Origin of the sequence: Citrifermentans bemidjiense Bem (assembly GCF_000020725.1) — a bacterium.
Classification (GTDB): domain Bacteria; phylum Desulfobacterota; class Desulfuromonadia; order Geobacterales; family Geobacteraceae; genus Geomonas; species Geomonas bemidjiensis.
This window is the reverse complement of the sequence record NC_011146.1, coordinates 343,825-574,510: the sequence shown is the minus strand read 5'-3', so window position 1 is coordinate 574,510 and position 230,686 is coordinate 343,825. Positions and strand designations below refer to the sequence as shown.

Below are 230,686 nucleotides of genomic sequence, written 5' to 3'. Positions count from 1 at the left end.
CGTTGGTGAGCTTCTTCCCCTTGCAGGGGTTCACCTCGAGGTCGTTGTCCTTCGCGTGCTGGCCTACGATCATGCCGCCGTACACCTCGACGCCCGCGCCGAGGAACAGGATGCCGCGCGGCTGCAGCGCGTCCAGCGAGTAAGCAGTTGTCTCCCCCTGCTCCATGGCGATCAACACCCCGTTCTTCCTGCCCGGGATCTCCCCTTTGTAGGGGGCGTACTCGTGGAAGGTATGGGTGATCACCGCGGTGCCGCGGGTCTCGGTGAGGAACTCGCCCCTGAGGCCGATCAGGCCGCGGGCCGGAACGATGAACTCAAGACGGATGGTATCGCCCATCGGCGTCATGGCTGCCATCTCCCCCTTACGGGGTCCCATGCGCTCGATGATGGCCCCCTGGTACTCGGCGGGGACGTCCACCACCAGGTATTCCATCGGCTCGTGGCGCACGCCGTTCACCATGCGCATGATGACCTCGGGTTTGGAGACCGCCATCTCGAAACCTTCACGGCGCATGTTCTCGATCAGGATGGAGAGGTGCAGCTCGCCGCGGCCGGAGACCTGGAAGGTATCGGCGTTGGAGGTGTCGGAAACCCGCAGCGACACGTTGGTCCTAAGCTCCCGGTCCAGGCGCTCGCGGATGTTCCTGGAGGTGACCAGCTTCCCCTCGCGCCCGGCGAAGGGGGAGGAGTTGACGATGAAGTTCATGGAGAGGGTCGGCTCGTCGATGGCGACGTAGGGAAGCGGGATCGGGTTGTCGGCGGCAGCCAAGCTCTCGCCGATACCCACTTCGGTGAACCCTGCGATGGTGACGATGTCGCCGGTGAACGCCTCGGCGATCTCGACCTGCTTCAGCCCCTCGTACCCTAAGAGCTTGGTGACGCGCGCCTTGGAGATGGTGCCGTCGCGCTTGATGAGGGCGACGGTCTCGCCGGAGCTAACCTTGCCGTTGAAGATCTTCCCGGTGGCGATACGGCCGATGTAGTCGTTGTAGTCGATGTTGGTAACCAGCAGCTGGAAGGGAGCGGCCGCGTCCCCCTCGGGAGGATGGACGTTTTCCTTGATCAGCTCGAAAAGCGGCTCCATGTTCTCGGAGGGATGCTCCATTTCGCGCATGGCGTAACCCATCTTGGCGCTGGTATAGCAGATGGCGAAGTCGAGCTGGGCGTCGGAGGCCTGCAGTTCGCAGAAGAGGTCGAACACCATGTCCACGACCTCGGCGGGGCGGGCGCCGGGACGGTCGACCTTGTTGATCACGACGATCGGCTTAAGGCCCAGGTCGAGCGACTTCTTGAGCACGAAGCGGGTCTGCGGCATCGGGCCGTCGAGGGCGTCCACCAGCAAGAGCACCGAGTCGACCATCTTCAGCACGCGCTCCACCTCGCCGCCGAAATCGGCGTGGCCCGGGGTATCCACGATGTTGATCTTGTAGCCGCCGTGGTGGATGGAAAGGTTCTTGGCGAGGATGGTGATGCCGCGTTCCTTCTCCAGGTCGTTGGAATCCATCACCCTCTCGGTGATCGCCTCGTTTTCTCTGAATACGCCGGACTGCTTAAGCATCGCGTCGACCAGGGTAGTCTTGCCGTGGTCGACGTGTGCGATGATCGCTATGTTTCTGATCTTCTCCTGCATGGGTTGCAGCTCCTCTTTGCTTGGACACCTAAAATAAAAAGACGAGCATGGAGCCCGTCTTAAAAACAGCTCAATATGGCATATTTCGCCACACTTGACAAGTTATTTTCTTATGATACGCCGTCTTCCGCCCATCGCGGCCATCTGCTGTTTCTGAATGGTCCCGAGGCTTTCCAGGTGGAATTGCAGCCACATCTCGCCGTAACCCTTCATCTTCATCTTCTTCCCTTCGCGCAGGAGCTCCAGGTTCTGCTTCAAGTTCTCGTCCCCCGGGAGCTTGGAAACCCCCTTGGCCAGCACCTCGCACCCCTTCACCGTTTCGCCGATCTCGTTCAGGCAGTAGGCGTAGAGGGCGTAGAGGAGCGACTCCTTGGGCGTACCCATCAGCGCCTTGTCGAAGGTCTCCTTCATCTTGTCCTGCTTGTTGCGCTTCATGTAGGTGACGGCGAGCATCCCCATGGTGACCCAGTTCTTGAAGAACCCTTTTTCCAGGTAGGGGAACGCGGTGGAGAAGTCGCGCCTAACGAAGTAGACCATGCCGATGGCGGAGTTGATCTGGCTCTCCACGTAGATCTGCCATTTGCCGAAGCGCAGAGCGCTTTTCAGGTCGCGGATCCCTTTTTCGAAGCGCTGGGCCTGAATGTCCTTCATGGCAGGTTCCATGATCGCCTCGAGCTTCTTGGTGACGATCCGGGAGATGACGAGGAAACTCCCCAAAAAGACCACCAGAGCGGCAAGGGCCCCGGCCCACCAGTACTGCTGGAAACCTGCGGAGAGGGAGACGATGAGGAAAACTGCAACGGCCGCGCCTGCGGAGATGAGAAGGTTATACATGGTCTGGCTTATCCTTTCGTGCTGCTTGAGGGGTGAATTGTTAGGTGTGGGTGTTTGGTGCGCTGCCGGCTATCCCGAGTCCCGTGCCCCGGCGCCCTTCTTCTCCTGGTACTTGGCGACGATGATGCGCTTGCCGGGTTTCAGCGCCACCCTGGTCTTCAGGTTGTTCCAGGCCGAGAGAACCCGCGCCGTGACGTTGAACCTTTTGGCCAGGGAGGCAAGGGTATCGCCCTTCTTCACGGTGTAGTACTTGTGGAACTCCTTGGCCTCCGCCTTCGCCTCAGCCAGGGCCGGAGTCGATGTCTGCTCGCCCTGAGCCGCTACCAGCACCGGGACGGTCAGCACCTTGCCGTGGAGCTTCGCGGCCTTCTTGTGCCCCAGGTCGTTCAGCTCGGCAATAGCCTGCGGCGTGGTCTTGAAGCGTCTGGCGATGGAGACGAGGGTGTCCTTCTTCTTGGCGCGGTAGCGCACGTGCTTCACCTTCTCGGTGTAGCGCTCGGACTCGGGCACCTTGGCGTACTCGGTCTCGAAGGAGGCTGCCGCCCCTCGGGGAACCTTCAGCTGGTACCCCGGGTAGTCCGGCGGAGTGGAGCCGCGGCGCAGCGCAGGGTTCAAGTCGCGGATGGTCTGCACCGAGACCCCGCAAGCCTTGGCTACCACCTCCAGGTCCGTGCGCGACGGGATCTTCACCACGTCGAATTCGATGGGGGGGAGGTAGGCCACGTCTGCGAAGCCGTGCTTGGCCGGTTCCTTGGCGATGATGGCTGCAGCCAGAAGTTTCGGGACGTAATCCTTGGTCTCGCGGGCCAGGTAGCTCCCCTTGGAGATCTCCCAGAAGTCGCGGGTGTTGTACATGTTGATGGCGCGCAGGATCTTGTTCTCACCCGCGTTGTACCCTGCAGCCGCCAGGTACCAGTCGTTGTTGAACAGGGCATAGAGCTCTTTTAAATAGAGCGCCGCGGCGATCGTGGCCTTCAGGGGATCGCGTCTCTCGTCGACCCAGGGGTCGATCCTCAGCGCATAGCGCTTTCCCGTTGCCGGCATGAACTGCCACGGGCCGACCGCGCTCGCCACCGACACCGCGTGGGTCATGAATCCGCTCTCGATCATGGCCAGGTAGACCAGATCCTCCGGGAGCCCTTCCTTCTTGAGCACGGTCTTCATCATCGGGATATAGCGCTCGCTGCGGGAGAGCCACTTGGCGAAGACCGGGCGCGCCGGCCCCTGGAAGTAGCGGACGAAGTAGTCCACCTTGGTGTTGAAGGTAAGCGGAATATCGGAGTCGGGAAGTTCCATCTCCGGCAGCTTAAGGTCGTAATCCTGGGAATCGTCGCTGAAATCTTCGTCGTCGGAAAAATCGGAGGGGGTGAGGCCGAGCCCTTTGGAGAGCGCGACGTCGGAGGAGTTGGAGGCGACCTGCATGGCCCGGGCCAGGTCTCGCTGTTCGGCGGCCGTGCTGGCCGGCGCGGCGAAAGCGGTGGTAGAGAACAACAGTGACAGTATGATAAGGGTCGTTTTGATCATTCAATACCTGTTTACGGGGTTGTACCGCTGGCGAACGCACCGGCGCGCAGAATAGCGGAATTTAGCGGAGTTGTCAATTCAAAGGGGCTTTTAGCAGGGTCGTCCAAGGGGGCGGCGCGATGCCGGCTACCGGAACTTATCGGAAAGAAGCTGCGAAACTGCAGGCAAAAAAGCAGACGAGGTAAGGGGGAGGGAACTGTCGGTGCTCGGAGGAAGGCGCTGGCAGCAGCGGCAACCGGCGGTAAAAATGAAAAAGCCCCCTGCCGGAATGGCGGGGGGCTTTTTGCTGGAACGCCCGCCGCTTTTACCCGGCGGGCTAACTAGGGCAACCCTCTTTGCAGCGGGTTACGGGGCGAATCATATAAAAATTAGTCCACATAATGAGTCTCCTTTTCCCTGTTGGATTTCCATCCCTCGCTGTGTGCTTCCCGGAGGATGCTGCAAATATAATACTCGGGTTCTTCAATGTCAACCCGCCCCCGGGGCGAATTAAAGGGGGGTGCCGCTCTTTTTTATTAGAGAAAGAAGCCAGCCGTCCTTTAGCCTCAGCGCCGCGTGCGGACAGAGTTCACGGCAGCAAAAACAGCGGATGCAGCGCCGGTAATCGAAGCGCAGCCTCCCCCCCTCCACCCTGATCGCGCCCGGAGGGCAAGTCTTTACGCAGACTTCACAGAGCCGGCATGCCCCCTCCACCACCTCGGGGCGGGAGGTCAACTGGTTTCTGAGCCGATGCTTCAAAAAGGCCGGGAGTCCGAACTGGACGTCGGACAGATGGGGGAGACGGAAGCTCCGGAAAGGGACTTCATTAGAATCCAGCCCCAGGCACTCGACCTCCGCACGCTCGGCTCCGGGAAGCTTCATTTGCCGCGCGGCGTTTTCCACGTAGAGGAGCTTTTTCGGGATGCCGGCGATCTCCGCGGCGACCTGGTCCACCGCGAGGGCGTTATCCCCTGCCAAAAGGAGGCCGACCTGGCAGGGGTCGCCGCTTCCCGGGCCGTTCCCCTCCATCCCTACGATTGCGTCCACGATATTCAGGTCCGGCTCGCGCAGCCGGTACACCTCCAACAGCATCCGGGCGAAAAGATCCTTGTCCGCACCGGCCTTCAGGTGCCAGGCCGCCTTCTGCGTCCCCACTATGGCGCCGAAGAGGTTCTTGACGCAGCAGGTCATGGTCATCATCTCGTGGGTCTTCAGCTTGGGAAGGTTGATCAGGCGCTGCGCCTCCAGATAGGGGGCGGCCAGCTCAAAGCGGCGGTAAACCCCGGAGCCTTGGACCTCGCGGCTCTCCACGAAGGGGACGAACTCGGCCCCGGTCTCCTCGATCACCGCCAGCATCCCCGAGCGCCTGGCTACCTTTACGGCACTCCCTATTCCCGGGGAATCCCCGACGAGCGCGATCCCCCCCGCCTGCTGCACCTGCAGGATCACGGCCCGCAACAGCTCCGGGTGCGTGGTGACGGCGGCCTCGGGTGGCTTCGCGGAAAGTAGGTTCGGCTTGATCAGCACCCGCTCGCCGGGCTTCACAAAGCGCTCCATCCCCCCGAGTCGGGCCAGAAGCCGCGCCAATCCTTCCTGAACCAGCTCCCGCCGGTAATCACCCACCTTCTCTACGGCAACCTGGTACATGCCCCCTCCGGAAATTCGTTGTCAAGCGGCGCCTTCATGAGTAAGATTCCATACCATGAAAGCCGAACTGGAGCAATTCTATAGCTACCTGGAGACCGAGCGCAACGTCTCCCCCCACACGCTCGCCGCCTACCGAAGCGACCTGGAGCAGTTCCTCTCGTTCCTGGCCAGGGAGCGGGAGGCGCCGCGCGCAGAAGAGGTGGACCACTTGGCCATCAGACGCTACCTGGCGCAGCTGCACAAGGGATGCGCCAAGAGCTCCATCGGCCGCAAGCTTTCCGCCATCAGGGCGCTTTTTCGGTACCTTATGCGCGAGGGGAAGCTGGAGAAAAATCCGGCCGAGCTGGTGAGCACCCCGAAAAAGGAGAAACGGCTCCCGTTCCATCTCAACATCGACCAGGTCAGCGCGCTGGTGACAGCGCCCGCCGGCAGCTCCGGGCTGCCGCTTCGGGACCGCGCCGTCCTGGAGACGCTCTACTCCTGCGGCATCAGGGTGAGCGAGCTGACCGGCATGAACGTGGGCGACATGGATCTCGCAGCGGGCCTTGCGCGGGTCATGGGCAAAGGGGGGAAAGAGCGGCTGGTCCCGGTGGGATCCTGCGCCAGAAGCGCCCTTGCCGCCTATCTCGCCGAGCGCGCGGACCCGGGGCCTGCCGAGCCGCTGATCCTGAACGCCCGGGGGGGGCGGCTCACCCGGCGCAGCGTGGCGCGCATCGTCGACGCTCACATGCTCCTGATCGCCGCCATGCGCAAGGTCTCCCCGCACACCCTGCGCCACACCTTTGCCACCCATCTGCTGGAAGGAGGCGCCGACCTGCGCGCCATCCAGGAGCTACTGGGGCACGCCTCGCTCTCTACCACCCAGAAATACACCCACGTCAGCATCGACAAGCTGATGGAGGTCTACGACAAGGCCCACCCCAAGGCGCGCGAGTAATCCCACACCACTTGTGCGGTTAATCCACTTTAATTCTATATATTTAAGTAAACAGAGCCTTGCACAGCGGCGCAATACGTTGTAAGTTGGACGGCGCACGTCTCAGAATGAGACAGCCCCCACCATCCGCAGCCTGGACCCAGCAGCAGAACACTGATGGAGCCCGCCCCGATGACGCAGAAGCAGCTCTACAACAGCAGGATACTGCTCACCTACCTCAATTTGCTCAACAGCAGGTACGGCGAGGTCGACCACGCCGACATCCTCGACTACGCCGGAATCAGCCCATATCAAGTGACCGACGCCGCCCACTGGTTCACCCAGTCCCAGGTGGACCGGTTCAACGAACGGTTGGTGCAGCTGACCGGGAATCCCGGCATCGCGCGCGAGGGGGGGAGGTACGCCGCCTCCCGCGACTCGCTGGGCTTCATAGGAAAGTACGTCCTCGGGCTGATCGGTCCCGGCAACGCCTTTTTCACCATCAACCAATCCAGCTCCAACTTCACCAGGTCTTCGCGCTTCGCATGCAGGAAGCTCGCAACCAACAAGGTGGAGATCACGGTGACCCCGCTTCCCGGGGTTAAGGAGCGCCCCTTCCAGTGCGAGAACCGCATCGGCTTCTTCGAGGCCATACTGGCAAGCTTCAACTGCGAATCCCCCCTCATCGATCACTCCGAGTGCACCTTCAAGGGTGGCGCCTGCTGCCGCTACGTCATCTCGTGGCGTAACAGCCTGCCGCGGCGGCTGCGCACGACCCGGAACCTATTCACCGCGGGGATGGTAGCCCTAGCCCTGGTTTTCCATCACCCGTTCCCCTGGACCGCCCTGTCGCTGGGCCCGCTGTTTCTGGCCTTCTTCTGCGCCTTGAGCCACCTAGCCTCCCACCTGGAAAAACGGGAACCGCATGCGGCGCTGGTCAACCTTAAAGAGTCGACGGACGAACTCCTGGAACAGACTGCCACCAATTACCAGAACGCCCTGATGGTCAACGAGGTCGGCCAGGCAGTCAGCAAGCAGACGAACAAGGACCAACTGCTCGACAACATCGTCGCGGCGCTGGAAATGAGGCTCGGCTACGACCGCGGGATGATACTTCTGGCCGACGCCAACCGGGCTACCCTCAAGTTCCGCGTCGGTTTCGGCTACGACGAGTCCCAGCTGAAGACCTTGCAGGACGCCTGCTTCAGCCTGGACAACCCCGATTCGCAGGGGGTCTTCGCCACCTGCTTCACCCAGCATAAACCTTACCTGATCAACGACTTCTCCCGGGTGGCCTCGCTGCACTCGCCGCAGAGCGTGCTCTTCGCGCAGCATATGGGGGCACAGTCGTTCATCTGCTGCCCCATAGTCTGCGAGGGGGAATCGCTTGGGGTTCTCGCCATGGACAACGTGCGGACCAAGAGGCCCCTGGTCGGCAGCGACATGAGCCTGCTGATGGGGGTGGCGCCGGTGATCGGGATAAGCATCCGGAACGCGATCTACATCGATAACGAGAGGAGCATGACTGAGCAGTTGCGCCAGTCGCAGAAAAGGGAGGCCATAGGCGAGTTGGCCAGCGGCGTCGCGCACGACTTCAACAACCTGCTCACCGCGATCATCGGCTTCGCCAGTCTGGCCCAGGCGAACCTCGATCCCGGCACCATACCTTTCCAGTACCTCGACGAGGTGCTGAACGCCTCCGAGCGCGCCACCTACCTTACCCGGGGGCTCCTCGCCTTCGGCAGGAACCAGGCCGCCAATCCCCAACCGGTGGACCTGAACCGGATCGTAGGGCAGATGGAGAAGCTGCTGGGGCGTCTCATCTCCAGACAGATCGAGCTCAAGGTTTCGCTTTGCCATGAGTCGCCCACGGTCCTCGCCGACGCCGGGCAGTTGGACCAGGTAGTGATGAACCTGGCCACCAACGCACGCGACGCCATGAACAACGCAGGGGTTCTCACCATAGAGACCGCGGTAGTGACATTCCCCCCCGACTCCGACAGGGCGCACGGCGTAAAAAGGGGGGGGCGCTACGCGAGGCTTTCGGTCAGAGACACCGGGAGGGGGATGGATGAGGCGACGCGGGGCAGGCTCTTCGAGCCTTTCTTCACCACCAAGGAGACCGGGCAGGGGACGGGGCTGGGGCTTGCCATAGTCCAGGGGATCGTGCAGCAAAACGGGGGGGTTCATAGAGGTGGAAAGCACCCCTGGGGAAGGGGCCTGCTTCCTTATCCATCTCCCCCTGCTGCAGGAGATCTCCGCGCCCGCGCAGGCGCCCCTGGCCGCGCCTCTTCCCTGCGCCGGCTGCGAAACCATCCTCGTGGCCGAAGATGCCCTGGAGGTCCGGAGGGTGACGACCGAACTGCTGCAGCAGCACGGCTACCGCGTCATCGAGGCGGCCGACGGCCGCGAGGCGCTGGAAAAATTCCTGGCCCACCAGGACCAGATCAAGCTGGTGATCATGGACCTGGTGATGCCGAGGATGAACGGCCGCGACGCCTTCGACGCGATCGCTAAATGCAACCCCGACCTCAAGGTCCTTTTCACCAGCGCCTACCCCCCCGAAGAGGTCGACGCCGGCCGGGCGGTTCTGCCCGAGGGGAGCTTCCTCGCCAAGCCTTGCCAGCCGCGCCCCCTGCTCTTGGCGGTCAGGCGCCTGCTCGGCACCGGCCGGGGGATGAGGCAGGAGATGCTCACCCGCGGCTGACCCTGACACGGAGACAAAAAAGCCCCGCCGGATTCCCGGCGGGGCTTTTTTTACTGCAGTCAAGGTGGGAGCGATTACTCGCAGAGGTCGATCTTGACGTCCCAGTTCTTGAGCTTCATGGTGCCGTTCTTCTCGAGGTTGAGGTGCATCTTGAAGGCGCGGTCCCAAAGCTGCGGCTCGTGGCCGACCTTCTTCGCCAGGCACTCTTTCTCGGCGATGTTGAGGTACTCGGTGAGCTGCGGCTTGTAGTCCGGGTGCGCGCACTTCTCGATGATGCGGCGGGCGCGCTCTTTCGGAGCCATGCCGCGCAGGTCGGCCAGGCCCTGCTCGGTGATGACGCAGTCGAGGTCGTGCTCGGTGTGGTCGATGTGCGAGCAGTGCGGCACCACGCAGGAGATGCCGTTGGGGTCGGTCTTGCTCGGACGGGAGGACGGGGTGTGCATCATCTTCAGGAAGCCGTTCCTGAGGAAGTCGCCCGAGCCGCCCAGGCCGTTGATCATGCGGGTACCGCCGACCAGGGTGGAGTTGGCGTGTGCGTAGATGTCGATCTCGACCGGGGTGTTCATCGCGATGCACCCAAGCCTGCGGATCGGCTCAGGAGCGTTGGAGATGGAGAGCGGACGCAGGGTGATCTTGTCGAAGTACTTGTCCATGTTCTCGAAGAAGCGCGGGAAGCCCGGGGTCGCCGAGAGGGAGAGCGAGCAGGAGGAGGCCGCGTCGAGCTTGCCGGAATCGAACAGGTCGAGCATGGTGTCCTGGAGCACCTCGGTGTAGACGGTCAGGTTGGAGAAGGGGCCCTTGGCGAGGCCGCCGATAACGGCGTTGGCGATGGAGCCTACGCCCGACTGGATCGGGAGGAGGTTCTTCGGCAGACGGCCGGCTTTCACCTCGTGGGTGAAGAAGTCGATGATGTGGTTTGCGATCGCCTCGGAGGTGTCGTCCTGCTCGGCAAAGGCACGCCCCTGGTCGCGCAGCTTGGACTCGACCACGGCGACGATCTTGCTCGGGTCGCAGGGGATCGAGGTCGAACCGATCCTCTCGCCGGCATGGGTGATGCCGAGGATCTGGCGGTTCGGCGGGGTGAGCGGGGTCAAGAGGTCGTGGATCCCTTCGAAGGAGGGCTGTCCGGTGTTCACCTCGACGATGATCTTGTCGCAGATCATGAGGATTTCGGGGATGACGCCGCAGGAAGAGGTCGGAACCAGGGAGCCGTCTTCTTTGATGGCGGAGACTTCGATGATGGCGAGGTCGAGCTTGCCGCTTTCGGAGTCCTTGGTGTAGAAGCCGTAGCCCAGGTCCTGCGCGAACAGGGAGAGGTGCTTGTCGCCCATGCGGATGCGGCCGGCGTTGATGCCTGCTGCGATGTTCTTGCCGGTCTGGTACGGCCAGCGGCGGTCGATCATGTCCAGAGTCGCCCAACGGTCTTCGGTCTCGGCGCCGACGGAAGCGCCGATAAAGAGGTTGAATCTCAGTTTGCCCTGCAGGTTGTTCTTCTCAACATGGTCAGCCAGGGCGATAGGCACCACTTTCGGGTAACCAGCCGGAGTAAAACCGGACCAGCCAAGGTTCATCCCGTTCTTGAAGAACTCAATAGTCTGCTCGGGAGCCATGACCTTGTTCAATAGTTGTTTGCATTTTACCCGGTCTTGCAGTGTGCCGTACTGGGACATAACTTCCTCCTGTTCTGTTTTGGTGTCTACGACTACGATCAGCCGCTAAGCTGATAATTTATAAGAGTTTGGCACCGACGCCCGACCGGCCGACTGACTGATCCTGTGACGCGCAGGCATGTGTCTGGGGAAAATTAGAACCGGATTCTACTGAAGAGAACAAAGAGAGTCAAGCGGTAATAACCCAAGGCTTTATCCAGCCCCCACTACCAGCTTTGACTGCGACTGAAGCTGGTTAATGCTGTCTTACCATAACCCGTATACGATGTATACAGTATGCAATCTAATCTGAACGCGCCGTTGCAGTCAAGAATAAAAAAATGTTTCGTGTATTACGGCGATGCCGTTCACTTCCAGTCATGCGCATTTTTTATGTGATACCAAACAGTTCGCCCTTCGAGGTATCACTCCGGCAGATAGCATTTACTCCCTTGAAACTACGGCCAAAGAGTGTTCTTTTCCACCGTAGTACAAGCCGCTGTTGTCAGGTCCAGTACCGGCCTCAGCGGCGATGCTGCGAGAGTTACCCTTACCGGAAAGAGCAAACGCCGTATCGCAATAAATGCGCGCCCGATCCACTCCAAAATAGAACAGAAACGCTGCCAAAGGGCCATGAAGCGCCGCCGGCGCCCCCTCTGGCGATAAAAAAAGGCCGCACCCAAAGAAGGTACGGCCTGTTTTATTTTCGGTTTTGCTCTATCCGCAGGGCAACGCTACTCCGCCCGGTAGCCGAGGCGCACGGCGCCCCAGTGGCGGTTGTTGATGCTTATCGGCGTGGAGATGTCGTTCATGACCTCGCCGGTGTCCCTCATGTAGGTCTGCAGCAGGAACGGCTCGACGTTTTGGGCCGCCTTCAACCCGGTCTTGTCGTCGAAGATCCTCTTGGTGCGGTTGTTCACCCGGTCCAGATCGGGGTCGCCGGTGAGGGGCTTGGAATAGCGCAGGTTGTGGCTCGCGGTGTAGCCGCGGTCGTCAACGCATATGGCGAAGAATATGTCGCCGTTTTTGGACAGGGTCTCCTCCTGGAGCGGCGAGATGAATTGGTCGAAGAAACTGTCGAAGGCGGTGTTGTACTTTTGCGGCGATGTGTTCGGGATGGGGCGGTAGTTCCTGTCGCTCAGGTCGGCCATGGTTATCCTTCCCGCAGCAACCCCCGCATCTATGGCGGCCAGGAACCGGTCCCGCAACTCGCAGACCGCACCTTTCATCTCGTCGTGACGGTTGCCGACGCTGAACTTGCCTACCGTGGAGAAGATCTGCTCCGCCACCCCGGTCAGCTCCATGAACGCCTTTTCGCTCTGAGTCATGTCCGCATGCACCTTCGAGGCTGACTCGGAGACGTTGTGGATCTTGTCGGCAATCTCGTTGGTGGTGGCGCTTTGTTCTTCTGTGGCCGAGGCGATCTGGTTTATCAGCTGCGCCGTCTCGCCTGCCAGACCGAGGATTTTCTCCAGGCACTCCCTGGCAGCCGTCGACTTGGCGACGCCGTCTTCCACCCGTTCCTGTTCCTGCGAGATGGATCTCGCCGCCTCGCGGCTTTCCAGCTGGATGTTGGTGATGATCTTGGCGATCTCCTTGGTGGAGGTCGCCGTCTTTTCCGAGAGCATCTTCACCTCGTCGGCGACGACAGCAAAGCCGCGTCCATGTTCCCCGGCCCGGGCCGCTTCGATGGCGGCGTTGAGGGCGAGCAGTTTGGTCTGGTCCGCGATGTCCTCGATCAGGTTGATGATGTCGCCTATCTGCGCCGACGAGGATTCCAGTTTTCCCACCGTATCCAGGGTCTGCGCCACGTTCTCCCGCACCGAGACGATACTCCGACAGGCGTCGTCCACAACCGACATCCCCCGGTTGGCGGCCTCATCCACCTCAGCCGAGAAGCCCGCAGCCTGGTGCGTGTTGCCGGCGACCAGGTTTAGGGTGGCAGCCATCTCCTCGGTAGCCACCGCCACCGTCTCGGAACGGTCCTTCTGCTCGGCCGAGTAGCCCACCGTTTTCTGCGCCCGGTTGGAGACATGGCAAAGGGAGATGGAGATGTTCTCGGCCAATTCGTACAGCACCGTGACCGTCTCCCTGAGTTTTCGCACCAGGTGGTTGATGTGCCGCGCCAGATCCCCGATCTCGTCACTGGAGCGGACCGGAATCTCCTTGGTGAGATCCCCTTCCCCTTCTGCTATGTCTTTGAGCTTCTCTGAGAAAAAGAGCAGGTCGCGCACCACGGTCTTCTTGAAGAAGAGGTACATGCAAAGCATCATGGCCAGGAAGAACACGATGCCGGCGACGAGCAGGATCGCTATCATCCTGATCGCGCTCTGGTACCCCTCCTCCATGGAAGACGTGAGGAGCAGCGCGCCTAAGTACTTGTCAGAGCCGTCGTGGCACTGCTTGCAGCGTTCCTCGTTCAAAAGCGGGACCGCCGAGCGGAGCGTGTGTATCCCGTCCAGAACCTGCCTGATCTCCATCCGCTTGCCGGAGGCGAGACTGTCGGCCACCTGCCGGTCCACCTTCTCCGAGACAGTATCCTTCCCTTCCTTGTTATAGACCTGGACATCGAAGCCGAACCGTTTCTCCTTGGCCACCTTGGCCAGGTTCGCCACCGACTTGGAATCATCCTTCATCATGAAGGCCGCGACCTCCTCGGCGATGACGGCTTCCATGTTACGGCTGTTTTTGGCCTGCAACTCCATGCTTGATCGGTACTGCAGCCAAATGGCGAGGCAACCGACAATGGTGATGCCGATAAAGAGGTTGATCCCTATTATCGACAGTATTTTGTGCATCAGTTTGTTCTTGAACATCAGGCCTCCCCCGGATAATCCTTTGCCAACGCCTCTTTGGTAGGAGTATCGGCAACCTGCCTTTCTACTTTAGAGGCTGGGCTTACAATTATTTTATTTTAAGCAACGCAAACTCCTTCCCGACAGATTTGATTCAGGCATAACCGCCACGATTGCCTTGCCTCAACTGTCTCTTTCCTTTTTTCATACAGACGCTGCAATTTTCCGCTATTTGACCTGAATCAAGGCCTGTCAGTGCAAGTGATGATATGCTCTTATAAAAGCACGCGGAGGTGTTCCATGAATGAATTACAGGACGATGAACTGCACCGGCAACTGGTGCAAGAGTGCAACGACGCCATCATCTTCTCCGACCGGCAGGGGGTAATCAGGCTCTGGAACAAGGGAGCCGAGCGGATGCTGGGGTTCACTGCGGAGGAGGCGATCGGCCGCTCGCTGGACATCTTCATCCCGGAGAACCAGCGCGCCCGCCACTGGGAAGGGTACTTCAGGGTGATGGAGACCGGCTACACCCACTATCAGACCGATCTCCTCGCGGCCCCCGCCCTGCGCAAGGACGGTACCCGCATTTCGTCGGAATTCTCCATGACCATCATCAGGGACGCAGACGGCCGGGTTGCCGGGACCGCAGCGGTGATGCGGGACGTAACTGCCAAGTGGCAAAAGGAAAAGTCGCTGCGGGCGAGGGTTGCGGAGCTGGAAAAGGAATTGGGCCAGAGCTGAGGCCGGTACAACACGTTTTGAGCCATCAACAAAGAAAGGGCTCCGGGGTTTGACTCCGGAGCCCTTTTCACGACCGAGATGGTAAGGAGGTGCGTCTTCACCCCACCTGGTCGACCAGGTAGTTCTGCACGCCCATCTGGACGATCTGGTCCAGCTGAGCCTCGATATCGTCGATGTGCTCCTCTTCCTGGTCCAGGATCGACTGCAGCAACTCGCGCGTCCCGTTGTCGCCCAGCTCCACCGCAAGCCTGATGCTCTCGTTGTACCCCTTTATGGCGGTCTCCTCGAGGGCGTGGTCGAACTGGTGCATCTTGGGGATCTCGCCTCCGATATGGATCGGATCCAGCCTGCTGACGATGGGTCTCCCCTCCAGGAAGAGTATCCGCTCGATCAGTTTCTCGGCATGCTTCATCTCCACGATCGCCCTCTCCCTGATCTTCGCGTGCAGCCGCTTGTAGCCCCAGTTCTCGCACATCTCCGCGTGAACCATGTACTGGTTGGTCGCAGTCAGTTCTTCGGCCAGGCGCACGTTCAACTGTTCAATCACCCTTTCATTCCCCTTCATGGAAGACCTCCTTTTATCTGCGAGTTGACAGCCGCCGGACCGCTCGACGTTCCGACACCCTTGGCGTTACGCTCCCTCGGTAAACATTAGCACTCGTTAATTTAAAGCGAATATGAGTATATCGAGCGAGAACTGATTGGCAATGCCAATAGGTGGTGCTGTGAGAGAGGATTTCACTGCTGTCAGTAAAGGATGGTTACAGAATGAAGGCGATGGAGCGTAACCCAGGAGAGATGGGGGAGATCGGAATATAGGGGTACCTAAGGGGCACGCTACACGGGTTGGGGAGGCGACGGGGAAGGGGCGGTACAGGGGAAAAGCTGGCGCGCCGGCGGCAGAGGCCGGCGCGCCAGGATGAATGAAATCAGGGGACCGTCTCCGGCTCCGCATCGTCCGTCTCAACTCCCATCGGTGGTGCCTCGCCTTTGGGCAGGACGAGGTTGAGCAGGATTGCCGCGATGCCGCAGAGCGAGACGCCGTGCAGGTGCTGCCCGGCAACGTTGAGGCTGAGGCCGCCGATGCCGAAGACCAGAACCAGCGAGACGATGACCAGGTTGCGCGGGCGGTGCATGTCGACCTGGGCGTGGATCAGGGTGTTGAGACCGACCGATGCGATGGAGCCGAAGAGGAGCATCATGATCCCCCCCATGACCGGCACCGGTATCGACTGCAGGATGGCGTTGAACTTGCCGAAGAAGGCCATGACGATGGCGAAGCCTGCGGCCCAGGTCATGATGACCGGGTTGTAGCAACGGGTGATCATCACCGCCCCGGTCACCTCGGCATAGGTGGTGACGGGTGGGCCGCCGATCAGCGCGGCCGTGCAGACGGCGAGCCCGTCCCCCAGCATGGTGCGGTGCAGGCCCGGCTTCACGGTGTAATCCTTGCCGGTCACAGCCCCGATGGCGACGACGTCGCCGACATGCTCGATGGCCGGGGCAAGCGCCACCGGGATCATGAACAGGACAGCCGCCCAGTTGAACTGCGGGGTCACGAAGGTCGGCACCTCGATCCAGGGGGCGGCGGCGATCTTGGTGAAATCGACCAGCCCCAGGAAGATGGAGAGGACGTAGCCGACGGCGACGCCGGAGAGTACCGGCAAGAGCCGGAAGATCCCCTTGGCGCGCACGGCCACCGCGACGGTCGTGGCAAGCGAGACCGCCGCCACCAGGATGGCGGTTTCGTAATCGACCAGCACACCCTTGCCGTCTCCGGTTTTGCCCATCGCCATGTTGACCGCGACGCCGGCAAGTCCCAGGCCGATGACCATGATGATGGGGCCCACCACCACGGGAGGCATGATGCGGTGGATGAAATCCGCGCCGCGCAGGTAGATCACCAGGGAGAGCGCGAGGTAGAGCCATCCCGCGGCGAAGAGCCCGCCCAAGGTCGCCGGCATCCCCCAGGTCTGGACGCTGTAGACGATGGGCGCTATGAAGGCGAAGGAGGAGCCTAAGAAGATGGGGACCTCGCGCTTGGTGCAGAGCTGGAAGATGAGGGTGCCCACGCCGGCGCCCAAAAGCGCCATGCTCGGATTGAGCCCGGTGAGAATCGGCACCAGCACCAGTGCCCCGAACGCGACAAAAAGGATCTGCGCTCCGGAAAGCGCCTGGCGCCATACCGGTTCTTTTGCTTGTGACATGCAGTTGACCTCGCTAGGAAAGTGATACGGGAGGGAACGCCCCCGCTTTGGTTGCAGCCGGGTGCGTTACTTGGTGCCGAAGATCTTGTCGCCGGCGTCTCCCAAGCCAGGGAGGATGTACCCTTGCTCGTTCAACCGTTCGTCGATCGCCGCGACGTAGATGTCGATCTCCGGGTAGGCAGCGGTGATCTTCGCCAGTCCTTCCGGAGCGGCGACGAGGCAAAGGACGCGGATCTGGAGGCAGCCGTTCTTCTTGAGCATCTCTATGGTGGCGGCCATGGACCCGCCGGTAGCGAGCATGGGGTCGATGATGAGGGCAAGACGCTCGTCCAGGCTCCCGACGAACCTCTCGAAATAGGTATGCGCCTCCAGCGTCTCTTCGTTGCGGGCCAGCCCCACCACGCTCACCTTGGCGTTGGGGATCATGTCCAGTACGCCGTCCAGCATGCCGATGCCGGCGCGCAGGATCGGGACCACCGTCACCTTCTTCCCTTTCAACTGCTGGATCATTACCTTGCTGCCGTCCCAGCCGGTGATGGTTCTAGGCTCGATCTGGAAATCCCTGCTGGCCTCGTAAGCTAGCAGGCAGGCGATCTCCGAGGTGAGTTCGCGGAACTTCTTGGTGCTGATCCCGGCCTCGCGCATCAGGCCGATCTTGTGCTTCACCAACGGATGGTTTACTTCGTGGACACTCATCAGGATCTCCCGGCAAAAATTTTGATGTAACCATACCGGAATTTATCCATACAAACAAGCAGTTGCGCATTAGACGCGACCAATTGGGCACAGTCGGGAGGGAGGGCGAAAAAAAAGGGGGACAGGCTACTTTTTGTTTTTTAAAAGTAGCCTGTCCCCTTTTCTGGTTCAGCTGAACCGGTAGGCGAGGGAAAAATAGGCGGCATAGCAAAGGACGGCCACGGTGGCGACGACGCAGATCAGCGCCAGCAGGCGGTGCGCGCTGTTCTCGTGGCTCCGCTCCTGGTACCCCAGGAGTTTCGCCAGCACGATCCCCCCCACTACGCCGCCGCCATGCCCCCAGTTGTTGATGCCGGGCATGATCAGGCCGAAGAGGACCAGGCTGATCAGCCAGCCGCTCACCTCGCGGGAGACGGCCGCGCCGTAATTGCCGCCGCGGCTCTTGCCGAAATAGAAAAGGGCGCCGATCAGGCCGCAGACGGAGGCGGAAGCGCCGATGGTGAAGGGGATCCCGGCAAAGAAGGAGGCGACGTAGCCGGCAACGCCGCTCAAGGTATAGATGACGAACATGCGGCTCGCGCCGAACTCCGCACTGACCCAAGGGCCGATCTGGCGCAGCGCCATCATGTTGAAAAGGATGTGCAGCAGCCCCCCGTGCAGGTAGTTGGCGGAGATGAGGCTCCAGACGCGCCCAAGCTCCAGCACCGGTATCGTGCCCGTGGCGCCCAGCAGCAGCAAGCTGTTCTGGTCCGGCGACAGGAAGCTCAGGGGGTTCATGTCGAACCCGCGCCTGCCGCTCACCAGCAGCGAGAGTAGGTAGAAGAGCGCATTGGCAGCGATGATCGCCTGCACCACAAAGCCTGCATCGAGCCCTCCGCGCAGCATCTCTCTGAACCTGGCGCCGAAGCTTGGACGCGGCGCACCGCACCAGATGCACTGAGGCTCCCTGGCATCTATCTGTCTTCCGCATCTGGAACACTTTGTGGAACTCATCTGGAATACCCCTGTAATTTCGGCTGCCCCCCACTGTACCATTTCACCTTGATAAAACAACAAAATCAAAGGAAAGTTTTCAAAGAAACAGCCAGCATCTCTGACATAGAAAACGGAAATGCAGTCATTGCGGCACCCACTTGAGATGTTGGATGTTACGGGTTCGCTCAAAGGAACCCGATCAACAAAGAGGAGGGATTTTATGACAGAGATCCAGCTTGATGATTTCGGCCCAAGTAAAGTGATACAGATCTATTCAGCCAAAGAAGGAGTATGGGCGACTTACTGGTTCCGGCCGCGGCCCCGGATGTGATCCGCTTTAGGGGCTAGGGGCTGGGGGGGGCTGGGGGGGGGCTGGGAGGGGCGCTGGTGCTGGTGCTGCCGGGCCCGAAACGGCGACGGCCCGGGCTAGGCGCTGTCCAGGAAGAGGAGCGCGGGGTCCTCGAGGTAGCGGAGCACCTTGCCCAGGAACCTGGCGGCGTCGGCGCCGTCGGTGGCGCGGTGGTCGAAGGTGAGCGACAACGGCAGGATCTTCCTGATGGCGATCTGGCCCCGGTGCACCCAGGGGCGTTCTACGATGCGCCCAAAGCCCATGATGGCGACGTCGGGCCAGTTGATGATGGGAGTGGCGAAGGTGCCGCCGAAGTGGCCGTAGTTGGTGATGGTGAAACTGCTGCCGCGCAGTTCCTCCAACGAAATGCTCCGCTCGCGCGCCTTGCGGCCGAGTTCCTGGACCGCCTGCGCCAGCTCGATGATGCTCTTCTTGTCCACGTCCCGGATCACCGGGACCATGAGCCCCTCCGGGGTGTCCACCGCGATCCCGAAATGGTAGTGCTTTTTCAGCACCAGTTCCTGCGCCTCGTCGTCGATGGAGCCGTTCAAAAGCGGGTGTTCGCGCAGCGCATGCTGGACCGCCTTGATGAAGAAGGGGAGGAAGGTCAGGTGCGCCCCCCGCGACTCCACTTCCCCCTGCTCGCGCCCCCGCATCTCCCATATGTCGGTAATGTCGACCTCTTCCATGCTGGTGACGAAGGCGGTGGTCCTTTGGGAGGCCAGCACGTTCCGGGCGATGGTACGCCGCAGGCCTCTGAGCGGCACCCGTTCCCCGTCTGGCGGCGCCGGCTTCGCTTTCTGCGCCGCCAGGGGAACCTGGTCCAGATCCTCGGGCTTGATGCAGCCGCGCGGCCCGGTGCCCCGCACGCTTTTCAGGTCGATACCCCGCTCCCGGGCCATCTTCCTCACCATCGGGGTCGCCAGTCCCTCGAACCCCGCCGGTGCGGCCGGAGTTGCCTCCTCCTCCGGTTCCGGCAGCGAGCCGACGATGCCGACCGAGGGCGGGCGCTGCGCCGGCCTGCGCTCCCCTTCGGGCTCCTCTTTCTTGGCGGCCTCCTTCGCCTCGGCGAAAGTCACCAGCGTGGCGCCGACCTGAACCGTCTCCCCCTCCTTGCAGTGAAGGCGGGCGACGACACCGGCGCGCGGGGATGGGACCTCGACCACCGCCTTGTCCGTCTCCACCTCGACCAGCGGCTGGTGTTCCGCAACAGCATCCCCTTCCGCCACCAGCCAGCGGCGCAGTTCCACCTCGGCGATGCCTTCGCCCAGATCGGGGAGTTTGAAATCGATAGACATAGTGAACCCCTCAAAACCGAAAAGCGTGACCAGGGAGCAAAGAGCAACAACAAAGCCTTCAGATTTTGCCTTCCTCTGTGTTCCTCTGTGGTGAGAGCCTTTGCTTTTCCCGAGAAAACCTCTGTGGCCTTCGTGAACCCCCGTGCCCTCTGTGTTCCGCATTTCGCCGTTTGCTCCGGCTTTTGTCAGTACTTCAGCACCTCGTCCAGCGCGGCCCGTATCCGGTCGGGGCCCGGCAGGTACTGATCGATCAACTTCGCCAACGGTACCGGCACATCGGGGGCAGTCACCCTCAGAATCGGCGCGCGCAGGTGCAGCATCGCCTCTTCCGCCAGGGTCGCCGCAATCTCGGCGCCGAGCCCGCAGGTCTTGATCGCCTCGTGAACGATGACCGCCCTGCCGGTTTTCTGCACCGAAGAAAGCAGCGCCTCCAGGTCCAGCGGGTTCAGGGTGAGGAGGTCTATCACCTCGGCGTCGTAGCCGTCGATGGCCCTCAGCACCCGCTCCAGCATGCTCCCCCAGGCGACGACGGTAACGGCGGAGCCTTTGCGCGCTACCCGCGCCTTCCCCAACTCCAGCTGATAATCCCCCTCCGGCACCTCCTCCTTCACCATGCGGTAAAGCCGGGTCGGCTCCAGGAACAAAACAGGGTCCGGGTCGCGCAGGGCCGCCAGAAGCAGCCCCTTGGCGTTGTAGGGACCGGACGGCACCACCACCTTGAGGCCGGGGATATGGCAGAAGATCGCCTCCGTACTTTCCTCGTGCAGCTCCGGCGCCTTGATTCCGCCGCCGTAGGGTGTGCGGACCACCAGCGGACAGCTGTAACGCCCGCGGGACCGGGAGCGAAGCCTTGCCGCATGGGCGAAGAGCTGCTCGAAGGCGGAGTAGGTGAAACCCATGAACTGGATCTCCGGCACCGGGCGGAGCCCATAAGCGGCCATCCCGATGGCGGCCCCCATGATGGCCGATTCGCACAGTGGGGTATCCAGCACCCGTTCCGCTCCGAACCGGTCCTGGAGCCCATCCGTGACCCGGAACACCCCGCCGTCCCGCCCCACGTCCTCCCCGAGGAGCACCACCCGGTCGTCGCGCGCCATCTCGTCGGCGAGGGCCTGGTTTATCGCCTGTACCATGTTCAGTTGCGCCATGTCAGCGTCCCTTTCTTTGCCCGGCCTGCCGCGGTGTGAGTGCCGCCAGGGTCGCGTCGAAGAGTTCTGCCGGGTCGGGGGGCGGTACAGCCTCCATCTCCCCTACCCCCCGGTCGATCAGCGAGGTCGCCTCCTCCTTGACCCCCCTCCCCTGTTCCGGGGTCCAGGCGCCGCTCGCAGCTAAGAAGCGCTCCAGCCTGAGGATGGGATCCCGCCCATTCCAAAGCGCCACCTCCTCGTCGGAGCGGTAGCGCCCCGCGTCGTCGGCCGTGGTGTGGTCGGCCATGCGGTAGGTGAGGCATTCCAGGAAGGTGGGGCCACCGCCGCTTGTCGCCTTTTCCAGCGCCTGCTTGGTGGCGCGGTAGACCGCGAGGACGTCGTTGCCGTCCACCTGCACCCCTTCGAACCCGTAGGCGAGCGCCTTCTGTGCCAGCGACGCCGAAGCCGTCTGCCCCTTGAGCGGGACCGAGATGGCCCACTGGTTGTTCTGGCAGATGAAGACTATCGGCAGCTGGTAGACCCCGGCCATGTTCATCGCCTCGTGGAAGTCCCCCTTCGATGTCGCCCCGTCGCCGAAGTAGACCGCCACGGCGGCCGAATCCCGCCGGTAGCGGGCGGCGAGCGCAGCCCCTACAGCATGGGGGATTTGGCTTCCGACGGCCACGCAGAAGGGAAAGATGTTCAGCTGCGGCGGCGTCTTCTGGGCCCGCTCGTCGCCGGCCCAGTACTGGAGGAGCTGCGGGATGGGATACCCCAGCGTCAGGTGCACCCCCATCTCGCGGAAAGAGGGGAACACCCAGTCGTCGGCCTTGAGCGCGAAGGCGCTCCCCACCTGGGCCGCCTCCTGTCCCCGTATGGGCGGGTAGGTTCCCAGGCGCCCCTCCCGCTGTAACGAAACGGCACGCTCGTCGAAGCAGCGCGAGAGCACCATGAGCTGGTACATGCGCCAGATCTGGTCAGCCGACAACTCAGGCATGAGGTCGAGATCGGCGCTGCCGTTCTCATTAAGAACGCTTACGCGTTTAACTTGGAAAGTGGCAAGGACTTCTTCGGGCATGGTCGGCCCCTTCCGCGGAGGTGGCGATCAAAGAATTACGAGAGTGTAAATGCACACTTGGAGGATGTCAAAAACGAGTTTAAAAAAAGGAGGGACTTTCGACCCCGCCCCCGCAAGGGGCACGGGGCTAATGAATGAGATTATTAGAAGCGCGGGAGTGGGGGAGTTAGGCGTTCTTTTTAATCTTCCCGTAGATCACCGGGACTAGTGCGAAGAGCCCGAGGAGCGCGAAAGAACCGAGCACCCGGGGAGAGGCGACGTCGGAGAGGGAGTTGATGGTGGCGAGGCTCGCCCCGGCATTCACGAAGACGAACCCTCCCGGGATGATCCCGATAAGCGTCCCAGGGACGAAGACGCGTAGCGGCAGCCGGGTGAGGCCGGCCGCGAGGTTGATGAGGAAAAAGGGAAACAGCGGCACCAGCCTCAGAAAGAGCAGGTAATTGAAACCGCGCGTTTCCAGCTCCCGGTTGAGCCCCTCCAGTTTCGGTCCGAACTTGTCGAGCACGAGGTCGCGCAGCAGGTAGCGTGTCACCACGAAAGCGAGCGTCGCTCCGACTGTTGCGGCCATGACGGCGTAGAAGGTCCCGGCGAGGGAGCCGAAGATGGCGCCTGCCGCGAGCGACAGAATGGCTGCACCGGGAAGCGAGAGCGCCGTCTGCAGGATGTAAAGTGCCATGAACCCGGCGACGGTGGCGGCCTGGTGCGCCGCGTAGTACTGGATGAGCGCCTGCCGGTTGGCCTTGAGCGACTCCAGGGTCAGGTAACGGCCGAGGTCGAGGTAGAAGAAGAGCGCCACTGCGATGACGGCAGCGACAAGTATGAGGATCTTTTTCAGGTTCATGCGGAGCGGCTCCTAACTGCAGATAAAGATTGAGATTGAGATTAAGACTAAGAGAAAGAATTATCGGTAGATGATCTACGTACACTGAGAAGTGATTTTTCTCAATCTCAATCTCAATCTCAATCTTAATCTTAATCTCACTTTATCTTTATCTGGTTTTTATTCCCTTTGCCAGCGAAGCCATGCCCCCATCAGCTTCTTGACTCGCGGGGTCAACCTGCCGCGGTTGTAGCTGTCGGCAAGCTTTCTGAGGCTCTCCGCCTGAGTGGGGTAGGGATGGATGGTGCGCCCTATGGCGGAGAGCCCCAAGCCGGCGTTTATGGCAAGGGCGACCTCGCCGATCATCTCCCCCGCGTGGCGCGCGACTATGGTGGCGCCCAGGATGACGTCGCTCCCTTTTTTCAGGTGCACCCGCGCAAACCCTTCGCTCTCCCCGTCCAGGACGGCACGATCCACATCGCCAAAGGGGATGGTGAGGGTCTCGACCTTCAACCCGCGCGCCAGGGCGTCCGCTTGGTACATCCCGACATGCGCCACCTCGGGGTCGGTATAGGTGCACCACGGCACGGTCAGGCTGGAGTTCTTCCTCCTCCCCGGAAAAAGAGAGTTTTCTATCACTATCCTCGCCTGCGCGTCGGCTACGTGGGTGAACTTGTAGCCGGAGCAGATGTCTCCGGCGGCATAGATGCGCCGGTTGGTGGTCTGCAGGTAATCGTTCACCTTGACCCCGCTCTTGTCGTATTCCACTCCCGCGGCCTCGAGCCCCAGCCCCTCGGTGTTGGGCGCGCGCCCCGCTCCGACCAGAATGGCGTCGACGGCAATCTCGAACCCTACCCCGTCCCGCTCCAGGAGAAGCCGTTTTTCCGAGCCGCTGCTCCAGGCCCTGACGAGCTTCGCCCCGAGTTCCAGTTCGATCCCCTCACGCCGGAAAGCCGTTTCGAGGATAGCGGCCGCATCGCGGTCCTCGCGCCCCAGAATCCCAGATCCCCGCTCGACCAGGGTCACCTTGCTTCCGAAACGGGCGAAGGCCTGCGCCAGCTCGCAACCGACGGGGCCCGAACCAATCACCGCAAGCCTGGCGGGAAGCGAGGTGAGCGAGAAGACCGTCTCGTTGGTCAGGCATCCCGCCTCCTCCAGACCCGGAACCGGGGGGATGGCCGCCCGGGCGCCGGTGCAGAGCGCAGCCTTGGCGAAATGGAGCGCGGCCCCTTCGACTTGGAGGGTGTCCGGGGCGGTGAAGGTCCCTTGTCCCAGGTAGACGTCGACACCCAACTCATCCCGGAAGCGGAGCGCCGAGTCGTGGCGGCTGATCCCGGCCCTCAACCTGCGCATCCGCTGCAGCGCCGCGGCAAAATCGGCCAGCAGCGCGTCGCCCCCGACTACGCCGAAGCCGCCGCTATGACGGGCATCGAAGACGGCACGCGAGGCACGGATCAGCGCTTTCGACGGGACGCAGCCGACGTTCAGGCAGTCTCCCCCGAGAGCCAGCCGCTCGACCAGAGCCACGCGCGCCCCCAACGAAGCCGCCCCAGCGGCGCAGACAAGGCCCGCGGTCCCGGCGCCGACCACCACCAGGTTGTAACGTCCCGATGGCACCGGGTTGATCCAACTTTTCGGGCACACGTTGGCCTCAAGTTCCCTGTTCTCCGCCGTGTCCGGCTGAAACACAAATTGGTCGCTCATCGCAGTCATCCTTTGCAAGGTTTTCCTCAATGCATTAACATAGTGAAGATACAGTAGCCGCTCGCATGGGCAAAGCAGCAACTTAGGCGAGGATAATTCAGGGTGAACTTTTCCGCCAATTACCTTATCATCTTCTCAGCGGCTGGCAGATAGCAATCCCACCTTTCCTCCCCTCTGCCAGCTGTGCAGTTCATAAAGCTTATCCGGTAAAGTGCTCCCCTTCCGAAGAAGTTCAGAAGCATCGGAGGAGTCATGAACGATGCAGATAGCAAAAATGCTGTGAATCGTTCCAGAGACCGCAACGCCTTTGACAGCGACAACGCCAACCTGTCCACCGAAGAACTGGTCAGGGAACTGCAGGTCTATACCGACCTCTACGAGTTCTCCCCCGTAGGCCTTTTCACCCTCGACGACGCCGGGAACATCCGTAGCGTCAACAACACCGGGGCCAGCCTCCTCGGCAGGGCTCGGCCGGAACTGGTCGGTGTCCCTTTCGAGCAGGCGGTGGCGGAGCCCTCCAAGGGGGACTTCTCCGTTTTGCTAAACGACGCCCGCACCAGCCAGTCCAAATCCGCCTGCGAATTAACCCTCATCTCCGACTCCTCCCGCCAGCTGCCGGTGCGCATAGATGCCCTCTGCTGCAAAGAGGGGACCGAATACCGGCTGTCGGTTCTCGACATCACCAAGCGCAAGCAGTCGGAGCTGGCGCTCCAGCGTTCCGAGGCCCGCTACCGCCGCCTGTTCGAGACCGCCAAAGACGGCATCATGATTGTCGAAGCGGACAGCGGCGCCATCGCCGAGGTCAACCCTTTCCTGGTCGACATACTCGGTTGCAAACGGGAAGCGCTCCTGGGCAAAACGGTCTGGGAGCTCGGCTTCTTCGCCCGCATCGTACCGGGCGCCTCCGACTTCAAGGCGATGCAGCAAAAGGAATACTTCCATGGCGATGACCTGCTGCTCGCCACGGTGGGGGGGCGGGACATCCCCGTGGAGGTGGTAAGCAACTGCTACCAGTCCGAGCAAAGCAGTGTGGTGCAGTTCAACATACGCGACATCAGCATCCGCAAGAACGCGGAACAGGCACTGCTCACCAGCGAAGAACAGTGCCGGACCATAGTCAGCAACATCAACGAGTACGTCTACAGCGTCCGCTTCGAAGAGGGTGACATCACCTCCGTCTACCACAGCCCGAAGTGCTTCGACATCACCGGATACACCCCGGACGAGTACTACCGGGACCCCCTGCTCTGGTTCACCATGATCCACGAGGAGGACAGAAACCTGGTGGTCGAGTTTCTGAACGGCATCTTCGCCGGGCTGGACCACGAGCCGATACGTCACCGCATCATCCATAAGGACGGCTCGGTGCGCTGGATAGTCAACAACTGCGCCGTGCAGAGGCAGCGCAGGGGGGACCGCCTCAGCATCACGCGACTGGACGGCTTCATCCTGGACATCACCGACATCAAAAGGGCCGAGGAAAACATCTTCTTCCTGGCCCACCACGATCCGCTCACCAAGCTTCCCAACCGCAGCACCCTCTACGAGCGCATGGAGCAGGTGATCTGCGCGGCCCAGAAGAGTTCGCGCAACGTGGCCCTGCTTTTCCTCGACATCGACGGTTTCAAGCAGATCAACGATTCCATGGGGCACGACGTAGGGGACAGGCTGCTGCAATCGGTAGCCAAAAGACTCAGCGACTGCACCCGCTCCTGCGACGTCGTCTCCAGGCTTGGGGGGGACGAATTCGTGGTGATGCTGTGGGACTGCGGCGAGACCGAGACCACGGTGGTCGCGGAAAAGGTCATCAACGCAGGTTTCCCGGTTCTGGGCAGCAACGTCACCGTGACCCCCAGCATCGGGATCAGCGTCTTCCCCGACGACGGCCGCGATTACCTGACGCTCTTGAAGCACGCCGACATCGCCATGTACCACGCCAAGAAATCCGGGGGAAACAACTTCCAGTTCTTCACCCACCGGCTGAACGAGATAGCGCACGAGAGGTTCGTGCTGGAAGCGGAGCTGCGCCGGGCGCTGGACCGGGAAGAATTCGTCCTTTATTACCAGCCCAAGGTCGACCTCTCGACCGGGAGGTTCAGCGGCATGGAGGCGCTGATCAGGTGGCAGCACCCGGCCCACGGGCTGATGCTCCCGGAGAGCTTCATCCGCATCGCCGAGGAATCCGGCCTTCTCACCCAGATCAGCAAGTGGATCATCCCGACCGTCTGCCGCCAGATTCAACAGTGGCAGCAGCAGGGAATAAACTCCGTTTCCGCTGCGGTCAACCTCTCTGCCAGCTTCTTCCAGCACCCCGACTTCGAGGAAACCATCGAAGACTCACTACTGCAAACCGGCATCGCCCCGGAGTGCCTGGAATTGGAGCTCACCGAGGCGACCATCATGAGCGACCCGCAGCGGGTCTTAGGGAGCATGGCGGCCATGAAGGCGCTCGGGCTGCAGCTTTCCATAGACGACTTCGGCACCGGCTATTCCAGCCTGAGCTACCTGAAAAAACTCCCCGTCGACAAGCTGAAGATAGATCAATCCTTCATCCACAACATCGCCCGCGACGCCGACAACGCCGCCGTGGTGCGTGCCGTGATCAGCATCGGGCGCAGCATGCAGCTCAGGGTGATCGCCGAGGGGGTGGAGAACGCGTCCCAGCTCGCCTGGCTGCAGGCCGAAGGGAGCGAGGAAGCGCAAGGGTATTATTTCAGCCGCCCCCTGCCGGTGGCGAAGATGACCGCGCTTTTGAAACAGAGGGCGAACTTCCTGCACAACCCGCGCGGAAAGACACAGTCGAAGACGCTTTAACCCCCGGAAATCAGATCCCTGCTGCTAAACGGCAAAGAAAAGGCTGGCAGGTCGCGGTTTCCCGGCCCTGCCAGCCTTTTTCCCCCCTCAGGTCACGCCTCAACGGTCAGTCGGCGGTGACGTCCTCCTCGTCCTCAAAATCGTACTCTTCGTCTCCACCCTGGTCCTGGTCCTCGTCGTCGTTCAGCATCTGGTCCGAGCCGGGATACTCTCCCTGCATCATGTCGTGCATCTTTTGCATGTCCGCGGTCAGCTCGGCCCGCTGCTGCACCATGGTCGCCACGGTCTCCGCCACCAGGTCCAGTTTCGCCTGGCCGTCAGCCTGCCGCATCCGCTGCACCAACTGGGCCAGCTCCGCGTCCTGGCTTTTTACCTTCTCCATCATGTCGTCCATCATCATGGCGTGGTCGGGGTTCCCCTTGGGGCAGTCGCACCCCGGCCTCCCGCCGTAGGGACCTTTTCCCTGACGGCCCCGACCCACTGGGCTTGGCCGGGCACAGCACCCCGCCCCGTCGCACTCCACGAAGATCGATTGCAGCTCTTTCTTCACCAGCCCGGAATCGATCCGCTCCTTTTGCACCATCTCTTCCAGCTGCCGCAGGTGCGTCTTCACCTGCACCAGATGCTCGTCCATCATCTTCTGCCGCTCCGGCGGCAGCCGCATTGCGCCAAGCGCCGTTGCCCTTTGTTTTTCCATCTCGTCGACGCTGCGCCGCATCTCGGAGACGGCGGTGCGTGCCAACGAAGGCTGCACAACCGGGCCCTGGTCCGCCGCCTGGTAAAGGGTCTGGGCGAAGTTGGCGACGTTTCTGTGATAGGCCCGCATCAGCAGGTGGGCGGGTGTCGGCATCATCTCCTGATTCATTTGCTGTCCGGGAGGCACTTGGCGTATCGTCGCAGCGGCACCGGTCCCGCCGGCGCGTCCGGCAGTTGCGCCACCGTTTGCGGCAAAACAAGGTACTGCGGCAAGGGCAAGAACTGTTATTACTGCAGCTGTGATTCTCACTGGCAACCTCCCCTTTTCGTTTTTCTGTCAACCAGAGCCCCGGACAGCGGTTGCGACTGGTCTTTCACTCTACAAAGGCCGTCTTCCCTGAATCAGGTTGATTATAACCACGATGATGGCAAGCACCAGCAGCAGGTGAATGAATCCACCCAAGGTATAGCTGGTTACCAGCCCGAGAAGCCACAGGATCAGCAAGATAACCACGATGGTCCACAGCATGTCGTCCTCCTTTTGGAAGCGCCCTGTTACAGCAGCCGGCCGCCTCCGGTTGTTTTTTACCTCACTTTCCCACCCTGAGCCGAGTGATGTTTTCCATGAGCCCGAATACGTTCAAAAGCCAGATTACCACCACGATGACCACCACCGCGTTGAGGATCGACTTGATGGAACCTGCCATCGGGACATAGGTGTTCACCAGCCAAAGCAGTACTCCCACCACGATGAGAACCAGTAAGACCTGTATCAGGGGCATGACGGATACACCTCCCTTGTCGTTCGTCGTCCGGAACCTGATCTCCCCCAGCGCCGGGACCCTGTAATTGCCCGACCGTTTCGATCACCAGCAGAGCGACCGCAACCACCACCGGCGCCTTGGAGAGAAGCTGCTTCAGGACACGCGGGCTGCCAGGCTCTTAAGGCAGCACCGCGTCAGGCGCCTACTTCTCCGTTTTCTTCTCTGCCTTTCCGGCGGTTTTTTGCACCTTGCCGGTCACCTTCTCCGCCCTTCCCTGATGCTCCATGGATACGTTGCGGCTGATGTTGCCGGCTTCTTCCTTCACCTGTCCTTTCAACTCGTGCAGCTTGCCTTTTGTCTGGTCTTTCGTGCTCGGTTTCATGGTTTTTACCTCCTGACCGATTACCTTCGTGCCGGATGATGCATCTTGCCTGATGACTGCGGCCGCTCTGCTGGTGATCGATGCTGCAGCGGGTGCTGCGCAGGGGAAATGGGTTGTGTGAACCACGGGAAATCCAAACCATTAATTAATGCTCATTTTACAACTCGTCTAGTGTATATGGGGGTGATTTGGTGTCAAGCGGGGGGCGGCGTGCCTTAGGCAGCCAAGGAAGGGATGCGCGGGGAGGAAATATGCAGGGGAATCGGCAGGAGGGGGTGCGTGGTGCACCCCCCTCACGGCCTGGTCAACTGAGCGAGGTGAGACCCTGGCGTACGGCGTACTTGGTCAACTCGGCGATGCTGAAAAGGTCCAGCTTTTTCATGATGCTGTGCCGCTGGTTCTCCACCGTCTTCACGCTGACACCGAAGCTGAAGGCGATCTCCTTCGCGTTTCTGCCGTCGGCGATCAGCTGCAGGATCTCCCTTTCCCGCTGTGAGAGGTTCTCGTAGGTAGCCGGCACCTCGTCGGGAATGCGCTGCAGGTACTCCTTGATCAAAAGCGTGGTCACCCTGGAAGGGAGATAGGTCTCCCCCGTGGCGACGGCCCGGATCGCAGTGGCGAGTTCGGCAAAGGCCGAGTCCTTGAGGACGTAGCCGTTGGCGCCTGCCTTCAGTACCTCCACCACGAAGCGCCGGTCCGACTCCATGGAAAGCGCCAGCACCCGCGCCTGCGGCCACTCCGCGATGATGGCGCGCGTGGCGTCGATGCCATTTAGGTCGGGCATGGTGATATCCATAACCGTGACGTCGGGGCGCTTTTCGCGGGCCAATCGGATCGCCTCGGCGCCGGTGGCAGCCTCGGCGATCACCTCCATATCCTGTTCCTTGTCGATCAGTACGCGCAACCCCTGCCTCACTATGGTGTGGTCGTCCACGATCAGTACCTTCATACTCATATCCCGCCTCCTATTTTGTCTCGGTTTCCACGGGAACCTCGATGGCAGCCCTGGTGCCTCCCTGCGGCCTGGACTCTATGCTGAACACCCCGCCGAGATGCTCTACCTTCTGCTGAACATTCAACAGCCCGAACCCGCCGCTTCTGGAACGGGTGCCGTCGCCGGCGCCTGGCTTGAGGCCTGTCCCGTCATCCTCCACCTCGATCACGATGCGGTCCCCGACCCGGGTGAAGCGCACCCGGCATTTCTTGGTCCCAGCGTGCTTGGCCACGTTGAGCAGCAACTCGCGGACCGCCTGGAACACGGTGGAGCGCACCTCGTAGCGGAGCGGTTTGTCCTTGCCGTCGTCGCTGAACTCCACTTCCAGACCGAAGTCGGCGTGCAGTTCCTCCCCCAGCCAGCGCAGCGCGGCTTCCAGGCCGGCGGTGGCCAAAACGGGGGGACGGATCTGAAAGGTGAGCGACCGGATGTCCTGAAGGGTCTGCTCGATCAGGGTCTCGACCCCCATTGCCTCCGCCTCGCACTCCCCCAGGGGAAGGTTGCTCGCCAGGGAGTCCAGCTTGATCTTGGCGAGGATCAGGCGCTGCCCCACCTGGTCGTGCAGTTCGCTCGCGATGCGGTCGCGCTCCCGCTCCTCCGCCATCGAGATCTCGAATGCCATCTCTTGCAGCTTCTGCTGCTGGGCCAGGAGTTCGACCTCAACCTTCTTGCGCACCTCGATCTCCTGGATCAGATGCTTGTTGGTCAGGGAAAGTTTCGCCGTCCTAAGCTGCACCTCCCGCTCCAGTTGCTGCCTCGCCCCCAAAAGTACCTGCTCGGCGACCTTGCGCTCGGTTATATCCATCACCGATCCGGTGAGGCCGATGACCGCGCCGGTCTCAGCGAACAGGGGCTGGAAGCTCACCAGCCAATGGCGCTCCCCGCTGGGCCAATCCGCTTGCCCCTGGACCTCCAGGTTCAGCAGGGATTCGCCCCGTTCCAGGACCGGGCGCCACATCTCCTTGAGGGCGACCACGAACGCCGGGGGGTGCACCTCGTCGATGGTTCTGCCGACATGCTCGTCCATGGGCCTGCAGTTGTAGCCGGCCATCTGCTCGTTGAGGCGCAGATAGCGCATCTCGCGGTCCACGGCGAAGAGGCCGACGGCAGTGTGGGTGTAGATGTTGGTCAATTCCTGCAGCTGCATCCGGTAGCGGCTCTCGCTTCGGTGCAGCGCCTCCTCAGCCCGTTTCCTCTCGGTTATGTCCGAGATGAACCCGTGCCAGAGGGTGCCGCCGTCGGGAAGCCGCATGGGGCGCGCCTGCCCGCGCAGCCACCGCATTCCCCTGTCCGGGACATCGATGCGGAACTCGTGCTCCCAAGGCTCAAGCGTCTCGGCCGATCGCCGAAAGGTCCCCAGTATGGCCTGGTACTTCTCGGGGTGTAACCTCTCGAAGAGCTGGGCAGGCTCCTGGAGAGGCGCCGCTGCGTCGCCCTGATTGAGCTCGTCCCCCCCCCTGCTCACGTAGGGGGTACTGAAGAGGCCATCCGGGGTGAGGCAGGCCTGGAACAGTATGCCGGGGACCTGGCTGGAGAGGCCGCTCAACAGGTCGTGGCTTTTTTCCAGCTGCCCGGTGTAGTCCTGGACCTTGTCGAGAACGCAGTTGAATACCCCGGCAAAAAGCGCAAGTTCGTCGCTTCCCCGGCACTGCATCCTGTGGCTGAAATCCCCCGCTGCGATCCTCGCCACACCTTCGTTTAAGAGCTGCAGCCTGCGGCGCAAAAGGGAATTGATGAAAAAGGCATTGGCCCTTCCCCCAGCGACCACCAACAGCACGAAGGCGAAGGTGAGGAATATGGTGCGAAAGTTTGCCCTGTTGTAGCGCTGGCGGGTCAACTCCTGCAGGGCTGCCGAGGATTGCTGCAGGGCGGAATCCTTAAGCATGATCTGGCTGTAGAGCCGGCTGGCCAACTCGTCGTGGTGCGCTCTCTCCAGCTCCGGGCCCGACTTTCCGCGCAAAAGCTCGACCAGCCGCTGCGAAACCAGCTCCGATTCCCTGAGGTCCGCCTGCACCTTCTCCAGGACCTCGCGCTCTTGCGGGGCGCGCAGATGCTCGTTCCCCAGCCGGATCGACGCCTCCGCGTCGCGGTTCAGGCCGAACCACTGCACCCTGGCGCGTTCCAGACCGTAGAGGAAAAACTCGTCGCGCAGCGTGGCACGCTCGAAAACGATGGTCTGGATGTCATCCGACAGCACGTCGTTTTGTCGGGCCGAGTTCAACTCCCGCGAGGACCAGAACAAGACGGCCGCTCCGAAAACGAGCAGGCTGAAGAACATGATGGAGCTGATTTTCATCCGCTCGGCAAAGGTCACGCGCTCACCTTCTGGTGTTGATCTTTATCGCTTCAGGCTTCACCTCCTGCAGTGGCCTGACGTCAATGTACTCAAGATAATTCGGCATGGCCGCCTCCGGCACCGGCTTGCGCCTCAACGCCCATCGGCTCTCCTCCTCGAGCAATAGAATCAGCGAGTGTTCGAGCGAAACCCTGAATCTGCTCGCGTTCCAGAACTCGCCTAGTAGCTCGGGGCTCAGCTTCAAGGTCGCGGCCACCAGGGTCCGGGCCTCTGCCGGATGCAGGGAAGCAAAAGCCTCCGCCTTGAGCAGGGCGCGCAGCACGCGCTGCACCAGATCCTGGTTAGCGGTGACGTAGCTGCGGTTTCCCGCCAGGACGTAGGTCTCGGTGTAGAGGTAGGGATCGTAAAATATCCTCCCGGCTGCACCCAGTCCGGTTGCAGCCTCCTTCATGGCGGGATTCCAGGTGGAGGCCGCGTCCACCTCGCCTGCGGCGAGTGCAGCCGGCATCTGCTGCGGGGACAAACCTACCAAGGTCACTTCCGACCTCTCGATCCGTTGCGCCATCAGGAAAGTGTCCAGAAACATCTCAGAGGTGGTGCCCGGGGTGTATGCTATCCGCTTCCCACGCAGCTCGGGTGGGCTCGTGAGCCCCCTGGCGACGACGCCGTTGTTCTGCCACGAGGTGAAGATGCTGGCGACCAGGGAGATCCGCTTCCCGTTCAGCGCGGCGAAGACAAAAGGAGTCTCAGCCACGGTCGCCAGATCGGCCTTTCCCTCGATAACGGCGGCCAAAGCCTGCCTTCCGAAGCCGAACAGACTCGGCTGCAGCAGCACGCCCTCTTCCAGGAAATAACCCTTGGCCATGGCGATATGCACCAGCGCGCAATCAGGCTGCATGGTATAGGCAAGCCGCAGTGGAAGCGGCCGCAAAGGCTCAGCAGGGGTCTTCGACTGGCAACCGAGGACCAGCAATGACAAAATCAGGATAATTGCAGCTCTTTGCATTGACACCTTCCCCTCCGACTGGCAACCGCAAAGCTACCTGACCGGTTACGAGCTGCCAAGAGAGGGCTTACTCTGTTTCAGCCTGATTTCGTTACGCAACTGCCATTATGCCCGGTTGTTTAAAAAGTACAATACTTTTTGTGGGAATGAACAAAGCGGTTGTAGAAGAACGTTCAAGATTGAATGGATATAGAAAAAGGGCGAACTCTAGTTCGCCCTTTCTTTGTCAAACTATAAACATAGTGCCATTAACCACATTTAACACGAATGAAACAGAGTCATTACTTTTACTTCTTGGCCGTTTTGACAGTCTTCGCGAATCTGGCCGATACTTTTGCCAGTGAGGCATGGTCCGGGTACTTCTCCAGGCTGGAAGAAAGGCGCGCGATGCGCTCGTCCAGCGGGGGATGCGTCGAGAACCACGACCCCTTCCCGGAATCGCTCGCCTCCAGCTTTTTCAGCTTCTGGAGCACGCTGATCATGGCGGCCGGGTCGTACCCGGTGCGGTAGGTGGTCTCCAAGGCGGCCAGGTCCGCCTCGTACTCCATCCCCTGGTCCAGCCCCTTGTCGAAAAGGGTCGACTGCAGGTCGCCGATCATGGATTCGAACTTCTTCCCCTCGCTCCCCTTCATGGTAGCGGCGGAGATGGTCCCCACCCCCTGGAGGAACTGCGCGCGCCGGATGCTCTTCAAGGCATGCTTTTCGGCCACGTGGCCTACCTCGTGCGCCAGCACAGCCGCCAGTTCCGCCTCGTTCTCGACCACGTCCAAAAGCCCGCGGCTGATGAAGACCATCCCGCCTGGGGCGGCGAAGGCGTTGCGCACCGGGCTGTCCAGCACCACGAACTGGTAAGGGATGGTGGAGCGCCGGCTGTTCCTGGCCACGGCGTTTCCTACCAGGTTCACGTACTTTTGCAGCGCCTCGTTCGACACCGGCTTGCCGAAGCGTTGCATGCTCTCAAGCGCCAGGCTCTGCCCCACGGTCCGCTCAGTGGCATAAGTCATCTCCTGCGAGGAGGATACGACCTGGGTCGCGCCGGAGAGGATCTTCCCTTCCTTGGATTCCGGGTTCATCAGGTTTTGCAGCTTGTCCTGCCAGCCGGCGTGCGCCTCGGTGGAGCAGAGGCAGGCGAGTGCCAAAAACAGCGTCATGGTAAACGATTTCATCGCATCCTCCTTTTATTGGGCGTACTCGCCGATTTTGCCTTCCTTTAAGAAGGTCCTGACTTCCTTGTCGCTCACCTTGCGGGAAAGGATCTTGTCCAGTTCCTTCTTGAGGCTCTCGGGGGTTCCCCTTTGCTTGGCGTACTGCGCCACTTCGGGCGAGAGGCCGCGGATGCTGCGGGCACTGTCCGCCTTGGCGGTGTTGATCTGGCTTTTTTGCATGGAGTCGCCGAAGAGCCCGTCGCCCCCACCCACCTCGGCCACCGGCGCGGTGTCGGAGACGCGACCGGCGTATACCCAACCTTCTTTCCCGTTCGCGCTTCGCACCTTAAGCCAGCGACCCGCCCCCTCGACTACGGTCAATTCCGCCCCCACCGGCAGTTCGGCTACGCTCGCAGCGGTCACCGACTGTTCGGCCTTGAGCGCCGTCCCCTCGCTTACCACCCAGCGCTTCTCCGCGCCAAGCGCGGGCGCCGCGGCCAGCGCCAGGAGCAAAAGCGCAACTGTCGTCTTTTTCATGGCTTCCTCCTTTTTCTTTATCCGCCGCATGCATTGTGCGGCAGGACGGTTCTTGATGCAGAGATGTCGAACGCCCCCTCCCGCAAGGTCACTAGGGAACTCCCGGGAACAGCCCCCCCCTCCCGCAAGGGGAGGGGGAACGAAAGCCTCCGCAAGGGTAGGGGGGAGTTTTTCGGCTGGTACAACATCTTGACCAGACAACTCTTCGAGTTGCGAGATTCTACTGGTAATCCCCGGTGAGCACAAACGCCCCCCAATACCCCGGGTGCGGATAACGGTTCCTTACGTGCAGCATGGCCAGGCGCAGCGCCTCGGCCTTCGAGCTGCGGCTGTAATCGCGGTAGAACTGCTTCATCAGCACAGCGCTGGAGACGTCGCTCACCCGCCAAAGGCTCGACATGAGCGCGTGGGTCCCGGCGAAGAGGAAGGCGCGGTTCATCCCGATCACGTCGTCGCCGCTTCTCACGTCCCCAAGCCCGGTCTGGCAGGCGGAGAGCACTACGAGGTCCGCCTTCACGTCCAGCCCGAACACCTCCTCCGCCTGGAGCCTTCCGTCCGCCTTCGCGTCCTTGGCGAGCCGGATCGAGGAGAAGAGCGGGTTCACCGTGTCGAACTCCCCGTGGGAGGCGAGGTGGATGATCCCGAAGCGGGAGATGTTCTCCCTCACCCAGGTCTCGGTGGCCCGCTCGCGGGTAAGCGTGGTGACGTCGCTGTAGTTCCAGCGCAGCGTCCCCGCCTCCTTCTCGGCGAAGGGAAGGTCGAGCGCGGAGTTCCCGAGGTCTGGGTTCCCCACCGCCAGGATGCGGAGGTTCTTCTGGGCCTGGCGGCGCGACAGGGTGTGGCGCAGTACCGACGCCGCGGGGAGATGGAACAGGGTCTGCCGGTCGATCAGGTAGTTCCTGCCGTCGTAGAGCGTCGCGAAGGAGAGGTAGTGGAGGCTTCCGTGCGGCACGATCCCCACAGGCTGCAGCTCCTTCACCCCGGCCAGAGGCTCCGCCAGAAGCAGCTGGTACAGCTCGCGCGAGCTCTTCTCCAGGGGCTCCAGGTTCTGCAGCATGCGCCGGTAGTTGGAGATCTTCTCCGCCAGATCCTTTGCCGCCACCGGGAGCACGAAGAGCTTCGACCCCTCTTTGGTGAGGCGCCAGCAAAGGAGCCGGTCCGGCAGCTGGTAATAGGAAAGGAGCGTCACGCCCGGCTCCAGCAGTGAGCGCACCTCGTCCCCCCCCACCGGGGCCACCTTCACCAGCGAAAGGAGCTCCGGCCGCCGCCTCTCGATGTCGAGCAAGAGGTCCTGGTAGTCGGCCTTCAGCCGCTCCAGCGCCTCCGCGTACATGGCGCGCTCGGTCTGCTTTACCGCCTGAACCGAGAGCTGCTCCTGTTCCAGGATCTGCTCCTTCAGCCGGTTCTGCCGGTCGTAGAGCTCCTGGTCGCCGGCACCCGATAGGGAGAGCCGCTGCCTCCCCAAGATGTCGATCAGGTTCCTGGCGCGGGAGCGCTCCGCCACCGCGAAGGCCTCGTCGGCACGCGCAAGGTCGACCAAAAGCCCCACGAGGCCGGTGTAGACGTCCATCTTGTCGGCCAGGAAGCCGTCTTTGAGCTGATCCAGCCGGATCTCGGCGCGCAGTCCCTCCACCGTGTCGAGCGCCTGCCGGTAGGACTCGATCGCCGCTTTGCTGTCCCCTCCCTGCTGCTGCAATCGGGCAAGGCCTAAGAGGGCGCGCCAGCGCACCTCCCGGACCAGCATGGCGTCGGCAAGCTCCAAGGCCTTGCGGTAGCTAGCCTCGGCCTGCGCGTTGAGAAGGCTCTTAGCGCGGGCGTCCCCAAGGGCCAGGTGGATCTTCGCCTGGTTCACCTTGTCGCCGATGGCGTCGGCCAACTGCGCCGATTCAGTCAGGAGCTTCAAGGCGCCTGCCGGGTCCCCCATCTTAAGCCTGGTCTGCCCGAGGTTTCTCAGATCGTAGGCGATGGCCCAGCGCGACCCCAGGGAGCGGTCGATTTCGAGCGCTTTGCCCAGCGTCTCCAGGGCTCCCTGGTAGTCGCCCGACTCGCGCTGCACGAGGCCGATGTTGTTCAGCGTGGTGGCGCTCTCGTCCCGCCGCACCTCCAGTTTCCCGGCCTTGGCCAGCGCCTCCCTCAACTCCAGGAGCGCCCGTTTGTTGTCCCCCAGGGTCCACCAGATCAGGCCGCCGGTGTTCTTCGCCATCACCTGTTCCAGGGGCCAATTCTCTTTCACCGCCGCCTTTTCCACCTGCTCGCGCAGATCGAACGCCTCCTGGTAGCGCCCCTGGAACCAGGCGTTGTTCCCCTGCTCCAGGACGATCCGCATCCGGGTCTTCAGCTCCGAGTTCCCAACCTTGCCGAGCGCCTCGCGGTAGAGGAGATCGGCGGCCGGGAAATTCCCCAAGAGCCTCTGGCAGCGTCCGCGGTCGAGGATTGCCTCTGCCTCCAGGGCGCCGCTGCCGTTCTTCGCGTAGAGCTCCTGGGCTTTCTTGTAATAGCTTTCGGCGACGGCGAACTGGTTCAGGCGCAGATCGTAGATCCTTCCTAAGTTCCGGTACTGGTCGGCCAACGACAGCTCGTCCTTCAACTGCAGGCGCAGCCCGGCCGCCTCCTCGAAGAGGGAGCGCGCCGCGGGGTAGTCGACCGCGTTTTCCATCACCGCGCCGAAGTCGGAAAGGGCTGCGGCCTGGTCCTTGGTGAGGCCCAAATCCGCCAGTATCCCCACCCCCTCCTTGAGCGCCGAAGCCGCCTCGCCGAAACGCTCCAGCCTTCCCTGCAGGAGACCGAGCCGCAGGAGTGCGTCCGCATGCTCGGCGGAATAAGGCTTCTCCTTGGCAAGCCGCTGGACCAGGAGGTTCGCGTGCTCCACGGCGCGTTCGGTCAATCCCGCGCCGAAGGCGCTTTCCCGGGCATGCCGGTGCAGCGGGGCCGTGTTCTTGGCAAGCTCCGGAGTCGAAGCCGCAATGACGAGCGCGTTGTCGAAAAGCGCCAGCGCCTGCGGGTAGCGCCCATCGTTATGGGCCTTCACCCCCTTTTTCACCATCTCGGCGAACTGCTTTTTGGCGAGCTTCGCGCTCTCGGCGGCATCCCCCCCGAAATCCCCCACCAGAAGCCATCCGGCGGGAAGCTTGCGCCTGGCCAAGGCGAGCGACTCGGTGGCATATGCGCGGACGAAGGGTTGCGCGTCCCCCGCACCCTTATCGGAGACGAGGAGGCTCGGCACCCCCACCAGCGAGGCGAGCTGCCCCAGCTCCCAAGCCCGGTCCAGCCCATCCTTCGGTGCCACCACGAGCGACACCGACTCTCCCTGCGCCAGCTCCAGCAGGTCATGTCGCGCGCCGGCCGCGTCCTCATAGGCGGCAGTCGCCCTACCCCCCTCTCCCGGGCGGTTGGGAACGGCGGCAAGAAGCCCCGCGCCGCCGGCAAGCGCCAACGTGTGGGCGTCGGGTAAGGAGTGCGGGGGGAGCTTCACGAACGGCTCCAGTGTGGGCCACCATGCGGCCTCGTCCAGCACGCGTGAGCGCAGCGGCCGGCGCCCGTCTACCGAGCGGAGCAGTTGCGTCGCCGTCACCCCCCAGGTGAGGACCGGGGCGGAGGCGAAGCTTCCCGGCTCCTCGTAGACCGCCACCGCCGCCGGGTCCTGCAGCCGCGTTAAGAGCGCGGTTCTATCCAGCGTCTCCGCGGCGACGCCCGCTTTGCCCCCCAGGGTGAAGAGGAGGAAGCGGTCACCCGAGAGGCGCGCCAGACGCAACACGGGTTTTCCCGGAAGACGCTCCAGGACGTCTATCGCCTCCACCGGCTGCGGGGTCAGGAGAGCGCAGAAGGGTTCCCCTTTCCCTGCCGCACAGCCTTTCCTGAAGCCGGAGAAGAGGGAGTCGAAACGCTCCCGCTCCTTCTCACCGCCGCCGGGAAGCGCCAGCACGAAAGCCGCGAGCCGCAAAGTCCCCGGGCCGGCGAGCCGGTAGAAGGAGGGAAGCTGTTCCAGGTCTTTGCCGAGAAGCGAGTCGATTACCGTCTGCTCCTGCTGACGGCGCAGTTGCAGGTAGGAAAGCTCCCCTTGCGCAGGAGGCTTGGCCAGCTCCGCGTTCACCCGGTCCAGTTCGGCCAGGCGCGGCGCCGCGCTTTTTAACGCCTGTGCCGTCACCGGGTCCGAAAGCCCCAGAAGGGTCCGCCCCAGTATCTGCACCCGCTCCAATTCGCTAAGGCGCTCCAAAAGCGCGAAGGCCTGCTCCGCGTCCTTTGCGGCCAGCGCCTCCAGACGGGGGGCAAAACGCGCAGTCAACTCGCCGCGAACAAGGTCGTAGGCTGCTGGGGAGATCCGCTCCAAAAGCGCCAGCGCCTCGTCGTAGCGCGAGAGCGCCGCCATGGAACGCCAGGCGAAGGAGTCGCTCCCGCTTTTCTGCGCCTCGGCAAGCGTCGCGGCGAAGCCGGCCTGGGCCGCGTCGGGAAGCCCCAGCGCCGCCAGCGTCTCGGCGCGATTGAGCCTTGCCGCCAGCTTCGAGCGCGGCAGGTCGGCAGCTTCCTCTTTCCCGGCTGATGCTTTGAGTGCGAGTACCCGGTCCCACCCGGCAACGGCCCGGTATAAAAGCGCCTCGCGGCTTCCGTCCGCGGGAAGCCCGGCAGCAAGCCTGGAAAGGATGGCGCCAACGTCGTTGCCGTAGCGGGCGAGCGCGTCGGGAGGAAGCGTCTCGCGGTAGGAGCTGATAAGGGCCGAGGTCCGCGCCTCCAGCTCCAGGAAGCGCCCGGCCTCCACGCCTGCGTCCTTTTCGGGTATCAGCATCCCGTAGTTCACCAGGTTCAGCATGGCGCCGACCGCGTTGCCGCTCCTGACTGCGATGGCCGTGGCGTCCCTGAACTGAGCGGCAGCGGCGTCCCGTTCCCCGCGGGCGAAGGCCAGTTGGGCGCTTCGGTGGATGAGGAGCCCGACTCCGAAGAGGTCACCCTCGGTTAGCTCCTCCACCTTTTTCGGGTAGCGCTCCAGAAGCTTCGCGAAGAGTTGCGCGGAGGAGGCGTTGTCCCCCAGGTCCCCGTAGATGCGGGCCAGGTAGCTCTCGGCCAGGCGCCGCTCCTGCTCCGCGCTGAAGCCGAAGGCTGCCTCGGTGGCCCCTCCCTTGTCGAGGGCGACGTTGGCCTGGACCTTGAAGAGCCCCCCTCCCCTGCCGGCGGAGGCCTTTTGCCGCGGCGGGTACTGGTCGATCAGCGACAGCACCTCGCGGAAGCCGTCCCGCGCCTCTGTGAGTAACCTGTGCCGGTCGGCGCCGGAGGCTTCGGCCGCCTCGCGGTAGGCCGCGATGCTCGCGGAGCGGCGGTTCGCCACCAGGTTTTCGGTGCGGCCAAGGTCTCGGTTTAATTTGAACGCCCGGTCGAAATGCTCCCGCGCTAGGGCGAAGCGGTCCGCGTCGAGAGCGGCGAGCCCCAGCCGGTCGTGCAGCTCGGCACCCGTCTCCACGAGCCGCGGCACCGCGTCCAGGTCGCGCTCGACCCCGGCCAGCATCCCCTGCAGCTCCTGCACATGCTTCGCCTGGGCGGCTTCCCGGCCGGAGGCGGCGACGAGCTTTCGCTCCCGCGAGATCAGGCGCCTAAGCGCCGCGTCGAAGCGCAGCCAGGCGGCGGAAGGGGGAGGCTCCACCCGGTCCGCGCCCAATAGTTCCAGCTCGGCGTTGATTGCCTGCTGCTCGCGCAACCCCTCTTCCTGGGGTGCGGAGAGCTTGGCGCCCGAGAAGAAGCGTTCGACGGCGCGGCGGGTGAGCCGTCCGAACTGCTCCAGGGGGCGGGCCGTGTCCAGGCGCGACTCGTTCAGCTTGAGCGCCCTCTGGTACCCATTGAGAGCCCCTTCCTTCTCGTGCACCTGGAAGGCGACCGCGGCATAGCGCTGCTGGAACAAAAGCTCCGTGTCCGGGTTGTCGAAGGGGACCGCAGAGGCAAGGCGCGCCGTGTAGTGGTTCCAGGCCATCGAGTTACGCCCGAGGAGGTAGGCGATGTTGCCGATGTTCAGGTCCAGGTTGGCGGCGTTGTCCGGGTTCTCCTGGGGGCGGTTCAAAAGCTTCGCGCGCCGGTAGAAGTTGAGCGCCCGCTCCAGCCCGCCGCGCTCGCCGTGCACCGTCTCCAGCACCTCGGCGATGTAGCCGCGGGTCTGCGGCGGATACTCCGAACCCGGAAGCCTCTCGGCTGCCCGGGCGATGAGCCGGCCCCCTTCGAGCAGGCGCTCCTTCCCCGGGAGGTAGGTCTGACAGAGCCCCGCCGCGTAGAGAAGGACCGGGTCGTCGGGGTAGCTTGTCAGCATGCGCTGGTAGAGGGCGAGGAGCTCGGGTGCCTGGTTCTGAGCGGCCACCGATTTGATGTAGCCGCGGTGCGCCTCCAAGCTCCGCCCCTCGTAGCGAATCAGGTCCAGGAACGCCGCCCGCGCGGCGGAGACCTCTCCCTGCCGGTACAGGCTCTCGCCGGCAGCGAGGCTCTTCCTGATGAAGGCCGCGCGAGCCAGCTGGTAGAGGGGGGCGTCCTCGGGATGCTGGGCCATCTCCTTTTCGTAGAGCGCCGTAGCCTCCCCGAAACGCTCCTCACGGTAGAGGATCTCGGCGAGCGCAAAGCGTGCCGCCGCCGTCGGGGTCGCCACGGGGGGGTACTTCTCCAGCACGGTCCGGTAGGCGTCCTTGGCCCTGACCCAGTCGTCGCCGCGGTAGGCGAGGTCGCCGATCCGGTTCCAGGCCCCCATGGAGAGGCGCGGCAGCGTGGTGCGGAACTTTTCGGCAAGGGCTGCCAGGCGCTCGCGCGGGTCCCCAGCCTGCGCCGTCAGCTGCCGCAGGATCTCCGCGATAGCCGCCTCGGCCCAGCGCTCCTGGCCGTCGTAGCGGCGCGCCACTTCGGTGAGCGCCGCCACGGCCCCCTCCCCCCCCTCGATGCGGGAGAGAAGCGCTGCCCGACGGTAGGCCGCCTCGGCGCGTATCGCCTCGTCGGCCCCTGCCCCGTTCCCCGCCTTTTCCAAAAGTGCTATGGCGGCGAGCTGGTCCTCGGCCCCCGAGCCGAATTCGGCCATAAGGCGCGCCCCGTCCACCAAGGCGCGCGCAGCGGCGTCGGCACCCTTCCCCTCGCCCGCCTGCACCATATCCTTCCGCGCCTCGGCGATCACATCCTTGCGGCGGCCGGATACCACCACCTCGCCGCAGCGGCGCGCCGCTTCCAGCCTGATGCGGGCGATTTCGGCCAGCGCCGACTCCGCGGGGAAAGAGGCATAGCGCCTGGCGGCCTCGACGTAACGGGCCTCGGCGCCAGGAAGGTCCCCACCCTCTTCCAAGACCCCGGCGAGGGCGAGGGAGGCAAGCGCGCCCTCTCGGCTCGGCTCCTCCTCGCGGGCCAGCACGCGCAGGCAAGCAAGACGCGCCATGGCGGGGTCGGCCGGCTGCCGCTCCAGGATGAGGCGCGCCAATTGCCACTGCCCGGCCAGATCCGGCCGGTCGGGAAGTTCGCCGGAAAGCGGAAGCGACAGCACCTGTCCGCCCCCCGTCTCCCCGGCGACGAAGAGCACCCGGTCCGGCGCGGCCAAGGGGGCGGCGGTGGAGAGAAGACCGGAGGTGAGCGGGAAGGCGGCGGGAAGCCCGTCGCTCCCCTTGCGGGAGAGCTTCAGCCGGAAGATGGCGCCACCTTCCGGTCCGGTGGCCGAGTCCCCTGAGGGTGGGGCGAAACGGGTGAAGAGGATGGTGTCGGAATCCTGCCAGGTGGGGTAGAGGTCGCGCTCAGGCCCCGAAGTAAGCTGGGTGAGCGAGCCGCGGTCGTAGAGCCAGAGGTCCCCGCCGGCGTCCTTCTCGCGCGAGACGAAGGCGAGCTTTTCCCCGTCCGGGGAGGGGGCGGCGAACGCCGCGTCTATGCCGATGGGAAGCGCTTTGGCGCCACCCGCTGCAAGCTCCAGGCGGATGATCTCGCGCCGCTCGCTGCCCGGGAGCTGGCGCTGGTACAAAAGCGCCGACCCGTCGGGGGAGAAAGCGGGGGCGTCCTCGCCGGCGTCGTTGCCGGTCACGCGGCGCGGTTCGGCGTCCAGGCGGGCAAGGTCGATGAGCCAGATGTCCCCCTTCAGGTCGTCCCGCTCGTCGGCATAGGCCAGAAGCGTCGCGGCGGCGTTGAAGGCAGGCGCGGAGATCCGCATCGGGCTTTGGCGCAGAAGGCGCGGGAGCGCCTCGGCGTTTCCCGGCGCATGCAGCCAGAGCTCGTAACCCGCGTCCCCCCTCTCCACCGTGGCCACGAGCTTACCGTCCCGCGATCTTGCCGCGTAGAGCACCGAGCGGGGGGTGTAGACGGCGGGGGCAGGCGCGGACTCCGGCCGCGACCTGGGGGCGGGGCGGGGAGCCGCCGGTGCCAGGAGCTCCTCTCCCAGCGGCGCCGCGCCGGCGCCGATCCCGGCAAGGGAGGAAGCCAGTGCCAGAAGGAGCGCAATGCGAGCGGGCGCGCCTCTCATTGGTTCACCCATTTGCCGTCGTCACCCTGGACCCTGGTGCCGGGGGCGCTATTTTGACGGTTGATGCGGGCGAAGACCTTCCTGATCGCGGGAAGATCCTTCGCGGTGAAGTTCTCATTGGTCCGCACCACCCTGAGCATCAGGATCTCGCGGGACCGGTTCACCTCGTCGACAACCTGCTTGAATTCCCCCTCCGTGAATCGAGCCGCGAAGGCCTTGAGGTCAGCCGGCGCCTTTTCCGGAAGCGCGCGCTCGAAGGGGGCGAGCGTCCCCTCCAAGCTCTCCCCGACCCACCCCAGCCGCTTGAAGGTATCCACGTCGTCGGCATGGAAAGCTATCGCCTCCAGCGCCTGTGCCGCCTCCTGGTGTTCCGGCGAGTGTTTCTGCGGTGCGTCCACCTTGCCGGTGGGGGATACGCCGCGCACCGAGGCGACAAGGAGCACGTCCTCCGAGAGCGCGTTATAGGTACCGAGCACCTGGTTTTCCAGCGAGGTCCTCTCGCTCACCACGTTCACGTCCACCTTGGCCAGCGTGCACCCCCCGAAAAGGAGCGCCGCCAGCAACAGCAAGCTTGCCCCACTTCCGACCCGGACGCCGGAACGTTGAACGTTGAACGTTGAACCGGCTTTGATGGTTTCGGTTTTGGAACGTTGAACGTTGAACGTTGAACGGGTTTTATCTTTCATTGCTCCTCCTTTTCAGCGACAACGCGCCGTCCGCCCCAACCACCAGCGTGTCGGCCCGGGCCAGCTCCAAAAGCGCCTTGGAAGACGCAATACCTGCGATGAGGCGCTCCAGCTCCTTGCGGATGGGGAGCTCGGAGAGGCGCAGCCGCTCCAGCTTGGGGATATCCACCCCCACACCCTTGACCAGCAGCTCCCCCTCACAATCGAGCGCGCCGTCCACGGCGCTCACCCTGAGCCCCTTCAGGTCGGCCAGCTGCAGCGATTTCCTCTGCGCCACCACCTTTTCGTTGCGCTGGTACGGGTCGATGGCGAATAAGGCCCGGTCCAGAATCCGCGAGCTGAAGCGCCGCAGGTTCAGGTTCATCTTCAGCCCCTCCAGGAGCGCCCGCTGTTCTGCGGCAAGCGGCGCGGAGAGGGAAAGCTCCCCAGTCAATTCCTCGCCGGGACGCGCGCCCCCCGAAGCGGGGAATAAAAGCGCCGGATCGAGGCGCGAGAAATAGCAGTAGGTGGACAGAACCGGGACCTCCCGGGAGAGGTCGATCACCCCGCGCGCCCGCACGGTCCCCCCTCCCACCTCGGCCTGCAAGAAGGACAGCCCCAGCGTATCCGGTTCCAGCAGCAGGTCCGCCTCCAGGGCGGTGGCGCTCAAGGGGACCGCGCCGGAGTTGAAGGACGCGCTCTTGATGCCGATCTTGCGGGGACCGCTCGCTTCGCCGCGCAGGTCCTGATAGATCCTCGCGGCCAGGTCGGAGTTCGCGGCGAGGGGGGGCGCCACCGGGGCGGGACGCACCAGGAGCGCCGAGAGCGGGATCCACTCACCCCCTTTCCCCTGGGCCAGGGCGTAGCTGCGGTCGAAGACGAGGTCGGCCCGGATCCCCTGCGCCGACATCCCTTTGCCGTCGGCGACGCCGAAGTCGCGGCACTTGGTGTAGCCGCGCATCCTCAGCTCCCGGGCGGCGGTGAGGTCCAAGCGCGCGCCGGCGGCGACGTTGCCGGAGAGCTTAAGCCCGGCGAGAGCCTGCTTCGCCTCGCGCGGGAAGTTCCCTTCCAAATGGGCGAACATGGTGGCGTCCAGGCGCTTCAAAAGGGTCGGGGTATCGAGCTTCGCCGAGTCGTCCAAGAGCCGGTCGATCCCCCCCACCGTCAGCTCCGCAACCTGCGACAGCCCCAGCGAGCGAACCTGCAGCTCCTCGGTCAGGCGGAGATCCTTCCACTGCGAAAGCTCCCCCTCAAGGGTGAGCGCGCCCGACTGCAGCGGGAGCTGCCCGGCCGCGCCGGCAAGCCCGGTGATGCCGGCAAAGCTGAAGGCGCCGTCGATGGCGAGCGGCTTACCGGCTGCGGGAAGCGAGAAGGAGAGAGGCTTCGTGGTGCTCAGGTTTTGTACCTTGTAGGTCGTTTTCGCTGCGGGGATACGGAGGTCCAGGCCGTCCAGTTGCAGTGCGAGATTTCCCTTATCGAGCAGGGCGCAGGCGCCGCGCGCCGCCCGGAGCGGGTTCTTCTCCTTGGCTAGCGTCGCGACCGGCAGAGGCGCCTCCATGTCCCAGGTCGCCGCGGCCAAACCTTTGGCATCGAGCCCCGCCGGAACAAAAGGAGCCGCTACCGGCATGAGCTTATTCAGATCGAAGCGCGCCTTTCCGGTGGTCGCCGCCACCTGCTTGATCAGGCCCGAGAGCCCCGCCTGCGCCTCGATGGCAAGCGCGTCGGCCGCGGTTGCGGTGAAGTGCGCCCGCTTCACCGTGGCGCTCCCCTCCCCCTTCTTCGGGAGGTGCACCCCTTCCGCAACGAGGGTCGCGGAAAGCGGGGTCAGGACCACCTGCTTCCCCCCCTGGTTCGCGGAGAGCTTGGTCGCGGAAAGCTTGAGTCCCGGGAGCGTCGCTTCCAGCTCCCCCCCGGAGAGCGCCCGTCCCTCCAGCTGCAGCTCCTCGCGCAGCCCCTCCACCGCAAGCTCGGGGCCGACCTGCACCAGCGCGAACTCCAACGACTGCCCGATCAAGGCCCTCGCACGCTTATGCTTCAGGTCCAGCTCGGTGAGCGCCAGTGCCAGCGCGCCTTCCCCCCCCTGGAGCAATACCTTCTTCTTTCCGGACAGCTCGACCTTCTTCGCGCCCAAGCGGAGATCCGCGGCTAAGGAGAGCGGGGCGAGCTTCTTGAGCGGAACCGCCGCCCGTTCCAGGACGAGCGAAAGCCCCTCCCCCTGCAGCGACCCGTTCGCCAGGCGCAAGCCAAGTTGCGGCAGATCGACCCCCGCCTTTTCCAGAGTCAATTCGCCGTCATTGTCGGGTCCCTTGAACCGCGCCGCGAGTTTCGCCACCGAAGCCGTCCCGGTCAGCACCTGCACCGGAAGGTTCGCCGGCAGAAAAGGCGCGGCCAGACGCCTTGCCGCAGCCAGGTCCAGCCTGAGCGGCCCCAGATCTGCCGCCACCGAGCGGGAGCGCTCCGTCGGGCGGTCGACCACCGCGCTCCAGGCCGCCGACAAAAGCCCGGGGCTTTCCAGGGCGCCGTCGCTGAAGGTGACCCGCTGACGCTTGTGGTCGCTCACGAGCTTTTGGTGCAGCTTGAGATCGAGCGGCCCCGCCGTCCCCTTCTTCCCGGGTATTTTGCCCACCGAAAGCCGGTCGCAGGCCAAGTCCAGGAGGACCATGAGGTCGGCGTTTCGATCCAACTCCGCGCCCAAGTCGAGCGCCAGCTTGCCGTCCAGCGTGGGCAGTTCCCGGTGCGCCATGGCCGTCGCCAGCGGCGCCAGCTCCGGCAGGTTCACCCGCAGCTTCGCCTTGAGGCCTCCCGGGCGGTTCACCCCGCCGCCGGCATCGAGCGTCACCCCCGGGAAACCCGCCTGCACCGACAGGAGCGCCGCAGCCGGCTTGATCTTATCCTTGGCCGTCACCAGGTCCGAAAGCCTCGCCTTGAAATGCACCCGCTGGGGTTTCGCGTCAGGCAGCGCGACGCTCCCCTCAAGCGAGGTGTCGATGGGGAGCCGCGCCAAAGAAGGTGCGGCAAGGGCGAAGGAGACCTCGCGCAGCACCGTCTGCCGCCCCGACGCCGGATCGAGGTAGCTGACGGTCATGGGAGCGGCGTCGACGGCAAGGCGGACATCCACCGGAAGGGGCCACTCCATCCCCTGGAACTTCTGCACCGCCTCGGCCACCTGCGTCAGAGGGTCCTTGGCCGGCTTCTCGGGGGGAGGTTGCTTCGGCCCCGGAGCAAGGCTCGCTTCCAGCTTCCTCAGCTTCACGTCGAGGGAGACCGTATAGCGCCCGGAGTCATCCCACTCCAGCCCCGGCTTTACGCGCAGCTCCGCCAGGTTCGCGTTCAGAAGAGGCGGAGGCCCGTCGCCAACAGTCAGCCCGGAAAGGGTGAGGCCTTGCGACCACGACAGGGTGAGATTGGACCAGGAGACAGGTTTTTTCAGTGACTTGGAAAGCTGCAGCCTCAGCAGGGACTGGGCCTGCGAGGTGGAAAGGAGGGTCGGCAGAAAGACCACCAGAAGAACGATGGCGATCACCCCCGCCAAAGCGGTCACAGCGCCCACGAACATGATCTTTTTAAACCGGAGGGCACGCATGTAAGCAAGCAGGCTACGGAGCATCAGTCGGTATCCCGGAGGCAGCGCTGGTCTAAGGGGAAAGGGACGGCAGGAGCAAGGTGATTTTCTTATCACCTCCGAAATTTAAAGTCAAACGGTTCGCTTCGTCACACCCCCGGCCTCAGGTGCTTATGGCGGATGTAGCACAACTGGTCGCCGTTCCTTATCAGGCGCGGAATGGGCCGGGTCAAGTTATGACAGGAAAGGCAGGCGATTTTGTCGTCTTGCAGCACGTACCCCGCCTGTTTGATCTCGGCCACCGTCGTGTACTTGAGTTCTTTCCCATCTTTACTGTCATAGGCTTATTCGTCGTCTGTCAAAACTAGCCTTTAAAAAGGATAGCATAGGGGCGGAAGCAGGCAACGCCGGGGCCATTATATTCGGTTCACTCAGTGCTGGTTCGTTTAGTTACTTGTACGGGTGAACACGGAAGGCCCTATGATACCTCCCGATTCATTCGCTGAACAACTTCCCTTCCCCAGCCCAGTCAGATGGCGCCACGTCTTCGAAGATGACGTAGATGTACTTCGGATCTGTACCGGTATTCCTGACGATGCTTTCAGTGATCTCAGCTGCAACTGCCTTTTTGGTTTGGGTGTCTTTACCTTCAAACCAGGTAACACGTACAACGGGCATGACGTCCTCCTTGAATCGGGAAATGTGGTTGGTTTGCCTGCCTGCTAGTGTGCTCAGGCGACGAATGACTATCTTCGGATCAGCGTTCCAGAAATTCACGCAGGTCCTGCGTGAATTTGAACGGGTTCTTGAACATGAGGAAGTGATCCCCTTGTTCTTCCTTTGTGTAGACGTACAACCGAGCGTTGGGGATGACCGAAGCCATCCAGCGCTGGCTGGGCAGGTTATAGCTGCTGTATTCGCCGGTGAAAATTGCCGTTGGCACTTTGATCTTCTTGCTTATTACATCGCGCCAGTCATTGCTGGCATGGTCATACATGATAAGGCTCATGTATTTCATATCGCTCTTGATAAAGAGCCGGGCAAAGCTCTTGGAGTTTTCGTAATAAGGCGAGTCCATCGCATTAAAACGTTCGACAAGAGGATGGGGTGCGCCGGAAGTGAGGGCGTTTAGTACTTGCTGCGGAGAATCAGCCATTGCGGCCGCATTCAGGCGTTCTTGTTCCGTCCAGCCTGGCCGTGTGAGAATAGACGGCGGTTCGTCCACGAAAATCACCTTGCGGACACCATTTATACCGAACAGATCGATGTAGCTCCACAGGACTGAGGCTCCCATCGACCATCCACAGTAGTCGGCAGACTTCACCCCGATGTGATCGGTGAATTCCTTTAGATCCATTGATAGTCTGCTGATTCTCATACCCGAATCAATATTCTGAGAAAGCCCTTGATTGCGCGGATCGAGAACGTAGACGTGGTACTGTTTGCTGAGCAAAAACAGCACATTTACATATTCTGCGCCATTTGCGGACCACGCCGGAACGAAGATGAGGGGCTTGCCTTTACCGGCTTCCCAATAGCTAAGCCTCACCCCATCGCTCGTATTGAAAAATTTGATTTCCAGATCTTTGAAGTCGGAGAGTTTCGCGGGTAGCCCACTGATCTTATTGGGGAACTCATAGTCCCTGCCGAGAACGGCCAGGGCCGGCGCTGCTATGGCGTCGCTAACGGACAAGATGAAAGATATGGCGCAAATGGCTAAGAAGGTTTTGTTTCGCATGAAATAGACTCCTCATTTGCTCAACTTTCTAGTTCAGCCAGGAAGGCTTACCCTCAACAGGAATGCCATCGTTCTGAGTAAACTGCACAAGGCTATTCGCCTCAGTCTGAATGCAGATAAACCGGATGGAGGTTTCCGGGTCGGCCGCGATGCAGCGCTCTCCAGCAGGATCAATGCGAACCACATCCCCGGTTTCAATCGCGAATTCCTCGCCGTCTATATAAAACCTACCTTTACCGCTTAGAATGACATAGACCTCTTCGTTGCGCTTGTGTGCATGAACAAACGGTACGCTCACTCCTGCCGGCAGTTCATTGATTGAGATTTCGGATCCAGTTAGGGAGAGCTGTTCGTTCAGGACCACGCGTCCAAGCTCCTTGATATTGCCAAGGGACACTGTTTTGTAATTTTTACCTGTTTTTTCCATTATCATTCTCCTTTGTAATTGTGTAAACCGCATGGCTACACAGTTATTGAAGTGGCGCCTCGATGGCGGACACTTACGCTCGAAAAAAGTTCGCGGCCGAACCAAATTGGTAAAAAAAATCACGCCTTCAGATTGTTTTCGATTACGGACAAGAGTTTCATAAGACACTCGCGGTCATCCTGCAACATCTCTCCATACACCTGCTTTTCCAAAATAACCGAGATCTCTTCAAAATCACGCCGGATCGCGTTGCCTCTTTCGGTAAGACCGATAAGCGTAGAGCGCGCATCGTCGGAGCAATTCTGCTTGTAGATGTATCCATGCTTTTCGAGAGTATTTATCATCCCCGTCACTGTTGATTTCACTCTACCGGACTGCTGAACCAGGGCTTTAATAGGAATTGCCTCGTTTTGGCGAAAAAGGAATGAGAACACCAAACCATGGGCCGGCACAATACCCGTGATGCCACGCCGCTGGAGCTCTCTTTCAATCAGCAGATTAGCCGCCTCACGTATCTTGGCAATTTGATCGATGACGTTCCGTGGGGCTGGAGTACTCATGCCTCATGTATAGTTCGGCCACGAACTAAAGTCAAGAACTTTCTGAGCCCCCCGCATACCACTTTCGCTGCTCGCTCGGCATTTTTTATGATCATGCTCATTTTATCGTTGACGAAAAATTAGCTTCTGCTATAGTGAGCGCGTTCACATTTTACGGATGGAGCTTCAATGCGTATCACCGAGCAGGCAAAACAGCAGTGCCGGGCACGGATCCTGGAGAAGGCATCCGAACTCTTTTGCGCCCGCGGCTTCGACCAGACCACCACCCGCGACATCGCGCTTGCCGCAGGGGTCGCCGCAGGAACCATGTTCAATTACTTCCCCAGCAAGGAGACGATGGCGATGACCATGGTCTCCGACGCGCTCGCCGAAGGGGAGGCGGAATTCCGGGGTCGCACCTGCGGCGAGCTTGTCGAGGATCTCTTCGGCTTCATCGCCTCGGGGCTTCGCAGGCTGCGCCCCCTGCGCCCTTTCCTCGGCCCCGTGCTGGAGCGCTCGCTAAGCCCGTTCCCGCGCAAGAACGTTTGCCCCGTGGGAGAGGCGGCGCGTCAGCGGCACCTCGACTTCATGCAGCAGATCCTGGCCAGGCACGGGTTCAGCTCCGCACCGGATTACGTCGCCACGACCATTTATTGGTCGCTCTACCTGGGTGTGCTTGCCTTCTGGACCAGCGACCCGTCACCGAACCAGGAAGCCAGCCAGGCGCTGGTCGACTACTCGGTCCGTACTTTTGTGCATATTATCTCCGGCAGCGCCGGGGTAGATGGAGGTGAGCATGTCCTGTAACGTCGCAGTGGCACCCGCCAGCCGCGAGCGCCTTATGCAGCTCCTGCCGCGAGACGAAGACGCCGCCGCTCGCCAGAGGCTTGCCGAGCTGGTCGAGACCGCCTGCAGCAACAGGCCCCCGACGAGCTCGCTTTCCCGCCTCTGGATCCTGGGATCCATGCAGGCGAAGGTCGCCGGCGCCTACGTCGCCTGGTGGCTCAGGAGCCGCTTGGTCGATCCCGACGAGAAGGAGCGGACCAAGAACGAGACCCACCTCAAGGCGGCGCTGGAGCTGTTCGGCACCATGGGGTACCTGCGCGGCGCGGTCATGAAGGTTGGGCAGATGCTGACGCTCCCCGAGATGGTTCCCGAGCAGTACGCCCGCCTGCTCTCCTCGCTCAGCTTCGAGGCCCCGCCGATGCACTACGCCATGGTACGCGAGGTGTTTTTCGACGAATTCGGCCGGGAACCCGAAGAGATGTTCGCCAGCTTCGAGAAGAAGGCCTTCGCCGCCGCATCCCTGGGGCAGGTGCACCGCGCCCGGCTCCATACGGGAGAGCAGGTGGCGGTGAAGATCCAGTATCCCGGGATCGCCCGTACCATCCAGGCAGATCTCAAGAACCTCCGCCTGCTGCTGCAGCCGATGCGCATGGGGGACGATTGGCCGAACCTCCTCGACAAGCTGGCCGAGGTCGAGAGCGTGCTTCTGGCAGAAACCGACTACCTGAAGGAGGCCGAGTTGGCCCAGGCGGTGCGCAGCCATTTTGAGCCGGGGGACGGGATCGTGGTTCCGAGGGTATATACCGAGTGCTCCAGCCTCCGGGTCTTGACCACCGAATATCTGCAAGGGGTACACATAGACGAATTTCTCGCTTCCGACCCGTCGCAGGAACTGCGAGATCGCTTCACCCACCTGATGACCATGGCCACCATCCGTCTTTTGTACCGGACACACTGCATCATGGCCGATCCCAATCCGGGCAACTACATTTTCATGCCGGACGGCAGGCTGGGGGTGATCGACTTCGGCTGCGCCCGCATGTACACCGACGAAGAATGGCGGATGCAGTGCGAGGCCGAAGCGGCAGCGTTCCGGCAGGACGAGAAGGAGATGGAACGCATCATCGTGGAAGCATCGCTCTACGAGTCGGCGCAGGAGATGGGGGCGGAGCGGGTGGAACTGGTGGGGCGGGTGATAAGTTGGCAGTTGGAGCCCTGGCTTTCCGAGGGGCTCTTCGACTTCGGCGACAGGGACTTCTTCCTTCGGGGGATGGAGGCCATGCGGCAAGCCACCAAGAAGGGGTACCTGCGCGGCATGCCATTGCACATCTGGACCACGCGCTTCGTCCTGGGCGCCCGCGCCGTAGTCTATCGGCTCAAGGGGCGCTGCCATTTCAAGGAGATCTACCGGCAGGAGTCGGCACCGAGGTAGTAATCGCGCGCCCCCTCCCTGTCCGCGAACACGGGGGGAAGCGGAAGTCCATCCCCTCGCCCTCTGGGAGAGGGGCAGGGGTGAGGGATGTGGGTGAAGCCGGCAGCGTCGCGAATGATGGCACCTACCCCCACCCCCTAACCCCCTCCCGCAAGGGGAGGGGGCCCCTTTTCTCGTTCTCCCATTTTTCTCGTTCCCAAGCTCCAACTTGGGAACGCAAGATCCTTACACAGGAGGTAGCACATGCTGCAGCTTCGTGATGTGGTCAAATCGTACGACGGGAAATCCACGGTGACCGCACTTGCCGGTATCACCCTTTCCATCGCCCCCGGCGAGATGGTGGCCATCATGGGCCCCTCCGGCTCGGGGAAATCAACCCTCTTGAACCTGATGGGGGGGCTCGACGTCCCGACCTCGGGGCAGCTCCTGGTCGCCGGGAAGGATCTGGCCCGGGAAAGCGAGAAAGCCCGCTCGCTCTTTCGCCGCAACAGCGTCTCCTACATCTTCCAGGCCTACCACCTGATGCCGACGCTCAGGGTGCGGCAGAACGTGGCGCTCCCGCTGCAGCTGGCCGGCGTATCCGCGAAGAAGGCGGCCCTGCAGGTGGAGCGGGTCCTCGCCGAAGTGGGGCTGGAAAAACGCGGGGACCATCTCCCGGACGAACTCTCCGGCGGCGAGAGGCAGCGCGTCGCCATCGCCCGCGCCTTGGCGACCGACGCCCCCCTGCTCCTCGCGGACGAGCCCACCGGGAACCTCGACAGCGCGCGCGGCAGGGAGATCCTCGCTTTGCTCCGCTCCATCCACGCCAACAGGAACACCACCATCGTCATGGTCACCCATGACCACGACGCCGCCTCCGTCTGCGACCGGTTGATCAGGCTGCGCGACGGGAGGGTGGAGGACGACGGCGTCGTCATCGGAGGTGGGAGATGAGGTTCCTGCTCCGCACCCTCTCCCTCTCCTACGCGCGCCGCCACCTGGGGAAGACCATCCTGACCCTCCTGGGCGTCGTGGTCGGCGTAACCACCTTCAGCTCCATCAAGACCGCGCAGGACGCCCTGGTTAAAGGAATAGGCTCCACCGTGGACCGCGTCGCCGGCAAGGCGCACCTGCAGGTGACCATGGACGGAGGGGTCCCCGAGGAGATCCAGGAAAAACTGAGATCGCTCCCCGGGATCAGGGCCACCTCGCCTGTCATCGAGCAGATCGTGGTCCCGGAAAAGGCCGAGCTGGGAAGCCTGATGGTGGTGGGGATCGACCTTCTTGGCGACCGCGAGATGCGCGACTACGGCTTCGAGGGGGACGACGCCGACCTGGACGACCCGCTCCTCTTCCTGGCGCAACCGGACTCGGCCCTCTTCACCCGCGACTTCGCCCGGAGGGCCGGGCTCTCCACGGGGAAGGCGCTCTCGCTGAAGCTCCCGACCGGATACAAGCAGGTCACGGCGCGGGGGGTGATGAGCCCCAAGGGGTTCGCCGAGGCCTTCGGTGGCAACCTGATGGTAGTCGACGTCTATGCCGCGCAGGACCTCTTCGGAAGGGGGAGACGCTTTGACCGGATCGACGTGCGGCTCCAGGACGGGGTGACCGTGGCGCAGGGGACCGCGACGCTGCAAAAGGCGCTCGGCCCCGCCTACCAGGTGGAGACCCCGGCGCGCCGCGGCGAGCAGATGGAGCGCCTGGTGGCGAACTTCACCGCCGGCTTCAACGTCTCCAGCGCCTTCGCCCTCGCCATCGGCGTCTTCCTCATCTTCAACGCCTTCAACGTGGCGGTGAACCGCCGCCGCCGGGACATCGGGACGCTCAGGGCGCTCGGGGCCACGCCGCGCCAGGTCCAGGTCCTCTTTCTCGCCGAGGCACTCATCCTCGGCATCATGGGCGGGGTGCTCGGCTGCTTAGCCGGCACCGCCTTCTCGCAGGGGCTCCTGGTGAGCATGGGCCAGAGCACCGAGGCGGTTTACGGCATCAGCGGCTCCGGCATCGTCCATCTCACCCCCGCAATCGCGCTGCAGTCGATCCTGCTCGGGGTCGGCGCCTCGCTCGCCGGGGCATGGGGGCCGGCCCTGGCCGCCTCGCGCATCCCCCCGACGGAGGCCTTCGCCAAGGGGGTCTTCCAGGCACGCGTCGAGCGCCGGGTGGCGCCGCGCTTGGCTGGCGCGGCAGCGCTTCTCGCGGCGGCTGTCTACTTCGCCCTTTTCTCCGGACTTTCGGGGAACCAGATGCTGCTCGCAGTGCTCCTCCTGGGTGGTACCGGGCTGATACTGCTCCTCGGTCCACTCTCCCGGACCCTCCTGGTCGCGGCGGCGCCGCTACTCTCGCGGTTCTTTCCCTCCGCCGGCCCGCTCTCCTCGGACGCACTCATGGCGAACCCGCGCAGGAGCGCCGGCACCATCATGGCCATGACGCTCTCGCTCACCTTCGTCCTGGGATTGGGGGGGTACCTGGGATCGACCAAAGGGACCATCGTGCGCTGGATGGACGACGTCCTCACCTGCGACCTCTTCGTCAGGGCCTCCGCCAACTTCACCCGCGGCGACTTCCTCTATCCCGGCGCGCTGCGGGAGGAACTGGCGCAGCTCCCCGGCGTGCGCGCCGTCGAGAGCATACGCGCCATCCGGCCGCAGTTTTCCGGGAAGCGGATCCTGATCAACTCGGTGGAGATAGGTCAGCTCCTGGACCGCACCAAGTACGAGTTCGCGCAGGGGGACGCGCGCGCCATGCGCGAGGGGGCCCCGAAAGGGATGTGCGCCGTATCCGAAAACTTCTACCGGAACTTCCATCTCGGCGTAGGTGACCAGGTAGAGCTGATGACGCCGGGTGGATTGGTGAAGTTTCCCATCTCCGCCGTGCTGCGCGACTACAGTTGCGACCAGGGATCGATATTGCTCGACCGCCCCGTGTTCCTCAAGCACTGGAACGACGACCGCGTGGACATCTACGACGTCTCGGTGCATCCCGGGGTGGATCCCAAGGCGGTCCGGGAGGAGATCCGGGCCAAGCTCGCTGGGAGGTACCCCGCGCTCGTGTCGACCCGCGCCGAGTTCAAGGCAGAGATCGGCAAGGCCATCGACGCCTTCTACGCCGTCATGCGCATCACCGTCTTCCTCGCCCTCGGCGTAGCATTTTTAGGTATCGTGACCTCGCTCCTCATCTCCGTTGCGGAGAGGACCCGGGACATCGGGATACTGAAGGCCTTGGGCGCCGTCCCGTCCCAGATCGCCCGCAGCATCGTCATCGAGGCGTTGGTGCTGGCCCTGGCGGGGTTGTTACTGGCTCTTCCCGCCGGCAATCTGTTCGCTTCCTTCATGGAGGGGCCGGTAGCCGTTGCCTTCACCGGCTGGAGCATGCCTCACAACTACCCGTGGGACGTCCTGGTGCAGCTTCTCATCGCCCTGCCGCTGGTGTCGGCGCTCGCCGCCTGGGTCCCGGCCCGGCAGGCAGCGAAGGTCAAGGTGACCGAGGCGATAGAGTATGAATAGACCAACGGCATAGCACACGGATTTAACGGATAACGCGGATAAAATCGGATCGACCGTAAAGAACAGAGGTTTTTGTCTGATCCGCGGTAATCGTTTTTAATCCGCGTCATCCGCGTGCGATGCCTCTTCGCATTTTTCTCCACTAACCATTCCACACGGAGGAGCAGCAGATGATTGCACGATTCGCCAGACCACTAGCGGCCGCGGCCGCCGCCCTTTTCTTCTTTTCGCTCTGCGCCGGGACGGCGCTCGCCGCACCCGACGCCCGCACCCTCCTCAAGGATTCCGAAAACAGGCACCGCACCAAGACCCAGCAGTACGCAGGCGACCTGACCGTGGTGAACAAGGAAGGGAAGGTCCGCAAGAAGGGGTGGCGCAGCTACCGGGAAGGGTACGCCGGCGACGCCAAGAACCTGATCCGCTTCACCGACCCCCCCGAGGTGAAGGGGGTCGGCTTCCTCTCCCTTTCCCGCCCCGGCTCCGACAACCCGGACCAGTGGCTCTACCTCCCCTCCATGAAGCGCGAACGCCGCATCGCGCCGCAGGACCGCGACGCCTCCTTCGTCGGCACCGATTTCAACTACGAGGACATGGAGGAGTTCGACCACGAAAAGTACAAGGTTTCGCTCATCGGCGAGGAGACGGCAGAAGGGGTCCCCTGCTACGTCATCGCAGCCATCCCCAACGACAAGGGGACCAAGTCGGTGTACCAGAAGATCGTCCTCTACCTCAGAAAGGACATCCTCTACCTGGTCCGCGAGGACCTGATCCGAAAGGGCGAAAAGGAGCCGGCGAAACGGATGATCCTCTCCGACTTGAAGAATGTGGAGGGACACTGGGTGGCGGGACGGATGGAGATGACCGACCTGAAAAAAGGGAGCAAAACCACGGTCAACCTGAAGCAGATCACCTTCAACCGCCCGCACCCGGCCAGCCGCTTCACGCTGCAGAACCTGACCCGCGAGGGGGGCGATTGATCCTGCCCCTCCTTTTCCTGATATCCCTGCTGCTTTTGCCCTGCACGGCGGAGGCAAACGACTTCTCCGGCTATGCCGAACTGAAGGGATTTGCCTACAGCGAGCGCTACGACGGGGAACCGTACGGAGCAGGCTCCGGGACCCTCTTCTCCAAGTGGGAGCACAGGCCTGGCGAGGCGCAGTTGACCGCCTCGCTTAGAGCCGAGTGGCTCACCTCGCCGCAAGACCAACTCTCCTTCGACCCGGCAGACCGCAGGCTCAGACGCTCGCCGCTGTCACTGCGCGATCTCTGGGTGCGCCTCCCCCTCGCCCCTTCGCACGACGTCGAATTCGGCCGCTTCCAGCTGGGGTGGGGGCAGACCGACGGCTACTCCCCTGCCGACGCCTTCCTTCCGCGCGACCTGACCGACCCCTTCACCGACGAGAAGCTGCCGCTTTGGGCGCTCAGGGTGAGCGGTCAAGAGGAGTCCTTCCGCTATCAGGCTGTGCTGGCGCCGGTCACCACCCCTTGGCGCCTTCCGCCGCTCGGGAGCCGCTACGCCCCCATCGCCGCCGGCGCCTTGCCGCAGCAAACGGTGCTGCGCGAGCGGGAAGACGACCCGCCGGTGCCGGGTTTCATTGCGCTGCGCCTATTGGCCACGAGGGGGGACTGGGACCTGGGACTCTGGATGAGGACGGGGGTGCGCCCGGCGCCGCTCCTTCAGTTCTCCCTCGACCCGGCGCTGCAGACCGGCCCCGCCCCGATAGTTTCCGTCGAGCGCCGCTATGCCCGCGAGCAGGGTGTGGGGGTAGAGCTCTCCCGGGTGGCCGGCCTCTACGTGCTGAGGGCCGAACTCGCCGGGCTCCTGTCGAAAGACCCCGAGTTGGGCGACGCCGTCATCGGAACGGCGAGCGTAGAGAGGGGATTCGGCGACGGCAAGCTCCTGGTGACGCTCGCCGCGAACGCCATCGAGCCCCCGGTGAACCAGACGCTCCTCTTCGACCGGGCGCTCCTCCCCGCCCTCATCGCCGCCTGGAACCAGACCGAACCTTGGGGAGACTGGAAGGTGGTATCGACAACCGGGCTGGAGCACATGGACGGAATGGCAAAAGGTGAGGTCGGCTACAACATGACCGACACCTGGAAGATCACGACCGGGGGAGACCTCCCCTACGGCTCGGACAACGGCGCGCTCGGCGCGCTCAAGAAAGCTCGGCGCATCTACCTGGCGCTGCGCCGCAGCTGGTAACCTGCCCCAGCGTCGTTCCAGCTCTCCCCCTCCCTTGACGGGTGTATAGACTGGGGACATGGTTTACAAATGTTCGGGGACATAGTTAACACTTTTGCCAAGAATGACCTTTCCTCGGAGGAGGGAGACCATGCCTTGGCGACCGGTGGATACTATGACCCTGAGATTCGAGTTCGTTCATTTGGCGTTGCAGGAAGGCAGCAACATAGCCTTCCTTTGCAAACGCTTTAACATCAGCCGTCCGACCGGCTACAAATGGATTAGCAGGTTCCTTGAAACCGGCGTCGAAGGCCTAATTGACTTATCTCGCAAGCCACTGACCTGTCCACATAAGACGGTCACTGCGACCGAAGATGCTATTCTCAAGCTTCGCGAAGAACATCAGGCTTGGGGAGCACGTAAGCTACGTAAGCGTCTTGAAAAACTTGGGCATCAGGGGGTGCCTGTACCTTCGACCATAACAGCAATCTTGCGCCGCAACGGCTGCATTGATCCAGCTGAGTCAGATAAACATACTGCTTTCCAACGGTTCGAGCACCCATACCCAAACGACCTATGGCAGATGGATTTCAAGGGCAGTATTCCGATGAAGCATCATGGTCGCTGTCATCCGTTGACTGTTCTGGATGACCATTCCCGGTTTAGTGTGGTGCTTGTAGCCTGTGCCAATGAGCGAACAGAAACGGTTAAAGCTGCTTTGATTGAGGCATTCAGGCAATATGGATTGCCATATCGAATGACCATGGACAATGGCAGCCCATGGGGTAACGATCAATACAACGACCTTACGCCATTAACGGTCTGGCTTATCAGAAACGAGATACGGGTCAGCCACTCTCGCCCCTATCATCCTCAAACACAGGGTAAGGACGAGCGGTTTCACAGAACTCTGGTTGCAGAAGCAATCGCTGGAAGAGTCTTCGAAGACCTAGCTGACTGCCAGCTTAGATTCGACACCTTCAGGCATTGCTACAACTTGGAGCGCCCACACGAATCACTAGGTATGGAAACTCCGATGACGCGTTATAAGCCTAGCCGGCGGACTTACTCAGAAATACTGCCCGAGATTCAGTACGCCCCAGACGACGAGATCCGAAAGGTCCAGGCCGAGGGTAAGGTGTCATTCAAAGGCCGATGTGTGCGCCTCGCGAAGGCGCTCAGGGGGCAGCCGGTGGCATTTCGGCCAACCATACGCGATGGCGAATATGGCGTTTATTTCTGCAGCCAGAAAATCGCAGAAGTCGATCTCAAAGAACAAAAAGTGTAAACCATGTCCCCGAACAACTGTAAACCTTGACCCCGGTCCATACAACGGGAGGGGGCAGGGGGGTGGGTGAACTCGCCAGCAGCTCGAAAGGTGGCACCTACCCCCACCCCCTAACCCCCTCCCGCCGGGGGAGGGGGGACGGATAGCGCTGAACCTGCCCCCCCTTCTTTGCCCCCCTCCCCCCCCTGCACGGTATACACCCGGTATACACATTTGAAGCTACAGCGGCTTTTGCGCTACCATCTGCTTCCCTTTCAATCTTAGGAGAACATGTGGCGGCAATAAGCTCTGAAACCATTTCCGGCATCCGCCTTTTCAGCACACTCAACCGGGAGCAGCTGGACCGCATCGCCCGACACCTGCAGCTGCGCGAGTTCGCGCCGGGTCAGATCATCCTTTCCAGGAACGAGCCGGCGCTGGAACTCTACGTCATCCTCGCCGGAAGGATCAGGGTGGAACTCCTGGACGAAGGGGGGCAGGTGCTGACCCTCACCGAACTCGGCATCGGCAACGTCATCGGGGAGCGCGCCATCCTGACCGACGAGAAGCGCTCCGCCGACGTGAGGGCGATCACCGAGGTCCAGGCGGCACGGCTCTCCCGGGAGGATTTCGAAGAGCTTCTGGACCAAATCCCCGCGCTCTACGCCAACCTGAGCCGGATCTTCGCGGCGCAGCTGGGTAGCTGGGCGCACCGCCACCAGCGCGAGGAAAGCGAACACCGCGAGGTGATCACCAACATCATCGGCTGGCAGTTGCTTCCCGAGTTCGGCCAGTTCCCCGGCGCCTCGCACTGGGTGCGCCTTTTAAACCAACGCCTGCAGCAGCTGGGCGGCACCCGCAGCCACGTCCTCATCCTGGGCGAGCCCGGCACCTGGAAGGATCTCGCCGCCCGGCTGATCCACTTCCACAGCGAAGCCGACCGCCCCGTCCTTTTCCTGGACTGCGCCTCCCCCCCGCCGGTACTGGAAGAGGAAAACGAGCCAGCCGAGGGCGCCTCCCAAAGGGGTGTGCTGCTAGGTCTCGCCCAGGAGGCGGCGCTTTTCGGCCATGCTTCGCAGGGGGCGGTCTATGCGCGGCGGGTGAGAAGGGGGATGATCGAGCTTGCCGCAGGGGGCGACATGATCCTGCGCAACGTCGACTGCCTGGCCCTTGCGGTGCAGGAGGAGCTGGTCGATTTCCTCGACACCGGGCACTTCACCAGAAGGGGCGAGACCAAACTACGCAGCGCCCGGGTGAGGATCATAGCCACCAGCGGCAAGGCCCTGGAGCCCCTGATCGACAGCGGCAAGTTCAACGGAGAGCTGTACCGAAAGCTCTGCGGCGAAACCGTGGAGTTAGCCCCGCTGCGCGAGCGCAAGAAGGACATCCCCGTCATCGCGAAGAGCCTCCTCGCCTCTCTCAACGCCAAGCACAACCGCAACGTGCGCCGGCTCTCCCAAGACGCCCTGAACCGCCTGGTAGACCACGACTGGCCCCTCAACGCCACCGAACTGTACCAGGTCGTGAGCCGCGCCGTGGTGGTCTGCAGCGACACGGAGATTCAGCCCGAGCACATCTCCCTCCAGGGGCACCCCTTCGAGGACGGCCGCTTCAACCTCTTGACGCTTCCCTCCCTGGAGCGGCTCGCCTGGAACCCGCGTTTCCCGAAGGTGCTGCGCTGGCTGACCGTACCGGCGTTCCTGCTGATCACCCTGTACACCCTGCTCGGCCCCGCTTCGGACAACGCGGCGAACCTTGCGGCCTGGACCCTGGGATGGCCCGCGCTGATACTCACCGCTTTCCTCTTCGCCCGCGGCTGGTGCAGCTTCTGTCCGATGGAAGCGATCGGCGAACGGCTTGGGGTCACCAGCCGTGTGGTGCGCGACCCGGCACCGTGGCTGCGCAGTTTCGGGCCGTCGCTCAGTTTCGCCGCACTGGTGCTGATCCTCCTGATGGAGCAGGCGACCGGGATGTTCTCCCACGCAGCGGCCACGGGGCTGTTGCTGAGCGGCATGCTGACGGCGACGGTGAGCGCCGACCTGGTGATCGGCCGTCGCGGCTGGTGCAAGTTCCTCTGCCCGCTGGGGCGCATCGTGAGCCTCGTATCGCGCATCTCGCCGCTGGAGATGCACAGCAACCACAACGTCTGCCTGAGCAGGTGCCGGGTGGACGACTGCATCAAGGAGAAGGCCTGCCCCATGGGGCTGCACCCCTCCGGCGTCGACAGCTCCGACCACTGCGTCCTCTGTCTCAACTGCGTCCGCAACTGTCCGCACCACTCGATGCAGCTCGACCTGAGGAACCCGACCTGCGGCGTGTTCAACAAGGCCCGGCGCGGCTTCAGGGAGGCGTTTTTCAGCGTCACCCTGCTGGGCGCGGTGATCGCCGCCAAGGGGACCCCGCTTTTGGCCGGGCGGCAACCGGAACTCTTCCCGCGCACCCTCTGGACCCTGGAGGACTACCTGCTGGCGCTTTGCCTCGTCGCCGGGTTCACCTTCCTTGCCCTCATCGCTTCGGTGGCTGTGCGCGGCGCCCGCTGGCGTTCCGTCTTCACCAGCAGCGGGCTCGCCTACCTCCCTCTCGCCGCCGCGGGTCTATTCCTGATCTTCTTCCGTCCGCTGGTGGAGGGGGGCGCCAGGCTGGTCCCGCTCGCCGTTTCGGCCCTGGGAGCGGAAAATTTCCTCGATGCCACGGCGCTCACCCCGGAACTTGGGACGCTGCGCCTGCTCATCTACCCGATTATCCTTTTGGCGGCGCTCTTTTCCTGGGTGGTGCTGGCCCGGCTGCAGCGCCTGGACGGGCTCCCGCCGGCGGCGCTGCTCCGGCACCGGCTGCTCATCCTCGGCGCCACCGCGATACTGATAAAAATCCTTTAGTTGACATTCCGCGAGGGTCGGTATAAACAGGACGGGTTCCTCGTTACGATGAGGCGTTTGCTCAAACACAGGCTACTGCCCGGAAACGTCGAAAGACGCCAACGGGTAGACCAGGTCTTGCCGGCTTAAGGCTTGACCCAAGGTAGCTGGTCCCCCGGGACCTACGTTGCGCACTGCCGAAAACCTACGAGAGGGGAATCCGCGCCAGAAATAAGGCCATGGTCCCCCATGGCCTTTTGCTTTTTCATATCACGACAAAAAAGGTGGTGGTTTTTCACATTGGACAGTCATAGTAGCGACTATCACTTACTCATCCCGCAGTTCCGGCAGTAGCCTTTCCGAAGCTTCCCCCCTAACCTGGGCCTGCTTCCGGTTCTCCTGCCGCGCCGCGGGGAACAGCCGAAGCGAGGAGTCCAGGGACCTGTTTCCCGACTTCCGTCAATTAATCATTCTCACTGTGCGATGCTTGAGCGCATCGGCAGTAGGGGTCTGTCCGCGCGTGCTCCGGCATGAGGCCAGGACGACCCGCGTCCGGATAGCTGCGCCTTTACGCAAAAGGGGTAGAGTATCCGGCAGCACGGAGGAAGCAGGATGGCCAACCGGTCGACACCGTTCAGTAAAACAACAGGAAGAGCCGCTCCCAACTTTTGGGACCTGGCCGCCTTTCTCATGGTCATGGGGCTCGTCACGCTCTTTGCCTGGGGCAGCCGCGAGATGGGGATACCCTATATGCCGGGTGAGCAGATCCCCCTTTCGCTCGACCCCGTTAACCTCCCCGAGTACGCGCTGCGCACCGTCTTGCGCATGGCGGCGGCACTGGCGTTTTCGCTCCTTTTCACCTTCAGCTACGGAACGCTCGCGGCGAAGAGCCGCCGCGCCGAGCGGATACTCGTTCCGCTTTTGAACATACTCCAGTCGGTCCCCATCCTCGGCTTTCTCTCGGTCACCGTCACCGGCTTCATCGCCATGTTCCCTGGAAAACTTCTCGGGGTGGAGTGCGCCGCCATCTTCGCCATCTTCACCTCCCAGGCCTGGAACATGGCCTTCAGCTTTTACCAGTCGCTAAAGACCATCCCCTCCGACCTGAGCGAGGCCTCGGTCCTCTTCGGGCTCTCTCCCTGGCAGCGCTTCTGGAAGCTGGATGCCCCCTTCGCCATGCCCCCCTTGATCTGGAACATGATGATGTCGGTCTCGGGGGGATGGTTCTTCGTGGTGGCGTCGGAGGCGATCACGGTGGGGAAGACTTCGGTAACCCTCCCCGGGATAGGCTCCTACGTGGCGCAGGCCATCCACTACCGCAGCCTCTCCGCCATCGGCTGGGCGCTTTTGACCATGCTGCTGGTGATCCTCGTCTACGACCAGCTGCTCTTTCGCCCCATGGTGGCCTGGGCCGACAAGTTCAAGTTCGAAACGACCGAAAGCGGCGAGGGAAGCGGCTCCTGGGTGCTGACCCTGTTCCAGCGCGCGAGGCTCCTGCGCGCCGCCGGACGTTTCCTGGTCAACCGGTGGATCCGGCTCACCGACCTGCTCCCCAGGAGAAAGCAGCGCGCGAGCTTCCGTGACGCAACGCAGGCCACGATCCCCAAGGCGCAGGAAATTGCCTGGAACGCGCTTCTAGCCATTGGCGTCGCCGGGGGCGCGTGGCTTTTGGTCCAGTTCGTCGGGGGAGAGGTAGACGGCGCCGAAATTTGGAAGGTCTTCTATCTCGGCTTCCTGACCCTGGTTCGGGTCACGGTGCTTTTGATCATCGCCAGCCTGATCTGGGTACCCATCGGGGTGTATATCGGGCTCAACCCGAAATGGGCGACGAGAGTCCAGCCCCTGGCGCAGTTTCTGGCCGCGTTCCCCGCGAACCTTTTCTTCCCGGTGGCGGTCTTCTTCATGGTCCACTACCACCTCTCACCGGAGATCTGGACCGCCCCGCTGATGATCCTGGGGACTCAGTGGTACATCCTTTTCAACGTGATCGGCGGCGCCTCGGCCATCCCTACCGACCTGCGCGAGGCGGCCCGCAACTTCGGCGTCTCCGGGTGGAAGCTTTGGAAAACGCTGCTTCTCCCCGGCATTTTCCCATCGCTTGTCACCGGGCTCGTCACCGCTGCAGGGGGGACCTGGAACGCCAGCATCGTCGCCGAGATCGTCACCTGGGGGAATACGACCCTTACCGCAACCGGTCTCGGGTCGTACATCGCCATCTGGACCGAGAAAGGGGATTACCCCCGCATCGCCCTGGGCATAGCAGTCATGAGTATTTACGTCTTGGTACTGAACCGGTTTTTCTGGGAGCGGCTGTTCACCGTCAGCCAGACCCGCTACCGGCTCGGCTAGAGGAGAAGAAGGATGGAAGCGACAGACAATAAAGTTCCGCTGCTCAAGCTGAGCAACATAAGAAAGTCGTACAAGAAGTCCGACTCGGGCGAGCACCTGGTGCTGGACGGGGTAAACCTCACCATCGCAGATGGGGAGATCGTCGCGCTTTTAGGGCGCTCCGGCTCCGGCAAGTCGACGCTCTTGCGGATCATCTCAGGCCTCGCGCAGCCCGGCAGCGGAGAGGCCCTTTACTGCGGCAAACCTATCACCGGCCCCACGCAGGGGCTCGCCATGGTGTTCCAGAGCTTCGCCCTTTTCCCTTGGCTCACCGTGCTGGAAAACGTGGAGCTTGGGCTCGACGCCATGGGGGTGCCGCAGGCCGAACGCAGAAGGCGCGCACTGGAGGCGATCGACCTGATCGGCCTGGACGGCTTCGAATCCGCCTACCCGAAGGAACTCTCCGGCGGAATGCGGCAGCGGGTAGGTTTCGCCCGGGCGCTGGTCGTCGAGCCGACGCTTCTTTTGATGGATGAGCCTTTCTCTGCGCTCGACGTCCTCACCGCGGAGACGCTTCGCACCGACCTGATCGAGCTCTGGCTGGAGCGGCGCATCCCGACGAAAGGGATACTGCTGGTATCCCACAACATCGAGGAGGCGGTCCTTCTGGCGGACCGGATCATCATCCTCGGGAGCAACCCCGGCCGCGTCGTCTCCGAGATCAAGATTCCGCTCGCCCATCCCCGCGACCGCGACGCCCCTCTTTTCAGGCAATTGGTCGACACGGTGTACGGCCAGATGACCCAGCGCTCCCGCGCCGCCGGCAAGGTGGAGGCGGTCCCCATCTCTTACCTCCTACCAGAGGCGCACGTGAACCAGCTCTCCGGCCTTTTGGAGGCGCTGGCCGCCGAACCGTACAACGGCAAGGCCGACCTCCCCGAACTCGCCGACCAGATGGGTTTCGGTGTGGACCAGCTCTTCCCGCTTCTGGAGGCGCTCGACATACTCAACCTGGCCCGCATCGAAGGCGGTGACGCCGACCTCACCGCCTCCGGCAGGAGTTACGTCGACGCCGACATCCTGCGCCGCAAGGAGATCTTCGCCGAGCATCTGGTGCGGCACGTAGCACTTGCCGCCCACATCCGGCGCGTGCTCGACGACCGGCCGGGAAACCGCGCCAAGGAAGACCGATTCCTGCGCGAACTGGAAGACTTCTTCAGCGAAGAGACCGCGGAGACGGTGCTGCAGGTAGCCATCGAGTGGGGGCGCTACGCCGAGCTCTTCGCCTACGACGAGGGCTCGGGCATCCTCAGCCTGGAGAACCCCGCCAGCGGCGAGCAGGGGTAAAGGGTAAATAAACGAATGGGGAGCAGATATCGTGCTCCCCCTTTCCATTTCCTGATTTTCCCTGGTTTCCCTGGGCTGGCAGATGAATTACTTTCCCCTGTATTTCCCTCGCCTGATGCCGATAAGCGTAGAAGGAAGCTCCCGTAAATTATCGTTTTGCACACAGGCCGGCCGGGGAAATTGCACATGGTCCAAAAGTTCGTCAAAAAGGGAGGGCTGGCCCTCCTCATCCTTGCCTTCACCTGCCTGTGCACGGCCATCTTCTACTTCTCCTACCAAAAGGCAAAACAATCGGCCATCAGCCGGCTGAACGACGAGCAGTTCATACATGCCAAGCAGGCGGCCAGGGGGATCGAAGAGTACTTCGTCACCTGGACCGGCATCCTCACCTCCCTTTCCAGGCTCGACGCCATCGTCGCGATGGATCCCGCCGGCAAGCGCCAGATGGAGTTCTTCTACGACGCCCACAAGGACCAGATAAGATCTTTCACCCGCATGGACGAGAAGGGGAACATCCTCTTCGCCGTTCCGAATCGGGAGATCTCGGGAAGGAACATCGCGCAGCAAAAGCACGTACAGGAACTGATCGCAACGAAAAAGCCTGTGGTGAGCGACGTCTTCCGTACCATCCAGGGGTATGACGCCATCGCCCTGCACGTACCGGTCTTCGAAGGAAGCCGGTTCCGGGGGAGCATCGCCATCATCGTCAACTTCCAGAGCCTCGCCCAGCGCTACATCGAGGTGATCCGGGTCGGCAAGACCGGCTATGCCTTGGTGGTAAGCCGCGACGGCACCGAACTCTACTGCCCCGTTCCCGGCCACAGCGGCACGAACATTCTTGCCGCCGCCAAGGAGTCGCCGTCGGTGCTCCCCATGGTGAGGGCGATGCTCAAAGGGGAATCGGGGACGGCGAGCTACGACTTCAACACGAAGGACGGCGCCTCCGTCAAACCTGTGAAGAAACATGCCGTCTACCTTCCCATCCACCTCGGCAACACCTTTTGGTCGATCGTCGTCGCGTCGTCGGAGCAGGAGATTCTCTCCTCCCTTGCCTCCTACCGCAACAGGCTGGCTCTGGTTTTCAGCGGCATCCTGTTCGGAGGGATCATCATCTGCATCCTGGTGCTCCGTGCCCTGCTGATAGTTAGGGAGGAAGACGTTCGCCAGCAAGCCGAGGCTGAGTTGCGTGCCAGCGAGCAGAGGTACCGCTACCTCTTCGAACAAAATCCCGCCCCGATGCTCATCTACGAAAAGGGAACCCTACAGATGCTGGCGGTCAACGACGCCTTCGCCATCGGCTACGGCTACAGCAACGAAGAGGCGCTGGCGCTGCAGCTCATCGACCTTTATCCCGAGGAGGAGAAACCTAAGATCACCGAGGTTGCCGCCGGGCTCAGCGGCCACACCTATGTCGGGGAATGGCATCATCGCCGCAAGGACGGCACCGTCTTCCCCATCTTCGTCACCTCCCATGACATGACCTACAGCGGCAGGACGGCTCGCGTTGCGGTCATCACGGACATCACGGATCGTAAGCTGATGGAAAAGGCACTCGAGGAGGAAGCAAACTTCAACCGCCTCCTTTTCGATCATTCGCCCGACGGCATTGTCATCATAGATCCGAAGACAGCCCGCTTCATCAACTTCAACGCCTCAGTCTGCCGTCAGCTCGGGTACTCCCGCGAGGAGTTCGCACAACTAAGGGTCTTCGATGTGGAGGCAGTGGAGACACAGGAAGACACCCGCCGCCGCATCGATGGGATCGTGCGGGACGGACGGGGCGACTTCGAGACCATGCAAAGGACCCGCGAGGGAGAGCTGCGCAACGTCCAGGTGACCGCGCAGATCCTTACCATCCAGGACCGGCCGGTCTACTACTGCATCTGGCGCGACATAACCGAGCACAAGAAGCTTGAGGAGCAGCTAAGGCAATCGCAGAAGATGGAATCGGTGGGACGGCTGGCCGGCGGCGTCGCTCACGACTTCAACAACATGCTCGGCGTCATCATCGGCTCCGCCGACCTCTGCCAGCACCAGATACCGGCGGATAGCCCGCTGCAGAAGTATCTCGATCACATCCTGAAAGCGGCGAAACGGTCGAGCGACATTACGCGCCAGTTGCTGGCTTTCTCCCGCAAAGAAGTGGTTTCTCCCAAGGCGGTGAACCTGAACAGCCTCATCATCGACTCCGAGAAGATGCTCTGCCGTTTGATCGGCGAGGACGTCAAGCTCACCTTCAAACCCTCCACCGGCCTTTGGACCGTTCTGATCGACCCGGCCCAGTTCGACCAGATACTCATGAACCTCTCCGCCAACTCCCGCGACGCCATGCCCAACGGCGGCACCCTCGACATAGCGACCGGCAACGTTCACCTCGATGCCGGCTACTGCCGCCATCATTCGGACACCGTTCCCGGCGACTACGTCAAGATCACCGTCGCCGACACCGGGACGGGGATGGATCGCGAAACCAAGGACCACATCTTCGAGCCCTTCTTCACCACCAAGGGGGTCGGAGTAGGAACCGGCCTCGGTCTCGCCACGGTCTACGGCATCGTCACCCAGAACAACGGGTTCATCAACGTCTACAGCGAGCTTGACCAAGGTTCGGTCTTCAACATCTACCTGCCACGCCTTTTGGAAGATGGAGCGGCAGAGGAGGAGGCCGAGGCAGCGCCCCCCCCGAAAGGAACAGGAACCATCCTCCTGGTCGAGGACGAGGAGATGCTGCTCTGGACCACGACGAAAATCCTTGAGGAGATGGGCTATACCGTGCAGCAGGCCGAATCCCCGGCAAAGGCGATAGAGATCTGCGAAAACGGCAAACAGATTGATCTGGTGCTGACCGACGTGGTGATGCCCGGCATGAACGGCCGGGAGATGGTGGACAGGATAAGGAGCACCAGGCCAGACATAAAGGTGCTGTTCATGTCCGGCTACACGGCGGATATCGTGGCACAGCGGGGAATCGTGGAAGAGGGGATGTTTTATATCTCCAAGCCGCTGGACGCGCAACAGTTACACGAGAAGATAGTCCAGACACTGGCATCGTAGCATTGCCTCATCATTGATGCGTCTTGAGTCATTCGTCAGCTCCCCTTGTACATTCCGCTTTTTGTGGAAAGCTTTTCCTGGTGGAGGAAAAGTCGATGATACAGAGCGCGGCAACTCACATGGAACAGTTGATAGTATTCGTGGTCCAGCTCTTCGTGATCGTCGATCCTCTCGCGGCCGTCCCGATCTTTCTCGCCATCACCGTCTCCCACACAAAGCAGGAACGCAGGTCCATAGCGCGACGCGGCTGCTCGATAGGCCTTCTGGCCATCGTCTTCTTTCTGGTAGCAGGCCCGTCCCTGCTGAGATACTTCGCCATCAACACTTCAGCGGTGCAGATAAGCGGAGGGTTGCTGCTCTTTGTCATCGCCTTGGAACTTCTTTACGGCAACCCGACCGGCACCCAGACCAGCAGCAAGGAAGAACGCCTGGCCGAGAAGAAAGAGGACGTCTCCGTCACCCCGCTGGCCATTCCCCTGCTCGCCGGCCCCGGTGCCATCGTCACCTGCCTCGTTTTTTCCAGCCAGGCAAGCGACGCCCTTTCCGTGCTGATCCTCATCGGCGGGGCGGTCATAGTTTTTTCAGCGGCCTACCTGCTGCTGCACTGGGCCGACGAGCTGGCCCGCATCTTCGGGGAACTGGGGATGAAAGTAGCGGTAAGGATAATCGGCCTCATCCTCGCCTTCATCGCCGTACAGTACGTCATCAACGGCATCACCGCCCTCTGGCCCGCAGTTAAAGTTCCTTCCGCATAAAGGGGACACCGCTTAAAGGGGGACAGGCTACTTTTTGAAATCAAAAAGTAGCCTGTCCCCTTTTTCTGCGTCCGTTCCATAATCTCAGCAAGGTGGATAAAGGTCCCCTCCCCCGGAGGGGGAGGGACAGGGTGGGGGCAACAGGCCGAGTCGCGCCTAATCACGTTGCCTTTTGATGCCGGCGGAAGTATAAAAGAAGCCCATTTGAGCAGGGTCTCGATTAAATCCCCCCTCCCCTTGCGGGAGGGGGTTAGGGGGTGGGGGTAGGTGCCGCCTTTGCGCGGCTGGCAAGTTCACCCACTCCCGTGACCCAGCTGAATATCCATAAACAAGAGTGAAAGATGAAGCACGAGCACGAAAAGGCGGTCAAAGAGAAAAGACGGCTGGCGCAGAAGCTTTCGCTGGAGTTACTTGGCCCAATCATCGGCAAGATGCCGAAGTCGAGCATCGAGTCGCTGGAAAAGCTCTCCTACCTCCCGAAGATCCAACGGCACATCCTCGACATCATCCAGGTCGCCGACCCCCGCGTAGTACGCCACGACCTGAAGGCCGCCTTTCCCCCTTTCATCAGAACAGAGGCGGCATTCGGCAAACGCAACCTCTACCTCTTGAAAGACGCGGTAGTCTCGCCCGATTCCGGTATGGTCTGGATCGGCAACAGGATCCTGGAGGAGAGCGTGGGATCCTTGCGCCGCATCATGGACTGGGGAGACATGCTGCACGAACCGCTGCTTCCGGTTAGCGAGCTCAAGTCGGATGAACCTGTCGTAGTCTGCCCTCCCGCCGCGGGGTACTACCATTGGCTCCTGGAGGTCCTGCCCAACCTTCTCTTCGCCCTCTCCAGGTTTCCCGAGGTCAAGATCGTCCTTCCCGAGAACTCCCCAGCCTACGTCATGGACGGGTTGTCCATGATCCTCGGCCCCGAGGCAGCCGACCGTTTCATCTTCTGCTCCACTCCGCTCAAGGTCCGGAACCTGGTGATGCCGCAGTACCTTACCGCACCCGAATTTACCAGCCCGCAGGTCATCGACCTGCTCAAGTCGCAGGTTAAGCCGAAGGTCGTTGCCGAAGAGACCTCCGGCGTGCCCGCATCCGGAACCAAACTCTACATCTCGCGGCGCAAAAGCAGGAGGCGCCGTCTGCTTGGCGAGGAGGAGCTTGAGAGGAAGCTCCAGGAAAAGGGTTTCAGCATCCTGCACCTGGAGGGTGTTTCTTTCCAGGAGCAGATCCGCATCTTCCACCAGGCCGATACGGTAGTGTCGACCCACGGCGCCGGCCTGAGCAATCTCGTCTGGTCCGAGCCTCCGTGCAGGGTGATCGAGATATTTCCCAAAAACTACATCCTCGACTGTTTCGCCTGGCTCAGCTTCAGCCAAGGCTTCGACTATCGCTACGTCATTTGCAGCACCGGCCACAAGATAGACGACGAAGCCATGGCCGCCGTGCTGCGGCAGCTGTAATCCTGCCTCAAGATCCCGCTGAAGCCGGGAAGCCATCTCACGCCCGCTCACTACGCTCGCTCAAGACGCCAAGGCGCGAAGAACGTCAACAGGCTCTTGGAATTTCTTTGCGTCTTTGCGGCTTTGCGTGAGAAGAAGTTTTCACCCTGCTGCAACCCCTCCGACACATCCCCGTGACCTGCGGCTGTTACCCTTCGTCTTAACAACACGAAAGGAGCCAAAACATGTGGAAAGCAGACGTTGTTGACCTTAACCTGACCCGCTTTTACGAGATGTCCACCAGAGTAGTCCTCTCCTTCCTGATTCTGGCGATACTGCTGGCCATCGTTGCCGGCGTCGGATGCGCCGTCTACGACCTTCGCCTCATCTTCCAAACCGACTTTCACGCAGCCTTCAAAACCATCATGGTCGACATGCTAACGGTCCTCGCCATCATCGAAGTTTTGAGGACCGCACTGGCCTACTTCAGCGAGGGGCGGGTCAAGGTCACCTACATCATCGACACGGTGATCGTCACCGTACTTACCGAAGTCATGGCATTCTGGTACAAAAACATCCGCTGGGAAGAAGTCGCCATGACCATTTCCCTGGTGATCTCCCTTTCCCTGGTAAGGGTCATGGCCGTCAGGTACTCCCCGGCAGCTATCAGGAAAGAGCTTTGATCGACCGGCCCTCACTCTCATAGCACAATCAGTTTTCCTTTCTGGACCGCCCCCCTCCCCTCGCCTTATCTCTCATCCCATAGCTCATCTGTCACTCGGCTCTCACCGGGGTCTCCACTCTGCATTTAAAAAAAATAATCACCCGCACATTGACTATCAAAAGCAGCATGTGTTACTTGAATACAACATTCATTTTCTGCAAGGTAGTCATTGAAAACATACCGATTCATTGACACTTTTATTTGATATTCAAGTTGATTTGAAACTGAAACACAAAATCCAGCTAACTCTAGAATAGTTGAGTAGCTTTGTCTTGCGGTCAGTTTCAAGTCAACATTTCATCAACAACAGGAGAGGAAAAATGCACAAGAAGTTGGTTACCAGCACATTGGCCGCAGCACTTATCGCCGTATCTTCCATAGCCGGAGCATCGGAAATCGATACGCTCCGCAAGCAGGTCGACGACCTAAGCGACCAGGTCAAGCTGCTGCAGACAAATTCCGCGACCCCGACGGAAGCATCGGGCTTTCGCAAGAAGCTTTGGGACAACACGCGGTTCGGCGGGTACGGCGAGCTCGACTACATCGTGAAGCGTGAAAACGGCAACGGCAAAGGCAGCAACACCTTCGATCCGCATCGCCTCGTGCTCTACGTAAACTCGGACCTCTCCGATTGGATCACCCTGAACACCGAACTCGAGTGGGAGCACGCCGGGGTCAACGAAGATCTGGCCAGCGAGACCGAGTTGTCCGGCGAAGTCGTGGTCGAGCAGGCATTCCTCGATTTCAAACTGCAGCGCGAGTTCAACGTGAAGGCCGGCATCATGCTGGTGCCGCTGGGGGCGACCAACCTGTACCATGAGCCGACCAACTTCAACTCAACCGAACGTCCCGAATTGGATCGCTACCTGATTCCTTCTACCTGGCGCGAAATGGGCGTAGGCATCCACGGCGCGCTCGGCGACAGGGTGGATTACCAGTTGATGGTCATGAACGGCCTGGACGGAACCGAGTTCTCCGCCAAGAACGGCATCCGTGAGGGGAGGCAGAACATGAACAAGGACCTCAACCGGAACAAGGCCGTCACCGGCCGCTTAGAGGTGAGACCTGCCACCAACCTCTACACCAACCTCTCCTTCTACACCGCGAACTCCGCCAAGGACGGGAGCGCCTACACTACGGTTGCCGCCTTCGACGGCAGGTACAGCATCGGGAGGCTTGACCTTGGCGGAGAGTACGTCCACGTCTTCCAGAACAACCCCGCCCTTTTGAGCGACGATGTCGGGCACAACATGTCCGGCTATTGGGTGGAAGGAGCATGGCACGCCATGCCGGAGAGCTGGAAAAAAGGTAAGCTCGCCAATGCCGATGCAGTTGTATTCGTAAGGTATTCCGAGATCGACACCCAGGACGGCGGAGCCATCAACCCGGCGAAACAAAATGGGAGGTTCGACCGGAACTACACCACCTTCGGCGTCTCCTTCAAGCCCGTCACCCAGTTGGCGATCAAAGCCGACTACCAGATCTACGACGATCACGGCACCGGCGGCAGCACCAAGCTCGACAACGACAAGTTCCAGGTAACATTGGGATTTGTCTTCTAAATGAAAAAGGGGAGGCCGGATCGGCCTCCCCTTTTTTGTTCCCCCGTAGCTATCAACAAGGAGCTTTAATCGCTCTCCCGCCCTTCCATGTCCCTCTTTCCGGCTCGACTCGCTCGCAACTCCCCTGGGAAATGACGTTTTGGTTTTTGAATATGTCATATTTCCATTCAAATACGTCACATTCGTTAGTGAATATGTCATATTCGTTAGTGAATACGTCACATTTTGAATCAAATATGACGTATTTGATTTCGAAAATGACACATTTGGAAAAAATAGGATGTTTCCCGCTCCGGAAATGACACATTTGAAAAAAAGATGACCTTTTCCGTGCAAGATTTCACCTGATGGGAGCTCTTATGTTCCGGCCTGGGAACTGAGCATCTCCCACTGTTGCCGATTAGGAGCTTACTGCGGAACTTGTTGATTTAGCTGATTGAGGTGAGAAGGTTAGAGCGGGAAGATCCAGCCCCCCTGGTTGTCGCCAAGGGGGGCTTGGGTGGAGTTATGGGAAAAGACTGATGGGATTGGACCAGGGACCGAAGATGTCCCCCCGCTTACCTCTGATCCTGAGCCAGTTGAGTTGCGTGCGGTTCAATCCGGTGATCGGTATGCTCTGACATTTCGTCGACCATTCCACCAGCCTCCAATTTTCTTCCAAGCTGGGATCGGCGTCGCAGGCCCACACTTCGTATCCCTTTGCGCCCATTATCTTTGTGAGTGACACCTGGGGATGACCTTTCTTGTCGAAACTGACCCTGAAATTCTTGGGACGCTCCAGCACGACGGCGGAAGCCGCTGTTTTCTCCGCTGGGCGATTGAGACCGAAAGACTCCATCACGGAGGGATCTTTAGCTGTGACAACCTTGGCCAAACCCAAAAGGATGGAGAGGTTTTGGTCAATCAGCTGACGATCCGCAGCGCAGGCTTTGATCTTCTCCGGGTCTCCTTTCAGAGAACCCGCGAAATTGGTCGCGTATCGTTCGTGAAGCTCGATATAAAAGTCAGGCGTGGGGATGAGCGATAAAAGGTAGTCGAACATCTCCTTGTTGTAGGTCGCAGTCACCACTGCGGACTTGGTGATTATCTCGGGATGGCTCAATTTGCTCAAGGGCATCTGCGACCTCCGCATTAGCTATCTCCAATACACCAAAATAGTAAACGGGCTTTAGCCGCTGTCAAAAAAAATCTTGAAGGCCTCGGAAATAACCCAAAACAAATAAATGGGTCGACGACACTCCGCTGCCAAAGGAATCATTCGGCTCCACAAGAGCCTCCCCCTTAACGAAATAACCAACGCTGAACTAGTCTTGTATAGCGTGGCATCACCACGTACACCATAAGAAAAACGACGAGTCCAGTCACTGCTAACGTAGCTATTAAACGATTATTTGGGATCCCAAGGAATTGCAGAATTGGGGTAACTATCAGAGGAATACCTAACGCTAAAGGGTAGATGGCTGACCATGTCACCAGATACTGTTTCCAGCGAACCGGCACCTTGGCTTTCGCCCCCGCGGGTGTAAACCAGAAATCCAGTCCGCTACTGATAAAAAAGTCGTCGTCGGTCACAAACAGTGGCCGAACTTTTTCTATCAAACGGGCGCGGGTCGGGGATTCCATCCACTCCCGCAAGTGCGCTTCGGTATCGAATCGAATGATGATGGTATAAGTTTCCGACAATCCAGATATCGGACGCACGATATGCCAGTCCAAATGACCGGGCGAAGCTTTGCAGAGAGGCGCAATTTCCTTGAGCCAGCTTTCGTATTCTGCCTGCTTGTTTTCACGCAACCGGTGCGTAATAACTACCGTCGCGCCCTCGATCGGTTTTGGATCAGCTGATATGACGGCGTTCATGGCTTTGCCCTCTCTTAATTACTATGCCAACGACCGGCGGATGAGCGGCAGACTTGCTTTGTTTTTCTCAGACTTCTCCCCCACTTTTATAGGCACGCGAAGTCCATCTCCACCCATGTGGGTGTATCTTTCTTCTGCTCCTCATGTGTTACAGAATTATCGGTATTATGTCACCCGAAAATTCACGTGAACCTACCGCAAGTTGGATATCATACCTCCATAAGCTTCGTCCACCTCCCCCAATTGCAAATATTCCGCGTGACTTGACAGGCGGGACCTCGACTGCTTCGGAAGAACCATCAAGGCTGACGATCAGTTCAGCCATTCAGCACATGACCTTTGACATAGATGAAGGATCTCTATATATTGCGATCATTTAAGCTGGGTCAATGAAGGTTGCACGTGAGTAGCGTCAGCATATTCCACTCGAGAAGGGGGATGAACAGTTTTCTGTCCATCCCCCCAATTGGCACAAATTCCGACCATCACAGCGCGTCATATCAATGAGTTGGGCGAACGTAGCCTGATAGATATTTTAATGTTGCATGCCGACAAGGGGGGATGACGGCAATTTCCTCCTAATTACATAGTTATGTGAATCAATAAAATAAGGAGATGCAAAAATGAGCAATCAAAGAATCAAAATTCCACGTGCCTCTGACCGATCAATAGTCGATGCATTCAAGGAACTTGGTGAGACATACGGAGTGTCCTCAGCTCACATCTCCGCATTAGGCTTTAGCAACCTCGGCGAAGTCAACATCGGTGGTAACGCGAGTGGAGATTTGGCGGCACTCCTTGAGTTGAAATCAGCTGTAATTGATGGAATGTCTTTGCAGATAAGAGGCCTTGGAATTTCTTATTCTCGTGGCGGACAGTATCAACCTGAGCAAAAATCCCCAATTTTTGATGAAATTGTTTTGAGCTATAACCAGCAGGGCAATCTAAGTAACACCGAAAAGATGCAAATTGTTGCTTTTATCAACAAGAAACTTAAAGCGTTTGATCCAGGGCGACTTGCTGGTCGGGGAGTTTCCGAAGAACAAAACCAGATGATTGCAATTCATGAAAGCACCCTTGAACGACTTGAATTGTTAAACGAGGATCTTGTTAGGCAAAGCTCCGCATTTAGGGAGAATCTTGAAGTTCAGTACGCAGATAAAGTTACAAAACTGGAAGAGGCAAACTTACAGCAAAAAGCCATATTAGAAGAGGACTACAAGGAAAAGTCGGTCAGCTTAAAAGAAAAAGAAAAGCTGCTTGAAGAAAAAATTAAAACAATTGATGACAGAGACAATACCCATGTCCGTAGAGAAATCCGGGACAGAATGTTGGAAGATGTAAAAACCAGAATTAGTAACTTTGGAGTATCTTCCAACACCGAAAGAAAAAGAAAACCAGTATTTTTCGGGATGCTGACATTGGTGGTAATCCTGCTTACATTATTACTGTATTCCGGATTAGAAGCAAAAATGGCTATAACAGGCACAGACAAACTTCCAATGTACTGGTTATGGGGGCGGTTTACGCTGTATTCATTAGGCTTGGTAGGAACAATACTTTATTACATCAAATGGGAGAATAAATGGGCTGAACAACATTCTTCCTCCGAGTTCCAACTCCAACAATTTTATATAGATGTAAATAGAGCAAATTGGATTATCGAAAGCTGCCTTGAGTGGCGCAAAGAGACGCAGTCAACCCTCCCCAAAACACTCATTGAAGGAATTTCAAGGAACCTCTTTGTCAAAGAACAAGATGAAACCGAAAAAGTTATTCACCCTGCAGATCAACTTGCCTCGGCGCTTATGGGAAGGGCATCTAAGCTTAAGTTGAGGCTTGGTGAAAATGAATTGGAATTTGACAAACCGGGAAAAATTCCGAATAAGCCGCTACGTGTCAGGCCAGTATCAGAGACTGACACATAACAAGCGCTCGGACCGTGATCGGGCATAAAGCCGCCCGTCAGGTCAAGCGCGGCCCCGTTGAACAAGTAAATATATTCGGAGGATGCGAATGCCAGACAAAAATTATACTTTTCAATTACTGACAGTTGATAGCAGTCGTACAAGCAAAATACAAACAGAAGAACAAATGCTTTATTCATTAATGTCTAACAACGACTTGTGGAATTCGCCAAAACTCCATAAGAATAAAATTGAATGGGGTGGCCTTTCCGTTACTGTCACCGAAGTTGACATGAAAGGCACATCCGAAAGCCCACAAAAAGCCTTCACTATAAGTTCTGTTGGACACATTGAACCGTTAGAAAAATTCAGGTTACCGTTGACTTCACATATTCAAAAACAAGATTTTTCGCTTGTTTACATTTTGACTGATGAAATATCAGAACAGATCGCATGTGAGATATATCCAAAACTAAACAGGATTGAAAATAGGTTGAGACATTATTTAATAAAATTCTTTGTTACAAAACTTGGACCAGATTGGTGGAGACTCACAGCAGATGCTGAAATGCAAAAAAAAGCACATCAACGACGGAACAACGAAAGAGTTTTTTCTCAACATATTGATAACAAGGCGTATCTCATAGATTTTTTTGAACTAGGTAAAATTGTTTATGCCCAAACTTCAGGATATATAGAGAAAGATGACATTATAAGTAAGTTAATGAGTCTTGACGAGAGCGTGGAGGCATTGAAAAGGTTCAAAGAAGAATTACAGAGTAACTATACAAAATATTTTAAAGAAACCTTCAAAGACAAAGGCTTCCAAGATAAATGGATTCGTTTAGAAGAAATTAGACATAAAGTAGCACATAATAACTTGTTTGTGCATGAAGACCTAATAAAAGCCAACGAATATATAGATAGCTTGCAATCTATAATAGATGAAGCTGAACAAAAAATAGACGAAGTCGCATTCAGCAAGGGCGAGCAAGCGGCAATACAAGAATCAATAATGGAAAGCCTCTCTCAGCCTGTTACCTCCCCAACAGGTCAATTTTCAGCAATTACGAAAGAAATACTACTAGACGAACTTGAAAAACAGGAACGAATTGAAAGAGAACATGGCGGTTACGTTGGCTTATCTCGATTCGTCAAAATATGCCTTGGCGACCAAGGTTATGACTACGTATCTTCTTATAATATTATCAACGAATTAGTCGAGGCCAAAGAACTTGAGCTATACGACAAATCAACAGCGGACGGTTATCCTGCGCGAGCAATAAGAAGGATGAAGATTGCAGAGGACTGACTATCTTTCACCTTGGCTCTTAGAACCAGCATTTATTAAGGAAACGAGTAAGATGTTCAACCAGCGGCAAGACCGGCTTAGGTCCGGTCAGCCTTGTGACGTTGAAACCATGATGCAATGCGTATGACGAACCAAACAGATTCTATCGAACGTGCCCTTGTAGCGGCAAGCGCTTGGCTGGTTGAACACGGCTTTCAACTGAACAACAGAGAGTGGGCCAGTTTGATCTTGATTGGAGTTTTGGCTGCGTGGCTGCTGCCACAGCCCCATATTAGGCATAGCATTAGGAGCGTAATCCGCTCTGCGATGTCGCCGAAACTTCTCATCATATGGATTTCCTACGTTTTATGGATCGCACTATTTGTGTTTCTTGCGCAATGGCAGTGTCTTTGGGACCAGAGTTTAACTAAAGACACTGTTGTGTGGGCGGTGACCGTAGGTTTTGTATCACTTGCGGGTTTTACTGATGCCCATAAGCCGGGTTTTTTTTCGCGTGCTGTATGGAAGACTGCCGGAATCTCGGTCTTGATGGAGTATCTTGTCAATCTCAGTGCGTTTCCGCTTTTTGTAGAAATTATCCTGCAGCCCGTGATCATTGTGTTCTCGACAGCGCCCGTCCTCATCAAGACGTCGGATGAGAAGAAAAAATGGCAAGGCTGGAGCAGTCGCTTCTTCCTTATTTTGGCTGCGGCCCTGCTTGGAAATACGGCAATATCCCTGTCATCGGCTTGGGATTCTATTGATTTCCGGTTGTTCGTCCTGCGCGCGGGATGGCCAGTGGGCCTAGGGCTTTGGGTTCTTTTGTTGGTCTTTTTATGGAGCTTAGTATCCAGCTACGAACAGGCCTTTATACGCCTGGAATTGGCACGGCCCGATCCGCAAGGAGTGTGGAAAGTCAAAGCCGGCCTAGTATTAGGACTGGGGCCGAACCTGGAGTGGATTCATCGTGCAGCTAAGGGCGGGACACACCACATTGCAAGGACCGAATCTGTGTGGGCCACCGTGCAGGCGGCAAGAGAGTTCAAACACGAACAACTTGCCAAGAAAAAAGCTGAGCAGTCCTATCAAGCGGACCTTAAACGATTTGCAGGCAATCCAGATGTAGACGAACAAGGCCGGCCTGTCGACAAGCGCGAATTCCGAGAGACAAGGGAAGCGTTGGATTGGCTTCACACATGCCACATGGGATGGTTCCGCCATGCACCCACTGTTTACAAACACGAGCTTCTTGACAGGATCGGTGATGATTTTACAAGGCAAGGGCTTCAGATTCCATCAGGGATAGTCATGGAAGTGGCGGACGATGGGACTAAGTGGTACGCGTGGAGGCGCACCATAGGTGGCCATCATTTTGCCATCGGGGCCAATGGCGATCCGCCCAACCAATGGCGTTACGATGGCCGAAATCCTCCCACAGGATTTCCAGGTATCGCTCCGGAGTGGGGCAAGTCGCCGTTCGAAGCCGATGTTGCACCAAACTGGCATGAATAGGAAAGGCTAAGGGGGCGCGACTCCACTTTCAGGCAGTGGACAAAAAGCAAATGTACCAATAAGGCCCATGGACGCCGACCGCCCGATGAAACTGGTCGGGCGGGTCATGGCCCTAGCCGTTGAACAAAAGAAAGAAAACGAATGACAATTCCATTCAAGAATGTCGATGCCATTCTCTTCCTAGCTGAGCTCAATCTTCAATGCGATTTTGCAGAACGTGCCGCCACACGCTTGCAACTGGCACGAGCTGGTTGGCTGAAAGAAACTGATTCTATAAGGATGCCTCCAATAGAGATTTTTGAAGCGTGCCATCAACTGCTTCTTGCGTCTGGTGTGATTTCAAAAATCTTGTTCGGAGCTGGTGTCCGTGCGCAAAATAGGGGGAAACTGCTGAGGGAACTGATGTTGCTTCCAGAGTTACCGCTCCTTGCCGAAAGGAGTGTACGGAATTCATACGAGCACGTGGATGAACGTCTCGATAAAATGACACATAAGTTTTTGCCAGGGGTAAAGATAAGCCCTTTGAGTGTGTCTGACAACAAACCAGAACCTAACGAAATCATTCTAAAACGGTTTTCCCCCAAAGATATGCGCATCTATTTTTCTGAGCAATTCGTAGACCTCATGGGGCTTATCAGTGAGATTGATAGCGTGCGTAGGGGTGTCAACTTCGGCATGGCTAATATGAATGGGCGTCCAGAAAAAGTCCTATGAAACGCAGGTTATAAGCCCAACCGGACAGTTTGAATCAGGTCAAGGGCTGAATTTATCGCGGGAAGAAGGTTCATAAAATAAGGAGACGAATATGGAATGGAATTGTCCTGATTGCAAAACCAACAACTCTGAGGATATAACTCGCTGCACCTGCGGGTATGACATTGATAGGGGATCTCCGTCGAAGAGTACAACAGCAGAGTCGCGGATTCATGCACCCAAGTCAAATAACAATATTGTTCGAAACCCATTTGTTATTGGAATACTGATACTTCTTACAATTATTGCATTGTTTTTTATGTTTGCACCTAGTGAAAGAGTTAATTCAGTAAAAGAAACTTGGTTAAGAATCAGAAAGGACCCTGCGCAAATATGTCTAGATAACGCTAGGTTGAAATTGTTAGATCCAGATAATGCAAGAATAATAAGTTTTTCATATGTGCCAGAAGAGTTTTCGTATGTACTAAAATACAAATCAAAGAATAGCTATGGCGCTTATGTTGAAGGAGAGTATTTCTGTGATGCAAAAGGCGGCCCTGACGATTCAATAGAAAGGTTAACAAAGAAAATAAAAGCAGAAAATGCAGAGCGTGAAAAAACACTTAACAGAGCGAAACCTGCTGCTCGGTAAGAGTGAGCATGCAGTGCGTCAGAAAAGAAATAGCGAAATGTCCAACTTGCGGCACGACCAGACCGCCCGGAAAGGCTGGGCGGGCTGGTCAGCCTTATGGCGTTATGCTTAAAGGAAAGAGATGATAATTCCTGACAGAAAAGAAAAATACGTCTGTAGAGCCTGTGACAACCAATGTTTTCACAGGCCGGCTTCCAATGGCAAGTCTTTTGGAAAGAGATCTGGCACAGGCTCTGAATGGCACTATAAAACCTACGAGGTCCTACAGTGTGAGCATTGCGAGAATGTCGTTCTTTGCATTCACCACTGGACAAACCCTGGCCCAATGATCGGTGACTCGTACATCACCAAGACCGAATTTTTCCCACCTAAACAATTTTGGAAGAAACCGTTATGGTTCCCAAAGCTCTCAAAGGCATACCAAAAGATATTCTCTGAGGTTTACTCAGCTCTAGATTCATCTCTTTTCATTCTTGCGGCAACTGGCATTAGGACAGCCCTAGATAAAGTAATGGTGGAAAAAATAGGTGATATTGGACGGTTTGAGACAAAGGTCGACAGATTAGTGGAAAAAGAAATTATTACCCCCGCTGACAAAGAACTGTTAATGGCGGTTGTGAACGCCGGTAGTGCCTCAGCACACCGCGGCTACTCTCCCACTATCAAGGCCACAACCCACATGATGGAAATTACAGAACACATCTTTTATAAGCTGTGCTTCGAGCAGAACAAAACTGCTGACTTGCTATCAAAGGCGAGAACACTTAGGCGCGCAACTCCGGGAAGAAAGAAGGCATAACCAGCGCTAGGACCATGGCCGGGCAGAGCCCTGCCCGGCAGGTCAAGCACAAGACCGTTGGTCGGCGCGAACAGCCGGTTCATGCAGCGTGTTTATGCTTGAGTGTCTCCCACCCGATACATGCAAGCCAGATATTTCGTGGAATCCGCTTGCTGCCAGTGCGGTAGTGAGTGATCATCCTGCGGGTCATACCAAGCGCCTCCGCAGCAGTCGACAAGGAAAGATCGTTGCGCTTCATCCATTCGTTGAATTCTTCAGGGGACGGTTCACCTGCCTGTGCCTTACAACGGGTGTACAAATGGTCGGCTCCAAGCTCGATGTCTTCGCTCCATTCTACGCTGTGACCGTACCAGCCGACACGAGCCTTTTTGAAGACCTCTGAATCTTTGAGCGGTTCTAATAGTGCAAAACGCAACATCCAGTCTCCAATGTCGGCTTGCATGGTTTCACCGGTCGTCCAACGGATAACCAGACCGGCAGGCACCGTTACAGTGACTTCTTCAATTCGCGGGGGTTTGTTCATCTTGTAATCTCCAGTCGAAGCTGACAGGAACTGCTACTTCAACTGAGAGAAAAGAATGGAATAAAAAAAGAGGCCAGCTATTCAATAGCTGACCTCTTAGTTTTTAAGTGGTGCCCAGAGACGGAATCGAACCGCCGACACGAGGATTTTCAATCCTCTGCTCTACCGACTGAGCTATCTGGGCAAGAGACCAACTTTATACTTGAATAATCCGAACGAGTCAACCTCTTTTTTTACTTTTGTGACTGTTCATAGAACCTGAACATCTTCCCTCACCCTGTCCCTCTCCCGCTGGGCGAGGGGACGTCTGGCCACGGACTATGGCTAAAGAGCAATGTTCTGCTTCAGGCTGAGGCTTCTGCTTTCGGTGCTGCTTTTCCCTGACTACGCGCGGGAGATGAAACGGCCGTCGCGGGTGTCTACTTTGATCTTCTCTCCGGCTTCAAGGTACGGCGGCACCTGCAGACGCAAACCGGTCTCTAGGACTGCTTCTTTGGTCTGGGCTGTGGCGGTGGCGTTTTTCATCGCGGGGGCGGTCTCGGTGACTACCAGCTCGACGGTCATGGGAAGATCGACGTTGACCATGCGCTCCTGGAAGATGCCGAGCTGTACTTCGGTACCGTCCAACAGGAAGGGGGCTATGGCGCTGAAGTTGTCTTCTTCCATCTCGAACTGCTCGTAGGTCTCCAGATCCATGAAGACGCCGCGGCCGCCGTCGGCATAAAGGAACTGCCCCTTGTGGCGCTCGAAGTCCGCTTCGTCTACCTTGTCGCCGGAACGGAAGGTCTTCTCCAGCACCTGGGAGGTGATCAGGTTGCGGTACTTGGTCTTGACCATTGTGTTGGCGCCGCGGGCGGACGGGGACTGGAAGCTTACGTCTACTAACACGCAGGGAGCGCCGTCCAACTGGATGACGAGACCCTTCTTGAAATCATTGGTAGTGTACATGCAGGATTCTCCTTTACGAAATGTCCCTTTTTAGCAGAATTCTGTGATAAGTTCAACCGCGCCATATAGGTGGCGGCTATAGAGAATGGAGGATTTGTGAAGATAGATACTGAATTCATCAAACTGGACAGCTTCCTCAAAGCTGTGGACGCTGTCTGTTCAGGCGGCGAGGCGAAGATCATCATCTCTGAGGGGATGGTGTCGGTGAACGGCGAGGTGGAACTGCGCCGCGGCAGGAAACTGCGCCGCGGCGACAAGGTTCAAGTCGAGAAAAAGACGTTCCTGGTGGAATAGCTTCAAACTAGCCGCCGGCGCGCTTGGCCTTGTAGCCGCGCTTGGCGAGTTCGGCTAAAAGGACGTCGGCGTGGTCGCCCTGGATCTCGATTATGCCGTCTTTGGCGGTACCGCCGCAGCCGCAGCGGCGTTTCAGCTCTCCGGCAAGGGCGGTGAGTTTATCTGCATCGAGGGGGAGGCCGGCAATGACGATGACTGTCTTGCCGCCTCTCCCTTTTGTTTCGCGCCTTAGACGCACTACGCCGTCGCCTGCAGGGGCTGAGGCGTTCTTGCGGCAAACGCAATCCTTGAGGGGCTTGCCGCAACCCGGGCACATGCGGCCGAATTCGGAGGAGTAGACTACGGGGGCGTCGTTGTTGGAGCTGGTCTTTTTCATAGGGGCTTTTGTAGCAGAAAAGACGCTGAGGATACAAGATAAGAAAAGCAAAAAGCGTCTCACGCAAAGCCGCAAAGGCGCAAAGCAAACCAGGAGTTTTTCTTTGCGCCTTTGCGGCTTTGCGTGAATCAGGTTTTTAGTTCCACCGGCCTCGGCACCTCGCTTTCCATGATCGGGCGGGGGGTCAGGCGGTCGGGGATCTTCAACACTGTTACTCCCGGCGGCGGCTCTATCTCCCGGTACAGGGGCTCGCTTCCACGCTGATAGGTCTTGGAGAAGTGCATCGGCAACACGTACTTGGGGCGCAGCCGGTCCAACATCATGTTGAAATCGGCGGTGCTCATGTGCCTTGAAAGCCGCGCCTTGGTTTGCTCGGAGGCGAGGAAAGCGCACTCACAGACAAGAAGCGTCACTCCCTTTACCAATCCTTCCAGGCTCGCCATGTTTTCCTCTGAGTACCCGATGTCGGTGACATAGCCGATGCTCGCGGGTTCCTCGAACTTCCTGATCCGCTGATACAGTGCCGCGGCATCGGGTTCCAGTCGTTCTTCCACTTCTTCTCCGCTGACACAGAGATGCCTTACCGGGTTCCCCTTCATTTCCCCATCACGAAAGAGCTTCTCCAGATCCTTCAGCCACGCGCCTTTTCTGACGCACGCTTCGGCCATCCGTTCGTCGTCAATCACGAAGGCAGCGCCTTCTTCCACCTTGTAGGCGAGGACGGGTATCCTGTGCTCGCACTGCGCGCTGGTCACGGTGAGGTGCCTGTTGCTGTAAAGGACGCCGGAGCGCTCCCCTTCCCTGCTGGCGGCGAAGGCATCGGGGCCGCTAAAAAGCGTGCTGCTGATCCGGCCGTCGTCTATCTCGCTTACCCTGAAGTTGCCCCAGAAGGTGTCGGCGAGGTTCCAATCGTAGCAGGAGAACTTGTGACCCATGCGAGCCGCAAGACCCGGAGGACCGAAGACGTCGATAGTGCGGGGAGAGGCGTGGCTGTGGCGGACAACGCTGTCCATCCCCATGAAATGGTCCATGTGGGCGTGGCTGATGAATATGGCGTCGATGGAGGTGTAGACCCTCTTGGCTAGGTGGTGCATCTTGCCGCAGTCGAAGAGAAGAGCACGTCCGGTAGGGCGCACGCGAACCAAAAGCAGCGGGTCGTCAAAGAGACCGGCAAAAAAGGTGGGTTCCAGGTAGCGAAAAGGTTTGGGCATGCGCAGAATTTTACCATTAGATTGACCTGCATCAATTGCATCACTGTCTGATCGGGTTACAGTTCCTATCAAGAACGAAACCTATGTGAGAGGAGAATGGATATGGCTGAGAAAAAAGGGGTGGCTCTTGGAGAGAAGCTGAATCTGGTGAACCTGGCTGGCTATCAGGATGGCGCGGTGGTGAGCAGGACGGTCATAGACAAGCCGGTGGGAACTATCACTGCGTTCGCCTTTGACGCGGGAGAGGGGCTGAGTGAGCATACCGCCCCCTATGACGCGTTCGTGCAGGTGCTGGATGGGGAGGCGGAGATCAATATAGACGGGACCGCTCACAATGTCGCGGCGGGGGAGATCATCATCATGCCGGCGAATAAGCCGCATTCGCTTAGGGCGGTGAAGCCGTTCAAGATGCTGCTGGTGATGATCAGGGCTTAAAGCACTCACCACAGCGGAACACAGAGGAACCACAGAGGGAAACAACTTCTAAAAGCTCTAAACAGGGATGAAAGGGATACAGGGGATAACTGCATAAAACAAAAAGCTTTACGGTTAAACCAGAAGAGAGCTGTTGTATTTCCATGTCACAAAATAAGGGGCGCAGATGCTCGAAACGAGTATATCTGCGCCCCTTGTTGTTTCTGCCTTTTCCTCTGTGTACCTCTGTGAACCTCTGTGGTGAGCTTTTAGCCTTGCCTGGCTTACCTGCAGCCGCAGCCGCAGCGATCGCTGATGTCGGCTTCGTACCCTTTCCTCAAAAGCTTGGCTACTTCTTTGGAGTGATAGGTCAGGATCAGGTCGGCACCGGCACGCTTGAAGGACATCATGGTCTCCATAATGACGCGGTCTTCGTCGATCCAACCCATCTTGGCGGCGGACTTGATCATGCTGTACTCGCCGGAGACGTTGTACACGGCGGTCGGGAGGTTGAACTCGTTCCTCACCTCGCGCACGATGTCGAGGTAGGGAAGGCCGGGTTTCACCATGAGGATGTCGGCGCCTTCTTCGACGTCCATGCGTGCTTCGCGGATGGCTTCGAGCCGGTTAGCCGGATCCATCTGGTAGGAACGACGGTCGCCGAACTGCGGCGTGGACTCGGCGGCTTCCCTGAACGGACCATAGTACCCGGAAGCGTACTTGACGGCGTAGCTCATCAGCGGGATCTGGTTGAAGCCGTTGTTGTCCAAAGACTCGCGGATGGCTGCGACGCGCCCGTCCATCATGTCGGAGGGTGCGACCATGTCGGCACCGGCCTTGGCATGGGAAAGGGCTTCTTTGGCGAGCAGCTCCAGGGTCTCGTCGTTGTCGACGTCGCCGTTTTTGATCACGCCGCAATGGCCGTGATCGGTGTACTCGCACATGCAGACGTCGGTGATGACGGCGAGCTTGGGAACGGATTTCTTGATGGCGCGAATGGTCTCCTGGATGATCCCGGTGTCGGAGTAGGCGTCGGTCCCCATGGCGTCCTTCTGCTCGGGAATGCCGAAGAGGATGACGGCGGGAACACCCAGCTCGTAAACTTCCTGCGCCTCCTCGACGATGTTCTCGATGGACTGCTGATAGATGCCGGGCATGGAGGAGATCTCTTTCTTGATCCCTTTGCCGAAGGCGGAAAACATCGGGTATATGAGGTCATTGGCGGAAAGCGAGGTCTCCCTGACCATGTTTCTGAAGACTTCTTTGCCCCGGATCCTTCTCGCTCTGTACAGTGGGTAGAACATTGATCTCTCCTTTTTGTCTGTTGTTGCCTTTAAAACCTTCCCTCACCCTGTCCCTCTCCCGCTGGGCGAGGGGACCTGCGGCCACCTGATACAGCTAAAGAGGGAGGTTCTACTTCAGTTACCGTAATTCCCCTGCGCGAAAATATTCGATCATCTCCGCGGCCAGCGCGTCGAGCGTGTACTCGGCGGGCTCCATGTGCACCTCAAGCCCCAGATCCCGGCAGGTCTTGGAGGTGATGGGGCCGATGGAGGCGACCTTTACTCCTTGCATCAGATGCAGGAACCGGTTCTCGCCCAGGATGGCGGCCAAGTTCTGCACGGTGGAGGAGGAGGTGAAGGTGGCGCAGTCGATGCGACCGTCCTCGAGGGCGGCGAGCGCCTCGGCTGGGATATCGTCAGGGGTGTGGTTCGCATAGGCGACAGGTGCGATGACCTGGGCTCCCATCCGCCCCAACTCCTCGGTGATGACTTCGCGGGCACGGTCGCCTTTGGGGAAAAGCACCCATTGTCCTGCCATGTCCATCTCGGAAAAGATTTCGATGACCCCCTCGGCCTTGTAATCGGAAGGGATCAGATCGGCCCGAATGCCGTATTGAGCCAGCGCCGCGGCGGTCTTGGGACCGACGGCGCAGACGCGGCAGCGGCCGAGGGCACGGGTGTCGAGGTTGTGCTCGGAGAGTCTGGCGAAGAAGTACTTCACGGCGTTGTACGAGGTGAAGATGATCCAGTTGAAGCTGTCCAGCCCCTCGATCGCCTCGTCGAGTGCGGAATGATCGGTGGGCGGGGTGATTTCGATGGTCGGGCAGCAGTAAGCCCTGGCGCCGAGCTGCTCCAGCTTGGAGGTGAACCCGCCCGCCTGGTCGGCGCCGCGGGTCACCAGGACCGAGCGCCCGAAGAGCGGGCGGTTGTCGAACCAGCGCAGGGTTTCCCTGAGGTTGACCACTTCGCCGACTACGGTGATGGCGGGCGCCTTGAACTCGGCGGCCTTCGCCTTTTCTGCGATGTTCGCCAGCGTTCCGACCAGCACTTCCTGCTCGGGGCGGGTGCCCCAGCGGATCAGCGCCACCGGGGTCTGCGGCGCGCGGCCGTGCTCCATCATGCTGCAGGCTATGTGCGGCAGGTTGGTGACGCCCATGTAGAAGACGACGGTGCCGCTTCCCAGAGAGAGACCTTCCCAATCGATTTCGGAACTGGCCTTCCCTTTCTTCTCGTGCCCGGTGACGAAGGCGACGGAGGTGGTCACGCCGCGATGGGTAAGGGGGATACCGGCATAGCTGGTGGCGCCGACTGCAGCGGTGATGCCGGGGACGATCTCGAAGGGGATGCCGGCCTCGACCAGCGCCTCGCATTCTTCGCCGCCGCGCCCGAAGATGAAGGAATCGCCCCCCTTGAGTCTCGCCACGATCTTGCCCGAGAGCGCCTTCTGTACCAGTAGTTCGTTGATCTGGCTCTGCTCCCGGTTGTGCTCGCCGCCGACCTTGCCGGCGTAGATGAGCTCCGCCCCCTTCGGGGCGAGGCGCAGCAGTTCCTCGTTGGCCAGGTAGTCGTACATCACCACCTGGGCCTTGGTCAGGCAATCGCGCCCTTTCACCGTGATCAGGCCCGGGTCTCCAGGACCCGCACCGATCAGATAGACATATCCGTTCTTCATATCAGCGCTCATAGCGACACCACACCAAAAGGCAAAAGGCTAAGGGGAATCCATTAGCCTTGAAAAGAACAAAGTGAAAGCTGCAACCTAAAAAGCATTAACACAGAGGTCACGGAGGATCACGTAGGTCACAGAGAGAAACAAAAAGACTTTGACTCGGGGAAAGCCGTTCTTGGTCCCCCCTCCCCTTGCGGGAGGGGGGGGCGAAAAGCTTTTGTAGTTCCTCAGATTTTCCTCTGTGTACCTCTGTGTCCTCTGTGGTGAGTGCTTTTGAGGTTTTGGTTATACCGGGATTTCCTTCTCCCGGGAGACTTCACGCTGGTATACCTCGGCGAGGATGGCGTGGCCACCTTCGGAAAGGAGCTGCTCGGCGAGCTTCACACCAAGCTTCTCGCAGTCGTCGGCAGGACCAGTCACGACTCCCTTGACGGAAACCTTGCCGTCGACGGAGGCGATGAAACCGGTCAGCTTCAGCTGGTCGCCGGTCACTTCGCCGAAGGCGGCGATGGGAACCTGGCAGCCACCCTCGCAGCGCCACAGCAGAGCGCGCTCGGCACGAACGGCGCGGCTGGTGTCCGGAGAGTTGAAGAAGGAGATGGCGTCCTTCACATCCTGGTTGGAAAGGTTGCACTCGATGCCCAGCGCGCCCTGGCCGATGGCGGGGAGGGAGAGATCGGTCGGGAGCATCTCGGTGATCTGATCGGCAAAGCCCAGGCGGTTCAGGCCGGCCGCGGCGAGGATGACGGCGTCAAGCCCTTCGGTCTTAAGCTTGTCCATGCGTGTCTGCACGTTGCCGCGAATGATGACCATCTCGAGGTCGGGACGCACCTTGAGGAGCTGCGCCTGACGCCTGAGCGCAGAGGTGCCGATACGCGCGCCCTGCGGCAGGTCGGCGAACTTGACGCCGTTGGAGATGACCGCATCGCGCGGATCTTCGCGCTCGGTGATGCAGTAAAGGCCCAGACCCTCGGGGAATTCGGTCGGCACGTCCTTCATGCTGTGCACCGCGATGTCGATCTCGCCGCGCAGCATCGCCTCCTCGATCTCCTTCACGAACAGGCCCTTGCCGCCCACCTGAGCCAGGGGCACGTCGAGGATCTTGTCCCCGATGGTCTTGATCTTGGTGAGGGTGACGGTCATGTCCGGGTAGCGTTTTTCCAGCTCGGATTTGACCCAGTTTGCCTGCCAGAGTGCGAGCTGGCTCGCGCGGGTACCTATTCTCAGCTCTTTCAGCGCCATGTACTTCTCCTTTGTGTTAATCGAGGGATTAGGGACTAGGGGCTAGGGGCTGGCGTACAATCCGCCGTTCCCCTAACCGCTACTACCTAATCCCTTGGATAAAGTGATATTGACCGGACCCGTCGCCGGTTCAGGCAGTTCCAGCCCCCAGCCCCTAGCCCCGGTTTTTCAGCCCCTAGCCCCTGCTTCTCAGTCTTCCAGTTCCATCATGTTGTCCTGCGACTCCCCCCCGACTTCGAGGTCGAATAGGTTCCTCAGCGCGTCGACATAGAGGTCGTTGCGGTTTCCCTGGTCGATCCTCTTCAGCACGCTGGTGGGCTGGTGCAACAGCTTGTTCATGATGGCGTTGGTGAGCGCATCGAGCTTCTTCTCGGCGCCGGGGGGAAGGTCCTTCCACCCGGAGATGGTCTTGGAGAGCTCGGCCTTGCGGATCTCGTCGAAGTGGGTCCTGAGCGCCACGATGGTCGGGGTGACCTCCAGCGAGGAGAGCCACTTGAAGAACTGCCCGATCTCCTGCTCGACGATGGCCTCGGCCTTGGCCGCCTCGACCTTGCGCTGTTCCAGGTTGGTGGCGACGACGCCGTTCAGATCGTCGACGGTGTAGAGATAACAGTTCTCCACGTTGTTGACCTTGGGGTCGATGTCGCGCGGCACGGCGATGTCGATGAAGAACATGGGCTTGTGCTTGCGGCGGCGCAGCACTTCCTCCATATCCTTTTCGTGGATGATGAAGTGCGGCGCGCCGGTGGAGGAGAGGATGATGTCGGCCTTGGGAAGGGTCTCCATCAACGCCTCGAAATGAACCGGCTTCGCGTCGAATTCCTCGGCCAGCTTTTCGGCGCGCTCGTAGGTGCGGTTGGTGACCATGACGCCGCGCACGCCGGTGTTGATGAAGTGCTTGGCGGCAAGCTCGCACATCTCGCCGGCGCCGATCAGAAGGACGGTCTTGTCGGAGAGTTCCCCGAAGATTTTCTTGGCCAACTCGACGGCTGCAAAGGCGACCGATACGGCGGAGGAGGCGATTTTGGTCTCGGTGCGGACCCTCTTGGCAACGGAGAAGGCCTTGTGCAGGAAGCGGTTCAGGATGATGCCGGAGCTCTTGTACTCGGCGGCGTAACCGTAGGAGGTCTTGATCTGCCCGAGTATCTGCGGCTCGCCGACCACCATGGAATCGAGGCTGGAGGCGACCCGGAAGACGTGACGGGTGGCGTCCTCGCCGTGGTAGCTGTAGAGGTGCTTCTCCAGCAACTCCAGGGGGACGTTGTGGTAATCCGCCAGGAAACGCTTGATCCTCGCCATCCCCCCAGCGACGTCGCGCGTGGTGGCGTAGATCTCGACCCTGTTGCAGGTGGAGACGATGACCGCCTCGGTGATGTCGGGCAGCGCCACGACAGCCTGGAGCGGTTTTTCCATCTGGGTCGGGGCGAAGGCTACTTTTTCCCTTATTTCAACTGCGGCAGTTTTGTGCGACAGCCCAACCACAATAATATTCATAACAAACCTGCCTCTTCCTGAGAATCACAACCGAAAAGCGGTTGCCGCCTCTTGTTGCCCTTACTTGTAGCTGTGCAGCCCCGACAGGAGAAGATTCACGCCGAGGAAGGTGAAGAGCATGATGACAAATCCGAAAATGGAAAGCATGGCAGCTTTCCTGCCGCGCCAGCCGGTAGTGAGCCGGCCGTGGAGAAGCGCCGCGTAGATGAACCAGGTGATGAGCGACCAGGTTTCCTTGGGGTCCCAGCTCCAGTAGGTGCCCCACGCGGTTTCGGCCCAGATGGCGCCGGAGATGATGGCGAAGGTCAGCAGCGGGAAGCCGAAGGTAAGGCAGCGGTAGCTGATGTCGTCCAGCATGTCGAGCGGCGGCAGCTTCTGGAACATCGGCCCGAGCCGGCGCTTCTTCAGGAAGTGCGACTGGATCAGGTACATGACGCTGACGCCGAAGGAGATGGCGAAGGCCGCGTACCCGAGGAAGGCCATGATGGTATGGATGGCGAGCCACTTGCTCTTGAGCGCGGGGTTCAGCGGCGGGATGACGGCCGAGAAGGTCGCCGAGATCGCCAGGATCAAAAGCGCCAGCGGCATGACGAACGAGCCGAGGATGGACGCCTTGTAGCGCCTCTCGAACATAATGAAGATGCCGACCGTGGCCATGCTGAAGAAGGAAAGCGATTCGTGGAGATTGGTGATCGGGGTGTGCCCCGCTTCGAGGAAGCGGTTCAGCGTGAAGCCTAAATGCACAACGAAGCCTGCCACGGTCAGCCAGAAACCGGCGCGTCCGAGGGATTGCTTGGGCTTGACCAGGTAGGCAAGGTAGATGACGGTGGCTACTGCGTAGATGACCAGGGTGCTGTTGAAAAGCAAGGCATTCATGACGGTTCCTTTTTATCAGCCCCATCCGGGCCAGGTCGAGCCCCGGTAGCGGAGAGCTTCAGGAGTATCTGGTCTATTACATCTCTCTGCCCGTTTTTGATCAGCGCGGGAAGATTGAGCGCTGCCAGTTCGGCAAAAACCGGGTCATTGTATGCGTTCCGCACCTTTTCAGTCAATAGCTTTTCACGGACAGTACCTAAAAGCGATACAGCTTCGGCATATTCAGGACCGAAAAGGGGCTCGATCATGGTTACGATCTGCCGTGACAGCGCCGGGCTGGCACCACCTGTAGACACGGTGATCAGAAGGTCCCCCTGTTCCAGTACGGCGGGGGTGGTGAAAGCTCCTTGAGCCGGCGCGTCCACCACATCGGCCAGGATGCCGCGCTCCTTCGCCTCGGCTGCAACCTCCCGGTTCAACTGCGGATCGTCGGTGGCGGCGAAGGCGAGCATTGCCCCGGCCAGGTCGCCGTGACGATACCCTCTTTCCAGGTGCCGCAGCGTCCCCTGCTCGGCAAGCTCCGCAAGCGCCGGAACGAGTACTGGCGCGACCACGGTGAGTCGGGCGCCGGCGGCTAAAAGCCGCTTCGCCTTTCTGGCCGCGACCTTCCCGCCCCCCACGATCAGCACGCTCTGGCCATGCAGGTCTACATTTATCGGGTAGTAGCGCAAGTTGGCTCTCCGATTCAGAATTTTCGCCAATATGGCCTTAAGGCGCGCCACTGTCAACCTTGAATACGCGAACCAGGAAAGGCATCGCTCACCGCACTGTTTTTTCGCCTCTTCTTTGGTTAAGAGGGCTGGGAAGGCCCGTTAATGTCCCCTAACCCCGCGACAAGTTACCCCTTGCATTTTTCATCGGCTCATTTATAGTAGGAATCACTTTTTTTATTAAAGGAGAGGGTTCATGGCCAGCGAAAACGTACACACCTTTACCGACGACAACTTTGAGAAGGAAGTACTCCAGTCCAACATCCCGGTGCTGGTTGACTTCTGGGCCACCTGGTGCGCCCCCTGCAAAGCGATCGCTCCCCTCATCGATACCATAGCGTCGGAGTACGACGGACGCATAAAAGTAGGCAAGGTAAACGTCGACGACAACCCGGGTACTCCGGCAAAATACGGGGTGCGCGGCATCCCCACGGTCATCCTGCTGAAGGACGGTAAAGTCGTGGACCAAGTGGTCGGCGCGATACCCAAAGCACAGCTGGAGGCCCTGATCAAGAAGGCGCTCTAAAAATGAAAAGGCAGATCCCGTCTAAGAAGTTTGCAGCAAAAATTATCCCCTTAGCGCTTGCCGGCCTGCTGCTATCCACGCAGCCGGCAGCCGCCATCCTGCAAAAAGGGGAGGCGGCGCCTCCCATCAAGCTGGTGACAACCTCCGGGCAACCGATCACGCTCAACAACTACAAGGGATACGTGCTGGTGATGGATTTCTTCGCCACTTGGTGCATTCCCTGTAAAGAGTCGATCCCCCACATGAACGCGCTGAGGCAGAAGTACGGCAAGCAGGGGTTGCAGGTCCTGGGCGTCAGTGTGGATGAGGGGAGCGACCGCGAGGTAAGATCCTTCATCGGTGAAAAGAGGATCAGCTACCCGGTGGCGATCGCAGGGGAGGAAATGCAGACCGACTACGGGCTCCGCTCCATTCCGACGGTGTACGTAATCAACAAGAGAGGGGTCGTAGCCGAGAAGTTCCAAGGCTTTTCCGACCAGACGGCGAAAGCGATGGAAGATACCATCAAGAGGCTTCTCGCCGAGTAACACACCTTTCCAGACTCAAACGGAAGCGGCATTCCCGCCATGATAGCCACACGGCCATCGGCGGGGGTGCCGCTTCTTCGCGTTTAAGGCTTTGCTTTCTTTCCTCGCAGAGCAAATCCCCCCCGTCCCCCAGTATTGTCCGGTTAGGTACTTGCATTATCTATAATCAAGCGCTTTCCTGCTCACCCCCACCCCCTACCCCCCTCCACCGGGGGAGGGAGGACTTTTCCCCTGACTCCCACGCATAGCATTTCCCAGAGCCTTGTAGCATCAGGCAAGAATGACGCAGGATCGTTCTACCTCTCTTTGCTCCTTCGGCTGTACCATCTGTGTCATATCTACGGTCTACACATCCGGCACTAAGTCATTGGTGGTTGCCCATAAACTCTGAGACTCGTGATTATGTTTTCGTACTGTACAATTGGCGGATGCAAATTTTGCAGATGCAGGCAGAACGATCTCAAGGTGTGGACGATTCGACATTCAGCGAACCCAAAAGGAGAATAGAATGCAAAAGCGAATACTGGGGAAAAGCGGCCTGGAGGTTTCAGCTCTTGGCCTGGGATGCATGGGAATGAGTTTTTCTTACGGGCCGCCCAAGGACAAGCAGGAGATGATCGCGCTGCTCCATGCGGCGGTGGAGCGGGGGATAACCTTCTTCGACACGGCGGAGGTGTACGGGCCGTACATCAACGAGGAGCTGGTCGGCGAGGCGCTCTCGCCCCTGCGCGACAAGGTGGTGATCGCCACCAAGTTCGGCTTCGATATCAATCCCGATAAGGACCCAAGGGGGATGAAGGGGGCACCGGCCTTGAACAGCCGGCCGCAACACATCAAGGAGGTCGCCGAAGCGTCGCTCAAGCGCCTCAGAATCGATGCCATAGACCTCTTCTACCAGCACCGCGTCGACCCTGATGTGCCGATCGAAGAGGTGGCGGGAGCGGTGAAGGAGCTGATCCAGGAAGGAAAGGTGAAGCATTTCGGCCTCTCCGAAGCCGGGGTCCAGACCATACGCCGCGCTCACGCCGTTCAGCCGGTCGCCGCCTTGCAGAGCGAGTATTCGCTTTGGTGGAGGCGCCCTGAGGAGGAGGTGCTGCCGACCCTCGAAGAGCTGGGGATCGGGTTCGTCCCCTACAGCCCGCTCGGCAAGGGGTTCCTTACCGGAAAGATCGATGCGTCCACCACCTTCGACAGCACCGACTTCCGCACCACCCTACCCCGCTTCACGCCTGAGGCGAGGCAGGCAAACCAGGCCCTGGTCGACCTCATCGGGCAGATCGCGGCGCGCAAGCAGGCGACTCCGGCGCAGATTGCCTTAGCCTGGCTCCTGGCGCAGAAGCCGTGGATCGTCCCCATCCCGGGAACGACGAAACTGGAGCGCCTGGAGGAGAACATCGGCGCAGTGAAACTGGAACTGAGCCCCGGCGACCTCGCCGAAATCGGCAGCGCCGCCTCCAAGATCCAGGTGGAGGGTGCCCGTTACCCGGAAAGGCTGGAAGAATTGACCGGCCGTTAACACGCAGGAAACAACACTAAAGGAGGAATATCAAATGCCCAACGCCAAAGCCTACTCCGCTGCCAGCGCCACTTCGCCGCTGGCTTCCACCACCATATCCCGCCGCGAACCAACCGAGCGCGACGTGCAGATCGAGATCCTTTTTTGCGGCATCTGCCACTCCGACCTGCACTCCGTGCGTAACGAGTGGAGCAGCGTCATGCCCACGGTGTACCCCATCGTCCCCGGCCACGAAATAGTGGGACGCGTCACCAAGGTCGGGTCCGCGGTCACCAATTTCAAGCCGGGCGACCTGGCCGGGGTCGGCTGCCTGGTCGATTCGGACCAAAGCTGCCCCCATTGCCACGAGAATCTGGAACAGTTATGCCCGAACCAGGTATTGACCTACAACTCGCCCGACAGACACCTTGGGGGTGTTACCTACGGCGGCTACTCCGAGAGCATCGTGGTGGACGAGCACTTCGTACTGCACGTCCCCGGCAATTTGGAGCTCGCCGGTGTCGCGCCCTTGCTCTGCGCTGGGATCACGACATACTCCCCGATACACCGCTGGGGGGACATCAAAGGCAAAAAGGTCGGCATCGTCGGCCTGGGCGGCCTGGGTCACATGGGGGTGAAGTTCGCCCACGCCTTCGGAGCCCATGTAGTCGTCTTCACCACCTCCCCCGGGAAGAAAGAAGATGCGTTGCGCCTGGGGGCAGACGAGGTGATCATCTCCACGAGCGCCGAAGAAATGAAAAAACATGCAGGGAGCTTCCATTTCATCCTCGACACCATAGCCGCCGACCATGACATCAACGCCTACCTGGGCATGCTCACCCACGACGGCAACCTAACCCTCGTGGGTGCGCCGGAGACGCCTCTCGCCGTCTCCGCCTTCGCTCTTTTGTTCGGTCGCCGCAGCCTCTCCGGCTCCATCATCGGCGGCATCAAAGAGACCCAGGAGATGCTCGACTTCTGCGGCGCGCACAACATCACCAGCGACGTGGAGGTGATCCCCATCCAGAGGGTAAACGAGGCCTACGAGCGGCTGCTCAAGTCCGATGTGAAGTACCGCTTCTCCATCGACATGGCGTCGCTCAAGGCAGAATAACAAAGTTGGCAAAAGATGCGAAAAAGCCGCTGGATTTTGAGTCCAGCGGCTTTTTCTGTATGGCGATCAGGGAAGAGAAGGCAAATCCCCCCAGTCTCCTTCGCAAAGGTTCATCCGGGAATTCCGGGGAGAAAGTCCCCCCCTCCCGCAAGGGGAGGGGGGACCAAGAGCGGCTTTCCCCGGTATTTTCCGATGACCCTTCGCAAAGGGGGGAACGCAATAGCCTCGCCTGGTCTTTTGAGGCAACACAACCCCTCTGCGGTGTTCCTCGACGAACCTTTGCAACGGCGGAGGGGGACTGGCTCCGCAAGGTGCCTGTCCCCCTTGGTCCAGCTGCCCCCTCCCTAACCCTCCCCCTCCGGGGGCGGGAACTTGGACTCCAGATAATTCTCCGCGTGGTAGCTGCTTCTAACGTAGGGGGCGCTCTCGACGTGCTCGAATCCCATCGTCAGCGCCCTCTCCTTGTAACGTTCGAACAGTTCGGGCTCGACGTACCGCTGCACCGGGTGATGCATCCGGCTGGGCGCAAGATATTGCCCCAGGCTCAGGTACCCGCATCCCGCCTTCAGCAGGTCTTCCATAACGGCGAACAGTTCCGCTTCCTCTTCCCCGAGGCCCAGCATGAGGCCGGACTTGGTGTTGAGGCCGGGGGCCATCCGGCGCGCCTGTGCCAGCAAATCCAGAGACCTTCTGTAGTCCGCGCCGCTGCGGATGGAGTAAAGCCGCGGCACCGTCTCCAGGTTATGCCCCAGGATGTCGGGCGCGCTCTCGACCACGGCGGCCAGGGCGGCCCAATCACCACGGAAGTCGGGGATCAGCAGCTCGACCTTCGTCGCAGGGGAAACGCTCCGGATCCGCGCCACGGTTTCGGCATAGACGGAGGCGCCGCCGTCGGGAAGATCGTCGCGGGTGGGGCTGGTAATAACCACGTGGGAGAGCCCCAGCCGCTTGACCGCTTCAGCGACCGAAGCCGCTTCCCCCGGTTCCAAGGGAAGCGGGGTCTCCTTGGAGACGGAACAAAATGAGCAGAGACGCGTGCAGATGCGCCCGAGGATGAGGAAGGTCGCCTGGCGCTTTCCGAAGCATTCGGTGATGTTGGGGCAGCGCGCCTGCTGGCACACCGTGTTCAGGCGCAGCTCCTTTAAAAGCCCCTCCATCTCCGCATGGGCCGCGGGGATGATCTTCTTTTGCAGCCAAGCAGGTTTTCTGATCGGATCCATGTGCACCTCAACTTTGGAAAAGGGGGACAGGCTACTTTTTCATTTCAAAAAGTAGCCTGTCCCCCTTTTTTGCAGTTCTACTAAGTCCGCCCCTCGAGGTTCCAGTTGGCGTTTCTATACTTCCGGGTTTCCAGCAACGCCGCGGCGCCAAGTTCCGCCTCGGTTGGGGGGTGCGGTCTGAGGGACACCCCCAGGCGCTCCTGGAACGATTCCACCAGCGTCCGCTTCAACTGGGAGGCCTCGACGGCAATGCCGAGCTCGGCGAGGCTCACCGCACCTGCAGCTCCAGGGGCGGGTTCTTTCAGGTAGCGGAGCCCGTGTTGCACCCGGCTCACCAGCGGAATGGAACCGTGCTGCAGGATGGCGCCGTTCACCCGGCGCTGGGCGTTGCCGCCGATCTTGCGGCCACGCACCACGATGTCGAACTCTTCCTTGCCGGCGAAGCAGAAGGTGGTGCGCGCGCCCAGGCGTTCCCCGTCCGGATTCAGGTCCGCGGCGAAGCTGGCTTCGAGCCCGAGTTTCTGGTAGGTCCCCATCAAAAAGGCGCACAACCTGCGGAAGCCGTCCTTCACTCCCGCCGCGCCGCCAATGTGTCCGGGGGCGCAAACGATGCTGTAGGTCAGCTCCTGGGCGTGATAGATGATCCCGCCGCCGGTCATGCGGCGCACCACCGGGACCTCTTCCTCCCGGCAGAGATCGAGCTTCAACGCGGCCGCGGCATCCTGGAATCGCCCCACGGAGAGCGCAGGGGGATCCCAGCCGTAGAGCCGAAGCAGCGGCTGCGAGCGGTCCTTGTCGAAGCAGTTGAGCAGCGCCTCGTCCAGGGCCATATTGGCGGGGCCTTCGAGAGGGCCGGTGTCGATCAAACGCCAGGTAAACATAAATCCTAAACCTCAAAACCATTAGCACGGAGAAAATCTGAGAACTTCTGAGAAAACCAAACTTCTGAGAAAAGCAAATCTTGTTGGAAAACTGCCAGACCTATCTAACAAAACAGCCACGGAGAAATCAAAGGGAATCTGACGTGATCCCTCAGATTTTCTCCGTGGCCGATGCTTCCTGTTCTGCCTCTGCTTTATTCGCAGCAGACCTGCTGCGCCCTTGCCGCCCGGGTCTCGTCCAACCGCCCGACCGGGGTCGTGACCGGCGCCCGATGCAGGGCCTCCGGGTCCTCCCTGGCTATCCTCGCCGCCTCCAGCATCACGTCGATGAAGAGGTCCATGGTCTGCTTACTCTCCGTCTCGGTCGGCTCGATCATGATCGCCTCCTTGACGTTCAAGGGGAAATAGACAGTCGGGGGATGGAAGCCGCGGTCGATCAGGTACTTGGCGATGTCGATGGCGTGTACCCCGTCCTGCAGTTGCCGGCTCGCCGAAAAGACGCACTCGTGCATGCAGGTCTGGTCGAAGGGAAGCTCGTACTCTCCTTTGAGCCGAGCCATGATGTAGTTGGCGTTCAAGACCGCGTGTTCGCTCACCTCGATCAGCCCCTCGCGCCCCAAAAGCGTGATGTAGGCGTAGGCGCGCGCCATGATGGCGAAGTTGCCGAAGAAGTCGGAAACCCTCCCGATTCCCTCGGGATGCGCCTCGACGGCGAAGCTCCCGTCCCCTTTACGCTGCACGCGGGGGGTGGGGAGGTAGGGGATCAGCCCCTTCTTCACCCCGACCGGGCCGCTCCCCGGCCCTCCCCCGCCGTGCGGAGTGCTGAAGGTCTTGTGCAGGTTGACGTGGATGACGTCGAAGCCGACGTCGCCCGGGCGCACCTTCCCCAGGATCGCGTTCAGGTTGGCCCCGTCGTAATAGGTGAGCGCGCCCGCCTGATGGGCTATGGCGCAGATCTCGGCTATGTGCGGGTTGAAGAGCCCCAGGGTGTTGGGGCAGGTCATCATCACCGCAGCAACCTCGTCGTTCATCGCATTCTTGAACTGCTCCAGGTCCATGTCGCCGTAGGGAGCGGTCGGTATGGTGACGATCTCGTACCCCGCCATAGCGGCGCTGGCCGGGTTGGTCCCATGCGAGGAGTCGGGAACGATGACGTACTTGCGCTTTTTGTCTCCGCGCGCCTTGTGGTAGGCGGCTATCACCATGATTCCGGTCATCTCGCCGTGCGCACCCGCCAGGGGCTGGGTGGTCACCTCGTCCATGCCGGTGATCTCGGCCAATTGCTGCTCCAGGCCGTGGACGAGCGAGAGCGGTCCCTGCACCAACCGCTCGCCGCCGGGAAGCAGCGGCAGGAACGGGTGGCATCCGGCGAAGAGCCCCCCCGCGTTCTCGGTCACCTTGGTGTTGTACTTCATGGTGCAGGAGCCCAGGGGATAGAAGTTGGTGTCCACGGAGAAGTTCCTCCGGGAAAGGTTGGTGTAATGCCGCACCAGGTCCAGTTCGCTCACCTCCGGCAGGAGGACCGGCTCCTTGCGCCGAAGCGCATCGGGGAAGGGGGACGCCTTCGGGACGTCGGAGAGGGGAACCCGCACCCCGTTGCGTCCCGGCACCGATTTTTCGAATATCAGCTGCATAGCGCCTCCTCCAAGAGAGCTGCCAGTCGGTCGATCTCCGCCTTGCTCCGTTTCTCCGTTACCGTTACCGTCAGCGCGTTATCCATGCCCGGATAGTACTGTACCAGCGGCACGCCAGCGGCTACTCCGCAGGCTAGGAGTTTCTCCACCACTGGCGCCGCGTCTTTGGGAAGCGATAGGGTGAACTCGTTGAAGGTGGTCCCGGCGTTCATCACGCTCACTCCCTTGACGCCGGTAAGGCGGGACTTCGCGTACTGCGCCTTGTCGTAGTTCAAAACTGCCAGCTCTTCGAAACCCTTTCGACCGAGCGAGGCGCAGAAGATTAATCCGCGCAGGGCGCACAGGCTCTGGTTGCTGCAGATGTTGGAGGTCGCCTTGTGCCTTTTTATGTGCTGCTCGCGCGCCTGGAGGGTCAGCACGTAGCCGCGGCGCCCCTGGTTGTCGATGGTCTCGCCCACGATCCTGCCGGGGAGGTTGCGGATGAAGCGCTTGCGCGTGGCGATGAACCCGAAATAGGGGCCGCCGAAGGAGAGCGGGTTGCCGAGGCTCTGGCCGTCGCCGACCGCGATGTCGGCTCCCATCTCGCCCGGGCTCGCTACGAGGCCCAGGGCGATGGGGTAGCCGGAGATGATTAGGAGTGCCCCTTTCTCGTGGGCCTTAACGGCGAGTTCGGAGAAGTCCTGCACGCTCCCGAAGAAGTTCGGGTTCTGCACGATCACCGCGGCCGTCTCCTCGTCGATTGAATCGATGAGCCTTTTTAGGTCCGAGCCGCAGCCGTCGGGAGCCACCTCGACCGCTTCCGCGGAAAGCCCGTGCAGGTATCCAGTCACGATCTCGCGGTGCAGCGGATTGATCGAGGCGTCCAGGACCACTCGGTTGCGCTCGGTGATGCGGAGCGACATGAGGGCCGCCTCGGCCACCGCGGTTCCGCCGTCATAGAGCGAGGCGTTGGATGCCTCCATCCCGGTCAGCCGGCAGATCACGCTCTGGTATTCGAAGAGCGCCTGCAGCGTCCCTTGCGAGCACTCCGGCTGGTAAGGGGTGTAGGCGGTGTAGAATTCGGCGCGCGAGGAGAGGTGGTCCACCGCCGCCGGTATGATGTGGTCGTAGATGCCGCCGCCGATGAAGGGGACGATCTCCGCCCCCCCGGCCGCGGCCTTCTCCCTCATGATCCGCATCAGCTCGAACTCGGACATGCCGGGGGGGAGGTCGAAAGACTTGGCGCGCAGTTCCGCCGGGATGGGAGCGAAGAGCTCCTCGATGCTACCCGCGCCGATCACGGCGAGCATCTCCCGGATCTCGTCCGGTGTGTTGGGACAGTATCCCATCCCTACAGTCCTTCCAGGTACTTGGCGTACGCCGCTGCATCCAGGAGCGCACCAAGCTCGGAGGCGTCAACACCTTCCAGCCTGCAGATCCACCCTTCGCTCTCGGCGCCCTGGTTCACCAGCTCAGGGGCGTCCTCCAGCTTGTCGTTCACCTGGGCCACCTTGCCGGAAACCGGCGCGTAGATGTCGCTTGCGGCCTTGACCGATTCGATCCCCGCCAGGGTGTCGAACTGCTTCACGCTCTTGCCGATCTTCGGGAGTTCCACGAAGGTGATGTCCCCCAGTTCGTGCGCCGCGTGCTCGCTGATGCCGACGATCGCCTGCGCCCCGTCCATCTCTACCCACTCGTGCTCCTTGGTGAAGAACTTTGCCATCTGGTGATCCTCCGTTTTGTGTGGTTCGTATCGTTCGCATAAAGAGTTAATTGGCAGCCCAGGCCGGTCCGCGCCTGATCTGGGAATGGCAAGAGGGGGGAGGCCGGGTGGGGGGGGGGAGCCTATGCCCTCAGCGAACCTCCGGTGTAGAAGGGAAGCTCGACCACCTGGGCCTCCATCTCTACCCGCTCGTGCTTGATGGTGAGCCTGGTCCCCAAGGCCGCTGCCTCCGGCTTCACGTACCCCATCCCGATGCCGCAGGAAAGCATGGGGGAGAAGGCGCCGCTGGTCACCATCCCCACCTGCGCTCCCTGATGCAGGATCTCGTAAAAGTGGCGCGGAGAGCGGCGGGAGTCGACGCGGAAGGCGACCTTCACGTTTTCCGGCCCCGTTTCCCGCTCCTTAAGGAGCGCATCCTTGCCGACGAAATCCTTGTCCAGGTTAACGAATGCGGTGAGTCCCGCTGCAATCGGAGAGATCTTTTCGTCGATGTCGTTTCCGTACAACGAGTACCCCATCTCCAGCCGCAACAGGTCGCGGGCGCCCAATCCGGCTGGGGCAACCCTCGGGTCCTTGAGCAGGAGCTCCCACAGTTCCGCAGTCTTGCCGCTGGGGAGGAAGATCTCGTAGCCGAGTTCGCCGGTGTATCCGGTCCGGCTCACGATGGCGTCCTCCCCGAGGACGCGGGTCCTGGTGAACTTGAAGAAGGGAAGCGCGCCGAGTTCGCTCCCCAGATGTTCCACCAGCACCTCGCGGGAGAGCGGCCCCTGGAGGTCCAGCTTCCCGGTCTGCACGGAGATGTCGACCAGTTGCGCCGGCTCTTTCAGACGCGAGGCGATGACCTTGAAATCGTTGGGCGCGGTCGCCGCGTTTACTACGATCATCACCTCGTCCTCAGCCAGCCTAAAGACGATCAGGTCGTCGATCACCCCCCCCGACGGGTTCAGCAGGAACCCGTAGCGCGAGCGCCCGATCGGGATCCCCTTGACCGAGAAGGTGAAGACGTCTTCCAAGCCGCCGGCCTGGATGTCCCCCCGGAACCGGAACTCTCCCATGTGGCAGATGTCGAAAAGCGCCGCTTTTTCGCGGCACCACCTGTGTTCGGCGATGATCCCCTCGTACTGGATCGGCATCAGCCATCCCCCGAAGGGAGCCATCAGCGCCTTGAGCCCCTCGTGGTGGGCTTGCAGCGGTGTCGCCTTGAGATCTTCCATAGCTGCTTCTCCTTTCTACCGGCAGCGGGCCGGCGGTTCGCTCCGTTATCACGTAAGGATTAGGCCGGGAGGCAACCCGCTTTAACTTCTTGCCAAATCAGCCCATTTGCTTATAATCTAGCGTTTATTAGGAGATCCGAGATGGATAAAGAAGCTGTCGTTCAAAAGACCGTCGAGACGCTGGCACCCTTCGAGACCGCCAACCTCGTACATTTGATAAAAACCCTCACCGTGAAAAGCGCGATGAGCAACCCGTGGATCATCGGCGCGTTCCTGGTCATCGCCTTTTATGCCATCGTGGTCCGTTCCAAGTTCGTGCTCTCAATGCTTTTCGCCGCTGTCTCACTGCTGCTTTTGCTGCGCTACACCCTGCCGACCGAGGGGGACACCCTTTCGGTTTCCTCCACACTTCCCTTCGCATTCGGCGGCCTCGCCATAGGGGCGGTGCTCATCTACCTCAATTTCATCAAGACGGAGTAAGTTTTGCGCAGAGTAGGCTTTACCACCACCATCCCGCTCGAGGTGCTGATCGCGGCGGGCGTGGTTCCCATCGACCTGAACAACGTCTTCATCACCCACCATGACAACGCGTCGCTCATCGAAGATGCAGAACTCACCGGTTTCCCGAGGAATGTCTGCGCCTGGATCAAGGGGATCTACGGCGCCGTGGTGCAAAGCGGCGTCACCGAACTGATCGCCGTCACCGAGGGGGACTGCAGCTACACCAAGGCGCTCATGGAGGTGCTCTCCCTGAACGGGGTGCACGTCTACCCCTTCGCCTATCCTGCCGGGCGCGAGGCTGTGCCGCTCAAAAAAGAGATCGAAAAGCTGATGGGACAGTTCGGCGTCGACTGGGACCATGTGGGCGAGGCGAAAAAGCGCCTGGACCGGATCCGCGCCAAAGTCCACGAAATTGACCGCCTCTCCTGGCAGGAAGACAAGGTGACCGGGGAGGAGAACCATTACTTCCAGGTCTGCACCTCGGACATGAACGGCGACCCGGACGCGTTCGAGGCCGAGGTCGACGCCTTCATCGCCGCCGCGGCCGTCCGTGCGCCGCGCCACGAGCGCTTAAGGCTCGCTTTCCTGGGGGTGCCGCCGATCATATCCGGACTTTACGGCTTTCTGGAGGAGGTAGGCGCCAGGGTAGTCTTCAACGAGACCCAGCGGCAGTTCTCCATGCCTTTCGGGATCGAGGACCTGGTGGAACAGTACCGAGCCTACAGCTATCCCTATGACATCTTCCATCGGCTCGCTGACATCTCGCGGGAGATAGAGAAGCGCCGCATCGACGGCGTCATCCATTATGTTCAGTCTTTCTGCTTCCGGCAGATAGAGGACATGGTTCTCAGAAAAAGCATCAAGCTTCCAATCATGACGCTCGAGGGTGACAAACCGGGCGCCATAGATGCCAGAACAAAGATCAGGGTGGAAGGATTTCTGGAACTGCTTGAGGATCGTGACTGAGAGGAGGAGCCTCATCGTGTTGCAATCCTGTTCCGATACAGAGCCCATTTACTGACCCGTGACAAAATATACAATGCGACCTTGATTTCGCAAGTGTAGTAAATGAGAAAAAACAATAAACTAGTAAGCAATCGCCACAGTGACAGGAGCAGAGCATTCAGGTGCCAGACAAATTGAAAATAGGTATAGATCTGGGGAGTAGAAAGGCGAAGTTCGCACTGATGCGCGGAGCGAATATCGTCAGGCTCGCGGACCTGGACACCATCTCCTTTTACAAGAAGTACGGCAGCATGGTGAACGACGAGCTGTCGCTCGACCTTTTGGGGAGCGGCATCTTCACGGCGGAGGAACTCGCCGAAGCGGAGATCACAGTCACCGGCTACGGCAGGAACAGCATCAACCTCCACGGCGCCCGGGTCATCTCGGAGATCAAGGCCCACGTCGCCGGCGCGCGCACCCAGACGGGATTAGCCAACTTCACCCTGCTCGACATGGGGGGGCAGGACACCAAGGTGGCCCAGGTGGTGGGAGGCAGGCTGACCGACTTCGTGATGAACGACAAGTGCGCCGCCTCCAGCGGGCGCTACCTGGAGAACATGGCAGCCGTGCTTGAGGTTTCGCTGGAAGAGCTCTCCTCGCACTCGGCAGACCCGGTGGCGCTGGACGCCACCTGCGGCATCTTCGGCGAGAGCGAGCTGATCGGCCAGATCCTGCGGGGGTACGCGCCCGAGCGGCTTTGCGCGGGGGTCAACCTCACCCTGGTCAAGCGGGTGATGCCCATGCTGAAGCGCTTTCCCTCCGACACACTGGTGATTACCGGAGGGGTGGCCCTGAACCGGGCCATGGTGACCCTGTTGCGGCAGCAGTGCGGGATGCAGGTGGTGATCCCGGAACACCCCCAGCATAACGGCGCCATAGGCTGCGCCTCCTGAAGCGGGGAAGGTGGCTAATGGTTTTAGTTTTCTCTTGAATTTTCCGCGCGGCACGTTTACCCTCGCCGCAATTGTTATCTTCGGAGGGCTTACATGCGCATCGGCAAGAAGGACTGGTTCTTCATCATCATCATCGCGGCCGTCTTCGGCACGTTCTACCTAATCTCCGGCGAGGAAACCACCAAGCGGGTCCCCCTGGACAACAACCACAAGGCTTCCTACGAAATATTCAAGAAAACCGGAAGCAAGATCGAGGCGGACAAAGGTTGCCCGGCCTGCCATTACGAGCCCGGCGGCGTTCCTTTCCCGGCCAAGCACCCTGTCAAGCCGAAGGACGGCCCTTCGCGCTGCCTGTTCTGCCACAAGCTGAGGCTCGCCGGGGTTTAGTTTGACCACGCTCAACCTGACCGGGGAGTTGGAGCGCCTGATCCGGGATATCACCGCCCGGACCCCGCAACTGCAACACGTAATCCCCGACAAACTGCTGGTCTGCGTCTCGACCGGCAGGACCACCCGCGGCGGCAGCCTTGCCAAGATCCACCCCCTGCGTTTCGCCGGCGGGGAAAGGTCTGTCAAGGCGCGGCGCGGGCGGCGCAGCGTACTCTGCACCATGCCGACCATCAAGCACCAGGGGGAGGAGATGCTCTACGTCATCTACTTCCTGGTGCCCCGATTCCTCGAGCTTCCCCAGCGGGAGAAGCTGATCACCATTTTTCACGAGCTGTACCACATCTCCCCTGCCTGCGACGGCGACATCCGCCGTTTCCCCGGGCGCAACTACGCGCATGGCTCGTCCACCAAAAGCTATAACCTCCTGATGGGAAAGCTGGTGGACGCGTACCTGGAGCTGATTCCCGAGCCCTCCGCGCTGGACTTCCTGGAGGGGGACCTGGCCTCGTTGCGCACCCGGCACAAGGCCATAGTGGGTCGCCGGTTGCAGGCTCCCCGCATAAGCATCACCCCCGCATAAGCATTCCCCTCAAGTACCGTCAAGGTTCAGCCGATACGGTGAAGTGACCCTAAAGGTCTCCGTACTCCAAGACAAGGAGTAAACACCTCATGTTAAAGCTTGATTACACCATTGCGAGGAAATTCGAGGAACTGGCCGAAAAGGGGAAGAAGGTCAATTCATCCCAGCAGATAAACGATATTGCCGCGGTCGTGGACTCCAAGCTGTTCCAGGATTGGGCCAATTCCGCCCTGAGCCTGCTGCAGCAGGTTTTCGGCGAGGAAAGCGCCTACTACCGCAACTTCGAGGCGATCTACGCCAAAATCATCAACATCACCTACAAGGAAAGCTTCGACAACTGCCGCGCCATCGTGCAGTCTGCGCGCACCGAATTCGAACGAGGCGGGCTCACCGAGGTCAAGCTGTTCCTGGACCATGCCGTTCTGGAGTACCTCGGGGGGCGGACGCTCGATTTCCTGCGCAGGGGGGAACTGGCAACAGCCAGCATCTTGGCCTCGGTCCTGCTGGAGCAGGCGTTGACGTTGATCTGCGGGAGTAATTCCATTCCTGCCGGGGACCTCTCCAAGATGAACGAGGCCCTCTACCAGGCAAAGGTGTACCAGGTGGGAACCTACCAGCGGGTGAAGGACTGGTGCTACATGAAGGAAGACTTCATTGCCGGGGATGGCTCCAGGTACCGCACCGCCGACGTCGAGGATATGCTGCGCGGGGTGCAGAAGTTCATCGCCAAGGAGATTGGGTAAAGCAAAAGGCGAGATTGAGATTAAGATTGAGTTTAAAATCCGAGACTGTGAGTTCAGACCTTGGATTCAGACTCACATCTAAATCAGAGACATCGGGTTGCACCACAAACAGGAAGGGGAAGCCAAAACGGCTTCCCCTTCTTTAGTTCTTCTCAAGTCTTTGCCTTAGACTCAATCTTAATCTTAGTCTTAGTCTTAATCTAGATTTTAGCTATTTCTTGATGACGCAGTCGATGACGGCGTTGATCCTGCGGTTCTTGGCTCGCCCCTCGGGCGTGCTGTTGTAGGCGATGCGCCGCGTGTAGCCGTACCCCTTGGCGGAGAGGCGGCTTTTATCTATGCCGAAATTCTGCACCAGGTACTGCACCGCGTTTTCCGCGCGTCGCTGCGACAACTTCATGTTGTAGTCGGAGCCGCCGACGTTGTCGGTGTGGCCTTCGATAACCGCCGTCGTGGTGGGATACTTGTTCATGTATTCCCCTACTTTGGCCATTTCGTCGCGATACTGCGGCTTGATATCGGCTTTGCCGCTATCGAACTCGAGCAGCAGGGTCATGCAGAGCCGGTCCGGGGGCTGGACTTCCTTGACGTCGAAGGCGCAGTCGATGATCGCCTCGATGCGGCGGTTGGCCTGCCTCCCCTCGTCGGTGTTGTTGGTGGCTATCGGACGCGCCATACCAAAGCCCCGGGCCTCCAGGCGCGAGCGCTCGATACCGTAGTTGTCGACCAGATAATCGACGACTGCCTGCGCGCGGCGCTTGGAAAGATCGAGGTTGTACTGGGGATCGCCGACGTTATCGGTGTGCCCTTCGATAACCGCGGTGGTGGTCGGGTACTGCTTCATGAACTTGCCGACTGTTGCGACCTCGTCGCGGTATTCAGGCCTGATCTCGGCTTTGTCTATGTCGAACTCGCCCTGCAGTGTTACACAATACTTGTAGTGCCCCGGCGCAGGTTCCGCTGCCGGTACCGGCTCCAAGGGGGCTTCCGCTGCCGGAGGTTGCACCACGGGAGCGGCCACGGGGGCGGCGGCAACTGCCGGAGCGGCCTTGGCCCCGCCGAAAATGAAATCGACCCCCAGGCCGTATTCAAGGTCGTGGAAGGTTTCATCCCGGTCCTTCATTATGATATGACGCACATCGCCTCTAAGCGCCATGGCATCGGTAAGAAAATACTTCACCCCGCCGCCATAGTTAAAAGCGGATCGGTTCACTTCCCCATCCCCCTCGTAATCGCGCCAGTGGCCGCCATACCCCATGGCGAGGTAAGGGACCAGCGTATTTTCGGGCATGAAGTGATACAGCATGTCCAGGTGGTAGTTGAGAGCGTCCACGTCCCCGATCCCGGAACCGTCCTTCCCTTCGGTGCTTATGTAGGTCAGCACCGCCTCCATGCCGAAATGGCTGGTGAAGTTGTAGCCACCACGCAATCCGACCGCTGGTCCGGTTTCAAGCCGTTCCCTCCCAAAAAAGCTGTAACCGGCAACGTAGGGAGAAACGGAGAAGCTTTCCGGCTTCACCTCTGCGTACGACTGCGTGAACAGGCCCAAAAGCAACGCAGGAACCAGAACAAGCTGCAGGTACTTTTTCATCTCACACCTCCTATCGTAGTTAGGCTTCAGACTGGGATGAAGTGCAGTTGGGACAACGGGACGCTTTGACAGGTATCATGGTGCAGCAGTGTGGACATTCCTTGGTGGCAACCGGGGGTGTCGGAGGGGGAAGCATCTTGCTCACCTGGCGCACCAGCAGGAACAGCGCAAAGGCGATGATGATGAAGTCAAATACAGCGTTCAGGAAGAGACCATAGGCGATGACCGGCGCCCCCAGGGCTTTAGCCTCTGCTACAGAGCGGATCGGGGTGCTGGTGAGATTCAGGAATAACGAGGAGAAGTCGATGTTTCCGAGGAGTTTTCCGATGGGCGGGGTGAGTATGTCGGATACGAAGGAGCTTACAATTTTTCCGAACGCGGCGCCGAGCACGACAGCTACAGCCAAGTCCAGCACGTTCCCCTTGAGAGCAAACTGCTTGAATTCTTTAAGCATCCGTTACCCCCCCGTTTATGAGATGACCTCAGCAAAAAAACACATGGGAAAGGCTACCACCCTTTACATCGGGCGCAAGAAAAATGGTTTATTTTCCCTTCTATCTGGTGGCACCCGATGCTATCGCGATGCATCCTGCCGGGCATTTTGAACCGCTCCTTTTTAACCATCAGCAAAAATGTGGACATCCTTTTTTCGGGGAGCGGCAGGCTCATACTGTAGGGAATGCCAAGTATCATGCGAGGTTACATCGACCTACGGCACCTGGCACACTACGTGTAAAGCAGGGAGGAACTCGCTGCTTAGCCCCCGGCCGCCAACCGTTTTCAAGGAAGGACGATGGACCAAATCTCGATATTCACGGCAACTCTCGGGCTTGCCCCGCCTTGGCGGGTTACCTCCGCATGCTTCACCGACCATTCGAACCGGCTCGACATCAAGATCGAGTATTCCCTCGAAACCGTCGCCTGCCCTCGTTGCGGGAGTAAGCTGTCTCACTCCCCAACGGGAACCGTGCAGGAAATCTGGTACCACCGTGATTTTCTCAGCTACGCGACCTACCTGCACGCCAGGATGCCAATCATACCCTGCCGCTGCGGCTCCTTCCGCTTGGAGCGCCCCTGGTGCAGGGAGGGGTCCGGATTCATGCCTATCCCCTCGCTTTAGAGCTGAAAAGGAAGGACCAAGCCCCTTTCCCTAGTAGATCACCCCATCGCTCATCCTTACCAGTTTCGGGTTCTCCCCCTTCCCCACCGCAACGACAGGAGCTGTTCGCCCGCGCTGAAAAAAATTCCTGGGAGCGGAGCGCGTGTGCAGAATTCCTATTGACACGCCAAAAGTGCTATGTTATACACGTAATCTCTTCGCGGGACGGGGTGCCAGAGGCGCTCCTAGCGCGGGGAAACGCGAGGTTAACAACTCGTGCAACCGAATATTCCCCATTAGCTCAGTCGGTAGAGCGGGTGACTGTTAATCACCATGTCCGTGGTTCGAGTCCGCGATGGGGAGCCAAACATACAAAGGGTTACGGTTTTCAGCCGTAACCCTTTTTTGTTCACGTATCCTCCCACGTATCCTTTCCCCCTGAAGCACCACTATAAACCTGTTGTTTTGTCACCACCCGTATCTTCGCAGGCCTTTCTCAAGCACCTCGACGAGTTTCTCGCCTGTCGTGTATGAATCGGCAGTCGAGCGGCCGGTAATTAACGGGTAATCGACGATTACCGAATGGGGGCGGCCCACGCTTCCATGGACCCCCCCTTCCGGCCCGGTGGCATCCCTGAGAATATGTTCCAGGGTGTAAAACGGGGGGCCGAAGTTCACCCAGCGGTCAGGGTTTCCCGCCTCCCTGCTCAGCATGGCACCAGTCTCCGGATCGAGCACGCCGGCCAGGTCCCTATAGTCGTACTCCTGGGGATGACCCGTGACGTGTTTTCCCCAGATGATGCTGCGCGGATCGTCGAAGTTGCGGGCTTTAGCCAGGCAGGCGACTCCGTAACATTCCGCGGCGATGGGCTTATCGGCCTGCTTGAAAGCGAGGATGGCGTCGTGGACGCGGTAGTTGTTGACCAGGTCGATCATCGGTCCGCTGCCGCCAACCAGCAGCAGTGCCTCGAATTCCTCCACCAGCGCCTGCTGGGCTTGGGCCCGCGCCCGGCAATATCCCTCCCACTTCCGCAGGGGGTAGTAGGACATTTTCATCTGCCCCCTTTCGTCCGGATAGCCCAGCTCCCCAAGGTCACTCCAGTACGGCCGTTCCGGCAGCATCGCCTTCAAACTCCTCTGGTTGGCGAGGTAGGGATTGGAGGGATCATCGAGTCTCCGTACCTTCTCCGCCATTTCCGGGGTCGCCACGGTTTTACCCAAGGGCGGGTCTTTGTAGCCGGGGTCCATGCTGGGTGGAAGGGCGCGCGGCCGCCGCCCCGTAGGGGTACAAAGGACTGGTTTGTAGTTCCTGCTTTGCAACACCTCCAGAGGTCCGACCAACTCTTCCCCCCAGAACCCCCATTCAGACAGAATGACCAGAATTTTTTTGCTCATCGCGTTCCCCCTGCTTATTTAATCGCCCCGAGGTTTCGGGCTCAATCGCCATCTCGCCATGGTCAATTAAATTAAAAACTTCTAAGTTCTATCATTCGATGCCTGCATGTAAAGAAGGAATTTTACTTTCTAGATCCCATTACAGGTTCTGACTTGCGGGAATTGGTGGAACGCGGAGGGTTTCGCCTTATAGGAGTCAACTGGAACTTGAGAAAACATTTTGCTGAGCGTAACGCCGTGGGAGCCCACAAAACTATGGCCGATTCCTTTAAAGGAATCGACCATTTTGCTTTTGAGCCTCATTCTGCTGCCTTGTAACCGGCCCCACATAGGGCTCCAATGCCTGACTATGCGTTCCTTACTTGCATTGTGCTGCCAAATTGTCCAGGATCCCTATGAGATGCATTGAGGCTTCTACCATTTCGTCGCAGCATTGACCCGCTTTCGCTTTGTCGCCGGAGTTATGAGCGATGATAGCCTGCTTGCCGAGCTCATGTACCTTGGCATGAGGCGCATCGATTTTTTTGAACAAATCGAACTGCCCGCAACTGCTCTGGCCGTCGCCTTGATACCACTTGCCGAAGGCACAGGTAAGATGGGTCGGCAGCAGGTTATGATCAACCGTCTGCGCCCCGTGCAGATGTGCCCTGATCTTTCCCACGAAGATCATATGGGCACTCTTTGCCTTACGCAGCACCAGCCTGTCACTTTCATTGAGCTTGAACTTGCCCAACGACGACAGCAGGGCTTCAGCGCCGGCATTGAGATGACCGGCTTGGAGCGCAGAGGTATGTGCATGTCCTGCGACACTCCTGCCGATATCGTTGATTCTAGTCATGTTGCTGCTGATCTCGCCGGTCGTGGCTGTCTGTTCTTCGGCAGCAGTAGCAATCTGATTGACCTGCATTCCCAAATCGTTAATCAGGTTGAGTATGCGTTCGATGGCTTCACCGGAATGGGTCGCTTGCGCAGTTCCTTGCTCTACTTCCCGGACGCCTTCGTTCATTGCCTGAACCGCATCCTTTGTCTCCTGCTGGATGGCTTTGATCATGCCACTGATTTCATGGGTAGCCCTTGTGGTCCGTTCAGCGAGGGCGCGCACCTCGTCGGCAACAACGGCAAATCCTCTGCCTTGCTCCCCAGCTCTTGCTGCTTCTATAGCGGCATTCAAGGCTAAGAGATTCGTCTGATCGGCAATGTCCTCTATAGTCCCGACGATTTCGCCGATCTGATCGCTTCTGTTGCCCAAACTTGCGACCGTATTTGCTGAAGCACGCACCTGGTCAGCAATACGCGACATGATGTCGATGCTGCTCCGGATGATCTCAGCCCCTTCAGTAGCTTCGCCCGTTGCAGCGCGTGCCCCCTCTGCCGCCATCTGGCAGTTGCTTGCGATATCACAGGATGTCGCAGCCATTTCCTCCCCAGCTGTCGCGACGGTGCTCGCTTGTATAGCCACCTCGTCTGCGCCGATCGCGATCTCTTCGGATGTCGCATACACGGTTCCAACCGCTGTTGCCACATGGCAACTGCTCTCCAGCACCGTGGTCAGAGTTGTCCTCATTTTATCGACGGCGCCGTGGATTGAACGTGACAGCTCACCTACCTCATCGTTTCGCAACTCTTCGCTGACTGAGCTTAAGTCGCCGTCAGCTACCTGCTGCATTCTGACCACAATCGTGCGGAGAGGCCTGATGATTACAGCCTTGGTCATCCATATAAGCAACAGGATTGACGCCAATGTGATGACAAAGGTAATGGCAAAAGAAACAAGCAACTTGTGCCGTATGGCAGTTTCGATCGCACCAAGATCGTCGAGGATTTCATATGCACCATGCTGCTCACCTGCTTTCCATCCTTCAGCTTTCATTCCAAGCAGATCGAGCCCGTCCTTATTGAGTGTGTCGGACGGTACCCCGTGGCACACCAGACACTCGCCGGTAAGTTTGATTGGGCGCAGGTAGCGAATAACGTTGCTGGCCTTGTCGACCATGAATAATTCCGGCAGGTTTTCCTTTTGTAGCCTGTCCAGGAGTACGAGTTCGGTGCTGTCCGGCTCGTTCTGTTTGTTCCGAGCTTGAACCTTAGGGACCTTGAGTTTGAAACCCGATTCAGATGCGTGTTCGCCTGCGATTTTCATGGCTGCAATGATCGGGATGGTGTTGAAAAAAACGGTCTCCCGTGCCGCGGCCACCTTGTCCGTAGCAGACTTCAGTTTGTCATCGAATGCGCTTTTTAGCTCTACCTCGTTGAAGGCTTTGTTACTTCTCAGGGAGGCCATGAAGTTACGAGAGCTTTCCGCTTGGAGCAGTACTGCCCTGGCCTTCGATTTGACTGCCTCGTAGGCCTCATTCCGGGTGTTGACGCTGAAATACGCGATGTTCGCAACGAATGAAACGATCAATGCTACGGCCACGCAGATGGTGATTTTGGTACTAAGCCCACTTCCAAGCATGCTCATGCCACACCTCTTGACGAACACAGTTGATATATTGAATACCAATGCCACTGAGAATTTGCATCTCTCTTCGGTGTGGCAATTTGAAACTTCATTTATTTTTTGCACCCTTGCACCCCACCATGCCTGAAGCAATGGTCGTTCTCCTCCTAAACACGACAGCATTCCTGATAGCCCTGCAAGGCAAAAGGCAGGGTTGGGACTTCCTGCGTAACCTCTCTCATTATCATTACAAATCAATGACTTTAACCGAATTCGCATTGGCGAAAGTGTCGGAACCGGCTACAGTTTCGTTATTGAGTATCCATGGAGTGGGTGTCGGGAAGGAGCAAATGAAAAGGTGCAAGGCCGGTAGGTGACCATCCAGGCGCCCAAAGTTGCCGTTGGATTCCTGGAACAAACCAAATGTCCTTAAGAGGACGCCGCAAGACGAAGGAGAAAGGTTATGAAAACGCGTATAACCAACATGCTGCGCCTGTCGTTCGCTGCAGTGTCTGCACTGGCCATACTCTGGACAGCCGTTCCCGCAGGTGCGACCTTTGTCGTGGATCCCAATCCCGGTGGCATCAGCTTTTACCTAAACAACGAAATGATCAGCCCCAACCACTTCACAGGCAATGTCGGCGGCAATGACATTAGCTACCCCGCCATTGACGTGGTTACCATGGGAGCCGTCACTGTCGCCAGTGGCTACGCTAACATCAAGCAGTCCGGGACCGATTTGCTAACCTCCCTCACCTTTACCCCTCTTGGCGAAGAGAAATATGGAGACTTCTCTTTCCGGGGCCAGCTTGTGTCAGCCGGGACAATCCAAGTCAACGTCACCAACCAAAACGGTGTTAACACCGGCCTCACCTTCGACATCGACCAAGCCAGGCGGAACTTCGAGCGGATAGGCATAGTGTCTCCCGACGGCGACTGGATCGACGCGGTCAATATTTCCTTCGCCGAGGGATTCGAACAAGTCAAACAAATCGATTTTTCCCCGCAGGCTGCTCCCATTCCAGAACCTTCCACCTTCATCCTGCTCGCTTTCGGGCTGGCAGGAGTTGGCTTGTTGAGAAAAAGAAGCAAAGCCTGATCAACAGCTGACCGACCGACACCTCACCTAGGCCTCCGCAAGGAGGCCTTTTTTTGCCCTCGCTTGGAATCTCCTCAAAAAAAAGGCGGTCCAGGACCGCCTCATGACACTGCCGCCAAAGCTCGTTACTACTATTTCATCACGAAAGTACCCTCCACGCTGTTGCTGCTACTGCCGTCGGCATAGGTGACGAAGTAGGTAACAATGAACGAGGTGGAGGTGCTCGAGATGAGCGTCAGGGTTTCCGTTATTCCTCCGGGGTACACGCAGGTCAACACGCCATCCTTGATGACCCACTGCCCGGTTAAAGGCATTCCTACGCTCAAGTTCTGACCGGTGAAGGTTCCGTCGGCGCTGAAACTGACGGTTCCCGCTGCGCCTGTGGAGAAGGTGTAGTCGAAGCTTTTACCGCTTACCATCTCTGCAACGAAAAACACCGCCGGAGCGGCGCTCATTTCAGCCGAGGCCCTGGATTCTCCATATTGATTGGCCGCAGTGACAACGAAGTAATAAGTCGTACCGTTCTGCAATCCAGTGACCAAGCAAGGAGAGACTACGCCGGTTTTTCGCGCGCCCTGGCTGAGCGCTGCGCCACTGGCGGTAGACCAGTAGACGTTATACGAGGTGGCATCGGCAACGGGGTTCCAGGACAGAGTGACTTGACCATTCCCCGGCTGTAGCATGACCTCGGTCGGTGCCCCCGGAATGGCCGCCGCCGGGGACTGGACTGGGGTGGCGCCGGTGTCTCCCGCGCCTCCACCATTCGCGCCTGCAGCGCTGTCACCGGTTCCGCCGGCGGGGTTTGCGGTACCGCCGGTGCTACCTCCGGTTCCGCTGTCGGCGCTGTTACTGGCGGTATCGCTATTATTATTATTACTGCTGCTGCCGCTGCCGCCTCCTCCTCCGCCACAGCCGAACAGAAGTGACGTGACAAGGAGCGTTACAATCACCATTAATTTTTTCATCTCGTACCTCCATAGTTAAACCCGGTGATGCTTTCACATCAGTCGAAAGCGTCCCAGTCGGGCGCCCCAAAGCTTCAGCACCAGGCGGAGGCGGCGCGCGGTTGCGATACATCTCCTCAGGCATAGGACCTCCAAATTTAATTTTTTTAATCAGAAGAATCTAAGCATTATGCATGCCAGCTGGAAAAGGCCTTTTTACAGCAAGTTGCACGCCGGAGCACAGCGGGTGCTGTTCAAGATTTGAGCTTTTCCTGGCGTTTTTCGAACGGGCCTGATAGTGGGAGCCAGGGGATAGGCCGCCGAGAGGCCCGGCGTCTGTCGAGACAGAGAACTGCACCCATATGCTTTAATTATAAAGTTTTGTTCTACGGATAAAACCGCGAAAAATCGTAAAAAGAAGAGATATTATTTTCAGAATTCCTCTTGCGCTAAAACCATTTTTTATTATCATTGATTTGTCTGTAAGCCGCAGGTTGGTACGAGTGGAGTAACGATGGATAGCTATACGCGGTGAAGCCGGCAGCCTATCCTGTAAACTAGGCTGGAGCAGCGATTGGAGAGGGTTCGACAGGGGGGCAAGATGCCTTTACGCCAAAATTCATCGCCGAGAATTCTAGTTCTCGGCATCGGCAATACCATAATGAGCGACGACGGGGTGGGCGCAAAGGTCGTTCAGGAACTGCAGCGGGAGTTCCATTTCCCCAGTGGCGTCGACGTCGTCGACGGGGGGACCATGGGCCTCGACTTGCTGCCGCTTTTGGAAGGGAGAAGCCATGTCATCATGGTAGACGCGGTCGAAACCGGCAAGCGGCCAGGTTCCTGCGTGAGGTTGACCGGCGAGGAACTCCCCTCCGCTTTGGAAGCGAAGCTCTCGCCGCACCAGATCGGGCTGAAGGACCTGCTGGGCGTCGCCCAACTGACGGGGCACGCCATCCCGGAACTCGTTCTCATAGGCGTACAGCCCAAGTCCATTGCTGTGGGTTCTGAGCTTACCGCAGAGGTCAACCTGCAGATGGAGACGATGAAAGGGGCGGTCCTAAAAGAGTTGGAGAGGATCGGCGCCCACGTCAAGCCTCTGGCGAAATCCTCTCCCTTCCGATGGGACCAGTAAACGCCAACGCCTCCGGCAAGTCGACTGTTCGCCGGGGCCTTCCCACCTTACCCCCCGCCGTTCCACAAGCCTCCCGCCTGCCAGGGCGAGGGGCTTTTTCTCGCCCAAGGCCCGCGCCGATAGCTATCTGAGCCGCGAAGCCCGGAGCATACTTACCAGGCATGGCTTCGCCCCGGGCCAGCTCATTAGCCGCGTCTATTCATAATTGCCTATGGCGGCCATGGCAATTTGCTTATAATGTCGCCCAGCTAAGCAACTCCTGCAACACCTATGTTTTTTAGCAACCATAGCGTACGCCGTTTTCCAGGAGAGCAGCGAGTATGGACGAAAGCCGCGACAACCATAGCTTCGCCTTTTTGGAGCAGAAGGTCGAGGAGCGAACCCGCGAGTTGAAACAGGAGATCCAGGAGCGCCTGCGCGCCGAAGGGCAACTGGCCGAGGCGCGGGACCACTACCTGAACATCCTGGCCGAGGCCCCCGCTCTGATCTGGCGTGCCGACACGCAGGCCAAGTGCGACTGGTTCAACCACACCTGGCTTTCTTTCACCGGCCGCACCATGGAAGAGGAATACGGCGACGGCTGGGCACAGGGGGTCCACCCCGACGACCTGGAGCGCTGCGTTGCCATCTGGCTTGGGGCGTTTCACCAGAAGGCCCCGTTCGAAATGGAGTACCGGCTGCGACGCCACGACGGCGTATTCCGCTGGATCCTGGACATCGGCCGGCCCTTCTCCGGGCTCGACGGCAGCTTCGCCGGGTATATCGGTTACTGCTTCGACATCACCGACCGCAAGGGTGCGGAGATGGAGCTGGTATTGGCAAGAGAAGCCGCCGAGGCTGCCAGTAAAGCGAAGACCGAGTTCCTGGCCAACATGAGCCACGAGATCCGCACCCCGATGAACAGCATCATCGGGATGACGCAGCTTCTGGCCTACACTGAGCTTTCAGCCGAGCAGAAGGAGTACGTCGAGGGAATCCTCACCTCTTCGGAGGGTCTCCTTGCTATCATCAACGACATCCTCGATCTTTCGAAAGTGGAGGCGGGGAAGATCGAACTGGAGTCGCGGAATTTCAGCCTCAGGCAGAGCATCAACGAAATCATCAGGACCCAGACGGCGGCGGCCCACGAAAAGGGGCTCCAGCTGAAAGTCAGTATCCCTGAAGAGATCCCCGATGCGGTGGTCGGCGACCGGCTAAGGCTAAAGCAGGTGCTACTCAACATCATCGGCAACGCGATCAAGTTCACCGCAAGCGGGAGCATTGCGGTAACGGTAGCGCTGGCGGAAAAAAAAGAGGAAGCGGCCCGCATCACATTCAGCGTCACCGATACCGGCATCGGGATAGCGCCGGAGTCCCTGGACCGCATCTTCGCCCCGTTCGCGCAGGAAGACACCTCCACCACCCGGAGGTACGGCGGCACCGGTCTTGGGCTTTCCATCAGCACGAAGCTGGTCCGGCTCATGGGGGGACGGATCTGGGCGGAAAGCCGCAAGAACGCCGGCAGCACCTTCCACTTTGAGATCCCCTTCCGGCTCTGCGCCAAAAAGGCCCGCCCCAAGGCGTCCCTCAATACCGCCAAGAAAGCCGTCTGGGACGGGGCCAAGCTCCGCATCCTGCTGGCCGACGACCAGGAGATGAACCGCAACATTATGGAGAAACTCCTGGGGCGACTGGGGCACGATCTGGAAAGTGCGGCGGATGGCGGCGAGGCGCTAGGAAAATGGGAAAAGGGGAACTTCGACCTCATCCTCATGGATGTCGAGATGCCCGGTATCGACGGCACGGAAGCGACCCGCGTGATCCGAGAGACCGAGACCCCGCTGGGAAAGCGGACCCCCATCATCGCCCTCACCGCCCATGCGCTTAAGAGCCACCAGGAGATGCTTCTCGGACTAGGCTACGACGGGTACGTACCCAAGCCTGTGGAGATTCCCACGCTGTTGCAGGAGATGAAGCGCTGTCTGCACCTGCCCGACCTTGACACAGCAGGCAACGGCGACGCCGCCGACGGAGTTCCCATGACTCCCGCGGCAAACCAGCTTGGCACAGTGGACAGGCAGCAGCTTGCGGATATACTCACTGCAGTCAGCTCACTGTTGCGTCAAAGAAACATGAAGGTCATAGACAAGGTAAATGACCTCTCCGCACTGATTCCCGGTTCACCTCTTCTAGAACAGCTGAACCAGCAGATACGGCAATTCGATTGCCAAAGCGCTCTTAATACAGTCGGACAAATCCTCCTGAATTACGACATCCACTCCTGATGCAGTTTCTGTGCATTGCCACAGAGAAATGAGGATACCGTGGTCAAGAAAAAGCTGCTGGTTGTCGACGACACGCCGGAAAACCTGATCATTCTCTACAAGATCTTGCGCAAGGAGTACGAGGTCCTTGGAGCCAACAGCGGCAAGGAAGCGCTGCTGGCCCTGGCCGAGAATCGTCCCGACCTGATCCTGCTCGACGTCATGATGCCCGAAATGGACGGACTGGAGGTCTGCCGCATCCTGAAGGACGATTCCAGATACCGGGACATCCCGGTCATCTTCGTAACCGCGCTGAGCGACGAAGTGGACGAGTCACGGGGATTCAAAGCCGGCGCGGTAGACTTCCTCTCCAAGCCGGTCAATCCCGTCATCCTGAGCCATCGTGTCGCAGTGCATCTAGAACTGCAGTCCCAAAAAGAAGCACTGACCCGGAAGAACCAGGAACTGCAGGAAGCCCTCTCCAGGGTCAAGGAGCTATCCGGGCTGCTCCCCATCTGCATGACCTGCAAAAAGATCCGTGACGACCAGGGGTATTGGAACCAGTTGGAGAGCTACATCTCGCTCCACTCGGAGGCCCTTTTCAGCCACGGCTACTGTCCGGAATGCGCCGCTGCCGCGATGAAAAAGATCCTACCGGTGCCGAACTTGCGATAGCAGCACCCTCCCCCCCGCACCGCCCGGCGCAGGCCTACCTCGCCAGTACGAAATCGGCTATTGCATGGGCGATGCGGTCGGTGGGGCAGCGGTCGTTGTTGAAAAGCAGGTCGTAGAGAACGGGATCGTGGTCGTCCTGATTCAGGAAATCACGGGTGAAGTGGTCGCGGGCTTTCTGCTGCTTGTGCATCAGCTTTTCCGCCGGCTCGCTTTCCAGTCCGAGCCGGCTGGCGAGGGTCGCCGTTTTGAAGTGGGCTGAACCAAAGAGCCTGAAGTGGTAGGAATTTTCGATGTGCCTGGAGATGATGGCACCTCCAAGCTCTAGGATGATGACGTTACCCTGCTCGGCCAAGGCGACGACATGCCGGGATAGCGGCAGGAAGTAGTCGTAGCTGCTTTTCCAGCGCGGAGAGAAGGTGGCCAGTATCTCGTCCAGGATACGGTTCTCCGCCCCCAGCGTCTGCAGAATCTCCTCCGAAAGGTTATGGCGCTTTGCCACCTCTTCGAGCACGGCCTTGTCTATCAGTACCCACTCATCCCCGGTCCTTTGCATAAGCCGCTCCCGGAGCAGTTCCGCCGTGGGGTACCCGGTGCAACCGTATTCACGCGAGATGGTGATACAGGGACGCGGCTTCGCCTTCGCGTGCCGCAAGGAGGCCTTCTCCTTCTGCCTGCGGTTGTACTCCTCGAGCGAGCCGATCCTCAAGTCGACGGACGGGATAAAGAGATTGTCGGGCACGGCCTGCTCCTTTGGCGCCAAGGCTCGCTTGCCGCCGCGGCTTCAGCTCTGCTCCTTCAGTTCCCGGATCAGGTCCACTTGCCGCTGAAAGATGAAGCGCGAGATGACCCCCTCCACATGCGGGTCCAATTCGATGGAAAACCGGCACACCTCCCCCTCCTCTTCGCTGCCGACCGCAACCACGGTTGACCTTACCTCTAACGAGGTCCCTCCGCTTTGCAACAGGTTCGGCACCATGAGCTTCAGTGCCACCTCGTCGCTTTCGCGCAGGTTTGAGGGACCTGAGGTCCTGATGGAAACGCCTCCCAGGGAGATGTCGAGCACCTTCCCGTCGACAGGGCCGCCTGCGCCGACGATCTGGGCGTCGCATGGCGGCTCCAATTTAAGCCTCAAAGACACGCGCTGTTCCGCCAGGATCTCTACGAACCGAAAATTGAAAAGCGATGCCATCATCCTGCGCACGTCGGCGTCCTTGACGTCGGCCAGCATGGGGCGGTCGAAGTAGCTGCACTTTATGAAAGTGGAACCGGTTTGCTCCAGCGCCACCGCCTGCTGGGGATGGACATCCAGCTCCAGGACACAACCGGCCATCTCGACGGGGGTGGCTGGATAGCTGATCGGGAGCCCTTTGAAATAGTTCACCAGCTTGAGCTGAACCCGGAGGTTGCCCTTGATGATGTCGATGAACCCCGCGGCTATCTCGGCGCTGTCTTCCTCGAGCGTTTTCCTGATGTTTTCCCGGTAGTAATAAGGTTCCATGCCCATGTCCTTGCCACGCGCGAGGCGCGCGGTTATCAAACCAGCAAACGGTACCTGCGCAATAGCGCCAGCAGGTCGGCACGCACTATTGGCTTTACCAGGTAGTCGGTGCAGTCGCCGTCCCACAGGGCCTGCTGCATCTGCTCTGCCGAGGTGAGCGCCGTGGTCATGATGATGACGGCCTTCTGCTTTTCCGTTACCGCATAATCCTTTTCCGCCTGGCGCATCAACTTCAAGGCCTGCTGGCCGTCCAGCTTGGGCATGACCACGTCAAGCAGCACCAAATCGAACCGGTTGCCGCGGGCAAGGGCATTTTGGAAAAGCTCCACTCCCTCCTGCCCGTCCGCCGCCAGTTCTATCTCGGCGTGAGGCGCCAGGAAAAGCCTCAGGGCTTCGCGGGAGAACTCGTTATCCTCGACGATAAGACAGTTCATGCTGCTCCCTCGCCACCTCGCCGGTTGCGCACCGCGGGGGTCACAATACCTTGATCCGCCGGAAACCAAAGCTCCGGCAACAGTACTCTCTTCGGACGCAGTTAATTAATCTTGAGCTTTTGATCTTTAATTTATGCAGGGGCAATGCAGGGGGGGCGTGGCGATTTTCAGGATGACTCTTTGGGTGGAGCGCTCTCCTCCTCGAGTGCAATTCTCACCGCGTCGTCGTAACTCGTCAGCTTCAGGGGAATAATTTCTCGAATCTTGTCGTCGCGGCAGACGACCTCGACGCCAAGCCCTTCGATGAGAGGGGCCGAGATGGAGGGTTTTATCGGCGTGACCAGCCAGACCCAGTAGGAAGAGAGCTTCGGGGTAAGAAAGGGAACCGGCAGGATCTTGATGAACTTCTTCTCTATCTCGGCGAAGCGCTCCATCATCTCCCGGTAGGAGAGGATTTCCGGCCCGCCGATGTCGTAGGTCTTACCCGCGGTCTGCTCGTGCAGCAGGCACCCCACCAGGTAGGCGATTACGTCCCCGACCGCTATGAACTGGCAGCGGGTGGAGACCCAGCGCGGGGTGATCATGACCGGGAGTCTCTCCACCAGTGCACGTATCATCTCGAAGGAGGCCCCGCCGGCGCCGATGATGACGGCTGCGCGCAGGTAGGTGGTCTTGAAGGGACCCCCCTGCAGGATCCGCGCGACCTCCAGCCGGCTTGCCAGGTGCTCGGAAAGGTCGTCCTTCTCATCGCCCAGCCCGCCCAGGTAGATGACCCGCCTGAGCCCCTGCTTTGCGGCGGCGGCGACGAAATTCTCGGCAGCTTCCCGGTCGCGGCGTTCGAAGCCCGCGCGATCGCCGGACATCGCGTGCACCAGATAGTAGGCGGTCTCGATCCCCTCCAGCGCCCGGTCCAGGGTATCGCTCTGCAGCAGGTCCCCCTGGACCACCTCCCCGCAAGCGGGAACAGGCGACTCGACGTTGCGCACCAGGCAGCGCACCGGTATCCCCTCTTCGGCTAGGGCTGCTACCAGCCTCCTGCCGATGAACCCGGTAGCCCCTGTCACTAGGACCATCGGTTTTTTGCTGTTGGAAGTGCTCATTTCGCCCCCGACTCACTCAAAACTGCCGTTACCGACAGGGTTTAGTTTAGGTAGCGCGCAGGGTATGTCAACCAGGGCGGGCGCAATAAGGCAGGACGATAAAGGGTTACTGTCTGGATCGCGACAGTATCAGCTTTAACTTTATTTGATACTGCCTTTGGTCTATGATTGCCGCGGTGTTGTCATCCCAAATCTGTCGTGACAGGAGAAAAGAAGATGAAAGTTCTGGTGGATCTTTGCGTCGTTCCTCTTGGTGTCGGCGTCTCTGTTTCGAGTTACATCGCCGCATGCGAGAAGGTACTTACCGAGGCGGGGCTGAAGATTGCTTTGCATAGTTACGGGACCAACATTGAGGGGGAATGGGACGAGGTGTTCGCGGCCATCAAGCGGTGTCACGAGGTGGTGCACGGCATGGGGGCTCCGCGCATCACCACCACCATCAAGCTCGGGACCCGGACCGACCGGAACCAGAGCATGGAGGACAAGATCAGGAGCGTCCGGGAGAAGCTGTGACTTCGTCCTTGACGGAAAGCATCTCCACCTCGAACAGGACGTCGGTGCCTGCGGGAAGCGGCTCCCGGTAGTCCCGGTTGCCAGGGATGGAGTGGGAGACGTCCCCTCCCGCCCCGGGGCCGAAATCGTAGGCGATTCCCGGTGCCCCTCCGGTGCTGAAGGCAAAATGCGATCCCTTGGGGAAGGGGAAGAGCTCCGCCTCCGCGGCGGGGACGCGTACCACGCGATGGTCCCCCTGCTGCATTCCTAAAAGCCCCGCCTCGAGCGACTTCGGGACGCGCCCGGAGCCGACCAGGAACTCCAGGGTGTTCCGCTCGCCGACGAGGTAGACCCTGCCGTCATCCAGTTTGCATTTGTACCTGATGTTGACCCTTTTGCCTGGTTGCGTTTCCATGAGGCACCGCCTGTGTGAGAGCTGGTGGCTTGGTGGGCCGGCTGTAGGGAGCGGACTGCCGCGGGTTTCCGGCTACCGGGGGGCCGGCACGAAGACAAACTATAGCAGCAGCAATTATCAATTCAAACCAATGAAGAAATGGCGGCGCTCAGGGAGCCGAACCGGTACCGATCCAGGCCGCGCCGAACACCCCGGCCGAATCCCCCAGCATGTGCTTCAGGATCGGGGTGCGCAGGTCGTTGTGGAAGGCGTAGTGCCTCACCCGCTCGACGCCTGCGAGGTAGAGTTCGTCGATGTTGGAAAGTCCCCCGCCCAGTACCACCGCATCGGGGTCGAGAATGGAGATGACGCCGCCCAGGCTGCGCCCGAAGTCGTCCAGGAAGGCGTTGAAGGCAGTCGCGCAGCGCGGATCTCCGAGCCTTGCCCCCGTCACTATCTCCTTCATGCTGAGGCTCTCGCCGTAGCGCGCGGCAAATGCGGCCTCTACCCCGGAGCCGCTGATCTTGGTCTCGATGCACCCCCGGTTGCCGCAGTAACAAGGGGGGCCGGAAGGGTCGAGAGAGAAATGCCCCCACTCCCCGCAGATCCGGTGCGGTCCCTCGCGCACCACGCCGTCGACGCAGATCCCCCGCCGCAACCGGTTCCCATGATGACGCCGAAGACAAGGCCGTAACCCGCTCCCGCCCCCTTGCGGCATTCGGCCATGGCGAAGCAGTCGGCGTCGTTTCTTACCCCGATCCTCCTACCCAAAAGCCGCTCCAGATCGGCCTGCAACGGGCGCCCTATAAGGCAGACCGAGTTGGCGTTGCGCACCATTCCGCTGACGGCATCGACGGAGCCCGGGATGCCGATGCCGACCGTGCAGCTATTAGCCGCCGGCACCCGGCAGGCCCCATCCCGCACCAGGTCGGCCACGCAGTTCAGCACGGCATGGTATCCCTCAACCAGCGGGGTCTTCCTCCTTTCCCTGAAGACAACCCCGTCCTGCGGATCGAGCACCACGACCTCCGTCTTGGTCCCGCCCAGATCCACTCCTATGCGGTACGGTTCCGATGCCGGCATCGCTGCTCCTGTTGCTGCGGGAAAGAGGGCGCTACCCTTGCTCCGGTTCCGGCGCCTTCTTTTCCTTGAGGAAGACCACTACCGCGCCGCTCCCCCCCATGTCGTTGGGGGCCTGGATGAATTCGGAGACCATCCCCTTTCCCTTCTCCCTGAGCCAGCCGGCGACTGCGGACTTGAGAACAGGTTCGCCGGCGGAATTGTTCCCCTTGCCGGTGATCACCAGCACACCTTTCTGCCCGCGGTTATAGGCCCCCTTGACGAAGCGGTCCAGGTTCTCCAGGGCCTCCTCCCGGGTCAGGCCGTGCAGGTCGAGCTGCAGGTCGATCCTGATCCCGCCGCGCCTTATCTGCCGCAGCCGGTTCACCGGGGCCGGACGGTCGGGGGATTCCGGCTCCGCGAACTCGTCCTGGAAACGGACATCGAGCTTCAATTGGTCCAGGGCCTGCAAGAAGGCGCGCTGCTCTTCCTCTTCGCGCTCCCTCCTTGCGGCGCCATGTGCCTTGGCGTTGGCGTTGGCCTTGGCCGGGGTGACCGCGGTGGCACGCAGGGGGCGCACATCGGCTACGGCGTCGAGGAAAAGGAGCTCGTCGCTCAGGTTCGGGGCGCTTTTTTGCGGTTTTTGGGGCGCCGGCGCTTGGGGCTGGGCTTCCGCACTCAAATCCAGTGCGGCGCCCTTCAGCGCCTTAAAGGGGGAGGCGCTGAACTCCTTCTGCTTTTGTTTCGGCTTCTCTTTCTTCTTCATGCTACGGCCTCTCTATCTATTCACCCCGGCTGTTGTCCTGTCCCCTTCTGGAACGGAGTGCACCCTGAATCTAATGAACATAGCGATCCAAGCGCTCCAACCCTGCGCCGATCGTCTTGCCAAGGGAACTAAGGCGGCAGGCGCCACATTTTTTGCAGCGGCGGCCACCGCCATTCCGGCGGATAACTATTCAATATGCCTGGGGAAAATTCAGCGAACAAACGGCGACTTCTTCAGAGGAGTTAAATTAGCTCACTCCAATTGGCATGGTATACTACCAAGGAATCGGGACCCATGTCAATGAAGAGTGGCTGCGATCGGAACCAATGTAAAGAGAGGGCGATCAGCACGGGCGCAGGAGATGGTGTATGGAGAGTCACGGCAACTATAAATTAGAGGCGGATCGCAAGGAAGGGATGGACGACTCCGGCCTCGAGATCGCGGCCCTGCTGATGAAGTCGGGTTACCTCGCGGACACCCAGCTCAGTTACGCGCAGCGGGTCAAGGCAAAACTCCTCTCCCCGAGAACGCTGGTCGGCGTGCTGCTGGAGCTCGGCTTCTTCACCCGGGAGCAGCTCAGGGAGACGCTCCGGAGCAACATGGTATCGGTGAAGCTCGGGGCCCTGCTGGTGGAACTCGGCTACCTGAAACCGGGAGAGTTGCAGGCCGCCCTCGGGATACAGCGGGACGGGGAAAACTGCAAGATGCTGGGCGAGATCCTGGTGGAACAGCGCTTTATCGAGGAGTACACCCTGGCGGAGGTGCTCGCCTTCCAACTGGGGTTCCCTTTCATCGACCTGGACGCCTCCAGCATCGACCGGGCGCTTTTGGGCCGGGTCCCCCAGCACTGGCTGGCGCAGCACAGCTTCGTTCCCGTCAAGGAGGAGGAGGGGAAGGTCCTGGTGGCGATCGCGGACCCCCTGAACCTGGAGGGGAGAAAGACGGCGGAGAAGCTGTTCGGCCAGAACACCACCTCCTTCGCCATCTGCACCATGAAGGCGATCCGGGACGCGCTCAGCCTCTTGAAGCGGGGGATGGTGCAGGGGGACGGCACGGCGACCGACGAGCACACGGTGACCGGCATTGTGAATTCCATCTTCGAAGAGGCCCTGAAGGAGGGGGCAAGCGACATACATATCGAGCCGATGCGCAGCGCGCTCAGGGTGCGCTTCAGGCGGGACGGGATGCTGGTCCTATACAAGGACTTCGCCAGGGAGCTGGCGCTTCCCATCAGCAGCAGGATCAAGGTTATGGCCGAGGCGGACATCGCCGAGAGGAGGAGGCACCAGGACGGCCGGATCTGCTACGAAAGCGCAAAGAGCGGCAACACTCTGGACATGAGGGTCTCCTTCTACATCACCATCCACGGAGAGAAGATCGTGCTCCGCCTTCTGAGTATGAAAGCGGAACTCCTCGATCTCAAGGAGATCGGCATGTCCGGGCGCATGCTGGAGCGCTTCATCGACGACGCGCTGGATACGCCAAGCGGCGTCCTGATCGTCACCGGGCCTACCGGCAGCGGCAAGACCTCCACGCTGTACAGTTGCGTGCACCACCTAAACGACCTGAACACCTCCATCGTCACCGCCGAGGAACCGGTTGAATACGTGATTGAGGGGATCGCCCAGTGCTCCATCAATCAGAAGATCGGGGTGACCTTCGAGGAAACCCTCAGGCACATCGTGCGCCAGGACCCCGACGTGATCGTCCTGGGAGAAATCCGGGACAGCTTCTCCGCCGAAACCGCGATCCAGGCGGCGCTCACCGGGCACAAGGTCCTCACCACCTTTCACACCGAGGACAGCGTCGGGGGGCTCCTGCGCCTGATGAACATGAACATCGAGGCATTCCTGATCGCCTCCACCGTGGTCTGCGTCCTGGCGCAGCGGCTTTTGCGCCGCATCTGTCCTGAGTGCAGCGAGAGCTACCTTCCCACGCCGACCGAGCTCCGGCGGATAGGCTACAGCAACGCCGACCTGCGGGGGGCCGAGTTCAGGATCGGACGGGGGTGCGCCAAATGCAGGTACAGCGGGTACCGCGGCAGGGTTGGCGTATTCGAGATGCTGATACTGAACGAACTGGTGAAGGACGCCATCCTCAGCAAGAAGACCTCCTACGAGATCAGGAAGATCTCCACGGAGAGCACCGGAATGGTCACGCTCCTGGAGTCGGGGCTTTGCAAGGCAGCCGCGGGGCTGGTGTCGCTGCACGACACGGTGCGGCTCCTCCCCAGGATCGGCAAACCGCGCCCGATTTCCGAGATCAGGCGCCTTTTGGGGGATTGACATGCACAGCAGACCCTTTGTCGAGGTAGTAAAGGAGCAGCTAGAATCAGAATCGCTCAACCTGCCGGTGTTCCACCCCATCGCCCTAAAGTTGCAGGGGATCCTGGCGGCCACGGACTTCAGCATCGATCAGGTGGTGGCGCTGATCATCAAGGACCAGGCGCTCACCAGCCAGATCCTGAGGCTCGCCAACTCCGCCTTTTTCAGCGGTCTCGCCAAGGTCACCACCATCACCGACGCGGTAATACGGCTGGGGGCGCGGGAGATCGCCAGCGTCGCCATGCTCGCCTCACAGCAAAGCAGCTACAACAGCTTCACCATGCCCGAGTTGAAGAGCCACTCCCAGCTTTTGTGGAAGCACGCCATCGGCTGCGCCATCGGGACCAGGTGGCTGTGCGAGAAAAGCGGCTATAAGCAGCTAGCGCAAGAGGGGTTCATCGCCGGGCTCCTGCACGACATCGGCTGCCTGTTGATTCTCAGGGTGCTGGAGGGGATCATGCTCGCGGACAGCGGGCAGAAAGGGGTGTCACGGGAGTTGACCAACGAGATCATGACTGCGATGCACGCCGAAACGGGGTACCAGCTGATGCAGAAGTGGAACCTCCCGGAGATTTACTGCACCATCGTCAGGGACCACCACAAGGAGCAAAGCGACACGAGCGACGTGCTCCTCACCCTGGTGCGCTTGGTGGATCACGCCTGCCGCAAACTCGGGCTCGGCTCGCCGCCGGAGCCGAACCTGATGCTCGCCGCAACCTTCGAGGCCCAGGGGATGGGCATCAAGGAGATCATGCTGGCCGAGCTGGAAATCACCATCGAGGACGCCATGGAGATGGTCACCGTCACCTCTGCCGCCTGAGGAATTCCATGAACCCCTGGTCGAAGACCCGCTGCACCTCCCACTTCTCGCCCCGCTGTTTCGCCACCAGAATGGCCCGCGCCTGGCAGCCGAGGAATCCCGCCAGAAGCGCAAGAACGAAGGTCACCTGCAGGCGGCGGCGCCAAACTGAAGGCTCCTCCGGCGGGGGGAGCAGCACCCGCGGCCCATGTTGCGACATCTGGTGCAACTGCTCGGCCGAAATGTAGCCGATCAGCCGGTCCCGGTCGGCCTCGTCGATGAAGCGGTACCTGAGCGCCGTGCTAAAACGCACCCGGTCCGGAAGCGCCGTCACCTGGACCACCTCGCCGATGATTTCTATCATCCTGGAGTGCTGTGGCAGGTAGATGCTCAACTCCACCAACTCCCCCTCGGCAAAACGCTCGGCGATGTTGAGCCTCGCCCCCCCGCCGCTTAGGTTGGCGGCCAAAGGGGGCGCCGTCTTGCGCTTTTCCAGCCTCGCCCTGATCTCCTCCCTTGCGTCCGCCACTTCCTCAGGCTCGTCCGGATCCGGGTCTTGCGCGGCCAGCTCGATCTCCCGGCGCGAGTGCTCCCAGCGCAGCCGGACCTCCTCGGCAACCTGGCTCAAGGTGCGCCGATAGATCAGGGGAAGGTAGACGTCCTGACGGAAGTATTCCCTCGGCTCATACGGGACCACGTCCTCCACCAGCCGCAGCACCAGGCGGTGGTCCGCTGCATGGTCGGCGACCAGCACGCCGCGGCAGGCGAGCGGCCCCTGCTTTCCGTCGAGCGCCAGATCCAGGGTCCGCCCCAGTTCCAGGCGCGCCTGCTCGGGAAGCGAGTCCCTTGAGAGGTAGAGCTGGAGGAGGTCGTCGTCCAGCGAAGCCACTGTTCCCCATTCGGAGAAGGCGCCTCCCCCCTTCAGCGGCACCCCTACCCTGACCCGTCCACCTTCCTGGAAATGCGCTTGGTACTGCTCCAACTGCTCGGTCATAATCGCCTCTCCGGAAAGCCTTTAATATCAACCTGACCAGTCTAATCGCTGGCCACCCCGCTCCCTGATCTAGTGCGCCTCGCTCCAGTTAAGCCCGAAATTGAGGTCCACCTTGAGCGGCACCGACAGCGGCAGGGCTCCCTCCATCTCGGTCCGCACCAGTTCCTCCATGAGATCGCGCTCCGCCTCGGGAACTTCGAAAACCAGTTCGTCGTGGACCTGCATGATGAGCCGGCTCGCCACCCGCTCCTGCTGCATGCGGCGGATCACCCTCAGCATGGCTGCCTTGATGATGTCGGCGGCCGATCCCTGGATCGGGTAGTTAACCGCGTTTCTCTGGGCGAAGGCGCGCACGTTGCCGTTTTTGCTGGCTATCTCGGGGATGCAGAGCCGTCTCCCCATTATGGTGGTGACGAAGCCGCAGACCTCCGCTTCCCTGATGCAGCTGTCCAGAAAGCTCCGCGCGCCGCTGTGGCGCTCGAAGTAGCTGTCGATGAAAGCCTTTGCCTGCTTGGGGGTCACCCCCAGCTCCTTGGCGAGGCTGAAGGCCCCCTGGCCGTAGATGACGCCGAAGTTGATCACCTTGGCCTGGCGCCTCATCTCGGAGGTCACCAGCTCCGGGAACATGCCGAACACCTCGGACGCGGTGCGGCGATGGATGTCCTCGCCGGCGGCGAAGGCCTCGCAGAGGACACGGTCGCCGGAGAGGTGCGCCAGCACCCTGAGCTCGATCTGGGAGTAATCGGCGGAAAGCATGAGGCTCCCCGGCTCCGCGATGAAGGCGCGCCTGATGCCGCGCCCCTCTTCGCCCCGGATCGGTATGTTCTGGAGGTTGGGGTCGCTGGAGGAGAGCCTGCCGGTGCTGGTCACCGCCTGGTTATAGGAGGTGTGCACGCGGCCGGTGGCAGGATCGACCAGTTTGGGGAGCGCGTCGGTATAGGTCGACTTCAGCTTCGAGATGCTTCGGTACTGCAAAAGGAGCCGCGCCACCTCGTGCTCCTCGGCCAGCCGCTCCAGCTCCTCCACGTTGGTGGACCAGCCGGTCTTCCCCTTGGTTTTTTTCCCGACGGCAAGCCCCATACGCTCGAAAAGCATCTCCCCCAGCTGTTTGGGGGAGTTGATGTTGAAGGGGCCGCCGCAGTGCTCGTGGATCTGCGCCTCCAGCTCGATCAGCTGTTTGCCGAAACCGGCGGAAAGCTCCTTCATGAGGTCAACGTCCAGCTTCACCCCGTGGAGCTCCATATCGGCCAGAATCCGCATCAGCGGCATCTCCAAGTCGAACAGGAGCTCTTCCATCCCCTGCTCCCGCACCTTGGGGAGCAGTATCTCGTGCAAGAGATACGTGGCGTCGGCGTCCTCGCAGGAGTAGGGGCCAGCACGGTCCAAATCCACCTCGGAGAAGTTCAGCTCGCATTTGCCGCTCCCCGCCACCTCCGCGTACGAGATCATGCGGTGGTCCAGGTACTCCAAGGCCAGGGCGTCCAGCCCCTGGCTGTTGCGCGCCGGGTTGACCAGGTAGGCGGCCAGCATGGTGTCGCACCAGATCCCCTCCATTTCGAACCCCGCCATCCGGAGCACCTGGTAGTCGTACTTCAGGTTCTGGCCGATCTTGCGGCGCGCCGGGTCCTTCAGAAGCGGCCCGAGGATCTCAAGCACCAGGGCCTCGGGAAGCTGCTCCGGAGCCCCGAGATAGCGGTGCCCGACCGGGATGTACCGGGCCTCGTGCGGCCGGCAGCTGACCGCGTATCCCACGACCCGCGCCTCCCTGGGGTTCAGGCTCGTGGTCTCCAGGTCGATGGCGAAGGCGGGGGCCGCCTCCAGCTCGGCCACCACGCGGCGCAGCTCCTCCTCGGTAAGGACCAGCGAGTAACGGTCGCAGGAGAGGGTGGGAGAGCTGGTCAGGTCCTTCAAGAGGGTCACGAAGCCGTACTCCCGGAACAGGGCCGCCAGGCGGCGGTTGTCCGGCGGAGTCACCGCGAAGTCGTCGACGCTGTACTCGATGGGGACGTTGCAGTCGATGGTGGCAAGGGTGCGGCATAGGCGCGCCTGGTCGGCGAACTCCACGAGCCTCTCGCCGTTTTTCCCCTTCACCTCGCCGGCGCGGGCCAGAAGCTCGTCCAGAGAGCCGAATTCCTGCAAGAGCTTCTTGGCCGTCACCTCGCCGATGCCGGGGACGCCGGGGATGTTGTCGGAAGCGTCACCCCAAAGCGCCAGCACGTCCACCACACGCTCCGGCGCCACCCCGAACTTCTCGTACACGTCGGCTATGCCGAAGCTCTTCTCCTTCATGGTGTCGAGCAGGGTGACCCGGTCGGAGACGATCTGCATCAGGTCCTTGTCGCCGGTCACAACGACGCAGGCCATCCCTTGAGCCTCGCACTTCTTGGCGATGGTCCCGATGATGTCGTCCGCCTCGAACCCCGGCAGCTCCAGCGCCGGGATGTTGAAGGCGCGCACCATCTGCTTGATCGGCTCGATCTGCTGGGCCAGGTCCTCCGGCATGGCGCTCCTGGTCGCCTTGTAGGCGGGGAAGAGCTCGTTTCTGAAGGTGATCTTGCCGGCGTCGAAGATGACGGCGACGTGGGCGGGAGCCCGGTCCTTCATCACCTTAAGAAGCATCTGGGTGAAGCCGTAGAGCGCGTTGGTGGGAAAACCGCTGGGGGAGGAGAGGTGCCTGATGGCGAAATAGGCGCGGTATATGTAGGAAGAGCCGTCCAGAAGGTACAGCGTCTCTGTTTCAGTCGTCACTAGGGCTCCTCGCGTGTGAATACTACAAAGGCCATGGCGGGGCGGCGGCTTCCGTCCCGCATGGCGAACTGCAGGGCGTCGAATTTCCATCCCTTCTGGGTCCATTCGTTCAACGCTTCTTCGATAGTTTCATCGGAAACGTGACTCAGTTCGACCACCTTGTACTGCAGCATAATCACTCCTCTTTGGGGGCAAATTCCCGCCCATATTATCCGATAACCCCTTGTGGTTCAAGGCGAAATGTTCTATTGCAAAAAAGTGTCAAACTGCTATGATTTGGAAAACTAAAAAGGGGGTGCAGCAGGTTCAAGACATTTGGTAATCGACGCCAACACAACCAGGATCAAGGGGAGCCAGCATGGCACGAAACGAAGAGAGAACCATCGACGAATTGGCACAGGAGATGGAAATCAACCTGGCAGTGGATTACGACAGAAAAGACCTCAAAGCACAACGAGAACTGACAAAGCAACACCTCTATGACGGCTCCAAGAAATTGAAACACACAGTTCCCAAAGGTAAGAGAGTCTGAGAGATAGCGGAATAGGAACAACGGGGAGGGGGCTTGAGGAGACGGCCCCCTCCCCTTAATTTGATACCTACATTTTGGGGCGCCCAGGCGCCGGACGGAGGAACGCGATGGCGATCGTCAGGTACAACCCGTTGAGCGAGCTTAGAAGCATGCAGGACAAGATGAACCGGCTCTTGGACATGGCGTGGACCAGGGAGGTCGGCGAAGAGATCAGGGAGGGTGTCTGGCATCCCCCGGCCGACGTCTACGAAGACGCCTCGGCGGTCACCATCAAGGTCGAAGTTCCGGACATGGAGCAAAAGGACATCGAGATCAAGGTCGAGGAACAGACCCTCACCGTGAAGGGGGAGCGCAGGCACTCCGAGGAGATCAGGAAGGAGAACTTCCACAGGATCGAGCGCTACTTCGGCCCCTTTCAGAGGAGCTTCGCGCTTCCCGCGGATCTAAATACCGATGCCGTCAGCGCCAGCTGCGACTACGGCGTCCTCACCATAGTCCTACCCAAAACCGGTGTCATGCCGGTAACAGTCGAGGTGAAATAGGGCGCCGGGCGCCCTACCCCTCGTTCATGCTCCCGGTACGATACCCCTGCAGGTCCAGCGACACATAAGTGAATCCGGCGGCGCGGAAAAACTCAATGGTCCTCCCCCTGAGGGAGGGCTCCAGCATGCGCGGCAGTTCCGCCTCGCTCAATTCGATGCGCGCACTCTCCAAGTGAAACCTCACCCGATACACGGTGAACCCCTCCCCCTTCAAGAACTCCTCGCAGCGCTCCACCTGGTTCAGCCTCTGCTCGGTGATCTCGGTCCCATAGGGGAAACGGCTGGCCAGGCAGGCATAGGCCTGCTTGTCCCAGGTGGGGAGCCCGAGCCCGCGGCTCAACTCGCGAATATCCCCTTTGGAGAGGCCAGCTTCCAGAAGCGGCGAACGCACCTTCAGTTCACAGGCGGCGGTGCGGCCGGGGCGGTAGTCGCCCAGATCGTCTGTGTTGCTCCCGTCGGCGACGAAGGCAAACCCGTTGTCGCGCGCCTTCTCCGTGCAGATCCGGAACAACTCGCTTTTGCAGTGGTAGCAGCGGTCCTTGGGGTTGTGGCGGAAGCCGGGTATCTCCAGTTCGTTGGAGACCACGAGCTCCTGGCGGGCTCCGATCCGGGTCGCGAGCCTCTTCGCCTCGGCGAGTTCAGATTCGGGATAGGTCGGGGAGGTGGCGGTGACCGCTAACACCCGTTCTGCGCCCAAGGTGTCGAAGGCGGCCTTAAGAAGAAAGGTAGAGTCGACGCCGCCCGAAAAAGCGACCAAGAGCGACCCCATTTCGCGCAGGATTTCCTGCAACTTCAAGTACTTGTCCTGGGCAGTTTGCATAAGTTCTTTGCGGGCAGGGCCGGCGGCGCCGCGGCAGCATGTCTCTGCCGGCAGTCCCCTTTCCGCCCAGCCCCTAGATGAAGTACATGAAGCGGTGGTCCTGCTCTCGCTTGATGCCGAGCGTCTCGCCGCGGTCGCACAAGGTCTTCAGCGTGATCGACTCGAAGAACTCGTTCAACCTGTTGTTGGACTCTTCCCACACGGTCTGGGTGACGCAGCTGCCGTCGAAGTTGCACTCCCCTTTTTTCCGGCTGGCACAGTCGACGATGAGGGTATCCCCTTCGGTCGCCTCGATGACGGCGCGCACCGTGATTTCCTCCGGGCTCTTGGCGAGGCAGTAGCCCCCTTGCGGCCCGCGCTTGCTCTTCAAAATCCCGTGTTTCTTGAGTCCCTGGAAGATCTGCTCCAGGTAGCGCGGCGAGATGTCCTGGCGGCGGGATATATCCTGGATCTGCGCCGGCTGGCTCCCGGCGTTATAGGCGATGTCAAAAAGAGCACGCAGGCCGTAACGGCTCTTGGTCGATAATCTCATGGTAGTATCTCCCCTGGATTTGTGGATAAGAGAAGATACAATACCACATTTGTCATGTCAACAATTTAAACCGGACCAGACCTGCCATTGCCGACCGGCGCAAAGGGGCATAACTACCAGTATCTCTGTGGGGGCTCGACCCTTCCCACGTGGACGATGGCCGAGTCGATGATCTCGAAAACGTCGCCATAGGCGTTAGTCCATTTGTCTCCTTCTTCCAGCGGAATAGGAACCTCGCGGCTCCCCAGAAAAACCTCGGCGTCGCCTATGTAGGCGTACCATTCGAGATTCCCGTTCATCCAGATCCTGTTTTTCAGCTCCATGAAGCCTCCGAGTAAATTTTTCCCAGATCTTACTTAAAAGATGTCCCCGCGGTCAAGCTACTCCGGTTTTTTCTTGTTGGACCCAGCCGATTTTGCTATTAGAGAGTGATACTTTTCCCGGGGGTCTTTCCTTATGAAATTCACAAAGATGCAGGGTGCAGGCAACGACTACGTGTATGTCAACTGTTTCGAAGAGGCGGTGCATGACCCTGCCGCGGTGGCGATAAAGGTCTCCAACCGCAACTTCGGCATCGGATCGGACGGGCTGATCCTGATCATGCCGAGCGAAGTGGCCGACGTAAGGATGCGGATGTTCAACTCGGATGGATCAGAAAGCGAGATGTGCGGCAACGGCATCCGCTGCGTGGCGAAATATGCCTACGACCACGGAATCGTGACGAAAAATGAGATAACTGCGGAAACCGGCGCCGGGATCCTGACCCTGCAGCTTTTCACCGACGCCGGTTGCAAGGTGGAAAAGGTGCGGGTGAACATGGGGCCGCCGAGGCTGACCAGGAAGGAAATCCCCATGCTGGGGGAACCGGAGGAGCGGGTGGTCAACGTGCCGCTCAACGTGCTCCACTCCAGCTTCAACATCACCTGCGCCTCCATGGGGAACCCCCACTGCGTCATCTTCGTGGATGACGTGGACACGTTCCAGGTCGAGAAGTACGGTCCGCTGATCGAGAATCACGAGCTGTTCCCGCGCCGCACCAACGTGGAATTCGTTCAGATCGTCTCCCGCACCGAGGTGCGCCAGCGCACCTGGGAGCGCGGCGCCGGCGAAACGCTTGCCTGCGGCACCGGTTCCAGCGCAGTCACCGCCGCCTGCGTCCTGAACGGGCTGACAGAGAAGCGCATCTTGAACCACTTGACCGGCGGCGATCTCGAGATGGAGTGGGGGGAGGACGGCAACATCTACATGACCGGCCCGGCGGTTGAAGTGTTTACCGGAGAAATCGACTTATGAACTGCCCAATCTGCAGCAAATGGCAGGACGATCCGGACCAGAGGGTGGTCGAACTGAAGCACACCCTGGTCTCCTTGAACCGGGACCAGTTCTTTGCCGGATACTGCTTCGTCTATACCAGGAACCACGTCACCGAATTGTTCCACCTGAGCGAGCAGGTCAGAAACGGGGTGATGGCCGAGGTAACCGCCGTGGCCCAGGCGCTGCACAGCGTCTTCAGCCCGGACAAGATCAATTACGAGCTGCTGGGGAACATGGCGCCGCACATGCACTGGCATATCGTGCCGCGCCGCTCCAAGGACCCGCTTTGGCCCCGTCCGCAGTGGAGCGAGCCGCACCAGGAAGTGGTGCTCAAACCCGAGGAGTACCGGGAGCGGGCCGCGCTGATCAAGGCACAGTTGAAGAACATCCTGGGCTAGCGCCTGCAACACGTCTCTCCCCCTTCACCGAAGGGGCCAAAAGCCAAAAGGAAAACCATGGACCTGCTGGGCGCACACGTCTCCATCGCCGGAGGCATACATAACGCTGTTGACCGCGGGGTAAGCTCCGGCTGCGGGGTGATCCAGATCTTTACCCAGAACTCGAACCAGTGGAAAGGAAAGGCGGTTTCCCCGGCCGACGCCCAGCTCTTCCGGGACAAACTGACCGCCTCCGGGCTCTCTCACGTCGTCAGCCACGACATCTACCTGATAAACCTGGCAGCCGCCCCCGGCGAGGTGAAGGACAAGAGCCTCATCGCCTTCAAGGAGGAGATGCAGCGCTGCGCAGCACTCGGCATCGACAAGATCGTCATGCATCCCGGCTCCCACACGGGCGACGGCGAGGAGACCGGCATCCGGCGCATCTGCGAGGCGTTCGACCAGCTCTTCGCCGAGGTGCCGGAGTTCACCGGGAAGGTGCTGCTGGAAAACACCGCCGGCCAGGGGACGAACCTCGGCTACCGCTTCGATCACCTGAAGTCGATCATAGAGGGGAGTTCCTATCCCACCCGCTTCGGCGTCTGCTTCGACACCTGCCACGCCTTCGCCTCGGGGTACCCCATCGCAGACCGGGACGGCTATCGCCGGACCTTCGACGAGTTCGACAGCGCGCTCGGGATCGACAAGCTGATGGCCTTCCACCTGAACGACTCCAAGAAGGGGCTCGGCTGCAAGGTGGACCGCCACGAGCACATCGGCGCGGGGGCGCTCGGGCTGGAACCCTTCCGCTTCATCCTGAACGACCCGCACTTCAAGCTGGTGCCGAAGTTCATCGAGACGCCCAAGGGGGACGCCGACGAGATGGATGTGGTGAACCTGAAACTCTTGAGGAGCCTGGTCGAAGGGTGACCGGGCGGGGGGTGCCTTCATGAGCGCTACGAAGCTCAGCGAAAGGGTGGAGATCATCCGCGGGGACATAACGAGGATAGCCGTCGACGCCATCGTCAACGCCGCCAACGGCACACTTCTGGGCGGAGGAGGCGTGGACGGCGCCATCCACCGCGCCGCAGGCCCCGAGCTTCTGGCCGAGTGCAGAACATTGTCGGGGTGCGCCACCGGCGAGGCCAAGATCACCGCCGGCTACCGGTTGCCGGCGCGCCACGTGATACACACGGTCGGCCCGGTCTGGCACGGCGGGAGCCGCGGCGAGCCTGAACTCCTTCGCTCCTGCTACCGCAACGCCTGCCGCCTGGCCCACGAAAATGGGCTCTCCAGCATCGCCTTCCCGGCCATCAGCGCCGGGGTCTACGGCTACCCGATGCGCCTCGCCTGCAGGATCGCGCTGGAAGAGGCAAAGGCCGCACTGGAGGGCTATCCGGACCTGAAAAAGGTGGTCTTCGTCCCCTTTTCGCCCGAGGCGGAACAGATTTATCAAGAGCTTTTGCAGGAGGTTTTTTCGTGAAGGCAGTAATCCAGCGGGTGAAAGAAGCGAAGGTCTCGGTTGAGGGGAGGGTGGTCGGCGAGATCGGGAAGGGCGTCCTGGTGCTCTTGGGCGTCGAGATCGGCGACGGCTGCGCCCAGGCGGACTGGATGGCGGAAAAGATCGTCAACCTGAGGATTTTTGCTGACAACGAGGGGAAGATGAACCTGGCGCTGCCAGAGGTGAAGGGGGAGATGCTCGCCGTTTCCCAGTTCACCCTGGCCGGCAACTGCTCCAAGGGGCGCCGCCCTTCCTTCGACACCGCCGCGGCCCCCGAGGAGGCGAACCGCCTTTACAGCTACTTCATGGGACAGGTATGGGAGCGGGGGGTGCCGGTGCAAAGCGGGATCTTTCAGGCTGATATGGAGGTCTCCCTGGTGAACGACGGTCCGGTGACCTTCATCCTGGAGACCCCGCCCAAGCGCTAGTCACATCAGGGGGCGCACCTCTTCCACCTTGAAGTAGGCCACCCGGGTCACCGCAGCGCTCGCCTGAGGGCTCGCCACCTGCGCCGTCCTTTCCCTGATGTTCTCCAGCATTTCCCCCTCGCCGGCTTCCTCGGCCATGGTCAAGGTCAATCTCCAGCCGTTGTATCCCCTGGACGGTGCGAGGTAAAGGTAGCTCGCGTGCGGGTTCTCCCTCAAGTTGGCGATCGTGCGCCCCTCGCTGAAGCCCCAGGCCAGCGTCTGCTCGTCCACTACATGAGGTATGGCGAAGACCGCCTGGTTGACCACGCCTGCCGCGTCAGCGGTGGCGATGATGCCTCGTCCCCCCTCTGGAAAGAGTTCTGCAAGTCTCATGTGTTGCACCCCCTTTTTCCTTTAAGCTGATTTAGCACTATGATAACTTAGCAGGTTCAAAAGGATTGTCCATAACAGCTGGGAGCGCTGCGCCAATGAGAAGCTCGCTGGAACTTAAAACCGTACTCGATTCACTTTACGCCGTCCGCTCGCAGGAGCACCTCGCCAACGACCCGCTTTCGTTCTGCCACCGCTATGCCGACCCGCGGGACCAGGAGATCGCCGGCCTCATCGCCTCCTCGTTCGCCTACGGCAACGTCAAGATAATCAAGAAGAACCTCGCCTGGATCTTCGACCGGATGGGGGATTCCCCGCGCCGCTTCGTCGAGCGGTTAGAGCCGGAGCAAGGCTCCCGGCTCTTCGCCGGTTTCAAGCACCGCTTCAACGACGCCCGCGACCTCTGCGCGCTCCTTTTCGCCTGCCGCACCATGCTGGAGCAGGCGGGGTCCGTGGAGGGGTGGCTGCTCCAGTTCCACGTCCAAGGGGAGGAGGACCTGACCGGGACCCTCTCCGGGTTCAGCGAGGCGGTGAAGTCCCTCGACTTCACCCCCGTCTTCGGCGCCGCCACTCCCCCCGCCGACTCCTACTTCCCCTTCTTCTTTCCCTCCCCCGCCTCGGGTAGCGCCTGCAAAAGGCTCTGCATGTACCTTCGGTGGATGGTGCGGCCGGCCGACGGCATCGACCTGGGGATCTGGAAGGGGATCAGGCCGGACCAGTTGGTCATCCCCGTGGACGCGCATATCCAGCGCATCTGCAGGCTTCTGGGCTTCACCGCCCGCAAGCAGGCGGACTGGCGCATGGCGCGCGAGATCACCGCGGCGCTGCGCGAGCTCGACCCGGCGGACCCGGTCAAATACGACTTCTCCATCTGCCACCTGGGGATCTCCGAGGGTTGCGACGGCAAGGACCACTTGAAGTGCGTAGCCTGCCCCATCGCCGGGCTCTGCCCGGTTGGATCGCCTTGACCGCGGTCTCCCCCGCATACCTGCATGGCTACAGCTTCTACGCGCCGGCGGGCGAGGTCTACCAAAGCCGCTTCCAGGCCCCCTTCCCGCCCCATGACAGCCCTTTCTACTGCGGCGACTCGCGCCCATCGGTGGACGCGGCGGCGTCCGACCGGGGGGGTGCGGCCATGCGGAGGCGCTCTTTCTGATAAACTCGGTGCGCAAGTGGCGCCCGGCGGCGCTGGCATCGAAGAGATAGCAGTCGATAAATCTATTTCCAAGGAGAAGAAGATGGAACAATACGGATTTTTAGGATTGGGGATCATGGGAAGCGCGATGGCCAAAAACCTGCTCAAGGCGGGTTTCAAGGTGACGGTCTGGAACCGGTCGCAGGAAAAGTGCGCCGAGTTCGCGGCGCTCGGGGCCACGGTTGCCGCCACCCCCGCCGAGGTGACCTCCTCCTGCAGCGTCACCATCGCCATGCTGGCCGACCCGGCAGCGGCACACGCGGTCTGCTTCGGCCCTGAAGGCGCGCTGGAAGGGATCGGCGCCGGAAGGGGTTACGTCGACATGTCGACGGTCGACGCCGCGACGGCGCAGGAGATCGGCGCTGCCGTGACCGGCAAGGGTGGGAGGTTCCTGGAAGCTCCCGTTTCCGGCAGCAAGAAGCCGGCCGAGGACGGCACCCTGATCATCCTCGCCGCAGGCGACCGGGGGCTCTTCGATCAGGCGCTCCCGCTCTTCGAAAAGATGGGAAAGAAAAGCCTTTATCTTGGCGAGGTGGGGCGCGGCGCGCAGATGAAGCTCATCGTCAACATGGTCATGGGAGGGATGATGACCATCTTCTGCGAGGGGCTCGCGCTCGCTGACAAGGCGGGGCTCGAATGCAGCGACCTATTGGACGTCATCGACGCCGGCGCCATGGCGAACCCGATGTTCAAGCTGAAGGGGGCGCAGATCGGGCAGGAAAACTTCGCCACGGCCTTTCCCCTCAAGCACATGCAAAAGGACATGCGCCTCGCCGTGGCGCTCGGGGATCAGTTGGGGCAGCCGCTTTTTTCCGCCTCCGCCGCCAATGAAAGCTTCAAAAGGGCGAGGTCGCAAGGGTTCTCGGACCAGGACTTCAGCGCCGTCTTCAAGGCGATCGCCTCGTGAAAAAGCTCCTCTCCCTGGCCGCAGTGACGCTCCTCACCAGCGCCTTCCTCGATCCCCTGATCTACTCCGGGCTGGACAAGCCCATACCGTGGGGGCGCGACGCGCTGATGGCCGTTGGTGGGGTAGTCTGCTTTTACCTGCTGGTGAAATACCGTAACGACTTGTAAACCGCCGGGCAAGTTTGCCGTTGACAAATATAAACGGCTCCCTTATCCTGCAGCCACAATTGAATAAAAAGACCTGCTTATCTAGAGTGGTGGAGGGAAAGGCCCTGCGAAGCCACAGCAACCGGCCCAGAAATGGGCGACAGGTGCTAAATCCTGCCGAAAGGCGAAGATGAGAAAGGCGCTTTAGCTCCATCACCACAAAAGCCCCTTCTCTCATACCGAGACGGGGCTTTTTTAATACCTGCTGCATGCGGCGCATCATTTAAGAGAGAAACATGTCCTACGGCATAGTGACAGAACAGATCGCCACCTTCGATACGGAACTGCGGCTGGAAAGCGGGCGTATCCTGGGGCCGATCGACATAGCCTACGAGACCTACGGCACCTTGAACGAGTCGCGCTCGAACGCCATCCTGGTGACCCATGCCTGGACCGGCAGCGCGCACTTGGCCGGTCGCTACAGCGAAGACGAGAAGCGCGCGGGCTGGTGGGACGAAATCGTCGGCCCCGGCGCCCTTTTGGACACCGACCGCTACTTCGTGATCTGCTCCAACGTGATCGGCTCCTGCTTCGGCTCCACCGGCCCCACCTCGATCAACCCGAAGACCGGCAAGCGCTACAACCTGGCCTTCCCGGTGATCACGGTGCGCGACATGGTGAAGGCCCAGGCCCTGCTCATGGACCGGCTCGGAATCGGGAAGCTTTTCTGCGTGCTGGGGGGGAGCATGGGGGGGATGCAGGCCCTGGAGTGGGCGACCCAGTTCCCGGAGCGGGTAGGCTCGGCCGTGGTGCTCGCCACGACGCCGCGCCCTTCGGCGCAGGCCATCTCGCTGAACGCCGTGGCGCGCTGGGCCATCTTCAACGACCCTAACTGGAAAAAAGGGGAATACCGGAAGAACCCCAAGGACGGCCTGGCTTTAGCCCGCGGCATCGGGCACATCACCTTCCTCTCGGACGAATCGATGACGGCCAAGTTCGACCGCCGCTTCTCCGCCCGCGACGGGCAGTTCGACTTCTTCGGGCAGTTCGAGGTGGAACGCTACCTGACCTACAACGGCTACAACTTCGTGGACCGCTTCGACGCCAACTCCTTCCTCTACCTCGCCAAGGCGCTCGACCTCTACGACGTCGCCTCGGGGTGCGAATCGCTGGAGGAAGCCTTCGCGCCGGTTACCGCCCCGATCCAGTTCTTCGCCTTCACCTCGGACTGGCTCTACCCGCCGGCGCAGACCGAGGAGATGGTCGCATCACTCAAGACGCTGGGAAAACAGGTCGAGTACCACCTGATCACCTCGGCCTACGGCCACGACGCCTTCCTTTTGGAGCACCAGACCTTCACCCCGCTGGTCGAGTCCTTCCTGGACCGGGTCAAGGTCTAGGCAGCACCCGCCTCGCGCACCGGCCACCCCATAATGGCGGCCACGTCTTCGTTGAGCATCATCTCCTCGCCGCTGGGAAGGGCAAACACCTTGACCTTGGAGCTGTCGGCGCTGATCAGCATCTCCCGCTCGCCCCGCAAGGCCTCCTCGTCCCGCTTCAGGTCCACCTCGATGCCGAACTGTTCCATCCCCTTGAGCGCCATACCCCGGACCGGCCAGTCCTCCCACCCCTCGCCGTAGGTGAAGACGATGGCGTCGGGCTTGCCGATCACGGCGATGTAGGCCCCTATGTACTTGCGCAGACGGTAGGACTCCATGTCGAGAGCCAGCTGGCAACGTGCGTCTCCCACCACCGCCTCGTCCACCACCGTCCTGCGGCTCACCCGGCGCCCCACTATCCCCGCGAGCCCGCTCTTCTGGTTCAGGAAGAGATCCATGTCCGTCGCCGAGATGCCCGCCTCGTTGATCATGAACGGGACGATCCCCGCGTCTATGTCGCCGCAGCGGGTCCCCATCATCACCCCTTCCAGCGGCGTGAGCCCCATGCTGGTATCGACCGAGACCCCGTTTTTCAGCGCGCAGAGCGACACGCCGTTGCCGGTGTGCACCGTCACCAGGTTGCAGCGCTCCAGGGGAACCCCGGCGAGCGCGGCCCCCCTCCTGGCGGCATGGAGGTGTGACTGCCCGTGGAAGCCGTAGCGCCTGATGCCGTGCTGCTTGTACCAGTCGTAGGGAAGTGGGTAGATATAGGCTTTTTCCGGCATGGTCTGGTGGAAGGCGGTGTCGAAGATGGCGACCTGCGGCAGGTCGGGCAAGAGCTCCTGCGCTGCCCGGATGCCGGCCAAGTTCGGGGTGTTGTGCAGCGGGGCGAGGTTCGCGGTCTCCTTGATGGCCGCGACGACGTCGTCATCTATCAGCACCGACCTGGTGAACCTCTCTCCCCCATGAACCACGCGGTGCCCGATGGCGCGGATGCTTGCTACATCAGGGAGCACCCCGTCCTTCGCGTCGGTCAGCGTGTCCAACACGAATTGCAGCGCCTGGGTGTGATCGGCGCAGTCGGCGTCAAGCTGCCTGGGCTCCTTGCCGGGGACCTTGTGGATGAGGAAGGTATCCCCGATGACGATCCGCTCCACGTTCCCGCTGGCCAGGGTGCGGTTTTGCCCCCAGTCGAAAAGTTGATACTGCACGGAAAAGCTCCGGCAGTTGAGGGTGAGGATGAGCATGCTGAAAGACTCCAGTCCGGGCGCGCAGGCGGCCCGATCGCTTGTTCGTTAGACCGACCATAACTAGCATGCTCGGTTGAAAAGTGCAATTACAAGTGGGGGAACTCCACGACAACTACGGGGAATTCTTTAGTAAAAAATCGGCGATCACGGGCCGGTGGTCCGACGCCCTGCCGGTCCCGACCCGGCAGCGGGAAGCGGTGAGCCAGGAGTTGGTCATGACGTGGTCGATGCGCATCCAGGAAACGCGCAGCAAGGGAATCCTGTTTTTCAAAAGGAAATGCCCGTAGGTGTAGCCGTACCCCTCTCCGGCCGCGGCGAAAGCGTCCGCCAGCCCCGCCTCCCTGAGCGTGCGGCAGACAAGGGAAGAGTCGGGCGAATTCAGGTCCCCCGCCACCAGCACCGGCCCCTTCTCGCGGGAGAGGTATCCGGCGACAGTCCTGGCCTGGATGAGCCGCAGCGTCACGTTGTCCTCGAACCTTTCCACCGCATCCGGGATATACCAGGGACCTTGCTTCGCTTTCCGGAAGGCGTTCAAGCTTCGGCGCGGGGTCTTGAAGTGGACGTCGTAAAGCGATATTTCCGAGGAACCGACCCGCACCTTGCAGCGCAGGAGGTACTCCTTACTCCGCCCCGAGTAGGGGAGCTCGAAAACCTCGGCCGCCGAGAGGGGATACCTGCTGGCGATCAGGTATCGCCCCTGGCTGAGCAGGTGCCAATCCTTGAAGTACCCCGCCAATGGACCAGCCCCGGCGCGCACCGCATCCTGGAAAAGGACGATGTCGGGGCGGCTGCGCTCCAGTTCCTCCACCAGCGGCATGAGGTCATGCTTTCCGTACTTGATGTTCCAGGTCATCACCCTGAGCGGGGTCCCCGACACTTCCCCCTTCTCCCGGTTCAGGGGCCAGTTGTACCCCATCACCGGGCCGATGACCCACATGAGGGCACAAAGGGGGAGCCAAACCCAGGGACGCTCGGCTTTCCAGGTAACCGGCAGCAGGATGATGCCAGGCAGTGCCCACATAACCTGAGGGAGGTAGAGGTTCAAGGCGCCGGGCCAGAAGCGGTCGGCGCCTATCCGGTGGGAAAGGGCGATGGCTGCGATGACAGCCGCGTAGAGGAGGTTCAACCACAAAACGGGCCTCATGCGCCACCTCCGGGGACCGGGTCAGATCCGCCCCTGTCGCCCACAGGCGCTGGCGCATAAGGGGCGCCCGCCCGGTTACCGTAAGGCGACACGCTCGGTCCAGAATGAGGCGATTTCATGAGGGAGGAGATGACAGTACTCACCTTGGTACTCAGTCCTTATGTGCTCCAAAAGCTCCCGGTAGAGTTCACAGTGATACTCGTCGAACTGCCGGTTGCCGTCGAAGTTCATGTAATCGGGGTGGGTGATCAAGAGGGCCATGCCGCCGTGCTCCGCGATCCAGCGCAGCTTCTCTTTCCAGATTCCGATCCCCTTTTCCCTGAACAGGATGAACATGGTGAAGTCCTGCGGCAGGGTATAGGGGAGCACGACGTATTCCCGCCCCGGTACCGCTGTCTGGTGCACCGGGAAAATGGTCCTCAGGCTGTCGGACTGCGGCTCGAACGGGTCAGTGTCGAAGGCGGACGCCTCATAGCTGATGTCAAGTTGGTGCAGCCATTCGAAGTTATGGTAGACACAGGGCGATCGGAAGCCGACTGCGCCCCACTCCTTCAGGTACCCGTTGATCAGCGCCGCCTGCCGGGCGAAGGTGTCAGGCGACTCGTACAGCTTCCTGTTGTGCTCCAGGCCGTGCACCCCCACCTCGAACCCCTGCTCCACCAGTTTCCTGCGCAGCTCCGGAGGTAGCACGTAATCGTGGGCCACGAAGTTGAACGAAGAGCGGAATCCCATCTCCTTTTCCAGCTCCATAAGCTCCTCGCACCGCTCGAGGCCGCGCGCCGTATCGACGTCGTGGGTGAGGACCACGGAGAAACGGTTCCCATTGGGCCAGCCGGGAAAGCCCGCGGGCTTGCCGCCTGCATCGGGATCGATGGGCCAGATGGAGCGGTGCAACGCCCTTTTGCGCCTTGCCACCACTCTGCGCAGGAGAATCTGCAGCTTGCGTGACATCAGAGGCTTCACCCAGTAGTACGCGCGTGCCACCATCTCTTCCGTGATGAGCTTCATGCGGCTCTCCTTTTACCTCTCTCCCACTCTCCCATTAGAAAGAGGAGGCGCCCGTGCCGGCCCCGAAGCCCGCCAGCCAAGGCCGCAGGATTAACGGAACCAATCCTTAATAACGCTCGTCGGCCCATTAATTAGCAAACACCAAGACAAAATATAGCCAAACAAAATGACAACGCAAGCAGCGTCAGAAAAGGGGACAGGCTACTTTATTTTTTGAATAAGTAGCCTGTCCCCTTTTTAGAGACAGCCAAGTGACGATGTGCTATGTTTCCGTCTTCCTTTGCAGCCGCCCGGAGGCTGGGAAGGGCCGCGAATCGCAGAGACGAGGGAGTGGGAAATGCCGCTGAAGATATATACCAGCAACCGCATGGAACGCCTGGTGGACGAGCTGGAAAGGGTGGTCCGCGCCCCCCGTCCCGCCCCCTGCACCCCCTTCGACAAGGAACTGGTCGTGGTGCAGAACAAGGGGATGCAGCGCTGGCTCTCCATGGAACTTGCCACCCGCATCGGCGTCTGGGCCAACGGCGACTTCCTCTTTCCCAACAAGTTCGTGGAAGAGGTCTTCGCCTACGTGCTCCCGGAGAGCCCCGCGGACGCTCCGCTCTTCGCCCCGGAGGTGATGACCTGGAGGATCCTGGAGCTGCTGCAGCAGTCCGCCGGAAGAGCCGGCTTCGAGGAGGTCGCCGGGTACCTCGCGGACGACGGTGACGGCCTCAAGCGGATGCAGTTGGCCCGGCGCATTTCAGACACCTTCGACCGGTACACCATCTACCGTCCCAAAGAGCTGCTCCGCTGGGAGCAGGGGGAAGAGGAGCACTGGCAGGCGCAGCTCTGGCGGGCTCTCAACGACCGCGCCGGCCAAAAGCACCGCGCCCGGCTGCTGCACGACTTCCTCGCTTCCCGCAAAAATGACCGGTCCTGGCGGCGGCGCATCTCGGTGATCGGCATTCCCTCGCTTCCCCCCTTCCACCTCGACGTACTTGCCAAGGTGGCGGAGCACGCCGAGGTCAACCTGTTCCTCTTGAACCCCTGCCGCCAGTACTGGGGCGAGATCGTCTCCGAGCGGGAGCTGGCCCGGCTGGAGAAGCACGGCCAGGGGGAGGAGCAGTGGTACGAGACCGGGAACCCGCTCCTTGCCTCGTGGGGGAAGCTCGGCCGCGACTTCTTCAAGGCGATCATCGACGACTGCGGCGACCACGAGAGGGAGGACAGCTTCTACGAGCTTCCGCAGGGGGTGCTGCTGCACGAGGTCCAGGCGGATATCGTGGAATTGCGGGGCGCCGAGGCGGGGCCGCGCCAGGTGCAGGCGGGCGACCTCTCCCTCAAGATCCATTCCTGCCACTCCCCGATGCGCGAGGTGGAGGTCCTGTACGACACCCTTCTCTCCCTCTTCGACGCCGACCCCCTGCTGTCCCCCCGCGACGTGCTGGTGATGACCCCGGATATCGAAGCTTACGCCCCCTACATCTCCGCGGTCTTCGACAATCCGGAAGAAGATCGCAAGCGCATCCCCTATTCCATCGCGGACAGAAGCCTGAAGAACGAGGGGGAAGCAGCCCGTGCCCTTGTCGCCATCCTCGGGCTTTGCGGCGGCCGCTACGGCGTGGCGACCGTGCTGGACATCCTGGAGTCCCCTCCGGTAGCGCGCCGGTTCGGGCTCTCCGGCGACGACCTGGAAAACGTGCGGGACTGGCTCAGGGGGGCCAACATCAGGTGGGGCATCGACGCCTCCCAGCGCGCGGAGCACGGCGTCCCCCCTTTCAGCGAAAACTCGTGGGCAGCGGGGCTCGACCGGCTGCTTTTGGGCTACGCCATGAACGGCGACGGGCGCTCGTTCTATAACGGCATACTCCCCTACGACGACATGGAGGGTGGCGTGGCGCTCTCCTTCGGGCGCTTCCTCACCTTCTGCGAAAAGCTTTTCGCCCAAACCGGGGCGCTTTCCCGTCCGCGCGTGCCGTCCGAGTGGGTGCCTGCGCTGCGCCAGATCCTGGACGACTTCATCCTCCCGGACCAGGAAGGGGAGCGCGAGTTCCTCCTCCTGATAGAGATGGCGAAGAAACTGGGGGAGTTTCCCGCTGCGGCCGGTTTCGAGGAAGAGATCGGCATCGAGGTGGTGCGCTACTGGGTCGAGCAGCAGTTGGGGGCCTCGAAAAGGGACCTCGGCTTTCTCACCGGCAACGTCACCTTCTGCGCCATGCTCCCGATGCGGAGCATCCCCTTTCCGGTGGTCGCCTTGTTGGGGATGAACGAGGGGGAATTCCCGCGCCGCAACCCGCCCCAGGGGTTCGACCTGATGACCAGGGAGCCGCGCTCCGGCGACTCGTCCCCGCGGGACGAGGACCGCTACCTCTTCCTGGAGGCCCTCCTCTCCGCCCGCAAGAGGCTGCATATAAGCTACGTGGGGCAGAGCATCAAGGACAACGCCGAACTCCCCCCGAGCGTGCTCGTGAGCGAACTTCTGGACTACCTGGAACGCGCTTTCGTTACGCCTGAGGGTAAGCCGGCCGCAGAAGTAGCGCGCCATCCGCTGCAGCCTTTCAGTCTCCAATACTTCAACCGCGACTCCGCACTTTTCAGCTACTCGCAGCAAAACTGCGAGGGGGCGAAAGCAAAGCTCTCCTCCCCCACTCCACGGGAGCCGTTTCTGGATGCGCCCCTTCCCGCCTGGGAGGAAGAAGGGACCGTCACGCTCAAGACGCTGATCGATTTCCTCTGCAACCCCGCCAAGGAGCTGTTGCGGCGCCGGCTCGGCATCCGCATCGAGCAGGGGGTGGAGCCGCTAGAGGAATCGGAGCCCTTCGCGCTGGATACCCTCGCCAAGTACCAACTGGAGCAGGAGATGGTCACGGCCCTCCTGCGCGGAGAGGAGCTCGACACCCCTTACGCCGTCGCCTGCGCGCGCGGCGACCTTCCTCCCGGAGTCTGCGGCTCGGCCCTTTTCCGCAAGCTCGGCGAACCCGCTCAGGAGTTCGCCGCCAAGGTGGTCGAGGCGTCGGACGGTGAGCCGCTCCCTCCCCTGGACATCGACCTGGTACTTCCCGGCGGGAGGATCATCGGGCGCATCGAAAACCTACGCACCGACCGGATGGTGCGCTACCGCTACACCAAGCTGAAGGCGAAAGACCAGCTGCGGCTCTGGGTCGAGCACCTGGCGCTCAACTGCGCGAAGGCCGAAGGGTATCCGCTGGAAAGCAGCTTCGTCGCCTCGGACAGCACCATCCACCTCCCCCCCGTCGAGGCATGCACGGAGCACCTGGACCGGCTCCTGGAGCTGTACCGAATGGGAATGACCTGCCCGCTCAAGTTCTTCCCGGAGAGCTCCCTGGAGTACGCCAAGAAATCGCGCGACCCGAAGAAGGCGGCGAAGGCGCTCGCCGATGCGCTGGGCAAGTGGCACGGCAGCGAATTTTACGAGGGCGAGGGAAAGGACGAGCACTGCCGCCGCTGCTTCGGCGATGACGCGCCGCTGGACGAGGAGTTCGCAACCCTGGCGCTCCAGGTATGGGAGCCGCTTCTGGAGCTCCAGAAGGCCAAGGGGAAGGGCAAAGACAGACTCTGATGCAGGCAGTACTGTCTGATCAAGTTCGCACTTTGCTCCCCCTCCCTGGACGGGAGGGGGCCGGGGGGTGGGTGAAGCTGCCAACGAACTCGAACGTGGCGCCGTCCCCCCCACCCTGACCCTCCCCCGCTAGGGGGGGAGGGGGTTGAACAGAGGAAGTCTGACGAAAGACCATCGTTAACGTGGAATGCAAATGAAACGATTCGACCTGCTCCATACCCCGCTTGCCGGGCGCAATCTGATCGAGGCGAGCGCCGGCACCGGCAAGACCTTCACCATCGCCGGGGTCTACCTGCGCCTGGTGCTGGAACAGAAATTCGACGTCTCGCGCATCCTGGTGGTCACCTTCACCGAGGCCGCGACGAAGGAGCTCAAGGAGCGGATCAGGAACAAACTGAAGGAAGCCGAAAACGGCTTCCTGACCGGCGCCACGGACGACTTCCTGATCGAGGGGCTGCTCAAGTCGACGCAGGACCACTCCGAGGCGCGGCGGCTTCTGTCGAGCGCCATACGGAGCTTCGACGAGGCCGCCATCTTCACCATCCACGGTTTCTGCCAGAGGATGCTGCAGGACAACCCCTTCGAAAGCGGCTCCCTGTGCGATACCGAGCTTGTCACCGACCAAGGGAAGATCCTGATGGAGATCGCCCAGGACTACTGGCGCATCAACTGCTACGGCCAGCCTGAGGAGAGGATCGCCGCGGCCGGCGCCGCCAAGGTCTCCCCGGAGTCCCTGCTGAAGCTGGTGCAAAGGGTCTGCGGAGACCCGAACGCCGCAGTGATCCCGGACCCGCCCGCCGACGCCAACGAGCTGGATGATTGGCTCCAGGGGCTCAAGCGCGGCTTCTTCGACTACCTGCGCGCCGAGCTCCCGAAACGAAAGCGGCTCAAGAACCTGCGCTCCTTCGACGACCTCCTCCTCGACCTGCACGCGGCGCTGCTGCGCCCCGCATCGACGCTGCCGCGGCTGATCCGCGAGCGCTACCAGGCAGCCCTCATCGACGAGTTCCAGGACACGGACCCCCTCCAGTTCGCCATCTTCGACGCCATCTACCCGGTGGGACACGAGGCCCCTTTCTTCCTGATCGGCGACCCGAAGCAGGCCATCTACAGCTTCCGCGGCGCCGACATCTTCGCCTACATGGGGGCGGCCCAGGCGACAAAAGAGCGCCACACCCTGCTGCAGAACTTCCGCTCCGAAGCGGGGCTGATCGATGCCGTCAACGCCCTCTTCGCGTCGCGCGAGCTCCCCTTCCTCTACCCGCAGATAGGCTTCAACAAGGTGGAAGCGGCTCCCAAAGAGAAGAGCAGGCTCGTGGAAGCGGGGCAGAGGAAGGCGCCGTTAAAGCTCTGGCTCGCCCCGCGCAAGGACGCCGGCAAACCGATCAACAAAGGGGATGCCTGGGAGCAGCTCCCGGAAACGGTGGCGGCGGAAATCTCGCGCCTTCTGCGCGACGGCGCGGACGGGAAGCTGACCGTCGAGGAGCTCCGGAAGGACGCCGAGGAGGGGAGCGAGAACTGGGTGCAGCGCGCGGTCGAACCGAGGGATATCGCCGTCCTGGTGCGCGCGAACCGGCAGGCGAAGCTGATGCAGCGGGCGCTGACCCACAGGGGGATACCGAGCGTCCTCTGTAGCGCGGGTAACCTCTTCGAGTCCGACGAGGCGGCGGAACTGCTCCGGCTCCTCTCGGCGGTGGCGCAACCGGGGCACGAGTCGCTTCTGCGCGGGGCGCTGGCCACCGACCTGGTCGGGGTGAGCGGGACGGAACTGGCCCGGCTCATGGACGACGAGAAGGGGTGGGAAGAGATCCTGGAGGAATTCAGGAGCTATCACGACACCTGGAACAGCGGCAGCTGCATGTCCATGGCGCTGCAGTTCATGGAAAAGCGCGAGGTCAGGAAGCGGCTGCTCGCTGAACCGATGGGGGAGCGGCGCCTTACCAACCTCCTGCACGCCATCGAGACCATCCACCAGGCGCAGGTCAACGAACGCCTGGGGATGGAAGCGGTCATCTCTTGGCTCGCCTGCCGCATCACTGAAGAGCCCAAGAAGGATGAGTACGAGATCCGGCTGGAGACCGACGAGGCCGCGGTGCAGTTGGTCACCATCCACAAGAGCAAGGGGCTCGAGTACCCCATCGTGTTCCTCCCTTTCTGCTGGGCGGAGTACGCCGGCAAGGACGAAGGGGCGCTCTTCCACGACGAGGACGGCCGGGTGGTGCTGGACATAGGCTCCGAGCAGATGGGAGAGCACAAGGCGCAGGCCGCGCGGGAGGCCCTGGCCGAGAGCCTGCGCCTTCTCTACGTAGCCCTCACCCGCGGCAAGCACCGGACCTACCTCACCTGGGGCGTCTTCAAGGATGCCGGCGACAGCGCGCTGCACTACCTGCTGCACCCTGGCGAGACGCCGGTCAAGGGGCAGGTGACGCTGAGCGATGCCGACATCCGCAAAAGACTCGACACGCTGGCGGCCTCCTCCGCCGGGAGAATCGAGGTCCTGGATCTCCCTGCGGCCGACCTGGCGCCATACCGGGCGCACGACAAGAAGGCGCCGGACCTCGCGCCGCTTCCCTTTACCGGCGCCATCTCCCGGGACTGGCGTGTGGCGAGCTTCACCTCGCTCTCCAGCCACAAGCACCACACAGCCGAGCTTCCCGACCGCGACGAGGGGAGCCCGGTCGAGGAGCGGCCCGTGCACGATGTCGAGCCGACCGGGATCTTCGCCTTTCCCAAGGGGGCCAAGGCCGGCATCTTCCTGCACAAGATCTTCGAGGACCTCGATTTCACAAGGGTGGGCGAGCAGCTCTCGCCCCTGGTGAAGGAGCAATTGGACAAGCACGGCTTCGCCCCCGACTGGAGCCAGGCGGTGCGCGACATGGTGCAAAACGTGCTGCAGGCGCCGCTGGGAGACGGGGAGATCGCGCTGGCTCAGGTGGGGTTGGAGCGGCGCCTCACCGAAATGGAATTCTTCTTCCCTCTTTCGCACGTTACCTCCGACCGTCTGAGGGAAGCCGCCGCCCGCTTCACGGCCGGACACGGCACGGCGGGAGTCGCCGGGTTACCGGTCGATCTGGCCGATCTTTTCAGCCGCCTGTCCTTCGCGCCAGTGCAGGGGATGCTGCTCGGCTTCATCGACCTTGTCTTCGAGCACGGCGGGCGTTACTACATCGTGGACTGGAAGTCCAACCACCTGGGTAACACCCCCGGCAACTATGGGCAGGCGGCGCTGAAAAAAGAGATGGAAGAAAACTTCTATCCCCTGCAGTACCTCCTCTACACGGTGGCGCTCGACAACTACCTGAGGCTCAGGATCCCCGGGTACGATTACGACCGGCACTTCGGCGGCGTCTTCTACCTTTTCCTGCGCGGCGTCGACGGGACCGGGAACGGGGTCTACGCCGACCGGCCGCCCAGGGAACTCATCGCCCATCTGGCAGAGGTGCTGCTCCCGGAGAGCGCGAGACCTTCCCGGATTGATGAACCAAGCCCCTCACCCCTACCCTCTCCCGCCGGGCGAGGGGGAGTTGGGAAGAAGCCGAGAAAGACCGAGATAGAGGGGCAGCTCAGCCTCGATCTCTTTGACTGAGGTCGGACGGTAAGGAGAGCATCTGGTTCCCAAGCTCCAGCTTGGGAACCAGATCATGTCCACTCTCCCCCTTTTTCGAAGGTTCTTGCGGGAATTGTGGGGAACTCGGGTCCCCTCCCCCTCTGGGGGAGGGACAGGGTGAGGGAGACGCCACGAAGGCAAGACGTTGGCTGGGGCACCGCCCTCACCCCCTCCCCTCTCCCAGAGGGCGAGGGGCGACAAGCCTTCCCCGGAATTCCCGGATGAACCTTTGCGAAGGGGGCCGGGTTGGATTTCACGTTTTAGGATTCACCAGGAAACCAAATGGCTGCTGAAACATTCCAATTCAACGACATAGACCGGCAGTTCGCCTCATTCATCTGCCGGCAGGCGGCAAGCCGCGACGCGCACCTTGAGGCTGCGGCGGCGCTCTTGAGCCGCGGGGTGACGGCGGGGGACGTCTGCCTCGACCTGGAGAGCGCCCTGGAAGACGCGCGCGCCGCTGGGTACCGCATCGAATCGGTAGCCGCCTGGCGCCAGAAGCTCGCCGCCCACCCGGTAGTCGGCGAGCCCGGCGAGTTCAAGCCGCTCATCCTGGACCACGCCGACCGCCTCTACCTGCAGCGCTACTGGCGCTATGAGGATGAGCTCGCCGAGGCGATCATGAAACGCGGCAAGACGGTGCGGTTCGACCGGGCGCTGTTGCAGAAGGGGCTCGCACGGCTTTTTCCTCCCACGCCTGGAGAAACGGACTGGCAGCGGGTTGCTGCCCTCGCCGCCGTCACCAGGCGCTTTTGCGTCATCTCCGGGGGGCCCGGAACCGGCAAGACCTCGACCGTAGTAAAGGTGCTATCGCTCCTCCTGGAGCAGGCGGAGGAGGCTGGAACCGGCGCCGGCCTCAGGATCGCACTGGCTGCCCCCACCGGCAAGGCTGCCGCGAGGCTTAAGGAATCGATCAGCGATGGAGCCCGCTTTGCCGAAGAGGGGGTACGCGGGCTGATCCCGGAGGACGTCTTCACCCTGCACCGCCTGCTCGGTTACCTGAAGGGTTCCAGCGGCTTCCGCCACAACGCCGATAACCCGCTCCCCTACGACGTGGTAATCGTCGACGAGGCCTCCATGGTCTCGCTCCCCCTCATGGCCAAGCTGGTCTGCGCCTTGCGGCACGACACCCGCCTGATCCTTTTGGGCGACCGGGACCAGCTCGCCTCGGTGGAAGCCGGCGCGGTCCTGGGCGACATCTGCGACACCGGCGGCGTGCACGGCTTCTCCCCCGCTTTCGCCGCCCTGGCAGCCGACCTCGCCGGCGATGCCGTCACCTCCAGCTCCGGCATGTCCCCGCTCGGCGACGCTGTCGTGCAGTTGCAGAGGAGCTACCGCTTCTCCTCCGCCGGAGGCATCGGCAAAGTTGGTTCGCTGGTCAACGCAGGGGATGCTCCCGGCGCTTTGTCGGCCTGCCTCGACTCCGCCGTAGCCGGCGTCACGCTGGCGCCGCTCCCCACCGCAGCCGCCCTGGCCGACGCGCTCGCCAAAAGGATTAGCGAAGGCTACGGCGCCTATCTGCGGGAGGAGAGCCCGGAAGCAGCCTTCGCTGAGTTCAGCCGGTTCCGTATCCTTTGCGCCATGCGCAGCGGCCCGTTCGGAGTCGAGGCGATCAACCTCCTGGTGCGTCAACGATTGTCCCAGGCGGGAATGATCCACCCCCGCGGCCGCTGGTACGCCGGCGAGCCGGTCATGATCACCAGGAACGACTACAACCTTGGGCTCTTCAACGGCGACGTGGGGCTGATTTTGCCCGACGCCGAAACCGGAGGAGAGCTGCGCGCCTTCTTCCCCTCCGGCACCGGCGGCATGAGGAAAGTCTTGCCGCTCAGGCTCCCGGAATACGAGTGCGCCTTCGCCATGACCGTGCACAAGAGCCAGGGTTCCGAGTTCGACCGAGTGCTGCTGGTTCTGCCCGACCGCGACGCGCCGGTCCTGACACGGGAGCTTTTGTACACCGCCATAACCCGGGCGAAAACGTCGGTCGACATCCTGGCGAACCAGGAACTTTTTCTCTCCACCGTCACGCGCAGAATTGTCAGACGGTCGGGACTGAGAGACAAAACGTGGAAACCCAATTGACAATTGACAATTGACAACGAAAACCGTGGAGAGGCAATTAAGGCTAAAACCCAATTGATAATTGACAATTGATAATTGACGATTACAACCTTTCGGATGGAAACTAATGCTGTCAAAGATAAGTCTTTCGCATTCGCATTGAGAATCATCAAGTTGTATCAGTATCTTTGCGAGCGAAAGGAGTTTGTGATCAGCAAGCAGTTGCTGAGGTCCGGCACCGCTGTCGGTGCACTGGTGCGCGAAGCCGAACAGGCGGAAAGTAGAGCCGACTTTATTCACAAATTGGCAATAGCCCTGAAAGAAGCCAACGAAACAGAGTACTGGCTAGAACTCCTCCACCAGTCCAATTATCTTGAAGATAAAAATTACCAATCGATATCTTCAGATTCAAAATGCTTACTAAGACTACTGACCTCCATAATTAAAACGACGAAGATGCACAACAAAAAATAACCATTGTCAATTGTCAATTGTCAATCGTCAATTGGTTCAAAGGGTTTCTTCATGCTAACGCAAATAAACAACATCCGCCTCGCCTACGACGACCTCGGCCACGGCCCGGCCGTCTTGCTCATCCACGGCTTCCCGCTGAACCGCCAGATGTGGCAGCCGCAATTAAAACCGTTGGCCGACGCCGGCTATCGCGCCATCGCGCCGGACCTGCGCGGCTTCGGCGCCAGCGACGCGCCCGCTGCCGGCTACAGCATGGACCGCTTCGCCGACGACCTGGTGGCGCTGCTCGATGCGCTGCAGATCGACAAGGCAGTGGTGGGCGGGATGTCCATGGGGGGATACATCCTCATGAACCTCCTGGAGCGCCGCCCCGACCGGGTCCGCGCCGCAGCCTTCATCGCCACCAGGAGCAACGCCGACGACGAAGCTGCACGCCAGCGCAGAAGTGAAATGGCCGCCCAAGCCGAAAGGCTGGGGGCAAACCCGATTACGAAGATCTTCGCCGAACTTCTTTTTGCCGACGACACCACCGTGTCCCGCCCGGAACTTATCGCTCAGGTCACCTCCTGGATGCGCTCCACCAACCCCAATGGACTCGCCGGTGGCCTGGTCGCCATCAGGGACAGGAAGGAATACACTCCCCTTCTCGCCTCCTTCGGCAAGCCTTCGCTCGTTATCGCCGGAACCGAGGATCGGGCCGCGCCGCTTGATGTCGCGAGGGTGCTAATCGAGGCGCTCCCCGGCTGCCGGACCAAAATCATCGAAAAGGCGGGGCACATGGTTAACATGGAACAACCAGAACTCTTCAACAAGACGCTGGTCGACTTCCTCGATTCGCTTCCTGATTAGCGGGATTAAACATGACACCTGACCTCTTTCAATTGATCATCCTGCTGCTTGGCGCCGCCACCTTCGTGTTCGCGTTCCTTTGCTACCTGCATCTCAAACGGGCGCACATCGCCGAAGCGCGCTTCGACCAACTGGAAAAGGGGTTGGAGCGGCTGGAACGCACCCTGCAAGCAGAACTCGGGAGAAACCGCGAGGAGCTGGGGGGGAACCTCAGGCAATTCGGGGAGGCGGTGCAAAAGCGGATGGTGGATATCGCCTCGCTGCAAAAGGGACAGCTTGAAGGATTCACTCAGCAGCTTGGCAGCCTCACCGCCAGCAACGAGCAGCGCCTGGACAAGCTGCGCGAAACGGTAGAGCTGCGCCTCAAGTGGCTGCAGGACGACAACTCGAAGAAGCTGGAGCAGATGCGCGCCACGGTTGACGAAAAGCTGCACGAGACCCTGGAAAAGCGGCTGGGGGAGTCGTTCAAGCAGGTAAGCGGCCAGCTGGAGCAGGTCCACAAGGGGCTGGGGGAGATGCAGTCGCTTGCCTCCGGGGTCGGCGACCTGAAGAAGGTCCTCTCCAACATCAAGACCCGCGGCACGCTCGGCGAGGTGCAACTGCACAACCTTTTGGAGCAGATACTCACCCCGGACCAGTACGGCGCCAACGTCGCCACGAAGCCCGGGAGCGACGCGCGGGTCGAGTTCGCCATACGCCTTCCCGGCAAGGACGACAAGCCGCTCTGGCTCCCGGTCGACGCCAAGTTCCCGCAGGAGGACTACCTGCGGCTGGTCGAGGCCCAGGAGCAGGGAAACCAGGCCGCGGTACAGGAGGCGACCAGGCAGTTCGACAAGACCGTCGCCGCCATGGCGAAGCTCATCTGCGAGAAGTACTTAGCCCCTCCCGACACCACCGATTTCGCCGTCATGTTCCTGGCCAACGAGGCAAGCTACGCCCAGGTGTTAAGCCGCCCCGGGCTCTTCGACGCCATCTTGCGCGAGCACAAGGTCATCGTCGCAGGCCCCACCACCATCGCCGCCCTCCTTTCGTCGCTCAGCCTCGGCTTCAAGACGCTCACCATCGAGAAAAGGAGCAGCGACGTCTGGCGGTTATTGGGCGCGATAAAGACCGAGTTCATGACCTTCGGGACGTTGCTGGAAAAAACCAGGAAGAAGCTCGACGAGGCCTCCTCCAGCATCGACACCGCCGCGACCCGCACCCGCCGCATCCAGCGCAAGATGCAAGGGATCGAGCAGTTGCCGGAGCATGAAGCGAAGGGATTGTTGGGAGGGGAGTTTGGCGCCGCGGAGCCGGAGAGCGAAGTTATTCTGATCGATGAAGCGTAACGATCTTCCGAGACACTGGTTCATCAGACGCAAATCCCCCCTGTCCCCTCTTCGCAAAGGTTCATCGGGAAATTCCGGGGATAACAGTCCCCCCCTCCCTTGACGGGAGGGGGACGGGGGGTGGGTGAAGCCGCAAATTATGGAAATGATGGCACCTTACCCCACCCCCTAGCCCCCTCCCGCTGTATAGACTGGGGACATGGTTTACAAATGTTCGGGGACATAGTTAACACTTTTGCCAAGAATGACCTTTCCTCGGAGGAGGGAGACCATGCCTTGGCGACCGGTGGATACTATGACCCTGAGATTCGAGTTCGTTCATTTGGCGTTGCAGGAAGGCAGCAACATAGCCTTCCTTTGCAAACGCTTTAACATCAGCCGTCCGACCGGCTACAAATGGATTAGCAGGTTCCTTGAAACCGGCGTCGAAGGCCTAATTGACTTATCTCGCAAGCCACTGACCTGTCCACATAAGACGGTCACTGCGACCGAAGATGCTATTCTCAAGCTTCGCGAAGAACATCAGGCTTGGGGAGCACGTAAGCTACGTAAGCGTCTTGAAAAACTTGGGCATCAGGGGGTGCCTGTACCTTCGACCATAACAGCAATCTTGCGCCGCAACGGCTGCATTGATCCAGCTGAGTCAGATAAACATACTGCTTTCCAACGGTTCGAGCACCCATACCCAAACGACCTATGGCAGATGGATTTCAAGGGCAGTATTCCGATGAAGCATCATGGTCGCTGTCATCCGTTGACTGTTCTGGATGACCATTCCCGGTTTAGTGTGGTGCTTGTAGCCTGTGCCAATGAGCGAACAGAAACGGTTAAAGCTGCTTTGATTGAGGCATTCAGGCAATATGGATTGCCATATCGAATGACCATGGACAATGGCAGCCCATGGGGTAACGATCAATACAACGACCTTACGCCATTAACGGTCTGGCTTATCAGAAACGAGATACGGGTCAGCCACTCTCGCCCCTATCATCCTCAAACACAGGGTAAGGACGAGCGGTTTCACAGAACTCTGGTTGCAGAAGCAATCGCTGGAAGAGTCTTCGAAGACCTAGCTGACTGCCAGCTTAGATTCGACACCTTCAGGCATTGCTACAACTTGGAGCGCCCACACGAATCACTAGGTATGGAAACTCCGATGACGCGTTATAAGCCTAGCCGGCGGACTTACTCAGAAATACTGCCCGAGATTCAGTACGCCCCAGACGACGAGATCCGAAAGGTCCAGGCCGAGGGTAAGGTGTCATTCAAAGGCCGATGTGTGCGCCTCGCGAAGGCGCTCAGGGGGCAGCCGGTGGCATTTCGGCCAACCATACGCGATGGCGAATATGGCGTTTATTTCTGCAGCCAGAAAATCGCAGAAGTCGATCTCAAAGAACAAAAAGTGTAAACCATGTCCCCGAACAACTGTAAACCTTGACCCCGGTCCATACACCCGCAAGGGGAGGGGGGACTAAGAGCGAGGCTCCCCGAAACTCTCCGCCAAACCTTCTCAGAAGGAGGGGAATGCTGAGCGGAAAATCCTTAATAAAAAACCGCCGGCGATCGATCCATGGAACCGATGCCGGCGGTTATATGTAAGCAATCAAAGACTGCTTATTTGATCTGTCCGCGGATCTCGCCGTCCGGGTACTTGTCGGTGTGGACGTTAACGTAGGTATCGCCAGACCTCATGAGTTTAACGAGCTCGTCGAATTTCCCTTTGTAGTCGCCCATAAGGTCGTTGCCGCTAACCTTGCCCTCGGAAAGAACGCCGCTGAATTTCCCTTTTTTGCCGCCGCTGAAAAGGCCTACGATCGGAGGGCCGTTTTCACCCTTTTTGCCGACGTGAATGTGGGCGGCGCTTGCGTCTACGACGTCCTTAACGTGGAGCTTATAGGTCAGTTCCTTGCCGTCTTTGCTGAGTTTGAACTCAGCCTTGCCGGAGGACTTCGCGTCAGGCTTGCCGACTTCCTCCTTCGGGCTCAATTTTGCTTTAAAGCTGTGCTCAGCGGCATAGCCAGTAGATACGGCAAAGAATGCGGCCAGCACTACCAACAGTAACAGCCTTACCCTTTTCATCTCCTGCCTCCTTTACTGCCTTCATAGTACCACTGCCCCGATTATACCCTTTACATTCAAAAAGCACTATATTTTTGAAGGTAAGGTTTCATTAGGCAAATTCGGCAATTGCCTGTCCAGGCTGCACCGCTTCGCCCACGGAAACCAGAATCTTTTCCACCTTCCCGGACATGTGCGCGGTGATGTTGGTCTCCATCTTCATCGCCTCGAGGACGACCAGCAGGTCGTTCATCTCCAGGTGTTGACCCACCTGCGCCACGATCTTGAAAACCACCCCCGCGATGGGACTGCGGCAGATCTTTTCCGAACTGGAGGCCGGGGTCGGCGCGGCCAGCGGCGGGGTCGCGGTTGGATGCGCCGAATACACCGGGTACGCCTGCATAGTCGCGGTGGGAGGGAAGGCCCCTTCCGTACGCACCTCTTCCCCTTCCTCGACTTCTACGTCCACCCGGTATTTCTTTCCGTCAATGGTCATGGTCAGTTGCACGGTGGTCTCCTTTTGTCTGTAGCGGCAGGGGTGAGGGTGGTGGTCCATGCCCCCTCTCCCTCTGGGAGAGGGTCGGGGTGAGGGAAGCCTCTATCTCCTCAAGTTGTGCGACGCCTGCAGCACCACGCGGCTCGACTGTCCCCAGGCGTTGATCAGATTCGGGTCGACGAACCTGGCCCGCCTTATCCTCACGGTCTTGCCCAGATACGCGGCTATCGCGGCGGACATCACCATCAGCAGTTCGGGCGTGATTTCCGGATCGTGTTCCTGCTCCATCTCTTCGTCCACGGCTTCCCCCTTACAGCGGAATGAGGCCATGCTTCTTCATGGGCCTGAATTCGCGCTTGGTGCTCAGGATGTCCAGCGTCATGGCGAGGTGGCGCCTCGTATCGGCGGGCTCGATGATGTCGTCCACATCGCGGCGTGCCGCGGCCGCATAGGGAGTGGCGAAGGTTCCCTGGTAAGAAGCGATCAGCTCGTCGCGCTTTTTCTTGGGATCTTCCGCCTGGGCGATCTCGTTCCGGAAGATGACGTTGACCGCTCCCTGCGGTCCCATGACCGCGATCTCGGCGCTGGGCCAGGCGAAAACCCGATCGGTCTCCAACTCCTTGCCGCACATGGCGAGGAAGGCGCCGCCGTACGCCTTGCGCATGATGACGGTTATCTTCGGGACGGTGGCCGCGGCGTAGGCGAAGAGCATCTTGGCGCCGTGGCGGATGATCCCCCCCTTCTCCTGCTGTACCCCGGGGAGAAAACCCGGAACGTCCACCAGGGTCACCAGCGGGATGTTGAAGGCGTTGCAGAACCGGACGAACCTGGCTCCCTTGTCCGAAGCGTTGATGTCCAGCGCCCCCGCCAAGACCGACGGCTGATTGGCGACGATGCCGACGCTCCGCCCGAGTATCCTGCCGAACCCGACCACGATGTTGGCAGCGAACAGAGGCTGCACCTCCAGGAAGTCGCCGCCGTCGATCAGGCGCGTGATCACGTTCCTCACGTCGTAGGCCTTCTTCTGCTCCGACGGCACGATGCTGTTCAACGTCTTGTCCGGGACGATGACGTCGTCGCTTTCCAACTGCGGCGGGTCCTCGATGTTGTTGGAGGGGAGGTAGGAAAGGAGCTTCTTGCAGATGCGAAGCGCCACCAGGTCGTTCTCCGCCACGAAATGGGCTACGCCGCTATGGTTCATCTGCGACAGTGGCCCTCCCAGCTCCTCGGCGCTGATCTCTTCGCCGGTCGCCTCCTTGATCACGGAAGGGCCGGTGATGAACATGCGCGCCTTGGCGGTCTGGATGATGAAATCGGTGAGCGCCGGGCTGTAGGCCGCGCCCCCGGCACAGGGGCCGCAGATGAGCGAGATCTGCGGCACCACCCCGCTGAGCATCACGTTGTGGTAGAAGACCTTGCCGTAGCCGGCTAACGAGTCGATCCCTTCCTGGATCCTGGCGCCGCCGGAATCGTTCATGAAGACGAAGGGGGTTCCGGTCTTCAGCGACCCCAGCATCGCCTGCACGATCTTGTCGCTGTGCACCTCGCCCGCCGATCCCCCGGCGACGGTGAAATCCTGGCTCGCCAGGTGCACCATCCTCCCGCCCACGCTCCCTGCGCCGGTGACCACCCCTTCGGCCGGCAGTTCCTTCCCGGCCATGCCGAAATTGGTGCAGCGGTGCCTGGCGAAGATGCCGATTTCCTGGAAGCTGTCCTTGTCCACCAGCGCCTCTATCCGCTCCCGGGCGGTCAGGCTTCCCTGGGCGTGCTGCTGGTCGATCTTCGAGCGCCCGCCGCCCAGCTTCAGCTTGCTCTTCTTGTCGTTCAGCGCTTTTATCTTCTCTTCTATGGACATGAGCTCGCTCCTTGGTCGGTGCGGCGCCTATTCCTGGCCGTAGGGTGCAACCGTCACCTTGTGCGGCTGCCCGCTCAAGGTGACCGTGTAGGTGACGGGGCCGGTGATCTTCCCGGGGTGCCCTTCGGGAATGCTGGTTTCCGAAGCTCCGGTGACGGGATCGCGCCCCAGGTTTCGGGGTCCTTCACTCCTCGTGGCGAAGAACTTCGGCGCCACCTGCGGAAAGAGGGCGTAGGTGAGCACGTCCTCGTCGCTGCCGTCGCAACCCTCCAAGGGGAGCGCCGCCGCCCGCAGCTTGCCCCATTCCGGCTCCAATAGATCTGCGGGGCGGCACTCTATCGGCTCCTTATTCGCGTGGCGGCGCGCCTGCTCCACCACCTCCGGGTTCCGTTCTCCCGGCGTGAGGCCGTAGTAGCCGAGCATCAGGTCGGCGAACTCGCCGGTCAGCACCTTGTAGCGCCCCATCAATACGTTCAGCACCGCCTGGGTCCCGACGATCTGGCTGGTCGGGGTTACCAGCGGGACGTATCCCGTGTCCTTTCTCACCAGCGGTATCTCTTCCAGCACGTCGCGCATCCGGTCCCCAGCCCCCTGCTGCTTCAACTGGCTCTCCATGTTGGAAAGCATCCCGCCTGGAATCTGGCTCCTGAAGATCTCCGTCTCCGCGCCGGTGATGGTGGAGAGGAATTCTGAGTACCTGGGGAGCACCTTGGCGAAATGCTCCTTCACCTTGTTCACCCGGCCGAGGTCGATGCGCGTGGTGTAGCCCGTATTTTCCAGCATCTCCGCAAAGCTCTCCGTCGGGTTGTGTCCGGGCCCGAGGCTCATGGAACTCACCGCCGTGTCCACGCCGTCCACGCCCGCCTCCACCGCCTTCATGTAACTCACCATGGTCACGCCGCTGGTGGCGTGCGCATGCAGCTGTATCCGGATCCGGTCGCCGCAGGCCTCTTTGATCCCTCTCACCAGGTCGTATGTCGCGTGCGGCTTGATCAGCGCCGCCATGTCCTTGATGCAGATGGAGTCGCACCCCATGTCGACCAGGCGCTTCGCCTGCTCCACGAATTTCGCCGTGGTGTGAATGGGGCTGATGGTATAGGAGATGGCGACCTGCGCGTGCTTTCCGCACTGCTTCACCGCCTGGACCGACCGCTCCAGGTTCCTCAGATCGTTCAGCGCATCGAAGATCCGGAACACGTCGATGCCGTTCTCGGCGCTCTTCTGGACGAACCGGTCCACCACCTCGTCCTGGTAATGCCGGTATCCCAAAAGGTTCTGCCCCCGCAAAAGCATCTGCAGCGGGGTTTTCGGCATCAGCTCCTTGAAGGTCCTAAGCCTCACCCACGGATCTTCGTTGAGAAAGCGGATGCAGGCGTCATAGGTGGCCCCGCCCCAGCACTCGATGGACCAGTAGCCCGCCTGGTCCAGGTCCTCGCACACCGGAACCATGTCGTCTATCCCGAGCCTCGTAGCGATAAGGCTCTGGTGCGCGTCGCGCAGAGCCAGTTCGGTTATGTCGATAATGCGGTCCATGTCTCCCTCCTTAGTCACGAAGGGATATTCTACGGACTGCAAGCTCATTGACAAGAGCTAATACTCTTTTTTTTAAAAATGGATTGGCACCATCTTTCGCCCCGATGACTGTTCCACTCCGCTCTTTGACAAAGGTTCCGGGGGAACTGAAGTAGATTCGTCCACGAAGCGCTGCAAGAGAGTTCGCGTTCCCCCCTTTGAGAAGGGGGGCAGAGGGGATTTGTCTCTGGTGCACCAGCAGAAAATCCCCTGAGTCTCGTTGCTTCAAAGGGGGCTTATCGCTATGACGGTGTTAAAAGACGGCGGGAGTTGGTTGGCTGACAGAACGCGAACAAGGAGGCGAGAAGTGAGAGAGGATCAGTTTTTTTGCAGTATGTCGCGGTAGAGAGTGAGGTAGGAGGCAGCTTCTTTGTCGGGCGAGTAGTGGTCCCGAACCTGTGCTCTGCCATTGTTGCCAAGCTTCTCCCGCAACCTGGCGTTTGCCGCAAGCTTCCCGGCTTTGGCTACGAGATCCCCGGCGTCGCGATACAAAAGACCGGTGACGTTCTCTTTGACCACGGAGCGGTTTCCTTCTATGTCCGCAACCAGAAGCGGCTTGGCGTAGGCCATCGCCTCCAGGACGGTGTTGGCCATCCCCCCTTCGCTTAGCGAGCTGTTCAGGACCACGTCGACCCGGCGGTACAGGTCGCCCATGCGGTCGTGTCCCACCACGCCAAGATACCTGGCGAAGGGGTAGCGTTCCAAAGCCTCCATCACCTGCGCGGCGTAATCCTTGTCGAGCACGGGGCCGGCGAGGAGCAGGCGCACCTGCGGATGATCGGCATAAAGCGCAGCCAAAGGCTCAAGCGGGAAGAGCACGTTTTTCACCGGGCGCAGCCCCGCGGGGAGCAAAAAGGTGAAGGCCTGTTCCTCGGCTGGGGGAAGCGGGCTGTAGTCGTCGGGAAGATCGACCCCCTGGGGAATGATCGCGGTCCGCTCCTCCAGGGTCGGCATGTGTTCAGCCAGCCGGTGGCGTATGCAGCCATGGAAGGCGACCAGCCGGGACGCCCCCCTCAGGGCGCCATGCAGTTCCATATTGCGCTGGTCGCAGAGCGCCTTGTAGATGTCGGTGCCGGTGAAGGTCACCAGGTACGGAACGCCCAGCGCCTTGGCTAGCGCGCAGGCCACCCTGCCGCCGTGGTAGGCGTGAAAGGCGTGCAGGATGTCGGGCGCGAATTCCTTGACCGCCGCCTGCAGTTGTTCCCCCGCCACGCGGTCCGTCGCGAAGACCTTGACCTCGCACCCGAGCGCTCTCAGGTGCCGCTCGATGCGCCTCACCGTCACGGCGTTGCCGGTTTCCTCGGCGAAGTAGTTGGGGGATATTATGCCGACGCGCATGAGAACCTCTGCTTGAATTTTCGCTCAAAAACGACCGCCAGGGGAGGCCGGCCAGCGTGTGATAATAGCCGCAAAACCCGCGCAAGGCAAGGGATAAACCCCTTGCTTCACTGGCTCATTCCATGTTACCTTACCCAGCATTCCGAGGGGCGACACATGAAGATTACCATCCTCGGCTCTGGCACCTCGACGGGTGTTCCCATGGTCGGCTGCCACTGCCAGGTCTGCGGTTCCACTGACCCGCGCGACAAAAGAACACGTGCCTCGATCCTGGTCGAGTCCTGCGGACAGCGCATCCTGGTAGACACCTCGACCGATCTCAGGGCGCAGGCGCTGCGTGAGGGTATTCCGCATGTCGATGCGGTTCTCTTCACCCATACCCACGCCGACCATATTCACGGCATCGACGACCTCCGCGGTTTCTATTTCATCCACCGCCGGATCATCCCCTGCTACGGCAGCCCGGGAACGATGCAGTCGGCGACCGACAAGTTCGCCTATATCTTCGACGGGCTCACCTCCGAAGGATATTCGCCGTTACTTGAGCCCTTCCCCGTCGAAGACCCTTTCGAGCTATTCGGATGCCGGGTGGTGCCGGTGCCGATCAAGCACGGTTCCTTCGATGCCACCGGCTACCGGTTCGACAACGCTGCCTACCTGACCGACTGCAGCGAGATCCCGGAGGGGTCCCTGCCCCTCTTAGAGGGGCTCGAACTTCTCATTATCGACGCCCTGCGTTTTTCCCCGCACCCGAATCATTTCAACATCGAGGGGGCGCTGCAGATGGCGCAAAAACTGCGGCCGCGCCGTACGCTCTTCACGCACTTAACCCACGAGGTGCGCCACAGCGACGGCAGCCGTCTCCCGGCAGGGGTCGAATTCGCCTACGACGGCATGACGGTCGAACTTTGAAGAGATAGAAGTTATCCAGAAACGGACGGAACCGATGTTTAAAGACATTCGACTGCACGGCTATGCAAACGACCAGATCGAGTTTTACGCCATCACGGCAGGAACCGAGGCGTACAGCCGTTACTTTTTCAACACCGACCCCTCCGACCCCGACGAGATCCGTTTCTTCTCCCCCGGCAACGAGTTCGTCATCGGCCGCAAAGGGATCACCCACCGCGGCAACGGCGGCTCCTTCTGCGAATACATGTTCGGTGTGGACCAGCCTATCGCCGACCTCGCCAAGGAAGAGGTCTCCAACCGGCTCATCGTCTACGGCACCCATTACGACAACCGGACCGGCACCCTCAAATTCAGCGACCGCACCGAAGGCTATCACAGCTACGACAAGATCTTCTTCGACGGCAACGCCATCTTCAACTATTTCTTCGCCCTGACCGGCTCCTCCTTCACCGGCGCCATGCACGAGCAGCAGGAGCGCATCGTCAAGGTGCTGGGGAAGGCGCTCAAGCGCTCCGACGCCGTGGGAGAAGAGCAGGACAACCTCATCATCGACGAGATCCTGAACATCGTCGACGACCCGGGCGCCCATCTTTTCCTCTTCAAGCTCATCAATGTAAGGCACCGGGAATACGGCGACTACTTCAAGACGCTTTACTTCAACAACAAGAAGATCACCGATTCGGACTTCCAGGTGCTGGCAGGTTTGGCCGAGTGCTACGGCATCGACCGTTACCAGCAGGAACGGATCCGGATCGACGTCATGTACAAGCACCCCGACAACCGCCGCATCGTCGACGAGTACCGTAACATCCTCATCGCCTGCAACCGCAAAGGTGAGATCAACAAGCTAGAAAACGCCAGGCTCACCCGCCTGAAGACCCTCTCGGTACGCAACAAGATCCCCGGCGCGCTCTTCTACACACTCGACGAGATGCTGAAGAAGGACAAGAAGCTGGTCGACCTGGAAGAGAGCAACTACATCTCCGAGACCAGGCAGATCCTGGAGGGGATGTTCCTATCCGAGCGGCACATCGAGAGCACCATCGAGCCCGAGGACATGCTGAAGCTCCTCTTCGCCAAGAAGCAGGCGGCGGAAAACCGCGACCATGCGTTCGAGGAGATGCTGCTGGACGCGAGCAAAGCCTGCGACGAGAAGATCCGCGACGGCGCCGACATCTCGATACTCGAAGGGTACTCCTACATCATCACCTACTTCGACCGCTACGACGCCACCTCGTCCGCCATCAACCAGCTGGCCTTCATGGAGAACGTGAAGATATCGGAAGAGATGATCCGGAGCCTTCTGGGGAACAAGAGCGCCTTCGACATGCTGGCCCCGGACCTCTTCACCAAGCTCTTCCTCTCCGGCATCTTCGAGGACAAGTACCTGGGGATCTACGGCCGCAAGAAGGTCACCAACCTGGCGGCGGGGCTGAAGCTGATCGAGGAGAACCGCCTGACCACGACCGGACTCCTGGAGCAGTTGGTGCGCATAGACAGCGACGAGCGTCTTTACCTCACCCTCCTGGATCACGTAAAAGACCGCATCCGCAATTTCTATTCGAAATACGCCACCAAGGGCGACCAGGACGCCCTGAAGAAAGAACTCGCCGAAGAGTTGGTCCATAAGAAGATCCTTTCAGGCGAGATCCCCGACCGGCTGTTCCAGGAGGCGATCCTCACCATCAAGAAAGAGGCAGTCTACATCCACAACCTGCTTCCCCAGATCATCAACGAGAAAAACTGCCTGCTGCGCGAGGATTTCCTGGAGAACTCAGGCCTCGACCGCTTCTACGTCGAGGAGTTGGAGCGCGAATTCTTCGAACTTAACGGGCTGAACCTCGAAGACCTGTACCAGATCCGCAAAGGGTTCAACTAGTCCCATCGTCTCCTCCCCTTGGGCCACCTCCCTCACCCCCGCCCCTCTCCCACCTTCGGACCGAAGCCTACGGTGGGCGAAGGCCCACAGGGCGAGGGGAGACAAGCAACTCAAGGTTAGGAAGCCACTAATTGCAAAGAATCAACGTCCCCGCTTCACCGCATCCCCTAACTCCTCCTCTGTTGACACGGCCCCCGAATTCCTCTACTGTGCCCCTGGTGTGTAAAATTTGTACTCAGAGGAACAGTTACCCGTTATGGACCAGCAACTGAAAAAACTGGGCGACCGCATCGTCTCTTTCGGCAAGGAAAACCTGGACGAGATGCTGCACCTGGTCGGCGAAGGATCCCGGCTCGTCTCCGAGCAAGAACGCGTGCGCATCTACCTTGAGGATCTCACCAAGGGCGCCCTTTCCTGCGCCTTTTCCTGCGGCAGCTTCGCCACCGAAATAAGGCAGGAAACCTTCCCCATCATCTCCGCCGAAGCTGCGGTCTCCCGCACCTTCGTTACCCAGCAGGTCGCTCAGTACCAGAACCCCGCCGAGACCGGTCTCCCGCTGGACCAGGAATTCTCGCGGCGGTTCCAGATCGAGGGGACCACCATGCTCCCCATCACCAGCCTGGGCAAGTCGATCGGCGTCGCCTGTCTGGATGGCGGGACGCTCTCGCAGGAGAGGATCGACACCCTTATCCCGTTTCTGGCGCGGGCGGGCGAACGGGTGGACCAGGCCAGGAAATACCATCAGCAGTTGCTATTGGCCCGGCGCGTCGAACTCTACAAGCGGCGCGAAGCCGCCGGTTTCATGGTGCGCTCCGCCGTCAACCTGATCGACGGGTTGACGCTCGCCTCGGTGCTGGTCCCGGTCAAGGGGGCCATGGAAGTGCTGGCAAGCCACGCCCAGGATCCGGATCTGAAATACCGCTACGACAACGTGGGAGGCATCGATCTCAAGCATGGCACTTCGCTAGTTTCCCGCTACGTCAACGAAGACGGCGTGGTCACCGACCCGAGCCTTTTGAAGCCGATCTTCTTCCCCGACCTTTTTGACCAGTCCATCCAGCGCCGCGCCCTAACCGAAGAGATGGGGCTGCGCACCCTGTACATGGTGCCGCGGGTAGAACCCGAGACGCGCCGCATCATCTGTCTGATGAACTATTTCACCCGCGACGTCACCAGCTACACCGACTTCGAGATGGGACTCTTGCAGACCCACGCCGAGATGGTGGAGCGGGTCATCAACGAGGTGGGGGGTGAGCATCTCGAGATCAAGGTGCTTTCCGAGATCTCCGACCTGCTCCAGGAACCCAACGAGGGACTGCACGGCTTCCTCACTAAGGTCCTCTCCAAGGCGACCGAGCTGATCGGCGCCGACACCGGCAGCATCGCCATCGTTCAGGAGCGCGAGGGGGTGAAGTGGCTGGTGGTTGAAAACGAGGAAGGGACCATCGTCGGGGCCAAGAACAAGGAATGGCTCAAGAAGAAGATCCCTCCCTTCAAGATCGGCGGTGCCGACCTTTCCCCCGAGGAGCGTAGCCTCACCGGCTACGTCGCGTGGACCAAAGAGCCCAAGATCATCGAGCAGGTGGCCGACCAAAGCCAGCACGATGGGTTCCACCGCCCGATGAACGAGCTGATCCAGAGCGAGATGGCGGTCCCCGTCATCAGCGACGACGAGGTGATCGCCGTCATCTGCCTCAACTCCCTGCAAGACGGGTACTTCACCGAAGAGCACAAGCGGATCCTGCAGATCATCGACCGGCTCACCTCGCGCCACATCTCGGACATCCAGCGCATCGAGAGGCTGCAGTCCGAGGTGAACAAGCTGCAAAGCGACATCGCCTACAAGGACCCGAAAGTTTCCTCCTACCGCCTGGGGAACATCATCGGCAACAGCCGCAAGGCCCAGGAGATCGTCGCCTTCATCAACACCGTGGCGCAGCCTTTATCCAACCGGATCGGGTTGTGGAGCAAGCACATATTGCAGGAGGCGACCATAGGCCTACCCTCCATCCTGGTGCTGGGACCTACCGGCGCCGGAAAGGAATTCTTCTTCAACAACCTGTACAACAAGCTCAACGAACTGTATCGGCAGCAGATCAATCCCGAGGGCGAGCTTCCCGTAAAGAAGACCAACATCGCCGCCTACAGTGGGGACCTCACCTACTCCGAACTTTTCGGCCATATCAAAGGAGCCTTCACCGGCGCCTACAGCGACCGCAAAGGGATCATCGAAGAAGCCGCCGGAGGGATCGTCTTTTTGGACGAGATTGGCGACGCCGACCCGAAGACCCAGGTCCAGTTGCTTCGTTTCCTCGACAACGGCGGGTTCGTGCGTCTGGGCGAGAACCGCGAGCGGATCAGCCGCGTCCTCTTAGTTGCCGCCACCAACAAGGACCTGAGCAAAGAGATCGCCATGGGTAACTTCCGCGAGGACCTCTTCCATCGCCTGACCGAGCTCTCCGTCGTGGTGCCTTCACTGAACGAGCGGCGCGAAGACATCCCCGACCTCTCCACCCACTTCCTCGGAAAGCTCTACCGCACCTACAGAAGCCGCGAGGAAGAAGCGCGCGACGACGAGCCGAGCCTCTCCAAAGACGCCAAGGACGCCCTGGTAAGCCACAACTACAAAGGGAATATAAGGGAGCTGCGCAGCATACTGTTGCGCGCCCTCTTCTTCAGGACCGGCAAGATAATCACCGGCGAGGACATAAAGAAAGCCATCAGGGACGGGATGCGCGAGCAGATGACACCCGCCGCGGAAAGACTTTCCGAAGAAGTCGCCGGGGGGATACTCGCAGAGATAGAAGCAGGGAGCGATTTTTGGGAAGCCGTGTACCAGCCCTACTCGCAGAGCCAGATTTCCCGCGACGTCGTGCGGCTGATAATCGAGAAGAGCCGTGTGGCCGCCGGCAAGAACATGCCCGAAATTGCCAGGTACCTAAAAGCCATCACCGGCGATCCCCAGGTGGATGAAGAAGAGAGGAAACGCTTCTTCCGCTTCAAGAACTTCCTTTACAAGACGGTGAAGATTTAAGGGAGTTGGAAGGGTTGCAGCCAGCACAACAGAGCCCCCTGTCATATAGCGACAGGGGGCTCGACTTTCTACTCGGCTCTATTCACAGTACAGAACCATCGCTTTGGAAGCGGGGGGCATATGAACAAAGGTGTCAGCGAGAAGGTACCTAAGGGAAAATAAAATTTTTACTAACAAGTCTTTTCCAAGACGAGAATAATTTCATTTTGCATTGTAGTTACTTGACCATGTTCCCGATTAACTGCCGATTTGGAACGAGCAAAACGATTAATTTTCGAAGGGAACCGTTTCTGGGTCAATGGTCGGACTTCCTTCTGAGTTAAGCTAAAGCCTAAACTTTCAAAGCAATCCACAGTGAAATCATCTAGATTTAAAAGGGCTCCACCAGTTGAACGCCTGCCTACAACTAATATAGCTTTTCCACCAACTCTCAAACAAGCTGCCACGTTTTTACAAAAAAGGTCATAATCGTAAAGAAACTTCGCAATGGGACGTACACGTGAAGACTCATTTGAACCGACCCAATAGGAATTAAGATTAGGGCTCATATCAATCGGCAGGGTTCCACCGCCAAGACAGGTGCCATCAATAGTTTTACCAGCACGTGGCAAGTGCTCTAAACCCTTCAGATACCCAACAACTTCCAGACTTAAGGAAGACGCGGCTCCATATTGCACTGTAGATAATGAATCACCATAAGGAGGTGAAGTTATTACAACATCAAATAGGCCATACTGCTTAGTTGTATTAGAAAATGTCGCGTGGTCACGTGAGTCACCAATTTCAACATAAGAAGGGCCTTCTAATGTCTGGCCTGATTTCAAAGCAGTGCAGCAATACATCAATCTTTTTTTAAGGGAATCCCATGCGGAGATGTCCAATTTTTCTCGTGCATCAGCATTAAGCCGGTGCAGCTTCCAACCCCCTTGGCGGGCGTATGAGACATCTCGAGTAGTTGCACTCAAAACTGAACCTAGAAGAAGCAATTCAGGCTCATCAAGCTGTAGACCATTTATCCACTCAACGATGCAAGCAAGCTCATTCTTTGCACGAGCAGAGAACCAGGGGACTTTTCGATCAGAAGCTAAATCTAAGCAACTCGCAGATTGTATTAACCTAGCCTGTTCAATAGTATTTCCAAGCTTCATTATTTTAGCAGGGTCAACTGCTGACAGTTTAGTCTTAGTTAAAAGCCATGCAAGTGGGTTGGTGTCAATACCAACTCGCAATTTGGCATTTTCTACTGCAGCAAGCAATCTTCCCGATCCGCAAAAAGGATCCATCACAGCTGATTTGGTAGGGATGAATTTCTCAACAAGCGCGACAGCAAGTTCATCGGCCACCATAGCAGGATAGGGGTGGAGACGGCTCAAACGCGTTTTTAGAGCAGTGGCTTTAACTTGGTTTTTATCAGCTCTAAGCATTCGTTAACCGTTAAAAGAGAAGTGTCTATAGTAAATGTTGGATCTAACGGCAAGAGAGACTTGTAGTTTAAAACCCGAAAGGCCTGATCCTTCCGATCAATCTCACATATCTCATCTAAAGAAACTTCCTTCCCAACTCGCAAAGCCATTCTATTACGCCTTGCGGTGGCTGATGCTGTCAACTGAACTAAAATTATGCCATGTTTGTGGCTTGAAAGAACATAATTCAAATATCTACCTTCAATTATGCAGCAACAATTATCACTTGCCCACTTAATAGTTTCTTCATCAATTAAAAGGTGTTCACTGATAGGCATATCATCAATAGAACTGCCTATTGCTTTGGCTCTTTGTTTAATTTCCTCGCCGCATGATCTCAGAGGTAATCCAAGGTACTTAGCTAACGGCCTGGCGAGAGTCGATTTTCCTGTGCATGATGATCCAAAAAAAGAAATAATCATAGCTTTTGAAAGACGCAAACGAATTCAACGGGATCTCCAGCAACCCTATCAGAAACCCTACGACGCGATAAGTAGCGCGATTTTGGCCCCCAAACTATAGGCATGGACTGTGAAAAGTCCTCAATAAGGAGACTTGCAGTGTTTGGAAACTTTTTAGATTCACCAACCACAATTGCGCAATAAGACCCTTTTTTGAGAACCCTGTGTATTTGGTCTCGACATAACCGCATATCAGATAAATATTCCTCCACAGCATTTTTTCTATTCCGTCTATACCTAGCACCGATTTCATCGGCACGTTCTTCCCCCATTGGCCATCCCATCCAAAGATAAAGTAGTCGGTTAGCATGAGTATAATCAATAACACCAGCATAGGGAGGAGAAGTGACTACAAGATCGACAGATTCGTCTTCTAACTCCATGTTACGGGCATCTTGTTGAATAACTTTAGCGGTAGTTGAAATCGGACCTCTGTTTGTATCCATAACAGCACGAAGATTCTTACAAAACAATTCTATCGCATTATGGAAAATCAACTCTTTGGGGCGCACATTATCAGCCACCCAACCCCAGTGATGTCGCCTCAGCTTCCCAGTATGTGTGCGAGATCCATTGGTCGAAGCACAGGCAAAAAGTACATTTGAAAATAACGCAAAAAGGACTTTCTGCACTTGTGATGATTGAAGTTCTATTATTTTCCAAATATAGCGAAGTTGGCCCAGTGTCTCAGAGGAGTACCAACACTCTAGATCCTCAGCTCTCCCCTCTCCATTGACACCTATTTGGGTGCTTTGGCAAAGGTGTTCAAAGGTCAACGAAGAAAATATCTTGTTGCAAACATCACGATCAAGTGGGTTGCCAAGCAAAGATAACTTGGCTTCTGTAATTTGTACACATGCTGAAATACGGTCAGAGACCACAGCGAATCTGCCAAGCTTTAAAGCTTCAATTGCAGTTGTTCCACTTCCCCCAAATGGATCAAACACTACTTCGCCAGTTCTAGATAGAACTTGAATAAGTGCAGCTGGAATTTGTGGAATGTAGTTTCCTGGGAACCAATGGATAGAATGAACGGACCCTAACTCAGTTCCAGCACTAGGAAAGTCCCAGTTTATACGATCAAGTCGTTTAAGGCTTAAAACAGACATTCTTGTATATCATTGTGGCTATTATTGTTTGCGGCCAGGCCAATAATCGTTGTTGAGAAATACGACTCTGAAAGTTGGAAGATTTGTTCTAGCTCATCGGTTTTAAAGGCCGCCCTCTTTGAAGAGCCAACACCAAGAAGCCATTGCTTTGAATGAGTCCCAAATTCTTCTTTTTCCCCCGTATCAAATGAGATGGCGAGATGTCTATCTCTTTTATCCTTAATCCCGTATGCAAAGCATTCACGCCCAAGGACAGACGACACCTCTTGAGAAAATTCTAATAATTTTGAGTATTTAGGTCTATCGCCGTGTAGCCAAAACAGTGGACTGCACACCCAAAGGTCACCCGAAATCCAACGTTGGACTGCTTCACAGACCTCTTTTGTCTTTGACTTGGCAAAGGTTGATAACAACGTATGATCCACCAGGCACCAGTCCTCTTTTGTGATTTCTTGATTTTCAAAAGCTAGGACCGATGCATAAAGCATCATAATTTTCCCAATAAAATCACGTTCAGATAGCATTAAATGCTGATATACATTCTTTCTAGTTGAGCACCATGTTTCAATATCTTCTCTTGCTGAAATACTGAAGATCGGACCGCCGTCATCAACACCTACAATAGATCCAGCCAACCGAGTTGGTACACCGCGATCAACATTTATTCCCATATGAAAAGCCATTCGAAAGACATTATCAATATTATCAATATCGATATCACAAGATATAATTCGGCCTAGAGTTCCTTCTCCGCCAATGTATTTTGTAATGTCTTCAATTAAAGTATCAGACTCAACACCTACATTTTTTCTGGACCACTTTCTTAGGTTAGTTGGTCTCCCAGAAAGAATTTGGAAATCTATACCACCGACCACATGCTCATCGCCATTGCTGAGGATTTCGCGAAGTGTTGATTCATGTTCAAAACCTGTCCCAACATATTGAAGAGCTTCTTCTATCAGATGTCCATAAGACGTAATTGCCCAGTCATGAAGTAATGCAGACGAAACAAGTGCGAGATTATCAAACTTGCTCAATGGCTTCCTGAATTTGATTATGCTAGCCAAATGGGCGACACCTAGCACATGCTCAAATCTAGAAATATTTGAAATTCCAGGCATATCAATTGAATCTATATTCGATAGACGGACATGCCTAAGTCTCTGGACGATAGGCTCTTGGATTAAGTCTACAATAGTGTCGTCAAAGCTGATACGGCCATACAAAGAATCTGTAAAGGGCTTTTTCCAAAGTGGTGTTGCCACGGCAATATTCCTTAAATAATTGTCTAAGTATTATTTATTTTCAGTCGAACCAACTTTACGTAAATCCAGTACCATACTTGCGTAAGCTTTTAGAAGCATCCAATCATTTTCAGGTTGATATGATTCTACAAAAACTGTGAACATGCTATTCCACATTCTCTCAGCAGGAAGTACATGCCTTAGAAAAATACGGTATTGTTCCGGTGACTCTAGATCTGTTAAGGCGTAGATCCCTTCATAAATATTGAGACTCGGCTGCCTTGCAGTCTTATCAACCATTTGACTTTCGAGGGTGTTGAATGCACTTGTTGTGGCACTGTGCATGCCAGCGTAAGTCATTTCGGAGGTAACAAAAGCAATATTTAGACTCTTAAGTTCTTTAGTCTTTTCATCATAAATAGAATCAGTAAATCCAAAATGTGGTGAATGAGCATCGATTACGACTATTTTATTTATATAATTCCCTAAGTCATCACCATTGTCTGACATATACTTCTTTAAATATTCTATAAATTCTACAGGGTGCCGCGATGCCGTCATATATTGAATCGTAAACCCTTGCTTTAAAAAGGAAAGGGCTAATTCCGCTAGTAACTCGCTACACTGGTCCTGATTCTGCGTAGAAACAGCCAACGATTTTAAAGTTTTTTCCTGTCGTGTAAAAATTCCACCGTTGATTCCAAATTTTTCCAAGACTCCTATTATTTTTTTTTCGAATTCTGGTGGAACTGGCACTGAGCTGTGAGCATATGGGGTGCGATGTCCTTTTTTTTTCTTCCAACGGCGAAAGTGACGGATACCCGGCCAATGCTTCGGATTGATACTGTCGACAAATAGCACAAATCTGGTGTAGAGCCTTAAGACCACAAACAATGAATAGATAAAGGAACCTGCAAGGACGCAAGTGCTGACTGCCAGTACTACAGATTTGTAGCAACCAAGCAATAAAGATGCAATTGCAGCAAGGGCGGCGACGAACAAGCTAAGCAAAAAAACGGGGAAAGCTGAGTTGATAAGGTAAGGCGACTTACGTTCACGCCCTACAAGTGTGTAAAGTCCTATGTGAAATGCCGTCAGAGCTCCAGATGCAGTGAGAACTGACCATGGAGAAAGCTCAGGCACCATCATGGAAATCTCCAATTTTTTTATGACTAATTACCGAGATCGCGATATCGGCAATATTCAACATCGATCGTTCTATGGCATCTTCCCATAAGTCAACCTGTTGAATCAGCCTTTCTTCCGACAGGGCTACATTTGTGATCTGACGCAAACATTTTTGTTCCAATGAGGAAGTACTCAACCCATAGGCTCCCAGTTCCTCAATTGCCACCTCACGGGACGGAAGGTCATAAACAGGCAAAAGAAGTTCAATGCCATGGCGGGCCAACGTAGTTTTAAGCCTAGCAATAGCTAAGGGTGTTTGTTCAGGCCAGTCACTTTGATAGTGTGTATACCCAAAAGCCATCTTTGAAGCATTTATCTTTTTCGCAATTGCAACAGATACGACTACGTAAGCATGGTGGCAAGGTAGGCAAGTTTGGTCATAGAAGGAGGTATCTGTCTGGAGTTGATCTGGCTGTTCTATATGAAGCCAATCGGTGCCAGGTGGCAAAGTTCGCGCCAATTCTGCAAGCCGCAGATGGACACGTCCTATCCCCTCAAGATGCTTCGATGTTATGGTAACAAGGGTCACAGGCACCCCAATTGAGTTGAGACGCGCAGCGGCAAGGGTAGAGTCCCGCCCACCAGAAAACATTAATACGACATTAGCCTCATCAGCGCTTTGAATGATGTCGAGATCCACATCCGTTTCCGCAATTTGTTGAACAAAAAATTGACCCACGTATACTAAGCCCTCCCTCCGACACCGGCTAGCTTCGCGTACGTTAATGCACTTGAGCAACTAAGTCAAAGGATTTTAAAGGGTATGAGCTGCAAAGATGATGGATAAATAAGCCAGGGGGGCACTCATTTGCTGTTTCCCCGGAATTCCCATCGCGGCTGTCAACGAGGTTAACTAGACGCTTCTTCCGGCAATCCCCTTTACGGCACCAAGTATGTCTGCCGGCAACACGAAGTTTTTCGTGTTGGGCGAGGTGGAGAGCTTCTGAATGGCATTCACATAGCGGTCGCCAAGGAGGAAAAGGGCGGGGAGCTCTTTGTCGCCTACTGCTACGGCAATGTCTTCGATGGCCTTGGCGGACGCTTCGGCTAACATCATCTGGGCTTCGGCTTCTTTCTTCGCTGCTTCGAGCTTGCCCTCGGCTTCTCGGATCATCGCTTCTTTTTTACCTTCTGCTTCCAGAATCATGGCGCGCTTCAACCGCTCGGCAGTCGCTTGCTGCTCCATCGCCTTTTGCATGGACTCGGACGGCTTGATGTCTTGTATCTCTACTGATTTCACCAGGATGCCCCAGTCGGTGACGTCATCGGAGATGATGTCCTTCAGGCGAGCCTTTATGATGTCCCGCGAGGAGAGGGCGAGGTCCAGTTCCATCTCGCCGATGATGGCGCGCAGCGAGGTCATGACGAGGTTCTGGATGGCGTACTCGTAGTTGCTGATGCCATACACTGCCTTTACGGGATCTACGATCTTGATGAAGGCGATGGCGTTAGCTACGATGACGGCGTTGTCCTTGGTGATGGCTTCCTGTGCGCCGATTTCCAGCGGGATGTCCTTGGTGGTCAGACGGTAGGCGACGATGTCGACGTATGGAATGATGAAATTGAGACCGGGCTTAAGTGTGGAGTGATACTTCCCGAGACGCTGCACAACGAACTCGAACCCCTGCGGGACGAGCCGCACGCCCATGAAGATGGTCACTACGACGACTAAAAACAATATTGCGAACACTACTGCTGCTGGTTCCATCACTTATCCCCTTTTGCTATTTTTTCGACCTTCATGACATGTCCTTCCACGTCGACTACCCGGACGCGATCTCCAACCGCTAAAGGATCATCGGCCACACACGGCCACTCGTCCGCTCCCATCAGCGGCAGATGGAACTTTACTGTCCCCTTGTCGTATTGCTGGGCGCCACGAATTACCAGCCCGGTCTCGCCTATCACGGCTCCCTTTGACGATCCGGCCTTGGTCCTGTCGAGGCGGGTATTGAAAAAACGAAACCAGGCAAAGGTGAGCAGTGCCGATGCCACGGTCCAGATGAGAATTTGAACGGAAAGGGGACAACTCGGAAGGGAGGCTAGGACGATGCTGACAATAACAGCGCCGAGACCGAACCAGATGATGGTGAAGGATGGAATGATTAATTCAAGCCCAATGAGAATAAGCCCCAAGGTGAGCCAGTGCCACCACACAATATTCACAGAAGCCTCCGCAACGATTGAACAAAAACTACTGATCGCTGCGGCAGCATATCACCGGCATTAATGACAAACAATCAAAAAAGCTGTTAATGGAATCAGGCGGGAGGAGGGTGGCCTAATCTGCCGTATCCGCGTCATCCGCTAAATCCGCGTGCGATGCCGTTAGCTTGTATGTCTAACCAAGGCAAATCCCATAGCGCTCACCCATTCGTACAGACACCGGGCCTTGTCGACTACCCCGGAAAGTGACCGCGTAAGATCAAGGGCGTGACGTCTCTCCATGCGACAGTCGTTGCCACATTACTGCGTGTCCGAGCTGCCACGCTTCTTCCAACGACACTATGCTTGCTTCGGGATGCCGAGACAGCCACGAAGCTGCAGCTTCAGCGGAACTTATGAAGTGCACCCCACTGCAAAAGCTGTTACGGACGTTGCAGCAGCCGGCTTGCTCTGAAGGTGCAACCATTGAAAGGCTAACTCCAGCCGGAGACGGATCGACGACTCCCGTCGGAGTTGCCGTCATACCATGCCTGGGGGTCAGGTCTTTATTCTTGCAGAGCATCCCCCCCCTTTGGCGCGCATAGCGGCTGTCCCGCCGATCGACGATAACTAGACGCTTCTTCCGGCAATCCCCTTTACAGCACCAAGTATGTCAGCGGGCAACACGAAGTTTTTCGCATTGGGCGAAGTGGAAAGCTTTTGAATGGCATTCACATAGCGGTCGCCCAGGAGGAAAAGGGCAGGGAGCTCTTTGTCGCCTACTGCTACTGCAATGTCCTGGATGGCCTTAGCGGAGGCTTCGGCTAACATCATCTGGGCTTCGGCTTCTTTCTTCGCTGCTTCGAGCTTGCCCTCGGCTTCTCGGATCATCGCTTCTTTTTTACCTTCTGCTTCCAGAATCATGGCGCGCTTCAACCGCTCGGCAGTCGCTTGCTGCTCCATGGCCTTTTGCATGGACTCGGACGGCTTGATGTCTTGTATCTCTACTGACTTCACCAGGATGCCCCAATCGGTGACGTCGTCGGAGATGATGTCCTTCAGGCGAGCCTTGATGATGTCCCGCGAGGAGAGGGCGAGGTCCAGTTCCATCTCGCCGATGATTGCGCGCAGCGAGGTCATGACGAGGTTCTGGATGGCGTACTCGTAGTTGCTGATGCCATACACTGCTTTTACCGGATCAACGATCTTGATGAAGGCGATGGCATTAGCAACGATGACGGCGTTGTCCTTGGTGATGGCTTCCTGTGCGCCGATTTCCAGCGGGATGTCCTTGGTGGTCAGACGATAGGCGACGATGTCGACGTAGGGAATGATGAAATTGAGACCGGGCTTAAGTGTGGAGTGATACTTCCCGAGACGCTGCACAACGAACTCGAACCCCTGCGGGACGAGCCGCACGCCCATGAAGATGGTCACTACGACGACTAAAAACAATATTGCGAACACTACTGCTGCTGGTTCCATCACTTATCCCCTTTTGCTATTTTTTCGACCTTCATGACATGTCCTTCCACGTCGACTACCCGGACGCGATCTCCAACCGCTAAAGGATCATCCGCCACACACGGCCACTCGTCCGCTCCCAGCAGCGGCAGATGGAACTTCACTGTTCCCTTGTCGTATTGCTGGGCGCCACGAATTACCAATCCCGTCTCGCCTATCACGGCTCCCTTTGACGATCCGGCCTTGGTCCTGTCGAGGCGGGTATTGAAAAAACGGAACCAGGCAAAGGTGAGCAGTGCCGATGCCACGGTCCAGATGAGAATTTGAACGGAAAGGGGACAACTCGGAAGGGAGGCCAGGACGATGCTGACAATAACAGCACCGAGACCGAACCAGATGATGGTGAAGGATGGAATGATTAATTCGAGCCCAATGAGAATAAGCCCCAAGGTGAGCCAGTGCCACCACACAATATTCACAGAAGCCTCCGCAACGATTGAACAAAAACTACTGATCGCTGCGGCAGCATATCACCGGCATTAATGACAAACAATCAAAAAAGCTGTTAATGGAATCAGGCGGGAGGAGGGTGGCCTAATCTGCCGTATCCGCGTCATCCGCTAAATCCGTGTGCGATGCCGTTAGCTTGTATGTCTAACCAAGGCAAATCCCATAGCGCTCACCCATTCGTACAGACACCGGGCCTTGTCGACTACCCCGGAAAGTGACCGCGTAAGATCAAGGGCGTGACGTCTCTCCATGCGACAGTCGTTGCTGCATTACTGCATGTCCGATCTGCCACGCTTCTTCCAACGACACTATGCTTGCTTCGGGATGCAGAGACAGCCACGAAGCTGCAGCTTCAGCGGAACTTATGAAGTGCACCCCACTGCAAAAGCTGTTACGGACGCTGCAGCAGCCGGCTTGCTCTGAAGGTGCAACCATCGAAAGGCTAACTCCAGCCGGAGACGGATCGACGACCCCCGTCGGAGTTGCCGTCATACGAACCGGGATGCCCGTAACCGGGCAATGCGATTCCACCTGTGCGACCTGTTCCAGCGCCACGGGATACATGAGGGCATCCAGGGCACACCAGGTGTAAAGCTGATTGCCGCAGACCGTAAAGGAATGCGGCGTAGGCATGAGCGACAACCCGCAGGCCACCACGTCGCCTTTCTCGTCGTACACCGTGTCGGCAAAGGACGCCAACGCCGCCTCAATCTCGGAGAGAGAACTGTTAAGAGCGTTCGCTATAGTGGTGCGGGAAACAGGCCGCCCCTTCGCCAGAGCACGGAGGAGGAACAACCAGACCCGTGGGTGGTCACAGTGCAAGCCAGCCAGTACATCGTGTAAAGTGCCTCCTGCCATCGTCCCTCCCCCTCCTGGAAAGCTGCCATTATTCATTCAGTTCCCTTATTGCCTTGTTCACACCACGAACGCCGAAAAGGCAGCATCGGGCCAATGGACCCGATAACTTACCACGCCCCTGCCCTATGAGTCACGCTGGGCCAAGACATAAAGACGTGTGCAATGAGCATTTTATGCCTTAAGTGACTGTGTCATATTTGTACAGGCGCTGGCTTGTGCTTGCCATTGTTTCTGATAAAGTAATTTTCGTTTTCGGGTATGCCTGGACATAATCTTCGCCGCAGTAATTAACCATCACATTAAACAAGGAGATTACGCATGAGACTTACTGCAACGTTGGCCGGACTCACTTTACTTGCAGCTTCCACCGCTTTTGCCGCCCCCAAGACCTATCAGGTAACCGGTCCGGTTCTGGAGGTGAAAGCCGACACGATCGTTGTTGAAAAAGGGAAAGAAAAATGGGAGATCGCCAAGGATAAGGACACCAAAATTACCGGCGATTTGAAGGTCGGAAGCAAGGTGACGGTTATGTACACTATGAAGGCCGCTACCATTGATGTCAAAGGCGAAGCCAAGCCTGCCACCAAGAAGAAGTAGCTTTTAACGGCTTTAGTCGTGGCAACCCGGGGAGCGCCAGGGGGCAGAGTTTGAATCTCTGATCCCTTCGCTCCTTGGGTGGTCGCAGTGCAAGCCGCCCTGAACATAGCCACCCCCTCCTTGAAAGTTGCCATTATTCATTCGGTTCCCTTATCTTGTATCGATCAGGTTGATCGAAGAAGGTCATGTCGGCATAGCCGGCGTAGATCCTCCCGGAATGGGGGACGCCCTGAGGAATGAAATAGCGATCCCCCTTCACGTATGACCGCTTTATCCCGTCAATCACCAGCTCGATCCTCCCCTCCAGAACAACACCCCACTGGCTTTCGTGCGAATGCTCAGGCAACTCCACATCCTCATCGAACTGCATGAAGATGATTTGATGGCTGTCCGCTTGGGAAAGATAGGCCGTTATGCCCTTCAATGGAATGTCGGCTTGCGGCAGGTTTCTTACAGGATCGGGGAAAAGTTCCGACATAAACTATGTCCTTAGCTCAATAGGGTGGGAGTTGTTCAATCTTTCAGACCTGACTCGGCTCTAGAAAATGGGTTCAGATCAGTATTGACCTCTTGGTGGATGACTATCGGGTCTGAGATGAGGCCATATTTTGCATCCTCGGGGTACGTCACCGCAATCTCAGGCGTCTCACCGGCAAAAGCGCGGACGGCTTCCCAGGAAGACCACAGAGTACAGAGAAAGAAATGCGAGTGTGCATCTTGTTCTACGCGATGCACATACGCAGCAGCACTACCTGGTATTGATCGTGATTCTTGAACTCCGGTTTTTTCAAGATAAGCAGCGAAAGCATCACCATGTTCAAGAGGCACCGAGCCGTGCCACGTACGAGATATCAACATTAGAATGTGCGTCCCCTTGTCTTCCTTGTCTTGGCAGAGAATGGTGTCGATTCCGCATCATGCTGCTCGGACGGCGGCAGCATATCACTCGGATTCACTACAGACAACGGAAAAAGCTCAAGATTATCGAGCAACTCGCGAAGTTGTCGTTGTCTGTCAGCCTCGCCCCCAAAATGCCGACCGCAGCGGGTTGTAAGAAAAAGGCTGCTTGACAATATTTAATACTCGCTAATAATTGCCCCCATAAATTCAACGCCACGCACAGAGGTAACGATGAGCGAGATATTCGACATCCAAAGCTTTAAGGATCTCGGCGACGGGGACTTGGCCTTCCAGGCAGAGACGTTAGCCGATCGCATGGAGGGCCATGAGGCTTTCAAGGATAAAGCCATTCCCCCCTGCATTCCGGGTCCAACCCAAATCAGGGAGAACGCGCAACAGGTCAAGCAGACATCGAGTGCGGCAAGGCTGGATCCATCGAAGGAGGCCGAAAGGCGGGCTGCGCGGAAGAAGATGATTCAGTCCATAAGGTTCTCCTGCCAGTACGTGGTGATGTATGCGGACCATACCGACAACCCCGGCCTCCTGGACACCATCGGCGTGGATAGAGCACACAGAGCCATTCGGCATACTACCGTCAAGGCACCAACGAGCTTCTACAGGTTCACCGTAACCCACGGCAAGGAGTCCGGCACCGTCAAGGTTCACGTCAGCAGTTGGGAAGGCAAGGGCAGTGTCGAGCTGCACGTCTGCTACGGCAACCCAGGATCGGAAGAGTCGTGGCAGCCGAGCAAAATCTCGCACTACTGCCACTTCACCGTGGAAGGATTGGAACCGGCGCGCAGGGCCTACTTCAGGGCGAGGCTCCTCAAGGATTCCGGCGTCGCCCCCTGGTCCGAAGCAGTGGAACTCATCATCATTTGAAAAGAAAAAGGCGGCTGCACTCCGGTGCAGCCGCTCATTTCCCCACGAATCCTCCCTTCTCCCATTTTGAGGCCTCATCTAAAAGATAATCCCTCCCGCCAATGCGCAAAGGCCAGCCAACACGAACGAAAACCCTTAGCCACAGAGAAAATCTGAGAAATTCTACCCGCCCCTTTACACGCCCGATTGGCCCCTTCCTGTTGGACAGCCGCAAACCGGAATAATGCAAATGCGCCAGCGATTTCGTTATTTCGGCGACAGATTTGCTTATTTGGATCCGGAAATAGTTAATTGCCGATTCAAATTTGCTAAACCCAAATTCAATTAGCATAAACCCGTTTGGAAATAGCATAAACCCAAATGGAAATTGTTAATTTGCTCGCCGGATTAGTTAATTCCATTCGAAAATAGCGAATTATGATTCGGAATTAACAAATTCGTGGTTGGAATAGTCTAAATCGAAATGGGAATAGCCTATTCTTCTTTCGGAATAGTTAAAACCGGAATGAGTTTTGATAATTTGCGCAGGGGATTGCGCAACTGGGGGAAGCAAATTTTCAAAGCTAATGGGTTGAAGGGCTCTCCTGGTTAACGCCCCGTAAACGGCCCGCTTCAGTTGGGGAGTGCGAGGGTGGTGTGGGATTGCCTCGGAAGATGTGGGCTAATTCGGCAAAGTGAAGTAGAAAGTCGCCCCCTTTCCTACTTCTCCTTCAGCCCAGATGTCCCCACTGTGGCGATGGATTATACGCTGTGCAGTCGTAAGCCCGATCCCTTCGCCCTCGAACTCCGCAGTATGCAAACGCTGGAAGGCAATGAACAGGTTGTCCTTGTACTGCATGTCGAACCCTGCGCCGTTATCTTTGACATAAAAGATCGTGCTGTCGCCTCGCTTTGAACTGCCGAATTCGATATGCGCTGTTACGGTTTTGGAGGTGTACTTCCAGGCATTTCCAAGCAGATTCTCCAGCAACTGTTGCAACAGCGTCCGGTCCCCCAGTACCCGCACATCCTCTTCCACAAAGATTTTCACGGTCCGCTTCAACTCCGTCTCCTGGAGAGCGGTCAAAATGGACGCGGCCATCATGCTCAAATCCACCGGTTCCAGTTTCAGCGCCGCCCTGCCTACCCGGGACAGTTCAAGCAGGTGGTCGATCAATCCTCCCATCCTGTTTGACGCTGAGCGAATCCGCACCAGGTAGTCTTTCACAGGGGCAGGCAGTTCATTCGAGAATTCCTCCATGACAATGGCGCTGAAGCTGTTAATGTGGCGCAGGGGGGCGCGCAGGTCATGGGAAACCGAGTAACTGAATGACTCTTGTTCCCTCATTGCTGCCTCCAAATTGGAAGTTCTCTCGGCAACCCGGCTTTCTAATAGATCATTTGCCAATATCAAATCTTGTTGTTTCTGCAAAAGCTCCTCGTGCAACTGTTGCCGGTCTGTTACGTCCATAATCATGGCCTGTTTGGAAACGATCTTATTGTTTTTCCTTATAGGGGTATTAGACACTTCGTACCAACGGTTATCTTTTGGGCTCTGGACCACCCAACGATGGCTTTCACCTGCGAAAATACGATCATTTTTACACCACGGGCAGATAGCATCAAGCCCATGCAGAGCTTCATAACACAATTCGCCAATGGCGTCGTGGCCAATACGCCGCTTCATAGCTTCATTGAGAAACTCGATCCGGTAATTGGCCGAGCAAATGTATATGAGGCCGTCGAACGCTGTCACCATAGCGCGGTAATACTCTTCACGCTTCCTGAGGCTCTCTTCCTCCCACCGCCGAAGTACCGCAACGGTCACACTGTCTGCCAACAACTCTACAAGTGCAATAAACCCTTTGGAGAATCGGTCTTTGCGTCGGTCATTAAACTGTATTAGTCCAATGATGTCTTCATTATGGTGCAGGGGAACCAGGGCTACCGATTCGTATCCATCGGCGCTGCACCTGTTGCGGGTTGCTGACTGCCTGTCCTCTTCGGCAGTACTTTCGAGCAACTCGCTAGTACTGTTTGTCCAGAAACTGCCATTTGGGGTAAAGAACGATTTATTGGCATCAAACCGTCCACACAGGATGTTACCGCACATGCATTCCAGGACTGGATGGCCGATGGCATCCCTTTTTATCTGGCCGGCCAAGTCTTTCGCGCACAGATAGTTCTCAGCGTTCACGAACTCCGATGGGAACCCCACCGTTTGGAAATAGGGGTAATCCTCTTCTTCGCGTAGCCGTACAGCGACCGCTTCACATCCAGAAAGTTCCTGAAAGAAGGGTAACAACGTCGACATGACCTCTTGGGAGGATTTTCCCGAGGCGAGTAGGTGCAGCAATCGGATCGACGCCAAAAGGTGGCGCTCGTCAAGTTCGCCTCTCATCTTGAGGTCTTGTAACAACTCTTCTGTGGTCATTTTCTGTGGTCGCCTTGTCTCCAGCATTAGATGCTAACAAACACTTCCCACCGGTTCGACCTCAGGTTGAGAGTGCGGTCACGGGACAATCACACTATCACGCATAGTTGGGGGATATCAATTAGTATTTAACAAGGTGGAGTTTTGTAGAGGGAAACTGTGCGAAGGAGGCTGCTGGGGGGGGAGGTGCACGATTAGGCAATAATTCAGAAGGATTGGTCTATCTCTTTTTCCATCACCTGCAGTAGAATCTTCCGACTATAGGTCATAAGAAGCGAAGCTCCAACGGAGGCTCACATGGACAAGGGGAAAATGGAATCTTGCGGAAGCTATGACAGGACAACCCTCACCCGCCGGGAATTTATCAAAGGGGTCGGGATAGGGGGTGGCGCACTCGTTCTGCTCGGACAATTCGGAGTCCATTCGGCAGCCTGGGCGCTTGCGGGAGATCCTGCCCTGAACATGGTGCTGATCGATTACGCCAAGTGCACCGGGTGCAGGACTTGTGAGGCCGCCTGTTCGTCGCGCAACCGGCCCGTGTCGCTCAAGGGGCAGGAACTGCCGGGACTTGGCAACCCTCGCTACGCGAACATCCGTGTCCACAGCTTCAACCCTGACGTGGATGTACCCAACGTCTGCGCCATGTGCGCCGATACCCCATGCGTGAAGGCGTGCCCGGTCGAGCCGGACTCCAAAACCGGCAGGCGCGCCCTCTACCGGGACAACGTTACACACACAATCCACAACGATTCTGACCGGTGCCTCGGCTGCCGGAGCTGTGCAAAGGCCTGCGCCGCACAGAGGACGGGGGTAATTTCTCCCGACCCGGCAACTGGCAAGCCTGAGCGCATGTGCACGCTCTGCGGTGGCGCCCCGCAATGCGTCAAGCGGTGCCCTTTCGGGGCGCTCTCGTATGTAGAGGTCAGGCGTGACCGAAAGTTTTACGGGCTAGATCCTGAAAAAATTGCGGCTGAACTGGCCAAAACCTGGTACGGCACGGCCGACTTCGGAGGGTTAAAATGAGCGGGAAACCGGGTTATCACGGCAAGATATTGAACATAGACCTTTCCACCGGGAAGATTGAAACGGTGCCCGTCCCCGCCGAAGACTTCGATAAGTTCGTGGGCGGGCAGGGACTGGGCATGAAGATACTCTGGGACCGGCTGAAGAAGCCGGGCGTCGACCCGCTTTCTCCGGATAACCTGCTCATGTTCATGCCGGGACCGTTTTCCGGGCTTCCGGTCCCGTCCTCGTCCAGGACCTGCGTGGTGACCAAATCCCCTATCACGTCGCCTTTGAAATCCGACTACACGCACCCGTCCACCGTCACCTACTCGAACATGGGAGGCTTTTTCGGACCCGAAGTCCGCTTTGCCGGCTATGACGGCATCGTGATCACCGGCAAGGCGCGGGTGCTTTCCTATGTCGTGATTGAGGACGACAAAGTGGAGATTCGCGAAGCCGCCAAGTTCAAGGGGATGCGAACCGATGCCTTCGACCGGGCGTTCCTGGCGGAACTGGGGGACCGGCGATTCAAAACGGTATACATCGGCCCTGCCGGGGAGAATCTCGTTCCCTATTCCAGCATCCTGCATACCGCAGGGCGGGCAGCAGGCCGGGGCGGTACCGGCTGCGTCATGGGTTCCAAGAATCTGAAAGCCATTGCGGTGCGAGGCACGGGACAACCGACTGTCGCCGATCATAAAGCGTTCCTTGCCGCGCTTGAAAACGCCAGACGCGCCCTCAACGGTTCCGCCTTTGCCAAATCCTGGGCGGAGCAGGGGACGGCGCGGGCCATCGTCGGCAACAGCAATGCCGGTACCGAGGCGGTTCGCAACTATCGCGAAGGGACTTTCACGGAGGCTGACAAGATCGGCGGCGATGCCGCCCGGCGCGATGTCTGGGTAAAGGACATAGCCTGTTACTGTTGTCCGCTCGCCTGCAAGAAAAGCGGTATGACGAAGGGTAAACACGGCGGGGTCGTCCACGACGGACCCGAGTACGAAACCGGCGTGATGCTCGGTTCAAACCTGATGATTTCCGATATGCCCGGACTGCTGAAGGCGATAACCACCATCGACGATCTCGGCCTGGACCAGATCTCCACCGGCAACGTCATCGGCTTTCTCATGGAAGCGTACGAGCGTGGGTTGATCAATCGGAGTTTTCTAGACGGCATCGACCTTAAATGGGGAAGTGTCGATGCGACGCTGGCGATGATCGAGAAGATTGCCGCCAAGGAGGGGGTGGGAGCCCTGGCCGCCGAGGGGGTGCGGGGCCTTTCCTGGCATATCGGCAAAGGGAGCGACAAGTTTGCCATCCAGGTGAAAGGGCTTGAGCTCGCTGCCCACAACATCCAGGCAAATCAGCCACGGGGGCTTTCCTACGTGACAGCGTCGCGGGGGGCCTGCCACATGAGCGGAGACAACATTGCCATGCAGAACAGGCGGGCCATGATGGATTCCACCGGCATGTGCTTTTTCCCTACCTTCGAACCGACGCTGGAAGAACCGATGTTAGCGCTGCTCAGTGCCATAACCGGCCGGAAATTCGACAAGGCAGAGTTCGAAAAAGTGGGCGAGCGAATCTTCACCCTGGAAAAGCTGTTCAATTACCGCGAGGGGTTTCGCCGCGAAGACGACCGTCTCCCGGACCGTTTTTTCGAGGATGCCTTCACCGTTGGACCGAAAAAGGGAGCGGTGCTGGACCGGGAGAAGTTCGAGAGCATGCTCACCCAGTATTACCAGGATCGCGGATGGGATCCGGAGACCACCGAGCCCGGAAAGAAGAAGCTGAAGGAACTGGGGCTGGATACCATTTAGACGAGTCGCGTCCGCAGTACTTATGCCAGTTCCACTTTCAGGTTTTTACCGAGGGCAAGGGCCGCTCTTTCGAGGGTTTGAAGAGTGACGGAGACATTGGTGGGATCAAGTAGTCGGTCGAGGGCAGTACGGCTGGTATGCATCTTTTCCGCCATGGCGGTTTTTGACAGGTTTGCCTGTTTCATTTCCAATTCGATTTGATATGCAATAACCCTTTTAATGGCCGCCGCTTCCGCATCGGCACGGAGGCCTTCCTCTACGAGGAAAGCGTCGAAATTTGACCCTACATGTTTGTCTTTCATTTTGCGCCTCTGTTGAAATTGCCAAGACGGCTCAACGCCGTCTTGAGTTCATCCGCCACCCACTGTACCATTTCTGGCACTCAAGTCAAAGTGTTTAATGCTGATGCTCCAGTAAGAATTTGCAGCGCCTCTTTACGCTGTACGCGCCGTTCATCATCAGTAGGTTCAATATCCGCCAAAGACGGGGCCGGCGTCGAACCTGCGCTTCCAGTCGTCGTAGCCGATGACGTAGTTGTAGCCGCAGACCGTGGAGAGCTGACGGTTGCGGATAACGTCTTCAATTACTCTTCCCCCTGCGATGGTGAGATCGGCTGGACCGAACGGGTTGTATTTCACGCCGTCGCCATCGAGAAAGACGTAGTCGCAGATGAAGAAGACGTCTTCGAAGATGTAGCAGGTGAATCCGGGTGTATGTCCGCCTATATGGAAGGCTTCTATACCTTTGTGGACGAAGTTCTCTTGGAAGGTGGTGTCGAAACTGAAGGGGCGGCAGATGTCGTGGGTGGAGTCAAGTTGGTGGATGCGCACCTCAGCCGCGAAGCGATCGCGGTAGAGATTGGAAGCGCCGAGGAAGTGGTGATGGGTGAAGAGGATGGAGTCTGCCTTGGGAAGCGAAGAGTCGAAACAGGACGGGCAGTCGATCCAGCATGCACCGTTGCCGGTCTCGATCCGGTAGGCGGCATGCTCGATGCCGAGGGCAGGTTGGGAATTTAACCTCGACACCTTTTCGTTTACCTGAGTCGAGGAGACATGGAAGCGCGCGGAGCACTCTTCCGAGGTTATGAAGTGCATTGCCGAGGCACCGCAGAAAGGGCAATTAGCGGGATGAAACCCGATCATGTTGAAGCCGCACACCAGGCAAACATGCTGTTCGCGATTCATAGAGGCCTCCGTTACAGGGAAAAAGCAACAGGGCTGATTATCGCACCGGGAATGCAAAGGGCAACCGGGCTATGTGTCGCCGGGGTAAAGCTTCAATTGCATGGATGTTGATCGGCCGGTTCTGCCCGACAGTCCCCCCTCCCGTCAAGGGAGGGGGAGCTTGGAGAGTCCCTTGTTAGTTGAAAAAGAACCGGACTCCGAAGGTGGTGGAGAAGTTGGTCGGATCGAAGGAACCGCTGTGGAAGCCGTCGTCAGTGATGTCTGCGTCCGGCGCCAGCACGACCTTTGCTTCGGCGGTCAGAGCGACGTGCTTCTCAACGAAATAATCGAGACCTCCGCTCAGATGCACACCCAGCGTCGTGTCGACATGGCGCCTTCCCCCGAAATCCGAATCGAAGTCAGAAGAGATGATGTCCAAGCCCGCTCCAATGTAGGGAACGAGCCTTCTGTCACGCATGTTGGTGAAACGGTACTGGCCGCCGAAGGAGATATCGGTGACGTCGAAGTCGCCGATTTCCGAATCGAAGGAAGAGTTGGTCACATCCAACTCGGCGGCGAAGTGATCGTCGATGCCGTAAAGAAGACCGCCGCCCACGACTAAACCGGTGTCGGTGTGGTTCGTTCCGAAGCCGAATTCAGCTTCGTTGTCGGACGGGACGATAAACCCGACCTTACCAGTCACGCCCAACCTCCCCTTGATGCTGTCCGCCATTGCAGCGCCGGGAACGAGGGAAACCAAAGCCAACAAAACTGCAAGAACTATAATTTTTTTCATCGTACTTCCTCCTTTGATTAGCTCAGAGCGCACAGAAACAACCTGTGGCCTGAGGCATGGAACAAAAAAAGGCCGGGCCACCTTTAATATCGAAAAAGATATTTTCGGCGACCCGGCTGTCTCAGTGAGACCCTATAGGCTTTCCGTCCCATCCTCGCGGAAGGTTTAGTATTGTCGTATATCTGTTGCAGTCACAAGCGGCGATATAAATACCCCAATGAGGAAATCTTGTCAAGGGGCAATGACCGCTCAATATACAAGTCCCCCTCCCCTTGCGGGAACAACTTCACCCACCCCCCTGCCCCCTCCCGTCGAGGGAGGGGGAGAGCAGCGCTGCGGATGGCCGGAAATGGCGCGGCAGTCAGCGTAACAGCCAGAGCGTGAGCGGAAGGGTGAAAAAGGAGAGGCAGGTCTGAACGGTGATTATCACGGCCATGCTGTCATGGTCTCCGCCCATCTGCCTGGAAAGGATGTAGGCCGATGGTGCGGTAGGCACACTGAAAAGAAGTACTGCGACTCCAGCGGCAACTCCGGACAAACCGGTAGCCGCCGCTAACCACCAGGCGATGGCGGGTTTGCAGAGGAACTGAATCCCGCAACTTGTCAAAAGAGGCTGCCAATGCAGGGCTATGTTACCCGGCTGGTATGCGGCCCCGACCGCCATCAGCCCGACGGGAAAGGCTGCCTTGCCGATAAGGACCAGCGAACCGTCCATCGCCGCCGGCAGTATCACTCCCGAGGCGTTCAGCCCGATGCCCAAGGTACATCCCCAGATCAGCGGGTTCCGCACCAGGTCGCGTGCTAACCTTTTGAGGTCGAATACGCCGTGGCCGACTGCCACGGAGAAGGCAGAGACGCACAGAACGTTGATGATCAGTATCATGAACCCCGCCCCCAGAGAGGCAAGAAACAGCCCCTCCTTCCCGAACAGGTTTTCTGCAAGAGCCAGCGCTACGAAGGTGTTGAAGCGGACCCCGCCCTGGAACAGCGAGGTGAAGGCCGCCCCCCCCATATGCCGGCGCGGGAGCCAACCCAGCATCACGAACAACACGCTGGCTAGGATCGCACCGCCGACCGTAAGAAGTATGTTCAACCAGGGAGAGGAGCCGATCTCTTTTCCGGCGAGGCTATGAATCAACATTGCCGGCATCAGGAGATAGTAGGTCAGCTTTTCTGCGGCAGGCCAGAAAGTGGAGGGAATGAACTCAGTGCGCCTGATGAGAAAACCTAAGACTATCAGCGCTAGAACAGGCGTCAGTGCATTTATGATAACGGTCATACTCGAACCTCTTCATGTTGGACTGTAGAAAGAGGGTAGCATGACATTGTCTTGAGAAAAAGTTGATAGTTTTTACGGGAGCCTTGAGTTTTACTTGAGGTTTACTTGCTGCGACAACTCGTCCAGAACCGCACGGGTCAATGGCTGGCGCGGATGTTGCCGCTTCTGGTACATCCCCACGCGCCGGCTTAACTGTGGGGTGCCGAAAGGGGTGAGGGTGAAATGGTTCGCGACCTGCTCCAGGCGCGATTTGCTCAGCGGCACCACAGCTATCCCCAGACCTTCTTCCACCAGGGCGAGGGCCATTTCCAACGAATCGAATTCCATAACCTCGCGCGGACGGATCCCTTGCAGCATCAGCTCATGATCTACCATGGCGCCTGCCCAGGCCATCTTGTCGAAACGCACGAAAGGGAAGCGCTCGAACAGCAGCGCGACATCGTTGATGCCGGCCTCCTTGGGTGCAACCACGAAGAAGGGTTCTTCATCATAGGGAATCCATTCGTATTGCGGCGGCACGGCGTAGGGGGGCTCTGTAGTCAAGGCGGCGTCCAGGTCACCCTCCTCGACTTTGCGGACCAATTCGGTGGAGAGGCCGGAAACGAGTTTGACTTGCATGTCCTGGTAGCGGGTTCGCAGCCGCCCGAGTGCGGGGGGAAGCGAGCCCGTGATCACGGTAGGGACCGCCCCCAGCGTCAGCAGCCCCTGCACGCCGCCAAGCGGGGATAGGCGGGCTTTCATTTCATCGTAGATAAGAAGGATCTCGGAAGCCCGTTCTACAACGTAACGGCCATTCATGTTGAGCTTGGGACTACGGCCGGTCCTCTCGAAAAGCTGCACGCCGAATTCGTCCTCTAACTTCTTTACCTGCAGGCTTATAGCCGACTGGGTTAGCCCCAATTGGTCGGCGGCGGCTGCAAAGGTGCCTTTGCCGGCAATGGCGGTGAGGATGCGAAGGCTGCGTAGAGACACGATACTCTCCTTTACGGGGGTCTATCTCTCCCCTCAGGCAAAGAGGTAAGAAAGCCGGCTCTGCAAAGCGGCTAGATCGAGATTGCGCAGGCCGAATTCCTGGCCCAGGACCTGAACCACTTCATCGAACGTCGTCAATTCCCGTTCGGTCTCTCCTTCTGCGCCGACCGTGCGAAAGAGTCGATCGCGTAGCGTTACCCGCCCGCTGTCGGTCACCAGAGCGGCAACCAGACCTTGGGTGAAATGCGAGTTGGGGTGGGTCGAGGTGTAATGATTGGCGGGGATGTAGTCCTGGGAACGCACCGGGCAAGGGAGCAGGCTGTACATATTCTTCCATTCCGCATCGACGAGCCGGGACAGCATGGTTTCCCCGTTGTCGGTCGCATCCAGCCGGAAACGGTCCGGGCCTTGTATGGCGACCGCCCCGGTGACCCACGGCAACGGCTCTCTCAACGTCCCTCCCCCGAAGCCGACATCGCAAAGGTAGGGCCGATCTTCCACGAACACCCGCAGCGTCATATGCGTCAGCAAAGGCGCCGGTGCTCCGCTGGCCCAGACCCTCCCAATCAGGCGCTCGATCCTGTAACCAAACTGTTCAAGCAGATGGGCAAGCAGGCCGTTCAACTCGAAACAGTAGCCGCCTCTCCCCTGCTCAACCACCTTGGCGAAGATATCGCCGGGTTCGAGGCTGATGCTCTTTCCTTCCATAACCGCCACGTTTTCGAAGGGAACCGTTTTGGTCATCGCAGCATACAGCGCCCGAAGGCGCTTCATGGGGGAGTCCGGGAGGGATTGGAGGCCAATGCGTTGGAGAAATAAATCAATATCCATAACCGATCCTGCTTTCCTTATTTCAAGCTCTGTATGTCTCCAGGTGTCGACTCAGTCTTGCTCGTATGGTTGGTTGGCGTTGGCGAAAGGAGATACTTTTCACCGCCGATTTCGATGCCCGGCCAGGAACAACCTGTAGCTGCGAACATTACCGATATCAATACAAATCTTACAAAGAAATTGAAAGACATTTGTTGTCTCCTTGTGGGCATCAGCGCCTGGACGCAGCGATGTAAATGACGAAGTCGGCTGGATTTCCGAAGCGGTACGGTGGGCAAGCCCGCCCTTCGGGCACCCTCTCCCAAAGGACGAGGGGACTGGAGGAAGATCGGGAAGTCTGGGATTAGAGGCTGAAAAAGGGGAGCCTTGCGGCTCCCCCTTTTGATTGACTACATCTTGGTGACGGTGAAATCTACGCGGCGGTTTTTGGCTTGGCCGGCTTTGGTCTTGTTGTCGGCGATGGGCTTGCTGTCGCCGAACCCTTTAGCGGAGAGGCGCTTGGCATCGACGGCTTTCTTGTCCACCAGGTATTTCACTACGGCATCGGCACGATCCTGGGAAAGCTTCTGGTTTGCCTCGGGCTTGCCGACGTTGTCGGTGTGGCCGTCAACCTGTACGTGGAAGCCGGGGTAGTCGGTCATGATTGCCGCGATGGCGGTCATGGTCTTGTCGCAGGAAGGATCGATCTCGGCTTTGCCGGTCTTGAACTTGATCGGGCCTTTCTCGTTCTGCACCTTCTTGAGCTTGTTGGTCACGGCACTGAGTGCGCCTTCCTTAGCACTGGCAGCAACGCCCTTCCCTGCTTCTTTTCCCAGGCCCTTGAGAGCGTCAAGCCCTGCATAGGCAACACCGGAAACCATCAGCGACAGTACAGCAGCAATAGCAACTTTTTTAAACATACACCCTCCTTTGTTGTTTTAGCCGGCTTAGGCATTGCCAAAGCCCACCAAATATTATCCGGCATCTCCACTGAGTCAACGATGAGAGAAAGAAAGATGCCTCGGATAGCAAGACGGCAACTGCTTAATCAATTCAAATAAAGGCTTGTTATTGCCTATGCTGCGCTCTTTGTCAATGGGATTCAGTCTCAACTTTCCAAACATCGTCCGGTTTGGATACTGCAGTTGCCGAATAAAGTCCCCCTCCCGTCCAGGGAGGGGGAGACTTTTCCCATCTCCACGTACTTCTTGACGGTGCGCCGGTCCAGGCGGGTCCTGCGGGCTACCTCTTCATAGGTGCCGAAGCTGGCATAAAGGGACGAGCAGTAGGCGGAGAGCAATTCCTCGGCGTTCATTGCACCTTCCACTATCTCCTGCGCAAGCCGGGCTGCGGCATCCTGCTTCGGTTCCTCTCTTTTCATTCCTTGATAGCGCCCGGTGAGGATGATCCTCTTTATTGCCTGTTCCAGCTCCCGCACGTTGCCGGGCCACGCGTAATGACGCCCCAGGTCGCGCTTCAGTATCCTTTTCACCAGATGCTTTTCCCGCCCCGGCATCTCCCCGGCAAGACGCGAAAGAAGAACGCCCAGAAGGTTGTCCAGCTCCTGCGGGTCCTCTTTCAGCCTCACTCTGAGCGGCGGCAGGGTGATGACGTCGGAACAGAGGCGATAGTAGAGGTCGTCGCGGAACTTTCCGCTTTCGAGCATCTCGTCTAGCGAACGGTTGGTAGCGGCGACGATGCGCCCGCTGAAGCGCCTGGCCTCGTGGCTCCCCACAGGGAAGAAGATTCGCTCCTGCAGCACCTGGAGCAGTTTTATCTGCACCGGAATGCTCACGTCGCCTATCTCGTCCAGGAAGATGACGCCATGCGGGGCGCAGCGGCTGAAGAGCCCTTCGTGGTTGTCGACGGCGCCGGTGAAGGCGCCTTTCTTGTGCCCGAAGAGTTCGGATTCCAGCACACCTTCGGAGTACTGCGACAGGTTTATGGAGACGAAGTTGCGGGTAAAGCTCTCGGTGAAGGCGTTTCTGGCGACGTCGAAGGGAATGAACCCGGAGCGCCCGATGGCGGCGGCCGCGGCCCCCTTGCCGGTGCCGGTTTCCCCTAAAAGCAGTATGGAGAATTCCTCCATCTTGTCCCATAGGCCCGCCTCGAACCACCTTATGTCGTGGGTGAAGACGCAGTCCCAGAGATGCCGGCGCAAGGTCTTCATGGAGGGGGAAGTGCCCACCAGCCCGTTCTTGATGAAGTAAAAGGCACGGCGCAGCTGGTAGAATACGGCGAACATGCGCACCGCATCCTGATCGCCTATGCCGAAAGCGGTCAGTTCCCCAAGGACGTGCCGGGCGAAGGGGACGCGGCAATGCTTGTCCCCCTCCTTCAGTTGGGTCTTTATCAGCTCGTCGAAATGGTCCACGTAGCGGTGAAAGACATGGAAGAGGCAAACCCTGCGCATGACCTCGCGCCGGTGTCCGTCCAGGTTACGCAGGTCGGCTACTCCTCTGTCGCGCAGGCTCTGCAATTTGACCTCGATACGTGTCACTACCGCATGCAGGATCTCGTCGGCCGACGAATCAGGTGCGGCTCCGCTTATGGCTATGTCGAGGTCGTCTCTAGTTTCGCCGAACGGATTGGCAAATGCGGCGCGCGCCACTGTCTCTAAAAAGGTCCACTCTTTGTCTGTAGCTTTTGAGGATTTCATGCAGTGAATGTACTGGCTATGTACATTGAATGTCAATGAGGTTTTGGTAGCGGCTAAGTAGACTATGACACTCATTGCATAAAACAAGGGGTTACAGTGTCAGAGCAATAAAAGCATCTATTGGCATAGTCCCTGTAATAGTGAGAGTGCAAGTAAGGTGAAATCCCCCCTGTCCCCCCTTCGCAAAGGGGGGAACCTGGACAAGGGGACTGGCTCCATCAGGTGCCTGTCCCCCTTGCGTTCCACTTGGTTACGAAGCTGGAGCTTCGGTCTGCATTGCGTTCCCAAGGTGGACCTTGGGAACGAGATTAAAAAGGCGGCCCAAATGCCGAACGACACGAGAAAGAACATCATCGACATCCACTGCCACACGGCGGGGATCGGGGCGGGAGAGAGCGGCTGCTTCGTGTCGCCTGCCTTGATGGGAAGTTGGAAGTACTGGGTCTACCTCCGCGCCTTTGGCGTTACGGAGCAGGAACTGAAGCGGGAGGGGGACGGCCTGGTGATGCGCCGGACTTCGGAGCGCCTGGCGCAATCGGAGCGGGTGGCATCCGCGGTCATCCTCGCCATGGACGGCGTGGTAGACGCAAACGGGAACCTCGACAGGTCGCGCACGGAAATGTTCATCCCCAACGAGTTCGTGGCGAAGGAAACGGCCAAGTACCCGAACCTCCTCTTCGGCGCCAGCATCAACCCGTTCCGCCCTGACGCCATCGAACGGCTGGAGCGGGCCGCGGAATCTGGTGCGGTGCTGCTGAAGTGGCTTCCCGCCATCCAGCACATCGACCCTGCGGACGAAAGGCTGATCCCGTTCTACCTGAAGCTGAAACAACTGGGACTGCCGCTCCTCACCCACACGGGGAAGGAAAGCTCTTTCACCAGCGCGAAGGAAGAACTGGGGGACCCGGAGCGCCTGAGGCTGCCGCTTTTCTTAGGCGTCACGGTGATCGCCGCACATGCCGCGAGCAGCGGGAAAAGCCAGGGGGAGGATAACCATGACCGCTTCCTGCGCTTGTGCCGGGAATTCCCCAACCTCTATGCGGACATCTCGGCGCTTACCCAGATAAACCGCCTGGGTCACCTGCAACGTCTCCTCAAGCAGACCGAGCTGCACGGCCGCCTCTTGTACGGAACGGACATGCCGCTTTTGAGGACGCCGCTGGTCACCCCTTTCGCCTACTCCCACGTGCTGCCGCTTCGGCGCATGGTGGAGATTGCCCGCATTGCCAACGTGTGGGACCGGGACGTGGCGCTGAAAGAGGCGCTGGGGGTGCCGGAGCTGGTCTTCAACAACGTGCAGTGGATGAAGGACACGCCCCCCCTCCCTTGACGGGAGGGGGACGGGGGGTGGGTGAAGTTGCCAGCAGCGTAAAGGGTGGCACCTACCCCCACCCCCTAACCCCCTCCCGCAAGGGGAGGGGGGACTAGGTGACAAAATGCAATAGCCACCGGTGACGGAAGATCGTCGCTATGCAGCAACTCAAGAGGTATGACATGACATCGAACTCACGCTCCAACCCGCTTGCCTGGCTCAACGCGACCCAGTTCCTCGGGGCCTTGAACGACAACATACTGAAGCTTTTGATCATCTTCTTCCTGATCGGCACACATGGCGCGGCCGAAGCCGGTGCGGTCACGGCAGGGGTGGGCGCTGCTTTCGTGCTCCCCTTCCTGATCCTGTCGGCACCGGCCGGTAGCCTCGCCGACAAACTGGCGAAGTCCCGGCTCATCTTCGGGGTGAAACTGTTCGAGGCGGCGGCGACGCTTCTGGCAGTCATCGCCTTCGCCCTGCGCCTTGAGCCTCTCCTCTACCTGGTCGTCTTCCTGATGGGTTGCCACAGCGCGCTCTTCGCGCCGGCCAAGTACGGGATCATTCCGGAACTGGTCCCCAAGGAAGGGCTCTCCCGCGCCAACGGGCTGATCGAATCTTTCACCTTCCTGGCCATCATCGTCGGCACAGCGCTAGCCTCGGCACTCACCCAGGCGGCAGGTGGGCGCTTTTGGCTGGCGGCATGCGCCTGCCTCGCGGTGGCGCTCACCGGACTTGGCTCCGCGCGGTTGATGGGAAACACGGTCCACTGCGACGCCTCCCGGCCGGTTGCCCTCCTCCCCACCCGCATCCTTAAGACGGTGAACGAAATGCGCCGCGACCGCCACCTCATGCTGGCGGTCATCGGGCTCGCCTGGTTCATGTTCATCGGGGCCTTCGCCCAGCTGAACCTGATCGGCTACGGGATGGAAGAACTCGGGCTCACCGAGGCACAGAGCGGCTACCTCTTCCTGGCGGCGGCTTTCGGCATCGGCATCGGGTCGCTTCTTGCCGCGAAGCTTTCGGGAAGGGACGTCGAGTTCGGCATCGTGCCGCTGGGGGCCACCGGCCTCACCCTGGCGCCGGTGCTGCTGCACGCCGTCCCCGGCAACCTCGCCGCGAGCCTGGTCATCATCGTCGGCTTCGGCGTCTCGGCGGGGGTATTCAGCCTGCCGCTGCAGACCTTCATCCAGCTTCGGGCGGACGATTCCAATCAGGGGGAGGTGCTGGCGGCCTCCAGCTTCATCAACTGGGTGGGGATACTGGCAGCCTCCGGGCTCACCTGGCTCTTCAGCGGCCCGCTGGGTATGAGCGCAGCGCAAGGGTTCAGCCTCGTCGGCGCCATGACGCTGCTCCTCACCGCGCTTTCCTTCCGCGCCCTCCCGGACTTCCTGCTGCGCTTCATAGCACTTGTTACCATGCGCATCTTTTACCGGATCAGGATCATCGGCAGAGAGAACCTCCCGGTGGAAGGGCCGGCGCTCCTCATCCCCAACCACGTGACCTGGGCGGACGCGCTCCTCCTGACGGCCACCAACCAGCGCCGCATCCGTTTCGTCATGGAGCGGAGCATCTACAACACGCCGGTCTTGAACGCCCTGTTCCGACTGATGGGGGTGATCCCGGTCTCCTCCACGGACGGCAAGAGGGAGATGCTGCAATTCATCAAAAGCGCCCGCGCGGCACTCGACGAAGGGTACATGGTCTGCATCTTCGCCGAGGGCGCGCTCACCCGCAACGGGATGCTAGGCGAGTTCCGCGGCGGCTTCGAGCGCATCGTGAAAGACAGCGGCCACCCCATCGTCCCCGTCTACATCGGCGGCGCCTGGGGGAGCATCCTCTCCTACGCGCACGGCCGGCTTCTCTCCCGACTGCCGGCGCTTGCCCCCTACCCGGTCACCATCCTCTTCGGGATCCCGATGCCGGCCAAAAGCCGCGCCATCGAGGTACGCCAAAAGGTGGCGGAACTCTCCTGCGACTATTTCGAATCGAAGAAAGAGCAGCGCCGCCCGTTGCCGGAGTATTTCGTACGCACGGCGCGGCAACAGTGGAACCGCAACGCCATCGCGGACAGCTCCGGCAAGAACCTTAGCTATGGTCGGACGCTGGCGGGGGCCGTTGCGCTGGCGGGTAAAGTGGAGCGGGAGCTCGGCGCCTCGGTGCATGTGGGGATACTGCTCCCTCCTTCGGCGGGTGGGGCACTGGCAAACCTGGCGGTCTCGTTGCTGGGGAGGATCCCGGTGAACCTCAACTACACCGCGACGGAATCTTCCTTTCGCTCCGCGATAGAGCAGTGCGGCATCAGCACGGTTATAACCTCGCGGGTGTTCCTGGAGAAGCTCCCCGCCCTGCCACGACTCTCAGGGATGATTTACCTGGAGGACCTTGCCCCCGCCATCTCCGGTTGGGACAAGCTGACCGCCGTCCTTAAGGCGCGCCTCTTCCCTGTCCGCCTCATCTGCCGCAGCGGCGCATTCCACCCGGACCGGACCGCGACCGTCATCTTCTCGTCCGGCAGCACCGGCGAACCGAAGGGGGTGATGCTCAGCCACCACAACATCATGTCCAACATCGAGGCGCTGCGCATGGTGTTCCGTGTCGACCTGAACGACAACGTCTGCTCCGCCCTACCCTTCTTCCATTCGTTAGGATTCACCGGGACGCTCTGGTTCCCGCTGGTCTCGGGCTTTTCCGCCGCCTACCACCCGAACCCCATGGAAGGGGAGAAGATCGCCGCGGTCGCGCGAGAGCACAAATCCACGCTGCTTCTCGCCACGCCCACCTTCCTGCTCGCCTATCTGCGCCGGGCAAAAGTGGAGGATTTCGCCGCCCTGAGGCTGGTGATCACCGGGGCCGAGAAGCTGAAGGTTAAGGTCGCCGATGCCTTCGAGGAGAAGTTCGGCGTGCGCCCGATGGAGGGATACGGGGCAACCGAGCTTTCGCCGGTTATCACGCTGAGCCTGCCGGACGTGGAGATCGACGGGGTCAGGCAGCATGGCTCCAAGGAGGGAAGCGTGGGGCATCCGATTCCGGGCGTCGCCATCAAGGTGGTGGATCCGGAGAGCGGGGCCGTATTGGAGCCGGGAGCGGCGGGGATGATCCTGGTCAAGGGACCGAACGTGATGTCGGGGTATCTCGGGCGCGCCGACAAGAGCGCGGAGGTGCTGCGGGACGGGTGGTACCTGACCGGCGACATCGGCGTGATGGACGAGGACGGTTTCATCAGGATCACCGACCGTATGTCCCGGTTCAGCAAGATCGGCGGAGAGATGGTGCCGCACGGGGCAATCGAGGACGAACTGCACACGTGCCTGGGGCAAACCGGCGTGCTGGCGGTCACCGCCGTCCCGGACGATAAGAAGGGGGAAAAGCTGGTGGTGGTTTATGCCAGGGGGGCCACCGACGCCGTTACGATGCAGCGGCATCTGGCGGAGAGCGCGCTGCCGAACCTGTGGAAGCCGGCGCGGGATTGTTACCTGGAAGTGGAAAGCCTCCCGATGCTGGGGACGGGGAAGCTGGATCTCAAAGGGCTGAAGGAGTTGGCGCTGGCTGGGCTTTAAGGGGGACAGGCTTTAAGGGGGACAGGCTACTTTTTTTACAAAAAAGTAGCCTGTCCCCTTTGGTTTACCGGATGAAGTGGGTGTAGACCTTATCCTCTTTCTCCGGTGCCGGGACGGCTTCTTTGCCGTGCTGCACCAGCTTCATCATCCACGCCATGTTCTTGCCCAAGACGCGCATGATCTGCATCCCTTCTCCGTCCTGAAGCACTTCGCCGGGAGCCCTGCCGTGGATCACGTTCCAATAGTTGGAGGTCGCCACGAGCATTTCGGAGTAGTTGATAAAGTGGTTCAATTGGTCGGTGGTGGTCACCCCGCCTGAGCGACGCACCGCCACGACGGAGGCGGCTACTTTGTGCCGGAACAGGCCGCCGTTGACACCGCCGACGAAGAAGGCGCGGTCGAGGAACGACTTCAGGGTCCCGCCGATCCCGGCGTAGTGCACCGGAGAGCCGAGGATGATGGCGTCTGCGCTCTTCATCTTCTGCACCCACTCGTTCACTTCGTCGTCCTTCAGCGCGCACTGCTCGTTCTGGTGCTTCGCGCATTGCATGCAGGCGATGCAGCCGCGGATGGTCTTGTTGCCGACGTGGACGATCTCGGTCTCTATCCCTTCCTTTTCCAGCTCGGCGGCGACGAGCTTGATGGCGTGATAGGTGTTTCCTTCCCGGTTAGGGCTTCCGTTGAATGCCACCATCTTCATATTGTGCTCCTCCAATTCGGTTGTATTCCCGGCTTTTCTTTTAGATTTAGATGGGTTTTATACGACCATTCGCCTCAAATGGTCAATAACGAACTTGTCGGGAACGCTGCCGGCAGACACAAAAGGGAGGCCTTTAAGGGGACTGGCTCCGCAAGGTGCCTGTCCCCCTTAAAACGCAGCACATAATCAATAAGAACTTATTGGGGAAATGCTGCCGCAAAGCGAAAAGGGGGACAGGCAACTTTTTTTACAAAAAAGTAGCCTGTCCCCTTACCGTTCCAATTTCTTGAACCCCTCCTTGAGCTCCTTGAAGCAGGACGGGCAGATGCCGTGGCTGAAGTGCGCATCGGAATGCTCGATTATGTACTGCTCCAACTGCTGCCAGCTCTCTTCGTCGGTGCGTATCTTCTTGCAGTACGAGCAGATGGGGAGAATCCCTTCCAGGGTCCGCACCTTGGCCAGGGCCTGTTCAAGCTGCGCGACCTTGGCCGCCAGTTCGAGCTGTATCTGCTCGCGCACTAGTACGTCTTCCTCCAGCGCCTTGTTGGCCGACTCCAGCTCCGCAGTCCTTTCCTGCACCTGCTCCACCAGCCCGTCCTTCTCCCTGCGCAGATGGCGGGAGAGGTCGTTGAAGGTTGCCGTGAGCTCTTTCAGTTCCTCCGCCCTCGACAACTGGGGGATATCCTGCCCCAGTTTGCTTTCGTCGCGCAGTATGGCGTCGGTCCGGTCTCGCAGGTCAGTGAGCGGGTTCAGCAGCATGCGGTTCATGGCCAGGAACTGCGCCGCAGACGACACCCCGAGGATGGCCAAGAGCAGCAAGCAGAGTTCGAAGGAGAGCTTGTTGGCGTTGGCGTACGCCTCCTGCAGCGGGATGCGTATCGATATGGCGGAGACCAGTTCGCCGTCCTGACGGCTGAAGCTGCGCTCGGGGCCGTATCTCGCCACCATGTCGGCAGGCGCCGCGGCCGGGGTGCTGTGGCAGCGCAGGCAGCTCTTTTCCATGCTCTCGCCGCGACGCATAACCACGAAGAAGGGTTTCCCGTCGATCTGCCGGACGAAGGACTTCACGGAAAGGCCAGCGTCTTTCCTGATCTCCTCCAGGAAGGCCCGTTCTACCGGATCCGCTTCGTTGCGCGGGCTGCGGGCGTTGATCGCACACTCCTTGTAATAGATGTCGCTCTTGGAGAAGGCCTTGTTGTAAAGATCGATCTCCCGCACCGCGTAGGTGGAGGACATCCACACCGGGTCGAAATATTGCTCGGGGCGATATTTGTCGGTCAGGTGAAAAATCTGCGGTTTTAGCTGATTGGAAAAATAGCTGTGGATGGCGAGGTTACGGTCCAGGATCAGCCTCGCCTTTTCCTGGGCCTCCACCAGCGCCTGGGCACGCTGCTGATTGTTGACGGTGAGGATGATGGCCGCGGAGACGATTAGAAACAAGAACACATGCAGCGAGAGGAACATTTTTCGCGTCGTGGTCCTGAGCATAGTTGATGCCTCCGCAGCCTTCCCTTTTACTTGACTACACCCGCTGCAGTACCCGTGAAGGTGGACGTGCCTGCGTCGCTGCGGCCGGCGGCGACCCCGGTGAACTGGACGTTGGGCTGCGTGCCGACCATGCCGCTGTTGCCGTTGAACTGGAGGCTCCCGGACCACTTGCTGTTGGTCGCATCCCACTGCTTGACGGTGAAGGTGGGGGAGAATCCGGAGGCGTTGGTAGACACGCCCTGGGTAAGCGTCGCCGCGGAGCCAGGGGTGGGGACGCTCACGTAGCTCCCCGAAATGCTGTCGGTGGCGAACAGTTGGGGACGGCCGGTGGCAACCGGCGCGAAGAAGCGCACGTTCTGGAGCGCGACGCTGTACTCGCTGTTGCCGCCGGAGAAATCCGCTTTCCCTACTTCCACCGCCGGTATTTTCAGCTTGTTCAAGATACCGTCCGGGTCTTTGGCGACCGCCATGGAGACATACTTGCTGGTCTCAAGCCATATCCCCGAGGTCATGGACTGCAGCGTCACCGGGTTGAAGGTTCCCACCGTCTCCCCGATGAAAATGCCGGTCATAGGGATCGCGGTGGGGCTCACGTTCACCATCTCGTACCATGCGGCCCGAACCCCTGCAGCCATCTGCCCGGCCCCCGGGTTCCACATCTGCCCACCCATGGTCCCCACCATGGTCAGGTTGGGATCGGGAAGGACGAAGTCGATGCTCCAGTTGGTGTTGCCGGTCGCCCCCGCGCTATAGGGGGCGTAAAAGCCGAACTGCCCGATGCCCCATTGCGGAGAGTTCGCCAGGAAGCTGCGGGTAAAGGTGTCGACGCTCCCCCCGCCTAGCGTCACCCCGTTGCCGACAAAGGAGGTGCCGGCGCCAAAGTTGGTCGTAGCCGTAATGATGCTGCCGGCGCTGTTGAGTGTGGCCGCGGTCACGGTGGGGGCAGCTTCGAGCTGTACCGGGAACATATCGCCTTCGTTTTGCCAGATCTTGCTGGAGGGGTCGAGGAAACCGGAGAATTTCCCCTGCAGCACGCCGGCTCTGCCGGAGGGATCGATGTAGAGGGCGCTGGCTACGCCGATGATGCCGGGGTTGCCGGGACTCCCCCCCGCGGTGCTGACCCCGCCGACCATGTGCCCGTAGTAGGCGCCGCCGTCGGCGGTCAGGGCCTGTCCGGTGGGAACGTCAAAGGAGCTGATGGGCGCAGTGAAGATGTAGTCGATATTGGTGAGCGCCTGGCTCGGGGTGAGGAAGCCGATCCCCTTGAAGTCCGCGGTGAGAAGCGGCGTGGAGCCCCACAGGGACATGCCGCCCATGACGCCGTTTACTGTGCCGTAGGAGGTAAGCGCCCCGGCGGAGAAGCGCTTGAGGTCGCCGACGATCTTGTTGAAGAAGGTGACCGGGTGCGCTATCCCGGCGGCGCTCCCGCTGAAGGTCGTGCCGCTGACGGTGCCTACGGCTATGCCGTCGAATCCCCTTCTGAACGAGGTGCCGGTCTCACCGATCGCGTTGACGTTCCCAAGCCAGGTATTGCCGGCGGTGCTGACACCGGCAACCCAGAGGTTCCCCATTACATTGCTGACGCTAGGAGCGGCGGCGTCCATGAGGGAGAAATTCTGGTGCTGCAGCGACCCGCCGAAGCTGCCGCTCACGTTCTGCGCCACCCAGAGAGATATGGGGCTGGCCGTCCTGTTGTAGAACTTGATGGTGCCGAAGCTGACGCTCCCCGTGGCGTTGCTCCCGGACAAGGTGAAGCTGTCGGGCCCCGCCAGGGTCGGAAAGCCGAGACCGGCGGCCAGGGTCGGGTTGGCCAGGAAGCGGTTCACGTCGATGTAGACGCCGGTGGTGACGGCGCCGAAGGTCGTGGCATTGGCGCCTGAGTTCACGCTCCCCGTGAGGTTGCCGGTGAGTAGCCTGAGGCTCCCGGCAGCCAGGTCGCCCCATACGCCGTCGGCCTTGCCGGTGAGGGCCCCTTGTTGCCAGTTGCCTAGGGAGACCACCTTGACGGCGTTCTCAAGGTTGAAGATGCCGGCGGCGTCTACCGTGCCCCACTCCCCGTTGCTGGAGAGCACCAGCTGGCTGCCGCTACCGGCGTAGGAACCGAAGGATTCCCTGGTCCAGATGCCGAAGGTCGGGTCAGCCGCCAGGTGGGCGATCTGCAGCACGTCGCCGCGGTCGGCAATAGTTCCGCTGTAGTTGAGGGCGGCATCGAAGAGGAAGCCTTCAGCCTGGTTTTTCCCGCCCATGTTGCCCGTCAGCACCGGACCGGTGAGCTCGACCATGGTCGTTCCTGTCTTGGAGTTCCACCAGTCGGCGGTGAAAGACGTGGGGACAAGGGTGCTAGTCGGGGTCATCTCGGTCAGGGTCAACGAACCGGTGCCGCTGACCTTGCCGGTTGCCGTGCCACCCGCAGCGCCCCCCTGCATCAGGCCGATCTTTCCGGTCGGATCGACGTAGATCCCGCTCAGGCTGGTGTCGATGGTGGTGCCGGTTGCGGCGTTATCGATGGACCTCCCGCCGAAGTAGCCGAAGAAGGCGCCGCCGTCGGTCGTGGTTTGGGTGGTCGTGCTGTCGGAGAAGAAGCGGCCGAACCAGTAGTGGTTAGGCTGCTGCAGAGGCAGCGTAGGATAGCTGCCGGTGAGGCTTATCGAAGCGCTCTTGGTCGCCCAGAGCGAGGTCGTGCCCGAGATCACCGGGGCGAAGCTTGGGTCGCTGACGATGGTGAGCAGGTTGGAGGCAGGATCTATTACCGAGAGCCGGGACATAAGCCCGCCGGCGAGCGTGCCCCTAAAAACCGGCGGTGTGCCGCCGGTTGTGCCGCCAGTGGTTCCGCCGGTCGTTCCCGTTCCATCAGCCGAGATAGTAGAGCCGCTTGTCGCAGCCTGGGTGAACTGGTCCCTCGCCTGGGTGCTGGCAGTTGTCACTGGGATCACAACAGTCGTAGGTGACGTGGTCGGCGTCATTGGAGCTTGTGAGATGGGGGCTTGTGTCGGCGGAGCGCTCAGCACGGGGCTGGGATCCGTAAAACTAGGGGTGCTGAGGCCGGGGCCGCCAGTACTGGGGGTAGGACTATCACCGCCAACGGGACTACCAGAGGCAGTACTCGCAGGTCCTGACGCATGGCTACCTAAAGAAGTGCTGCCGCCGGAGCCGGAAGTCGCCTGCGAGCTGGATGAGCCAGTACCCGCACCGCCGTTTCCGGCGGGGGCGGGTGCCGCGCCCTGCGGCTCGCCGCCTTTATTCCCGGTCGGGTTGACGTCGCTTTGGTGGCTGTTCATCTCCTTGTCGGAAACCGGCCGCGGCGGTGTGGGGGCGTTGTGCTTGGTGACGGTGGTGGCGGTACCGGCCACGAGGGTTACCCCCTTGGAGGGCTGGGACAGGCTCGTGGTGTGCACCACCCCCTGCAGAACCGCTACCCCGGTCACGTTGGCCTGGTGATAGACGTAAAAGGAGGTGCCGCGCACACCGGCTATGGCATTTGGGGTCCGGATCTCGAAGGTGCGCACCGCGCCGCCGGCCGCCGCGGGAACGACCGTCGCCTGCACCTTGCCGCGGGGAAGGGCGAGCTTGCGGTTGGAGGCCGAATATTCCCCCACGTCGATGCGGCTTCTCTGGGCGATCTTGACGACGCTCCCGTCGTTGAAGGTGAGCTCGGCCCGGGCATTGCTCTTGGTGCGGACGAAGTCACCTTTCTGCACCGCCCCCCCAACCTTGGCCGCTACCGCCGGAAGCTGGCCGCCCGGCATGATATCCACCGCGCCTTCCACCACGGTCAGTTTTCCCACCACCTCGGCCAGTGCGGCGCCCGGGACCCCCAGGAACAGCAAGGGGAGCAACAGCGAGATCAGGACCAGCCTGCGCTGCACAGGGAAGCGAAGCTTCCAGTTGCTCTCGTGCTCGGAAGCTGGAACCTGGGAACAAGGAAAGGTGTTGTTGCGCTCCCAAGCCCCAATTTCGGGATGGGTGGAATCGTTGTTACGTTCCGAAGCCGGGGCCTGGGGACGTGAAAAGTTGTTTCTGGCACTGATCATGGCTCTGTCTCCTAAAAACTGAACTCAATTCCCGTGCTGAAGGTGTTGCGGCTGTAGTCGTACACCTTGATGTTTGATTCCGCCTTGGTGTGCGAGTACTGGGCCAAGAGCGCTAGGTTCCTGTTCAGGTTCCAGCTGAGGCCGGCGGTTCCGAACCAGGTGGTGTCGTCGCGCTGAACGTCGAAGACGGTGTTGGTCTTGAAGTAGTCCTGGGTGGATACCTCGCCGGAGAGGTTCAACTTCAGCGCCACGGTGAGCGGGATGACCCCGCTCACCGAATAGCGGTGCCCGCGGTTCTTCCAGTTCACTCCCCTGGCGTCGTCGTAGCTGAAGTCGTAGCGCAGGGCGGCCATTCCGCCCAGCTCCCCGTAGCTGAAGATGTATCCGGCGGAGGCGCCCCCTATGTTGGCGTCGCGGTCCTCGTCCTGCACCAGCGGGTCCTGCAGCATGTCGCGGCGGGTGAAGCTCGCGCCGGCCTGCAGTATGTGCTGCGGCGCGGCCTGCCAGGACCAGGTCGGCCGTACCGAGACCAGGGCCTGATACGCCTTCTCCTTCAAGAGCACGTGACTGAGGCTGATGGGGGCCGAGAAGATCGAATTGCCGAAGGCGTGGCCCAGGTTGACGGTGAGCGAGTTGATGACGGTGCTGGGATTTTCCTCATCTGTGTTGGTATCGCCGTACTTGGTGCTCTGCACCAGGTATTGGGCGCTGAAGGTGTAGTCGTTTTCCAGAAGGGGTGTGTAGTCGAGGCGGAAGTTACCCATGAAGGCGTGGTCGCGCTGCCCGGTCGGGTTGCCGATCTGCGCCCTGGCCCCAGGGTTCGACGGGCTGGAGATGGCGTTGTCGTCGTAGAGGTAGTTGAGCCCCAGGGTCAGGTGCAGCGGCTGGTAGCTATCCAGGATGCGGGTGAAGGACTGCTCGTATTCCTTGGCGTACCCCGCTATCTCCGAATTGGGGTCGGCGGCGACCACCGCCCTCAGGGCGTCCCGGGCCCGGGTCAGCTTGCGCGAACCCGCCATGACCATGGCGATCTGGAGTTGCGCCGATTGGGTGAGGGACGGGTCGAGCAGCTTCGCCTTTTCGAACGAAGCGACCGCTTCCTCGCGTTGGCCCAGCCCCGAGAGGATGATCCCTTTCAGGAAAGCGCTCCGCGCCGGGTTCACCCCCTCGTTCTCCGAGCGGTTCGCCCATTGGAGCGCCTTCTCGTCATCCCCCTGCACATGCCAGGCGTCGGCCAGCTCCAGGTAGGAATCGAGCACCGGGGGCTTGAGCGTCGCCGCATCGGTCAGGTCCTTGATGGCGCCGGGGATGTCCCCCCCTGTTTGCGCGCCATGCCTAGGTAGAATGCGGCAAGCGACGACTTAGGCTCTTCGGCGCGCGCCTTCTGCAAGAGGGCCAGCGCCTCCTCGAAGTTCTCCACGCGGTACTGGATGATCCCCTCATCGAGGTTTGCAGCCTGCGCAGGCGCTGCGCAGGTGAATGCGGCGATGAGCGCCGCGGCGGCTAGGGATGTTTTGGTCACGTTTACTCCCTCCTAAAATCAAACCGTTGGCAAGGAGCACATCTGAGGAAATCTGAGAATATAAATCTGAGAGAACCGAAACGGAAGGTTAAGACAGTTCTCCGTCAAGGCAGTTCTCAGAAGTCCTCAGATTTTCTCCTTGCTAATGGTTTTGGGGTTGGGCTTTTATTTTTCCGTCAGTCTCACAGGTTCCATCTCCTCGCACTCGATGATGACGGCGGGAGCGGTTCCATTGGTAACTGCGGTGTAGAGCGTCACCGGCTGCTCCTTCCCTTTGACGATCACCCGGCTGATGCCGCTCAACTCGATGCCGGAGAGCGTCCCCGCCTCGATGGCGCCTCGCAGCTTCTCCACCGTCTTCTCGGTGATGAGGATCCCCGCATCGAAGCGGCGGGTCAGCGACTCGACCCGGCTCGCCAGGTTCACCTCGTCGCCAATGACGGTGTAGTCCATCTTCTTCCCCTCGGCGCCGATGTTCCCGACGATGACCTCGCCGGTGTTGATGCCGATGCCGCAGCTAAGCTTCGGTTTCCCCTCCCGGTCCCACTTCCCGTGGAGTTCCGCAAGCCGCGCCTGTAACTCCAGCGCGCAGCGCACCGCTCGCTCGGCGTGGTCGGCGCAGGGAAGCGGCGCGTTCCAAAAGACCATGATGGCGTCGCCGATGAACTTATCGAGGGTCCCCCCCCACTTGAGGATGACGTCGGTCATCTCCCCCAGGTACTCGTTCAGGAGGGCGACCACTTCCTCCGGCGCGTGCTGCTCGGAAAAGGTGGTGAACCCCCTCACGTCGGAGAAGAGGATGCTTATCTCGCGCTTCTCGCCGCCGAGCCTCGCCAGGGCCGGGTTCTCGATCAGCTCGTTGACGATGGTCGTGGTGACGTAGCTTGAGAACATGGCGCGTATCCTGCGGGCGCGGCGCTCCTCGACCGTGTAGTTCCAGCCGGTCACCGACATGAAGAGGCAAAGGACGTTCCCCATCGGGCAGGCGAGGTTCACCCACACGCCGAAGCGGCTGAAGAGGACGACCCCGGCGGCAGCGATGGCCGCACCGCCGGCCGCTACCGCCACCGCCCCCCACAAAAGCCGCAAGCGGCTCAAGACCAGCGCCATGGCCAACCCCGTCAGGAGCAGGAAGAGAAGGTCCTCCCCCTTTGTCGCTTTCACCAGGAACCGGTTCTCCAGGATGGAAGCGGCGATGGTCGCCTGCTTCTCCACCCCGGGCATGACCGCCGTGAATGGGGTGACCCTTAGATCCAGCATGCCGACGGCGGAGGCGCCGATGAAGACGATCCGGTTGCCGAGCTCTTTCGCGCCCACCTTGCCGTCGACGATGTCCGCGATGGAGATGTGGCGCAGCGTCCGCCCCGGCCCGTAGTAGTTGATCGGCATGCGCCCCCAGCGGTCGGTGGGGATCACCGTATTGCCGACCGCGATGGAACTGGCGGCGTGCACCTGCAGCTTGTCTGCGGAGACCCCCTTGAAGAAGGCGGCGCTCTTGAGTCCCAGGGAGGGGTAGAGGAGGCCGTCGTAGGCGACCACAAGGGCCTCCCAGCGGAGCGTCCCGTCGAAGTAATCGGGCAGCATGCTGATGTGCGCCAGCGACATGGCGCTATCCCTAAGCGGCTTCACCGGCATGATCGGTACCCCGCCCGAGGTTATGGGGGGGAAGTTCCGGTACAGCTCAGGTTCCAGGATCGCGGTAAGCGCCGACGGCTCCAGGTCCGGGTTGGCGCGCCGTTTGGAGGCGGTCTCGAAGTCGAAGACGATGGGAAGAACGACGTTGCCGGCGTCGGCTATGGCGCGGGAGAGAATCCGGTCGTCCTCGTCGCTTTCGGGAAAGATCACGTCGAAGGCGATCACCGCCGCCTCGGCCCGGGCCAGCTTGTCCACCAGCCCCGCCATCACCTCGCGGCTCCAGGGCCAGCGCCCCAGCCTCGCCAGGCTTTTCTCGTCGATGACCGCTATCACCACCTGGTCCGGCGCCTTCACCGGGCCGCGCAGATGGAAACGGAGGTCGTAGAGCTTCGCCTCGGTGATCTCCAGCGGGAGCGGATTCTCAACCAGCAACAGGCAAAAGAGCGCGGTCACGGCGCAGCCGATAAGGAAGCGGATTGTGGCTGAGCTGAGATGACGACGCGATGGGGCAGCGAACCTTGAACGCCGAACGTTGAACGGGTTTTGCATAAGGGGAGCGCCCCGGGAAGGAGTCGCCTCTTGTCTGCGAGCAATTCCTTCAGTTCATGAATCTATCTGCCGATGAGCTATACCTGTAACGTTTCGACATTCTCCTTTTAAAACTTTAAGGGAAGCAGTGAATAATGTAATTAATACGCGCCAACCCGCGCGAGAAGCCTCACTGAGACAGTGCCGCTCCTACAGAGGAACCATCTATGCCAGGTACAGATCAGCTCAAAGAGCAACTCGAACACCGCAAAAGGTTCATGGAGAAGATCAATGAGATCCACTCCTCCGGCAACCTGAACACCATACTGATACAGCTGAAGGACAGCATCGCCGATCTGTTCGAGGCGGAGCGGCTGACTATTTACGTGATCGACCAGAAGCAGAAGATGCTCATGTCGAAAGTGAAATCGGGGGAGGAGATCCAGCAGATCACCCTCCCCATCGGCAACAACAGCCTCGCCGGCTTCTGCGCGCTCTCCGGAACGCTCCTGAACATCAGGGACGCCTACGACTCCCATGAGCTGAAGATGATCAGCTCGGGATTGAGCTTCGACGTCACCTGGGACAAGAAGAGCGGCTTTCGCACCAAGCAGGTGCTCTGCGTCCCGATGAAGTTCAACAACCAGATGATCGGCGTGATGCAACTCATCAACAAAAAAGGGGGCGACACCTTCGACGATACGGACCTAAGCTACGCCACCGAACTTGCCACCTCCCTTTCCATAGCGATCCACAATATCTTCCGGCTGGCCGCCTCGGCCAAGCTGATCCGGAACAAGTCGCGCTACAACTACCTTTTGGACAAGAACCTCTTGGAGGAGGCAGACATCCAGAAGGCGACGGCGCACCCGGACGTCGCCGCCATTGGGCTGGACCACGTGCTGATGCGGGACTACAACATCCCGCGCGAGGAGATGATCAAGTGCCTGAGCCTCAACTTCGGCACCGAGTTCGTCTCCTTCGACCCTGACCTGCCGCGGCTGGACGACGTCTTGAAAAAGACCAAGCCCGACCGCCTCAGGAAGGAGCGCTGGGTCCCGGTCAAGATCGATCACAGCGTGCTGCAGGCGGCGATGGAGGACCCGACCGACTTGGCCAAGCAGGACCTGATCAAGTTCGTCTTCCAGGAGTACAAGAGGATCAGCTTCGTCGGGGCCTTCAGGGAGGACATTGGGAAGTTCATCGACCACTACTACCATCTCGCTGCGGAGAGCTACGAGGGGCCGACCGCCAGCATCTCCGACCTGTTGAGCAAGCTGGACAACGATGAGGACCCGACCATCGAGCAGGAGGTGCAGAAGGTCTCGGAGCAGGACAGCGTCATCGTCCAGCTGGTGAACAAGATCATCTGCGAAGCCCACGAAAAAAACGCTTCCGACATCCACATCGAGCCTGCGCCGGGGCGCGAGGACGTGACGGTGCGGCTGAGGGTAGACGGCAGGTGCGCGGTGTACCAGCGCATCCCCTACAAGTACAAGCACGCCCTGACCTCCAGGATCAAGATCATGGCGGGGCTCGACATCGCGGAGCGCAGAAAGCCGCAGGACGGCAAGATCGACTTCAAGAAGTTCGGCCCCAAGGATATCGAGCTCAGGGTGGCGACCCTACCCAGCGCCGGGCAGCTGGAGGACGTGGTGCTCAGGGTCCTCGCCTCGGGCGAGCCTATCCCGTTCGACAACCTGGGGCTCACCGAGCGCAACCGGCAGGTGTTCACCGACTGCATCAAGAAGCCGTACGGGCTGATCCTGGTGGTGGGCCCGACCGGCAGCGGCAAGACCACGACGCTGCACTCCGCGGTCTCGGTGATCAACACGCCGCAGACCAAGATCTGGACCGCCGAGGACCCCATCGAGATCACCCAGAAGGGGCTCAGGCAGGTCCAGGTGAACGCCAAGATCGGCTTCACCTTCGCCACCGCCCTGCGCGCCTTTCTGCGCGCCGACCCGGACGTGATCATGGTGGGGGAGATGCGCGACGAGGAGACGGCCTCGATAGGGGTGGAATCCTCCCTGACCGGCCACCTGGTCTTCTCGACCCTCCATACCAACTCGGCGCCGGAGACGGTGACGAGGCTCCTCGACATGGGGCTCGACCCGTTCAGCTTCTCCGACGGGCTTCTTTGCATACTGGCGCAGCGGCTGGCCCGCAGGCTCTGCAGCGCCTGCAAGGAAAGCTACCGCCCGACGGAAGAGGAGCTAAAAGAGATCATTACCGAGTACGGCGAGGCGGAGTTCGGGGCGCTGGGAATGGATCCGTCCGGCATCACACTTTCCAAGGCCAAAGGATGCGCCAAGTGCAACGGCTCCGGGTACAAGGGGAGGCTCGGCCTCCACGAGATCCTCGATTGCGGGGACCAGATGAAGGCGCTGATCAAGACCAAGGCCGAGGTGGCGGAGTTGAGGAAGCAGGCGATCGCCGACGGCATGACCACGCTCAAACAGGACGGCATATTGAAGTGCTTCCAGGGGCTCACCGACATCCACGAGGTGCGGCGCGTCTGCATCAAATAAGTCAGAGACTATGCCTGAGCTTGCTTGTCTTTTTTAAGGCGATGCGGTATAAGGGCGTGTCCTCAACGAAATCCCGGCCGGCACACCACCTATGATCAAAAACCACCTCACCCAAAAAAGCCTGTTGCTGCTGGTGGCATGCGTCACCGTGATCAGCATCGCGTTCACGGGGATGCGCGTGCCCGACCTTTCGCGCCCGCACCGCGCGAAGCCGACCAACCGGGTCTTCATCGAGAAACAGTTCAAAAATTGCCAGGAGGAAGTGAAGAAGTCCTTCGACCTCTTAGCCCTCCCCGCGAAGCACTCCGTGCCGCGTCCCGATGTCCGGTACGGCGCTCATTTCCAGGCCGCTTTCGATTGCACCGGCATCAACCCCCTTTTCCCCAACCTCTCCCGGGCTCCCCCCACCCACTGCTCCTGATTCACCGCTATTAAGTATTAGTTACGCAGCCATTGCCGAGGGAGCTGTGCGCGCTTACGTGCGTCGTGCGCCTGCCGCAATGCGTCGTGCGTCACCGCGAACAAAGAGAAAATCCCAGTTAAATCTCCTTTCTTCAAAGGAGAGCTTTCCGCGAATGCGGAAGATTACTTGCCCATTTCAGAAGTCCATCAAAGGAGAAAACATGAAAACCAAGACCAACATGAAGCTGCTCGTTCCCGTCCTTTGCGCCGGCATGTTCATCTACGGCGGTTGCGCAAAACAGCAAACCGTGAAGGTAGACCAGCCTATCGCGCCCTCCGCGACCACCGCCGCTACCTCCGCGACCACCCAGCCGGCAGCGAAAGCCGCAGCCGTGCAACCCGCCGCCGCGCCGCTTCCCGCCACGAAGATCTCCAGCGAATCGATCCCGCCGCAGAGCCAGCAATCTGTTGCCGGCAAGGCCCAGGCCGGCGCTTCCCAGGCGGACGCGCTCGAAACCATCTACTTCGATTTCGACTCCTCCCTCTTGAGCGACACGGCCCGCGCCACCTTGGCGGCGAACCTGGAGAAACTGAAGGCGAAACCGGGAGCCGCGCTGCGGATCGAGGGAAACACCGACGAACGCGGCTCCGACGACTACAACCTCGCCCTGAGCGAGCGCCGCGCCCAGAGCGCGAAGAAGTACCTGCAAGCGTTGGGCTTCCCCGCCAGCAAACTGTCGGTTGTGGGTTACGGCGAGGAGAAACCTGCGGTCAAAGGAGAAGGCGAGGAGATCTGGGCCAAGAACCGGCGCGACGAGTTTGTCATCGTCCGATAAGAGATGCGAATCGGGCCGCCAATGGCGGCCCTTTTTGTTGAACCTGTTCCCCCAGTGTTGTCCGGTTAGAATGTCGCAGCCGAAAAGCCCCCCCTCCCTGGCGGGAGGGGGGTGATCGATAGCACTGGTCCGCCCCCAATTTTTCACAGGCGGCAGCCAAGGAACTGCAATGCGCAAAAACCTCATGGTGCAACTGACCCTTTTGGCCAGTGTCCTCAAATGGGCCTCCTACGCCACGGCGGTGGGGGTTCTGGTGGGATGCGGCACCGCGGCCTTCCTCCGCTCCCTGGCCTGGACCTCCGACCAATACGCCCGTTTCCCTGACTATTACCTGCTGCTCCCCGTCACGCTGGTCGCCAGCACGCTCCTGGTGCGGTGGTTGGCGCCGGAAGCGACCGGCCACGGGACGGAAAAGGTGATCGAGGCGGTGCACCAGCGGATGGGGAGAATCCCGCTCATGGTGGTGCCGGTGAAGCTCGCGGCCACGGTAATCACCCTGGCAGGGGGAGGCTCCGCCGGCAAGGAGGGTCCCTGCGCACAGATAGGCGCCGGCCTTGCCTCGGGCTTCGCCTCGCTGCTCAGGCTCAACGACGTCGACCGGCGCAAGATAGTCATCTGCGGCATCAGCGCCGGATTCGCCACCGTCTTCGGGACCCCGATAGCCGGGGCGCTTTTCGGCGTCGAGGTCCTGGTGCTGGGTCAGGTCTTCTACGACGTGCTCTTCCCCTCCTTCGTGGCGGGGATCGTCGGCTTCCACGTGGCTACGCTTCTGGGGGTCACCTATCCGCATCTGGCAGTGACCATCTTCCCGAAGGTCACCGGCTGGAACTTCGCCGAGATGCTCATGCTGGGGATCTGGTGCGGCCTCATCGCGCTCATTTTCATCGAGATCATGCAGTGGGGGCACCGCCTGTTCGCTCGCCTTTCCTGGCACCCGGTGGCGAAGGCGCTATTTGGGGGGGGCCTGCTGGTACTGGTGGGAAGGTTCGTGTCGCTGCGCTACCTGGGGCTTGGCGTCGATTCCATAGAGGCTGGGCTAAACGGCGCGGTGCTCCCGATGGGCTCTACCTTCATGAAGATGTTAACTACTTCGATAACGCTCGCCTGCGGCGGGAGCGGCGGCGTGGTCACCCCTATCTTCTTCATAGGTACCGCGGCGGGGAACCTCTTCGCGGTGCTGCTGCACGAGCCGCTGGTGGCGACGTTTTCGGCCATTGGGATGGCGGCGCTCCTTGCCGGGGCTGCAAACACGCCGATCGCCGCCTCAGTCATGGCCATGGAACTCTTCGGGGCCGCCATCGCCCCACACGCCGCCATCGCCTGCATGGTCAGCTTCCTCATTGTCGGATACCGCAGCATCTATCCAAGCCAGATCCTGGGGATCGAGAAGAGCGGCTCGCTGAAGGTGGAAACAGGCAAGCCGATGTCCCAGTTCGACCCCGAAAAGCTGGAAAGCGCTGCGGTCTCGCTCCCTGGCTTCATTCTGAAGGGAGTAAAGGTGATCCGCCGCCGCAGCTTCGAGAAAAAAAGAAAGTAAAGCCCCAACTACTACCCGCCCCCCCCAGGAACTTCCCCCGGCATCTGTGACCGCCAGTTTCCCCCTGATCCTCATGGGACGCTGGCTGTTTCTTCCTCATTGTTTCTGCCTATCCCTGTTTCTGCCTGTTTCCCCCTCCGACTTCGGCATTTGGACAAATGAATAACCCCGGCCAGCTGGATTAACAAATTCACATAAGGTATTCTATCTGTCGTTCCCGGGACGGCAGAGACTGCCGCTGTCGTGCTGTCGCGCCCCAAAGCGGCACCCTGTCGGGATCCTAAGAGACGGAAACGGAGGTAGCTATGACGGACTCGAAGACGAGAAACGTGGTGATTACCGGGGCGTCCGCGGGACTCGGGCGCGCCATCGCCCATGCCTTCGCCAGCGAGGATGCCTGCATCGGGCTCATCGCCAGGAACCGGGAGCGGCTGGAGGCGGCCCGCGCCGAGGTCGAAAGGCTGGGGGGGAAAGGGGTCGTACTGGTAGCGGACGTCGCCGACCCGCAGCAGGTGGAGCAGGCGGCGGCGCAGATGGAGCAGGAATTCGGCCCCATCGACGTCTGGGTCAACAACGCCATGACCTCGGTCTTCTCCCCCTTCGACCAGATGACGCCCGAGGAATTCCGGCGGGTGACCGAGGTGACCTACCTGGGGGCGGTGCACGGAACCATGTCGGCGTTGAAGCGCATGCTGCCGCGGGACCGGGGGATGGTGATCCAGGTGGGATCCGCGCTTTCGGAGCGGAGCATCCCGCTGCAGTCCGCCTACTGCGGCGCGAAGCACGGCATGCGCGGCTTCACCGACTCGATCCGCTGCGAGCTGATCCACAGCAAAAGCCGGGTGCACCTGACCATGGTGCAGCTTCCCGCCATGAACACCCCGCAGTTCGCCTGGGTCAAGTCGAGGCTCCCCAACAAGCCGCAGCCGGTCCCCCCGATCTTCCAGCCGGAGGTAGCCGCCGACGCCATCCTCTGGGCCTCGCACCACCGCCGCCGCGAGATCTACGTCGGTATGCCGACGGTGAAGGCGATGTGGGGGAACAAGCTGGTGGCAGGCTTCGCCGACTTGTACCTCGGGAGAACCGGCTACCGCTCACAACAAACCGGTGAACCGGAAGACCCAAACCGCCCCTCCAACCTCTGGGAGAGCGTACCCGGCCCCTTCGGCGCGCACGGTAGCTTCGATGATCGGGCGAAGGGAAGTTCGCCCCAGGTCTGGCTGGTGCAGAACAGATGGGCGCTTTGTGCGATAGCGGCGGGGCTTGCCGCCGGGGCGGCGCTAGGCGCGAAAGCCAGGCGCAACCGCTAGGTGGCAGGTGACGGCGCAAATGGTGCGCCGCGGCATGGGAGGCAGAGGCCATGTACAAAAAGATCAGCGACTACGGGATCATCGGCAACATGCACTCGGTCGCCCTCATCGGGAATGACGGAGCCATCGACTGGCTCTGCCTGCCGCACCTGGACTCCCCCAGCGTCTTCGCGGCGCTTTTGGACGCCGACGACGGGGGCTCCTTCTCCATCACCCCCGAGGGGGAGTGGGACTCGGTCCTTGGCTACCTGGAGGATTCCAACATCCTCGCGGGGCGCTTCCGCACCCGCAGCGGAAGCTACACCTTGACCGATTTCATGCAGGTGCCGCCGCCGTCGGACCGGGAGCCGCAACCCCACGAGTTTCTGCTGGTGCGCCTGCTGCAGGTCGACCGCGGCCGGGTCCGGGTGAAGGTCAGCTTCGACCCGAGGTTCGACTACGGCAGGGGGAGGCCGGAGTTCACCATCCTCCCCGGGCAGTGTGTCCTGGCCGCGTCGGGGAGCGAACAGCTGCGGCTTTGCACCTCCGGCAAGCTTACGCTTAACAACGGGCACGCAGAAGGGACCTGGGAACTGCATGAGGGGGAGCGGATCGCCCTGCAGCTTTATTACGGGAGGTCGGAGCCGGACCGGTTTTCCGAGCTTGATGCCGAGAGGGTGCTGGTGGAGACGCTCGATTTCTGGCGCAACTGGCTGTACGGGAGCGGCACCGGTTTTTTCAACGATCTTGGGCCGCACCGCGAGCAGGTGATCCGCTCGCTTTTGACGCTGAAGCTCTTGACCTACCAGCCGCGCGGGACCATGGCCGCGGCGGCGACAACCTCGCTTCCCGAGACCATCGGCGGGGTGCGCAACTGGGATTACCGCTATTCCTGGGTGCGCGACACCTCCATGGCCCTGGCCGCGCTCTTCGAGGTGGGACACGTCAACGAAACGGAGCAATACCTCGATTGGATCGAAAAGGTCATCGTCAAGAACAAGCAGAACGAGCTGCAGGTGATGTATCGGATGGACGGCTCCTCAAATCTGAACGAATTCGAACTGCGACACCTTGAGGGATTCCGCGGCTCGAAGCCGGTCCGCATAGGCAACGGGGCGGCTACCCAGAAGCAGTTCAGCATCTACGGTCATGTCCTTATGGGCGCCGACCACCTGGTGAGCCTCGACCGCGAGGTCACCGAGGAGATGTGGCACGGGCTCGGGCTCATGTGCGAATTCGCCAAACATCACTGGCGTGAACCGGATTGGAGCATCTGGGAGATGCGCAGCGACCCCAGGCACTACGTCCACTCGAAGGCCATGTGCGGGATCACGCTGGACCGGGGGGTTAACATCGCGGCGCGGACCGGGCGTCAACCCGGCGAAGATTGGGAGCGGACGCGAGACGAGATCCGCGACGACGTGATGCAGCACGGCTGGAGCGCGCAGCGACAGGCTTTCGTGCTGCATTACGAGACCGACGCGCTGGACGCGAGCTCCCTGCTCATGTCCATGAACGGCTTCATCCCCTACGAGGACCCGCGCATGCTGGCAACTGTCGAGGCGATCCGGCTCGACCTATCCTACAACGGATTCATCTACCGCTACCACGCCGACGACGGGTTACCCGGACGGGAAGGGACTTTCCTCGCCTGCACCCTGTGGCTCATCACGAACCTAGCCAACCAGCACGAGCTGGAGGAGGCGGAGCTGCTGCTGAATAAGGTGGAAGAGGTTGCAGGCTCGCTGCACCTCCTCGCCGAAGAGTACGATCCCATCTGGCAGGAACAGCTGGGAAACTTCCCCCAGGCCTTCAGCCACGAGGCCTACATCACCGCGGCCACCATGGTCACCAACGTGAGCGGGGAGCTGCGCCGCAACCCTAAGCAGCAGCAATACCTCCTGTTGCAGGAGGAGGAGAAAGAGGTGGAGGCGGGATTCGATCCGGTCCTTTTAGCGGAGTTGGTAGACGAGGTAGTGCGGGAGGGGGGCTGCCATCCAGGTTACGGGAAAGACGGGAGCGGCGACCTGGCAAAACGGGTGGGGAAAATGCTGGCCCAACTGCGGTGGTTCGATCTGGCGCGCTTGCAAGAGCGGCAGGAGAAGATCTCCTTCTGGTGCAATCTCTTCAACCTTTTGGTCCTGCACGGGGTGCTTTCCCTGCGGGTGAAGGAATCGGTGCGGGAAGTACCTCGCTTTTACCGTCGGCTGGGTTGCCGGATAGGAGACGAGCTCTTCACCGCCGACATCATCCTGCACGGCATCCTGAGGGGGAACCGCCCCTCCCCCGGCTGGCTCATCCCTCCCCTTCCGGCCGGCGACCCCCGCCTCGCCAACTCCATCCGGCTCAGCGATCCGCGCTTTCTTTGCGCCATCTGCACCGGGACGGCCTCCTCCGCGCCTATGACCCCGCTCCGCCCGGAGAGCCTGGATGCCGACCTCAACGCCGCCGTACGGAGTTTTCTGGAGCGGGAGGCGAAGGTCGACGCGGAGCGCAAGGTGCTGGTGCTGTCGCGAATCTTCAAGTGGTACGACGACTTCGGCAAAAGCCCCCACGACGTAGCGGTCTTCGTCGCCGGCTTCCTCGGGGAGTCAGCCGGACGACCCATCCGGGAGCATCCGGAATCCTACCAGCTAGAATATGCGGGGTTCGACTGGAGAGTGCCGACAGGTAGAACGTAAAAAAAGGGGACAGGCTACTTTATTGTTTTAAAAAGTAGCCTGTCCCCTTTTCGTAGAAGGCGCGGGTAAAGTGGCAGCTGCAGCAGTTCCGCGGGGTACATGGTCCCTATTGCCGCCCCCCCGCTGGATCCAAAGGGTAAAAAGAGTGAAAAGGGGACAGGCTACTTTTTCTTTTGGAAAAGTAGCCTGTCCCCCTTTTTTGTTGAATGGGTCATTTTGCTGGAGGTGGGAGGAGGGTGCGGGTGAAGGCAAGATGCAGCAGTTCCGCCGTGTGCAGGGCCCTTTTTCCTGCCCCCTGCTGGATCTGGGTGCGGCAGCTGAAACCGTCGGCGACGATGTAGGTTTCCGCCCCCGCCTCCCTCACCGCCGGCAGCAGGTTGGCCTCGGCTATCTTCATTGAGACCTCGTACTTCCCGCTCTCGAAACCGAACGATCCCGCCATGCCGCAGCATCCCTTTTCCGGCTCTTCGACGGAAAGCCCCATCTTCGCCAATAGCTCGTGCGCAGCCTTCGCGTGCAGGCTCAACACCGATTTCTCGTGGCAGTGCGCCTGCAGCAGCACCTTGCCGGGGAGGTTCGGCGGCGTCAGCCCTTCGCGCAGCACGAACTCGCTCATGAGGAAGGTGTGCGCTGTCAGCCGCTTTCCGTCCTGGTGTTCCGGCAGCAGTTCCGGAAGCTCGTCGCGAAAGACCGCCGCCGTGCTCGGCTCCAGAATCACCACCGGAATCCCCCTACGCACGTACGGGCTCAACTGGTCGATCACCTCTTCCATACGCTTCATGGCGTAGTCGAGCATCCCGTAATCCATGGGGGGGCGCACCGCCGGCGGATTTTGGTCGGGTACGATCACCTGGTAGCCGAAACGCTCCAGCACCTCGCAGGCGGCGTGGAGTATCTCGGGGTAGAAGCAGTCGTTGAAGATGTCTGGGTAGAGGACCACCTCCTTCCCCTTTTGCTCAGGCTGCTTCTCTTGGCGCCGGTAGGCCGAGGTGAAGCTCTCGGGAGCGAAGGTGGGCATGCTCCGCTGGGAGGCGATGCCGCCGATCCATTTCACCACCCCCGACAGCAGCGTGGCGTGGCTCACCAGGTTGGCAAGCCGCGGCATGCCGGCGCCGAGCCGCCCCCAGATGCCGAAGAGCCCCATGGAATACGCGGGGCGGGGACGCAGGCGGTTGTGGTAGTGATGGTGGAGAAATTCCGCCTTGTAGGCGGCCATGTCGACGTTGACCGGGCACTCCCCCTTGCAGCCCTTGCAGGAGAGGCATAGTTCCAGCGCATCGCGCACCTCTACGCTTCGCCAGCCGTCCTTGATGAAATCGCGCCGGAACATCTCGAAGAGAAGGTGCGCCCTACCGCGGGTCGTGTGCTGTTCCTCCCTGGTCGCCTGGAAACTCGGGCACATGAAGGCGTTGTGGGTCCGGCGGCACTCCCCTACTCCGACGCAACGCAAGGTCGCCCTGGCGAAACTGGTCTCGTCTGTGGGAAAGCGGAAGCGGGTCTCCGGCTGCCAGGGGTCGTAAGTCACCCCGAGCCTCAGGTTCTGGTCCGGGTGGTACGGGTCCACCACCTTTCCCGGGTTCATCTTCCACTGCGGATCCCACAGACCCTTGAACTGCCGGAAGGCCTCGATCAATTCGTCGCCGTACATCTTGCGCAGATAGAGCGCCTTGGATTGACCGTCCCCATGCTCGGCGGAAAAGGAGCCGCCGTAGCTGACCACGAGGTCGGAGGCATGGTCGAGGAAAGAGGTGAAGTTGGCCACACCTTCCGCGGAGAAGAGGTCGAAGGAGATGCGGCAGTGGATGCAGCCGTCGCCGAAGTGGCCGTAGAGGGAAGCGTTCAGCCCGTGCCGGTCGAGAAGCTTGCGGAACTCGCGCAAGTAGCCGCCGATCTTGTCCGGGGCCACCGCCGCGTCCTCCCACCCGGGCCAGCTAAGGGGGAATCCGGGGACGTTCGCAGTCGCGCCAAGACCCGACTCCCTGACTTCCCAGATCCTCTTCTCTTCCTTCTCGTCGATAAACAGCTTCATGCTGGGAGGGTCTTTCAGCTTCTTCAGCGCCTCCATGGCGTCTTTCGCCTTCTGGTCCGACTCCTCCTCCGTCTCGCCTCCGAATTCCACCAGGAGCCACCCTTTTCCCGGCGGCAGCAGCTCGATGTCCTCCGGGTGCAGCTTCTTTTTCTGCATGAATTTCACCAGGAGATCGTCCAGCCCTTCCAGGCCCACCGGCTCGAACTTCAGGATCTCAGGCACGTGGTCGCCTGCTGAGTAGACGTCGGGGTAGCCCAGCAAGAGGATGGAGCGGGCGGGGGGGCTGTGCACCAGGCGCACCTTCGCCGCCAAGATGGTGACGCAGGTCCCTTCGGTCCCGACCAGGGCGTGCGCCACGTTGAAGCCGTTCTCCGGGAGCAGCTCGTCCAGGTTGTAGCCCGAAACCCGGCGCGGGATCTTCGGATACCTCTCCCGTATCCTCTTAGCCTGCCGGTCCCGTATCGATTTGAGACCGGCGTAGATCTCCCCGCGTCGTCCCCCCTGGGCGATGATCTCCTCGAGTTCCAGGTCCGTCGTCTCTCCCACCGTTATTCGGACCCCGTCGTAGGTGATTACGTCCAGTTCCAGGATGTTGTCTACCGTGCGCCCCGCCATGACCGAATGGACGCCGCAGGAATTGTTGCCGATCATGCCACCCAGGGTGTTGTGGGTGTGCGTGGCGGGGTCGGGCCCGAAGGTGAGATGGTAATTCTCCGCCTGCTCCCTGAGCTGGTCCAGGATCACCCCGGGTTCCACCCAGGCGAACCCCTTCTCTGGGTCGAGTTCCAGTATCCGGTTCAGGTATTTCGAGTGGTCGATGACGACGGCCACGTTGCAGGTCTGGCCACAGAGCCCCGTGCCGCCGCCGCGGGAAACCACGGGGGCGCCGTGGCGATGGCAGATCTCCAGGGTCTTGATCACCGCCTCGGTGGTTCTGGGAAGCACCACCCCGATGGGGATCTGGCGGTAGTTGGAGGCGTCGGTCGCGTAGAGGGCGCGGCTTCCCGCGTCGAAGCGGACCTCGGCGTCCAGCGCGTACCTGAGATCGGCCTCCAGCGCTCCCGGATTCAGTTGGGTCGCGACGAATATCTCGTTCTCCTCAGGTTGGGGCATGGCAGGACTCCTTTGTTTGATAGTGCGCGGGGTCAGAACCTGAAGTGGCTGGCTTCTCCCTCCCGCAGTTCGATACCGAGGCCGGGACGGCTGCGGTCTGGCGCGAGCTTCCCCTCAACCGGCTGAATGAAGCCGTCGAAGAGCATGCTCTCGATCCTTGCGTGGTCGTGGAAGTATTCCAGGTGCCGCAGGGTCGGAGCGGCGCAGCAGGGGTGGATGTGCAGCGAGGGGGCGCAATGCGCCGAAAGTTGTAGGTGATGACTTTCGCAGAGGGTCGCAGCCTGGAGAAAACCGGTGATGCCGCAGCGCGTGGCGTCCGCCTGCAGCACGTCGACTGCGCCCGCTTGTAACATGCGGCGAAAGTACGGGAGGGTGAAGCCGTACTCTCCCGCTGCGATCTCCATGCCTGCCGGGGTCCGGTCCCGCAAGATCCTGAGCCCCTCCAAGTCGTGATGGACCACCGGCTCCTCGAACCAGGAAACGCCGGCGGCCGTTACCGCCTCCCGTGCCACCCCCAGGAGGTCCACTACGGAAAGCTCCAGGAGCTTCCCCTTCAGGTCCCAAAGCGCCGCATCCACTGCGGATATGGCGAGCATGGCTATTCCCGGCTCGCCCAGGTTCCTGACCCCATCCAGCATCAAGCGCCAGCAGCAGGGGATATCGACGGGGTTTCGGCCGCTGATGATCTGGGCGAGCTTGCCGGTAATCAGGGTAGCGGCGGCTGCGTCGGCGTAACTGTAGCCGAACCCTCGCGCGCCGCCGCCCTGAATATGCACCGTTACGAGAGTGGTCGAGGTCCAGCGGTAACTTCCGTCGCTTTCCGGGTCTTCGGTCGGGATCCTGTAGGCCTGCGCTTCAACCTGCTCTATCTTCGCATCCGCTGCCATGGCGCCTCCCCGTCGGCTACTCTTCTCTTCGCGGCAGCAGGGTCGACATCATCTGCTTCACCGATTGGCTGATGATGCCGCCTAGGTTGGGGTCCCCCTTGGCCAGGGAGAACATGAAGCCCTTGGCCTGCTCGAAGGTGATGTGCGGAGGAAGGGGCGGCACGTCCGGGTCGCAATGCGCGTCGATAACCACCGGCCGGTCCGCGTTCAGTGCGTGATCCCAGGCGGCCCCGATCAGTTGCGGGTCGTCCAGCTCGATCCCCTGCAACCCCAGCATCTCCGCGTAGCGCGCGTACGGGAAGGGAGGGATGTCCTGGGAGCCGCTGAACTTGCGGTCGCCGCTCATGACCCGCTGCTCCCAGGTAACCTGGTTCAGGTCCTTGTTGTCCAGAACCAGGATCGCCAGGCGCGGGTTGCTCCAGCTCTTCCAGTTCTTGGAGATGGTGACGAGCCCGTTGATGCCGAGCATCTGCATGGCGCCGTCTCCCACCATGGCGACGACCGTGCGGTCCGGGTGGTTTATCTTCGCCGCCGTCGCATAGGGGACGCCGGGGCACATGGTGGCGAGCCCGCCGGACAGAGACGCCATCATTCCCGAGCGGATGCGAACGTCGCGGGCGTACCAGTTGGCCGCCGAGCCCGAGTCGCAGGTGAGGATGCAGTTGTCGGGGAGGCGCGAGGAGAGCTCCCAGAAAAGGCGCTGCGGGTTGATCGGGTTGGCCGAGAGCATGGCGCGCGCCTGCATGATCTCCCACCACTCGCGGACGTTCTTCTCTATCCCCTGCCGCCAGCCGCGGTCGCTTTTTCTTTCCAATAGCGGAATCAGCGCCCTCAGGGTAAGGAGACTATCCCCCTGCAGGTTCACCTCCATGGGGTAGCGCAGCCCCAGCATGCGCGGGCTGATGTCGATTTGCACGCCGCGCGCCTGCCCTTCCTTGGGGAGGAACTCGGAGTACGGGAAGCCGCTGCCGACCATGAGGAGCGTGTCGCACTCCATCATCATCTCCCAGCTGGGCTTCGTACCCAAAAGCCCGATGGAGCCTGTGACGAAGGGGAGATCGTCCGGGACGACCGCTTTGCCTAGGAGCGCCTTGGCGACTCCGGCACCGAGGATGTCGGCGGCGATGGCAACTTCGTCCGAAGCGCCCAGCGCCCCGGCGCCTACCAGCATCGCGACTTTCTTGCCCGCGTTCAAGACCTCCGCCGCCCGTGCCAGGTCGTCGCGCGCAGGCGTCACGTCGGGCCGGCTGAAGCCAAGGCCGGTGAAGGTGGTGCCGTGTTTTCGCTCCGGCGACTCCACCGCCTCCATCTCCTGCACGTTGTCGGGGAGGATGACGCAGGTCACGGTCCGCTCCGCGAGGGCGATCCGGATGGCCCGGTCGATCAGGTGGCGGATCTGGGAAGGATCGCTCGCCATGTGCACGTAGTGGTGCGCGACGTCCTTGAAAAGCGAGATGAGGTCAACCTCCTGCTGGTAATCGGACCCCAGCGCCGTGGTCCCCTGCTGCCCCACGATTGCCACCACCGGCTGGTGGTCGAGTTTCGCGTCATAGAGGCCGTTTAAGAGATGTATGGCGCCCGGTCCGGAAGTCGCGATGCAGATCCCGACCTCGCCGGTGAACTTGGCATGGGCGCAGGCGAGGAAGGCCGCCTCCTCCTCGTGGCGCGCCTGGATGAACTCGACGCGCTCCACCTGCTTGCGCAGAGCGGCCATGACGCCGTTGATCCCGTCGCCAGGATAGCCGTACACCCGCCGCACCCCCCAATCGTAAAGCCGCTGCACCAGGTAATCGCTCGTTGTCGTTGCCATGACGCCTCCATGTGCGGTCCCGTTTCGCAAGGCCTCGGTATAGCTAAAGGGTGCGAAAGGGTCGCTAGCTCCTGCTCGTATTTATTAACAGACGCTAATTCTTTCCAAATATCATGAGATGTCAAGCAGGAAGGTGGTTGGGATTCGGTGGCTCATCGGCAAAAAAACAGGGGGTACGGTGAAATGCCGTACCCCCTTGGGGGGTGGTTCAAAACGGGTGGGGAGCCTTTACTTTATTCCTTGCCCCTCTTGAAGTAGGCGAGGAACTCCTGACGGCTGAGCCAGCTCTTGCGCACCAGATGTTCAATGCTGCGGCTCATCGCCATCCGCTCTCCTTCCTTCATCGCCCCCTTCAAGAGCACGAAGAAGGGGATGTTGCGGGTCTGCGGGTAGAGGCGGAAGCGCTCCAGGAGCTCGAAGGAAGCCTGGTCCGGAAGCATGAGCGCGCAGAAAATCATGTAAGGGTGCACGATGGTCCCCAGCGCCACCGCCTCCTTGCCGGTGTAGGCGTTGACGACCTCGAAACCGAGTTTTGTTATAGCGTGTTGGACATCCTCCTCCCCCTTGCGGGTCACCATCATCACCTGAAGATCGTAATCGTCCGACTCGTCGGTGAGACCGAACTGCTTGAGCTTCTTGGCCAGGTACTTCTGGTCGATCGGGAGGGTGAAGAAACCGGCTACCGGGAACACGGCCCCCACCTGCCCTATCTCCGAGAGGTACATGGGGAGGATCGGGATCTCCCGCGTCTCGGGGTTTTCCTTCAGGGCAAGGAGCACACCCCACCCGTCGTCCGACCACGGGGAAAGATCCAGCAGAACCGCCTTCGGAGTGCAGTTGGCCAGTTCGGAAACCTTCGCCGTCCTGGCGCGGTGCCCTCCCTCGGCCAGGTAACTGCACACGACGGCCCCCCTCTCGACCCTGTCCCCGAGCCCAAGGATCCAGAGTTCGCGCTCATCACATTCAATCATCCGCACTCCCTTTTCCAGTTTGATTTTTGTCTCTTCCATGTTGCCCCCTTCCTCTTCCGAGGAGCTTGGAGAGCTAAAGGTTCCGGCTTCTTAATGGTGCGAGGATCATTACATCACCCGCAGCCTGAACCGGAACCGGATGTAATGCCGCTACTGGCGGCTCTTCGCCTTTATTCCTTACCTGGTCCGGTCAGAATTTTTAATAAATAACATATTTTACGGCCACGGCAAGAAAAACTTGGCGACTGTTGAATTGGCGCCTAATATGTGATACCAATCGCAATCATTAAAACTTCGGGCAGCCGGCTGAGAATTTGCCGGGGACTTAAGGAGGGGTTGAACGATGAGCAGCAAGGTGTTTTTCGCCGATATGCGGGCAGGGGCGCGCGAGAATTTGTTCGCGAAGATCGGTCGTCTCATGAAGGAAGCGGGAGTCGAGGACGCCGTGGCGCCGGGGGACCTGGTCGCCGTCAAGGTCCATTTCGGCGAAAGGGGGAACCACACCTTCGTGCGCCCCATCTTCGTGCGCCGCGTGGTGGACGAGATCAAGGGTTGCCAGGGGAAGCCGTTTCTCACCGACTCCTCCACGCTCTATCCCGGCGAGCGCAAGGAGGCGGTTTCGGCCTTGACTTGTGCCATCGAGAACGGCTTCGCCTACGCCGTAGTGGGCGCGCCGCTCATCATGCTGGACGGCATCAAGGGGCATAACGCGAAAGACGTCCAGGTGGACGGCGAGATACTGAAGACGGTGAATATCGGCGCCGAGATCCTCGAAGCGGATTCGCTTGTCGCCGTCTCCCACTTCAAGTGCCACGAGCTGACCGGCTTCGGGGGAACGCTGAAGAACCTCGGCATGGGCTGTTCCAGCCGCACCGGCAAGATGCAGCAGCACTCGACCGTGGCGCCCAAGGTGGGGGAGCGGTTTTGCAACGGCTGCGAGGCCTGCCTGAAGTCGTGCGCCCACGCCGCCATCGCCATCATCGAGGGAAAGGCCCAGATCGATCCGGCGGCCTGCGTCGGCTGCAGCCGCTGCATTACCGCCTGCCAGAGAAAAGCGATCAACATCCAGTGGAACGAAAGCGCCTCGCTCGTGATGCGCAAGATGGCGGAGTACGCCAAAGGGGCGCTGCACGGCAAGAAGGGTAAGACCCTGTTCCTCAACTTCATCACCCAGGTCTCCCCCGCCTGCGATTGCTACGGCCACGCCGACGCCCCCATCGTCAACGACATCGGGATCTGCGCCTCCGCAGACCCGGTAGCGCTGGACCAGGCCTGTGCCGACCTGGTCAACAATGCGCGGGGCAACCAGGACACCGCACTTGCCAGCGGGCACGAGCCCGGCGGCGACAAGTTCCGCGGCGTCCACCCCGAGATAGATTGGGAAGTGCAATTGGAGCACGCCGAGAAGATCGGCATGGGAAGCAGGAAGTACGAGTTGGTGAAGATCTAAAAGACCAGAGATAAAACAGATTAAGATTAAGATTGAGATCAAGACTAAAGGCCTTTGTCTGCCGCTTTCTCTTAATCTTAATCTGTTTCACTCTTAATCTGCTTTTACAAGAAGTTTCCGCCGTCCAGCGAGATCAGCAGGGAGAAATCGCTCTCCCTGCTGTCGGCGCCGCGGTCGTTGATCTCCTTGAACTCCCCCTTCACCCCCAGTGAAGGGGGATGAAACCACTTGAAAAGCCGCGCCAGCGGATAGGCCGCCCTCACCTTGGCTCCCACCACCTGTTTCCCGGTCCCGGGGACGCCGGTTCGCTCCTGCTTGTACCCCCCCTTCACCTCGTAGTCGAGCCGCTTTTCCAACAGGGTCCCGTTCAGCCCCAGGTTCACCGCATACTGGTCGGTGCGCTGGCTGGAACTGTAATCCGTGACCCGCTTCAGGGAGAGATCCGGCAAAACGGTCACGCCTGCCGCGCTGAATTTGGTAAGGAAGCCGATGCTCTCGGTGCTCGACTCCCTTTGCCGGTGCAGCTTGTCGGTCCTTTGCGACACCCCACCCCTAAGCCCCAGATCCCATCTTCCCGTCAGGTAGTTAAGCTGCCCAGAGACCGCATCCTCTTCCACCTCCTTGGGGAGATACCCCAAAGGTTCCTTGGTGCTGTCGACGAATCTCTTCTTGTATTGCAGCGAAAGCTGCAGCTTGCTGAACACCTTGAAGTGGTAGTCCACCAGCCCCTCGTACCGGTAGAGCCTTGGCGACAGGTCGTTCTTTTCCGTGTTGTCGTTGTAACGGGAGAGCTTGACGTCGAAGGAATGGAGCTCGAAGGCGTGTCCGAACCCGAGGCTTACCCCCTCCGTGTCCCTCTCAGGGC

General features: G+C 59.8%; 188 protein-coding genes, 2 tRNA genes, 2 pseudogenes and 3 riboswitches (2 of these 195 running past the window's edge). Of the genes and pseudogenes, 82 read left to right on the top strand and 110 right to left on the bottom strand.

Going from position 1 to position 230,686, the window contains the following annotated elements:
- The 4 genes from typA to GBEM_RS02320 form a co-directional block, all read right to left on the bottom strand.
- On the bottom strand, nt 1–1,630 hold the 5' portion of the coding sequence (gene typA, locus GBEM_RS02335) for a translational GTPase TypA (RefSeq protein WP_012528910.1). The gene continues 176 nt to the left of window position 1, outside the view; the window shows 1,630 of its 1,806 coding nt (coding positions 1–1,630); it begins with the start codon at nt 1,628–1,630; its stop codon lies beyond the left edge, outside the window.
- A gap of 102 nt (nt 1,631–1,732) precedes the next feature.
- Nucleotides 1,733–2,464, bottom strand: coding sequence for a hypothetical protein (locus tag GBEM_RS02330; RefSeq protein ID WP_012528909.1), 732 nt, complete (start codon nt 2,462–2,464; stop codon nt 1,733–1,735).
- A gap of 69 nt (nt 2,465–2,533) precedes the next feature.
- Complete coding sequence (locus tag GBEM_RS02325; protein WP_012528908.1) at nt 2,534–3,988, bottom strand: lytic transglycosylase domain-containing protein; 1,455 nt, start codon at nt 3,986–3,988, stop codon at nt 2,534–2,536.
- 489 nt (nt 3,989–4,477) lie between these two features.
- Nucleotides 4,478–5,614 (bottom strand): DUF362 domain-containing protein, encoded by a 1,137-nt coding sequence (locus GBEM_RS02320; protein WP_012528907.1) that lies wholly within the window; start codon nt 5,612–5,614, stop codon nt 4,478–4,480.
- A 55-nt stretch (nt 5,615–5,669) separates the two neighbouring features.
- On the opposite strand from GBEM_RS02320, the gene xerC reads away from it, so the two are divergent.
- The 3 genes and pseudogenes from xerC to GBEM_RS21655 all read left to right on the top strand — a co-directional run bounded on the left by xerC (nt 5,670) and on the right by GBEM_RS21655 (nt 9,237).
- Nucleotides 5,670–6,551: a tyrosine recombinase XerC gene (gene xerC, locus GBEM_RS02315; protein ID WP_012528906.1), complete on the top strand. Its 882-nt coding sequence runs from the start codon at nt 5,670–5,672 to the stop codon at nt 6,549–6,551.
- 156 nt (nt 6,552–6,707) lie between these two features.
- Nucleotides 6,708–8,660: pseudogene (locus tag GBEM_RS21995) on the top strand (GAF domain-containing protein); the annotation flags it as partial.
- Nucleotides 8,661–8,880: 220 nt separating this feature from the next.
- A complete protein-coding gene (locus tag GBEM_RS21655) occupies nt 8,881–9,237 on the top strand; it encodes a response regulator (protein WP_264175523.1) in 357 nt (118 codons plus the stop codon).
- A 74-nt stretch (nt 9,238–9,311) separates the two neighbouring features.
- Here the strand turns inward: GBEM_RS21655 and GBEM_RS02305 are convergent, their stop codons facing one another.
- A complete protein-coding gene (locus tag GBEM_RS02305) occupies nt 9,312–10,907 on the bottom strand; it encodes an acetyl-CoA hydrolase/transferase C-terminal domain-containing protein (RefSeq protein ID WP_012528904.1) in 1,596 nt (531 codons plus the stop codon).
- Nucleotides 10,908–11,620: 713 nt separating this feature from the next.
- Nucleotides 11,621–13,702: a methyl-accepting chemotaxis protein gene (locus GBEM_RS02300; RefSeq protein WP_012528903.1), complete on the bottom strand. Its 2,082-nt coding sequence runs from the start codon at nt 13,700–13,702 to the stop codon at nt 11,621–11,623.
- 279 nt (nt 13,703–13,981) lie between these two features.
- Between GBEM_RS02300 and GBEM_RS02295 the strand changes: the two genes are divergently transcribed.
- Nucleotides 13,982–14,425, top strand: a complete 444-nt coding sequence (locus GBEM_RS02295; RefSeq protein WP_012528902.1) for a PAS domain-containing protein — start codon at nt 13,982–13,984, stop codon at nt 14,423–14,425.
- A 97-nt stretch (nt 14,426–14,522) separates the two neighbouring features.
- Here GBEM_RS02295 and bfr read toward each other — a convergent pair whose 3' ends face one another.
- From bfr to GBEM_RS02250, 9 genes are all read right to left on the bottom strand, one after another.
- A complete protein-coding gene (gene bfr, locus GBEM_RS02290; RefSeq protein ID WP_012528901.1) occupies nt 14,523–14,990 on the bottom strand; it encodes a bacterioferritin in 468 nt (155 codons plus the stop codon).
- Nucleotides 14,991–15,354: 364 nt separating this feature from the next.
- Nucleotides 15,355–16,632 (bottom strand): uracil-xanthine permease family protein, encoded by a 1,278-nt coding sequence (locus GBEM_RS02285; protein ID WP_012528900.1) that lies wholly within the window; start codon nt 16,630–16,632, stop codon nt 15,355–15,357.
- 66 nt (nt 16,633–16,698) lie between these two features.
- A complete protein-coding gene (gene upp, locus GBEM_RS02280; RefSeq protein ID WP_012528899.1) occupies nt 16,699–17,328 on the bottom strand; it encodes a uracil phosphoribosyltransferase in 630 nt (209 codons plus the stop codon).
- 168 nt (nt 17,329–17,496) lie between these two features.
- Nucleotides 17,497–18,321 carry a rhomboid family intramembrane serine protease gene (locus tag GBEM_RS02275; protein WP_012528898.1) on the bottom strand — a complete coding sequence of 275 codons (825 nt, stop codon included), beginning with the start codon at nt 18,319–18,321 and terminating at the stop codon, nt 17,497–17,499.
- Nucleotides 18,322–18,729: 408 nt separating this feature from the next.
- Nucleotides 18,730–19,950 (bottom strand): dihydrolipoamide acetyltransferase family protein, encoded by a 1,221-nt coding sequence (locus GBEM_RS02270; RefSeq protein WP_012528897.1) that lies wholly within the window; start codon nt 19,948–19,950, stop codon nt 18,730–18,732.
- Between the two features lie 185 nt (nt 19,951–20,135).
- Complete coding sequence (locus tag GBEM_RS02265) at nt 20,136–21,098, bottom strand: alpha-ketoacid dehydrogenase subunit beta (protein WP_012528896.1); 963 nt, start codon at nt 21,096–21,098, stop codon at nt 20,136–20,138.
- Between the two features lies 1 nt (nt 21,099).
- Nucleotides 21,100–22,155 carry a pyruvate dehydrogenase (acetyl-transferring) E1 component subunit alpha gene (pdhA, locus tag GBEM_RS02260; protein ID WP_012528895.1) on the bottom strand — a complete coding sequence of 352 codons (1,056 nt, stop codon included), beginning with the start codon at nt 22,153–22,155 and terminating at the stop codon, nt 21,100–21,102.
- Between the two features lie 166 nt (nt 22,156–22,321).
- A complete protein-coding gene (locus GBEM_RS02255) occupies nt 22,322–22,996 on the bottom strand; it encodes a TVP38/TMEM64 family protein (RefSeq protein ID WP_012528894.1) in 675 nt (224 codons plus the stop codon).
- Nucleotides 22,997–23,155: 159 nt separating this feature from the next.
- Nucleotides 23,156–24,679, bottom strand: coding sequence for a mercuric reductase (locus tag GBEM_RS02250; RefSeq protein WP_012528893.1), 1,524 nt, complete (start codon nt 24,677–24,679; stop codon nt 23,156–23,158).
- 252 nt (nt 24,680–24,931) lie between these two features.
- Between GBEM_RS02250 and GBEM_RS02245 the strand changes: the two genes are divergently transcribed.
- On the top strand, nt 24,932–27,493 hold the full coding sequence (locus GBEM_RS02245) for a bifunctional diguanylate cyclase/phosphodiesterase (RefSeq protein WP_012528892.1): 2,562 nt from the start codon (nt 24,932–24,934) through the stop codon (nt 27,491–27,493).
- A gap of 106 nt (nt 27,494–27,599) precedes the next feature.
- Here GBEM_RS02245 and GBEM_RS02240 read toward each other — a convergent pair whose 3' ends face one another.
- From GBEM_RS02240 to GBEM_RS02170, 16 genes are all read right to left on the bottom strand, one after another.
- Nucleotides 27,600–28,358, bottom strand: a complete 759-nt coding sequence (locus tag GBEM_RS02240; RefSeq protein ID WP_148212937.1) for a hypothetical protein — start codon at nt 28,356–28,358, stop codon at nt 27,600–27,602.
- Nucleotides 28,359–28,568: 210 nt separating this feature from the next.
- Entirely contained in the window at nt 28,569–28,718 is a 150-nt protein-coding gene (locus GBEM_RS21155; protein WP_012528890.1) for a lmo0937 family membrane protein, read from the bottom strand.
- Nucleotides 28,719–28,779: 61 nt separating this feature from the next.
- A complete protein-coding gene (locus GBEM_RS02235; RefSeq protein WP_012528889.1) occupies nt 28,780–28,971 on the bottom strand; it encodes a Thivi_2564 family membrane protein in 192 nt (63 codons plus the stop codon).
- A 184-nt stretch (nt 28,972–29,155) separates the two neighbouring features.
- Nucleotides 29,156–29,335: a CsbD family protein gene (locus GBEM_RS02230; RefSeq protein ID WP_012528888.1), complete on the bottom strand. Its 180-nt coding sequence runs from the start codon at nt 29,333–29,335 to the stop codon at nt 29,156–29,158.
- A gap of 304 nt (nt 29,336–29,639) precedes the next feature.
- Nucleotides 29,640–30,290: a response regulator transcription factor gene (locus GBEM_RS02225; RefSeq protein ID WP_012528887.1), complete on the bottom strand. Its 651-nt coding sequence runs from the start codon at nt 30,288–30,290 to the stop codon at nt 29,640–29,642.
- Between the two features lie 10 nt (nt 30,291–30,300).
- Nucleotides 30,301–32,643: a PAS domain-containing protein gene (locus GBEM_RS02220; RefSeq protein ID WP_012528886.1), complete on the bottom strand. Its 2,343-nt coding sequence runs from the start codon at nt 32,641–32,643 to the stop codon at nt 30,301–30,303.
- 4 nt (nt 32,644–32,647) lie between these two features.
- A complete protein-coding gene (locus GBEM_RS02215; protein WP_012528885.1) occupies nt 32,648–33,631 on the bottom strand; it encodes an ABC transporter substrate-binding protein in 984 nt (327 codons plus the stop codon).
- A 287-nt stretch (nt 33,632–33,918) separates the two neighbouring features.
- Nucleotides 33,919–34,797 (bottom strand): M48 family metalloprotease, encoded by an 879-nt coding sequence (locus GBEM_RS02210; protein WP_012528884.1) that lies wholly within the window; start codon nt 34,795–34,797, stop codon nt 33,919–33,921.
- 12 nt (nt 34,798–34,809) lie between these two features.
- The gene (locus GBEM_RS02205) at nt 34,810–35,313 is read right to left on the bottom strand and encodes an SH3 domain-containing protein (RefSeq protein WP_012528883.1); all 504 of its coding nucleotides are present in this window, start codon (nt 35,311–35,313) and stop codon (nt 34,810–34,812) included.
- A 220-nt stretch (nt 35,314–35,533) separates the two neighbouring features.
- A complete protein-coding gene (locus GBEM_RS02200) occupies nt 35,534–43,759 on the bottom strand; it encodes a CHAT domain-containing protein (RefSeq protein WP_012528882.1) in 8,226 nt (2,741 codons plus the stop codon).
- Nucleotides 43,756–44,328: a DUF1318 domain-containing protein gene (locus tag GBEM_RS02195; RefSeq protein WP_226373917.1), complete on the bottom strand. Its 573-nt coding sequence runs from the start codon at nt 44,326–44,328 to the stop codon at nt 43,756–43,758. The genes GBEM_RS02200 and GBEM_RS02195 overlap by 4 nt, the downstream gene beginning before the upstream one ends.
- 106 nt (nt 44,329–44,434) lie before the next feature.
- Nucleotides 44,435–48,031: a hypothetical protein gene (locus tag GBEM_RS02190; RefSeq protein WP_012528880.1), complete on the bottom strand. Its 3,597-nt coding sequence runs from the start codon at nt 48,029–48,031 to the stop codon at nt 44,435–44,437.
- Between the two features lie 450 nt (nt 48,032–48,481).
- Complete coding sequence (locus GBEM_RS02185) at nt 48,482–48,664, bottom strand: tautomerase family protein (RefSeq protein WP_012528879.1); 183 nt, start codon at nt 48,662–48,664, stop codon at nt 48,482–48,484.
- Between the two features lie 79 nt (nt 48,665–48,743).
- The gene (locus tag GBEM_RS02180; protein WP_012528878.1) at nt 48,744–49,724 is read right to left on the bottom strand and encodes an alpha/beta fold hydrolase; all 981 of its coding nucleotides are present in this window, start codon (nt 49,722–49,724) and stop codon (nt 48,744–48,746) included.
- 28 nt (nt 49,725–49,752) lie between these two features.
- Nucleotides 49,753–50,151 (bottom strand): cupin domain-containing protein, encoded by a 399-nt coding sequence (locus tag GBEM_RS02175; protein ID WP_012528877.1) that lies wholly within the window; start codon nt 50,149–50,151, stop codon nt 49,753–49,755.
- A gap of 119 nt (nt 50,152–50,270) precedes the next feature.
- Complete coding sequence (locus GBEM_RS02170; protein WP_012528876.1) at nt 50,271–50,711, bottom strand: MarR family winged helix-turn-helix transcriptional regulator; 441 nt, start codon at nt 50,709–50,711, stop codon at nt 50,271–50,273.
- A 168-nt stretch (nt 50,712–50,879) separates the two neighbouring features.
- On the opposite strand from GBEM_RS02170, the gene GBEM_RS02165 reads away from it, so the two are divergent.
- The 15 genes from GBEM_RS02165 (at nt 50,880) to GBEM_RS02095 (ending at nt 73,903) form a co-directional block, all read left to right on the top strand.
- Nucleotides 50,880–51,497: a TetR/AcrR family transcriptional regulator gene (locus GBEM_RS02165; protein ID WP_012528875.1), complete on the top strand. Its 618-nt coding sequence runs from the start codon at nt 50,880–50,882 to the stop codon at nt 51,495–51,497.
- Nucleotides 51,487–52,908: an ABC1 kinase family protein gene (locus tag GBEM_RS02160; RefSeq protein WP_012528874.1), complete on the top strand. Its 1,422-nt coding sequence runs from the start codon at nt 51,487–51,489 to the stop codon at nt 52,906–52,908. Before GBEM_RS02165 ends, GBEM_RS02160 begins: the two co-directional genes overlap by 11 nt.
- 243 nt (nt 52,909–53,151) lie before the next feature.
- Nucleotides 53,152–53,841 carry an ABC transporter ATP-binding protein gene (locus GBEM_RS02155; RefSeq protein ID WP_012528873.1) on the top strand — a complete coding sequence of 230 codons (690 nt, stop codon included), beginning with the start codon at nt 53,152–53,154 and terminating at the stop codon, nt 53,839–53,841.
- On the top strand, nt 53,838–56,387 hold the full coding sequence (locus tag GBEM_RS02150; RefSeq protein ID WP_012528872.1) for an FtsX-like permease family protein: 2,550 nt from the start codon (nt 53,838–53,840) through the stop codon (nt 56,385–56,387). Before GBEM_RS02155 ends, GBEM_RS02150 begins: the two co-directional genes overlap by 4 nt.
- A gap of 170 nt (nt 56,388–56,557) precedes the next feature.
- Nucleotides 56,558–57,364: an outer membrane lipoprotein-sorting protein gene (locus GBEM_RS02145; protein ID WP_012528871.1), complete on the top strand. Its 807-nt coding sequence runs from the start codon at nt 56,558–56,560 to the stop codon at nt 57,362–57,364.
- Nucleotides 57,361–58,593 (top strand): hypothetical protein, encoded by a 1,233-nt coding sequence (locus GBEM_RS02140; protein WP_012528870.1) that lies wholly within the window; start codon nt 57,361–57,363, stop codon nt 58,591–58,593. Before GBEM_RS02145 ends, GBEM_RS02140 begins: the two co-directional genes overlap by 4 nt.
- 130 nt (nt 58,594–58,723) lie before the next feature.
- Entirely contained in the window at nt 58,724–59,860 is a 1,137-nt protein-coding gene (locus tag GBEM_RS02135) for an IS481-like element ISGebe1 family transposase (RefSeq protein WP_012528777.1), read from the top strand.
- A gap of 272 nt (nt 59,861–60,132) precedes the next feature.
- Nucleotides 60,133–62,715 carry a sigma 54-interacting transcriptional regulator gene (locus GBEM_RS02130; RefSeq protein WP_012528869.1) on the top strand — a complete coding sequence of 861 codons (2,583 nt, stop codon included), beginning with the start codon at nt 60,133–60,135 and terminating at the stop codon, nt 62,713–62,715.
- A gap of 32 nt (nt 62,716–62,747) precedes the next feature.
- A riboswitch (M-box (ykoK) riboswitch) is annotated at nt 62,748–62,917 on the top strand.
- Nucleotides 62,918–63,306: 389 nt separating this feature from the next.
- A complete protein-coding gene (locus GBEM_RS02125; protein ID WP_012528868.1) occupies nt 63,307–65,043 on the top strand; it encodes an ABC transporter permease in 1,737 nt (578 codons plus the stop codon).
- 12 nt (nt 65,044–65,055) lie between these two features.
- Nucleotides 65,056–66,369, top strand: a complete 1,314-nt coding sequence (locus tag GBEM_RS02120) for an ABC transporter ATP-binding protein (RefSeq protein ID WP_012528867.1) — start codon at nt 65,056–65,058, stop codon at nt 66,367–66,369.
- A 186-nt stretch (nt 66,370–66,555) separates the two neighbouring features.
- Nucleotides 66,556–69,423, top strand: coding sequence for a hybrid sensor histidine kinase/response regulator (locus GBEM_RS02115; protein ID WP_012528866.1), 2,868 nt, complete (start codon nt 66,556–66,558; stop codon nt 69,421–69,423).
- A gap of 95 nt (nt 69,424–69,518) precedes the next feature.
- Nucleotides 69,519–70,178 carry a MarC family protein gene (locus GBEM_RS02110; RefSeq protein WP_012528865.1) on the top strand — a complete coding sequence of 220 codons (660 nt, stop codon included), beginning with the start codon at nt 69,519–69,521 and terminating at the stop codon, nt 70,176–70,178.
- 341 nt (nt 70,179–70,519) lie between these two features.
- The gene (locus GBEM_RS02105) at nt 70,520–71,638 is read left to right on the top strand and encodes a glycosyltransferase family 61 protein (protein WP_012528864.1); all 1,119 of its coding nucleotides are present in this window, start codon (nt 70,520–70,522) and stop codon (nt 71,636–71,638) included.
- A 224-nt stretch (nt 71,639–71,862) separates the two neighbouring features.
- Nucleotides 71,863–72,300 (top strand): phosphate-starvation-inducible PsiE family protein, encoded by a 438-nt coding sequence (locus GBEM_RS02100; RefSeq protein ID WP_012528863.1) that lies wholly within the window; start codon nt 71,863–71,865, stop codon nt 72,298–72,300.
- 361 nt (nt 72,301–72,661) lie between these two features.
- Nucleotides 72,662–73,903 carry a porin gene (locus GBEM_RS02095; RefSeq protein ID WP_012528862.1) on the top strand — a complete coding sequence of 414 codons (1,242 nt, stop codon included), beginning with the start codon at nt 72,662–72,664 and terminating at the stop codon, nt 73,901–73,903.
- A gap of 505 nt (nt 73,904–74,408) precedes the next feature.
- Here the strand turns inward: GBEM_RS02095 and GBEM_RS02090 are convergent.
- Both GBEM_RS02090 and GBEM_RS02085 read right to left on the bottom strand, forming a co-directional pair.
- Complete coding sequence (locus GBEM_RS02090) at nt 74,409–75,020, bottom strand: hypothetical protein (protein WP_012528861.1); 612 nt, start codon at nt 75,018–75,020, stop codon at nt 74,409–74,411.
- A 164-nt stretch (nt 75,021–75,184) separates the two neighbouring features.
- On the bottom strand, nt 75,185–75,763 hold the full coding sequence (locus GBEM_RS02085; protein WP_012528860.1) for an antibiotic biosynthesis monooxygenase: 579 nt from the start codon (nt 75,761–75,763) through the stop codon (nt 75,185–75,187).
- A gap of 623 nt (nt 75,764–76,386) precedes the next feature.
- Between GBEM_RS02085 and GBEM_RS02080 the strand changes: the two genes are divergently transcribed.
- The 6 genes from GBEM_RS02080 to GBEM_RS20290 all read left to right on the top strand — a co-directional run bounded on the left by GBEM_RS02080 (nt 76,387) and on the right by GBEM_RS20290 (nt 82,617).
- Nucleotides 76,387–77,691: a hypothetical protein gene (locus GBEM_RS02080; protein WP_012528859.1), complete on the top strand. Its 1,305-nt coding sequence runs from the start codon at nt 76,387–76,389 to the stop codon at nt 77,689–77,691.
- An 88-nt stretch (nt 77,692–77,779) separates the two neighbouring features.
- Nucleotides 77,780–78,982 (top strand): HEPN domain-containing protein, encoded by a 1,203-nt coding sequence (locus GBEM_RS21150; RefSeq protein WP_012528858.1) that lies wholly within the window; start codon nt 77,780–77,782, stop codon nt 78,980–78,982.
- A gap of 123 nt (nt 78,983–79,105) precedes the next feature.
- Nucleotides 79,106–80,473, top strand: a complete 1,368-nt coding sequence (locus GBEM_RS02070; protein WP_148212885.1) for a hypothetical protein — start codon at nt 79,106–79,108, stop codon at nt 80,471–80,473.
- Between the two features lie 141 nt (nt 80,474–80,614).
- Nucleotides 80,615–81,187, top strand: coding sequence for a hypothetical protein (locus GBEM_RS02065; RefSeq protein WP_012528856.1), 573 nt, complete (start codon nt 80,615–80,617; stop codon nt 81,185–81,187).
- A gap of 91 nt (nt 81,188–81,278) precedes the next feature.
- The gene (locus GBEM_RS21145) at nt 81,279–81,818 is read left to right on the top strand and encodes a hypothetical protein (protein ID WP_012528855.1); all 540 of its coding nucleotides are present in this window, start codon (nt 81,279–81,281) and stop codon (nt 81,816–81,818) included.
- A 121-nt stretch (nt 81,819–81,939) separates the two neighbouring features.
- The gene (locus tag GBEM_RS20290) at nt 81,940–82,617 is read left to right on the top strand and encodes a DUF4145 domain-containing protein (protein WP_012528854.1); all 678 of its coding nucleotides are present in this window, start codon (nt 81,940–81,942) and stop codon (nt 82,615–82,617) included.
- Between the two features lie 79 nt (nt 82,618–82,696).
- Here GBEM_RS20290 and GBEM_RS02055 read toward each other — a convergent pair whose 3' ends face one another.
- From GBEM_RS02055 to GBEM_RS02045, 3 genes are all read right to left on the bottom strand, one after another.
- Entirely contained in the window at nt 82,697–83,140 is a 444-nt protein-coding gene (locus tag GBEM_RS02055) for a DUF2442 domain-containing protein (RefSeq protein ID WP_012528853.1), read from the bottom strand.
- Nucleotides 83,141–83,248: 108 nt separating this feature from the next.
- Nucleotides 83,249–83,324: transfer RNA gene (locus tag GBEM_RS02050), tRNA-Phe, on the bottom strand.
- 200 nt (nt 83,325–83,524) lie between these two features.
- Nucleotides 83,525–84,088: an elongation factor P gene (locus GBEM_RS02045; RefSeq protein ID WP_012528852.1), complete on the bottom strand. Its 564-nt coding sequence runs from the start codon at nt 84,086–84,088 to the stop codon at nt 83,525–83,527.
- A 96-nt stretch (nt 84,089–84,184) separates the two neighbouring features.
- Here GBEM_RS02045 and GBEM_RS02040 point away from each other — a divergent pair, with 96 nt between their 5' ends.
- Nucleotides 84,185–84,382 (top strand): RNA-binding S4 domain-containing protein, encoded by a 198-nt coding sequence (locus GBEM_RS02040; RefSeq protein WP_012528851.1) that lies wholly within the window; start codon nt 84,185–84,187, stop codon nt 84,380–84,382.
- Between the two features lie 7 nt (nt 84,383–84,389).
- Here the strand turns inward: GBEM_RS02040 and GBEM_RS02035 are convergent, their stop codons facing one another.
- Both GBEM_RS02035 and GBEM_RS02030 read right to left on the bottom strand, forming a co-directional pair.
- Entirely contained in the window at nt 84,390–84,758 is a 369-nt protein-coding gene (locus GBEM_RS02035; RefSeq protein WP_012528850.1) for a translation initiation factor Sui1, read from the bottom strand.
- 128 nt (nt 84,759–84,886) lie between these two features.
- The gene (locus GBEM_RS02030; protein ID WP_012528849.1) at nt 84,887–85,969 is read right to left on the bottom strand and encodes a ribonuclease Z; all 1,083 of its coding nucleotides are present in this window, start codon (nt 85,967–85,969) and stop codon (nt 84,887–84,889) included.
- A gap of 102 nt (nt 85,970–86,071) precedes the next feature.
- Between GBEM_RS02030 and GBEM_RS02025 the strand changes: the two genes are divergently transcribed.
- Nucleotides 86,072–86,404, top strand: a complete 333-nt coding sequence (locus tag GBEM_RS02025; protein WP_012528848.1) for a cupin domain-containing protein — start codon at nt 86,072–86,074, stop codon at nt 86,402–86,404.
- Between the two features lie 263 nt (nt 86,405–86,667).
- Here the strand turns inward: GBEM_RS02025 and hemB are convergent, their stop codons facing one another.
- From hemB to GBEM_RS01995, 6 genes are all read right to left on the bottom strand, one after another.
- The gene (hemB, locus tag GBEM_RS02020; protein ID WP_012528847.1) at nt 86,668–87,687 is read right to left on the bottom strand and encodes a porphobilinogen synthase; all 1,020 of its coding nucleotides are present in this window, start codon (nt 87,685–87,687) and stop codon (nt 86,668–86,670) included.
- A 118-nt stretch (nt 87,688–87,805) separates the two neighbouring features.
- The gene (cobA, locus tag GBEM_RS02015; RefSeq protein ID WP_148212884.1) at nt 87,806–89,338 is read right to left on the bottom strand and encodes a uroporphyrinogen-III C-methyltransferase; all 1,533 of its coding nucleotides are present in this window, start codon (nt 89,336–89,338) and stop codon (nt 87,806–87,808) included.
- A 282-nt stretch (nt 89,339–89,620) separates the two neighbouring features.
- Nucleotides 89,621–90,577: a hydroxymethylbilane synthase gene (hemC, locus tag GBEM_RS02010; RefSeq protein WP_012528845.1), complete on the bottom strand. Its 957-nt coding sequence runs from the start codon at nt 90,575–90,577 to the stop codon at nt 89,621–89,623.
- Between the two features lie 189 nt (nt 90,578–90,766).
- Nucleotides 90,767–92,071: a glutamyl-tRNA reductase gene (gene hemA, locus GBEM_RS02005; protein ID WP_012528844.1), complete on the bottom strand. Its 1,305-nt coding sequence runs from the start codon at nt 92,069–92,071 to the stop codon at nt 90,767–90,769.
- Between the two features lie 60 nt (nt 92,072–92,131).
- A complete protein-coding gene (gene ccsB, locus GBEM_RS02000) occupies nt 92,132–92,947 on the bottom strand; it encodes a c-type cytochrome biogenesis protein CcsB (RefSeq protein ID WP_012528843.1) in 816 nt (271 codons plus the stop codon).
- The gene (locus GBEM_RS01995) at nt 92,944–93,618 is read right to left on the bottom strand and encodes a precorrin-2 dehydrogenase/sirohydrochlorin ferrochelatase family protein (protein ID WP_012528842.1); all 675 of its coding nucleotides are present in this window, start codon (nt 93,616–93,618) and stop codon (nt 92,944–92,946) included. The genes ccsB and GBEM_RS01995 overlap by 4 nt, the downstream gene beginning before the upstream one ends.
- A gap of 235 nt (nt 93,619–93,853) precedes the next feature.
- On the opposite strand from GBEM_RS01995, the gene trxA reads away from it, so the two are divergent.
- The 4 genes from trxA (at nt 93,854) to GBEM_RS01975 (ending at nt 97,319) form a co-directional block, all read left to right on the top strand.
- The gene (gene trxA / locus GBEM_RS01990) at nt 93,854–94,183 is read left to right on the top strand and encodes a thioredoxin (RefSeq protein WP_012528841.1); all 330 of its coding nucleotides are present in this window, start codon (nt 93,854–93,856) and stop codon (nt 94,181–94,183) included.
- A 2-nt stretch (nt 94,184–94,185) separates the two neighbouring features.
- Nucleotides 94,186–94,710, top strand: a complete 525-nt coding sequence (locus tag GBEM_RS01985; RefSeq protein WP_012528840.1) for a TlpA disulfide reductase family protein — start codon at nt 94,186–94,188, stop codon at nt 94,708–94,710.
- A gap of 508 nt (nt 94,711–95,218) precedes the next feature.
- Entirely contained in the window at nt 95,219–96,226 is a 1,008-nt protein-coding gene (locus tag GBEM_RS01980) for an aldo/keto reductase (RefSeq protein WP_012528839.1), read from the top strand.
- 34 nt (nt 96,227–96,260) lie between these two features.
- Complete coding sequence (locus tag GBEM_RS01975; RefSeq protein WP_012528838.1) at nt 96,261–97,319, top strand: NAD(P)-dependent alcohol dehydrogenase; 1,059 nt, start codon at nt 96,261–96,263, stop codon at nt 97,317–97,319.
- Between the two features lie 344 nt (nt 97,320–97,663).
- Here GBEM_RS01975 and lipA read toward each other — a convergent pair whose 3' ends face one another.
- From lipA to gcvT, 6 genes are all read right to left on the bottom strand, one after another.
- Entirely contained in the window at nt 97,664–98,539 is an 876-nt protein-coding gene (gene lipA, locus GBEM_RS01970) for a lipoyl synthase (protein WP_012528837.1), read from the bottom strand.
- An 80-nt stretch (nt 98,540–98,619) separates the two neighbouring features.
- Nucleotides 98,620–99,420: a lipoate--protein ligase family protein gene (locus GBEM_RS01965; protein ID WP_012528836.1), complete on the bottom strand. Its 801-nt coding sequence runs from the start codon at nt 99,418–99,420 to the stop codon at nt 98,620–98,622.
- Nucleotides 99,421–99,614: 194 nt separating this feature from the next.
- Complete coding sequence (gcvPB, locus tag GBEM_RS01960) at nt 99,615–101,054, bottom strand: aminomethyl-transferring glycine dehydrogenase subunit GcvPB (protein WP_012528835.1); 1,440 nt, start codon at nt 101,052–101,054, stop codon at nt 99,615–99,617.
- Nucleotides 101,045–102,382 carry an aminomethyl-transferring glycine dehydrogenase subunit GcvPA gene (gene gcvPA / locus GBEM_RS01955; RefSeq protein WP_012528834.1) on the bottom strand — a complete coding sequence of 446 codons (1,338 nt, stop codon included), beginning with the start codon at nt 102,380–102,382 and terminating at the stop codon, nt 101,045–101,047. The genes gcvPB and gcvPA overlap by 10 nt, the downstream gene beginning before the upstream one ends.
- A 2-nt stretch (nt 102,383–102,384) precedes the next feature.
- Nucleotides 102,385–102,756, bottom strand: coding sequence for a glycine cleavage system protein GcvH (gene gcvH, locus GBEM_RS01950; RefSeq protein WP_012528833.1), 372 nt, complete (start codon nt 102,754–102,756; stop codon nt 102,385–102,387).
- A 122-nt stretch (nt 102,757–102,878) separates the two neighbouring features.
- Nucleotides 102,879–103,970, bottom strand: coding sequence for a glycine cleavage system aminomethyltransferase GcvT (gene gcvT, locus GBEM_RS01945; protein WP_012528832.1), 1,092 nt, complete (start codon nt 103,968–103,970; stop codon nt 102,879–102,881).
- A 141-nt stretch (nt 103,971–104,111) separates the two neighbouring features.
- On the opposite strand from gcvT, the gene GBEM_RS01940 reads away from it, so the two are divergent.
- The 6 genes from GBEM_RS01940 (at nt 104,112) to GBEM_RS01915 (ending at nt 108,082) form a co-directional block, all read left to right on the top strand.
- On the top strand, nt 104,112–104,450 hold the full coding sequence (locus GBEM_RS01940; protein ID WP_012528831.1) for a hypothetical protein: 339 nt from the start codon (nt 104,112–104,114) through the stop codon (nt 104,448–104,450).
- 3 nt (nt 104,451–104,453) lie between these two features.
- The gene (locus GBEM_RS01935; protein WP_012528830.1) at nt 104,454–105,437 is read left to right on the top strand and encodes a 2-hydroxyacyl-CoA dehydratase family protein; all 984 of its coding nucleotides are present in this window, start codon (nt 104,454–104,456) and stop codon (nt 105,435–105,437) included.
- 161 nt (nt 105,438–105,598) lie between these two features.
- Nucleotides 105,599–106,369 carry an acyl-CoA dehydratase activase gene (locus GBEM_RS01930; RefSeq protein ID WP_012528829.1) on the top strand — a complete coding sequence of 257 codons (771 nt, stop codon included), beginning with the start codon at nt 105,599–105,601 and terminating at the stop codon, nt 106,367–106,369.
- 93 nt (nt 106,370–106,462) lie between these two features.
- Nucleotides 106,463–106,756, top strand: coding sequence for a hypothetical protein (locus GBEM_RS01925; protein ID WP_012528828.1), 294 nt, complete (start codon nt 106,463–106,465; stop codon nt 106,754–106,756).
- A gap of 1 nt (nt 106,757) precedes the next feature.
- Nucleotides 106,758–107,339, top strand: a complete 582-nt coding sequence (locus tag GBEM_RS01920) for a putative metallopeptidase (RefSeq protein WP_012528827.1) — start codon at nt 106,758–106,760, stop codon at nt 107,337–107,339.
- Between the two features lie 89 nt (nt 107,340–107,428).
- On the top strand, nt 107,429–108,082 hold the full coding sequence (locus tag GBEM_RS01915; protein ID WP_012528826.1) for a hypothetical protein: 654 nt from the start codon (nt 107,429–107,431) through the stop codon (nt 108,080–108,082).
- Between the two features lie 211 nt (nt 108,083–108,293).
- Here GBEM_RS01915 and GBEM_RS01910 read toward each other — a convergent pair whose 3' ends face one another.
- Together GBEM_RS01910 and mscL are read right to left on the bottom strand one after the other, a co-directional pair.
- Nucleotides 108,294–109,673, bottom strand: coding sequence for an OmpA family protein (locus GBEM_RS01910; protein ID WP_012528825.1), 1,380 nt, complete (start codon nt 109,671–109,673; stop codon nt 108,294–108,296).
- A 19-nt stretch (nt 109,674–109,692) separates the two neighbouring features.
- A complete protein-coding gene (gene mscL / locus GBEM_RS01905; RefSeq protein WP_012528824.1) occupies nt 109,693–110,127 on the bottom strand; it encodes a large conductance mechanosensitive channel protein MscL in 435 nt (144 codons plus the stop codon).
- A 339-nt stretch (nt 110,128–110,466) separates the two neighbouring features.
- On the opposite strand from mscL, the gene GBEM_RS01900 reads away from it, so the two are divergent.
- Both GBEM_RS01900 and GBEM_RS01895 read left to right on the top strand, forming a co-directional pair.
- A complete protein-coding gene (locus GBEM_RS01900) occupies nt 110,467–110,793 on the top strand; it encodes a transposase (RefSeq protein WP_012528822.1) in 327 nt (108 codons plus the stop codon).
- 269 nt (nt 110,794–111,062) lie between these two features.
- A tRNA-Asn gene (locus GBEM_RS01895) sits at nt 111,063–111,138 on the top strand.
- A 102-nt stretch (nt 111,139–111,240) separates the two neighbouring features.
- Here the strand turns inward: GBEM_RS01895 and GBEM_RS01890 are convergent.
- Both GBEM_RS01890 and GBEM_RS01885 read right to left on the bottom strand, forming a co-directional pair.
- A complete protein-coding gene (locus tag GBEM_RS01890) occupies nt 111,241–112,167 on the bottom strand; it encodes a type 1 glutamine amidotransferase domain-containing protein (protein WP_012528821.1) in 927 nt (308 codons plus the stop codon).
- Between the two features lie 358 nt (nt 112,168–112,525).
- Nucleotides 112,526–114,628, bottom strand: coding sequence for a methyl-accepting chemotaxis protein (locus GBEM_RS01885; RefSeq protein ID WP_012528820.1), 2,103 nt, complete (start codon nt 114,626–114,628; stop codon nt 112,526–112,528).
- 442 nt (nt 114,629–115,070) lie between these two features.
- On the opposite strand from GBEM_RS01885, the gene GBEM_RS01880 reads away from it, so the two are divergent.
- Nucleotides 115,071–115,706, top strand: a complete 636-nt coding sequence (locus GBEM_RS01880; protein WP_012528819.1) for a PEP-CTERM sorting domain-containing protein — start codon at nt 115,071–115,073, stop codon at nt 115,704–115,706.
- Between the two features lie 131 nt (nt 115,707–115,837).
- Here the strand turns inward: GBEM_RS01880 and GBEM_RS01875 are convergent, their stop codons facing one another.
- Nucleotides 115,838–116,671, bottom strand: coding sequence for a fibronectin type III domain-containing protein (locus tag GBEM_RS01875; protein ID WP_012528818.1), 834 nt, complete (start codon nt 116,669–116,671; stop codon nt 115,838–115,840).
- A gap of 580 nt (nt 116,672–117,251) precedes the next feature.
- Between GBEM_RS01875 and GBEM_RS01870 the strand changes: the two genes are divergently transcribed.
- The 3 genes from GBEM_RS01870 to GBEM_RS01860 all read left to right on the top strand — a co-directional run bounded on the left by GBEM_RS01870 (nt 117,252) and on the right by GBEM_RS01860 (nt 120,700).
- A complete protein-coding gene (locus tag GBEM_RS01870) occupies nt 117,252–117,782 on the top strand; it encodes a HyaD/HybD family hydrogenase maturation endopeptidase (protein WP_012528817.1) in 531 nt (176 codons plus the stop codon).
- Nucleotides 117,783–118,102: 320 nt separating this feature from the next.
- On the top strand, nt 118,103–120,046 hold the full coding sequence (locus GBEM_RS01865; protein ID WP_012528816.1) for a PAS domain-containing hybrid sensor histidine kinase/response regulator: 1,944 nt from the start codon (nt 118,103–118,105) through the stop codon (nt 120,044–120,046).
- A 39-nt stretch (nt 120,047–120,085) separates the two neighbouring features.
- Nucleotides 120,086–120,700, top strand: a complete 615-nt coding sequence (locus GBEM_RS01860; protein ID WP_012528815.1) for a response regulator — start codon at nt 120,086–120,088, stop codon at nt 120,698–120,700.
- A 34-nt stretch (nt 120,701–120,734) separates the two neighbouring features.
- Here the strand turns inward: GBEM_RS01860 and GBEM_RS01855 are convergent, their stop codons facing one another.
- From GBEM_RS01855 to GBEM_RS01840, 4 genes are all read right to left on the bottom strand, one after another.
- Nucleotides 120,735–121,439 carry a cytidylate kinase-like family protein gene (locus tag GBEM_RS01855; protein ID WP_012528814.1) on the bottom strand — a complete coding sequence of 235 codons (705 nt, stop codon included), beginning with the start codon at nt 121,437–121,439 and terminating at the stop codon, nt 120,735–120,737.
- Nucleotides 121,440–121,481: 42 nt separating this feature from the next.
- Nucleotides 121,482–122,198, bottom strand: coding sequence for a PilZ domain-containing protein (locus GBEM_RS01850; RefSeq protein ID WP_012528813.1), 717 nt, complete (start codon nt 122,196–122,198; stop codon nt 121,482–121,484).
- A 35-nt stretch (nt 122,199–122,233) separates the two neighbouring features.
- Nucleotides 122,234–122,632, bottom strand: a complete 399-nt coding sequence (locus tag GBEM_RS01845; RefSeq protein ID WP_012528812.1) for a response regulator — start codon at nt 122,630–122,632, stop codon at nt 122,234–122,236.
- A gap of 167 nt (nt 122,633–122,799) precedes the next feature.
- Entirely contained in the window at nt 122,800–123,732 is a 933-nt protein-coding gene (locus GBEM_RS01840) for an NAD(P)H-binding protein (protein WP_012528811.1), read from the bottom strand.
- Between the two features lie 216 nt (nt 123,733–123,948).
- Here GBEM_RS01840 and GBEM_RS01835 point away from each other — a divergent pair, with 216 nt between their 5' ends.
- Nucleotides 123,949–124,245: an MTH1187 family thiamine-binding protein gene (locus tag GBEM_RS01835; RefSeq protein ID WP_012528810.1), complete on the top strand. Its 297-nt coding sequence runs from the start codon at nt 123,949–123,951 to the stop codon at nt 124,243–124,245.
- Here GBEM_RS01835 and GBEM_RS01830 read toward each other — a convergent pair.
- The 3 genes and pseudogenes from GBEM_RS01830 to GBEM_RS01820 form a co-directional block, all read right to left on the bottom strand.
- Entirely contained in the window at nt 124,220–124,639 is a 420-nt protein-coding gene (locus GBEM_RS01830) for an FKBP-type peptidyl-prolyl cis-trans isomerase (protein WP_012528809.1), read from the bottom strand. The two genes, GBEM_RS01835 and GBEM_RS01830, sit on opposite strands and share 26 nt — an antisense overlap.
- 148 nt (nt 124,640–124,787) lie before the next feature.
- Nucleotides 124,788–125,701: pseudogene (locus GBEM_RS01825) on the bottom strand (ROK family protein).
- A 31-nt stretch (nt 125,702–125,732) separates the two neighbouring features.
- Nucleotides 125,733–126,443, bottom strand: a complete 711-nt coding sequence (locus GBEM_RS01820; RefSeq protein ID WP_012528807.1) for a Smr/MutS family protein — start codon at nt 126,441–126,443, stop codon at nt 125,733–125,735.
- A gap of 368 nt (nt 126,444–126,811) precedes the next feature.
- Between GBEM_RS01820 and GBEM_RS01815 the strand changes: the two genes are divergently transcribed.
- On the top strand, nt 126,812–128,728 hold the full coding sequence (locus tag GBEM_RS01815) for a GspE/PulE family protein (protein WP_012528806.1): 1,917 nt from the start codon (nt 126,812–126,814) through the stop codon (nt 128,726–128,728).
- Nucleotide 128,729: 1 nt separating this feature from the next.
- On the top strand, nt 128,730–129,587 hold the full coding sequence (locus GBEM_RS01810; RefSeq protein WP_012528805.1) for an HDOD domain-containing protein: 858 nt from the start codon (nt 128,730–128,732) through the stop codon (nt 129,585–129,587).
- Here GBEM_RS01810 and GBEM_RS01805 read toward each other — a convergent pair.
- The 3 genes from GBEM_RS01805 to GBEM_RS20580 all read right to left on the bottom strand — a co-directional run bounded on the left by GBEM_RS01805 (nt 129,571) and on the right by GBEM_RS20580 (nt 133,481).
- Nucleotides 129,571–130,560 (bottom strand): PilZ-like domain-containing protein, encoded by a 990-nt coding sequence (locus GBEM_RS01805; protein WP_012528804.1) that lies wholly within the window; start codon nt 130,558–130,560, stop codon nt 129,571–129,573. The genes GBEM_RS01810 and GBEM_RS01805 overlap by 17 nt on opposite strands.
- A gap of 69 nt (nt 130,561–130,629) precedes the next feature.
- Complete coding sequence (gene polA / locus GBEM_RS01800) at nt 130,630–133,308, bottom strand: DNA polymerase I (RefSeq protein ID WP_012528803.1); 2,679 nt, start codon at nt 133,306–133,308, stop codon at nt 130,630–130,632.
- Nucleotides 133,308–133,481: a hypothetical protein gene (locus tag GBEM_RS20580; protein ID WP_012528802.1), complete on the bottom strand. Its 174-nt coding sequence runs from the start codon at nt 133,479–133,481 to the stop codon at nt 133,308–133,310. The genes polA and GBEM_RS20580 overlap by 1 nt, the downstream gene beginning before the upstream one ends.
- Before the next feature lie 185 nt (nt 133,482–133,666).
- Between GBEM_RS20580 and GBEM_RS21375 the strand changes: the two genes are divergently transcribed.
- Together GBEM_RS21375 and GBEM_RS01795 are read left to right on the top strand one after the other, a co-directional pair.
- Entirely contained in the window at nt 133,667–133,840 is a 174-nt protein-coding gene (locus tag GBEM_RS21375; protein WP_012528801.1) for a hypothetical protein, read from the top strand.
- A 107-nt stretch (nt 133,841–133,947) separates the two neighbouring features.
- On the top strand, nt 133,948–134,382 hold the full coding sequence (locus tag GBEM_RS01795; protein WP_012528800.1) for an Hsp20/alpha crystallin family protein: 435 nt from the start codon (nt 133,948–133,950) through the stop codon (nt 134,380–134,382).
- A gap of 13 nt (nt 134,383–134,395) precedes the next feature.
- On the opposite strand, the gene larE is transcribed toward GBEM_RS01795, so the two are convergent.
- From larE to GBEM_RS01780, 3 genes are all read right to left on the bottom strand, one after another.
- Nucleotides 134,396–135,202 carry an ATP-dependent sacrificial sulfur transferase LarE gene (gene larE, locus GBEM_RS01790; protein WP_012528799.1) on the bottom strand — a complete coding sequence of 269 codons (807 nt, stop codon included), beginning with the start codon at nt 135,200–135,202 and terminating at the stop codon, nt 134,396–134,398.
- Between the two features lie 73 nt (nt 135,203–135,275).
- Complete coding sequence (locus tag GBEM_RS01785) at nt 135,276–135,734, bottom strand: RrF2 family transcriptional regulator (protein WP_012528798.1); 459 nt, start codon at nt 135,732–135,734, stop codon at nt 135,276–135,278.
- Nucleotides 135,735–135,847: 113 nt separating this feature from the next.
- Entirely contained in the window at nt 135,848–136,057 is a 210-nt protein-coding gene (locus tag GBEM_RS01780) for a hypothetical protein (protein WP_012528797.1), read from the bottom strand.
- A gap of 133 nt (nt 136,058–136,190) precedes the next feature.
- On the opposite strand from GBEM_RS01780, the gene dapF reads away from it, so the two are divergent.
- The 5 genes from dapF to dtd are packed head-to-tail and all read left to right on the top strand — an operon-like array spanning nt 136,191 to nt 139,354.
- Nucleotides 136,191–137,027 (top strand): diaminopimelate epimerase, encoded by an 837-nt coding sequence (dapF, locus tag GBEM_RS01775; RefSeq protein WP_012528796.1) that lies wholly within the window; start codon nt 136,191–136,193, stop codon nt 137,025–137,027.
- A complete protein-coding gene (locus GBEM_RS01770) occupies nt 137,024–137,446 on the top strand; it encodes an HIT family protein (protein ID WP_012528795.1) in 423 nt (140 codons plus the stop codon). The genes dapF and GBEM_RS01770 overlap by 4 nt, the downstream gene beginning before the upstream one ends.
- 57 nt (nt 137,447–137,503) lie before the next feature.
- Nucleotides 137,504–138,355 carry a deoxyribonuclease IV gene (locus tag GBEM_RS01765; RefSeq protein ID WP_012528794.1) on the top strand — a complete coding sequence of 284 codons (852 nt, stop codon included), beginning with the start codon at nt 137,504–137,506 and terminating at the stop codon, nt 138,353–138,355.
- 19 nt (nt 138,356–138,374) lie between these two features.
- Entirely contained in the window at nt 138,375–138,908 is a 534-nt protein-coding gene (locus GBEM_RS01760; protein WP_012528793.1) for an O-acetyl-ADP-ribose deacetylase, read from the top strand.
- Complete coding sequence (gene dtd / locus GBEM_RS01755; RefSeq protein WP_012528792.1) at nt 138,905–139,354, top strand: D-aminoacyl-tRNA deacylase; 450 nt, start codon at nt 138,905–138,907, stop codon at nt 139,352–139,354. The genes GBEM_RS01760 and dtd overlap by 4 nt, the downstream gene beginning before the upstream one ends.
- Here dtd and GBEM_RS01750 read toward each other — a convergent pair whose 3' ends face one another.
- Nucleotides 139,355–139,726 (bottom strand): pyridoxamine 5'-phosphate oxidase family protein, encoded by a 372-nt coding sequence (locus tag GBEM_RS01750; protein ID WP_012528791.1) that lies wholly within the window; start codon nt 139,724–139,726, stop codon nt 139,355–139,357.
- Nucleotides 139,727–139,821: 95 nt separating this feature from the next.
- On the opposite strand from GBEM_RS01750, the gene GBEM_RS01745 reads away from it, so the two are divergent.
- From GBEM_RS01745 to metX, 5 genes are all read left to right on the top strand, one after another.
- Nucleotides 139,822–140,691, top strand: coding sequence for a TIGR02757 family protein (locus tag GBEM_RS01745; RefSeq protein ID WP_012528790.1), 870 nt, complete (start codon nt 139,822–139,824; stop codon nt 140,689–140,691).
- On the top strand, nt 140,688–140,879 hold the full coding sequence (locus GBEM_RS01740; RefSeq protein WP_041262526.1) for a hypothetical protein: 192 nt from the start codon (nt 140,688–140,690) through the stop codon (nt 140,877–140,879). The genes GBEM_RS01745 and GBEM_RS01740 overlap by 4 nt, the downstream gene beginning before the upstream one ends.
- Before the next feature lie 82 nt (nt 140,880–140,961).
- Entirely contained in the window at nt 140,962–141,825 is an 864-nt protein-coding gene (locus tag GBEM_RS01735; RefSeq protein ID WP_012528789.1) for an NAD(P)-dependent oxidoreductase, read from the top strand.
- Nucleotides 141,822–141,992, top strand: coding sequence for a hypothetical protein (locus tag GBEM_RS21370; protein WP_012528788.1), 171 nt, complete (start codon nt 141,822–141,824; stop codon nt 141,990–141,992). The genes GBEM_RS01735 and GBEM_RS21370 overlap by 4 nt, the downstream gene beginning before the upstream one ends.
- Before the next feature lie 74 nt (nt 141,993–142,066).
- Nucleotides 142,067–142,168: riboswitch (SAM riboswitch) on the top strand.
- A 99-nt stretch (nt 142,169–142,267) separates the two neighbouring features.
- On the top strand, nt 142,268–143,371 hold the full coding sequence (metX, locus tag GBEM_RS01730) for a homoserine O-acetyltransferase MetX (RefSeq protein WP_012528787.1): 1,104 nt from the start codon (nt 142,268–142,270) through the stop codon (nt 143,369–143,371).
- Here metX and GBEM_RS01725 read toward each other — a convergent pair.
- The 3 genes from GBEM_RS01725 to GBEM_RS01715 form a co-directional block, all read right to left on the bottom strand.
- Nucleotides 143,368–144,597, bottom strand: coding sequence for an acetate kinase (locus GBEM_RS01725; protein ID WP_012528786.1), 1,230 nt, complete (start codon nt 144,595–144,597; stop codon nt 143,368–143,370). The two genes, metX and GBEM_RS01725, sit on opposite strands and share 4 nt — an antisense overlap.
- Before the next feature lie 115 nt (nt 144,598–144,712).
- Nucleotides 144,713–145,744, bottom strand: coding sequence for an endonuclease/exonuclease/phosphatase family protein (locus GBEM_RS01720; protein ID WP_012528785.1), 1,032 nt, complete (start codon nt 145,742–145,744; stop codon nt 144,713–144,715).
- A 75-nt stretch (nt 145,745–145,819) separates the two neighbouring features.
- Nucleotides 145,820–146,752, bottom strand: a complete 933-nt coding sequence (locus GBEM_RS01715; RefSeq protein ID WP_012528784.1) for a polysaccharide deacetylase family protein — start codon at nt 146,750–146,752, stop codon at nt 145,820–145,822.
- 337 nt (nt 146,753–147,089) lie between these two features.
- On the opposite strand from GBEM_RS01715, the gene recC reads away from it, so the two are divergent.
- The 7 genes from recC (at nt 147,090) to GBEM_RS01680 (ending at nt 160,041) form a co-directional block, all read left to right on the top strand.
- Complete coding sequence (gene recC, locus GBEM_RS01710; RefSeq protein WP_012528783.1) at nt 147,090–150,314, top strand: exodeoxyribonuclease V subunit gamma; 3,225 nt, start codon at nt 147,090–147,092, stop codon at nt 150,312–150,314.
- Nucleotides 150,315–150,507: 193 nt separating this feature from the next.
- Entirely contained in the window at nt 150,508–153,900 is a 3,393-nt protein-coding gene (recB, locus tag GBEM_RS01705; protein WP_012528782.1) for an exodeoxyribonuclease V subunit beta, read from the top strand.
- 303 nt (nt 153,901–154,203) lie between these two features.
- Nucleotides 154,204–156,003 carry an exodeoxyribonuclease V subunit alpha gene (recD, locus tag GBEM_RS01700; protein WP_012528781.1) on the top strand — a complete coding sequence of 600 codons (1,800 nt, stop codon included), beginning with the start codon at nt 154,204–154,206 and terminating at the stop codon, nt 156,001–156,003.
- Between the two features lie 96 nt (nt 156,004–156,099).
- Complete coding sequence (locus GBEM_RS01695; protein ID WP_012528780.1) at nt 156,100–156,456, top strand: four helix bundle protein; 357 nt, start codon at nt 156,100–156,102, stop codon at nt 156,454–156,456.
- Nucleotides 156,457–156,507: 51 nt separating this feature from the next.
- Nucleotides 156,508–157,305 carry an alpha/beta fold hydrolase gene (locus GBEM_RS01690; protein ID WP_012528779.1) on the top strand — a complete coding sequence of 266 codons (798 nt, stop codon included), beginning with the start codon at nt 156,508–156,510 and terminating at the stop codon, nt 157,303–157,305.
- Nucleotides 157,306–157,316: 11 nt separating this feature from the next.
- The gene (rmuC, locus tag GBEM_RS01685) at nt 157,317–158,633 is read left to right on the top strand and encodes a DNA recombination protein RmuC (protein ID WP_012528778.1); all 1,317 of its coding nucleotides are present in this window, start codon (nt 157,317–157,319) and stop codon (nt 158,631–158,633) included.
- A 271-nt stretch (nt 158,634–158,904) separates the two neighbouring features.
- Nucleotides 158,905–160,041 (top strand): IS481-like element ISGebe1 family transposase, encoded by a 1,137-nt coding sequence (locus tag GBEM_RS01680; RefSeq protein WP_012528777.1) that lies wholly within the window; start codon nt 158,905–158,907, stop codon nt 160,039–160,041.
- Nucleotides 160,042–160,247: 206 nt separating this feature from the next.
- On the opposite strand, the gene GBEM_RS01675 is transcribed toward GBEM_RS01680, so the two are convergent.
- The 6 genes from GBEM_RS01675 to GBEM_RS01650 all read right to left on the bottom strand — a co-directional run bounded on the left by GBEM_RS01675 (nt 160,248) and on the right by GBEM_RS01650 (nt 165,952).
- Complete coding sequence (locus tag GBEM_RS01675; protein WP_012528776.1) at nt 160,248–160,712, bottom strand: CHRD domain-containing protein; 465 nt, start codon at nt 160,710–160,712, stop codon at nt 160,248–160,250.
- Between the two features lie 91 nt (nt 160,713–160,803).
- Nucleotides 160,804–161,247 (bottom strand): acetyl-CoA carboxylase biotin carboxyl carrier protein subunit, encoded by a 444-nt coding sequence (locus tag GBEM_RS01670; protein WP_226373916.1) that lies wholly within the window; start codon nt 161,245–161,247, stop codon nt 160,804–160,806.
- A gap of 42 nt (nt 161,248–161,289) precedes the next feature.
- Nucleotides 161,290–161,487: a hypothetical protein gene (locus GBEM_RS01665; RefSeq protein WP_012528774.1), complete on the bottom strand. Its 198-nt coding sequence runs from the start codon at nt 161,485–161,487 to the stop codon at nt 161,290–161,292.
- A 10-nt stretch (nt 161,488–161,497) separates the two neighbouring features.
- Complete coding sequence (locus GBEM_RS01660; protein ID WP_012528773.1) at nt 161,498–163,042, bottom strand: acyl-CoA carboxylase subunit beta; 1,545 nt, start codon at nt 163,040–163,042, stop codon at nt 161,498–161,500.
- Between the two features lie 27 nt (nt 163,043–163,069).
- Nucleotides 163,070–164,575, bottom strand: a complete 1,506-nt coding sequence (locus GBEM_RS01655) for a methylmalonyl-CoA carboxytransferase subunit 5S (RefSeq protein WP_012528772.1) — start codon at nt 164,573–164,575, stop codon at nt 163,070–163,072.
- A 357-nt stretch (nt 164,576–164,932) separates the two neighbouring features.
- Entirely contained in the window at nt 164,933–165,952 is a 1,020-nt protein-coding gene (locus GBEM_RS01650) for a GPMC system family 4 glycosyltransferase (protein ID WP_012528771.1), read from the bottom strand.
- Between the two features lie 156 nt (nt 165,953–166,108).
- Here GBEM_RS01650 and GBEM_RS01645 point away from each other — a divergent pair, with 156 nt between their 5' ends.
- From GBEM_RS01645 to GBEM_RS01635, 3 genes are all read left to right on the top strand, one after another.
- Nucleotides 166,109–166,864, top strand: coding sequence for a GPMC system MBL fold metallohydrolase (locus tag GBEM_RS01645; protein ID WP_012528770.1), 756 nt, complete (start codon nt 166,109–166,111; stop codon nt 166,862–166,864).
- Nucleotides 166,865–166,898: 34 nt separating this feature from the next.
- Nucleotides 166,899–168,743 carry a TIGR04442 family protein gene (locus tag GBEM_RS01640; protein WP_012528769.1) on the top strand — a complete coding sequence of 615 codons (1,845 nt, stop codon included), beginning with the start codon at nt 166,899–166,901 and terminating at the stop codon, nt 168,741–168,743.
- Between the two features lie 256 nt (nt 168,744–168,999).
- Nucleotides 169,000–171,777, top strand: a complete 2,778-nt coding sequence (locus GBEM_RS01635; protein WP_012528768.1) for a GPMC system transcriptional regulator — start codon at nt 169,000–169,002, stop codon at nt 171,775–171,777.
- 170 nt (nt 171,778–171,947) lie between these two features.
- Here GBEM_RS01635 and GBEM_RS21140 read toward each other — a convergent pair whose 3' ends face one another.
- The 11 genes from GBEM_RS21140 to merB (GBEM_RS01595) all read right to left on the bottom strand — a co-directional run bounded on the left by GBEM_RS21140 (nt 171,948) and on the right by merB (GBEM_RS01595) (nt 182,219).
- The gene (locus tag GBEM_RS21140; protein ID WP_012528767.1) at nt 171,948–173,201 is read right to left on the bottom strand and encodes a DNA methyltransferase family protein; all 1,254 of its coding nucleotides are present in this window, start codon (nt 173,199–173,201) and stop codon (nt 171,948–171,950) included.
- Nucleotides 173,202–173,658: 457 nt separating this feature from the next.
- Nucleotides 173,659–174,810, bottom strand: coding sequence for a DNA methyltransferase (locus GBEM_RS20575; protein ID WP_012528765.1), 1,152 nt, complete (start codon nt 174,808–174,810; stop codon nt 173,659–173,661).
- Nucleotides 174,798–176,075 (bottom strand): HD domain-containing protein, encoded by a 1,278-nt coding sequence (locus tag GBEM_RS21130; RefSeq protein ID WP_012528764.1) that lies wholly within the window; start codon nt 176,073–176,075, stop codon nt 174,798–174,800. The genes GBEM_RS20575 and GBEM_RS21130 overlap by 13 nt, the downstream gene beginning before the upstream one ends.
- A gap of 30 nt (nt 176,076–176,105) precedes the next feature.
- Entirely contained in the window at nt 176,106–177,203 is a 1,098-nt protein-coding gene (locus tag GBEM_RS21125; RefSeq protein WP_012528763.1) for a hypothetical protein, read from the bottom strand.
- Complete coding sequence (locus GBEM_RS01620) at nt 177,190–177,921, bottom strand: hypothetical protein (protein WP_012528762.1); 732 nt, start codon at nt 177,919–177,921, stop codon at nt 177,190–177,192. The genes GBEM_RS21125 and GBEM_RS01620 overlap by 14 nt, the downstream gene beginning before the upstream one ends.
- A gap of 174 nt (nt 177,922–178,095) precedes the next feature.
- Nucleotides 178,096–178,950, bottom strand: a complete 855-nt coding sequence (locus GBEM_RS01615; RefSeq protein ID WP_012528761.1) for an SPFH domain-containing protein — start codon at nt 178,948–178,950, stop codon at nt 178,096–178,098.
- The gene (locus GBEM_RS01610) at nt 178,950–179,408 is read right to left on the bottom strand and encodes an NfeD family protein (RefSeq protein ID WP_012528760.1); all 459 of its coding nucleotides are present in this window, start codon (nt 179,406–179,408) and stop codon (nt 178,950–178,952) included. The genes GBEM_RS01615 and GBEM_RS01610 overlap by 1 nt, the downstream gene beginning before the upstream one ends.
- 259 nt (nt 179,409–179,667) lie before the next feature.
- On the bottom strand, nt 179,668–179,931 hold the full coding sequence (merB, locus tag GBEM_RS22060; RefSeq protein WP_226373950.1) for an organomercurial lyase: 264 nt from the start codon (nt 179,929–179,931) through the stop codon (nt 179,668–179,670).
- Nucleotides 179,932–180,017: 86 nt separating this feature from the next.
- Entirely contained in the window at nt 180,018–180,872 is an 855-nt protein-coding gene (locus tag GBEM_RS01605; protein WP_012528759.1) for an SPFH domain-containing protein, read from the bottom strand.
- On the bottom strand, nt 180,872–181,330 hold the full coding sequence (locus GBEM_RS01600) for an NfeD family protein (RefSeq protein ID WP_012528758.1): 459 nt from the start codon (nt 181,328–181,330) through the stop codon (nt 180,872–180,874). Before GBEM_RS01600 ends, GBEM_RS01605 begins: the two co-directional genes overlap by 1 nt.
- Nucleotides 181,331–181,589: 259 nt before the next feature.
- Nucleotides 181,590–182,219 (bottom strand): organomercurial lyase MerB, encoded by a 630-nt coding sequence (gene merB, locus GBEM_RS01595; protein WP_012528757.1) that lies wholly within the window; start codon nt 182,217–182,219, stop codon nt 181,590–181,592.
- A gap of 318 nt (nt 182,220–182,537) precedes the next feature.
- Here merB (GBEM_RS01595) and GBEM_RS01590 point away from each other — a divergent pair, with 318 nt between their 5' ends.
- Entirely contained in the window at nt 182,538–182,816 is a 279-nt protein-coding gene (locus GBEM_RS01590; RefSeq protein WP_012528756.1) for a hypothetical protein, read from the top strand.
- Between the two features lie 133 nt (nt 182,817–182,949).
- On the opposite strand, the gene GBEM_RS01585 is transcribed toward GBEM_RS01590, so the two are convergent.
- On the bottom strand, nt 182,950–183,294 hold the full coding sequence (locus GBEM_RS01585; RefSeq protein ID WP_012528755.1) for a cupin domain-containing protein: 345 nt from the start codon (nt 183,292–183,294) through the stop codon (nt 182,950–182,952).
- Nucleotides 183,295–183,947: 653 nt separating this feature from the next.
- On the opposite strand from GBEM_RS01585, the gene GBEM_RS01580 reads away from it, so the two are divergent.
- On the top strand, nt 183,948–184,598 hold the full coding sequence (locus GBEM_RS01580) for a hypothetical protein (RefSeq protein WP_012528753.1): 651 nt from the start codon (nt 183,948–183,950) through the stop codon (nt 184,596–184,598).
- A gap of 661 nt (nt 184,599–185,259) precedes the next feature.
- Here GBEM_RS01580 and GBEM_RS01575 read toward each other — a convergent pair.
- Nucleotides 185,260–187,011, bottom strand: coding sequence for a sensor histidine kinase (locus tag GBEM_RS01575; protein WP_012528752.1), 1,752 nt, complete (start codon nt 187,009–187,011; stop codon nt 185,260–185,262).
- Between the two features lie 297 nt (nt 187,012–187,308).
- Here GBEM_RS01575 and GBEM_RS01570 point away from each other — a divergent pair, with 297 nt between their 5' ends.
- Together GBEM_RS01570 and GBEM_RS01565 are read left to right on the top strand one after the other, a co-directional pair.
- Nucleotides 187,309–188,034 carry a 4Fe-4S dicluster domain-containing protein gene (locus tag GBEM_RS01570; RefSeq protein ID WP_012528751.1) on the top strand — a complete coding sequence of 242 codons (726 nt, stop codon included), beginning with the start codon at nt 187,309–187,311 and terminating at the stop codon, nt 188,032–188,034.
- Entirely contained in the window at nt 188,031–189,833 is a 1,803-nt protein-coding gene (locus GBEM_RS01565) for an aldehyde ferredoxin oxidoreductase family protein (RefSeq protein WP_012528750.1), read from the top strand. The genes GBEM_RS01570 and GBEM_RS01565 overlap by 4 nt, the downstream gene beginning before the upstream one ends.
- 20 nt (nt 189,834–189,853) lie before the next feature.
- Here the strand turns inward: GBEM_RS01565 and GBEM_RS01560 are convergent, their stop codons facing one another.
- From GBEM_RS01560 to GBEM_RS01525, 8 genes are all read right to left on the bottom strand, one after another.
- On the bottom strand, nt 189,854–190,135 hold the full coding sequence (locus GBEM_RS01560; protein ID WP_012528749.1) for an XRE family transcriptional regulator: 282 nt from the start codon (nt 190,133–190,135) through the stop codon (nt 189,854–189,856).
- 165 nt (nt 190,136–190,300) lie between these two features.
- Nucleotides 190,301–191,017: an MBL fold metallo-hydrolase gene (locus tag GBEM_RS01555; protein ID WP_012528748.1), complete on the bottom strand. Its 717-nt coding sequence runs from the start codon at nt 191,015–191,017 to the stop codon at nt 190,301–190,303.
- Between the two features lie 175 nt (nt 191,018–191,192).
- Complete coding sequence (locus GBEM_RS01550) at nt 191,193–191,792, bottom strand: porin family protein (protein WP_012528747.1); 600 nt, start codon at nt 191,790–191,792, stop codon at nt 191,193–191,195.
- A gap of 103 nt (nt 191,793–191,895) precedes the next feature.
- A riboswitch (cyclic di-GMP riboswitch) is annotated at nt 191,896–191,972 on the bottom strand.
- A gap of 181 nt (nt 191,973–192,153) precedes the next feature.
- Complete coding sequence (locus GBEM_RS01545) at nt 192,154–193,071, bottom strand: AEC family transporter (RefSeq protein ID WP_012528746.1); 918 nt, start codon at nt 193,069–193,071, stop codon at nt 192,154–192,156.
- A gap of 90 nt (nt 193,072–193,161) precedes the next feature.
- Complete coding sequence (locus GBEM_RS01540; RefSeq protein ID WP_012528745.1) at nt 193,162–194,043, bottom strand: LysR family transcriptional regulator; 882 nt, start codon at nt 194,041–194,043, stop codon at nt 193,162–193,164.
- A gap of 33 nt (nt 194,044–194,076) precedes the next feature.
- The gene (locus GBEM_RS01535; protein ID WP_012528744.1) at nt 194,077–194,874 is read right to left on the bottom strand and encodes an arylamine N-acetyltransferase family protein; all 798 of its coding nucleotides are present in this window, start codon (nt 194,872–194,874) and stop codon (nt 194,077–194,079) included.
- A gap of 389 nt (nt 194,875–195,263) precedes the next feature.
- Nucleotides 195,264–195,773, bottom strand: coding sequence for an OmpA family protein (locus tag GBEM_RS01530; protein WP_012528743.1), 510 nt, complete (start codon nt 195,771–195,773; stop codon nt 195,264–195,266).
- A 188-nt stretch (nt 195,774–195,961) separates the two neighbouring features.
- The gene (locus GBEM_RS01525) at nt 195,962–197,512 is read right to left on the bottom strand and encodes a sigma 54-interacting transcriptional regulator (RefSeq protein ID WP_226373915.1); all 1,551 of its coding nucleotides are present in this window, start codon (nt 197,510–197,512) and stop codon (nt 195,962–195,964) included.
- Nucleotides 197,513–197,837: 325 nt separating this feature from the next.
- Here GBEM_RS01525 and GBEM_RS01520 point away from each other — a divergent pair, with 325 nt between their 5' ends.
- Entirely contained in the window at nt 197,838–198,842 is a 1,005-nt protein-coding gene (locus tag GBEM_RS01520; protein ID WP_012528741.1) for an amidohydrolase family protein, read from the top strand.
- Nucleotides 198,843–199,006: 164 nt separating this feature from the next.
- Nucleotides 199,007–202,381, top strand: a complete 3,375-nt coding sequence (locus GBEM_RS01515; protein WP_012528740.1) for an acyl-[ACP]--phospholipid O-acyltransferase — start codon at nt 199,007–199,009, stop codon at nt 202,379–202,381.
- A 64-nt stretch (nt 202,382–202,445) separates the two neighbouring features.
- On the opposite strand, the gene GBEM_RS01510 is transcribed toward GBEM_RS01515, so the two are convergent.
- From GBEM_RS01510 to GBEM_RS01490, 6 genes are all read right to left on the bottom strand, one after another.
- Nucleotides 202,446–203,081 (bottom strand): flavodoxin family protein, encoded by a 636-nt coding sequence (locus GBEM_RS01510; protein WP_012528739.1) that lies wholly within the window; start codon nt 203,079–203,081, stop codon nt 202,446–202,448.
- A gap of 270 nt (nt 203,082–203,351) precedes the next feature.
- On the bottom strand, nt 203,352–204,569 hold the full coding sequence (locus tag GBEM_RS01505) for a Tll0287-like domain-containing protein (RefSeq protein WP_012528738.1): 1,218 nt from the start codon (nt 204,567–204,569) through the stop codon (nt 203,352–203,354).
- Between the two features lie 26 nt (nt 204,570–204,595).
- On the bottom strand, nt 204,596–208,600 hold the full coding sequence (locus GBEM_RS01500; protein WP_012528737.1) for a FecR family protein: 4,005 nt from the start codon (nt 208,598–208,600) through the stop codon (nt 204,596–204,598).
- An 11-nt stretch (nt 208,601–208,611) separates the two neighbouring features.
- Complete coding sequence (locus GBEM_RS01495) at nt 208,612–209,859, bottom strand: outer membrane beta-barrel protein (protein ID WP_226373914.1); 1,248 nt, start codon at nt 209,857–209,859, stop codon at nt 208,612–208,614.
- Between the two features lie 26 nt (nt 209,860–209,885).
- Nucleotides 209,886–210,122 (bottom strand): hypothetical protein, encoded by a 237-nt coding sequence (locus tag GBEM_RS21650; protein ID WP_226373913.1) that lies wholly within the window; start codon nt 210,120–210,122, stop codon nt 209,886–209,888.
- A gap of 165 nt (nt 210,123–210,287) precedes the next feature.
- On the bottom strand, nt 210,288–212,210 hold the full coding sequence (locus GBEM_RS01490; RefSeq protein ID WP_226373912.1) for a CHASE2 domain-containing protein: 1,923 nt from the start codon (nt 212,208–212,210) through the stop codon (nt 210,288–210,290).
- Nucleotides 212,211–212,512: 302 nt separating this feature from the next.
- On the opposite strand from GBEM_RS01490, the gene GBEM_RS01485 reads away from it, so the two are divergent.
- The 6 genes from GBEM_RS01485 (at nt 212,513) to GBEM_RS01460 (ending at nt 221,561) form a co-directional block, all read left to right on the top strand.
- Nucleotides 212,513–214,816 carry a GspE/PulE family protein gene (locus GBEM_RS01485; RefSeq protein ID WP_012528734.1) on the top strand — a complete coding sequence of 768 codons (2,304 nt, stop codon included), beginning with the start codon at nt 212,513–212,515 and terminating at the stop codon, nt 214,814–214,816.
- Nucleotides 214,817–214,907: 91 nt separating this feature from the next.
- The gene (locus GBEM_RS01480) at nt 214,908–215,237 is read left to right on the top strand and encodes a hypothetical protein (protein WP_012528733.1); all 330 of its coding nucleotides are present in this window, start codon (nt 214,908–214,910) and stop codon (nt 215,235–215,237) included.
- Between the two features lie 202 nt (nt 215,238–215,439).
- A complete protein-coding gene (locus GBEM_RS01475; protein WP_012528732.1) occupies nt 215,440–216,054 on the top strand; it encodes an OmpA family protein in 615 nt (204 codons plus the stop codon).
- A gap of 169 nt (nt 216,055–216,223) precedes the next feature.
- Nucleotides 216,224–217,591, top strand: a complete 1,368-nt coding sequence (locus GBEM_RS01470) for a chloride channel protein (protein WP_012528731.1) — start codon at nt 216,224–216,226, stop codon at nt 217,589–217,591.
- A gap of 305 nt (nt 217,592–217,896) precedes the next feature.
- Nucleotides 217,897–218,901, top strand: a complete 1,005-nt coding sequence (locus GBEM_RS01465) for an SDR family oxidoreductase (RefSeq protein ID WP_012528730.1) — start codon at nt 217,897–217,899, stop codon at nt 218,899–218,901.
- A gap of 50 nt (nt 218,902–218,951) precedes the next feature.
- Entirely contained in the window at nt 218,952–221,561 is a 2,610-nt protein-coding gene (locus tag GBEM_RS01460; RefSeq protein ID WP_012528729.1) for a glycoside hydrolase family 15 protein, read from the top strand.
- Nucleotides 221,562–221,772: 211 nt separating this feature from the next.
- Here the strand turns inward: GBEM_RS01460 and GBEM_RS01455 are convergent, their stop codons facing one another.
- The 4 genes from GBEM_RS01455 to GBEM_RS01440 form a co-directional block, all read right to left on the bottom strand.
- Nucleotides 221,773–224,703 (bottom strand): FAD-binding and (Fe-S)-binding domain-containing protein, encoded by a 2,931-nt coding sequence (locus GBEM_RS01455; protein ID WP_012528728.1) that lies wholly within the window; start codon nt 224,701–224,703, stop codon nt 221,773–221,775.
- Between the two features lie 32 nt (nt 224,704–224,735).
- Entirely contained in the window at nt 224,736–225,590 is an 855-nt protein-coding gene (locus GBEM_RS01450) for an enolase C-terminal domain-like protein (protein WP_012528727.1), read from the bottom strand.
- Nucleotides 225,591–225,606: 16 nt separating this feature from the next.
- A complete protein-coding gene (locus tag GBEM_RS01445; RefSeq protein ID WP_012528726.1) occupies nt 225,607–227,400 on the bottom strand; it encodes a thiamine pyrophosphate-requiring protein in 1,794 nt (597 codons plus the stop codon).
- A gap of 233 nt (nt 227,401–227,633) precedes the next feature.
- Nucleotides 227,634–228,410, bottom strand: a complete 777-nt coding sequence (locus GBEM_RS01440; protein ID WP_012528725.1) for a response regulator — start codon at nt 228,408–228,410, stop codon at nt 227,634–227,636.
- Nucleotides 228,411–228,714: 304 nt separating this feature from the next.
- Here GBEM_RS01440 and GBEM_RS01435 point away from each other — a divergent pair, with 304 nt between their 5' ends.
- Nucleotides 228,715–229,821: a DUF362 domain-containing protein gene (locus tag GBEM_RS01435; protein ID WP_012528724.1), complete on the top strand. Its 1,107-nt coding sequence runs from the start codon at nt 228,715–228,717 to the stop codon at nt 229,819–229,821.
- Between the two features lie 104 nt (nt 229,822–229,925).
- On the opposite strand, the gene GBEM_RS01430 is transcribed toward GBEM_RS01435, so the two are convergent.
- Nucleotides 229,926–230,686, bottom strand: the end of a protein-coding gene (locus GBEM_RS01430) for a hypothetical protein (protein WP_012528723.1). The gene runs 976 nt beyond the window's last position; only the last 761 of its 1,737 coding nucleotides appear in the window; its start codon lies off the right edge, out of view — the gene reads right to left on this strand; it ends in the stop codon at nt 229,926–229,928.

Coding starts and splice junctions, on each gene's coding strand:
- GBEM_RS02330 (WP_012528909.1), bottom strand. CDS start 2,464: ATGTATAACCTTCTCATCTCCGCAGGCGCGGCCGTTGCAGTTTTCCTC.
- GBEM_RS02325 (WP_012528908.1), bottom strand. CDS start 3,988: ATGATCAAAACGACCCTTATCATACTGTCACTGTTGTTCTCTACCACC.
- GBEM_RS02320 (WP_012528907.1), bottom strand. CDS start 5,614: ATGTACCAGGTTGCCGTAGAGAAGGTGGGTGATTACCGGCGGGAGCTG.
- xerC (WP_012528906.1), top strand. CDS start 5,670: ATGAAAGCCGAACTGGAGCAATTCTATAGCTACCTGGAGACCGAGCGC.
- GBEM_RS02305 (WP_012528904.1), bottom strand. CDS start 10,907: ATGTCCCAGTACGGCACACTGCAAGACCGGGTAAAATGCAAACAACTA.
- GBEM_RS02300 (WP_012528903.1), bottom strand. CDS start 13,702: ATGTTCAAGAACAAACTGATGCACAAAATACTGTCGATAATAGGGATC.
- GBEM_RS02295 (WP_012528902.1), top strand. CDS start 13,982: ATGAATGAATTACAGGACGATGAACTGCACCGGCAACTGGTGCAAGAG.
- bfr (WP_012528901.1), bottom strand. CDS start 14,990: ATGAAGGGGAATGAAAGGGTGATTGAACAGTTGAACGTGCGCCTGGCC.
- GBEM_RS02285 (WP_012528900.1), bottom strand. CDS start 16,632: ATGTCACAAGCAAAAGAACCGGTATGGCGCCAGGCGCTTTCCGGAGCG.
- upp (WP_012528899.1), bottom strand. CDS start 17,328: ATGAGTGTCCACGAAGTAAACCATCCGTTGGTGAAGCACAAGATCGGC.
- GBEM_RS02275 (WP_012528898.1), bottom strand. CDS start 18,321: ATGAGTTCCACAAAGTGTTCCAGATGCGGAAGACAGATAGATGCCAGG.
- GBEM_RS02270 (WP_012528897.1), bottom strand. CDS start 19,950: ATGTCTATCGATTTCAAACTCCCCGATCTGGGCGAAGGCATCGCCGAG.
- GBEM_RS02265 (WP_012528896.1), bottom strand. CDS start 21,098: ATGGCGCAACTGAACATGGTACAGGCGATAAACCAGGCCCTCGCCGAC.
- pdhA (WP_012528895.1), bottom strand. CDS start 22,155: ATGCCCGAAGAAGTCCTTGCCACTTTCCAAGTTAAACGCGTAAGCGTT.
- GBEM_RS02255 (WP_012528894.1), bottom strand. CDS start 22,996: ATGAACCTGAAAAAGATCCTCATACTTGTCGCTGCCGTCATCGCAGTG.
- GBEM_RS02250 (WP_012528893.1), bottom strand. CDS start 24,679: ATGAGCGACCAATTTGTGTTTCAGCCGGACACGGCGGAGAACAGGGAA.
- GBEM_RS02245 (WP_012528892.1), top strand. CDS start 24,932: ATGAACGATGCAGATAGCAAAAATGCTGTGAATCGTTCCAGAGACCGC.
- GBEM_RS02240 (WP_148212937.1), bottom strand. CDS start 28,358: ATGAATCAGGAGATGATGCCGACACCCGCCCACCTGCTGATGCGGGCC.
- GBEM_RS21155 (WP_012528890.1), bottom strand. CDS start 28,718: ATGCTGTGGACCATCGTGGTTATCTTGCTGATCCTGTGGCTTCTCGGG.
- GBEM_RS02235 (WP_012528889.1), bottom strand. CDS start 28,971: ATGCCCCTGATACAGGTCTTACTGGTTCTCATCGTGGTGGGAGTACTG.
- GBEM_RS02230 (WP_012528888.1), bottom strand. CDS start 29,335: ATGAAACCGAGCACGAAAGACCAGACAAAAGGCAAGCTGCACGAGTTG.
- GBEM_RS02225 (WP_012528887.1), bottom strand. CDS start 30,290: ATGAGTATGAAGGTACTGATCGTGGACGACCACACCATAGTGAGGCAG.
- GBEM_RS02215 (WP_012528885.1), bottom strand. CDS start 33,631: ATGCAAAGAGCTGCAATTATCCTGATTTTGTCATTGCTGGTCCTCGGT.
- GBEM_RS02210 (WP_012528884.1), bottom strand. CDS start 34,797: ATGAAATCGTTTACCATGACGCTGTTTTTGGCACTCGCCTGCCTCTGC.
- GBEM_RS02205 (WP_012528883.1), bottom strand. CDS start 35,313: ATGAAAAAGACGACAGTTGCGCTTTTGCTCCTGGCGCTGGCCGCGGCG.
- GBEM_RS02200 (WP_012528882.1), bottom strand. CDS start 43,759: ATGAGAGGCGCGCCCGCTCGCATTGCGCTCCTTCTGGCACTGGCTTCC.
- GBEM_RS02190 (WP_012528880.1), bottom strand. CDS start 48,031: ATGCTCCGTAGCCTGCTTGCTTACATGCGTGCCCTCCGGTTTAAAAAG.
- GBEM_RS02185 (WP_012528879.1), bottom strand. CDS start 48,664: ATGCCCGTTGTACGTGTTACCTGGTTTGAAGGTAAAGACACCCAAACC.
- GBEM_RS02180 (WP_012528878.1), bottom strand. CDS start 49,724: ATGCGAAACAAAACCTTCTTAGCCATTTGCGCCATATCTTTCATCTTG.
- GBEM_RS02175 (WP_012528877.1), bottom strand. CDS start 50,151: ATGGAAAAAACAGGTAAAAATTACAAAACAGTGTCCCTTGGCAATATC.
- GBEM_RS02170 (WP_012528876.1), bottom strand. CDS start 50,711: ATGAGTACTCCAGCCCCACGGAACGTCATCGATCAAATTGCCAAGATA.
- GBEM_RS02165 (WP_012528875.1), top strand. CDS start 50,880: ATGCGTATCACCGAGCAGGCAAAACAGCAGTGCCGGGCACGGATCCTG.
- GBEM_RS02160 (WP_012528874.1), top strand. CDS start 51,487: ATGTCCTGTAACGTCGCAGTGGCACCCGCCAGCCGCGAGCGCCTTATG.
- GBEM_RS02155 (WP_012528873.1), top strand. CDS start 53,152: ATGCTGCAGCTTCGTGATGTGGTCAAATCGTACGACGGGAAATCCACG.
- GBEM_RS02150 (WP_012528872.1), top strand. CDS start 53,838: ATGAGGTTCCTGCTCCGCACCCTCTCCCTCTCCTACGCGCGCCGCCAC.
- GBEM_RS02145 (WP_012528871.1), top strand. CDS start 56,558: ATGATTGCACGATTCGCCAGACCACTAGCGGCCGCGGCCGCCGCCCTT.
- GBEM_RS02135 (WP_012528777.1), top strand. CDS start 58,724: ATGCCTTGGCGACCGGTGGATACTATGACCCTGAGATTCGAGTTCGTT.
- GBEM_RS02125 (WP_012528868.1), top strand. CDS start 63,307: ATGGCCAACCGGTCGACACCGTTCAGTAAAACAACAGGAAGAGCCGCT.
- GBEM_RS02120 (WP_012528867.1), top strand. CDS start 65,056: ATGGAAGCGACAGACAATAAAGTTCCGCTGCTCAAGCTGAGCAACATA.
- GBEM_RS02115 (WP_012528866.1), top strand. CDS start 66,556: ATGGTCCAAAAGTTCGTCAAAAAGGGAGGGCTGGCCCTCCTCATCCTT.
- GBEM_RS02110 (WP_012528865.1), top strand. CDS start 69,519: ATGATACAGAGCGCGGCAACTCACATGGAACAGTTGATAGTATTCGTG.
- GBEM_RS02105 (WP_012528864.1), top strand. CDS start 70,520: ATGAAGCACGAGCACGAAAAGGCGGTCAAAGAGAAAAGACGGCTGGCG.
- GBEM_RS02100 (WP_012528863.1), top strand. CDS start 71,863: ATGTGGAAAGCAGACGTTGTTGACCTTAACCTGACCCGCTTTTACGAG.
- GBEM_RS02095 (WP_012528862.1), top strand. CDS start 72,662: ATGCACAAGAAGTTGGTTACCAGCACATTGGCCGCAGCACTTATCGCC.
- GBEM_RS02090 (WP_012528861.1), bottom strand. CDS start 75,020: ATGCCCTTGAGCAAATTGAGCCATCCCGAGATAATCACCAAGTCCGCA.
- GBEM_RS02085 (WP_012528860.1), bottom strand. CDS start 75,763: ATGAACGCCGTCATATCAGCTGATCCAAAACCGATCGAGGGCGCGACG.
- GBEM_RS02080 (WP_012528859.1), top strand. CDS start 76,387: ATGAGCAATCAAAGAATCAAAATTCCACGTGCCTCTGACCGATCAATA.
- GBEM_RS21150 (WP_012528858.1), top strand. CDS start 77,780: ATGCCAGACAAAAATTATACTTTTCAATTACTGACAGTTGATAGCAGT.
- GBEM_RS02070 (WP_148212885.1), top strand. CDS start 79,106: ATGACGAACCAAACAGATTCTATCGAACGTGCCCTTGTAGCGGCAAGC.
- GBEM_RS02065 (WP_012528856.1), top strand. CDS start 80,615: ATGACAATTCCATTCAAGAATGTCGATGCCATTCTCTTCCTAGCTGAG.
- GBEM_RS21145 (WP_012528855.1), top strand. CDS start 81,279: ATGGAATGGAATTGTCCTGATTGCAAAACCAACAACTCTGAGGATATA.
- GBEM_RS20290 (WP_012528854.1), top strand. CDS start 81,940: ATGATAATTCCTGACAGAAAAGAAAAATACGTCTGTAGAGCCTGTGAC.
- GBEM_RS02055 (WP_012528853.1), bottom strand. CDS start 83,140: ATGAACAAACCCCCGCGAATTGAAGAAGTCACTGTAACGGTGCCTGCC.
- GBEM_RS02045 (WP_012528852.1), bottom strand. CDS start 84,088: ATGTACACTACCAATGATTTCAAGAAGGGTCTCGTCATCCAGTTGGAC.
- GBEM_RS02035 (WP_012528850.1), bottom strand. CDS start 84,758: ATGAAAAAGACCAGCTCCAACAACGACGCCCCCGTAGTCTACTCCTCC.
- GBEM_RS02030 (WP_012528849.1), bottom strand. CDS start 85,969: ATGCCCAAACCTTTTCGCTACCTGGAACCCACCTTTTTTGCCGGTCTC.
- GBEM_RS02025 (WP_012528848.1), top strand. CDS start 86,072: ATGGCTGAGAAAAAAGGGGTGGCTCTTGGAGAGAAGCTGAATCTGGTG.
- hemB (WP_012528847.1), bottom strand. CDS start 87,687: ATGTTCTACCCACTGTACAGAGCGAGAAGGATCCGGGGCAAAGAAGTC.
- cobA (WP_148212884.1), bottom strand. CDS start 89,338: ATGAAGAACGGATATGTCTATCTGATCGGTGCGGGTCCTGGAGACCCG.
- hemC (WP_012528845.1), bottom strand. CDS start 90,577: ATGGCGCTGAAAGAGCTGAGAATAGGTACCCGCGCGAGCCAGCTCGCA.
- hemA (WP_012528844.1), bottom strand. CDS start 92,071: ATGAATATTATTGTGGTTGGGCTGTCGCACAAAACTGCCGCAGTTGAA.
- ccsB (WP_012528843.1), bottom strand. CDS start 92,947: ATGAATGCCTTGCTTTTCAACAGCACCCTGGTCATCTACGCAGTAGCC.
- trxA (WP_012528841.1), top strand. CDS start 93,854: ATGGCCAGCGAAAACGTACACACCTTTACCGACGACAACTTTGAGAAG.
- GBEM_RS01985 (WP_012528840.1), top strand. CDS start 94,186: ATGAAAAGGCAGATCCCGTCTAAGAAGTTTGCAGCAAAAATTATCCCC.
- GBEM_RS01980 (WP_012528839.1), top strand. CDS start 95,219: ATGCAAAAGCGAATACTGGGGAAAAGCGGCCTGGAGGTTTCAGCTCTT.
- GBEM_RS01975 (WP_012528838.1), top strand. CDS start 96,261: ATGCCCAACGCCAAAGCCTACTCCGCTGCCAGCGCCACTTCGCCGCTG.
- lipA (WP_012528837.1), bottom strand. CDS start 98,539: ATGGATCCGATCAGAAAACCTGCTTGGCTGCAAAAGAAGATCATCCCC.
- GBEM_RS01965 (WP_012528836.1), bottom strand. CDS start 99,420: ATGTTTACCTGGCGTTTGATCGACACCGGCCCTCTCGAAGGCCCCGCC.
- gcvPB (WP_012528835.1), bottom strand. CDS start 101,054: ATGCAGCTGATATTCGAAAAATCGGTGCCGGGACGCAACGGGGTGCGG.
- gcvPA (WP_012528834.1), bottom strand. CDS start 102,382: ATGGGATACTGTCCCAACACACCGGACGAGATCCGGGAGATGCTCGCC.
- gcvH (WP_012528833.1), bottom strand. CDS start 102,756: ATGGCAAAGTTCTTCACCAAGGAGCACGAGTGGGTAGAGATGGACGGG.
- gcvT (WP_012528832.1), bottom strand. CDS start 103,970: ATGGAAGATCTCAAGGCGACACCGCTGCAAGCCCACCACGAGGGGCTC.
- GBEM_RS01940 (WP_012528831.1), top strand. CDS start 104,112: ATGGATAAAGAAGCTGTCGTTCAAAAGACCGTCGAGACGCTGGCACCC.
- GBEM_RS01925 (WP_012528828.1), top strand. CDS start 106,463: ATGCGCATCGGCAAGAAGGACTGGTTCTTCATCATCATCATCGCGGCC.
- GBEM_RS01915 (WP_012528826.1), top strand. CDS start 107,429: ATGTTAAAGCTTGATTACACCATTGCGAGGAAATTCGAGGAACTGGCC.
- GBEM_RS01910 (WP_012528825.1), bottom strand. CDS start 109,673: ATGAAAAAGTACCTGCAGCTTGTTCTGGTTCCTGCGTTGCTTTTGGGC.
- mscL (WP_012528824.1), bottom strand. CDS start 110,127: ATGCTTAAAGAATTCAAGCAGTTTGCTCTCAAGGGGAACGTGCTGGAC.
- GBEM_RS01900 (WP_012528822.1), top strand. CDS start 110,467: ATGGACCAAATCTCGATATTCACGGCAACTCTCGGGCTTGCCCCGCCT.
- GBEM_RS01890 (WP_012528821.1), bottom strand. CDS start 112,167: ATGAGCAAAAAAATTCTGGTCATTCTGTCTGAATGGGGGTTCTGGGGG.
- GBEM_RS01885 (WP_012528820.1), bottom strand. CDS start 114,628: ATGAGCATGCTTGGAAGTGGGCTTAGTACCAAAATCACCATCTGCGTG.
- GBEM_RS01880 (WP_012528819.1), top strand. CDS start 115,071: ATGAAAACGCGTATAACCAACATGCTGCGCCTGTCGTTCGCTGCAGTG.
- GBEM_RS01875 (WP_012528818.1), bottom strand. CDS start 116,671: ATGAAAAAATTAATGGTGATTGTAACGCTCCTTGTCACGTCACTTCTG.
- GBEM_RS01870 (WP_012528817.1), top strand. CDS start 117,252: ATGCCTTTACGCCAAAATTCATCGCCGAGAATTCTAGTTCTCGGCATC.
- GBEM_RS01865 (WP_012528816.1), top strand. CDS start 118,103: ATGGACGAAAGCCGCGACAACCATAGCTTCGCCTTTTTGGAGCAGAAG.
- GBEM_RS01850 (WP_012528813.1), bottom strand. CDS start 122,198: ATGGAACCTTATTACTACCGGGAAAACATCAGGAAAACGCTCGAGGAA.
- GBEM_RS01845 (WP_012528812.1), bottom strand. CDS start 122,632: ATGAACTGTCTTATCGTCGAGGATAACGAGTTCTCCCGCGAAGCCCTG.
- GBEM_RS01840 (WP_012528811.1), bottom strand. CDS start 123,732: ATGAGCACTTCCAACAGCAAAAAACCGATGGTCCTAGTGACAGGGGCT.
- GBEM_RS01835 (WP_012528810.1), top strand. CDS start 123,949: ATGAAAGTTCTGGTGGATCTTTGCGTCGTTCCTCTTGGTGTCGGCGTC.
- GBEM_RS01830 (WP_012528809.1), bottom strand. CDS start 124,639: ATGGAAACGCAACCAGGCAAAAGGGTCAACATCAGGTACAAATGCAAA.
- GBEM_RS01820 (WP_012528807.1), bottom strand. CDS start 126,443: ATGAAGAAGAAAGAGAAGCCGAAACAAAAGCAGAAGGAGTTCAGCGCC.
- GBEM_RS01815 (WP_012528806.1), top strand. CDS start 126,812: ATGGAGAGTCACGGCAACTATAAATTAGAGGCGGATCGCAAGGAAGGG.
- GBEM_RS01810 (WP_012528805.1), top strand. CDS start 128,730: ATGCACAGCAGACCCTTTGTCGAGGTAGTAAAGGAGCAGCTAGAATCA.
- GBEM_RS01805 (WP_012528804.1), bottom strand. CDS start 130,560: ATGACCGAGCAGTTGGAGCAGTACCAAGCGCATTTCCAGGAAGGTGGA.
- GBEM_RS20580 (WP_012528802.1), bottom strand. CDS start 133,481: ATGCTGCAGTACAAGGTGGTCGAACTGAGTCACGTTTCCGATGAAACT.
- GBEM_RS21375 (WP_012528801.1), top strand. CDS start 133,667: ATGGCACGAAACGAAGAGAGAACCATCGACGAATTGGCACAGGAGATG.
- GBEM_RS01795 (WP_012528800.1), top strand. CDS start 133,948: ATGGCGATCGTCAGGTACAACCCGTTGAGCGAGCTTAGAAGCATGCAG.
- larE (WP_012528799.1), bottom strand. CDS start 135,202: ATGCAAACTGCCCAGGACAAGTACTTGAAGTTGCAGGAAATCCTGCGC.
- GBEM_RS01785 (WP_012528798.1), bottom strand. CDS start 135,734: ATGAGATTATCGACCAAGAGCCGTTACGGCCTGCGTGCTCTTTTTGAC.
- GBEM_RS01780 (WP_012528797.1), bottom strand. CDS start 136,057: ATGGAGCTGAAAAACAGGATCTGGATGAACGGGAATCTCGAATGGTAC.
- dapF (WP_012528796.1), top strand. CDS start 136,191: ATGAAATTCACAAAGATGCAGGGTGCAGGCAACGACTACGTGTATGTC.
- GBEM_RS01770 (WP_012528795.1), top strand. CDS start 137,024: ATGAACTGCCCAATCTGCAGCAAATGGCAGGACGATCCGGACCAGAGG.
- GBEM_RS01765 (WP_012528794.1), top strand. CDS start 137,504: ATGGACCTGCTGGGCGCACACGTCTCCATCGCCGGAGGCATACATAAC.
- GBEM_RS01760 (WP_012528793.1), top strand. CDS start 138,375: ATGAGCGCTACGAAGCTCAGCGAAAGGGTGGAGATCATCCGCGGGGAC.
- GBEM_RS01750 (WP_012528791.1), bottom strand. CDS start 139,726: ATGAGACTTGCAGAACTCTTTCCAGAGGGGGGACGAGGCATCATCGCC.
- GBEM_RS01745 (WP_012528790.1), top strand. CDS start 139,822: ATGAGAAGCTCGCTGGAACTTAAAACCGTACTCGATTCACTTTACGCC.
- GBEM_RS01735 (WP_012528789.1), top strand. CDS start 140,962: ATGGAACAATACGGATTTTTAGGATTGGGGATCATGGGAAGCGCGATG.
- metX (WP_012528787.1), top strand. CDS start 142,268: ATGTCCTACGGCATAGTGACAGAACAGATCGCCACCTTCGATACGGAA.
- GBEM_RS01725 (WP_012528786.1), bottom strand. CDS start 144,597: ATGCTCATCCTCACCCTCAACTGCCGGAGCTTTTCCGTGCAGTATCAA.
- GBEM_RS01720 (WP_012528785.1), bottom strand. CDS start 145,744: ATGAGGCCCGTTTTGTGGTTGAACCTCCTCTACGCGGCTGTCATCGCA.
- GBEM_RS01715 (WP_012528784.1), bottom strand. CDS start 146,752: ATGAAGCTCATCACGGAAGAGATGGTGGCACGCGCGTACTACTGGGTG.
- recC (WP_012528783.1), top strand. CDS start 147,090: ATGCCGCTGAAGATATATACCAGCAACCGCATGGAACGCCTGGTGGAC.
- recB (WP_012528782.1), top strand. CDS start 150,508: ATGAAACGATTCGACCTGCTCCATACCCCGCTTGCCGGGCGCAATCTG.
- recD (WP_012528781.1), top strand. CDS start 154,204: ATGGCTGCTGAAACATTCCAATTCAACGACATAGACCGGCAGTTCGCC.
- GBEM_RS01695 (WP_012528780.1), top strand. CDS start 156,100: ATGGAAACTAATGCTGTCAAAGATAAGTCTTTCGCATTCGCATTGAGA.
- GBEM_RS01690 (WP_012528779.1), top strand. CDS start 156,508: ATGCTAACGCAAATAAACAACATCCGCCTCGCCTACGACGACCTCGGC.
- rmuC (WP_012528778.1), top strand. CDS start 157,317: ATGACACCTGACCTCTTTCAATTGATCATCCTGCTGCTTGGCGCCGCC.
- GBEM_RS01680 (WP_012528777.1), top strand. CDS start 158,905: ATGCCTTGGCGACCGGTGGATACTATGACCCTGAGATTCGAGTTCGTT.
- GBEM_RS01675 (WP_012528776.1), bottom strand. CDS start 160,712: ATGAAAAGGGTAAGGCTGTTACTGTTGGTAGTGCTGGCCGCATTCTTT.
- GBEM_RS01670 (WP_226373916.1), bottom strand. CDS start 161,247: ATGGACCACCACCCTCACCCCTGCCGCTACAGACAAAAGGAGACCACC.
- GBEM_RS01660 (WP_012528773.1), bottom strand. CDS start 163,042: ATGTCCATAGAAGAGAAGATAAAAGCGCTGAACGACAAGAAGAGCAAG.
- GBEM_RS01655 (WP_012528772.1), bottom strand. CDS start 164,575: ATGGACCGCATTATCGACATAACCGAACTGGCTCTGCGCGACGCGCAC.
- GBEM_RS01650 (WP_012528771.1), bottom strand. CDS start 165,952: ATGCGCGTCGGCATAATATCCCCCAACTACTTCGCCGAGGAAACCGGC.
- GBEM_RS01645 (WP_012528770.1), top strand. CDS start 166,109: ATGAAGATTACCATCCTCGGCTCTGGCACCTCGACGGGTGTTCCCATG.
- GBEM_RS01640 (WP_012528769.1), top strand. CDS start 166,899: ATGTTTAAAGACATTCGACTGCACGGCTATGCAAACGACCAGATCGAG.
- GBEM_RS01635 (WP_012528768.1), top strand. CDS start 169,000: ATGGACCAGCAACTGAAAAAACTGGGCGACCGCATCGTCTCTTTCGGC.
- GBEM_RS21140 (WP_012528767.1), bottom strand. CDS start 173,201: ATGCTTAGAGCTGATAAAAACCAAGTTAAAGCCACTGCTCTAAAAACG.
- GBEM_RS20575 (WP_012528765.1), bottom strand. CDS start 174,810: ATGTCTGTTTTAAGCCTTAAACGACTTGATCGTATAAACTGGGACTTT.
- GBEM_RS21125 (WP_012528763.1), bottom strand. CDS start 177,203: ATGATGGTGCCTGAGCTTTCTCCATGGTCAGTTCTCACTGCATCTGGA.
- GBEM_RS01615 (WP_012528761.1), bottom strand. CDS start 178,950: ATGGAACCAGCAGCAGTAGTGTTCGCAATATTGTTTTTAGTCGTCGTA.
- merB (WP_226373950.1), bottom strand. CDS start 179,931: ATGACGGCAACTCCGACGGGAGTCGTCGATCCGTCTCCGGCTGGAGTT.
- GBEM_RS01605 (WP_012528759.1), bottom strand. CDS start 180,872: ATGGAACCAGCAGCAGTAGTGTTCGCAATATTGTTTTTAGTCGTCGTA.
- merB (WP_012528757.1), bottom strand. CDS start 182,219: ATGGCAGGAGGCACTTTACACGATGTACTGGCTGGCTTGCACTGTGAC.
- GBEM_RS01590 (WP_012528756.1), top strand. CDS start 182,538: ATGAGACTTACTGCAACGTTGGCCGGACTCACTTTACTTGCAGCTTCC.
- GBEM_RS01585 (WP_012528755.1), bottom strand. CDS start 183,294: ATGTCGGAACTTTTCCCCGATCCTGTAAGAAACCTGCCGCAAGCCGAC.
- GBEM_RS01580 (WP_012528753.1), top strand. CDS start 183,948: ATGAGCGAGATATTCGACATCCAAAGCTTTAAGGATCTCGGCGACGGG.
- GBEM_RS01575 (WP_012528752.1), bottom strand. CDS start 187,011: ATGACCACAGAAGAGTTGTTACAAGACCTCAAGATGAGAGGCGAACTT.
- GBEM_RS01570 (WP_012528751.1), top strand. CDS start 187,309: ATGGACAAGGGGAAAATGGAATCTTGCGGAAGCTATGACAGGACAACC.
- GBEM_RS01565 (WP_012528750.1), top strand. CDS start 188,031: ATGAGCGGGAAACCGGGTTATCACGGCAAGATATTGAACATAGACCTT.
- GBEM_RS01560 (WP_012528749.1), bottom strand. CDS start 190,135: ATGAAAGACAAACATGTAGGGTCAAATTTCGACGCTTTCCTCGTAGAG.
- GBEM_RS01555 (WP_012528748.1), bottom strand. CDS start 191,017: ATGAATCGCGAACAGCATGTTTGCCTGGTGTGCGGCTTCAACATGATC.
- GBEM_RS01550 (WP_012528747.1), bottom strand. CDS start 191,792: ATGAAAAAAATTATAGTTCTTGCAGTTTTGTTGGCTTTGGTTTCCCTC.
- GBEM_RS01545 (WP_012528746.1), bottom strand. CDS start 193,071: ATGACCGTTATCATAAATGCACTGACGCCTGTTCTAGCGCTGATAGTC.
- GBEM_RS01535 (WP_012528744.1), bottom strand. CDS start 194,874: ATGGATATTGATTTATTTCTCCAACGCATTGGCCTCCAATCCCTCCCG.
- GBEM_RS01530 (WP_012528743.1), bottom strand. CDS start 195,773: ATGTTTAAAAAAGTTGCTATTGCTGCTGTACTGTCGCTGATGGTTTCC.
- GBEM_RS01525 (WP_226373915.1), bottom strand. CDS start 197,512: ATGAAATCCTCAAAAGCTACAGACAAAGAGTGGACCTTTTTAGAGACA.
- GBEM_RS01520 (WP_012528741.1), top strand. CDS start 197,838: ATGCCGAACGACACGAGAAAGAACATCATCGACATCCACTGCCACACG.
- GBEM_RS01515 (WP_012528740.1), top strand. CDS start 199,007: ATGACATCGAACTCACGCTCCAACCCGCTTGCCTGGCTCAACGCGACC.
- GBEM_RS01510 (WP_012528739.1), bottom strand. CDS start 203,081: ATGAAGATGGTGGCATTCAACGGAAGCCCTAACCGGGAAGGAAACACC.
- GBEM_RS01505 (WP_012528738.1), bottom strand. CDS start 204,569: ATGCTCAGGACCACGACGCGAAAAATGTTCCTCTCGCTGCATGTGTTC.
- GBEM_RS01500 (WP_012528737.1), bottom strand. CDS start 208,600: ATGATCAGTGCCAGAAACAACTTTTCACGTCCCCAGGCCCCGGCTTCG.
- GBEM_RS01485 (WP_012528734.1), top strand. CDS start 212,513: ATGCCAGGTACAGATCAGCTCAAAGAGCAACTCGAACACCGCAAAAGG.
- GBEM_RS01480 (WP_012528733.1), top strand. CDS start 214,908: ATGATCAAAAACCACCTCACCCAAAAAAGCCTGTTGCTGCTGGTGGCA.
- GBEM_RS01475 (WP_012528732.1), top strand. CDS start 215,440: ATGAAAACCAAGACCAACATGAAGCTGCTCGTTCCCGTCCTTTGCGCC.
- GBEM_RS01470 (WP_012528731.1), top strand. CDS start 216,224: ATGCGCAAAAACCTCATGGTGCAACTGACCCTTTTGGCCAGTGTCCTC.
- GBEM_RS01465 (WP_012528730.1), top strand. CDS start 217,897: ATGACGGACTCGAAGACGAGAAACGTGGTGATTACCGGGGCGTCCGCG.
- GBEM_RS01460 (WP_012528729.1), top strand. CDS start 218,952: ATGTACAAAAAGATCAGCGACTACGGGATCATCGGCAACATGCACTCG.
- GBEM_RS01455 (WP_012528728.1), bottom strand. CDS start 224,703: ATGCCCCAACCTGAGGAGAACGAGATATTCGTCGCGACCCAACTGAAT.
- GBEM_RS01450 (WP_012528727.1), bottom strand. CDS start 225,590: ATGGCAGCGGATGCGAAGATAGAGCAGGTTGAAGCGCAGGCCTACAGG.
- GBEM_RS01445 (WP_012528726.1), bottom strand. CDS start 227,400: ATGGCAACGACAACGAGCGATTACCTGGTGCAGCGGCTTTACGATTGG.
- GBEM_RS01440 (WP_012528725.1), bottom strand. CDS start 228,410: ATGGAAGAGACAAAAATCAAACTGGAAAAGGGAGTGCGGATGATTGAA.
- GBEM_RS01435 (WP_012528724.1), top strand. CDS start 228,715: ATGAGCAGCAAGGTGTTTTTCGCCGATATGCGGGCAGGGGCGCGCGAG.